This window comes from Fimbriimonas sp. LA-C6 (assembly GCF_055398105.1).
Genome location: NZ_AP038796.1, coordinates 3,728,804 through 3,958,209, shown reverse-complemented (window position 1 = coordinate 3,958,209; position 229,406 = coordinate 3,728,804). Strand labels below are relative to the sequence as shown.

Annotated in this window: 226 protein-coding genes, 5 tRNA genes, 1 other RNA gene and 1 pseudogene (2 of these 233 running past the window's edge); 120 read left to right on the top strand and 113 right to left on the bottom strand. The window is 53.0% G+C overall.

The genetic code is table 11. The features are described from left to right. From ACZ51B_RS18275 to ACZ51B_RS18250, 6 genes are all read left to right on the top strand, one after another. On the top strand, nt 1–111 hold the 3' end of the coding sequence (locus ACZ51B_RS18275; protein ID WP_464294775.1) for an alkaline phosphatase family protein. 2,322 nt of this gene lie to the left of the window's left edge; only the last 111 of its 2,433 coding nucleotides appear in the window; the start codon falls outside the window, past its left edge; its stop codon occupies nt 109–111. An 87-nt stretch (nt 112–198) separates the two neighbouring features. Beyond that, complete coding sequence (locus tag ACZ51B_RS18270) at nt 199–1,098, top strand: AraC family transcriptional regulator (RefSeq protein WP_464294774.1); 900 nt, start codon at nt 199–201, stop codon at nt 1,096–1,098. Nucleotides 1,099–1,354: 256 nt separating this feature from the next. Beyond that, nucleotides 1,355–2,404, top strand: a complete 1,050-nt coding sequence (locus ACZ51B_RS18265) for a substrate-binding domain-containing protein (RefSeq protein ID WP_464294773.1) — start codon at nt 1,355–1,357, stop codon at nt 2,402–2,404. Between the two features lie 14 nt (nt 2,405–2,418). Next, complete coding sequence (gene araG / locus ACZ51B_RS18260; RefSeq protein WP_464294772.1) at nt 2,419–3,936, top strand: L-arabinose ABC transporter ATP-binding protein AraG; 1,518 nt, start codon at nt 2,419–2,421, stop codon at nt 3,934–3,936. A gap of 44 nt (nt 3,937–3,980) precedes the next feature. Beyond that, a complete protein-coding gene (araH, locus tag ACZ51B_RS18255; RefSeq protein ID WP_464297202.1) occupies nt 3,981–4,877 on the top strand; it encodes an L-arabinose ABC transporter permease AraH in 897 nt (298 codons plus the stop codon). 139 nt (nt 4,878–5,016) lie between these two features. Then, nucleotides 5,017–6,894, top strand: a complete 1,878-nt coding sequence (locus ACZ51B_RS18250; RefSeq protein ID WP_464294771.1) for an APC family permease — start codon at nt 5,017–5,019, stop codon at nt 6,892–6,894. Nucleotides 6,895–6,928: 34 nt separating this feature from the next. Here the strand turns inward: ACZ51B_RS18250 and ACZ51B_RS18245 are convergent, their stop codons facing one another. Next, nucleotides 6,929–7,531, bottom strand: a complete 603-nt coding sequence (locus tag ACZ51B_RS18245; RefSeq protein ID WP_464294770.1) for a hypothetical protein — start codon at nt 7,529–7,531, stop codon at nt 6,929–6,931. Between the two features lie 248 nt (nt 7,532–7,779). Between ACZ51B_RS18245 and ACZ51B_RS18240 the strand changes: the two genes are divergently transcribed. Together ACZ51B_RS18240 and ACZ51B_RS18235 are read left to right on the top strand one after the other, a co-directional pair. Next, a complete protein-coding gene (locus tag ACZ51B_RS18240; protein WP_464294769.1) occupies nt 7,780–8,328 on the top strand; it encodes a hypothetical protein in 549 nt (182 codons plus the stop codon). Nucleotides 8,329–8,466: 138 nt separating this feature from the next. After that, on the top strand, nt 8,467–9,027 hold the full coding sequence (locus ACZ51B_RS18235; protein ID WP_464294768.1) for a DUF1003 domain-containing protein: 561 nt from the start codon (nt 8,467–8,469) through the stop codon (nt 9,025–9,027). Here ACZ51B_RS18235 and ACZ51B_RS18230 read toward each other — a convergent pair. Continuing rightward, complete coding sequence (locus ACZ51B_RS18230) at nt 9,001–9,471, bottom strand: hypothetical protein (protein WP_464294767.1); 471 nt, start codon at nt 9,469–9,471, stop codon at nt 9,001–9,003. The two genes, ACZ51B_RS18235 and ACZ51B_RS18230, sit on opposite strands and share 27 nt — an antisense overlap. Nucleotides 9,472–9,489: 18 nt before the next feature. Between ACZ51B_RS18230 and ACZ51B_RS18225 the strand changes: the two genes are divergently transcribed. The 11 genes from ACZ51B_RS18225 to ACZ51B_RS18175 all read left to right on the top strand — a co-directional run bounded on the left by ACZ51B_RS18225 (nt 9,490) and on the right by ACZ51B_RS18175 (nt 23,702). Next, nucleotides 9,490–10,257, top strand: coding sequence for a class I SAM-dependent methyltransferase (locus ACZ51B_RS18225; RefSeq protein ID WP_464294766.1), 768 nt, complete (start codon nt 9,490–9,492; stop codon nt 10,255–10,257). Between the two features lie 101 nt (nt 10,258–10,358). Further along, nucleotides 10,359–11,381, top strand: a complete 1,023-nt coding sequence (locus tag ACZ51B_RS18220) for a type IV pilus twitching motility protein PilT (RefSeq protein WP_464297201.1) — start codon at nt 10,359–10,361, stop codon at nt 11,379–11,381. A gap of 126 nt (nt 11,382–11,507) precedes the next feature. Beyond that, nucleotides 11,508–14,216, top strand: coding sequence for a DUF4118 domain-containing protein (locus ACZ51B_RS18215; RefSeq protein WP_464294765.1), 2,709 nt, complete (start codon nt 11,508–11,510; stop codon nt 14,214–14,216). Nucleotides 14,217–14,226: 10 nt separating this feature from the next. Further along, on the top strand, nt 14,227–14,916 hold the full coding sequence (locus ACZ51B_RS18210; protein ID WP_464294764.1) for a response regulator: 690 nt from the start codon (nt 14,227–14,229) through the stop codon (nt 14,914–14,916). Between the two features lie 35 nt (nt 14,917–14,951). After that, nucleotides 14,952–16,268 (top strand): glycoside hydrolase family 27 protein, encoded by a 1,317-nt coding sequence (locus tag ACZ51B_RS18205; protein WP_464294763.1) that lies wholly within the window; start codon nt 14,952–14,954, stop codon nt 16,266–16,268. Between the two features lie 45 nt (nt 16,269–16,313). Next, a complete protein-coding gene (locus tag ACZ51B_RS18200) occupies nt 16,314–17,348 on the top strand; it encodes an aldo/keto reductase (protein WP_464294762.1) in 1,035 nt (344 codons plus the stop codon). 401 nt (nt 17,349–17,749) lie between these two features. Beyond that, on the top strand, nt 17,750–17,836 hold the full coding sequence (gene kdpF, locus ACZ51B_RS18195; protein WP_464297200.1) for a K(+)-transporting ATPase subunit F: 87 nt from the start codon (nt 17,750–17,752) through the stop codon (nt 17,834–17,836). Then, the gene (gene kdpA, locus ACZ51B_RS18190) at nt 17,837–19,735 is read left to right on the top strand and encodes a potassium-transporting ATPase subunit KdpA (protein WP_464294761.1); all 1,899 of its coding nucleotides are present in this window, start codon (nt 17,837–17,839) and stop codon (nt 19,733–19,735) included. Nucleotides 19,736–19,748: 13 nt separating this feature from the next. Further along, complete coding sequence (kdpB, locus tag ACZ51B_RS18185; protein WP_464294760.1) at nt 19,749–21,851, top strand: potassium-transporting ATPase subunit KdpB; 2,103 nt, start codon at nt 19,749–19,751, stop codon at nt 21,849–21,851. A gap of 10 nt (nt 21,852–21,861) precedes the next feature. Beyond that, nucleotides 21,862–22,488 carry a potassium-transporting ATPase subunit KdpC gene (gene kdpC, locus ACZ51B_RS18180; protein ID WP_464294759.1) on the top strand — a complete coding sequence of 209 codons (627 nt, stop codon included), beginning with the start codon at nt 21,862–21,864 and terminating at the stop codon, nt 22,486–22,488. Between the two features lie 95 nt (nt 22,489–22,583). Next, the gene (locus ACZ51B_RS18175) at nt 22,584–23,702 is read left to right on the top strand and encodes an outer membrane beta-barrel protein (protein ID WP_464294758.1); all 1,119 of its coding nucleotides are present in this window, start codon (nt 22,584–22,586) and stop codon (nt 23,700–23,702) included. A 33-nt stretch (nt 23,703–23,735) separates the two neighbouring features. On the opposite strand, the gene ACZ51B_RS18170 is transcribed toward ACZ51B_RS18175, so the two are convergent. Beyond that, on the bottom strand, nt 23,736–24,575 hold the full coding sequence (locus ACZ51B_RS18170) for a TlpA disulfide reductase family protein (RefSeq protein ID WP_464294757.1): 840 nt from the start codon (nt 24,573–24,575) through the stop codon (nt 23,736–23,738). A 43-nt stretch (nt 24,576–24,618) separates the two neighbouring features. On the opposite strand from ACZ51B_RS18170, the gene ACZ51B_RS18165 reads away from it, so the two are divergent. Then, nucleotides 24,619–25,086, top strand: coding sequence for a group II truncated hemoglobin (locus ACZ51B_RS18165; protein ID WP_464294756.1), 468 nt, complete (start codon nt 24,619–24,621; stop codon nt 25,084–25,086). Here ACZ51B_RS18165 and ACZ51B_RS18160 read toward each other — a convergent pair. Continuing rightward, complete coding sequence (locus ACZ51B_RS18160) at nt 25,083–25,565, bottom strand: DinB family protein (protein WP_464294755.1); 483 nt, start codon at nt 25,563–25,565, stop codon at nt 25,083–25,085. The genes ACZ51B_RS18165 and ACZ51B_RS18160 overlap by 4 nt on opposite strands. A gap of 112 nt (nt 25,566–25,677) precedes the next feature. Here ACZ51B_RS18160 and ACZ51B_RS18155 point away from each other — a divergent pair, with 112 nt between their 5' ends. Continuing rightward, nucleotides 25,678–26,307, top strand: a complete 630-nt coding sequence (locus ACZ51B_RS18155) for a PEP-CTERM sorting domain-containing protein (RefSeq protein WP_464294754.1) — start codon at nt 25,678–25,680, stop codon at nt 26,305–26,307. A gap of 47 nt (nt 26,308–26,354) precedes the next feature. Next, a tRNA-Gln gene (locus ACZ51B_RS18150) sits at nt 26,355–26,428 on the top strand. Between the two features lie 144 nt (nt 26,429–26,572). On the opposite strand, the gene ACZ51B_RS18145 is transcribed toward ACZ51B_RS18150, so the two are convergent. Next, complete coding sequence (locus ACZ51B_RS18145) at nt 26,573–27,223, bottom strand: DMP19 family protein (protein WP_464294753.1); 651 nt, start codon at nt 27,221–27,223, stop codon at nt 26,573–26,575. A 93-nt stretch (nt 27,224–27,316) separates the two neighbouring features. Between ACZ51B_RS18145 and ACZ51B_RS18140 the strand changes: the two genes are divergently transcribed. From ACZ51B_RS18140 to ACZ51B_RS18120, 5 genes are all read left to right on the top strand, one after another. Continuing rightward, nucleotides 27,317–27,934, top strand: coding sequence for a TetR/AcrR family transcriptional regulator (locus tag ACZ51B_RS18140; RefSeq protein WP_464294752.1), 618 nt, complete (start codon nt 27,317–27,319; stop codon nt 27,932–27,934). Next, a complete protein-coding gene (locus ACZ51B_RS18135; RefSeq protein WP_464294751.1) occupies nt 27,927–28,976 on the top strand; it encodes a S41 family peptidase in 1,050 nt (349 codons plus the stop codon). The genes ACZ51B_RS18140 and ACZ51B_RS18135 overlap by 8 nt, the downstream gene beginning before the upstream one ends. Nucleotides 28,977–29,075: 99 nt before the next feature. Then, nucleotides 29,076–30,338, top strand: a complete 1,263-nt coding sequence (locus tag ACZ51B_RS18130) for an FAD-binding protein (RefSeq protein ID WP_464294750.1) — start codon at nt 29,076–29,078, stop codon at nt 30,336–30,338. Between the two features lie 19 nt (nt 30,339–30,357). Then, nucleotides 30,358–31,398 (top strand): LacI family DNA-binding transcriptional regulator, encoded by a 1,041-nt coding sequence (locus ACZ51B_RS18125; RefSeq protein ID WP_464294749.1) that lies wholly within the window; start codon nt 30,358–30,360, stop codon nt 31,396–31,398. Nucleotides 31,399–31,408: 10 nt separating this feature from the next. Further along, nucleotides 31,409–33,421: an alpha-galactosidase gene (locus ACZ51B_RS18120; RefSeq protein ID WP_464294748.1), complete on the top strand. Its 2,013-nt coding sequence runs from the start codon at nt 31,409–31,411 to the stop codon at nt 33,419–33,421. Here ACZ51B_RS18120 and ACZ51B_RS18115 read toward each other — a convergent pair. Beyond that, a complete protein-coding gene (locus ACZ51B_RS18115; RefSeq protein ID WP_464294747.1) occupies nt 33,404–35,203 on the bottom strand; it encodes a glycoside hydrolase family 43 protein in 1,800 nt (599 codons plus the stop codon). The genes ACZ51B_RS18120 and ACZ51B_RS18115 overlap by 18 nt on opposite strands. A gap of 167 nt (nt 35,204–35,370) precedes the next feature. Between ACZ51B_RS18115 and ACZ51B_RS18110 the strand changes: the two genes are divergently transcribed. Continuing rightward, nucleotides 35,371–37,521, top strand: coding sequence for a M1 family aminopeptidase (locus tag ACZ51B_RS18110; protein WP_464294746.1), 2,151 nt, complete (start codon nt 35,371–35,373; stop codon nt 37,519–37,521). 49 nt (nt 37,522–37,570) lie between these two features. Here the strand turns inward: ACZ51B_RS18110 and ACZ51B_RS18105 are convergent, their stop codons facing one another. The 12 genes from ACZ51B_RS18105 to ACZ51B_RS18050 all read right to left on the bottom strand — a co-directional run bounded on the left by ACZ51B_RS18105 (nt 37,571) and on the right by ACZ51B_RS18050 (nt 48,999). Next, a complete protein-coding gene (locus tag ACZ51B_RS18105; protein WP_464294745.1) occupies nt 37,571–39,091 on the bottom strand; it encodes an MmgE/PrpD family protein in 1,521 nt (506 codons plus the stop codon). Between the two features lie 60 nt (nt 39,092–39,151). Then, a complete protein-coding gene (locus ACZ51B_RS18100; RefSeq protein WP_464294744.1) occupies nt 39,152–39,694 on the bottom strand; it encodes a hypothetical protein in 543 nt (180 codons plus the stop codon). 95 nt (nt 39,695–39,789) lie between these two features. Then, entirely contained in the window at nt 39,790–39,999 is a 210-nt protein-coding gene (locus ACZ51B_RS18095) for a hypothetical protein (protein WP_464294743.1), read from the bottom strand. A gap of 59 nt (nt 40,000–40,058) precedes the next feature. After that, nucleotides 40,059–40,901 carry a prepilin-type N-terminal cleavage/methylation domain-containing protein gene (locus tag ACZ51B_RS18090; protein ID WP_464294742.1) on the bottom strand — a complete coding sequence of 281 codons (843 nt, stop codon included), beginning with the start codon at nt 40,899–40,901 and terminating at the stop codon, nt 40,059–40,061. A gap of 40 nt (nt 40,902–40,941) precedes the next feature. Further along, a complete protein-coding gene (locus tag ACZ51B_RS18085; RefSeq protein WP_464294741.1) occupies nt 40,942–42,054 on the bottom strand; it encodes a LacI family DNA-binding transcriptional regulator in 1,113 nt (370 codons plus the stop codon). Nucleotides 42,055–42,524: 470 nt separating this feature from the next. Beyond that, on the bottom strand, nt 42,525–42,905 hold the full coding sequence (locus ACZ51B_RS18080; RefSeq protein WP_464294740.1) for a hypothetical protein: 381 nt from the start codon (nt 42,903–42,905) through the stop codon (nt 42,525–42,527). Nucleotides 42,906–43,189: 284 nt separating this feature from the next. Beyond that, nucleotides 43,190–44,506, bottom strand: coding sequence for an ATP-dependent Clp protease ATP-binding subunit ClpX (clpX, locus tag ACZ51B_RS18075; protein ID WP_464294739.1), 1,317 nt, complete (start codon nt 44,504–44,506; stop codon nt 43,190–43,192). 15 nt (nt 44,507–44,521) lie between these two features. Next, nucleotides 44,522–45,106, bottom strand: coding sequence for an ATP-dependent Clp protease proteolytic subunit (locus tag ACZ51B_RS18070; RefSeq protein ID WP_464294738.1), 585 nt, complete (start codon nt 45,104–45,106; stop codon nt 44,522–44,524). A 201-nt stretch (nt 45,107–45,307) separates the two neighbouring features. Continuing rightward, nucleotides 45,308–46,603 (bottom strand): trigger factor, encoded by a 1,296-nt coding sequence (tig, locus tag ACZ51B_RS18065; RefSeq protein ID WP_464294737.1) that lies wholly within the window; start codon nt 46,601–46,603, stop codon nt 45,308–45,310. Between the two features lie 71 nt (nt 46,604–46,674). Beyond that, complete coding sequence (locus tag ACZ51B_RS18060) at nt 46,675–47,565, bottom strand: TIGR01777 family oxidoreductase (RefSeq protein ID WP_464294736.1); 891 nt, start codon at nt 47,563–47,565, stop codon at nt 46,675–46,677. 3 nt (nt 47,566–47,568) lie between these two features. Then, on the bottom strand, nt 47,569–48,162 hold the full coding sequence (locus tag ACZ51B_RS18055) for a UbiX family flavin prenyltransferase (protein WP_464294735.1): 594 nt from the start codon (nt 48,160–48,162) through the stop codon (nt 47,569–47,571). A 42-nt stretch (nt 48,163–48,204) separates the two neighbouring features. Continuing rightward, entirely contained in the window at nt 48,205–48,999 is a 795-nt protein-coding gene (locus ACZ51B_RS18050; protein WP_464294734.1) for a transporter, read from the bottom strand. A gap of 179 nt (nt 49,000–49,178) precedes the next feature. On the opposite strand from ACZ51B_RS18050, the gene ACZ51B_RS18045 reads away from it, so the two are divergent. Then, nucleotides 49,179–50,006, top strand: coding sequence for a ferritin-like domain-containing protein (locus ACZ51B_RS18045; RefSeq protein WP_464294733.1), 828 nt, complete (start codon nt 49,179–49,181; stop codon nt 50,004–50,006). A gap of 5 nt (nt 50,007–50,011) precedes the next feature. Here ACZ51B_RS18045 and ACZ51B_RS18040 read toward each other — a convergent pair whose 3' ends face one another. Continuing rightward, nucleotides 50,012–50,278: a TM2 domain-containing protein gene (locus ACZ51B_RS18040; protein ID WP_464294732.1), complete on the bottom strand. Its 267-nt coding sequence runs from the start codon at nt 50,276–50,278 to the stop codon at nt 50,012–50,014. An 80-nt stretch (nt 50,279–50,358) separates the two neighbouring features. Continuing rightward, complete coding sequence (locus tag ACZ51B_RS18035) at nt 50,359–51,321, bottom strand: NAD-dependent epimerase/dehydratase family protein (protein ID WP_464294731.1); 963 nt, start codon at nt 51,319–51,321, stop codon at nt 50,359–50,361. 159 nt (nt 51,322–51,480) lie between these two features. Here ACZ51B_RS18035 and gyrA point away from each other — a divergent pair, with 159 nt between their 5' ends. Together gyrA and ACZ51B_RS18025 are read left to right on the top strand one after the other, a co-directional pair. Then, entirely contained in the window at nt 51,481–53,991 is a 2,511-nt protein-coding gene (gyrA, locus tag ACZ51B_RS18030) for a DNA gyrase subunit A (RefSeq protein WP_464294730.1), read from the top strand. 91 nt (nt 53,992–54,082) lie between these two features. Beyond that, nucleotides 54,083–54,244 (top strand): hypothetical protein, encoded by a 162-nt coding sequence (locus ACZ51B_RS18025; RefSeq protein ID WP_464294729.1) that lies wholly within the window; start codon nt 54,083–54,085, stop codon nt 54,242–54,244. On the opposite strand, the gene ACZ51B_RS18020 is transcribed toward ACZ51B_RS18025, so the two are convergent. Genes ACZ51B_RS18020 through ACZ51B_RS18005 form a run of 4 tightly spaced genes read right to left on the bottom strand, consistent with a single transcriptional unit; the run spans nt 54,241 to nt 57,409 of the window. Beyond that, on the bottom strand, nt 54,241–55,611 hold the full coding sequence (locus tag ACZ51B_RS18020) for an NAD(P)/FAD-dependent oxidoreductase (RefSeq protein ID WP_464294728.1): 1,371 nt from the start codon (nt 55,609–55,611) through the stop codon (nt 54,241–54,243). The two genes, ACZ51B_RS18025 and ACZ51B_RS18020, sit on opposite strands and share 4 nt — an antisense overlap. Nucleotides 55,612–55,662: 51 nt before the next feature. After that, nucleotides 55,663–56,601 carry a GNAT family N-acetyltransferase gene (locus ACZ51B_RS18015; RefSeq protein WP_464294727.1) on the bottom strand — a complete coding sequence of 313 codons (939 nt, stop codon included), beginning with the start codon at nt 56,599–56,601 and terminating at the stop codon, nt 55,663–55,665. After that, nucleotides 56,598–57,125 (bottom strand): hypothetical protein, encoded by a 528-nt coding sequence (locus tag ACZ51B_RS18010; protein WP_464294726.1) that lies wholly within the window; start codon nt 57,123–57,125, stop codon nt 56,598–56,600. The genes ACZ51B_RS18015 and ACZ51B_RS18010 overlap by 4 nt, the downstream gene beginning before the upstream one ends. Next, nucleotides 57,122–57,409 (bottom strand): DUF1844 domain-containing protein, encoded by a 288-nt coding sequence (locus ACZ51B_RS18005; protein WP_464294725.1) that lies wholly within the window; start codon nt 57,407–57,409, stop codon nt 57,122–57,124. The genes ACZ51B_RS18010 and ACZ51B_RS18005 overlap by 4 nt, the downstream gene beginning before the upstream one ends. A gap of 62 nt (nt 57,410–57,471) precedes the next feature. Here ACZ51B_RS18005 and trxB point away from each other — a divergent pair, with 62 nt between their 5' ends. Together trxB and ACZ51B_RS17995 are read left to right on the top strand one after the other, a co-directional pair. Then, entirely contained in the window at nt 57,472–58,410 is a 939-nt protein-coding gene (gene trxB / locus ACZ51B_RS18000; protein ID WP_464294724.1) for a thioredoxin-disulfide reductase, read from the top strand. Between the two features lies 1 nt (nt 58,411). Next, nucleotides 58,412–59,467 (top strand): hypothetical protein, encoded by a 1,056-nt coding sequence (locus ACZ51B_RS17995; protein WP_464294723.1) that lies wholly within the window; start codon nt 58,412–58,414, stop codon nt 59,465–59,467. 38 nt (nt 59,468–59,505) lie between these two features. Here ACZ51B_RS17995 and ACZ51B_RS17990 read toward each other — a convergent pair whose 3' ends face one another. Beyond that, entirely contained in the window at nt 59,506–60,300 is a 795-nt protein-coding gene (locus tag ACZ51B_RS17990) for a PEP-CTERM sorting domain-containing protein (RefSeq protein WP_464294722.1), read from the bottom strand. Between the two features lie 284 nt (nt 60,301–60,584). After that, the gene (locus ACZ51B_RS17985; RefSeq protein ID WP_464294721.1) at nt 60,585–61,136 is read right to left on the bottom strand and encodes a TlpA family protein disulfide reductase; all 552 of its coding nucleotides are present in this window, start codon (nt 61,134–61,136) and stop codon (nt 60,585–60,587) included. Between the two features lie 92 nt (nt 61,137–61,228). On the opposite strand from ACZ51B_RS17985, the gene ACZ51B_RS17980 reads away from it, so the two are divergent. Beyond that, nucleotides 61,229–62,584: a hypothetical protein gene (locus tag ACZ51B_RS17980; protein ID WP_464294720.1), complete on the top strand. Its 1,356-nt coding sequence runs from the start codon at nt 61,229–61,231 to the stop codon at nt 62,582–62,584. Here ACZ51B_RS17980 and pheT read toward each other — a convergent pair. From pheT to ACZ51B_RS17965, 3 genes are all read right to left on the bottom strand, one after another. Then, nucleotides 62,508–64,532, bottom strand: coding sequence for a phenylalanine--tRNA ligase subunit beta (gene pheT, locus ACZ51B_RS17975; RefSeq protein ID WP_464294719.1), 2,025 nt, complete (start codon nt 64,530–64,532; stop codon nt 62,508–62,510). The genes ACZ51B_RS17980 and pheT overlap by 77 nt on opposite strands. 112 nt (nt 64,533–64,644) lie before the next feature. Further along, the gene (gene msrB, locus ACZ51B_RS17970; RefSeq protein WP_464294718.1) at nt 64,645–65,166 is read right to left on the bottom strand and encodes a peptide-methionine (R)-S-oxide reductase MsrB; all 522 of its coding nucleotides are present in this window, start codon (nt 65,164–65,166) and stop codon (nt 64,645–64,647) included. Between the two features lie 51 nt (nt 65,167–65,217). Further along, entirely contained in the window at nt 65,218–65,790 is a 573-nt protein-coding gene (locus tag ACZ51B_RS17965; protein ID WP_464294717.1) for a fasciclin domain-containing protein, read from the bottom strand. A gap of 225 nt (nt 65,791–66,015) precedes the next feature. On the opposite strand from ACZ51B_RS17965, the gene ACZ51B_RS17960 reads away from it, so the two are divergent. Continuing rightward, nucleotides 66,016–68,112, top strand: coding sequence for a PAS domain-containing sensor histidine kinase (locus ACZ51B_RS17960; protein ID WP_464294716.1), 2,097 nt, complete (start codon nt 66,016–66,018; stop codon nt 68,110–68,112). Then, the gene (locus tag ACZ51B_RS17955; protein ID WP_464294715.1) at nt 68,102–68,803 is read left to right on the top strand and encodes a response regulator transcription factor; all 702 of its coding nucleotides are present in this window, start codon (nt 68,102–68,104) and stop codon (nt 68,801–68,803) included. The genes ACZ51B_RS17960 and ACZ51B_RS17955 overlap by 11 nt, the downstream gene beginning before the upstream one ends. On the opposite strand, the gene pheS is transcribed toward ACZ51B_RS17955, so the two are convergent. After that, nucleotides 68,800–69,828, bottom strand: coding sequence for a phenylalanine--tRNA ligase subunit alpha (gene pheS, locus ACZ51B_RS17950; protein WP_464294714.1), 1,029 nt, complete (start codon nt 69,826–69,828; stop codon nt 68,800–68,802). The genes ACZ51B_RS17955 and pheS overlap by 4 nt on opposite strands. Nucleotides 69,829–69,973: 145 nt before the next feature. Between pheS and ACZ51B_RS17945 the strand changes: the two genes are divergently transcribed. The 8 genes from ACZ51B_RS17945 (at nt 69,974) to flhB (ending at nt 76,048) form a co-directional block, all read left to right on the top strand. Continuing rightward, the gene (locus ACZ51B_RS17945; RefSeq protein WP_464294713.1) at nt 69,974–70,552 is read left to right on the top strand and encodes a flagellar basal body-associated FliL family protein; all 579 of its coding nucleotides are present in this window, start codon (nt 69,974–69,976) and stop codon (nt 70,550–70,552) included. Nucleotides 70,553–70,663: 111 nt separating this feature from the next. Then, entirely contained in the window at nt 70,664–71,722 is a 1,059-nt protein-coding gene (gene fliM, locus ACZ51B_RS17940; protein WP_464294712.1) for a flagellar motor switch protein FliM, read from the top strand. Beyond that, nucleotides 71,722–72,669 carry a flagellar motor switch protein FliN gene (fliN, locus tag ACZ51B_RS17935; RefSeq protein ID WP_464294711.1) on the top strand — a complete coding sequence of 316 codons (948 nt, stop codon included), beginning with the start codon at nt 71,722–71,724 and terminating at the stop codon, nt 72,667–72,669. The genes fliM and fliN overlap by 1 nt, the downstream gene beginning before the upstream one ends. Then, the gene (locus ACZ51B_RS17930) at nt 72,666–73,175 is read left to right on the top strand and encodes a hypothetical protein (RefSeq protein WP_464294710.1); all 510 of its coding nucleotides are present in this window, start codon (nt 72,666–72,668) and stop codon (nt 73,173–73,175) included. The genes fliN and ACZ51B_RS17930 overlap by 4 nt, the downstream gene beginning before the upstream one ends. Further along, the gene (fliP, locus tag ACZ51B_RS17925; protein WP_464294709.1) at nt 73,105–73,944 is read left to right on the top strand and encodes a flagellar type III secretion system pore protein FliP; all 840 of its coding nucleotides are present in this window, start codon (nt 73,105–73,107) and stop codon (nt 73,942–73,944) included. Before ACZ51B_RS17930 ends, fliP begins: the two co-directional genes overlap by 71 nt. Further along, the gene (locus ACZ51B_RS17920) at nt 73,944–74,219 is read left to right on the top strand and encodes a flagellar biosynthetic protein FliQ (protein WP_464294708.1); all 276 of its coding nucleotides are present in this window, start codon (nt 73,944–73,946) and stop codon (nt 74,217–74,219) included. The genes fliP and ACZ51B_RS17920 overlap by 1 nt, the downstream gene beginning before the upstream one ends. 12 nt (nt 74,220–74,231) lie before the next feature. Further along, nucleotides 74,232–74,981 (top strand): flagellar biosynthetic protein FliR, encoded by a 750-nt coding sequence (locus ACZ51B_RS17915; RefSeq protein ID WP_464294707.1) that lies wholly within the window; start codon nt 74,232–74,234, stop codon nt 74,979–74,981. A gap of 2 nt (nt 74,982–74,983) precedes the next feature. Then, nucleotides 74,984–76,048, top strand: a complete 1,065-nt coding sequence (gene flhB / locus ACZ51B_RS17910) for a flagellar biosynthesis protein FlhB (RefSeq protein WP_464294706.1) — start codon at nt 74,984–74,986, stop codon at nt 76,046–76,048. On the opposite strand, the gene ACZ51B_RS17905 is transcribed toward flhB, so the two are convergent. Further along, on the bottom strand, nt 76,045–77,385 hold the full coding sequence (locus tag ACZ51B_RS17905) for a hypothetical protein (protein WP_464294705.1): 1,341 nt from the start codon (nt 77,383–77,385) through the stop codon (nt 76,045–76,047). The two genes, flhB and ACZ51B_RS17905, sit on opposite strands and share 4 nt — an antisense overlap. 171 nt (nt 77,386–77,556) lie before the next feature. Between ACZ51B_RS17905 and ACZ51B_RS17900 the strand changes: the two genes are divergently transcribed. The 3 genes from ACZ51B_RS17900 to ACZ51B_RS17890 all read left to right on the top strand — a co-directional run bounded on the left by ACZ51B_RS17900 (nt 77,557) and on the right by ACZ51B_RS17890 (nt 78,851). Next, entirely contained in the window at nt 77,557–78,093 is a 537-nt protein-coding gene (locus ACZ51B_RS17900) for a CD225/dispanin family protein (protein ID WP_464294704.1), read from the top strand. Nucleotides 78,094–78,204: 111 nt separating this feature from the next. Next, on the top strand, nt 78,205–78,552 hold the full coding sequence (locus ACZ51B_RS17895; RefSeq protein ID WP_464294703.1) for a DUF2752 domain-containing protein: 348 nt from the start codon (nt 78,205–78,207) through the stop codon (nt 78,550–78,552). Nucleotides 78,553–78,575: 23 nt separating this feature from the next. Beyond that, nucleotides 78,576–78,851: a DUF4342 domain-containing protein gene (locus ACZ51B_RS17890; RefSeq protein ID WP_464294702.1), complete on the top strand. Its 276-nt coding sequence runs from the start codon at nt 78,576–78,578 to the stop codon at nt 78,849–78,851. Nucleotides 78,852–78,872: 21 nt separating this feature from the next. Here ACZ51B_RS17890 and ACZ51B_RS17885 read toward each other — a convergent pair whose 3' ends face one another. Both ACZ51B_RS17885 and nrdR read right to left on the bottom strand, forming a co-directional pair. Further along, entirely contained in the window at nt 78,873–82,589 is a 3,717-nt protein-coding gene (locus ACZ51B_RS17885) for a vitamin B12-dependent ribonucleotide reductase (RefSeq protein WP_464294701.1), read from the bottom strand. A 26-nt stretch (nt 82,590–82,615) separates the two neighbouring features. Beyond that, a complete protein-coding gene (gene nrdR / locus ACZ51B_RS17880) occupies nt 82,616–83,089 on the bottom strand; it encodes a transcriptional regulator NrdR (RefSeq protein ID WP_464294700.1) in 474 nt (157 codons plus the stop codon). Between the two features lie 186 nt (nt 83,090–83,275). Between nrdR and ACZ51B_RS17875 the strand changes: the two genes are divergently transcribed. Both ACZ51B_RS17875 and ACZ51B_RS17870 read left to right on the top strand, forming a co-directional pair. Beyond that, nucleotides 83,276–84,286, top strand: a complete 1,011-nt coding sequence (locus ACZ51B_RS17875; protein ID WP_464294699.1) for a hypothetical protein — start codon at nt 83,276–83,278, stop codon at nt 84,284–84,286. Between the two features lie 38 nt (nt 84,287–84,324). After that, the gene (locus ACZ51B_RS17870) at nt 84,325–85,203 is read left to right on the top strand and encodes an alpha/beta hydrolase (RefSeq protein ID WP_464294698.1); all 879 of its coding nucleotides are present in this window, start codon (nt 84,325–84,327) and stop codon (nt 85,201–85,203) included. Between the two features lie 7 nt (nt 85,204–85,210). On the opposite strand, the gene ACZ51B_RS17865 is transcribed toward ACZ51B_RS17870, so the two are convergent. Further along, nucleotides 85,211–85,507 carry a hypothetical protein gene (locus tag ACZ51B_RS17865; RefSeq protein ID WP_464294697.1) on the bottom strand — a complete coding sequence of 99 codons (297 nt, stop codon included), beginning with the start codon at nt 85,505–85,507 and terminating at the stop codon, nt 85,211–85,213. 70 nt (nt 85,508–85,577) lie between these two features. On the opposite strand from ACZ51B_RS17865, the gene ACZ51B_RS17860 reads away from it, so the two are divergent. The 7 genes from ACZ51B_RS17860 (at nt 85,578) to ACZ51B_RS17830 (ending at nt 89,737) form a co-directional block, all read left to right on the top strand. Continuing rightward, nucleotides 85,578–86,417 carry a CvfB family protein gene (locus tag ACZ51B_RS17860; protein ID WP_464294696.1) on the top strand — a complete coding sequence of 280 codons (840 nt, stop codon included), beginning with the start codon at nt 85,578–85,580 and terminating at the stop codon, nt 86,415–86,417. 4 nt (nt 86,418–86,421) lie between these two features. Further along, nucleotides 86,422–86,772 (top strand): hypothetical protein, encoded by a 351-nt coding sequence (locus ACZ51B_RS17855; RefSeq protein ID WP_464294695.1) that lies wholly within the window; start codon nt 86,422–86,424, stop codon nt 86,770–86,772. Nucleotides 86,773–86,865: 93 nt separating this feature from the next. Continuing rightward, nucleotides 86,866–87,426: a hypothetical protein gene (locus ACZ51B_RS17850; protein WP_464294694.1), complete on the top strand. Its 561-nt coding sequence runs from the start codon at nt 86,866–86,868 to the stop codon at nt 87,424–87,426. 117 nt (nt 87,427–87,543) lie between these two features. Then, a complete protein-coding gene (locus ACZ51B_RS17845) occupies nt 87,544–88,065 on the top strand; it encodes a hypothetical protein (RefSeq protein ID WP_464294693.1) in 522 nt (173 codons plus the stop codon). Nucleotides 88,066–88,115: 50 nt separating this feature from the next. Continuing rightward, the gene (locus ACZ51B_RS17840) at nt 88,116–88,661 is read left to right on the top strand and encodes a thioredoxin family protein (RefSeq protein ID WP_464294692.1); all 546 of its coding nucleotides are present in this window, start codon (nt 88,116–88,118) and stop codon (nt 88,659–88,661) included. 162 nt (nt 88,662–88,823) lie between these two features. Continuing rightward, the gene (locus ACZ51B_RS17835; protein ID WP_464294691.1) at nt 88,824–89,267 is read left to right on the top strand and encodes a MarR family winged helix-turn-helix transcriptional regulator; all 444 of its coding nucleotides are present in this window, start codon (nt 88,824–88,826) and stop codon (nt 89,265–89,267) included. Between the two features lie 98 nt (nt 89,268–89,365). Then, entirely contained in the window at nt 89,366–89,737 is a 372-nt protein-coding gene (locus ACZ51B_RS17830) for a hypothetical protein (protein WP_464294690.1), read from the top strand. On the opposite strand, the gene pth is transcribed toward ACZ51B_RS17830, so the two are convergent. From pth to ACZ51B_RS17805, 5 genes are read right to left on the bottom strand one after another with little or no spacing between them, the layout of a single operon-like run. Beyond that, nucleotides 89,734–90,333, bottom strand: a complete 600-nt coding sequence (pth, locus tag ACZ51B_RS17825) for an aminoacyl-tRNA hydrolase (RefSeq protein ID WP_464294689.1) — start codon at nt 90,331–90,333, stop codon at nt 89,734–89,736. The two genes, ACZ51B_RS17830 and pth, sit on opposite strands and share 4 nt — an antisense overlap. Continuing rightward, a complete protein-coding gene (locus ACZ51B_RS17820; RefSeq protein ID WP_464294688.1) occupies nt 90,314–91,195 on the bottom strand; it encodes an undecaprenyl-diphosphate phosphatase in 882 nt (293 codons plus the stop codon). The genes pth and ACZ51B_RS17820 overlap by 20 nt, the downstream gene beginning before the upstream one ends. Beyond that, complete coding sequence (wecB, locus tag ACZ51B_RS17815; RefSeq protein ID WP_464294687.1) at nt 91,186–92,316, bottom strand: non-hydrolyzing UDP-N-acetylglucosamine 2-epimerase; 1,131 nt, start codon at nt 92,314–92,316, stop codon at nt 91,186–91,188. Before wecB ends, ACZ51B_RS17820 begins: the two co-directional genes overlap by 10 nt. Then, nucleotides 92,309–93,337, bottom strand: coding sequence for a glycosyltransferase family 4 protein (locus ACZ51B_RS17810; RefSeq protein ID WP_464294686.1), 1,029 nt, complete (start codon nt 93,335–93,337; stop codon nt 92,309–92,311). Before ACZ51B_RS17810 ends, wecB begins: the two co-directional genes overlap by 8 nt. Further along, nucleotides 93,334–93,807 carry a deoxycytidylate deaminase gene (locus tag ACZ51B_RS17805; RefSeq protein ID WP_464294685.1) on the bottom strand — a complete coding sequence of 158 codons (474 nt, stop codon included), beginning with the start codon at nt 93,805–93,807 and terminating at the stop codon, nt 93,334–93,336. The genes ACZ51B_RS17810 and ACZ51B_RS17805 overlap by 4 nt, the downstream gene beginning before the upstream one ends. A 207-nt stretch (nt 93,808–94,014) precedes the next feature. Between ACZ51B_RS17805 and ACZ51B_RS17800 the strand changes: the two genes are divergently transcribed. The 3 genes from ACZ51B_RS17800 to ACZ51B_RS17790 all read left to right on the top strand — a co-directional run bounded on the left by ACZ51B_RS17800 (nt 94,015) and on the right by ACZ51B_RS17790 (nt 95,865). Continuing rightward, on the top strand, nt 94,015–95,040 hold the full coding sequence (locus ACZ51B_RS17800; RefSeq protein WP_464294684.1) for a LacI family DNA-binding transcriptional regulator: 1,026 nt from the start codon (nt 94,015–94,017) through the stop codon (nt 95,038–95,040). 58 nt (nt 95,041–95,098) lie between these two features. After that, a complete protein-coding gene (locus tag ACZ51B_RS17795) occupies nt 95,099–95,524 on the top strand; it encodes a lipocalin-like domain-containing protein (RefSeq protein ID WP_464294683.1) in 426 nt (141 codons plus the stop codon). A gap of 143 nt (nt 95,525–95,667) precedes the next feature. After that, complete coding sequence (locus ACZ51B_RS17790; RefSeq protein ID WP_464294682.1) at nt 95,668–95,865, top strand: hypothetical protein; 198 nt, start codon at nt 95,668–95,670, stop codon at nt 95,863–95,865. Between the two features lie 43 nt (nt 95,866–95,908). On the opposite strand, the gene ACZ51B_RS17785 is transcribed toward ACZ51B_RS17790, so the two are convergent. After that, complete coding sequence (locus tag ACZ51B_RS17785; protein ID WP_464294681.1) at nt 95,909–96,352, bottom strand: cupin domain-containing protein; 444 nt, start codon at nt 96,350–96,352, stop codon at nt 95,909–95,911. A 54-nt stretch (nt 96,353–96,406) separates the two neighbouring features. Here ACZ51B_RS17785 and ACZ51B_RS17780 point away from each other — a divergent pair, with 54 nt between their 5' ends. Continuing rightward, entirely contained in the window at nt 96,407–96,859 is a 453-nt protein-coding gene (locus tag ACZ51B_RS17780) for a MarR family winged helix-turn-helix transcriptional regulator (RefSeq protein ID WP_464294680.1), read from the top strand. A 27-nt stretch (nt 96,860–96,886) separates the two neighbouring features. Here ACZ51B_RS17780 and ACZ51B_RS17775 read toward each other — a convergent pair whose 3' ends face one another. The 10 genes from ACZ51B_RS17775 to ACZ51B_RS17730 form a co-directional block, all read right to left on the bottom strand. Continuing rightward, nucleotides 96,887–97,456 (bottom strand): sigma-70 family RNA polymerase sigma factor, encoded by a 570-nt coding sequence (locus ACZ51B_RS17775; RefSeq protein ID WP_464297199.1) that lies wholly within the window; start codon nt 97,454–97,456, stop codon nt 96,887–96,889. A gap of 531 nt (nt 97,457–97,987) precedes the next feature. Beyond that, the gene (locus tag ACZ51B_RS17770; RefSeq protein ID WP_464294679.1) at nt 97,988–98,173 is read right to left on the bottom strand and encodes a hypothetical protein; all 186 of its coding nucleotides are present in this window, start codon (nt 98,171–98,173) and stop codon (nt 97,988–97,990) included. 149 nt (nt 98,174–98,322) lie between these two features. Beyond that, entirely contained in the window at nt 98,323–99,504 is a 1,182-nt protein-coding gene (locus ACZ51B_RS17765) for a sigma-54-dependent transcriptional regulator (protein ID WP_464294678.1), read from the bottom strand. Further along, nucleotides 99,501–100,928 carry an ATP-binding protein gene (locus ACZ51B_RS17760; RefSeq protein ID WP_464297198.1) on the bottom strand — a complete coding sequence of 476 codons (1,428 nt, stop codon included), beginning with the start codon at nt 100,926–100,928 and terminating at the stop codon, nt 99,501–99,503. Before ACZ51B_RS17760 ends, ACZ51B_RS17765 begins: the two co-directional genes overlap by 4 nt. A gap of 110 nt (nt 100,929–101,038) precedes the next feature. Next, nucleotides 101,039–101,113 (bottom strand) — tRNA-Thr (locus tag ACZ51B_RS17755). Nucleotides 101,114–101,126: 13 nt separating this feature from the next. Then, nucleotides 101,127–101,552, bottom strand: coding sequence for a hypothetical protein (locus ACZ51B_RS17750; protein WP_464294677.1), 426 nt, complete (start codon nt 101,550–101,552; stop codon nt 101,127–101,129). Between the two features lie 100 nt (nt 101,553–101,652). After that, entirely contained in the window at nt 101,653–102,468 is an 816-nt protein-coding gene (gene panC / locus ACZ51B_RS17745) for a pantoate--beta-alanine ligase (protein WP_464294676.1), read from the bottom strand. Continuing rightward, nucleotides 102,465–103,250: a 3-methyl-2-oxobutanoate hydroxymethyltransferase gene (gene panB, locus ACZ51B_RS17740; RefSeq protein ID WP_464294675.1), complete on the bottom strand. Its 786-nt coding sequence runs from the start codon at nt 103,248–103,250 to the stop codon at nt 102,465–102,467. Before panB ends, panC begins: the two co-directional genes overlap by 4 nt. A 17-nt stretch (nt 103,251–103,267) precedes the next feature. Continuing rightward, complete coding sequence (gene bcp / locus ACZ51B_RS17735; protein WP_464294674.1) at nt 103,268–103,717, bottom strand: thioredoxin-dependent thiol peroxidase; 450 nt, start codon at nt 103,715–103,717, stop codon at nt 103,268–103,270. Between the two features lie 45 nt (nt 103,718–103,762). Next, the gene (locus ACZ51B_RS17730; protein ID WP_464294673.1) at nt 103,763–104,167 is read right to left on the bottom strand and encodes a CBS domain-containing protein; all 405 of its coding nucleotides are present in this window, start codon (nt 104,165–104,167) and stop codon (nt 103,763–103,765) included. Between the two features lie 45 nt (nt 104,168–104,212). On the opposite strand from ACZ51B_RS17730, the gene ACZ51B_RS17725 reads away from it, so the two are divergent. Both ACZ51B_RS17725 and ACZ51B_RS17720 read left to right on the top strand, forming a co-directional pair. Next, the gene (locus tag ACZ51B_RS17725; protein WP_464294672.1) at nt 104,213–104,947 is read left to right on the top strand and encodes an MTAP family purine nucleoside phosphorylase; all 735 of its coding nucleotides are present in this window, start codon (nt 104,213–104,215) and stop codon (nt 104,945–104,947) included. Next, nucleotides 104,944–105,819, top strand: a complete 876-nt coding sequence (locus ACZ51B_RS17720) for a DNA-processing protein DprA (protein ID WP_464294671.1) — start codon at nt 104,944–104,946, stop codon at nt 105,817–105,819. The genes ACZ51B_RS17725 and ACZ51B_RS17720 overlap by 4 nt, the downstream gene beginning before the upstream one ends. Here ACZ51B_RS17720 and ACZ51B_RS17715 read toward each other — a convergent pair. Then, nucleotides 105,816–107,210, bottom strand: a complete 1,395-nt coding sequence (locus ACZ51B_RS17715) for a serine hydrolase domain-containing protein (protein WP_464294670.1) — start codon at nt 107,208–107,210, stop codon at nt 105,816–105,818. The genes ACZ51B_RS17720 and ACZ51B_RS17715 overlap by 4 nt on opposite strands. Nucleotides 107,211–107,275: 65 nt before the next feature. Here ACZ51B_RS17715 and ACZ51B_RS17710 point away from each other — a divergent pair. From ACZ51B_RS17710 to ACZ51B_RS17680, 7 genes are all read left to right on the top strand, one after another. Next, nucleotides 107,276–107,368: transfer RNA gene (locus ACZ51B_RS17710), tRNA-Ser, on the top strand. Continuing rightward, nucleotides 107,326–107,793 (top strand): hypothetical protein, encoded by a 468-nt coding sequence (locus tag ACZ51B_RS17705; protein ID WP_464294669.1) that lies wholly within the window; start codon nt 107,326–107,328, stop codon nt 107,791–107,793. Before ACZ51B_RS17710 ends, ACZ51B_RS17705 begins: the two co-directional genes overlap by 43 nt. A 73-nt stretch (nt 107,794–107,866) precedes the next feature. Further along, nucleotides 107,867–108,367, top strand: coding sequence for a hypothetical protein (locus ACZ51B_RS17700; RefSeq protein WP_464294668.1), 501 nt, complete (start codon nt 107,867–107,869; stop codon nt 108,365–108,367). Between the two features lie 103 nt (nt 108,368–108,470). After that, nucleotides 108,471–108,899: a PadR family transcriptional regulator gene (locus ACZ51B_RS17695; protein WP_464294667.1), complete on the top strand. Its 429-nt coding sequence runs from the start codon at nt 108,471–108,473 to the stop codon at nt 108,897–108,899. 1 nt (nt 108,900) lies between these two features. Continuing rightward, nucleotides 108,901–109,704: a hypothetical protein gene (locus ACZ51B_RS17690; RefSeq protein WP_464294666.1), complete on the top strand. Its 804-nt coding sequence runs from the start codon at nt 108,901–108,903 to the stop codon at nt 109,702–109,704. Beyond that, nucleotides 109,701–110,726: a hypothetical protein gene (locus ACZ51B_RS17685; RefSeq protein WP_464294665.1), complete on the top strand. Its 1,026-nt coding sequence runs from the start codon at nt 109,701–109,703 to the stop codon at nt 110,724–110,726. Before ACZ51B_RS17690 ends, ACZ51B_RS17685 begins: the two co-directional genes overlap by 4 nt. 175 nt (nt 110,727–110,901) lie before the next feature. Next, nucleotides 110,902–111,507 (top strand): hypothetical protein, encoded by a 606-nt coding sequence (locus tag ACZ51B_RS17680; RefSeq protein ID WP_464294664.1) that lies wholly within the window; start codon nt 110,902–110,904, stop codon nt 111,505–111,507. Here ACZ51B_RS17680 and recR read toward each other — a convergent pair. From recR to trpD, 10 genes are all read right to left on the bottom strand, one after another. Next, on the bottom strand, nt 111,467–112,063 hold the full coding sequence (gene recR / locus ACZ51B_RS17675; protein WP_464294663.1) for a recombination mediator RecR: 597 nt from the start codon (nt 112,061–112,063) through the stop codon (nt 111,467–111,469). The two genes, ACZ51B_RS17680 and recR, sit on opposite strands and share 41 nt — an antisense overlap. A 61-nt stretch (nt 112,064–112,124) precedes the next feature. Continuing rightward, nucleotides 112,125–112,460 (bottom strand): YbaB/EbfC family nucleoid-associated protein, encoded by a 336-nt coding sequence (locus tag ACZ51B_RS17670; RefSeq protein WP_464294662.1) that lies wholly within the window; start codon nt 112,458–112,460, stop codon nt 112,125–112,127. 25 nt (nt 112,461–112,485) lie between these two features. Continuing rightward, nucleotides 112,486–114,093: a DNA polymerase III subunit gamma/tau gene (gene dnaX, locus ACZ51B_RS17665; protein WP_464294661.1), complete on the bottom strand. Its 1,608-nt coding sequence runs from the start codon at nt 114,091–114,093 to the stop codon at nt 112,486–112,488. Nucleotides 114,094–114,128: 35 nt separating this feature from the next. Continuing rightward, nucleotides 114,129–114,227, bottom strand: an RNA gene (gene ffs, locus ACZ51B_RS17660) — signal recognition particle sRNA small type. A 112-nt stretch (nt 114,228–114,339) separates the two neighbouring features. After that, nucleotides 114,340–115,812, bottom strand: a complete 1,473-nt coding sequence (locus tag ACZ51B_RS17655; RefSeq protein WP_464294660.1) for a tetratricopeptide repeat protein — start codon at nt 115,810–115,812, stop codon at nt 114,340–114,342. 3 nt (nt 115,813–115,815) lie between these two features. Next, nucleotides 115,816–116,607 (bottom strand): ABC transporter permease, encoded by a 792-nt coding sequence (locus tag ACZ51B_RS17650; RefSeq protein ID WP_464294659.1) that lies wholly within the window; start codon nt 116,605–116,607, stop codon nt 115,816–115,818. Then, nucleotides 116,604–117,548 carry an ABC transporter ATP-binding protein gene (locus tag ACZ51B_RS17645; protein ID WP_464294658.1) on the bottom strand — a complete coding sequence of 315 codons (945 nt, stop codon included), beginning with the start codon at nt 117,546–117,548 and terminating at the stop codon, nt 116,604–116,606. Before ACZ51B_RS17645 ends, ACZ51B_RS17650 begins: the two co-directional genes overlap by 4 nt. Nucleotides 117,549–117,893: 345 nt before the next feature. Beyond that, nucleotides 117,894–118,493 carry a phosphoribosylanthranilate isomerase gene (locus ACZ51B_RS17640; protein WP_464294657.1) on the bottom strand — a complete coding sequence of 200 codons (600 nt, stop codon included), beginning with the start codon at nt 118,491–118,493 and terminating at the stop codon, nt 117,894–117,896. After that, nucleotides 118,487–119,272, bottom strand: coding sequence for an indole-3-glycerol phosphate synthase TrpC (trpC, locus tag ACZ51B_RS17635; protein WP_464294656.1), 786 nt, complete (start codon nt 119,270–119,272; stop codon nt 118,487–118,489). The genes ACZ51B_RS17640 and trpC overlap by 7 nt, the downstream gene beginning before the upstream one ends. Then, nucleotides 119,269–120,285: an anthranilate phosphoribosyltransferase gene (gene trpD / locus ACZ51B_RS17630; RefSeq protein WP_464294655.1), complete on the bottom strand. Its 1,017-nt coding sequence runs from the start codon at nt 120,283–120,285 to the stop codon at nt 119,269–119,271. The genes trpC and trpD overlap by 4 nt, the downstream gene beginning before the upstream one ends. Before the next feature lie 124 nt (nt 120,286–120,409). On the opposite strand from trpD, the gene ACZ51B_RS17625 reads away from it, so the two are divergent. The 6 genes from ACZ51B_RS17625 (at nt 120,410) to ACZ51B_RS17600 (ending at nt 125,311) form a co-directional block, all read left to right on the top strand. Then, the gene (locus ACZ51B_RS17625; RefSeq protein WP_464294654.1) at nt 120,410–120,835 is read left to right on the top strand and encodes an NADH-quinone oxidoreductase subunit A; all 426 of its coding nucleotides are present in this window, start codon (nt 120,410–120,412) and stop codon (nt 120,833–120,835) included. After that, on the top strand, nt 120,835–121,443 hold the full coding sequence (locus ACZ51B_RS17620) for an NADH-quinone oxidoreductase subunit C (RefSeq protein WP_464294653.1): 609 nt from the start codon (nt 120,835–120,837) through the stop codon (nt 121,441–121,443). The genes ACZ51B_RS17625 and ACZ51B_RS17620 overlap by 1 nt, the downstream gene beginning before the upstream one ends. A 272-nt stretch (nt 121,444–121,715) precedes the next feature. Then, nucleotides 121,716–122,657 carry a prepilin-type N-terminal cleavage/methylation domain-containing protein gene (locus ACZ51B_RS17615; RefSeq protein ID WP_464294652.1) on the top strand — a complete coding sequence of 314 codons (942 nt, stop codon included), beginning with the start codon at nt 121,716–121,718 and terminating at the stop codon, nt 122,655–122,657. A gap of 355 nt (nt 122,658–123,012) precedes the next feature. Next, complete coding sequence (nuoD, locus tag ACZ51B_RS17610; protein WP_464294651.1) at nt 123,013–124,230, top strand: NADH dehydrogenase (quinone) subunit D; 1,218 nt, start codon at nt 123,013–123,015, stop codon at nt 124,228–124,230. A 77-nt stretch (nt 124,231–124,307) separates the two neighbouring features. Further along, on the top strand, nt 124,308–124,778 hold the full coding sequence (locus ACZ51B_RS17605) for a tetratricopeptide repeat protein (RefSeq protein ID WP_464294650.1): 471 nt from the start codon (nt 124,308–124,310) through the stop codon (nt 124,776–124,778). Further along, nucleotides 124,775–125,311, top strand: a complete 537-nt coding sequence (locus ACZ51B_RS17600) for a DUF3267 domain-containing protein (protein ID WP_464294649.1) — start codon at nt 124,775–124,777, stop codon at nt 125,309–125,311. The genes ACZ51B_RS17605 and ACZ51B_RS17600 overlap by 4 nt, the downstream gene beginning before the upstream one ends. 35 nt (nt 125,312–125,346) lie before the next feature. On the opposite strand, the gene ACZ51B_RS17595 is transcribed toward ACZ51B_RS17600, so the two are convergent. Further along, on the bottom strand, nt 125,347–126,411 hold the full coding sequence (locus ACZ51B_RS17595) for a glycosyltransferase family 4 protein (protein WP_464294648.1): 1,065 nt from the start codon (nt 126,409–126,411) through the stop codon (nt 125,347–125,349). Between the two features lie 117 nt (nt 126,412–126,528). Here ACZ51B_RS17595 and ACZ51B_RS17590 point away from each other — a divergent pair, with 117 nt between their 5' ends. Beyond that, a complete protein-coding gene (locus tag ACZ51B_RS17590) occupies nt 126,529–127,845 on the top strand; it encodes an MFS transporter (RefSeq protein ID WP_464294647.1) in 1,317 nt (438 codons plus the stop codon). Here ACZ51B_RS17590 and ACZ51B_RS17585 read toward each other — a convergent pair. Further along, the gene (locus tag ACZ51B_RS17585; protein WP_464294646.1) at nt 127,842–129,245 is read right to left on the bottom strand and encodes a DUF5666 domain-containing protein; all 1,404 of its coding nucleotides are present in this window, start codon (nt 129,243–129,245) and stop codon (nt 127,842–127,844) included. The two genes, ACZ51B_RS17590 and ACZ51B_RS17585, sit on opposite strands and share 4 nt — an antisense overlap. Nucleotides 129,246–129,426: 181 nt before the next feature. Here ACZ51B_RS17585 and ACZ51B_RS17580 point away from each other — a divergent pair, with 181 nt between their 5' ends. From ACZ51B_RS17580 to ACZ51B_RS17570, 3 genes are read left to right on the top strand one after another with little or no spacing between them, the layout of a single operon-like run. Then, entirely contained in the window at nt 129,427–129,879 is a 453-nt protein-coding gene (locus tag ACZ51B_RS17580) for an Hsp20/alpha crystallin family protein (protein ID WP_464294645.1), read from the top strand. Continuing rightward, on the top strand, nt 129,879–132,317 hold the full coding sequence (gene lon / locus ACZ51B_RS17575; protein WP_464294644.1) for an endopeptidase La: 2,439 nt from the start codon (nt 129,879–129,881) through the stop codon (nt 132,315–132,317). Before ACZ51B_RS17580 ends, lon begins: the two co-directional genes overlap by 1 nt. A gap of 49 nt (nt 132,318–132,366) precedes the next feature. Continuing rightward, on the top strand, nt 132,367–132,957 hold the full coding sequence (locus ACZ51B_RS17570; RefSeq protein ID WP_464294643.1) for a hypothetical protein: 591 nt from the start codon (nt 132,367–132,369) through the stop codon (nt 132,955–132,957). Here the strand turns inward: ACZ51B_RS17570 and mgtE are convergent. Next, a complete protein-coding gene (mgtE, locus tag ACZ51B_RS17565) occupies nt 132,954–134,369 on the bottom strand; it encodes a magnesium transporter (RefSeq protein WP_464294642.1) in 1,416 nt (471 codons plus the stop codon). The two genes, ACZ51B_RS17570 and mgtE, sit on opposite strands and share 4 nt — an antisense overlap. A gap of 226 nt (nt 134,370–134,595) precedes the next feature. On the opposite strand from mgtE, the gene tilS reads away from it, so the two are divergent. The 6 genes from tilS (at nt 134,596) to ACZ51B_RS17535 (ending at nt 141,361) form a co-directional block, all read left to right on the top strand. Continuing rightward, nucleotides 134,596–135,975, top strand: coding sequence for a tRNA lysidine(34) synthetase TilS (gene tilS, locus ACZ51B_RS17560; protein WP_464294641.1), 1,380 nt, complete (start codon nt 134,596–134,598; stop codon nt 135,973–135,975). Between the two features lie 144 nt (nt 135,976–136,119). Beyond that, nucleotides 136,120–138,003 (top strand): ATP-dependent zinc metalloprotease FtsH, encoded by a 1,884-nt coding sequence (ftsH, locus tag ACZ51B_RS17555; RefSeq protein ID WP_464294640.1) that lies wholly within the window; start codon nt 136,120–136,122, stop codon nt 138,001–138,003. A 52-nt stretch (nt 138,004–138,055) separates the two neighbouring features. Beyond that, complete coding sequence (locus tag ACZ51B_RS17550; RefSeq protein ID WP_464294639.1) at nt 138,056–138,463, top strand: tetratricopeptide repeat protein; 408 nt, start codon at nt 138,056–138,058, stop codon at nt 138,461–138,463. A 43-nt stretch (nt 138,464–138,506) separates the two neighbouring features. Then, nucleotides 138,507–140,744, top strand: a complete 2,238-nt coding sequence (locus tag ACZ51B_RS17545) for a hypothetical protein (RefSeq protein ID WP_464294638.1) — start codon at nt 138,507–138,509, stop codon at nt 140,742–140,744. A 30-nt stretch (nt 140,745–140,774) separates the two neighbouring features. Beyond that, nucleotides 140,775–141,065 carry an ATP-dependent Clp protease adaptor ClpS gene (locus ACZ51B_RS17540; protein ID WP_464294637.1) on the top strand — a complete coding sequence of 97 codons (291 nt, stop codon included), beginning with the start codon at nt 140,775–140,777 and terminating at the stop codon, nt 141,063–141,065. Between the two features lie 2 nt (nt 141,066–141,067). Further along, a complete protein-coding gene (locus ACZ51B_RS17535) occupies nt 141,068–141,361 on the top strand; it encodes an ATP-dependent Clp protease adaptor ClpS (RefSeq protein WP_464294636.1) in 294 nt (97 codons plus the stop codon). Here ACZ51B_RS17535 and ACZ51B_RS17530 read toward each other — a convergent pair. Further along, on the bottom strand, nt 141,348–143,585 hold the full coding sequence (locus ACZ51B_RS17530) for an MGH1-like glycoside hydrolase domain-containing protein (protein WP_464294635.1): 2,238 nt from the start codon (nt 143,583–143,585) through the stop codon (nt 141,348–141,350). The two genes, ACZ51B_RS17535 and ACZ51B_RS17530, sit on opposite strands and share 14 nt — an antisense overlap. 100 nt (nt 143,586–143,685) lie before the next feature. Between ACZ51B_RS17530 and ACZ51B_RS17525 the strand changes: the two genes are divergently transcribed. Beyond that, on the top strand, nt 143,686–144,996 hold the full coding sequence (locus ACZ51B_RS17525) for a S41 family peptidase (protein ID WP_464294634.1): 1,311 nt from the start codon (nt 143,686–143,688) through the stop codon (nt 144,994–144,996). Here ACZ51B_RS17525 and ACZ51B_RS17520 read toward each other — a convergent pair whose 3' ends face one another. Genes ACZ51B_RS17520 through ACZ51B_RS17500 form a run of 5 tightly spaced genes read right to left on the bottom strand, consistent with a single transcriptional unit; the run spans nt 144,997 to nt 150,464 of the window. Further along, a complete protein-coding gene (locus ACZ51B_RS17520; protein WP_464294633.1) occupies nt 144,997–146,265 on the bottom strand; it encodes a hypothetical protein in 1,269 nt (422 codons plus the stop codon). A gap of 9 nt (nt 146,266–146,274) precedes the next feature. Further along, entirely contained in the window at nt 146,275–147,114 is an 840-nt protein-coding gene (locus tag ACZ51B_RS17515) for an ABC transporter permease (RefSeq protein ID WP_464294632.1), read from the bottom strand. After that, nucleotides 147,107–148,102 carry an ABC transporter permease gene (locus ACZ51B_RS17510; protein WP_464294631.1) on the bottom strand — a complete coding sequence of 332 codons (996 nt, stop codon included), beginning with the start codon at nt 148,100–148,102 and terminating at the stop codon, nt 147,107–147,109. Before ACZ51B_RS17510 ends, ACZ51B_RS17515 begins: the two co-directional genes overlap by 8 nt. Further along, nucleotides 148,099–149,604, bottom strand: coding sequence for an ABC transporter ATP-binding protein (locus tag ACZ51B_RS17505; RefSeq protein WP_464294630.1), 1,506 nt, complete (start codon nt 149,602–149,604; stop codon nt 148,099–148,101). The genes ACZ51B_RS17510 and ACZ51B_RS17505 overlap by 4 nt, the downstream gene beginning before the upstream one ends. After that, nucleotides 149,601–150,464 (bottom strand): NAD(P)-dependent oxidoreductase, encoded by an 864-nt coding sequence (locus ACZ51B_RS17500; protein ID WP_464294629.1) that lies wholly within the window; start codon nt 150,462–150,464, stop codon nt 149,601–149,603. The genes ACZ51B_RS17505 and ACZ51B_RS17500 overlap by 4 nt, the downstream gene beginning before the upstream one ends. A gap of 317 nt (nt 150,465–150,781) precedes the next feature. Between ACZ51B_RS17500 and ACZ51B_RS17495 the strand changes: the two genes are divergently transcribed. The 3 genes from ACZ51B_RS17495 (at nt 150,782) to ACZ51B_RS17485 (ending at nt 152,488) form a co-directional block, all read left to right on the top strand. After that, a complete protein-coding gene (locus tag ACZ51B_RS17495; protein WP_464294628.1) occupies nt 150,782–151,675 on the top strand; it encodes a prepilin-type N-terminal cleavage/methylation domain-containing protein in 894 nt (297 codons plus the stop codon). After that, nucleotides 151,672–151,893 (top strand): hypothetical protein, encoded by a 222-nt coding sequence (locus ACZ51B_RS17490; protein WP_464294627.1) that lies wholly within the window; start codon nt 151,672–151,674, stop codon nt 151,891–151,893. Before ACZ51B_RS17495 ends, ACZ51B_RS17490 begins: the two co-directional genes overlap by 4 nt. A 121-nt stretch (nt 151,894–152,014) precedes the next feature. Beyond that, nucleotides 152,015–152,488, top strand: coding sequence for a hypothetical protein (locus tag ACZ51B_RS17485; protein WP_464294626.1), 474 nt, complete (start codon nt 152,015–152,017; stop codon nt 152,486–152,488). Here ACZ51B_RS17485 and hisD read toward each other — a convergent pair. Next, nucleotides 152,465–153,835, bottom strand: coding sequence for a histidinol dehydrogenase (hisD, locus tag ACZ51B_RS17480; RefSeq protein WP_464294625.1), 1,371 nt, complete (start codon nt 153,833–153,835; stop codon nt 152,465–152,467). The two genes, ACZ51B_RS17485 and hisD, sit on opposite strands and share 24 nt — an antisense overlap. Continuing rightward, complete coding sequence (gltX, locus tag ACZ51B_RS17475; protein ID WP_464294624.1) at nt 153,801–155,360, bottom strand: glutamate--tRNA ligase; 1,560 nt, start codon at nt 155,358–155,360, stop codon at nt 153,801–153,803. Before gltX ends, hisD begins: the two co-directional genes overlap by 35 nt. A 158-nt stretch (nt 155,361–155,518) precedes the next feature. On the opposite strand from gltX, the gene ACZ51B_RS17470 reads away from it, so the two are divergent. The 5 genes from ACZ51B_RS17470 to proC all read left to right on the top strand — a co-directional run bounded on the left by ACZ51B_RS17470 (nt 155,519) and on the right by proC (nt 159,468). Continuing rightward, nucleotides 155,519–156,043, top strand: a complete 525-nt coding sequence (locus ACZ51B_RS17470) for a GYF domain-containing protein (protein WP_464294623.1) — start codon at nt 155,519–155,521, stop codon at nt 156,041–156,043. Nucleotides 156,044–156,073: 30 nt separating this feature from the next. Next, nucleotides 156,074–156,673, top strand: a complete 600-nt coding sequence (locus ACZ51B_RS17465) for a peptidylprolyl isomerase (RefSeq protein WP_464294622.1) — start codon at nt 156,074–156,076, stop codon at nt 156,671–156,673. A gap of 70 nt (nt 156,674–156,743) precedes the next feature. Then, nucleotides 156,744–157,703 (top strand): ABC transporter permease, encoded by a 960-nt coding sequence (locus tag ACZ51B_RS17460; protein ID WP_464294621.1) that lies wholly within the window; start codon nt 156,744–156,746, stop codon nt 157,701–157,703. Then, on the top strand, nt 157,700–158,557 hold the full coding sequence (locus ACZ51B_RS17455; protein WP_464294620.1) for an ABC transporter permease: 858 nt from the start codon (nt 157,700–157,702) through the stop codon (nt 158,555–158,557). Before ACZ51B_RS17460 ends, ACZ51B_RS17455 begins: the two co-directional genes overlap by 4 nt. Nucleotides 158,558–158,637: 80 nt before the next feature. After that, nucleotides 158,638–159,468 (top strand): pyrroline-5-carboxylate reductase, encoded by an 831-nt coding sequence (gene proC, locus ACZ51B_RS17450; protein WP_464294619.1) that lies wholly within the window; start codon nt 158,638–158,640, stop codon nt 159,466–159,468. Nucleotides 159,469–159,515: 47 nt separating this feature from the next. On the opposite strand, the gene ACZ51B_RS17445 is transcribed toward proC, so the two are convergent. The 5 genes from ACZ51B_RS17445 to ACZ51B_RS17425 form a co-directional block, all read right to left on the bottom strand. Further along, on the bottom strand, nt 159,516–160,766 hold the full coding sequence (locus tag ACZ51B_RS17445) for a S41 family peptidase (RefSeq protein ID WP_464294618.1): 1,251 nt from the start codon (nt 160,764–160,766) through the stop codon (nt 159,516–159,518). Then, nucleotides 160,763–162,076 carry a S41 family peptidase gene (locus ACZ51B_RS17440; RefSeq protein WP_464294617.1) on the bottom strand — a complete coding sequence of 438 codons (1,314 nt, stop codon included), beginning with the start codon at nt 162,074–162,076 and terminating at the stop codon, nt 160,763–160,765. Before ACZ51B_RS17440 ends, ACZ51B_RS17445 begins: the two co-directional genes overlap by 4 nt. Nucleotides 162,077–162,143: 67 nt before the next feature. Next, nucleotides 162,144–164,558 carry a HEAT repeat domain-containing protein gene (locus ACZ51B_RS17435; protein WP_464294616.1) on the bottom strand — a complete coding sequence of 805 codons (2,415 nt, stop codon included), beginning with the start codon at nt 164,556–164,558 and terminating at the stop codon, nt 162,144–162,146. Nucleotide 164,559: 1 nt separating this feature from the next. After that, entirely contained in the window at nt 164,560–165,405 is an 846-nt protein-coding gene (locus tag ACZ51B_RS17430) for an S-methyl-5'-thioadenosine phosphorylase (RefSeq protein WP_464294615.1), read from the bottom strand. 4 nt (nt 165,406–165,409) lie between these two features. After that, complete coding sequence (locus ACZ51B_RS17425) at nt 165,410–166,279, bottom strand: ABC transporter substrate-binding protein (protein ID WP_464294614.1); 870 nt, start codon at nt 166,277–166,279, stop codon at nt 165,410–165,412. Between the two features lie 284 nt (nt 166,280–166,563). On the opposite strand from ACZ51B_RS17425, the gene ACZ51B_RS17420 reads away from it, so the two are divergent. Then, on the top strand, nt 166,564–166,962 hold the full coding sequence (locus tag ACZ51B_RS17420; RefSeq protein WP_464294613.1) for a hypothetical protein: 399 nt from the start codon (nt 166,564–166,566) through the stop codon (nt 166,960–166,962). 64 nt (nt 166,963–167,026) lie between these two features. Then, nucleotides 167,027–167,102, top strand: a tRNA-Trp gene (locus ACZ51B_RS17415). Nucleotides 167,103–167,124: 22 nt separating this feature from the next. On the opposite strand, the gene ACZ51B_RS17410 is transcribed toward ACZ51B_RS17415, so the two are convergent. From ACZ51B_RS17410 to ACZ51B_RS17355, 12 genes are all read right to left on the bottom strand, one after another. Further along, a complete protein-coding gene (locus ACZ51B_RS17410) occupies nt 167,125–167,871 on the bottom strand; it encodes a hypothetical protein (RefSeq protein ID WP_464294612.1) in 747 nt (248 codons plus the stop codon). Beyond that, complete coding sequence (locus ACZ51B_RS17405; RefSeq protein WP_464294611.1) at nt 167,868–168,431, bottom strand: sigma-70 family RNA polymerase sigma factor; 564 nt, start codon at nt 168,429–168,431, stop codon at nt 167,868–167,870. The genes ACZ51B_RS17410 and ACZ51B_RS17405 overlap by 4 nt, the downstream gene beginning before the upstream one ends. 109 nt (nt 168,432–168,540) lie before the next feature. Then, entirely contained in the window at nt 168,541–169,014 is a 474-nt protein-coding gene (locus tag ACZ51B_RS17400; protein ID WP_464294610.1) for a methylated-DNA--[protein]-cysteine S-methyltransferase, read from the bottom strand. After that, the gene (locus ACZ51B_RS17395; RefSeq protein ID WP_464294609.1) at nt 169,011–170,432 is read right to left on the bottom strand and encodes a DNA-3-methyladenine glycosylase 2 family protein; all 1,422 of its coding nucleotides are present in this window, start codon (nt 170,430–170,432) and stop codon (nt 169,011–169,013) included. Before ACZ51B_RS17395 ends, ACZ51B_RS17400 begins: the two co-directional genes overlap by 4 nt. A gap of 81 nt (nt 170,433–170,513) precedes the next feature. Next, nucleotides 170,514–171,677: a CofH family radical SAM protein gene (locus ACZ51B_RS17390; RefSeq protein ID WP_464294608.1), complete on the bottom strand. Its 1,164-nt coding sequence runs from the start codon at nt 171,675–171,677 to the stop codon at nt 170,514–170,516. A 74-nt stretch (nt 171,678–171,751) separates the two neighbouring features. Beyond that, nucleotides 171,752–172,921: a formate-dependent phosphoribosylglycinamide formyltransferase gene (gene purT / locus ACZ51B_RS17385; protein ID WP_464294607.1), complete on the bottom strand. Its 1,170-nt coding sequence runs from the start codon at nt 172,919–172,921 to the stop codon at nt 171,752–171,754. 9 nt (nt 172,922–172,930) lie between these two features. After that, a complete protein-coding gene (locus ACZ51B_RS17380; RefSeq protein ID WP_464294606.1) occupies nt 172,931–173,545 on the bottom strand; it encodes a hypothetical protein in 615 nt (204 codons plus the stop codon). Between the two features lie 118 nt (nt 173,546–173,663). Next, nucleotides 173,664–174,929 (bottom strand): adenylate/guanylate cyclase domain-containing protein, encoded by a 1,266-nt coding sequence (locus ACZ51B_RS17375; protein ID WP_464294605.1) that lies wholly within the window; start codon nt 174,927–174,929, stop codon nt 173,664–173,666. 160 nt (nt 174,930–175,089) lie between these two features. Then, complete coding sequence (locus ACZ51B_RS17370; protein ID WP_464294604.1) at nt 175,090–175,770, bottom strand: hypothetical protein; 681 nt, start codon at nt 175,768–175,770, stop codon at nt 175,090–175,092. A gap of 186 nt (nt 175,771–175,956) precedes the next feature. Further along, on the bottom strand, nt 175,957–176,724 hold the full coding sequence (locus ACZ51B_RS17365) for a hypothetical protein (RefSeq protein WP_464294603.1): 768 nt from the start codon (nt 176,722–176,724) through the stop codon (nt 175,957–175,959). Nucleotides 176,725–176,787: 63 nt separating this feature from the next. Next, entirely contained in the window at nt 176,788–177,183 is a 396-nt protein-coding gene (gene cdd / locus ACZ51B_RS17360) for a cytidine deaminase (protein ID WP_464294602.1), read from the bottom strand. Nucleotides 177,184–177,191: 8 nt separating this feature from the next. Next, nucleotides 177,192–179,528: an endonuclease MutS2 gene (locus tag ACZ51B_RS17355; RefSeq protein WP_464294601.1), complete on the bottom strand. Its 2,337-nt coding sequence runs from the start codon at nt 179,526–179,528 to the stop codon at nt 177,192–177,194. Between the two features lie 80 nt (nt 179,529–179,608). Between ACZ51B_RS17355 and ACZ51B_RS17350 the strand changes: the two genes are divergently transcribed. The 4 genes from ACZ51B_RS17350 (at nt 179,609) to ACZ51B_RS17335 (ending at nt 183,524) form a co-directional block, all read left to right on the top strand. After that, nucleotides 179,609–180,262 carry a DNRLRE domain-containing protein gene (locus ACZ51B_RS17350; protein WP_464294600.1) on the top strand — a complete coding sequence of 218 codons (654 nt, stop codon included), beginning with the start codon at nt 179,609–179,611 and terminating at the stop codon, nt 180,260–180,262. Between the two features lie 129 nt (nt 180,263–180,391). Next, complete coding sequence (locus tag ACZ51B_RS17345) at nt 180,392–181,393, top strand: NAD(P)/FAD-dependent oxidoreductase (RefSeq protein WP_464294599.1); 1,002 nt, start codon at nt 180,392–180,394, stop codon at nt 181,391–181,393. A gap of 84 nt (nt 181,394–181,477) precedes the next feature. After that, the gene (locus tag ACZ51B_RS17340) at nt 181,478–182,602 is read left to right on the top strand and encodes a hypothetical protein (RefSeq protein WP_464294598.1); all 1,125 of its coding nucleotides are present in this window, start codon (nt 181,478–181,480) and stop codon (nt 182,600–182,602) included. 250 nt (nt 182,603–182,852) lie between these two features. After that, complete coding sequence (locus tag ACZ51B_RS17335) at nt 182,853–183,524, top strand: response regulator (RefSeq protein WP_464294597.1); 672 nt, start codon at nt 182,853–182,855, stop codon at nt 183,522–183,524. 6 nt (nt 183,525–183,530) lie between these two features. Here the strand turns inward: ACZ51B_RS17335 and ACZ51B_RS17330 are convergent, their stop codons facing one another. Further along, nucleotides 183,531–184,412, bottom strand: a complete 882-nt coding sequence (locus tag ACZ51B_RS17330) for an AraC family transcriptional regulator (RefSeq protein ID WP_464294596.1) — start codon at nt 184,410–184,412, stop codon at nt 183,531–183,533. A gap of 80 nt (nt 184,413–184,492) precedes the next feature. Between ACZ51B_RS17330 and ACZ51B_RS17325 the strand changes: the two genes are divergently transcribed. Further along, complete coding sequence (locus ACZ51B_RS17325) at nt 184,493–187,405, top strand: glycoside hydrolase family 2 TIM barrel-domain containing protein (protein ID WP_464294595.1); 2,913 nt, start codon at nt 184,493–184,495, stop codon at nt 187,403–187,405. Here the strand turns inward: ACZ51B_RS17325 and ACZ51B_RS17320 are convergent. Together ACZ51B_RS17320 and ACZ51B_RS17315 are read right to left on the bottom strand one after the other, a co-directional pair. Continuing rightward, a complete protein-coding gene (locus tag ACZ51B_RS17320; RefSeq protein ID WP_464294594.1) occupies nt 187,395–188,288 on the bottom strand; it encodes an AraC family transcriptional regulator in 894 nt (297 codons plus the stop codon). The genes ACZ51B_RS17325 and ACZ51B_RS17320 overlap by 11 nt on opposite strands. A gap of 55 nt (nt 188,289–188,343) precedes the next feature. Next, nucleotides 188,344–188,712, bottom strand: a complete 369-nt coding sequence (locus tag ACZ51B_RS17315) for a winged helix-turn-helix transcriptional regulator (RefSeq protein WP_464294593.1) — start codon at nt 188,710–188,712, stop codon at nt 188,344–188,346. Nucleotides 188,713–188,807: 95 nt separating this feature from the next. Here ACZ51B_RS17315 and ACZ51B_RS17310 point away from each other — a divergent pair, with 95 nt between their 5' ends. Further along, complete coding sequence (locus ACZ51B_RS17310; RefSeq protein ID WP_464294592.1) at nt 188,808–189,821, top strand: zinc-dependent alcohol dehydrogenase family protein; 1,014 nt, start codon at nt 188,808–188,810, stop codon at nt 189,819–189,821. Here the strand turns inward: ACZ51B_RS17310 and ACZ51B_RS17305 are convergent. Both ACZ51B_RS17305 and ACZ51B_RS17300 read right to left on the bottom strand, forming a co-directional pair. Next, a complete protein-coding gene (locus ACZ51B_RS17305; RefSeq protein WP_464294591.1) occupies nt 189,805–192,558 on the bottom strand; it encodes a CHASE domain-containing protein in 2,754 nt (917 codons plus the stop codon). The genes ACZ51B_RS17310 and ACZ51B_RS17305 overlap by 17 nt on opposite strands. A 58-nt stretch (nt 192,559–192,616) precedes the next feature. Next, complete coding sequence (locus tag ACZ51B_RS17300) at nt 192,617–195,727, bottom strand: alpha-mannosidase (RefSeq protein WP_464294590.1); 3,111 nt, start codon at nt 195,725–195,727, stop codon at nt 192,617–192,619. A gap of 80 nt (nt 195,728–195,807) precedes the next feature. Between ACZ51B_RS17300 and ACZ51B_RS17295 the strand changes: the two genes are divergently transcribed. The 6 genes from ACZ51B_RS17295 to ACZ51B_RS17270 all read left to right on the top strand — a co-directional run bounded on the left by ACZ51B_RS17295 (nt 195,808) and on the right by ACZ51B_RS17270 (nt 202,449). Continuing rightward, nucleotides 195,808–196,704 (top strand): DNA-processing protein DprA, encoded by an 897-nt coding sequence (locus ACZ51B_RS17295; RefSeq protein ID WP_464294589.1) that lies wholly within the window; start codon nt 195,808–195,810, stop codon nt 196,702–196,704. Nucleotides 196,705–196,768: 64 nt separating this feature from the next. Then, nucleotides 196,769–197,806, top strand: coding sequence for an L-threonine 3-dehydrogenase (tdh, locus tag ACZ51B_RS17290; protein WP_464294588.1), 1,038 nt, complete (start codon nt 196,769–196,771; stop codon nt 197,804–197,806). Nucleotides 197,807–197,857: 51 nt separating this feature from the next. Further along, on the top strand, nt 197,858–199,693 hold the full coding sequence (locus ACZ51B_RS17285; protein ID WP_464294587.1) for a tetratricopeptide repeat protein: 1,836 nt from the start codon (nt 197,858–197,860) through the stop codon (nt 199,691–199,693). A gap of 136 nt (nt 199,694–199,829) precedes the next feature. After that, the gene (locus tag ACZ51B_RS17280; RefSeq protein ID WP_464294586.1) at nt 199,830–200,333 is read left to right on the top strand and encodes a hypothetical protein; all 504 of its coding nucleotides are present in this window, start codon (nt 199,830–199,832) and stop codon (nt 200,331–200,333) included. Next, a complete protein-coding gene (locus tag ACZ51B_RS17275; protein ID WP_464294585.1) occupies nt 200,333–201,553 on the top strand; it encodes an HTTM domain-containing protein in 1,221 nt (406 codons plus the stop codon). Before ACZ51B_RS17280 ends, ACZ51B_RS17275 begins: the two co-directional genes overlap by 1 nt. 2 nt (nt 201,554–201,555) lie before the next feature. Next, complete coding sequence (locus ACZ51B_RS17270) at nt 201,556–202,449, top strand: hypothetical protein (protein WP_464294584.1); 894 nt, start codon at nt 201,556–201,558, stop codon at nt 202,447–202,449. Nucleotides 202,450–202,455: 6 nt separating this feature from the next. On the opposite strand, the gene ACZ51B_RS17265 is transcribed toward ACZ51B_RS17270, so the two are convergent. Next, the gene (locus ACZ51B_RS17265) at nt 202,456–202,881 is read right to left on the bottom strand and encodes a response regulator (protein ID WP_464294583.1); all 426 of its coding nucleotides are present in this window, start codon (nt 202,879–202,881) and stop codon (nt 202,456–202,458) included. Between the two features lie 181 nt (nt 202,882–203,062). Between ACZ51B_RS17265 and dxs the strand changes: the two genes are divergently transcribed. The 5 genes and pseudogenes from dxs (at nt 203,063) to ACZ51B_RS17240 (ending at nt 206,993) form a co-directional block, all read left to right on the top strand. Then, on the top strand, nt 203,063–204,991 hold the full coding sequence (gene dxs, locus ACZ51B_RS17260; RefSeq protein ID WP_464294582.1) for a 1-deoxy-D-xylulose-5-phosphate synthase: 1,929 nt from the start codon (nt 203,063–203,065) through the stop codon (nt 204,989–204,991). Between the two features lie 94 nt (nt 204,992–205,085). Next, a pseudogene (locus ACZ51B_RS17255) lies at nt 205,086–205,163 on the top strand (prepilin-type N-terminal cleavage/methylation domain-containing protein); the annotation flags it as partial. A 51-nt stretch (nt 205,164–205,214) separates the two neighbouring features. Then, nucleotides 205,215–205,988, top strand: a complete 774-nt coding sequence (locus ACZ51B_RS17250) for a hypothetical protein (RefSeq protein ID WP_464297210.1) — start codon at nt 205,215–205,217, stop codon at nt 205,986–205,988. Nucleotides 205,989–206,166: 178 nt separating this feature from the next. Continuing rightward, nucleotides 206,167–206,499 carry a hypothetical protein gene (locus tag ACZ51B_RS17245; protein ID WP_464294581.1) on the top strand — a complete coding sequence of 111 codons (333 nt, stop codon included), beginning with the start codon at nt 206,167–206,169 and terminating at the stop codon, nt 206,497–206,499. Next, entirely contained in the window at nt 206,499–206,993 is a 495-nt protein-coding gene (locus ACZ51B_RS17240) for a YajQ family cyclic di-GMP-binding protein (protein ID WP_464294580.1), read from the top strand. The genes ACZ51B_RS17245 and ACZ51B_RS17240 overlap by 1 nt, the downstream gene beginning before the upstream one ends. Nucleotides 206,994–207,005: 12 nt before the next feature. Here the strand turns inward: ACZ51B_RS17240 and recN are convergent, their stop codons facing one another. From recN to rpmG, 3 genes are all read right to left on the bottom strand, one after another. Next, nucleotides 207,006–208,667 carry a DNA repair protein RecN gene (recN, locus tag ACZ51B_RS17235; RefSeq protein WP_464294579.1) on the bottom strand — a complete coding sequence of 554 codons (1,662 nt, stop codon included), beginning with the start codon at nt 208,665–208,667 and terminating at the stop codon, nt 207,006–207,008. A gap of 108 nt (nt 208,668–208,775) precedes the next feature. Further along, the gene (gene rpmF, locus ACZ51B_RS17230) at nt 208,776–208,970 is read right to left on the bottom strand and encodes a 50S ribosomal protein L32 (protein ID WP_464294578.1); all 195 of its coding nucleotides are present in this window, start codon (nt 208,968–208,970) and stop codon (nt 208,776–208,778) included. 17 nt (nt 208,971–208,987) lie between these two features. Further along, the gene (gene rpmG, locus ACZ51B_RS17225; RefSeq protein ID WP_464294577.1) at nt 208,988–209,155 is read right to left on the bottom strand and encodes a 50S ribosomal protein L33; all 168 of its coding nucleotides are present in this window, start codon (nt 209,153–209,155) and stop codon (nt 208,988–208,990) included. 242 nt (nt 209,156–209,397) lie between these two features. On the opposite strand from rpmG, the gene ACZ51B_RS17220 reads away from it, so the two are divergent. The 4 genes from ACZ51B_RS17220 to ACZ51B_RS17205 all read left to right on the top strand — a co-directional run bounded on the left by ACZ51B_RS17220 (nt 209,398) and on the right by ACZ51B_RS17205 (nt 211,364). After that, entirely contained in the window at nt 209,398–210,165 is a 768-nt protein-coding gene (locus ACZ51B_RS17220) for an alpha/beta hydrolase family protein (protein WP_464294576.1), read from the top strand. Nucleotides 210,166–210,227: 62 nt separating this feature from the next. Continuing rightward, nucleotides 210,228–210,313 (top strand) — tRNA-Leu (locus tag ACZ51B_RS17215). A gap of 7 nt (nt 210,314–210,320) precedes the next feature. Beyond that, on the top strand, nt 210,321–210,881 hold the full coding sequence (locus ACZ51B_RS17210) for a pyroglutamyl-peptidase I family protein (RefSeq protein WP_464294575.1): 561 nt from the start codon (nt 210,321–210,323) through the stop codon (nt 210,879–210,881). Between the two features lie 291 nt (nt 210,882–211,172). Continuing rightward, nucleotides 211,173–211,364 (top strand): hypothetical protein, encoded by a 192-nt coding sequence (locus ACZ51B_RS17205; protein ID WP_464294574.1) that lies wholly within the window; start codon nt 211,173–211,175, stop codon nt 211,362–211,364. A 9-nt stretch (nt 211,365–211,373) separates the two neighbouring features. Here ACZ51B_RS17205 and ACZ51B_RS17200 read toward each other — a convergent pair whose 3' ends face one another. The 3 genes from ACZ51B_RS17200 to ACZ51B_RS17190 all read right to left on the bottom strand — a co-directional run bounded on the left by ACZ51B_RS17200 (nt 211,374) and on the right by ACZ51B_RS17190 (nt 213,652). Beyond that, nucleotides 211,374–211,748 (bottom strand): hypothetical protein, encoded by a 375-nt coding sequence (locus ACZ51B_RS17200; protein WP_464294573.1) that lies wholly within the window; start codon nt 211,746–211,748, stop codon nt 211,374–211,376. A 72-nt stretch (nt 211,749–211,820) separates the two neighbouring features. Then, nucleotides 211,821–212,609 (bottom strand): hypothetical protein, encoded by a 789-nt coding sequence (locus ACZ51B_RS17195; protein WP_464294572.1) that lies wholly within the window; start codon nt 212,607–212,609, stop codon nt 211,821–211,823. A gap of 41 nt (nt 212,610–212,650) precedes the next feature. Next, complete coding sequence (locus ACZ51B_RS17190; RefSeq protein WP_464294571.1) at nt 212,651–213,652, bottom strand: hypothetical protein; 1,002 nt, start codon at nt 213,650–213,652, stop codon at nt 212,651–212,653. 74 nt (nt 213,653–213,726) lie between these two features. Here ACZ51B_RS17190 and ACZ51B_RS17185 point away from each other — a divergent pair, with 74 nt between their 5' ends. Then, the gene (locus ACZ51B_RS17185) at nt 213,727–214,683 is read left to right on the top strand and encodes a metallophosphoesterase family protein (protein WP_464294570.1); all 957 of its coding nucleotides are present in this window, start codon (nt 213,727–213,729) and stop codon (nt 214,681–214,683) included. A gap of 35 nt (nt 214,684–214,718) precedes the next feature. On the opposite strand, the gene ACZ51B_RS17180 is transcribed toward ACZ51B_RS17185, so the two are convergent. From ACZ51B_RS17180 to rpsO, 11 genes are all read right to left on the bottom strand, one after another. After that, entirely contained in the window at nt 214,719–215,561 is an 843-nt protein-coding gene (locus tag ACZ51B_RS17180) for a sugar phosphate isomerase/epimerase family protein (protein WP_464294569.1), read from the bottom strand. Next, on the bottom strand, nt 215,558–217,069 hold the full coding sequence (locus ACZ51B_RS17175) for an NADH-quinone oxidoreductase subunit N (RefSeq protein ID WP_464294568.1): 1,512 nt from the start codon (nt 217,067–217,069) through the stop codon (nt 215,558–215,560). The genes ACZ51B_RS17180 and ACZ51B_RS17175 overlap by 4 nt, the downstream gene beginning before the upstream one ends. 1 nt (nt 217,070) lies before the next feature. Further along, the gene (locus ACZ51B_RS17170) at nt 217,071–217,712 is read right to left on the bottom strand and encodes a uroporphyrinogen decarboxylase/cobalamine-independent methonine synthase family protein (protein WP_464294567.1); all 642 of its coding nucleotides are present in this window, start codon (nt 217,710–217,712) and stop codon (nt 217,071–217,073) included. Then, the gene (locus tag ACZ51B_RS17165) at nt 217,709–219,427 is read right to left on the bottom strand and encodes a complex I subunit 4 family protein (RefSeq protein WP_464294566.1); all 1,719 of its coding nucleotides are present in this window, start codon (nt 219,425–219,427) and stop codon (nt 217,709–217,711) included. The genes ACZ51B_RS17170 and ACZ51B_RS17165 overlap by 4 nt, the downstream gene beginning before the upstream one ends. Before the next feature lie 2 nt (nt 219,428–219,429). Beyond that, entirely contained in the window at nt 219,430–221,496 is a 2,067-nt protein-coding gene (gene nuoL / locus ACZ51B_RS17160; protein ID WP_464294565.1) for an NADH-quinone oxidoreductase subunit L, read from the bottom strand. Nucleotides 221,497–221,532: 36 nt separating this feature from the next. Further along, nucleotides 221,533–221,880, bottom strand: a complete 348-nt coding sequence (nuoK, locus tag ACZ51B_RS17155; protein ID WP_464294564.1) for an NADH-quinone oxidoreductase subunit NuoK — start codon at nt 221,878–221,880, stop codon at nt 221,533–221,535. After that, nucleotides 221,877–222,368, bottom strand: a complete 492-nt coding sequence (locus ACZ51B_RS17150) for an NADH-quinone oxidoreductase subunit J family protein (RefSeq protein WP_464294563.1) — start codon at nt 222,366–222,368, stop codon at nt 221,877–221,879. Before ACZ51B_RS17150 ends, nuoK begins: the two co-directional genes overlap by 4 nt. Before the next feature lie 20 nt (nt 222,369–222,388). Beyond that, the gene (locus ACZ51B_RS17145; RefSeq protein WP_464294562.1) at nt 222,389–223,741 is read right to left on the bottom strand and encodes a complex I subunit 1/NuoH family protein; all 1,353 of its coding nucleotides are present in this window, start codon (nt 223,739–223,741) and stop codon (nt 222,389–222,391) included. An 80-nt stretch (nt 223,742–223,821) separates the two neighbouring features. After that, complete coding sequence (locus tag ACZ51B_RS17140; RefSeq protein WP_464294561.1) at nt 223,822–224,316, bottom strand: hypothetical protein; 495 nt, start codon at nt 224,314–224,316, stop codon at nt 223,822–223,824. Nucleotides 224,317–224,453: 137 nt separating this feature from the next. Beyond that, complete coding sequence (locus tag ACZ51B_RS17135; RefSeq protein WP_464294560.1) at nt 224,454–226,877, bottom strand: polyribonucleotide nucleotidyltransferase; 2,424 nt, start codon at nt 226,875–226,877, stop codon at nt 224,454–224,456. Between the two features lie 14 nt (nt 226,878–226,891). Beyond that, nucleotides 226,892–227,173 carry a 30S ribosomal protein S15 gene (rpsO, locus tag ACZ51B_RS17130; RefSeq protein WP_464294559.1) on the bottom strand — a complete coding sequence of 94 codons (282 nt, stop codon included), beginning with the start codon at nt 227,171–227,173 and terminating at the stop codon, nt 226,892–226,894. Between the two features lie 211 nt (nt 227,174–227,384). On the opposite strand from rpsO, the gene ACZ51B_RS17125 reads away from it, so the two are divergent. After that, nucleotides 227,385–228,383 (top strand): NAD(P)H-dependent glycerol-3-phosphate dehydrogenase, encoded by a 999-nt coding sequence (locus ACZ51B_RS17125; protein ID WP_464294558.1) that lies wholly within the window; start codon nt 227,385–227,387, stop codon nt 228,381–228,383. 273 nt (nt 228,384–228,656) lie between these two features. Beyond that, complete coding sequence (locus ACZ51B_RS17120; RefSeq protein WP_464294557.1) at nt 228,657–228,962, top strand: hypothetical protein; 306 nt, start codon at nt 228,657–228,659, stop codon at nt 228,960–228,962. Here ACZ51B_RS17120 and ACZ51B_RS17115 read toward each other — a convergent pair. Next, nucleotides 228,959–229,406 carry the end of a glycosyltransferase family 2 protein gene (locus ACZ51B_RS17115; protein WP_464294556.1) on the bottom strand. It continues 644 nt past the right edge of the window, so the window shows 448 of its 1,092 coding nt (coding positions 645–1,092); the start codon falls outside the window, past its right edge — the gene reads right to left on this strand; it ends in the stop codon at nt 228,959–228,961. The two genes, ACZ51B_RS17120 and ACZ51B_RS17115, sit on opposite strands and share 4 nt — an antisense overlap.

Here is a 229,406-nt window from a genome sequence, read left to right as displayed (position 1 = left end):
CTGGACTTCTCGGCTGATGACAAGGCTGATTTCCAGGAGTTGAACTCGATTCTGTGGGAAGCCATTAAGCCGGGCGTGCCGATGCCTGCTCCTGTTGTGGGTCATCGGTAGGTCGTAGAATCGTCCATTCCCAGCTTAACTTCTTTAAGCTGGGAACGATGGATTTTCAAATTCCGTGGCATAGTGAATTAAGACGTTATGCGTACGGAGAACTCCTCTAAGCCACGGAACTCTCAGCCGTGGCAGTCTTCCCTAGTTTTGCCGGCCAGTGTGGTGAAGGACATGGCTCGGAATCCGATGCTGAGTGGGATCTATCCTACTGCGGCTGGGCGGTTTCCTAAGGCATCGGGTCACTTTACTGTTCGACGGGTGGGGATTGCGGATTGCGTGATGATTCTGTGTACGGCTGGCGAGGGCTGGCTTAAGATCGGGGGGAGTGAGCGGGTGGGGGTGGCTCCGCACCAGATTGCGATTATTCCGCCGTTTGTGGAGCACTCTTATGGGGCGACTCCTGGGAACCCTTGGTCGATTACATGGGCGCATGTTCAGGGGCAGCATTTGGAGGCGTTTCTTTCTCTGCTGCGGATCTCGCCTGAGAAGCCGGTTATTTCACTGCTGCCTGGGGTGGTTCAGCGGTTGGAGTTTGAGAAGGTGTATCAGTCGATTGAGCACGACTACACTTTGCCGAACCTGTTGATGTCTTCTAGCCGATTGCGCATGGTGCTTTGTGACATTCATCAATCGAAGCTGAGTTCTACTAAGCGGGCGCTGACGAGTGATGAGGCGATTGAGCAGACGGTGGAGTGGATGAAGTCGCACGTAGATGGAAAGTTCGCCATTGAGGAGCTTGCTGAAATGGCGGGTTTATCGAAAACACACTATGCGACGATGTTTCGGAAGAAGGTGGGGTATTCGCCGATCAACTACATCCTTCGATTGAAGGTGCATGCCTCTTGCAACCTGCTTCATACGACCAGTCTTAGCATCAAGGAGATTGCGCATGCGGTCGGTTTTACTGACCCGTACTACTTCTCTCGGGTGTTTCAAAAGATCATGGCTGTGTCTCCTACTGAGCACCGAAATTCTTTCAAACGGTGAGGGCGGAGTTTATATAGGAGATGGCGAATATTCCACCGAAAAAGGGTTCAGTTTCGGATGCGCCAAGTCGCGTATGCAATTTTCAGCAAGAACACGTTACAATCGCAAATTGTTATGCGTTTAATCGGTAAAGCTGGAGTGGTTTCAGGCTAACATCCACATTGCTTTCCAGTTTGCGTGTTGAAAAACGCGGCATCGAGAAGGTCATACCGTCGACGGTGGGGCCTAATTTTTCTGGAGGACCAACGAAGAAGATATGAATAATCGACGACGATCTACAGGACGCATTTTGGCGTTCGCATCTTGCGCTACGCTTGCGGGCGTCGCAATTTTTCTCGCAGGCTGTGGAGACAAGGGTGGGGCTAGCGCATCTTCCGAAGGGAAGCCAGGCGAGAAGATCACACTCGGCTTCATCGTAAAGGACGAAAAGGATCCTTGGTTCCAGGCGGAGATGAAGTTTGCCCAGGAAGCTGCTACGAAGTATGGGTTTGAGTTGGCTACGATTAATGCCGACAGCAGCGACAAGGTTGCTTCACAGATTGATCTTCTGAACGTGAAGGGCGCGAAGGGCTTTGTTATTTGCTCTGTTGATACCAAGCTTGGACCTGCTATCACGACCAAAGCTGCTGGTTACAACATGAAGGTTGTGACTGTGGACGACCAGTTGGTTGCTGATGGTAAGCCCATGGAAGATGTTCCCTACGTCGGAATTGACGCCAAGAAGATTGGAATTGGTGTTGGCGATGCGCTTTACGCGGAGATGCAAAAGCGCGGCTGGAAGCCTGAAGATACGGGGTTGATGGCTGTGACTTGGGAGCAGCTTGAGACGACTAAGCTGCGAACGGACGGCGCGATTGAGGCACTGACGGCCAAGGGCTTCCCTGCTGCGAAGATCTTTAAGGCACCTCAGGCGGTTGCGGACATTGATGGCGCGAACAAGGTTGCTTCTACGACTCTTGCTCAGCACCCAGAAGTTAAGCACTGGCTGATCTGCGGCAACAATGACATCGGTGTGTTCGGCGCCGTTCGTGCGACTGAGGCCAAGAATATCAAGGCTGAGGACGTGATTGGTATCGGCATCAACGGCATTGGAACTGAAGTTCAGAGCGAGTTGGCTAAGCCGCTGACTGGTTTCTTTGGATCGGCTCTTCTTCAACCTAAGAAGCATGGCTACAACACGGCTGAGATGCTGTACAAGTGGGTTACGAAGAACGAGAAGCCAAAGAATGAGCTGACGGATGCGATCATCATCACTCGCGAGAACTACAAGAAGATGCTGAGCGAGCAGGGGCTTCTAGGCAAATAGCCGGAAAGTTGGCAATGGCGTTAACGCAACCTATTCTTGAGTTCGACAAGATCTCCAAGTCGTACCCAGGTGTTCAGGCTCTCAAGGACGTGTCTTTTGGCGTCCGCGAGGGCAGCGTTCACGCCCTTTTGGGTGAGAACGGGGCTGGGAAATCGACCCTTCTTAAAGCCCTGAGCGGTGCGCATACGCCCACAAGCGGCTCGATCAAGATCAATGGCGAGCCGCTTGTTTTCAACAGCACCGCCGATGCGATGCGTGCTGGCGTGGTGGTTATTTATCAGGAGCTTCACCTCGTTCCTGAGATGACCGTTGCGGAGAATGTTTATCTGGGGCATCTTCCGACGAAGGGTGGGCTTGTGGACAAAGCTGAGCTCTACCGGAACGTTGAGAAGCTGCTTGCGACGTTGGACGATGAGATTCGTCCTGGCGACAAAGTGGGCGATCTCTCTTTGGCGAAGCGCCAGATGGTTGAGATTGCGAAGGCTTTGAGCCGCGGGGCTAAGACGATTGCCTTTGATGAGCCGACCAGCAGTCTTTCTGCCCGGGAGACTCAGAGCTTGTTCCGAGTGATTCGGGAGCTCCAGGCCAGTGGACACGTGATTTTGTACGTGACCCACCGCATGGAAGAGGTTTACGAACTGTGCGACTCGGCTACCGTTTTGCGAGACGGTCAGCATGTGAAGACGTTCGAAACGATGGAAGGCGTGACTCCCGACATGATCGTGACCTCCATGGTTGGCCGCGAGCTTAAGGATGTGTTCAACTACGAACCGCGTCCGGTGGGTGAGACGGTGCTCTCGATCAGCGGGGTGGAAGGCGAGGGCGTTACTGAATCGATCCGGTTGGAAGTGAAGGCCGGAGAGGTTGTGGGACTGTTTGGGCTTGTTGGAGCTGGGCGGTCGGAACTGCTGAAGCTGATTTATGGTGCGACCAAGAAGGTAGGCGGGGCTGTTTCGATGCACGGAGTTGAGGTTCGCATCTCTTCACCTTCCGATGCGATCAAGCACGGCATCCTTCTTTGCCCTGAAGACCGGAAGAAGGAAGGCATCATTCCTCTGCGTTCGCTGAAAGAGAATATTAACCTGAGCGTTCGTCGGAAGACGGCGAAAGGTGGCATTGTCGATGAAAAGTGGGAGTCCTCAAATGCGCAGGAGAAGATTAACCAACTCCGCGTGAAAACGCCTTCCATGTTTCAGCAGATTGTTAACCTCTCGGGTGGGAATCAACAGAAGGTGATCTTGGGGAGATGGCTCTCTGAAGATGTGAAAGTAATGCTGCTGGATGAGCCAACACGTGGGATTGATGTTGGCGCGCGCAGTGAGATTTATTCGATTATTTATGACCTTGCTAAGCAGGGTGTGGCCGTATTACTGGTTTCAAGCGATCTTCCCGAGGTGCTGGGCATCTCAGACCGCGTGCTGGTAATGCGTCAAGGAAAGCTGTCAGGTGAACTCAGCCGCAAAGACGCGACTCCAGAGGCTACGCTTCGACTCGCTCTGCCTATTTCCTCCAATTCGGAAGTGCATGCGTGAGCAAAAACAATAACAAGATAACGAATCTTTGGGATCAGTTGGGCATGATTGTCGTGCTGATCATCCTTATCGTCGGATGCTCCGTCGGCATCAAATACTTCTTCTCGCCCGGGAACTTGCCGATTCTGCTGCTTTCGATCTCATCGATTGGGATTGTTTCCTGTTCGATGTTGTTCTGTCTGGCATCGGGGAACTTTGACCTTTCGATTGGGTCGATCTGCGCTTTGTCTGGCGTGGTGATGGCCGAGACTTTGGCCCGAACCAGTAACCTGGCGGTTTCGATTGGTGCGGGGTTGGCTTGCGGAATTGTGGTGGGTCTCATCAACGGCGTGGTGGTTGCCAAGCTGAAGATCAACCCGCTTATTGCGACGCTGGCTTCAATGCAGGTGGTGCGCGGGCTTTCGTATATTTGGGCAAACGGTAAGTCGGTGCCTATTTCGGACGCTACGGCGATTAAGCTGGGCAACGGGTTCCTGCTTGGGTTGCCGCTGCCTGTTTGGTACTGCATCTTCTTCTTCCTGCTGTTTGGTTTTCTTCTTCAGCGCACCACGTTTGGTAGGAATACCTTGGCGATTGGAGGCAACGAAGAAGCTTCTCGGCTTGCTGGAATTAAAGTTGATCGCACCAAGGTGATCATCTTTGTGGTTCAAGGTGCATTGGCTGCGTTTGCTGGCATGGTGACTGCTTCTCGGTTACAGAACGCGGACCCCAACATCAGTCAGGGGTTTGAACTGGAAGTCATTTCTGGATGCGTTTTGGGTGGTGTTTCGCTTACGGGTGGCGTTGGAACCATGACCTTCGTGGTTACGGGTGTGCTGATCATGGGCATTGTTCAGAACGCGATGAGCCTTGCTGGCGTGCCGATTTTCTATCAGTTCGTGGCGCGCGGTTCTATTCTGTTGGCTGCCGTTTTGTTCGACCAGATCAAGCGACGACGTTAATCGCTTTGCTGGGCAGTTGGATCTGCCCAGCATTCTGCTTCCATCAATTTCTTGTAAAGATTGCCACTTGCGCACCAAACATACCGTTACGCGCGATATAGTTTGGACTTGGTGAAACACTCGTGGCGTCGGAGTTCCTATGTCCTTTGTTGACATCCTTTTGGGCCGTCCGCTGGCCTCGCGCGAAGAAGACGAACAGAAAGTAGGCGTTTTGGCTGGGATCCCCATGTTGGGATTGGATGCTTTGGCATCTGCGGCCTACGGACCTGAGGCTGCTTTGACGATCCTGCTTCCCCTTGGAGCGGCTGGGATTAGTCACTTCACTCCGATTGTAGCGATCATTCTGGTCTTGCTTGCGATTCTCTACTTCTCCTATAAGCAGACTATTCATGCGTATCCGAACGGTGGTGGTTCTTATACGGTAGCGAGTGAGAATTTGGGGGTTCGGTTGGGGCTGCTCTCGGCGGCGGCTCTGCTGGTGGACTATGTTCTGACGGTGGCGGTGGGGATATCGGCGGGAGTTGGTGCGCTGGTTTCTGCGGTGCCGACGATGCATCCGTACATCCTGCATCTTTGTCTCGGAATTCTTCTGCTGATTGCCATTGTGAATCTTCGCGGTGTTCGCGAGTCGGGGGTGGCGTTTGCTATTCCTACCTATGTGTTCATCGCTAGCCTTACGGCTGTGATTGGGCTTGGAATCTTTCGGGCGGTGACTTCTGGTGGGCACCCGGTTCCGATTGAGGCTCCCGTGGCGCTTCCGGCGAGTGTTGGGGCTGCTAGTTTGTGGTTGTTGGTGCGATCGTTTGCGAGTGGCTGCACCGCGATGACCGGTGTTGAGGCGGTGAGTAACGGTGTTACGGCGTTTGCGAAGCCGACTGTGAAGAATGCTCAGAAGACGCTGACCGCGATAGTGGTGATCTTGGGTGGCTTGCTTGCGGGGATCGCTTATCTGTGCCACGTTTACGGGATTGGTGCGACGGATCCGGATAAGGCTGGATATCAGAGTGTTATTAGTCAGCTGGTGGCGGCCATTGTCGGACGTGGTTTTTGCTATTACGTGACGATTGGTAGCGTGCTTGCGGTTTTGGCTTTGAGCGCGAACACTGGGTTTGCGGACTTCCCTCGGTTGTGTCGGCTCCTTGCGAAGGATGAGTTTCTTCCTCGGGCGTTTGCAGGGCGTGGTCGGCGATTGGTGTTTTCGCTTGGCATCGTGATTTTGACGGTGTTGTCGGCGGTGCTGTTGATTGCCTTCGGCGGCATTACTGACCGGCTTATTCCTTTGTTTGCTGTGGGCGCGTTCCTTGCCTTTACTTTGTCTCAGGCAGGAATGGTGAAGCACTGGCTGCGGTATGGGGGTAAAGGGGCCACGACTTCCCTCTTAGTGAACGGTACGGGCGCCATTTGCACTGGGATTGCGTTGGTTGTCGTGCTCGTTGCCAAGTTTGCTGAAGGTGCTTGGGTAACGATGTTACTCATTCCTGGCATCATGGCTCTTTTTACATTTGTTAAAAAGCACTATGATGAAGTAAGTGAGGCGACTGTTTGTGCGGGTCCTATCTCTACTACACCTATACAGCCTCCGCTTGTCGTGGTTCCTCTTAAGAGTTGGAGCTTGGTTACGGAGAAGGCGCTTCGCTTTGCGATGACGATTTCGGACGACGTTATCGGAATTCACATTGGGGTTGCGGAGGAAGACATCAAGCAGCTTCGAGACCAGTGGCACAACTTTGTAGAGACTCCGTTTGAGGAGACCAACCTTGCTGTTCCGAAGCTATTGGCGGTGTCATCCCCTTATCGAAGACTGTTTGATCCGCTTTTGGGCGTCATTCGGAAACTGGAGGATCAACACCCTGATCGAGTGATTGCTGTGGTGATTCCCGAGTTAGTGGAGTTCCGTTGGTGGCAGTATTTTCTCCATAACCAACGAGCGTCGGCGCTGAAAGCCGCTCTGTATTTTAGTGGAGATCACCGGATTGTCGTGATTAATGTTCCTTGGTATATCCGGGATCAGAAGTAGAGTGGAGTAGATCATCTACTCCACTCACTTGTTTCTAGTCACAAACGAATTGATAGTATCGGTTTCCGTGCCGGATCACTTCGACTCGCTCGTATCTGCGGCCATCACGGTAGAAGTAGGGGCGGCTGAAATACTCGGCTCTTAGGCAGCGCAAGCGGTCTTGGCTGCGTCGATCTTCATCGTAGCGATAGACGGAGTAGAGGGCGCCTGCTGCACCCGCAAAGAACAGTCGGTCATCGTGTTCGAGTGCTCCGAGTAGGGCTACGCCGCCGGAGAGTGCTGCGATGTTCCGCCATTCGTTTTTCGTTTCTTGTCGCCGGTAGTAAACATCTCGGTCGTAGTCTCGGTGTTCGCGCCAGGCTCTTTCGCGTCGCCATTCTCGCTCGCGTGCCTCTCTTGCTTCTCTTTCTTCTCGTTCTCGGCGCTCCCGGTCTCGTCTGTGTCTGTCTTCTCTGCTGTCGCGATAGGAGTCACGGTCTCGATCTCTATCTCGATCTCGGTCGCGATCCCAGCGGTGTGAGTCGCCTCTACGGTCTCGGTCGTCTCTGTCCTGGGCGTGTGCCATTGTGGGGACGAGCACTAGGCCACCGATGAGAGCAGCTAAAGCGTAGTGAGAAACTTTGTAAAAACGTGTCATGGACAACTCCTTTGGTGTATTCGCACCTATTTACTTCCTTGTGAGGAGTGACGCATAAGCTTTGAAAGCGGGTCTGTGAATGTTCATTAATTGAGGCAAGGGTCCCTCCCGTTTTGAAACAAGACCGTGAAAATGCCGGTTTTAGTCCCAGATTTGACCAAAATTTAGCGTCGGATGCCAAGACATTCAAAAGATTCTAAAGTGAGTGAGCACATTTGACCAAAAACAGGGCAAACTAAGATGGTCCTATGGTGCCAACTACGAATCAGGTCCCTACGCCCGAGAAGCCGGCTTTTAAGATCGCCACGCCACCCGAGCTCCGCTTAGTGGCATTCAACATGTCGAAGTCTCTGGGAGATGTCGGTCGCCGTATCTACGTTTGTCCGTCGCTTGAAGACGATTTCCAACTGAGCTACGTACACTACCCTTCCAAGTACATCGCTTGTTATGTACAGGGCGGTGCGAAGTACGTCGGTGAGTTGGATGCTTGCGTTCGACTTGGTAAGACCAGCCAAGATACGGTTCTGTGGAAATTCTGCGAGACGCCCGATGATGAGCTGATTGCGAAGGCTCGTGCTTTGCAGAAGGAATCATCGAACGTCGCACGCCCTCCATGTTTGGTGTTCCTCATTGGAGAGATGAGACTTACGGAGTTTGTGTACGAGAGCGGTTCTGGTCTTCAGTCCAGCCGAGTGTTCTTTGACCTGAGCGAACTGGCTCCAACGGATCTTGGTGACCTCGCTCAGAAGTTGCGCAAGACTCCTTGGTCAACTCTCACCAAGTTGAAGATCAAGTAAATCAAGTCGGACCCTCCATGCTCAAGCTTGGAGGGTCTGTTGTATTGTGCGGGGAATTTGGTTCGATTATCCTGTTAGAGGGATCGCCCAGATGCCCGGCCGCAACGAAAGGATTAAGATAGTCGTTAACCGATGGCTATGGAACCCTTAATCACTGATATTGCCCAAACGCTCACCCACCTTCAAGTTCCTCATTCAATTGTGAAGAACGCCAATGACGTTCAAACGGATCAGCTTAAGCCCTTAGAGCGGATTGCGGTGGTAATTACTGACAAAGTGGGCTCGATGGGCTTCTTTATCATCATCCTTTCTTGGACGGTTTTGTGGTGCGGATATAACATCCTTGCCAGCGAAGTGCCGGCTCTTGGGTGGAGAGCCTTTGACCCCTTCCCTGCCTTCGTGGCTTATCTGTTGATGAGCAATGTTATTCAGATTCTGCTGATGCCTCTCATCATGGTGGGGCAGAACTTACAGGGACGGCACTCTGAGATACGAGCTGAGTTGGATTTTGAGATCAACAAGAAGGCCGAGAAAGAGGTCATGGTGATTTTGAACCACCTGCAACAGAATACGGATCTGTTGGTGAAGCTCATGCGGCATGTGAATTGCGAAATCTCCGAGGAGACAGAGAGTTCAGACCAGGGTTCTGCTGAGAAGTCGGCTTCTGGCGGCTCAGCCGAGGCTGAGCCACAGGCTTAGACAACCCATTAGGATCCACGAAATTCCAAAGATCCACGGAGAGGTCTTGGCGAATAGCAGGTTCGTTTCGTGGATTCTGGCGACACCTGGTCGCCTGAGGACGTGGTACGCGTTCAGTTCGGGGTACTGATCGAGCATTTCGTCTTGCCGCTCATGCCATCGTCGGATCACTTTACATGCTCCGACGATGCCGGGGAAGGCACAAATGGAGAGTATGAGCCCGACCGCTGCCAGGGTGGTTGGGAAGACTAGGCGGAACTCTCTTCCCCATTTAGGGTTTAGGTTGCCCATTGAAACGGCAAAGGCTGATACCAAGAACGATTGGGACACGATGTAAGAATTTAGGCGCGCTGCGAGCACTTCTGTCTCGTATTTGATTTCGGCCCGGCAGGTCTTGAACTCTTCGACAGCAGTGCCATTGTTCCCAGGTGTGGTTTCGCTCATCGGTAGAATGCTCCCATTATGGAGTATCCGGAGCACGTTCTCCGAAATCGAGAGCACTGGGGCCCTACCAGCCACGAGTGGGTGCAGCCAGGTCGAAAGGCTTGGGCCAGTGAAGAGTTTACGTGGGGTTGTTTTGGGGTTCCAGAAAGTGAAGTACACGCCCTGGGAGATCTTGATGCGCTCCGAGGGTTGAGCAGTATTGAGCTTGGCTGCGGCACCGGATATATTTCGGCGTGGTTGGCACGGCTGGGGATGATGCCTACCGGAATTGACATTACGCCGGGTCAGCTCCAAACAGCTCGAAGTCTGCAGGACGAGTTCGACCTGCACTTTCCTTTGATTGAAGGGAGTGCCGAGAGTGTGCCTTTGCCCGACGGTAGCTTTGATTTGGCGATCAGCGAGTATGGGGCCAGCATCTGGTGCGATCCGTATGCTTGGATTCCGGAGGCTGCGAGATTATTGCGCCCTGGTGGGCAGTTGGTGTTCCTGAGGAACAGCACTGTTTCGACGCTGTGCATGCCGAATGAGGGCCCGGTGAAGACCGAACTGTGTCGAGACTATTTTGGGTTGGACCGTATTGAGTGGTCTGATGACAATTCGGTGGAGTTTCACCTGCCGACTGGTCCCATGCTTCGGCTCTTGAGGGCGAATGGCTTTGTTGTGGAGGATCTGATTGAGCTTCAGGCTCCTGCGAGTGCTGAGCCCACGAGGTTTGAGTATATGAATGTTGAGTGGGCGAAGCGTTGGCCCAGTGAAGAGATTTGGCGAGCTAGAAAAGCCTCGTAAAAGTCGCGTGCAGTAGGCGTTTATTGGGTCCGAAAATGGACCTGATGGAATCTGCATTTGCTGTGCAACACGCGACTCACGACGCGGGCATCTCTGGAAAGTTGGCGATCAACCAGCTTCTTGAGTTTGCTCAGGATCTTGGGGCTTCGGACATTCATATTTCTGCCGGTGAGGCTCCTATGCTTCGCGTTGATGGCGACATCAAGCGGTTGAGCGTGCCTGCTTTTACGCCTGAAGAGACTGAGTCGATGTTGCTTGGCATCATGACCCCTGATCAGCGCGAGCATTTCCAAGAATCGAACGACGTAGACTTTTCGATGGCATTTGGGAAGGAGTCGCGATTCCGGGTTAACGTTTTGCGGCAGCAGCGGGGGCTAGGCGCGGTGTTGCGGAAGATCCCGACGAAGATTTTGAGTATTGAGCAGCTTGGTTTGCCTCCGATTTTGGGGCAACTGACTAAGCGGCAGAAGGGGTTGGTGTTGGTTACGGGGCCGACGGGGTCTGGTAAGTCCACGACTTTGGCTTCGATGATTGACCTCATCAATTCGAGAGATCAGAGCCACATCCTTACCATCGAGGATCCGATTGAGTTCGTGCATCAGTCTAAGCAGTCGTTGGTTACTCAACGCGAGATTGGTGCCCACTCTAAGAGCTTTTCTACTGCGCTACGAGCGGCTTTGCGTGAAGATCCGGATGTGATTTTGGTCGGTGAGCTTCGCGATTTGGAGACGATTCAGCTTGCTTTGACTGCGGCGGAGACGGGGCACTTGGTTTTTGGGACGCTTCATACTTCGAGCGCGCCTAAGACGATGGATCGAATCATCGACGTGTTCCCTCCTGCTCAGCAGGCACAGGTGCGCGCTATGTTGTCGGAGTCGCTTGAGGCGGTTATTACTCAGACGCTTTGTAAGAAAGAAGGTGGAGGACGTATTGCTGCTCTGGAGATTCTTGTGGGGACTGGCGCTGTGCGGAACCTCATTCGAGAGGGCAAGATTCACCAGATTCCTAATGTGATGCAGACTTCGCAGGCTGCTGGGATGCAGACCCTTGAGATGTATCTTCAGAACCTTAAGGATGAAGGGCTCATTTCAAACGAGACCATGCAGGAGAAGTTGGGCGTCTAACTAGGAATTGATGAAGGTTGCGATGAGGGTTTTTATTCTTTATAAAATCCTTATCTGAGTCGATTCATGGTCGTTTTAAGTTCAAATACGATCTATCTATATGGTTAGTCGTTAAAGGGACGCTTGGTGTTCTGTCAGACTATTGGCATGGGTTCTGAGCGTCCCGATCCAGATTTGTTGCTCCGCCAAGTACAGCAGGAGGAGCGTCGCAACTCTCGAGGTCGGCTCAAGATCTTTCTCGGCGCCTCGGCTGGCGTGGGTAAGACTTACGCGATTCTGTCAGCTGCTCATGAGCAACGGGAGCGTGGCGTGGACGTGGTCATTGGCTACATCGAGACGCACGGTCGGAAGGAGACTGAGGCGCTTGTTCGCGACTTGCCTAGCGTTCCGATGCGGGTGGTGTCTTATCGGGGTGTTGAGCAGAAAGAGTTCAACCTTGATGGGGTGCTTTCTCGGAAGCCTGCCCTTGTGTTGGTGGATGAGCTGCCGCATACGAACGTTCCTGGGTCTCGGCATTCGAAGCGTTGGCAGGATGTGGATGAGCTGCTTCAGGCCGGGATTGATGTGTTTACGGCCATCAATGTGCAGCACATTGAAAGTCTGCGGGATGTCGTTGCTCAGATCACTGGTGTGGTTGTTCAGGAGACCGTGCCCGATACGTTCATTGAGCAGGCAGACGAAATTGAGGTTATTGATATTCCTCCTGATGAGCTGCGGCAGCGGCTTGCGGATGGGAAGATCTATGTCCCGACTCAGATAGAGCGTGCCCTGGAGGGGTTCTTTAAGAAGGGGAACCTCATTGCGCTTCGAGAGCTGGCTTTGCGGCGTGCTGCGGACCGCGTGGACGCGCAGATGCAGAGTTACCGTGAGGATCTCGGTATCAACGGTGTTTGGGCTGCACGTGACCGTTTGTTGGTTTGTATTGCGCCTAACAAGCTGGGCGAGAAGGTGGTGCGAACGGCTGCGAGAATTGGAAATGCTGCCCATGCTCATGTCACTGCGTTATACGTGGAGAGTGACCGGCAGTACAAGCGGACAGCAGAGGAGCAAGATGCCGCTCAGTGTGCGCTCAAACTTTCGGAGTCACTCGGGATGGAGACGGCGACTCGGAGTGGGCATGACATTGTGGGTGAGATTCTTCACTTTGCCAACCAGCGCAATATCAGCTTGATCATTGTCGGTAAGCCGATCAAGCCCAGATGGAAGGAGATTTTGCATGGATCCGTTGTGGACGAGTTGGTTCGTCGCAGTGGTGAGATCAGCGTCCATGTGGTTACGGGGTCCCCGTCTGCTACTTTGCCGCGCAAGCAAGCTGAGTCTGGAACACCTGTTTCGTTTAACCCCATCAGCTACCTCGCTACCTTTGGTGTCATTGCTTTGGCTACAGGCCTTTGCAGTCTGATCCATGTGCACTTAGAGCTTGCGAATCTGGTGATGATTTATTTGCTGGGTGTGGCTTTTGTGGCGACGCGGTACCGGGTGGGTGAATCGATCTTTGCTGCGGTTCTCAGCGTTGCGGCGTTTGATTTCTTCTTTGTGCCGCCGAGGTTTACGTTTGCGGTTTCGGACGTGCAGTATCTGCCTACCTTTGCGATCATGCTGGGTGTTGCGCTGTTGATTAGTAGTCTCGCTTTCCGATTGCGACATCAGGCGGATTCGTCGAGTGCTCGCGAACGCCGTACGGCAGCACTGTATGACCTGAGCAAGCAGATGGCGGCTAGTCGTAGTAAGAAAGAGATTGCGCAGGCTGCGGCGAGGAAGATTCGGGAAGAGTTTGATGTCGATTCGGGTGTGTTGCTCCCTTCGGAGCGCGGCTATCTTTCACCTGTGGTGAAGTCTCGATCTCATTTTGAGACCGATCGTTCGGAAGCTGCGGTTGCTGAGTGGTGCTTCAAGCACGGCATGCCTGCTGGTTTGGGTACAGACACGTTGCCTGGGTCTAAGGGGTTGTATTTGCCGTTGAAGTCTGCGGAGAAGGCTGTTGGGGTTTTGGCACTACAACCGCTTCAGGCTGATGGCAAGATTGATCCCCATCAACTTACTTTGCTGGAGACTTTTGCGAATGGAATGGGGGTGGCCATTGAGCGGACTTTGCTGGCGAAGGAGACTCAGGATGCGAAGGTTGAGATTGAGGCGCAGCGGATACGGAATGCGCTGTTGAGTTCTGTTTCTCACGATTTGCGCACTCCGCTTACTTCCATTTCTGGGGCGGCTGATAGCTTGGTGAAGAGCTTGCAGGGTGTTTCTCCAGAACAACAAGAGCTTTTGAAGGGGATCTTGACGGAGTCTCAGCGGCTTAACAATCACGTTCAAAACTTGCTTGACATGACTCGGTTGGAATCTGGCCCCGTGTCGCTGACGCTCGATTGGGAATCGGTTGAAGAGTTGGTGGGTTCTGCGCTGAATCAGTGCAGGGTCTTGTTGGACGGTCGGCCGATCACCACGGAGATCCCGAGTTCTTTGCCATTGATTAAGTTGGACGCGAAGTTGATGGTTACTGCGTTGGTGAACCTCTTCGAAAATGTTGCTCGGCACACTCCAGCCGGTACATCTATGGACTTGCAAGCGTCCGTATCAAAGGGTGTGATGAAAATAGAAGTAAGCGACCGCGGTCCGGGCCTTCCTGCGGGTGAGGAGTTGAGGATCTTTGAGAAGTTTCACCGGCCGACGGCGACGGGTGACACTGAGGGGTTTGGGCTCGGGTTGTCGATTGTGCGTGCTGTTGCTCAGGCACATCATGGTACGGCAACGGCAATGAACCGTCCAGATGGTGGCGCGCGGTTTGTGATTGAGATTCCTATGACAGAAGCGGCGCCTGAGGTTCCCATTGGTTGAGAGGCAGGCTGTGACCAAGTTGCTGGTGGTCGATGATGAAGCGGCGATTCGACGGTTCTTGAAGATCAGTTTGTCGGCCGAGAGCTATGAGGTGATCGAGGCGGTTAGCGGTCATCAGGCGGTTGAGATGGTCAACACTCGTCAGCCGGACGTTGTTTTGTTGGACCTTGGGCTTCCGGATATGGATGGGACGGATGTGACTCGGATGGTGCGCGAGTGGTCAAAGGTGCCGATCATTGTGATCTCTGCGAGAGGTCAGGAGCATGACAAGGTGACGGCGTTGGATGCTGGTGCGGATGACTATCTCACGAAGCCGTTTAGCCTTGGTGAGTTGGAAGCGCGTATTCGAGTTGCGTTGCGGCATAAGAACAAAGAGGGCTCTACGGAGCTTTCCACTTACCGTTCTGGGCGGTTGTTTGTCGACCTTACGACTCGGACGGTCACGGTGGATGAGAAGCCGGTTCACTTGACGAAGTTGGAGTTCAATCTCCTGGCCGTGATGGTTCGCAACGCGGGGAAAGTAGTGACGCATCGTCAGCTTTTGGGTGAGGTGTGGGGGCCAGCTGATGTGGAACAGACGCAGTACCTGCGGGTCTATATGGGCCAGCTTCGGCATAAGATCGAAGTGAATCCGGCTAATCCCGTGCATATCACTACCGAGTCGGGGGTGGGTTATCGGTTGGCTCCCCCTAGTGAGTAGGCCAGATGGTCGTTTGGTTGTAACATAGTCGTCTCGTGCTACTGATCGCATCACTTCTTTTCGCAGGTATGAATACTCAGCAACTTCCCTATCATAAATGGGCTCAGACACCGCCGATGGGCTGGAACAGTTGGGACTGTTTTGGCATAGGTGTGACCGAGAATGAGGTCCGTGAGAACGCCGACTACATGGCGAAACACCTGAAGAAGTTCGGCTGGAAGATTGTGACGGTGGACATCGACTGGTTTATTCCGCGTGTTCGCGGGTGGAACTACACACCGAACCCGGAGATAACGATGGATGCGTACGGCCGTGTGATGCCGGCGGTTGACCGTTTTCCTTCTGCTAAAGACGGAGCTGGTTTTAAGGCTCTAGCAGACTCTATCCATGCACAGGGGTTGAAGTTTGGTGTTCATATGCTGCGCGGCATTCCTCGCAAGGCGGTTGAGCGAAATTTGCCCATTTTAGGTACGAAGTATCACGCGGCCGACATTGCGGATAAGAACGATCTGTGTCCTTGGAATCCAGACATGTACGGCGTGAATATGGCGAAGCCGGGGGCGCAGGAGTATTACGATTCTGTGGCGGCCATGATTGCGAAATGGGGTGTGGACTTCATTAAGGTGGATGATCTTTCTCGGCCGTATCATACGCCGGAGATTGAGGGTTTGCGTAAGGCTCTTGATAAGTGTGGGCGGGAGATTGTTTTCAGCACATCGCCGGGGGAGACGCCTCTTGGTAGCGGGACCCACGTTGCTGAGCACGCGAATATGTGGCGGATCAGCGATGATTTTTGGGATGACTGGGGAGCGATGAAGGAGCAGTTTGTCCGGCTTGACAAGTGGACACCGTTTCGTGGTCCAGGACATTGGCCGGACGCTGATATGCTGCCGCTTGGTGCCGTTCGACAGGGTCAAAAAGACTCTTGGACGCACTTTACTCAAGACGAGCAGATTACACTGATGACCCTTTGGTCGATTGCCAAGTCGCCTTTGATCTTGGGTGGGCATCTTCCTAAGAATGATGACTTCACGTTGAACCTCATCACGAACGGTGAGGTGCTTGCGGTGAACCAGAAGAGTACAGGCAATCACCAGCTCTGGACGAAGGGGGATTTGATTGCTTGGGTTGCCGATGTTCCTCGTTCGAAGGATCGCTATGTGGCTCTGTTCAATGCCTACGATAAGGGTAGCTCCAAGAAGGTGTCCGTGTCGTTTGTGGATCTTGGTTTCGGGCCGAAAGCCAAGGTTCGCGATCTGTGGGCGAAGAAGGATCTGGGGGTTTTTGAGGGTGAGTTCGCTCCGGAGATTCCATTGCACGGTGCAGGGCTGTATCGCATTTCCGAGAAGTAGAGTCTTAACGAAACGGCCCGGGTTCGTAAGCGGTAGAACTATGCCATGGAAACAAGACTACTTGGTGCTTCGGGGTTCCGAGTTCCTGTATTGACGTTGGGCACTGGCACGTTCGGGGGGAGCGGCGATTTCTTTGGCGCGTGGGGACAGACGGATGTTGACGAGGCTACCAAGCTCGTTGACATCTGTCTTGAGAATGGGCTGAATATGTTCGATTCGGCTGACGTTTACTCTGGCGGCGCTGCGGAGACGATTTTGGGCGCAGCCATTAAGGGGCGTCGAGATCAGGTGCTTATTTCGACAAAAGGCACCTTTACTTTTGGCTCGGGGCCAAATGATGTAGGTTCGTCTCGGTTCCATCTGATCAACGCTGTGGAAGGCAGTCTTAAGCGGCTTGGAACTGATTATATTGACTTGTATCAGCTTCACGCATTTGACGCGATGACTCCCATTGAGGAGACTCTCTCTACGCTGGAAGGCCTCGTTCAGGCTGGGAAGATTCGATACATTGGATGTTCTAACTTCTCGGGTTGGCATTTGATGAAGTCTTTGTCGGTCTCGGAGAAGCGCGGGTGGTCGAGGTATGTGGCACATCAGGCTTATTACTCTCTTCTCGGGCGCGACTTTGAATGGGAGTTGATGCCTCTCGGAGTTGATCAGGGTGTGGGAACTGTGGTTTGGAGCCCGCTTGGTTGGGGACGACTTACGGGCAAGATCCGTCGAGGGCAGCCACTGCCGGAAACCAGCCGGTTGCGCAGTCAGACAGTGGTGGATGCCGGACCTCCTGTGAATGACGAAGTTCTTTATAACATCGTCGATGTGTTGGATGAGCTTGCCGTTGAGACAGAAAAGAGCGTGCCACAGATTGCCCTGAACTGGCTTTTGCAGCGGCCGACAGTTTCGACCTTGGTTATTGGCGCACGGAATGAGGAGCAGCTTCGGCAGAACCTAGGTGCCACTGGTTGGAACCTTACCCCTGAGCAGGTTGCTCGGCTGGATGCTGTGAGCAAGCCTCAGTTGGCCTATCCTTATTGGCATCAGAACGGCTTCTCTCGAAACCCGTTCCCTGTAGCTTACTGATGACTATTCGCTGGATGCACTGGGCAGGTGCATCCAGCTTGGCGCTTCCTTGATAGGGTCGTATTCTTTACGAAATCTTTATCGCCCTAAGGCCTTTCTTTACGCGGTCTTTATTGCCTCCTCCCGCACCATCTTAGTGTGGAGAAACTGTCCGGTCTTGGTGAAGTGGTGTCTTACAACTTCACGGCGTTCTGTGTCTTCTTGCTACTCTTGACGTTGGTTGCTAAGCCTATTTCGGGCTTACTCGACGAGCTGGAAAACCTGAAAGCGTCCACGGACAGTAGATCCTCGGAGGAATCTAACAATGCTTGATCTTTTCTACATAGCTCAGATCCTGATCTTTTTTGGGATTTGCATAGCTTACGTACGAGGCTGCGAAAAGCTTCAGGGAAAGACCTCCGATGAGTGACTACATCTGGACAGGCGCGCTCTCGCTACTCGTACTCATTTACTTGCTGTACGCCCTTTTGAAACCGGAGAAGTTCTAAATGAATCTCAACGGATCTCTTCAGATTCTCGTTTACTTCTTGATTCTTGTTGTCTTGACGAAGCCTTTTGGCTCGTACATGGCACGTGTGTTTAACGGTGACAAGACGCTGCTGTCTCCTGTACTCGGTTGGTTTGAGCGACTGATCTACAAAGCTCTCGGTGTTCGAGAGGATGATGATCAGCATTGGACACAATACGCTCTTGGAATGCTGCTCTTTAGTGGAGTGAGTATTCTATTTACCTATGCGGCACTTCGGTTGCAAGGAATGTTGCCTCTTAACCCTCAGCATTTTGACGGTAAGCAGGTAACCGCAGACTTAGCATTTAACACTGCTAACTCTTTTGGCTCCAACACCAACTGGCAGAGCTACTCGCCAGAGTTGACTATGAGCTATTTCTCGAACATGGTTTCGCTGGCTATCCATAACTGGGCTTCGGCTGCTGTGGGTATGGCTTGTGCGATTGCGGTGGTGCGAGGCTTTTCTAGGAAGAGCGCCAAAGGAATTGGCAACTTCTGGGTGGACACGACACGTGCGACCCTTTATGTGTTGCTTCCGCTTTCGATTATTGGCGGCATCGTGTTCTTGTGGCAAGGCGTTCCTCAGAACTTCCTTCCCTATCAGGAGATCACGACTCTTGAGGGCGCGAAGCAGACGATTGCCATGGGTCCTGTTGCTAGCCAGGAGATCATTAAGCAGCTTGGCACCAACGGTGGAGGGTTCTTTAACGCGAACTCTGCTCACCCGTTCGAGAATCCAACGGCCTTCGCCAACTTCTTCACTCTCGTCCTTATCTGGAGCATTCCTGCTGCGCTGACCTATACGTTCGGCAAGATGGTTGGAAACGCTCGACAGGGCTGGGCGATCTTCGGCGCGATGAGCGCGATGGCTCTTGCGGGTGCGTTTATCTGTAACTCCGCTGAGCAGGGAGGCACTCCGCTTCTGAAGAAAGCGGGTGTCGAGGTTGCTCAAACCGCTACTCAGGCTGGCGGGAACATGGAAGGCAAAGAGGCGCGGTTTGGTATCGGCTCTTCCACCTTGTTTGCTACGGTCACCACGGGTGCTTCGTGCGGTGCGGTCAACTCGATGCACGACTCTTATACTCCGCTGGGAGGGCTTGTTCCCACTGCGAATATTCTTACTGGAGAGGTCATCTTCGGAGGCGTGGGAGCTGGTCTTTACGGCATGTTGATGTTCGCCGTCATTGGCGTTTTCATCGCCGGATTGATGGTCGGTCGTACGCCGGAATACCTTGGAAAGAAGATCGGCAAGTTTGAGATCCAGATGGCGATGTTGGCCACGCTTGTTCTTGCTGCGAGCGTTCTCGGTTTCACGGCGCTTAGTGCCAATACGAACTACGCGACGACGGCTGATCCGAATGCGAAGCCCGACGACAAGTACGCTTCGGTGAACATCGACCCAGCGAAGCAGTTGGAGGATCAGAAGAAGATCCCAGCCATCGCGGACTGGAACAAGCTGCCCAACACTGCCTACGGCAATCCGACGGATGTGTTTGAAGGCTCTACTCGAAACAACCTAAACAACAGTGGCTCGCATGGCTTCAGCGAGATCCTTTACACCTACGCAAGTGCGACGGGTAATAACGGATCGGCGTTCGCTGGCATCACTGCAAATACTCCTCACTACAACGAGACGATTGGATGGGCGATGCTCATTGGCCGCTGGCTGATGCTGGTGCCGCTGCTTGCGATGGCGGGAAGTCTCGCTCGCAAGAACCGCGTTCCTGCTAGTGCTGGAACCTTCCAAACCGATACCACGACCTTCGCAGGTCTTCTGATCGGCGTGGTGATCATCGTCAACGCACTGACCTACTTCCCCGCACTCGCACTCGGCCCAGTTGTCGAGCACTTCCAAATGAAGGCTGAGAAGACTCAGTAACGGGAACAAAGAAATGGCTATTAAAACAAAAATTCCTGAGCCCGAAGTGACTCATTCGATCAAGCCAAAGAATGCCCCTCGATCGCTGTTCGAGGGGGCGATTGTGAAGCGCGCGCTGGTTGACGCTTTTGTGAAGCTCGATCCTCGCGTGGTGGCGAAGAACCCTGTAATGTTCGTGGTTGAGATCGGCAGCGTGGTCACCACCTACTTCTGGATCCGAGGCGTGATCTTGCACACCGGCAACAGTCTGTTTGTGGGACAGGTCTCTATCTGGCTGTGGTTCACCGTGCTGTTCGCTAATTTCGCCGAGGCGATGGCTGAGGGTCGTGGTAAGGCGCAAGCTGATTCGCTGCGAAAGGCTAAGACTGAAGTTACGGCTCGTAAGCTGGTGAACGGAAAAGAAGAGGTTGTTCCTGGAACGACTCTGCGGAAAGGAGACCTGTTTGTTTGTGAAGCAGGTGAACCGATTGCTGCTGACGGCGAGATCATTGAAGGCATTGCCAGTGTTGATGAATCTGCCATTACCGGCGAATCGGCTCCGGTTATTCGTGAGAGCGGCGGCGACCGATCTGCTGTGACGGGTGGCACGCGCGTGTTGTCTGACCGGATTGTGGTTCAGGTGAGCAGCAATCCTGGCGAGTCCTTCATCGACCGGATGATTGCACTGGTTGAAGGTGCGCAGCGACAGAAGACTCCTAACGAGATTGCTCTCTCGATCTTGCTTGCGGGGCTTACGATTGTGTTCCTGCTTGCGACGATCACGCTTCTGCCCTATGCGCACTACAGTGTGGATGCGGCGAAGTCTGGAGATGTTCCTACCATCACTGTCATGGTGGCTCTACTGGTCTGTCTGATTCCGACGACTATCGGTGGACTGCTCAGCTCGATTGGAATCGCTGGTATGGACCGAGTCATGCAGCACAACGTGCTTGCCATGAGCGGTAAGGCAGTTGAGGCTGCTGGAGACGTCAACACGCTCTTGCTGGACAAGACTGGGACCATCACGATTGGTAACCGACAGGCAACGGCTTTTTGGCCAGCACCGGGCGTGACCGAGCAGGAGGTGGCGAATGCTGCCCAGCTCGCTTCCCTTGCAGACGAGACTCCTGAGGGTCGCAGCGTTGTGGTACTCGCCAAAGAGAAGTACGGCATCCGCGAGCGAGAAATGGAGTCGCTGCATGCGGAGTTCGTTCCGTTTACTGCACAGACTCGCATGAGTGGTGTCAACATTGACGGCCACATGGTCCGAAAGGGTGCTGGCGAGTCGATTCGCCGGTTCGTGGAAGAGCAAGGTGGCAAGATGCCTCCTGAGATTCAGACCCGGGTTGAGCTCATCTCCAAGGAGGGTGGGACTCCGCTGGTGGTTGCCGAGAACAACCGAGTGGTGGGGGTCATCCAGCTTAAGGATATTGTGAAAGGCGGCATGAAGGCCCGCTTCGACCAGATGCGAGCTATGGGGATCAAGACAGTGATGATCACGGGCGACAACCCGTTGACCGCTGCTGCGATTGCTGCTGAGGCTGGTGTGGATGACTTCCTTGCTGAGGCCACGCCTGAAATGAAGCTTGCTTACATCCGAGGCGAACAGGCCGGTGGTCGGCTAGTTGCGATGACTGGCGACGGTACGAATGACGCTCCTGCTCTGGCGCAAGCTGATGTGGGAGTGGCCATGAACACGGGTACCCAGGCGGCGAAGGAAGCTGGCAACATGGTGGACCTCGATTCCAACCCAACGAAGCTCATTGAGATTGTTGAGATTGGAAAGCAGATGTTGATGACTCGTGGATCGCTCACGACGTTTAGCATTGCCAACGATATCGCCAAGTACTTCGCGATCATTCCTGCGATGTTTTTTGTGACCTACCCCGAGTTGAGGCAGCTCAACTTCATTGGTCTGACGAATCCTCAGTCGGCTATTTTGGCTGCGGTTATCTTCAACGCGCTGATCATCGTTCTGTTGATTCCCCTGGCTCTTCGCGGTGTGAAGTACACACCTGCGAGTGCCGCGCAGATTCTGAGAAGGAACCTGCTTATCTATGGCGTCGGCGGAATCATCGCCCCATTCCCAGGCATTTGGGCCATCGACCGACTACTGGTGCTGTTGCACCTTGCCTGAGGAGAAAACCATGAAACAAGTTAGAGCATCCATCGTTCTCACCGTCTTCTTCATCCTGTTTTGCGGCCTGGCATTCCCAGGCATCATCTATGGAATCGGGCAGGTGGCGTTTAAGAAGCAGGCTGATGGCAGCCTGATCCGAGACGCCCAGGGCAAGGTTGTGGGGAGTGAGCTGATTGGGCAGAACTTTACCAAACCGATCTATTTCCATTCGCGGCCCTCGGCTGCGGGCAATGGATACGACGCGGCGAACTCCAGCGGAACCAACTTGGGACCGACCAGTGACAAGCTGATCAACGGCATTCATAAGAAGACTGCGGACGGCAAGGACGATCCGGGCAACTTTGATGGTGTGGTTGATTTGGCTAAGGCTTATCGCGAGGAGAACAAGTTGGCGAAGGACGCTGTTCTTCCTGCCGATGCGGTCACTCGCTCTGCCAGTGGTCTGGATCCTCATATCAGCCCAGCCAACGCTGAGCTACAGGCACAACGCGTGGCGACAGCTCGCAACATCTCGGTGGGTGTTGTTCGGTCGTTGATCACGCAGCACACTGAGGGCCGGTTTGCTGGTCTTTACGGCGAGCCTGTTGTGAACGTGCTGAAGCTTAACTTAGCTCTCGATCAGTTTGCTAAGTAATCCCTAACGACATCGGGGGCTGCAGCCCCGGTGTCCTCCCTCCGGGGACATCGGCCTACGAGGATGTAGGCCAACAACTTCTCTTTTCTAAGAACATGAAATCTCAACTTACTCTCTCTGTTTTGGTGCTTGGACTGGCTGCCTGCAGCATGGCTCAGGAGACTCCAACCACCTCACCTAAGAAGGATATCGACGTCTCGGGTTATCTTGACCTTTACTACCAGTACGACTTCAACAAGCCGGGGTCTGGGCCCGTACTCAACGGTCGCAGTTACGATAATCGCAACAATCAGTATCGGTTAGCCCTCGCTCAGATCGATATTTCTCGTGCTCCATCTGCGAAGCAGCCCTACGGTTTCTTTGTGAGTATCTTGGCGGGGCCAACCACTGATACGATGCATAGTGGTGAACCCGGTGGAGTTGACAATTATAAGAACTTCGGGCAGGCCTATGTGACGTATATGACTCAGGGCGCTAGGCCGCTCACCATCGACATTGGCAAGTTCTTTACGTTTGTTGGGAACGAATCCAATGACAGCCGGGCGAACGACAACTACAGTCGGAGCTTCCTCTTTAGCTTGCTCCAGCCCGACTACCACACAGGTGTTCGAGCTACAAAGGCTTTATCTGAAAAGCTGAGCGTTGCTGCTTACCTGTTTCAAGGTTGGAACGAGGTGGAGGATGGGAATAAGGACAAGAGTTTGGGCTTGGGAGCCAGCTATACCGTCAACCCTAAACTATCCGGGACACTGAATCTTTATCAGGGCACCGAGGGCAGCGACCGACTCAATCCGAGTGGCACCTATGGTGGGATTGGCTTCCCGACTCGCGGGACGGCGAGTCTGGCTCAAGCCGATTTGATTCTCAACTATCAATCGGATGCCAGCACTAAGTTAGCGCTCAATGCTGACTATGCGAGTGCGAGGGGTAAAGGTAACTGGAGTGGCCTAGCTCTCTATGCTCATAAGGATTTGAGTGCGAAGAGTGCTGTGGCTTTCCGCGCTGAGCATGTGGAGGATTCCAGTGGACTGCGGACAGGTACGCCGGTTCAACTGCATTCTTTGACGGGCACTTATGACTATAAGATCTCGGCGAATGTGCTGTTTCGATTTGAGCTGCGGGAAGACTTTGCGAACCAGGCGTTCTTCAATGGGTCGAGCGGATTGCAGAAGAACCGAACGACCTTTACCTTTGGCCAGACTATTAAGTTCTGAGGGGATTAGCCGAGCGGGTGCTCGGCTTTGTTTTTACTTTAGGCCAGCTAGCGCAAGCATTTTGAGGAACTGGCCTTTGGTGCGCATATCGATCGATTGTGCGACCAGTTTGCCTTGTCGGTTGTAGACGAAGTTCTTTGGGATTCCATCGACTTTATAGGCGTTGTTGACCTTCCGACCTGGATCGAGCAGCACTGGGTAAGAGTAGTGGTGGTCGGTGATGAACGGTTTGACTTTGTCTAGGGTTTCATCCGAGATGGCTAGGACGACGAGTCCTTTGGACTGGAACTGCTTGTAGAGCGCCTCAATGTCGGGCATTTCTTTGCGGCAGGGCGGGCACCAAGTTGCCCAGAAGTTGACCAACACGACTTTGCCTTTGAGACTAGACAACTTCCAGGACTTCCCTGTGATGTCGTTTAGGGTGAAGTCGACTTTGCTTCGGACACTGTCTAGTTTCTCAAGATACTTGAGGGCTTCTTTGTAGCCTGGTTGGTCCAGCTTGACCTTCATGTGCTCGTATCGTTCTAGTTGAGCGAGTTGGATGTATGTGTAATCTGGCCCTTGGGCAGTAGGTGCCAAGGTTATTCCTTCTAGCGATTCTGCGAGTGTTGTGGTTACTTCCTGCAAGGTGTCTCTGCCGAAGTCTCCTTCGGTTGCGAGGTTTGCGAGGCTGCCGGCCAGACTCAGTCTGTTGCTACTTAACGGCCTTGCCCGGATCTTTAGAGCCAGTTCTTTGGTCAAGATCGCGCGGTCACTGTCTTTTAACTTTCGAAGACTCGCGATCTGGTTTTCGATGCTATCTTCTCGGGTGGCGGATGCCTCGGCGAGCGCGGCCAAAAATGCGAGACCTACTAGCAGAATCGGTCTTTTCATAGTGGAATTACCTTACCGTCTTTTTCAAGATAGACTCCTGGTAATGGGAACCGTACCAACTCTATATGAATGGGCTGGGGGCATATCGGCCTTGGAGAAGCTGACGGCGGTTTTCTATTCCAAGGTCCCTTTGGACCCGATTCTTCAGCCGGTTTTTGAGTACATGCCACCGGATCATCCGAAGCATGTGGCGGCTTTTATCGGCGAGGTTTTTGGCGGTCCAACTGCGTACTCATCGGAATTGGGTGGACACGCTGGAATGGTGCGTCATCATCTAGGGCGACATCTGACTGAGCAGCAGCGAAGGCGATGGATTGAACTCCTGATTGACAGTGCGGATGAGGTTGGGCTGCCGATGGACCCGGAGTTTAGGTCTGCTTTCATGGCTTATGTTGAGTGGGGGACTCGGCTTGCGGTGATTAATTCGCAAGACGGAGCCGTGGCGCCGCCAGACGAAACTCCGATGCCTGAATGGGGTTGGGGTGTGCCTGGCGGGCCGTATGTGCCTTAGGCTGGGAAGCCTGGAGCGTTTCGGATTTGGTATGCCTGACCTTGGTGATAGAAGGGGTGAGCTGCGAGACGAGCCATGGCACCTGTTCCATCGATGATTGGGCCGAGTGCGCTTTGGAGTTGTTTTGCGCGGATCTCGTCTGTGGGGTTGGTTAGTAGTGGTTCGACCATGCTTCCACTGAGTTCGAGCGCTTGTTTGACAAACTCGGGTGTTAGCTCTTCCACGCTGTAGGGAAATGGCTTGTCATTTACTGAGCCATCTGTTGCGGCTGTTTTGAGTCGAAGGGTGGCTTCATCGAGTTCAAGGCCGCGGAGCTGCGAAGAGAACGATACTTCGACTCCGGCTATGTGGACGAGCATCTCGGCGATGGTGAGTGCGCCGGGGTAGATTCGCCAGTTGAGCTGGGCTTGATTTAAGTCTTGCGTGGTCTCGGTGAGCCTGTGTCGGGTCAGTTTCCAAGTAACTAAGAAGTCGCTCATTTGTGAAACGATACCAGTCTGATCCTGTTAAATTTGAGGACCAGCAAATATACAAGCTCTTTCTCTGGACAATGCCGTTACAATGAGAGCGATTGGGATTAATGGAGATCTGATGAAGTCAGTTTTTTCGATGCTTTTTGTTGCTGGGATTGGCCTAGGTACGGCCCATGCTTCTCTCACGTTCTACCCCGATAACGGTGCATGGCTATCTCACGTTTCTGGGGTGACTTCTGCCAATTTTGAAGGAATTGCACCTGACTCTGATTTCGTGACCTATCCCAGCGGTGTCACTGTTGGCGGTGTTGATTTCTCGGTGGATACGGCTACAAACAATGGATCGCTGTTTGTGGTCGGGGACGGTTTCTACTACCCCTATGCGGTTCTGTCTTCTCAGGATTTTGGGGACTCAACCAATCTTGTGGCGAAAATGCCCAGCCCGACCACGGCTTTCTCTGGAGTTATTGACACCTGGGATGGCAGCGACATTCTTCACTTCACGTTGGACAACGGAGACAGCTTTGTTCTAGCCGGGACCAATTTTGGAGATTCTGAGTTCGTCGGATTTACTTCGAGCACTCCATTCTCGTCATTCCGAGTGGATTTTGTGGGGTCGCATAGCGCTGCTATGGAGTTCCAGAGCTTCGCTTACGGACAGTTCCAGGCGGTTCCTGAGCCGATGTCTCTTGCTGTGATCGGGCTCGGGGTTGGATTGATCGCTCGTCGTCGCAAGAAATCCGCCTAGTGTGGCATTGATTTCTAGATGCGTGGTATTCTTTTGATTCTGCGCACTGCCCAATCGTCTAATGGTAGGACGACTGACTCTGACTCAGTTAATCGAGGTTCGAATCCTTGTTGGGCAGCCAAATCTCGGAAGCGGAATATTCCGGCATGTATGTGCCGTTGAAGGTCACCTTGTAGGTTGATGCAATGTCATCGCAATGTTCTTTGAGTAGGGCGCTTGTGCATCTCGAACTTTGCTGAAGTTTTGAACCTAGTGCTTCCCTTCACTACTTACTTGAGAACTTCTCTGGGTGGGCTCGAATGTATTTGAGCTGGAGTTCGGTTAGAGTCACCTTGATTTTGTAGTACTTGTCATCCAGTGGTCCAAGTTTGGACATTTTCTCTGACTTTTGAAACTCAGTGATGTCGTTCTTATCTTGCTCTGAGCCCTTCGACCTCTCATCTACCTCGTGAATCGTGATTGCTTCGCGTAGGAGGTTTTCTCTTTCGTGGTCACCTAGTGCTTGAAACCCAGCAAGGGTAATGTCAGCCAAAGTTCCTGATGAGTTCCAAAAAAACTGATGAAATCCGCCGTTGTTGACTTCGGAGTCAGCTCGTGTCGTCGTGTAGAGCACCTGCATTCCAGGTGGCATTTTTAGACAGGCGGCCCGCAGATCGTCGACCCCTTCCACCATCGTATATGCCATATCGGTTAGTTGCCCAACGACTTTGTCATCAGGGATTTTGGCGACGAACTCATTTGTCAGGTGTGGGTGGGAGTTGTCCGGCTTCTCAGCGACGCCACTTGATGATTTCGAAGGATTTGAGCAGCCAACAAGTAGTGCCACAAATATGGTCGCATAGGGGGCAGTCCGTGAAATCACCCGCCCAATATACTCGCCGATCATTAACTTCACATTCGTGACAGGCTCAAACACCGTATATCCGACTAGACACTTTGTGAATCACACTCTTCACTTTGAAAATGCACGAAAAACCTAATTCGTGCATTTATGCATATATAATGTATCGTGCTTACCAGTAAGCGGCGTGTTGATACGAAGGAATTGATCTTGGATGCTTGCGACCGGATCATGGCTCACTACGGCTTTCGTAAGATGAGCATGGATGACCTGGCTGTGGAAGCTGGGGTGAGTAAGCGGACGATCTACCTCTATTTCTCTAGCAAGGAAGAGGTTGGGCTTTCATCTGTTGGGAGGGTTGTCGAGAATGTTCGTGCTGAGTTAGAGCAGATTGTGGCCGAAGATGGGTCGCCTGAAGAACGACTGAGACGGATGTTGATTCGGCGTGTGATGGGGCGTGTGTTGGCTGTTCAACAGTATCACCACGGTCTGGACCAGCTATTTGAGGTGATCCGAACCCCGTACATGGAGCGTCGGCGGGCCGCTTATGATGCCGAGAAAGAACTTATCTCCCAAGTCCTTCAAGAAGGGCGCAAATATGGTGCTTTCTACTTTGAAGATGTAAACGAGACATCTAACACCTTGTTGCTGGCAACGAACGCTTTTGTGCCCTACAGCTTGAGCGTGCGTGAACTGGGGCAGCCGGAAATGATTCTCCAACGATTGACGGCGATGGTTGACCTACTGCTGCGAGGGCTACAGGTCTGTGAACAAAATCATGAATAGAACGATAAAAAAGCAAATGACTCTTTTGATCTTGGTCTTGCTAGCCGCATCGGCTGGGGCTGAAGAGCTGACGGCTGAAGTGCGAGCCACTACCATCAACTCGCTTTTTGTAAGCATGCGGAAATCGTATGTGTTTCCCGAGAAGGTTGGAGAGGCCGAGAAGTTGATCAAGGGCAAGCTTGCGGCACGGGGGTACGACTCGATTTCTAGCGGCGAAGATTTTGCGAAACAACTCACGCGAGATCTGGACAGTGTTTGCCATGATGCTCATCTCAGGGTTCGTTACAGTGCTGAAATGTTGCCAATCCGCAAGCAAGACGACAAGCCGAGTCCTTCAGAGATCGCCAAGCAAAAGCTATGGACCAAGCAAGTCAATGCTGGATTTCAGAAGGTGGAGCGGTTGGCAGGCAACATTGGCTATATCAAATTCACCCAGTTCGCTCCTAAGAAGGAGGCTGAACGCCCAATCCGTGCGGCTATGGACTTTGTTGCCAATACGGATGCGCTAATTTTCGACATCCGGGAGAACGGTGGTGGTAGTCCGCAAACCGTACAACTCTTATGCAGTTACCTATTTGACAGCAAACCCGTGCATCTCAATGATATCTCTGATCGCACGAGCGACGATACGGAGCAGTTTTGGACCCTGCCGAAGGTCTCTGGGTCGAAGTATTTAGGCAAAGAAATCTACATTCTCGTGAGTAAGCGCACGGGTTCGGCCGCTGAGGAGTTTTCGTACGACCTTCAGAACACCCACCGGGCAACTATCATAGGAGAACCCACCTGGGGAGGAGCAAATCCGGGCGATGAGGTCCGTCTCAATGACCACTTTAAGGTGTTTGTTCCTTTCGGCCGATCTGTTAATCCCTATACCAAAACAAACTGGGAGGGCACTGGGGTTCGTCCAGATATTTATGTGCCGGCGGTGGATGCTCTCAAGACTGCCCATGTGATGCTGATCAAGCATCTACTGGAGAAGGCAACTGATGCTGAGGAGAAGAGTCGCCTGACGGAATCGCTTGCTCGGACAGAAAAGGGTTAGTTCGATCATCTGGGCTTCTAATGCCTACGCAAATTCGATCAAACGTGGTCCTGGCACTCTCGAAAACAACTACAATTCTGAAGCGCAAAGGAGCACGTCATGGTTGAAGTTATTAAGAACTGGGCTGGGAACATAACCTATGGGACTCGGGCGATTTACCGTCCCCATTCTGTAGAGGAGCTTCAAGAGGTTGTTCGGAAAGAACCGAAGGTGAAGGCCCTCGGTTCTCGGCATTCGTTCAATACGATTGCGGACACCTCGGAGGCGCTCGTCTCTACAGAGCACCTTGATCGAATTATAAGTATCGACCCGGCGACGATGAGCGTCACTGCGGAAGGTGGGATTAAGTACGGTGCTCTTTGCCAGGCGTTGTATCAGGAAGGATTTGCCATCCACAACTTGGCTTCCCTGCCCCATATTTCGGTTGCTGGAGCTTGTGCTACGGCGACGCATGGTTCTGGGGATCGCAATGGCAATTTGTCCTCGACGGTCTCGGGGCTTGAGATTGTGACGGCGGATGGCGAGGTTGTGCGATTCAAGCGCGGTGACCGGGAGTTTGAAGGCGTAGTTGTCAATTTAGGAGCTTTGGGGGTGGTGTCTTCCATTACCCTTGACATCCTTCCTGCGTATGAGATGACTCAGAACGTGTATCGCAACCTCGCACTGAGTGAAGTTCTCGCTCATTTTGATGAGATTGAGTCTGCGGGATATAGCGTCAGTTTATTCACCAATTGGGAAGCTCCCAAGTTCAACCAGGTTTGGATCAAGCGGCGCTGTGAGGATAGCGATGTGGCGTTGGGTGAGACGTTCTTTGGTGCATGGAGGGCAACCACTCCCATGCACCCGATTGATGACATCTCACCGGTTAACTGTACCGACCAGATGGGAGTGCCGGGGCCGTCGCATGAGCGGTTGCCGCATTTCAAGATGGAGTTCACGCCAAGTAGTGGCGAGGAGCTTCAATCGGAGTATTTGATTCCTCGGCAGCATATTGAGGATGCCCTTCGAGCCGTTTCGGCGTTGGGATCGCAGATCGCTCCGCTGCTGCTTATTTCGGAAGTGCGCACTATTGCCGCTGATGACCTGTGGATGAGTCCTTGTTATCGTCAGCCATGCGTGGGAATTCACTTTACGTGGAAGCAGATGTGGCCCGAGGTTCAGGCTTTATTACCTACCCTTGAAGCTGCGCTTCGACCATTTGGGGCTCGGCCTCATTGGGGCAAGCTATTCCGTATGGATGCCCGTGAGGTCCATCCACTGTTTCCTAAGATTGGGGACTTCCAGGAACTGGTTACTGGACTTGATCCTAGCGGGAAGTTTAGGAATCCATTCTTAGAGAACATCCTTTGGAAAAACGAGTGAATTCCGGCTAGAATGTGCCGTGCATAGAACGCGCGTACAATCCGATAACGTTGTCGGAAAACCCACTCGGGATGATGTGGCTCGGGCTGCGAATATCTCTGGAGCAACAGTCTCCCGGGTTCTAAGCGGGCGCACTGATCTCAACGTGTCTCCTGAGACACGGGCGAAGGTTCTGGAGGCGGCGAAGAGGCTCGGCTATCAGCCCAACGCCTCTGCGCGAGCGCTGATGACGGGCCGGACTGGTTTGGTGGGGCTTTGGATGTCGTTTGGCTATTCCCGGTATCGCGGGAAAGTTCTGGAGCAGATGCGGCACATCTTCAGCGGCACTGAATTTGCGATGGCCGTGACCGACGTGGACGAAGACTTTGACCGGCACAACTCGTTTGAGCGGGCTTTGCGTGTGCCGGTCGATGGGATTATTGCTTTTGATACCTCGTCTTCGGGTGAGGAGTTCGCCAGAAACCACGATCAGTTGGCTCCTCGGACACCTTTTGTTGGGATGGGTGCCTATTGGTACGAATCTAAGAGTTATGTGGGAGTGGATTTGCGGGCGGGTGCCGATGAGGCCATGGACCACTTGCTGAGCACTGGGCGGCGTAAGATCGCTTATCTTGCTCCGTTCGATTCTGACCTGATCAACCAGGGTCCGCGTTATGATTCCTACTGTGAAAAGATGGCCGAGGCCGGACTGGAAACCTCGGTCATTAGCACCGCGGCTGTTCGTCCAATTCCGTTGAAGGCAGCGTTCGAGGAGTATTTCGACAGCCATTCCCCTCCCGAAGCCGTTCTTTGCATGAATGATGATCTCGCACTGACTTCTTCGTTTGTGCTGACCCAGCTGGGATTGAAAGTCGGTGAGGATGTGGCTCTTGTTGGGTTTGATGGGTTGGACGAAACGGAATATTCACCTTGCCCCATTACAACGGTTCGCCAACCGATTCAACAGATGTGCGAGCTTACGTGGAAGTATCTCCAGTGCCAGATGGAGGACCCGATGGCTCCACTTCAGCAGACGATTTTGAAACCAGAACTTGTGATTCGAGAGTCCACTCGGCGGTGATTCGAATCTGATGGGTCTGGCGTTGCTTGCTTCGATGGCCATGGTTACGGTTCGCCGCGATGCGAATGTTGTGGTGGTTCAGAACCGTACGTCCAAACTGACTATCCATCTTAAGACTGGAGAGTTTGACGTGGTGTGGTCCGGACTCGCTTGCGTTTCTTCTGCGCATGGAGAAGTTCGATTTGATGGTGGCGCGCTTCGCTCGACCAACGATTGGGATCTTCACACCGTTGCCAAGAGTGATGTCACGCGCATCCATGACGGATTGGGAAATGGGATTTGTGTGGTGCTTCGCCATCGGAAGGTGGGGTCCATGGAGTTACGCCACCGGTTCTGGATTTATGACAACCGGCCGGAAGTCCTCGCTCGCTTAGAAGTAGTGGGGGTGCGGCCTTTGAGCACCAACTACCTTGCCCCTGTGGTTTCGAGAGCCGTTCTGCCGGCGAGTTCTAGATTGAACAATCTATTTGTTCCTTACGATAACGACAACTATGCGCGTTACCGCTCGGATGGTTGGAATGAAAAGTGTGGAAGCCACGAAGTTGGAGCCTTGTACGATCCCAACACTCGCCACGGTCTCGTCGTTGGTTCAGTGGAACATGACACTTGGAAATCGGCGGTTGAATTTGATCGCAAGGAATTAAGCTTTCGAACTGTTGCAGGTGTGACTAGCAGCTACACACACGATTCACAGCCTCATGGATCGGTTTCTGGTCGCGAGGTGTTCTCGCCTAAGATGAGCCTCGGTGCCTATGCGGATTGGCGCGACGGTCTTGAGGCTTATGGGAGGCTCAACGCGTTGGTGAAGGCTGCACTTCCTTGGAGTGGATCGGTGCCTTTCGGTTGGAATTCGTGGTCTGCTTACAAGGCGAAGCTTACAGAGAAAGGTGCGAACGCTGCACGAGATTTTCTCCAGTATCAGCTGCCAGGGTTCCGGAGTGGCCGTACCGCGTACGTTAACCTCGACTCCTTTTGGGATAACTTGACATTGGATGCTCGAACAGCTTTTGTGCACAAAGCTCATGCCGCTGGGTTGAAGGCAGGGATCTATTGGACGCCGTTTGTGGCTTGGGGGAGTCTTGAGAGCCGGGTGAATGGCAAACACGACACCCTTACCTATCGTGATCTGGTCTTAAAAGACGTCAACGGAGCGCCGCTCGCGAAGCTGGACGGAGGGTGGGCTCTTGATCCCACCCATCCTGGGACGCTGGCGCGTATCGACAGACAGATGGCTGAGTTTGTTCGGATGGGGTTCGACTTTGTGAAGTTGGACTTCATGACCCATGGTGCTCTTGAAGGGAAACACTTCAATAAGAAAGTTATGACCGGTACTCAGGCCTACAACCTGGGGATGAAGAGGATTGTCGAATCTGTATCCAGGTCGAAGCAGCCGATCTTTCTTAGCCTCAGCATTGCTCCGATGTTTCCGCATGGCTACGCCCATAGTCGACGCACCAGTTGTGATGTGTTTGCCAACATTGGTGCTTCGGAGTACCTGTTGAACTCCACTTCATATGGGTGGTGGACTGGGAACAGTTTGTATCGATTTAATGATCCTGACAGTGCCTGTGTGTACCAACCTCAGGATGAGATCGTCGTTTCGGAAGCTGAGGCTCGGACTCGGTTTACGGCCTCCGTCGTTTCTGGAGGCATGATGTTTGTTGGGGACGATCTTCTTAAAGTTGGGGCAAGGGATCGGGTCCGCCAGTTGTTCCATCATCGTGAGCTCCTAGAACTTGCGCAGCGTACACCCGCGTTCCGGTCAATTGAGGGCGACTCTGGGTATCAGGCCAGTGAAGCACTTTCCTGGCAGGACCCTAAGAGTGGTTCCGTATATCTAGCACTCTTTAACTATGATGCGAAGCTAGAAAAGAGTGTGCGGGTGAATCTGACGAGACTTGGCCTGCGCGCAAAGCGGGAGTACCGACTTGTGGAAATGTGGAGTGGCAGAGCCTCCACTGCTTACGGAGCTGTGGAGGCTAAGTTAGGACCTGCTGGGTGCGCTCTATTTCGGATCTGGTAGACCTTTACCGTTCACGATGGGTTCGCCTTTGGATCCTTTCTTGAAGACTTGTGCAGTCGGGTCCATGGGCTTGATGGTTCCGTCTTCTCGGAACTCCATTCTTGCCAAGCAGGTTTCTCGCTTGAAACCGCCGCCGCCTGGTATGGCGTGTCGGTGGTAGATTGCGTACCAGCGATCGGTTCCGGGCACGTTGACTACGCTGTGGTGCCCCGTGCCTTTGGCGATTCCTTTCTGGCGGAGCACGACGTTATCTTTGGGGAATTCCACAGGGCCGTAGGGTGACTTGGAGATGCCGTAGGCTACATGATAGTCGTCACTTCGAGCGTCGTCGATTGACCACATGAAGTAGTAGAGTCCTTTGCGCTTGAACACCACGATTCCTTCACGGAAGTCTTTGAGAGGGATCGTCTTCGGTTCGCCATCGAAGGAGATCATATCTCGGTTTAGCTTGTACACGGTGGGATTTCCGTTGCCGAAGTAGAGATAGGCTTGCCCGTCTTCGTCCATGAAGGGGTAGGGGTCGATTGGGTAGGTGTTGACCTTTTTGCGGTCTACCAAGGGTTTGCCAAGAGCGTCTTTGAAGTAGCCGGTTGGAGAGTTTGAGGTTGCCACGCCAATTTGGCCATGGGCGCAGAAGTAGAAGAAGTACTTCCCGTCTCGCTCCATCGCATCGGGGGCCCAGGCCTCGATATTTGCCCACGAAAGGTCTTTCGTGACATCCATGATCATCCGCTCTCTCTTCCAGTCGATCAAGTTCTTTGAGGACCAGACCGAGAAGTCGGTGGTTTGCCAGTTGGGTTTGTCGGACGTGGGATAGATGTAGTAGGTGTCCCCGAAAACCCGGATCGCTGGGTCGGCGGTGAAGCCGTCGAGGATCGGTTTTGGAACCTCAGCCATCACCCGTTTTTGTTCCTTGAGGATGCTGTCCAACGTTGATTGAGGTACTTGTAGGATCGTGCCATGTCTCTGGCCTTCGACGACCTCTGCACTTGATGAGACATCCTTCCAGGTCTGCCAGTCAGTGGTTTCGTAGACGCCATAACGACCCTCTGTGTAGAAGTCTACGTACAGTAGGGTCTTGCCGCCAATCTCTACCAGCGTTGGGCCCTCTGCTCGCTTTGTGACAATGGGTGTTGGGGAGAATTTGTAGGGCCCGAAGGGGCTGTTTGCAATGGCGTAGTGGATCGGGCCGTACTTCTTCTTCCCTTGCATGTCTCCTTCTTTGAAGACCGCAATGGTTTTGTCACCTTTCTGAAAGAGGGTTGTGTCGATGTGGTCGAAACCGGGGTCGAGGAAGAGCTTAGACTCTGAAAAGGTCTTGAAGTCTTTTGTGACCACGCTGTAGGTTCGGTGATTCATCCGGTCTGGGGAGACGGTCTCGGGGAATCGACCATCGACGTGGGAGGACCAGGTGATGATGTACTGCTTTGAGGATGCGTCGTAAAAAGTTTCGGGCGCCCAGCAGGTTTTGGTTCCTTCTACCTTCTCCATTACTGGCAGGAACTGCTGTGGTGACCAGTGGACGAGGTCTTTGGAAGATGCGTAGCCGATGCCTTTGTCGTTCCAGCCTGTGGTCCAGACCATCCGGTAGGTGCCATCTGGTCCGCGGAGGATGTGCGCGTCGCGAAACAGCTTGCTTCCCACTTCTGGTTTGAGGAAAACAGGAGCTGTATCGGTCCAATGGAGACCGTCTTGGCTGTGTGCAAGGTGAAGACCATCTCCATTGCCACGGAACGAGGTGAACACGTAAACCATCTTTGACTTAGGTGCGAGGAGCGACATTGCTAGAACGGAACTGAGAAGAGTAACCACGCCAATGTTAGTATGGACCGAGTCCTTTGGGTGGCTATCAATCCAATTCGGTCGAATGAAACACTACACAGAATGCTTGGAAACAGGATATTCTGCCTGTAAGCAAATCTTAACAACGTCTGTTGCCATAAAATTTCATGTACAAGCCTCTTAACATCCTCTGCCTCGCGCTTGCTTTGACGAGCGCTGCTCTTGCGCAAAAGTCCCCGTTTGCTCCTCCTTCCGCTTCCCTGCACTATGCTCCAGATCGCACCTGCGACCTGCTCAATGTGTTTGTAGACCTTGATGTGGACTACCCAAATCGAACGTTTACAGGGACCTCCGTTAATACGTTATCTGCCCTTCGGTCTGGGATTACTGAAGTGGTGTTGATGGCAGGGCCAGTCCTCAAGATTAAAGAAGTTCAGGTGGATGGAAAGACGGCGACCTATCGCCGTGAAAAGGATCGTCTATACATTGCGACAGCACCTTTGAAGCGTGGACAGACCATCAAGATCTCGATCAGCTATGCCGCCAAGGACACCAAAGCTTCGCCATTTGGTGGCGAGGGTGGGTTCCACTGGATCGAGCCAAGAAAAGGCGTTGAGAACCGGATGGGATTCTGGACGCAAGGCGAATCTGAGTCGAACAAGCACTGGGCTCCTACTTGGGACTATCCCAATGATCTTGCTACGAGCGAGGTTCGATGTACCGTTCAGGCTGACTGGGATGTGATTGGCAACGGCGTTTTGGTTTCCAACAAGTTGAGTGCGGACAAAACGAAACGCACGTTTGACTGGAAGATGACTCAGCCTCACGCGACCTATCTCTTGTCGCTGGTGGGAGGTCCCCTTGATATCAAGAAGGACAAGTGGGAAGGCGTTGATCTTTGGTATGTGACCCCTCGCGGTGAGGGATATCTCATTGACGACTCGTTTGGTCATACCAAGGACATGCTGAGCTTCTACTCTAAGATTCTGGGCACCAAATATGCGTGGCCGAAGTATGCGCAGAATGCGATGTACGACTTTGGCGGGGGAATGGAGAATGTCTCGGCTACGACCATGGGCGAAGGAAGCCTGACGGAGAAGCGAGATGGCTACTACACCATGGACAGCCTCAACTCTCACGAGCTGGGGCATCAGTGGTTTGGCGACCTCGTTACCTGTAAGGATTGGGGCGACACTTGGCTGAACGAGAGCTTTGCCACCTACATGCAGATCATGTACTTTGAGCACAGCCGGGGTGACAACTCTTACGCCTGGGAAATTGATGATGCGATGCACTCATATTTCTTTGAAGCGAAGCGGTACAAGCGACCGATCTCGACAAAGATGTATCCCAACGCTGACGCGATGTTCGACTCGCACACCTATCCGAAGGGTGGAAGTGTGCTGCACACGCTTCGCAAGATGTTGGGCGATGAGTCGTTCTTTGGAGGGTTGAACGCTTACCTGACGCAGTGGCGACACACGCCTGTGGAGAGCGCTCAGCTTCGACGAGCCTTTACGGAGTATTCGGGTATTAACGTTGAACCGTTCTGGGCTCAGTGGTTCGAGAAGCCAGGTCATCCGGTTCTGGACTACTCTTGGAAATACGAAGATGGCAAAGTGAAGCTCACCGTGAAGCAGCTTCAGGACACCTCTGATGGGACACCGGTGTATGACATTGCAGCTAAGGCTGACTTGATCAGCGCGGATGGCAAGCACACGTTGCTGCCGGTACACCTTTCCAAGACGGAGGAGACGTTTGAGCTACCAAGTGGGACTCAGCCAAGTGCTGTTGTGTTCGATCCTAAGCATGAGTTCTTGCGAGAGATTCCAAAGCAGAACTGGTCTACCACCGAGTTGCCGGTTATCTTCCAATATGGATTCAATGCTCCTGACCGAGCCCAGGCTCTTCAGGGACTTCTGAAAGATCCGTCTGACAGCGTGGTTCAGCTGATCGCAGACGTTCTTTCTAAGGATGCAGACATTGCTCCTGCGTTTCGCGAAGTGTCGGGTGTGGTCAATCTGGCAAAACCATCACTTCGATCTTTCTGGTTGAAGCAACTGGATCATTCCAACTTCCAGCGACGAGCTGCTGCTGTTCGAGCACTTGGCAAGTTGCCTGTGGATGCTGATACGACAGCTAAGTTGAGATCGCTTATCAACGATAAGGCACCTATTGAAGTGGTGGTAAGCTCCATCAATGCGCTTGCTGCTTGGGATGCCAAGGGCAACGCCGATGTGTTTAAGACGGCGCTGACTATCAAAGACCGACGGGGCCGCATCAAACGAGCTGCCGAAGCTGCACTCGGCAAAGATTGACCCTTCGCTGCTCTGCTCGACACTTACTGTCGAGCAGAGCAGTTACTTCTTATCTATCGATCTCGAATTGGTAGAGGTAGAGAAGCTCCTTTCCAGACAGTTTGTCTAGGCCGTCCAGCTTGTTTACCAGGGCTGGGACGTCGCCACCGGTTGGTAGCGCTAGTTGACCTAGGAGCTGTGCTTTCTTATGGAGCAAGCTTTCCAAGTCCGCTGTCGTGTTGCGTGCGTGTCCAGCTGGGTACATGACTAGGCCGCTATCGAACACACTTCCGTGTTTGTCGGTCACTACGATCGAAGTGGGAATGCCGTCTGGGTAGCGGGCATCGTACTCTGGCCCGCCGTGTTCGAACGAGATTTTTTGCATTAATTCGCGAGTGGTGGGATTCTTCAATGCGTCGTCAGAGTAGTCGTCTGGCATGAGCATGAGCTGCTTCCATAGGTCGTCCGATTGCCCTGCCGGAATCGCTTCGATAGCTTTTCGGAGCATGGTGGCCACGATGTACACCATGGAGTGGTCCGCTGATTGCCTTGTTTGAGGGTCTCGCTTGGCGGGGTCACCGATGATTCCGAACGCGGGTTCGTAGGCTTTGACCACGATATGTTCAATTTGGCCCTGTTGTAGCAGGCTTGGGTTCGCAACCAGGAGATTGATGAGACCTTGCAGGGCTCCTGCGGACTGGTGCTCGTAAAGGCCGATCTTGAAGTGCATCCCCATCACCGCGAAGTCATCGCCGGAGTGACTCAGTACGAGATCGAATGGGGAATTGCCGTTTGTTGGCTCGAACTGGCGGAACATGCTTTCTGGGTTTCGGAAGATGTCTTTCGGTCCGATGAAGCCGTTGAGGGCTCGCTTGCCAGCTAGGACGGCAGCTTCGGTGCTGAGCGCTGCGCTTGCGCCTTTGGAATCGCTGAGTTGCTTTCCGGCACGAATCGCTCGCCAAGGGATGTAGTGGGCGACAAACATGCCGATGGCGCTCTCGATCTGCTCCGCGCTTCCTCCGTGAAGGGCGACATAGGTGGCTGCTGATGCGATGGCTCCGTGGACAACGTGATCGATCTTGTAGGTTTTAAGGCTAAACACTTCAGCTAGGCGGCCTCTGATTTCATCGATGAGGACCATGGCAAGCAGTGCTGTTTCGCCGTCTAGGCCGCGCTCTTGGCATGCGGCAACTGCGACTGAGTAGTAGTCGTTGTGTCCGAATTCGCCGGCGAGAAACCCGCGTGCCGGGTTGTAGCCAAAGTTTGTTCCGTTGCTGTCCCACTCACGGACGGCGGCGCAGTTTGCGACGATGGCTTTTTCGACTTTGACTCTTGTGGATGAGCCAAAGACGGTGGCGCCGTTTGCATCTGCGTAATCGAGAGCTTCGTTGCGAAGGATGGTGGGGGCGTTGGTATGGAGTGCTAGTGCAGATGCGCCACAGAGAACCGCGTCTGTGTGGAACTGCTTGGTCCGGTTAAGCACTGCGGTACTTGGCCCGCTGCCTAGCTTGCCTGCCAGAAAGTCGATGGCAAATTGCCCAATTCCAAGTGCCTGGTTCGCGTCTTTGCTCAGGGTGACCGATGTGCTCATGGATACGAGATTAGCATTTTGAAGCTATGAGCCACTTGGAGAACAGGATTCGATTGCAGTTCAAAGAGGTGTTATTTTGCAATCGATTCCAACATGGTTGTTCACGATCATCTTATTCCGATCTTTGAGATCAGGCCTCATGTACGCAATATCAAACTTCGCTGTACCGTGGTCGATGTAGCCATCACGCAGTCTTAAGAAGATCGTGCCTGTCCCCTTTACATGGCCGGCACCATTGCCCTCTACCTTGAGATCCAACTTGGCAAACTTTCTGTCGCTGGTGATTTGGACGAACTTATAGTTGGCTTGAAGTCCTGCAAAAAGTGGACTTGGACCGGAGAAACCTGACTTCCATGTTTGCCCTGGCGTGATTCCGTTCGGAGGCAGCACCACAAAGAACTGTACGGGTGCTTGCCCACGCACGGTCCCTCCTGCGCCTACGGCTACTGTTGATCGCTTTGACCTGCCTACCGACCTGCCCCGTGCAAACAGAGGCCCGGTTACAATTTCTAGCGAACGGGAGGTTGCCACGTGGATCTCAACGGGGAGTTGCGTGGAGGTCGAAGTACCGGCTGTGTTTCCAGATCCGGCGAACTCTGTCACTGTCGTTAGGACCCGGTATTTCGTGACGATTCCAGGTGTTAGGTTTAGCTCGATTCTCTGGGCAGGATAAGAGCTAAGACATAAATAGGCCGCTATCATTTGCCGGCCTTCGACTTTATTGAGTTGATGTAGGTCTTCTTGTACTCGTCTGGAATTGACTTGTCTGCTTCTACCTTCTTGATTTGCTCTTCGGGAGTTAGGTTTTGCAGGTTCAAGGTTCCCTTGGTTACATCACCTGCGGGTTCCGAGGAGGAGCAGCCACATAACACGATTACGATTGCGAAGAAAAATGCGTTGTTTCTCATTTTGATCCCCTTGGAAATAAAAGGAGGTGCCCCCTTATGAGAAGAGGGCACCTCGGAGATTAGTTGTACTCTTTGATCTGGTTAGAGTTGTTTTTGATGCTTTGCACGGCTGCATCACCAAGATAGGTGTTGCAATCCCATACGTCTGTCGCGATCGTCGCTTTAATCTTGTAGCGTTTCGCATGTCCGTCGAAGAAAGCGTAATTGCCTCCACCGCCACCATCCGTCATCGAACATCCGATACCGGTTCCGCCCCATGGCTGACCTTGCGCGGTGCATTGATACTCAAGAGCTGTATGAATATCTAGGTCTGGGAATGGGAACTTCGATGGAACAACCATAGCTGTACTTGCTGGGTTGGAGAACAGTGTCATCGATCCGCTACCGCCGCTATCTCCAACATTGGGCCAGAATCGTCCGCCAAGTTCGTTGTAGCCTGCGCTCATGTTGACCGCGTAGGATCTGGGCCATCTTGTTGTATCGTCACCAGCACCCGCCAAGCCCCACCACACTGGCGCATTGGACCAGGCGTTTGTAGAGAGAGGGGACTGATAAATTCCACCTTGTCCGGCTGTTTGGTAGGCGGTTCCTACGTCACCAGCTCGACGGCCACCGTTCTTGATGTAAGGATATGTGAGATCCTTCCAGTTCTTCATCTTGGCGGTCCACCAGTATGAGCCGTCTTCGACAACACGGTTGAAGGGCGCCGTATCATCACTGTCACCCGCATACATCATAAATCCGAGGCCAATCTGCTTCATGTTGCTGAGATCGGAAGCCTTTTTGGCAGCCTGTTTAGCCTGAGCAAAAACAGGGAAAAGGATAGCGGCAAGGATTGCAATGATGGCGATGACGACGAGGAGTTCGATAAGCGTGAATGCTTTTTTGGTATAGGACTTCATTGTAATAAAACCTCCGTTGGTTTTTGGATATGGGGATTCTCTATTCGAAATGTAGTTGGGTCTTGGCAGGTTGTAGTCCTGCATCAGCGATGAAAAAGTCGGCGGCAACACGAACGACCCGGGGGTCTTTCTTGGAACCGTTCATTTGTTCCAGCAGTAGATCAGCGGCGATTTTGCCGATGTCGTAGCTTCGTTGAACGATGCGGTGAACACGCCATGGTGTTCGAAGCATCATTGGAGGCCAGTCGTTAAAAGTTGCTATTTCGAGATCTTCTGGCATGTTGATTGCCATCTGATCGCAGGCTTGGAGGGCCGCGGCGGCTAGGGAGTCTTGCACGCAGAAGAGTGCCGTGATGGGGTCTTTTTGCTTCACCAGAGTGAAGAGGGCATCGCAGATGGACTGAGCAAAAACCTGGGAGTTGCCTTCTACCTCGGGCATGAACCAGCGGGTTAGGTTGCTGGTGTCTTCGACACCCACTTCATCGAGGGCTGCTTGGTAGGCGTGGTGTCGCTCATTGACTGAGCTGAAATCGGGCTTGTGAAATGAGAAGAAACCGATTCGCCGGTGTCCTCGTGCTTCGAGCGCTCGAATCGCTTTGAGGGTGGCACCTTCGTTGTCTGAGACGACTGCATTGGCATGGATGCCCTCGGGGATTCGGTCGAGAACGACTGTCGGCAGTCCTCCAGCGATGAGCTTTTGTAGTACCTGTGTCGACTTGGGATGGGTGGTCGGGTAGATGATCAACCCATCCACTGAATCCTGAAATTTTCGGATCTGCCTGCTTTCGGTTTCCGGATCGCCTTTTGATTCCGCGATTACGAGATCCATATCATGCCCAAGGCTGTCTTGCATGCCCCGGATGAGTTCGCCAGACGGGAAGTTGTAGGCTTGGGCAAAGTTGTCAACTAGGAAGGCGACCCTTCCCTTTCGCAGTTCTCGTTTCTCTGCTACGACTGTTCCCCAACGACGTTGTCGCACCACGAGCCCCTGACGCTGCAGTTCATCAATCGCTCGATGCGCCGTGTGTCTGCTGACACCCCACTGGAGGGCAAGAGTCTCACCGGATGGCACTCGTTCGCCAACAGTAAGCTGCCCCGTCTCAATTTGACGGGTGATGTCTGCCGCGATTGTCTTCCAGGATGTGTGCGCCATTTGAATATCCGACTATGAACTGTATTTCATAGTAAATATAACTCATATCCCGTCTATCGCAATCTAATTTGTGAGAAATCTCTTGTATGACGCGGCTTGGTTACGTATCAACGGCGTTCGGTCCGCACATCGTGCCGGGGATATATGTGGCTCGGAGGAGTTTCAGCTCAATTGCTGAAGGTGGGAATGTGCTTCAGCGTGTTACATGAGGCCAGCTGCACTTCCGCTGCGAGCTAAGACTGAATGAGTTTTTTTCGCGAGTACTCGTGGCAGAAGTCGCATGCTCCGAACGGAACCACGGCTTTTTGCATTGACGATTCGCTACTTCTAGGTTAAAACGATCAGTAGTGAACTTCACGATGATCGTTGCGGATCGAGCTCGGCTTGAGCCTCTGATTGAATAGATAAACAAAAAAGAGTTCAGAGAGCGGCGCTGCTCTCTGAACCCAATTTGAGGATTGAAAATGTCTTTAAGCGACTTTTCGGGTGGAAACCTGTTTGTGAATGGGGAACTGGGCCTGGCGAGGGTCGTAGACAAATTGCTCTTTGCCTTCCAGAACGTACTGAAGCCGCATGCTTTGGTGCAGCACGGAATCTTGCTCGTCAATTGGTACCGAAACAATGGTCTCGGCGCCGTGTGCGAAACACCTGTCTTTCACTTCCGCCAACGCTAAAATGGCGTCGCCATCGAGCCGTTTTGCCTTAGAGTGATCGAGCAGGAGTGAAAATCCTTGGCCCTCGACACCTTCCAGGAGTTCCAGCAATTCGTCTCCAAAAACACGAATCTCCTCTGCTGTTACTCTTCCCCCTAAACTTGCCTCTACTAGACTTTGCCTTTCATAAAAACTCACGAGGTACATCGTTTGCTAGGGCTCTATTGTTCGCCTGCCCTACCTCCACACTACTTCTTCCAAGGAGAGGCGGGAAGATACCTAGTAACATGCGCGGCTACCTCTAAAACAGGCAAAAACATCGCTAGTATAACTAAGGCTGGCAATTGGGATGGCTAGTAGCTGCACCAGCGTGTTTTTCTATTCTTGGCACAACGTTTGATGTTCTTCAGGCATGAATTGAACCTAAAAAGAAAACCCCTGGAGCGTTGCCCCAGGGGTTGTTCGTTTTCGAGCTGACTGAATCAGCTTGCTCGTCGGATCTCTTCTTCGGTCATTAGAATTGGGTGAACACCCTCATCGATGACTCCTTTAGGGACCACCACTCGCTTGATGTCCGTTGCGCTGGGGACTTCGTACATTACGTCCATCATGACTTGCTCGATGATGGCGCGTAGTGCACGTGCTCCGGTCTTGCGCTTGAGAGCTTCCCGGGCGATTTCGCCGAGAGCGTGAGGCTCTACTACGAGATCGACACCGTCTAGCTCGAAGAAGCGTGCGTACTGTTTGATGATCGCGTTCTTTGGCTCGCAGAGGATCTTGATGAGTGTTTCCTCGTCGAGCGGATCGAGTGTTGCGATGACCGGAAGTCGTCCGATGAACTCGGGGATGAGACCGAATTTCAGGAGGTCTTCGGGCATCAGGTCTCGGAGAACGTTTCTCTTCTTATCTGGACCTGCATCCGGATTCGAGCGGAAGCCCATGACGTTTTCCTTCATGCGGCGTCGGATCGATTCCTCGATGCCCTCGAAGGCTCCACCGCAGATGAAGAGCACGTTGGACGTGTCGATCTGAATGTAGTCCTGTTGAGGGTGCTTTCGCCCTCCGTGTGGAGGAACGTTGGCAACGGTGCCTTCCAAAATCTTGAGGAGGGCCTGCTGGACACCCTCACCACTTACATCACGTGTGATGGAAGGGTTATCGCTCTTACGAGCGATCTTGTCGATTTCATCGACGTAGATGATGCCCCGCTCGGCCATCTCCTTGGGATTTGACGGGTTTAGCGACTCAGCTGATTGGTACAGCTTGAGAAGGATGTTCTCCACGTCTTCGCCCACGTAGCCAGCCTCTGTCAAGGCTGTTGCATCGGCAATGGCGAAGGGCACATTGAGCATGCGTGCCAGAGTCTGCGCAAGCAGTGTCTTTCCAGAACCGGTGGAACCCACGAGAAGAATGTTGCTCTTCTGGAGTTCGACTCCCCCGCTCATCGTTTCGCCTACACGCTTGTAGTGGTTATAGACCGCTACGGAAAGCGCGCGCTTGGCAGTGTTCTGCCCGACGACGTACCTGTCCAAGAATTCGACAATCTCCCGAGGTTTTGGAACGCTCTTGAGAGTTGTTGCTGCCGCTTCTTGTGGTTGTCGAGGTACAGCTGGGGTTGAAGTGGATTGTACGCCTGCGGCGGGCAATCCCTTGTCTGGGTCGTTATGGAGGATGTCATTGCACAGATCGATACAATCTGAGCAGACAGCCCCATGCAAACCGACAATGAGCTTCTTTACCTGCTCTTTCGTCTTACCGCACAAGCAGCACTGGTCACGCCGTTCTAATGTCTTCGCCATTCGTGCTCCGTTCCTTTACCGAGACCCTGGCTCTACGACCTTGTCGCAAATGCCGTATGCCACGGACTCTTCAGCCGACATGAAATGATCCCTGTCACAGTCTTTCCTGACAGTCTCGGGATCTTTGCCTGAATGCTTACCGAGGATTTCCATCAAGATGTCCATGTAACGATTGATTTCTTTCGCCTGAACATTAATATCGGCGGTTGTTCCCTGGAATCCAGCAGAAACTTGATGAATCATCACACGGCTGTGTTTCAGACAGTATCTCTTCTCTGCTGCGCCGCCAGCGAGCAGCACCGCGCCCATTGAGGCAGCTTGTCCAATACAGATGGTAGCCACCGGTGGCTTGATGATCTGCATCGTATCGTAAATGGCCAGACCTGCACTGACCGAACCACCTGGCGAGTTAATGTAAAACTCGATATCCTTGTCTGGATCTTCCTTTTCCAGGAAGAGTAATTGCGCCACGATCAGGTTCGCAACGTAGTCATCAACTGGCGTACCAAGGAACACAATCCGATCCTTCAGAAGCCTCGACCATAGGTCGTAACTTCTTTCTCCGCCTGCAACCCTCTCTATGACGTATGGAACTCCCATTCATGCCTCCTGCATTTATTGTTATCGGCAGATAAATTCACCTGCCTTCCTGATTTAAGAGGATACTCACTAGAATCTCTTACTCCTAGTAGTTCTCCTAGCTTATCTACGAGATTCGCTTAGGTCAATACCTACAAAAAAGAAGAGACCAGCGTTCTTATACGCCGGTCTCTCCTCTTTTCGTGAAGTTATTTTGCTGCTTTAGGCCTTTGCAGGCTCAACAATCTTCACATCCGCATTTGAGAGAAGGAAATCTCCTACTTTGCGGGCCAATGCTCGGAACTGTAGTTCGTCGAGAGCTTGGTTCACTTGGAGCATCTTCAGCATCTCTTCAGGATCAGCGCCGTACTCGCCTGCCATTGCGAAGAGCTCTTGGTTGAGTTCTGCATTGGTGATCTGCATCTTTTCCTGAGTGAAGACGGTCTGGATGATGAGAGCTCGCTCCACTTCGGTCTTTGCTCTTTCTTTCCAAGCCTGTACCAGCTGCTCGATGGTCATGCCGTTCTCTGCAGCGTACTCTTCGAGAGACTTGCCGTTCTTAGCCTGCTCCTCTACTGTCTCGCGGAGTCGTCGGTTGGCTAGGCCTTCCCACATGTTGTCGCTGACATTGACGGTGCTTCGCTCGGTGAGAGTCTCCAAGAGCTTGTCGTGGACCAGCTGGCGAACCATTTGCTGCTTTGCTCGACCGATGCCCTCGCGGACTCGGTTCGTGAGGTCCTCGACGCTTTCGGTTTGAAGGCTCTTTGCGAACTCGTCGTCCAACTCAGGGAGACGGACCGCTGAGAGCGAGTTAAGAGTTAATTGAACCTTGAGGGTCTTTCCTGCCCAGTCCTTCTCTTGGAAACCTTCTGGGAAGGAGAGTTCGAGGCTCTTCATCTCTTCGAGGTGCATTCCAAGGAGGGCTTCGTCGAACGTTGGGAAGGTTTGGCCAGCGATGGTCATGAAATTGCGACCGTCGCCTGCTTCGCCGTCAACCTTTACGTTGACTACGGAAACATCGCCTTCTTCAACGCCGCGGTCGGTGACAGCTTCTCGAGTCTGACCACGCTTGCGGAGTTCGTTTACCTGGAACTCAACCTCTTCGTCTGAGACATCGGTGCTTGGCTGCTCCAGAGGAAGTCCCTTGTACTCGCCCAGCTCAACCTTTGGAGGGAGCGGCACTTTCATTTCGAACTCGGCTTTGCCTGCTTCCTTGTCCAGAACCGTCAGATTGACTGCCGGAGCGGTGGAGTAGTCGGGCTCAATTTTCTCGTTCTCGATTGCCTTGGTATAGGTTTTGCGAACGATCTCATCGGCCGCAGCTTCGTTCCACTCTTGTGGGTTCAGAAGGGGCTCGAGCATCGCTCGTGGTGCTTTACCAGGACGGAAGCCTGGCAACTTCACTTTCTTGGTGAGTTGCTTGTACGCAGCTTCGTACCCGGCGCGGACCTCGTCGGGTTCGCAAACGACGGTTAGCTTAACCGTACAGGGGTTCAGATCTTCTCTTGTGACTTGCATAACTGAGTCCGAATCGTTGCCGAAGGGAAGTTAATATTACCCCCGAGCCGACCGCTGTGAAAATGCACTCGCTAAAGAAGATTGCGGAGTGCGGATTCAATAGATTCAAACTTCCACGAAAAACCTAGTTCCGTTGCCTTCTTTGGGACTACTTTAGAAGAATTCATAACCAGTTCTGGAGCCGGTCCTGTTAGCTTCCCTGCCAGTGAAAGCATGATTGACGGGACTGGAGGAGACCAAGGACGATTCACGGCACTGCGTATGGCGTGCATCATCTCCCCGTTTCTCACAGCTTGGGGAGCGCAACCATTGATTGGGCCTTGGACATCCTTATCAATTGCGAGATGAAATATTCCAACAAGATCGTCGACGTGGATCCATGGGACCCATTGCTTTCCATTGCCAGCAGCACCGCCTAGTAGAAGGCGAGAGAGCTTGGCTAATGTGGGCAGTGCTCCGCCATCGTTGCCAAGTACGAACCCTGTTCGGATCTGGACACGCCTGGTATGAGTAAGGTCTAGCTCCATTGCTGCTTCTTCCCAAGCTTTGCAGACGTCGGCTAGAAAACCGCTTCCTGGTGCGGATTCTTCTGTGAGTTCCTCATCGCCGCGATCACCGTAGAAGCCTACTGCGCTTGCGTTGATCCAAAGTTTTGGTGGCACTGCGCATCTTTGGATGGCTATGCCAATGGCGCGCGTGCTTTTGAGGCGGGATTCTAGGATTTCCTTTCTATTTTCGTCGTTCCACTTGACCGAAATGGGTGCTCCGACGAGGTTGATGACCACGTCTGCATTTTCGAGGGCGGCCTGACAGCTTTCGGGCGTCTCGGCGTCCCATAGGGATGTCACCGCGCCAAGAAGGGCCTTGGATGAGCGCTGTAGTGCGACGATTTCGTTCCCGACAAGGCCAGCGATGAGATGCTTGCCAATGAAGCCGGATGCACCTGCGATGACGATTTTCACCGGCTACTCCATCCACTGCTTGAAGAGGTCTTGATCGACATCCAGCTGCTGGAGGATTCTTGCTACGACGGAGTCGGCGATGTCTTCTAGGCTCTGGGGTTTGTGGTACCAGGCGGGACATGCAGGCAGGATGGTTGCTCCGGCTTCTGCCAGTTGGGTCATGTTTTTCAACATGATCAGGTTCCACGGCATCTCGCGCGGCACTAAGATGAGCTTACGCTTCTCTTTAAGGCACACATCGGCGGAGCGAGTCAGGAGGTCATCGGATATTCCGTGCGCGATGCGCCCGGCCGTGCCCATGGAGCAAGGCACCACGACCATTCCATCGTGCCGAAACGATCCGCTGGCAGGCGGGGTGAAGTAGTTCTTGGAATCGAGTAGCTCGATTTGTGGATATTCCTCGCCGAGCCACTGGGCTGTTGACCAGTTTTCCCGCCTCGGAGCTACACCGAGTTCTGTGGCAGAGACTTGGATTGCCTGCTCACTGAGGATTAAGAAGATCCGTTCGTAGTAGCGAACGGCTTGTTTTAGGAACCGCTGAGCGTAGATTGCCCCGCTTGCTCCCGTTATCGCCACAACCAACTTGCCCGTAGACATTCCGAACTAGTCTACGCACAAGTTGGCCGATATAACGCAGTCCTAGAACCGATATCCGAAGCCGAAGCCGTAAAACCGGGTAGCCGATTGGCTCCCAAAGCCGTTGCCATAGAAGGCGTCGACCACAAGATTCTTGGAAACTAGCTTTTGCACGCCAAAGTCTCCGAAGGTTTCATTTCGGCCGCCGTAGCTGCCGGGCATGTTTGTATAACCTTCCGCGAAGAGGGTCCACGTTGGTTTAACCTCAAGCTGGTAGGAAGCCGATAAGGCGTATCTCGTGTAACTTCCGGCGCTTTCTGACGGGAGAGATACTGCGAGATTTACGTCTAGGCTTGTTTTTTCCGTCAATTCAAAGGAGAAAAGACCGCGCAGTTCAGGTTGTAAGTGTGGCGTACGTTGACCATAGTCACCAGTAGGAAGCGTTGTGCCCAACGAGACGGCTGTCGCTGGGGTGAGTGGCCCTTTAGAGTCTGATAATCGATATTTGAGTCCTACACCAGAGTCGCTATAGGATTTAAACTCGCCGTTCGGGCCAAACCAGTTAAACGACTGAATGAGCCTCGACGGAACGAACAGCTTGAACTCCAAATTGTTTGTTGCAGGGAGTCTGACGGTGGCCCCGTCGCCATAGTCAGCCATGCGAGTGTTTCCATCGGTTGTTACCCTGTATCCGAGTTCGACAACTGTTGTATGCAATGGCGTGATTGATGCGGAGTTTGAGAATGTCGGTCGATCGGCCTGAATAGGCGGGACTTCCTTGGTCTTTGCCTCAGATGCTTTGGCGTCCTGAGAGGTGATATGAGCGACTGCGGTCGCGAACGCAAAACTAAATACCAATGTTTGTTCCTTTTAGCCTTGTTGACTCACTGATTTGGCTGTCATCTAGGACGCAGCAAACTGTGGGTTCGTTGCATGATATTTAGGCCTCAGAGATCGGCTTGGTTAAGGGACGGATTATCAACCGGGACTTATGGCGGAGTTTGAACGCATGTGGATTTACTTGTGTTTCTTCGCTTATGCATGAAGACACCTACGCCTTATCTTCTGAAGCACTTACCGCGAACAAGCCAATTGCTTGGAAGTCGGAAGCATGGCTCGACTATTATCGTCACAATGCCGAGCACTTGATGACAATTCCATGGGATCTCGGTGCGGAGCTGAATGATGAAGAAAGAAGTGCGATTGCAAGCTCCGTTCAGGCTTTTCAGTTGGGTGAGAGTTCGGAAGGGCGGCATCTTCAGCAGTGCGCCAATGACTGGGGCCAGGAGAATGGAGATGAGGGCTACGCGGAAGCAATTCAGCTTTTCATAAAAGAGGAACAGCGGCATGCGCGTGAGCTCGGCCGGTTTCTCGAGCTAAACGGGGTTGGGCTGGTGCAGAAGACTTGGACTGACAGCCTGTTTCGTTCCGTTCGGCGTCTGGCGAAGCTGGAGTTTTCGATCATGGTGTTAATCACCGCCGAGATCGTAGCTCAGGTGTACTACGCAGCATTGCGGGAGTCGACCTCGTCAGTCGTCTTAAAGACAATCTGCGACCAGATTCTGAGAGACGAAGAAGAGCATGTACGGTTCCAGTCCGAGCGTCTTGCAGTCATTGCTCAATCGCATAGTTGGGTTCGACTAACGTCCCGCTTTTTCGTGCAACGAGTATTGATGTTGCTCACTCTCCCAATCGTGTGGAGCAGTCACCACAAGGCGTACAAGGCAGGTGGATACAATTTCGGGCGGTTTGCTTCTGAGACTTGCCTTGCTTTTAATCGGGCGGTGCCGCGAATGCATCCAGCTACCTATCGTTGGGATAGTGCCTTGGTAGCTAAGACCTCACAGCACCTGGCATCACAATAACGCCGTCAGAACCATTCCTTCTTGCCAGCGATATAGGTGCTGTAGAAGTCTGCGTCTGACTTGGTGAGGTAGATGATTCCCTCGATGAGGCCGATGATGCCCATGATTCCTGAGCCGATGCCGAAGGGGAGGCGGCTGCCTACCAGGGTGATGACTAGCATGATGATGCCGGCTGTGTTGTAGCCCAAGTAGAACTTGTGGATGCCAAGACTGCCTAGGAAGATTCCGAGGAGGCCGGCTGGGAGTTTCTTTTCGGCTGGGGAGTTGCTCATTTTGTATCTATCCTTTAAAATGCGAGTGCTTTGACACTCTATCGTAATTGACACTGGGCGGGTTGCAGTGAATAGGACCTCTAGTCCAGTTCTGCCAGAATTTCGAGTTCTCTCTCGCGGGTGATGCCGTATTTGTAGGTACCAGCCTTGGAGTCGGTATCGAGCCAAAGTTGTGTCTCTCGCGTGGTTTGCTCGAACGGTGTGTATTCCAGTCCTGTCGCGATTGCTTTTGTGGGATCGACCCTCATGTGTGCTCCGGTAGCTCGTTTGGGGAGGGCGAGGGGGAGATCTTTCCAGAGAGCGGCTTTGCCTTCTAGCTCTTCTTCTGAAGTCCAACGGATTGGGGCGTTGGGATAGATCTTGGCGAGAGAATCGATCATGGTTCCAAAGTCCATTTGTGGACCGGGGGTATCGAAGGTGTCTGCCAGTTTCTCCTCAAAGCATTTGACGGTGAATCGTCCGAGGTCGGCGGCGTCGATCAGTTGGAGTGAGGAATCTTTGACGTCGGGAACGAGGAGCTTTTCGCCTGCTGCAAATCGTTTGACCCAGTAGGGGAATCGGTTGGTGGGATCGTAGGGGCCGTAGACTATGCCTGGGCGAATGATGGTCGCTCTGCCCTGGAACACCGCGTGGACCTCTTGTTCGCACTCCACTTTGAGGGGACCGTAGGTTTCGCCGGTGACCTCTTCGGTTGTGAGTCGTTCCTTGGGTTCGGGCTCCAGAAGTCCGCCGTAACCATCCTCTACATAGACGCTGATAGTCGAGATGAAAACGAACCAGTCGGTCTTGTCCTTCAGGTACTCCGCGGCTTCCTTGACTGCTCGGGGGAAATAGGCACAGGTGTCGATGACTACATCCCAATGGGTGTCGCCGAGGGCGGATAGGCCACCTAGTCGGTCGCCGAGAATGTCGGTTGCTCCGGGAATGATGCCTGTGCCTTGGGTGCCTCTGTGGAAGACGCTGACGTCGTGTCCTTTCTGGATGGCAGCTTCGGCGATGGCTCGCCCAACAAATACGGTTCCCCCAAGGATTAGGACCTTCATATAACGCTTGTACCCAACTCTCAGCATGGGATGCTGGCTTGCTGTGATTCGCACACAACCCCGTAAGAAAGCGAGCGGTCTAACCGGGTACCATTAAGGATAGCTTTCCTACGATTCCAGCTTCGTTTGGGGTTGTAAGGACGTCTGGAACTTTTACCCGTGTCCGAGAATCCGAATCTTTCAGCCGTCAACGTTGATGAAGAACTTGGCCGTTCTTACGTCAACTATGCGATGTCGGTCATCATCGCGCGCGCCCTGCCAGACGCTCGCGACGGCCTTAAGCCTGTTCAGCGTCGTATTTTGTATGCGATGCGGTCGCTTAACCTTGCGCCCGACAGTTCTTATAAGAAGTGTGCGAAGATCGCTGGTGACACCAGTGGTGACTACCACCCTCATGGTGAAGCGACGATCTATCCGACGCTCGTCCGAATGGCACAGCCTTGGTCACTGCGTTACCCGTTGATTGATGGTCAAGGAAATTTTGGCTCTATTGACGGCGACTCGCCTGCTGCGATGCGATATACGGAAGCTCGATTGACTCCTCTTGCGATGGAGTTGATGGAGGACTTGGACCGCGAGACGGTTGACTGGAACCCGAACTATTCTCAGGAAAAGAATGAGCCTAGCGTCTTCCCCAGCAAGTTCCCGAACCTTATTTGTAACGGAAGCCAGGGCATTGCTGTTGGTATGGCTACCAACTTGCCACCTCACAACTTGACCGAGGTGTGTAATGCGGCTCTGCTCCGAATTGATCAGCCTGACTGTACGCTTGATCAGATCATGGAAGTGCTTCCCGGCCCAGACTTCCCCACTTACGGAATCATCATGGGCTCAAAGGGCATTCGAAGTGCCTATGAGACTGGACGCGGTTCCATCGTCTTGCAAGCCAAGACCATGATCGAGCTCGGTGAAGCCGGCAAGTCGGTGATTGTCGTTACCGAGATTCCTTATCAGGTGAACAAAGAGAACCTGATCAAGTCGATCGCCCAGATTGCCAAGGATCGAAAGTTTGATGGCATCCTCAACGTCCAGGACTACTCGGACAAGCGAGGAATGCGCATTGAGATTGAGATCCGCCGTGATGTCAATCCGAATCAGGCGCTGAACTACCTGCTGAAGCATACAAACCTCCGAACCACGTTCGGCGCGATCATGCTTGCTCTGGTTGACCTTGCGCCTCGAACCTGTCCGCTTCTCGTTGAGATCGACGAGTACATCAAGCACCGACGTGACGTCATTGCTCGACGAACTCGGTACGAGCTGTATCGAGCCATCGAAGAACTTCACCGTGCGGAAGGTTTCCAGATCGCGCGTAAGTTCATTGATGAGATCATCGCACTCATCCGAGCCAGTGAGAACGCCGGCGTGGCACGTGCTCAGATGGTGCGGCAGTTCGACATGACGCCATTCCAAGCGAATGCTGTCCTCAACATGCCGCTTCGACAGCTGACTCAGCTTGAGCAAAGCGACCTTATTCAGGACTTCAAGGAAGCAGCTTACAAGGTCCAGAACTTGATGGACATCTTGAACGACCCTTGGCGATTGACCAAGGTTCTCAAGGAAGAAATTACGGCTCTGCGCGATAAGCACGGTGACGAGCGACGAACCAAGATTCAGACTCGGGAAGTCGGTGACTTCAGCGCTGAGGATCTGATCCCTGACGAGGACGCCATCATCTCGATCTCGAGAGACGGCTACATCAAGCGTGTATCGATTGACGCGTACCGCCAGCAGAAGCGCGGCGGCAAGGGCGTCAACAGCACGATGAAGTCGGATGATGAGCCAGCGCACCTGTTCCAGGTAAGCACCCACCACACCATCTTGTTCTTCACGGATCGCGGCCGAGTTTATAAACTCAAGGGCTACGAAATCCCCGAGACGGGTCGGTATGCGAAGGGTATGCCCGTGATCAACTACATCAACATTGTTGGTGGAGAGCGGGTGACAGCTACGATCAGCGTGAAGGATATGAGCGTTGATGGCTACCTGACTATGATCACTCGTGGAACAGGCGAGAAGCGCCATGCAGAGATCAAGCGAACGCCTCTGAAGGACTTCGCGAACATTCGAAACAATGGCTTGATCGCCTTTGACATTGAAGAGGGCGACGAGCTTGGCTGGGCGCTGAAGACTCCAGGTGCAGCAGACATTATGCTGGTAACCCGTGAGGGACAGAGCATTCGGTTTAATGAGAAGGAAGCCACTTCACGATCTCGTGCGGCTGGTGGCGTTCGAGCTATCGCCTTCAAGGAAGGCAGCCGTGAGGATCAACTGGTGAGTGCCTCGGTTGTGGATGACCAGGCGACACTGCTAGTTGTGAGCGAACTCGGTTATGGAAAGCGCACCCCGCTCTCGGACTACCGAGTCCAAGGACGTGGCGGTAGTGGAATCCTTACGATGAACTGCACCGATAAGACCGGCAAGATTGTCGGAGCTGAGGTTGTCGAGGATGACGATAAGCTACTCGTGATGACCACCAAGGGCAAGGGCATTCGAGTTCGTATCAAGGAGATCCGCACGACAGGCCGTGTTGCACAGGGTGTGAAGCTCATCAACCTGGCTAATGGCGACGAGGTTCGAAGCATTGCGAGAATCGTGAAGGGCACCGACGATGGAGACATCGAAGGTGACGAAGGCGAGGATACAACGGAAGCAACAACCGAAGAGTAAGGCGCCTTTGAATCTGTAAGAAAGCCTCGGTCTCAGCTAGACCGGGGCTTTCTAGTTTCTCCTATTCGGTACCCTAGAGATAGAGTTAGAAATGTTAGGCACAAACGTCGATCAACAGCAGCTTCCTTTTCTGATCATCGGGATTGCGGGCATCGTGGCAGTGGTGGTCATTGTTGGCTTCCGATACTTCATGCGCCTGAGTGCTTCTGAAGCGACCAAGCGCGCCAAGTTCAAAGACAAGCTTGAAGGCTAGTGAACTGGCGTTGAGTCGCTTTCTGTTGACGGCAGCGACGAAGTTGGAAGTAGCTCTGGCACGCCATGGTATTGGGAGTTTCCGCTACGGTGGATTCCGATCTGGACAGGCTCTGTACCGAAGAATAGTTCCATGGTCCAGTCGACCATTAATCTGAGCTTGGTCACGAGCGTCGGCATCTTGAGCAAGTAAACGCTGCGATACAGGAACCAACCGAGGAATCCTGTGACGTTCCTCTTTAGAATGTGCGCCGCTGCTTGTCGGCGACCAATCGCCGCAAAGGCTCCGAGTTCGTTAAATTTGTACGGCTGCGTCGGTTGTCCGTTCTTCTTTGCCAGAATGTTCTTCGCAACCAGTGGACCTTGGCGGCTGGCGTTTTGGGCAGTGGGCGGGTATGGCTTACCTTCCTCGTTCAGAATCGTTGCACAGTCGCCGACAGCCCAGACGTTGGTGAAGCCCTTCACGCTCATGTCTCTATCGCATTCGATGTAGCCGAACTTGTTGAGCGGGAGGTTTGAGATCTTTGGAAGAAGTGGATTGGGAGCCACGCCAGCGGCGCAGATAACGGTGTTACAGGGGATTCTCAGTCCGTCTTCGTCAATCGCATAGTCTTCGCCAACTTCTGTGACCGAAGCGAAGGTTCGAATCTCAACTCCTCGCTTTGTAAGTGTGTCGGCCGCCCACTTGGCTAGAGACTCGTTTGTCGCATGGAGGATGCGGTCGCCGTGCTCGAACACAATCATTCTGATTTCGTCTTCTCGAACGTTGCAGTACGATTTGGCGGCCTCCATGAGGAAGGAATGGTATTCACCTGCAAGCTCAATCCCGGTGAAGTTTGCGCCGATGACGATGTATGTCAGCAACGCTTTTCGGTGCTCAGGATCGGAGATGGTGTTGGCAAGTTCGAGTTGCCGAATTGCCCGGTCACGGAGGCCGATTGCGTCTACCAGTGTCTTTAGCTCAAATCCGTGCTCTACCAAGCCAGGGATCGGGAGTTTGCGATTGACCGAGCCGAGCGAGATGATCAGCTCGTCGTAGTGGACCTGTTCGATTACCTTTGAGCCGTTGACTCGATAGCCGATGGTTTGGGCTTGCGTGTCCACTTCCATCGCCTCTGCCATTCGCAGATCGATTCTCGGGAGAAACTTTCGAATCGGGACTACCACATGTCGCGCTTCGATGGAACCGACGCCTGCTTCCACGAGCAATGGGTAGAAGAGTAGATAGTTGTTCCTGTCAATCAGGGTGATCTCGTAGTCGGACGGACTTAAGAGCTTGCCAAGCTTTTTGGCGGCAAAGGCACCTCCAAAACCACCCCCTAAAATGACGACTCTTTTCTTGGCTCCGACGGATTGTGTGGGTGACATCCTTATTCCTTATTGTGACTGCTGGGGCTTCAGACCATAGGGTATCCGGGACTATAGCTGGAGGGCCATCGAATGGTATCTACGAGAGATTTGGAAGCCATGTCCGCCGTAGAATCTGTCCAAAACGGTCCAATCGATGATGCAGTTTTGAACTCCAAGAGTCTTGAGGTGCTCGAGTGCGCATCCGAGGAGTGCGTTTCCGCTGCCTTTGCCGCGGAGCGATTGGCTGACGCCAATGGGCCCAAGACTTCCCCACTGGGCTCCGAGTGAGCGATTCCAGACGGCTCCGCCGATGGGGGTTTTGCAGCCATCCCACTGGAGCAATGCGAATCCGTCGCATTTTGTGCCGTGAAAAAGCCCAAACACGATTCCTGGATTATTCTCTGCCTCGATCTTGGCCTGGACGTCATAGCGCCATCGCTGGGGAAACTCTCTCAGGAAGAACTCGTCGAGTGCGGGCAGGTCGCTGGTGGTTAGCGGACGGAACTCGTCGCCCTGAGGCAGTGGGTGACTGTTCGCGTAGGTTGAGAGGTTCCGTTCGAGGTCGAAGAACTCGCCGCTTTCCTCGAAACCACCAATCATCAGGTAATCGCGAAGAGCTGGGAAATCGGTTGGGCAGCCTGGGAAGATGTGGCGTGAATCCTGCCCGAAAACAAGCTTGGTAACGCCTCGGTCTCTGAGGCAGTGTTTTGAGTCCCGCATGAGATCTACTGCAACGTTTGGATCTTTGTATGCGAGGATCGTAAGATGGCTTTGGTCGGGATCTGGTCCCTGGTAAAGCGTTCCTCCAGCAGAGCGTTTGAACGCTACGAATGCTTCGGGTTTGCCGGAAATGTCGTACTGGATCTGAGATGCACCCCAATCGAACAGCTGGGACTCAACCGTCGCCCAGGAGAACACATCTTCGCTGATCTGAAAGCGATCTGGCACGAACTCGTTGTAGAGAGCGGTGAGCTGCGCCAGATCGGCGTTTCGGAACGACTTGGTCATGCAGCTCGCGCCGCAAGTTGGCGGAGATGCTCACCGTACATGTTGAGAGCTTCTCGGGTCCTTGTGATGCGCGAGATCATATGTCCGTCATCCGTTTGCAGGAACGAAGCGAGATCGCAATTGCAGACGAGGGCTTCGAATGCATCCGAGTATCCTTCACCTTGGACGGAGGAGTCTTCCTCTTGGACGTATCGAAGATAGGCTCCAAGAAATGGTCGGACCTTCGAATATTCTTGTTTCATCCATGCCCGCTGGTCCGCGTAGCTCTTCTCAAGTTTTGGTGTAGGACCAAATTGGGCTGCATCGCACAGAGTCTCAACTAACTCCTCGTAGCGATCATAAAATCCAATTAACTCTTGCTGTCTCTCTTGCACAGTGGGACCCGATGCGGCTAGCCGCGCCCTTTCTACGGCGTCGGCATGGTCTTTTCGTGCAATTCTGAGTCGATTGACCCATGAGTTCACCAGCTCAAGAGTGCTTCGTGAAGCTCGTGCTGACCGATTGGTCGTGGTTTGTAGTCTCAATTTCCGGCCTCCTTGCTTTTCTGAACGAAGTTCATTCTCAAATCCGTAACCAATCCCTGGATACGCCTCTTGTCGCTATCATCAAGTTCCTTTTCGATGATGCTTGCAAGATGTGCAGTCACATCAATCGCTACCTTCGCCTCTGCGAGGTTTGGATTGATCTTGCCAGTGATTATATCAGGCTGAAGACCTAACTTCTGCCATGAAACCGACGCAATTTGATCCACCATGAGCGCTATGTGATCGTAGACACTAGGGGACGTCGTAGATTCGCTTTCAGACATTCTTGAGCTAGAGACGGTCCACAAGCGTGGAACGATGCGCTGGTAACATCGTTATTAGAACTATGATTCACAACGTCGCTATCATCGGCTCCGGACCTGCCGGCTATACCGCTGCTCTTTATGCAGGACGTGCAAACCTGGACCCGATCGTATTTGCGGGCTTGCAGCCAGGCGGGCAGCTCACCATCACGACGGATGTCGAGAACTATCCGGGATTCCCGGACGGCATCATGGGACCTGAAATGATGGAGCTTTTCCAGAAGCAGGCAGAACGGTTTGGTGCCAAGGTGGAGCACACGGTCGTCACCAAAGTCGATTTTAGCGAACGACCGTTCCGGATTTGGACGGGTGATACTGTTCACATGGCCCACAGTGTGATCATCTCTACGGGGGCGAGCGCCAAATGGCTCGGCCTTGAGTCTGAAGTCACTTTCGGTGGCTTTGGCGTCAGCGCTTGTGCAACATGTGATGGCTTCTTCTTCAGGAATAAGGTTGTAGCTGTCGTGGGAGGCGGTGATACTGCGATGGAAGAGGCTCACTATCTGACGAAGCATGCGGCCAAGGTTTACGTTATTCACCGTCGGGACGAATTTCGGGCTAGCAAAGTCATGCAAGACCGCGTCATGGGGCACCCCAAGATTGAGGTCATTTGGAACACGGGTCTAGAGGAGATTCTTGGCATCCATGAGCCTCATAAGCGTGTGACGGGTGTGCGGTTGAAGAACCTCATCTCCGGCGATTTGCAGGAACTAGCTCTTGATGGCGTGTTCATCGCGATTGGTCACAAGCCTAACTCAGAGCTATTCCAAGGCGTTCTTGACATGGATAGCGTCGGATATCTTCAGATCCAGCCCGGCAGCACGCGCACGAACGTTGAAGGCGTTTTCGCGAGCGGGGATGTTGCGGACAGTGTTTATCGTCAAGCCATTACAGCCGCAGGTTCGGGCTGCATGGCAGCGATTGATGCGGAACGCTGGCTGACCGAACACGTACTTCACTAAGATGGTTGCCGTTTTGCTCGCCGCTCTGATTATTAGGAACGACATCGAGGTTCTGGATAAGTCCGGAAATCGGCTCGGTGTTGTCCAGGTCTCGGCGAGCAAACTCTCTTCTCCAAAGCTCAGTCCGAGGAAATTTGGAGAGCCGGTCCACCGTTGGGAGTTTGGATGGCGGAGCACTATTGAAGCGGATACTCCCAACGGCTTGAGTCCTCGTTTCCAGATTTATAGTCAAGACGAAAAGACCAGCTTCGAACTCGCTCCCAAGGTCGGGCGTATGTTGCTCCGACTGTGGAACTACAACTACACCCAGTTGGGATTGGATCACTCTTCCGAATATGGGCGCCGGGTTGTGGAGGTTTACCTCTGCCAGGGAGGCGCAGCTGGAGGTGAGCAATTGATTGATGTTGACCCTGACTCACGTGAGCGACGCAAGGTTAATACGATTTACATCTACGAAGTCGGGAGCTTTTCAAATCCAGTCGAAATGGCCCGAGAAGTGGCCCACGAGTATGGCCACGCCTCGATACCGGCGGTGGGTGGTTTTGATGAACCAGAGTATTGGGCTAATGGATATCTGGGTGAGAGGGTCTTTCTGAAATACGCCTCAGAAGCACTGCCTCCGGAGGACACGATGGGGGTACCGCAATCGGACTTGCAAAAATGGCTGCGTACGAACGTGGATCCGCTTGTAGCGAAGGCAGCTGTCGAGGGTCCCAACGCTCAGTTGCTGGGTAGTGCGTCTAAGAAGGCGATGGATGCTTACATCGGGCTCGTTATGTACGCCGCCACGTTGCTTCCCCATAAGGTGTTTTCACGATCACTCATCCTGATGGGGTCGACTTCTGCCAAGGACTACCCGGATGCGATTGTGACTGCGGCAGAAGAGCCTGAGAAGTTCCAGGTGCAGGTTCCAGCTTATCTACAGCAGAAGAGTTTCTGGCTTCCGCTTGGCAAGGGCACACTGACGGGCGCAAAGGTGGTCCAGCGGAAGGGGGCTTGGGCATTGATCAAACCAACCGGCCCGTCGGTTGTTGTGACCCCAAAGTTATCAAATTAAAGGAGGCGGCTCATGCCACCTCCTTTGAAGCATGGCGCTTACGCTTTCCGTCTTCGGCGCGTGAGCACGCCAGCAAGACCAATTCCTAAGGCTGCCATGGAAGCAGGCTCAGGAACGCAGTTGACGCCATTCAAGAAGGTCGCCTGAATCTGACCGTTTGCGTTCACGACGTCGTACATCATGACGGCCCATTGGTCAGATCCTCCAGGAACGTTGAAGTCGTAGGTGAGGTCGCTTCCACCAGCGATCATTATTGGGGAGGTGTCGATGATGGTGGCCGTGTTCCAGAGTGTTCCTCCACGGATGAGGTCTGACAAGTCCATGGATGCTTGTTGGACAACGATTCCTCGTCTCTGTACAAACATCACATCCTGTCCCATGTTGCGGATGACATCGCGCCGGACCATCATGCCGTTGAGACAAACCCAGTGTTGCCAGCTTGGTGGGAGAACTCCAATGACCTGGCCATTGCGCGTCCATGAGTAGCTGACGCTGGAGGGCATCATGTCAAGGTCGACTCCTCCGAAGGCAACACCAAAGTGTGACTTTCCGCCGGATGGGGTGGAGCCCCCGGTCCAGGTGACCGTGGTAGGTGCACCATTGCCTGTTACTGATGCATTTGGATAGTCACCTTTGTACAAACCTGTGATTTGCCCCGGAGTCACGCCTGTCATGTTCAGTTCGAAATCGTTTGCCGTTATGCCGGTATAGTTCCAGACATCGAAATTCGATAACGAACCGTTGATGATCGATTGGGCATTGGCTCCAACAGCACCAACTAGCACAGCTGCCACGAATACGCTTCGAGTTAGCAACAATCTACTTAAAACCATTCTTAATCACCTCTTTGAGATTAAGGCCGAGTCTTTGACTCGACAAATTTCTCGTCTTATTGGGGAACACAATTGCTCCCATTATCACGCGCCTACTTGATTCCGAGTTTCCACTTGGATCTCAAGCTGGCAAGCAGACTATATTATATAGATAAAGACCCAAAAAGTTACTTATTCATCTGATATAAATACATGTTACTATCTTGTGATATTTGCGGTAGTCAGTCATGAAAAAGGCTTCCAAATGCAAAGCATCTGGAAGCCACACGAGTTACTTAGTGAGTTTACTTAGATAGGAGAGATTTGATAGGACCTTCAAGAACACTCTTCAGCTTTGGAGCGCCTCCGTCACGGGGGAGTCCAGTCCATACATTTCGAACGATCCCTTTCTTATCGATTAGCACGAAAGCTGGGATAACGCTGATCTTCAGTTTGTTCGCAAGTTCGTCGTTTGCGTAGGCAAACGTATAGGAATAGCTGTGCTTCTTTTTGTAGGCTACGGCATTGCTCTTCCCTTTTGGATCGGTTTGTTCGAAGGTGTCTGCACCCACCACGACCAAGCCCTTGCTCGCGTATGTGGAGTGTAGCTTCTGCATGGTAGGCGAAGCAGCCATGCATGGCACGCACCAAGTAGCCCAGAAGTCGAGCAGGACTACTTTGCCCTTGAGGCTTGCGTTGGTGTGCTTCTTGCCGTTTGTATCTGTGAGCACGAATGATGGTGCTTTTTTCCCTACCCAAGCTTCCAAGCCGGTGTTTTGAGCATTGGCCACTGATGCGATGAGAGCGAGACCACAGAGTGATGCTATTCGAAATGTGCGGTTGATCAATCGAGACATGAATTTCCTCTAACTAACATAATCTCATACGTCGCGGCTTGCTTGCTGCATGCACCTAACCTGCAAGAAACAAATCAAGACATAATGTTTCCGTGAAACGCTGGATCGTCGCCCTTGTTACGGTCCTCGTTGCGTGTGTTCCTCTCTATTTGAGGCGGGCCACGACTTCAAGTCTGCTCCTTGACAGCGACACGTCTGTCTTGTTGGACGCCATTCGGCGCAGGGGAAACCCTTTAAGTTGGTTTACCGGCGACTGGCCTTTGGAGAACCACTTCTACCGCCCCATCTCGACCTTGGCGTTTGAGATGGATAACCGGCTGTACGGCAACAACGCAGCAGGATATGGCCTTACCAATGCTCTGATCTGCATTGTGTGCGTGGTGATGCTGTTCTGGTTCTTGCGGGAGTTCACCAGGAGTCCTTTTCTCTCTGCCTCCGGTGCGGCACTGTTTGCTGCATGGCACGTTGGACTTCCGAACTGGATCTTCGACGGTCTATCGATCGTCACTTGGGCGACACTGGCAGTAGGCATCTATCGGCACGGGAAAAACGTCAAGCAGTACCTTCCTGCCGTTCTGGTGCTGTTCTTCTTCACGTCCGAACTCTTTGGCATCAAGTCGCTTTACTCACGCATGATCGCTTGGCTTCCGGGACGTACGGCGAGTGTGATGACGATTTTCGCGTTGGCTGCACTTGCTGCTTACGCACGTTCGGAGCGGTTAAAGGGGCTGGCATTTTCAGCGCCTGAAGAGCCAACTCCACTCACTCCGCCTGCGACGCGAACAACCAAGATTGCCGAAACCCCTAAAGCGGGCTGGCCCTGGGCAATCGCTAGTGTTTTGTTTACCGCGCTCGCACTGGGAAGCTATGAGCAGGCAGTTATGTTGCCGTCCTGTCTGCTCGCTGTAGCCGTTTCGATGCGCTGCATGGGCTATCGTCCATCGTGGGCGTGGCAAGGTGCGTTCTGGGGACTGCTGATTGGCTCTCTGGCTTTGCGCTATCAAGTTTTGCCCCACACCACTTCTGGCTATCAAAAGCAGCAGTTGCGTTTCGGGCCTGGAGTCTGGCTGGACCTTGCCGACTACATCTTTCCGGCCATTGGCACTTGGCCGATGCTGAGCGTGATGTCTGCGGCTCAACTTCTATTCGACGTGAAGGCCTATTTGGCCGTGCTTCAGTGGGCTACTAACCTAACGACGGCTTACCAGCTACGTCGAGCCTGGATTTTGGGACTTGCGGGTTGGGGAATGTCTAGCCTGGCCTTCCTACCTATGGCTTGGGTGAAATTGTTCGAGCACTACCACTATTGGCCGATGGCGCTTCGCACGATTCTCGTGCTCGCCATCGGCAAAGTGGCAACTGAATTAGTGGCTATCGCGTGGAGCCGCCCAACTTTACAAGCTCCGAAACGATCTGCTCCCGCACCTGGTTCGCTTCCTCATCCGTAAAGTTGCCGCCAACTTTACGGAACTGAAGCCCAATGCCCAAGGAGTGCTTCCCTTCTGGAATTCCTTGCCCATCGAATACATCGAAGAGCCACTGCTTTTCTAGAACCTCGCCGCCGGCTACCTTGATAGCTTCTTCCACATGGGAGTACGGAACGCTTTTGTCGATCAGAAGAGCGATGTCCCGGCCTACGGCTGGATTACGGCTGATCGTTTTAAGGTTCAGTTCCTTCGCACCTGAAGAAAGAGCATTGGGAACGTGCATGGATGCTAGGAATGTTGCGACCGGGAGCTTCAGATCTGCCGCGATGTCTGGGTGAATCTGTCCAATCACGCCCACTTTCTTTCCGCCTGCAATAAGCTGTGCCTGACGGGTAGGGTGCAATCGAACATCGGCTGTTTCGGCTGGGACGATCGCCAGATTGATGGACGCGGCTAGGGCGACAGCCTCTAAGGAACCCTTGAGACTAAAGAAGTCGGCCACGGGAACGACTTCTCCCTTTCGGCTTGCGGGGACAAGTTCACCCGTGCTGATGAAAGCGATCTCCGTGTGCTCTTCATAGCCTCCGTGCTCAGAGAACACTTTGCCGATCTCAAACAAGTGGATATTCTTCGCACCGTTTCGTTGAGTCGCATCCGCGAGGCTCGGCAGCAAGCTGTCTCGCAGGTAGGCCATGTCCGGTGAAGCAGGTGCGCGGGGGCCAACGCGGTGTTCCTTGCTGAAATCGAGTGCGTGCAAGTCACGCAAGGAGTGGCTGATGATTTGGATGAAGCCTGCTCTCACTGCCGCCTCCCGAAGAAGGTCTACTTGCAAAAGCTCACCCTGCGGGCCGCCTTGGGTTGTCACACCGGCAGGCAGTTGCTCAGGAATTCTGTCGTAACCGTGGACTCGCCCGAGCTCTTCGATCAGGTCGATCTCTCGCACTAGGTCGGGGCGCCAGGTAGGAGGGATTACGAAGAATGGGTCGCCATGACCAACCGGGTTCATACCCAGTCGGCGGAAGTACCTCTCCGCTTCCAGCTCTCGAATATCCATCCCCAAGAGGGTACGGGCACGATCTACACGCACGCTGATGGCCTCTCGCCCGCGTGGATCGGGATAGACGTCGACGATCTCCGAACCAGCTTGTCCAAGGAGTTCGGTGAACCGCTCGATTGCTGCTACTACGCCTGCTGGGTCCACGCTTCTCTCAAATCGGTAGGAGGCTTCGGTGTTCAGTCCAAGCTGCTTTCGTGTTCGGCGAACACTTGTGTTGAGGAAGTGAGCCGATTCGAGCAGAACGTTCTTGGTGTTCTCGTCGACCTCCGTCTCAAGGCCGCCCATGATGCCTGCTGCGGCTACGGGGCGCTCGGCATCGCAGATCATCATCTGATCCTCGCGGAGTTCGTGCTCAACGCCATTGAGGGTTGTAAGTTTCTCGCCTACACGTGCCTTGCGAACGATAATTTTCCCACCCACAAGCTTGTCAAAGTCGAACGCGTGGAGTGGCTGTCCGACCTCTAAGAGAACGTAATTCGTGATGTCTACCAAGAGAGAGATCGGGCGCATCCCGGCTTGATTGAGCCGTTTTTGCATCCACTCAGGCGACTCTCCATTGGTTACATTCTTGAACAGACGGCATGCGTAGCGAGTGCAGTCGGTTGTCTCAATGGTTACCGTGACGGGGTTTGGCTCACCTGGAACGGCATCTGACTCAAACCGGTTGGCTGCTCGGTTGTAGAGTTCTGTTGGCTCGGCCTTCGAATCCTTGGCAAGAACCTCTCGCGCTAGGCCAAACACTGAAAGACCATCACCGCGGTTGCTCATCACCTTGATATCGAGCACCGAGTCACCGTCTACCTCTTCGATGCCCTCCAACTCAAAGCCTGCCATCGTGAGCAGGTCGCCAACCTGTTCTGCAGTGAGGTCTGTGTTGACCAGGTCAAGGAGCATCGAGTGGGGGAACTTCATCGAAGCTAGAGTTTACTGTCTTCAGTTGGAAAACGGGTTCCATCCTAGCTAACGTGCATACACAAAAAATGAGCCGCACGCCTTTGTGCAGCCCAAATGAAGAGTTCATCGTTTACTTGATTTTCTTTTTGGGAATAAATCTTAAGGCGCCTGAGTTCATACAGAACCGAAGGCCAGTCGGTTTTGGTCCATCCATGAACACGTGGCCTAGATGAGAACCACTCAGTGCATCGACAACTTCGATACGGTCCATGCCGTAGCTCTTGTCGTGAATGTAGAGCACCGCGTCGTTCTTGATCGGCCTTGTGAAGCTGGGCCAACCGGTGCCCGAGTCGAACTTATCGGCTGAACTAAACAAGGGCACTCCCGTAGCAGCGCATACGAATACGCCTGCTTGGTGGGCGTCCCAATACTTGCCTGTATATGCCTCTTCCGTCCCCTTTTCTCGGAGGATGAAATACTCGGCCTTACTTAGCACCTTATGCCACTGGGCATCCGTCTTGGTCACTTTGGGGGTCGGGGCCTTCTCTAAAACCTTGACCGTCACGCCGCCATAGTTATGCGTGCTTTGAGCAACGCTCAGACCTGCCAACAAAAGGCAGCCAACAATCGATAGCTTGAATCCAACTTTCATTTGCTCCAGTCCTTTGCGGGTTCGCCGTCTTTCGGCGAACCCTTTGTTTGCTTAAGGCAGAAGAACTTTGTTGATCACGTGGATCACACCGTTCGACTGATACACATCGTAAGTGCTGATCTGCGCAATAGTTCCCTTGGAATCCTTGAGAACGATGTTTGCTGGGCCATTCATCATAGCGGTGAGAGTCTCTCCGCTTGCTGTCTTGAGGGAAGCCATGCCCTTTCCGTCCATGATTGCTCGTCGAAGCGCCTTGCTGTCCATCCGACCTGGAACTACGTGGTAGGTCAAGACTTTCGTGAGGGTCGCCTTATTTTCGGGCTTTAGAAGTGTTTCGACGGTGCCGTCTGGAAGAGCCTTGAATGCATCGTTTGTGGGTGCGAAAACGGTGAAAGGTCCTTTACCCTGGAGTACTTCGACCAAGCCTGCAGCTTTCACGGCAGCGACGAGTGTGGTGTGATCCTCTGAGTTGACCGCGTTCTCCACGATATTCTTGGACTTCATCATCGCGTGTCCGCCAACCATCGGGTTGCCATCAAGCGACGCCTGCGCAGCAAAGCCTGCGGCGATTGTAGTTCCAAGCACGGTTGCGATAACGAGCTTCGAGATGTTTCGTGTTTTCATTGTTCTGTCCTCTGTGAACGCGGTCGTTTTTGTTCGACTGCGTGCTTACAAGGAGATAGAACCTCTGCGACCTGAGCGACACTTGACATTCATCTGAACGGCGAATGAATCCTCAAATTTTCCAAAAGTCGCCAACTTTTACAGCGTTCATCTGGCGTTCAGAATTGAGCAAACAAACGGACATCAAGCTTAGTAACCATATACACTATTACGAACGAGACACTTATGCCAGATCAATACCGGCCTGAACCCCTAATCCGGGGCGATATTGCGATTCGGGCTACCGCTGTAGAGGACACGCTTCCTTTGCTCCAAGCGGTCATGGCTGCAAGCGACTACGGTTTTCTTCTCACAGCACTGGATCACACTACCATTGCATGTAACCGGCGCTTTGGCGAAATTTTCCAACTGTCCATTTCTGACGCGGTCCGTGCCGAGGTTGAAGAGCTACGGGAGATGGTTTTCCCACTTATCGCAGACAAGGAAACTTGGCTCTCAAATCTGGAAGTCATCTACGACGATCCCCGTGCAACTCAGGAAGATGAACTAGAGCTCTTGACGCAACCCGCGACGATGATTCGAAGGTTTGCAGGTCCTGTTTTTGACGCGGCTGGTGTTGTGATTGGGAGGCTCTGGACATTCCTCGACATCACCCGTGAAGTGCGGTTGAGACGCATGCAGGCTTCGCTTAGTCAGGTTGCTTTGCTCTTTTCGAGCAATCCAGGTGACGTGTACTGGTCCATTGTTCAATCCACCTCACTGCTCTACAACGGCGCTGCCGCAATCCTCTATGTCTTGGATTCCGAGAAGCTTGTCGCCAAAGAGTCGAGCGAGTGGCCGATGCCGAGTCCACTTATGGAGCATGGAGCCCGGCAGGCGATACACCTCAACCAGACGGTGCTGATCCAAAACGAACAAGGCCACCGGTTCGCTGGAGCGCCTTTCCACGATAGTCACGGGAGACCCATCGGCGTGCTCAGTTTCTGCGATGATCGGACCAATGAGATCCTTGACTCGGAGGATGAGCGTTTTCTGTCGCTGTTAGCCATGCGTGCCAGTGCAGAAATAGCAAGGGAAAAGCACCTCGAACAGCAACGACTGGTGATGAAGATTCAGCGTGAGCAACTCCGTTCGACTCAAGAAGTGCTCAAGGCCATGAACGAGGGGTATGAAGTTCTCAATAGCTTCCCCAACCTGGAAGCGGCAGTTAAGCATCATCTTCGCCTGCTTCAGAACCTCCTAGGGTATCGATCCGCTGCAATCCTACTTTCTGATGATGGAAAAGACTGGCATGGTCAATTTCTGGCACAGCATCTCGAATCGGCATCGACGGTCTTTATGCAATCGGCCTCTGATCCAATTTTCCACTCTCCTCAAGGGCAACTCCAGATCCGAGAGGCGGAAGGCAGCCACCTCGCGGAGTTGCTCGGTGCGGATGTTCTTGGGTATGAGCTTCAATCGATCCCGTCCGGTCGCAGGTTGTTGGTCGCTCTGGGGCGACAGTCTTTGCCAGACCTCTCGGATCGACACCAACACACTCACTTAAAGGCGATCATCGATCAGACCATGTCGCTGGTGGCTACCTACGATCTGCGAGATAGGCTTTCTGCAACGAACCAAGAGCTGAGGACCACTCAAGAGCAACTGGTTCAGAGTGAAAAGCTGCGGATCGTTGGCACGCTGGCGGGTACGACTGCACACGATATTCGAAACATTCTCAGTTCTCTTTCCATGGAGCTGAGTTTTCATTCGGACCTACCTGCTCATACACTGGCTGCCGTCCGAAGTCAACTTGATCGCTTCACCGTGCTATCGCACCGACTTCTTTCCTATGCCCGCCCGCGCCTCCTGGAGCATGAATTAATCGACATCGACGCACTCATTAGTAGAGTGCTCTCTCTGACATCTTCTCAACTTGCGATCACTCACATTGATGTTTCTTTTGAGCCAACGCATGACCTTGCCCAAGTCATGGGAGATCCGAGTCAGGTGGAACATCTGCTTGTAAATCTTGTTCTCAATGCCGTGCAAGCCATGCACACTGGCGGTGGCAAGCTTACGATCGGTACTCGAAACGATCACGACAGCGTGCAGATCGAAATCTCGGACACGGGCATCGGTATTTCGGACAAGGACATGAACCGGCTCTTCGAACCGTTCCAGTCTACGCGGCAAGAGGGTTTCGGGCTTGGTTTGTATAGCTGCAAACGCATCGTACACGATCACGGCGGTCGGATCGAGGTGCGCTCAAAGCCTGGAGAAGGTTCTACTTTTACGATCAGCTTGCCCGCACATCTTCGGAGTTTTGACTATGGCGAATAGAATTCTTCTTGTTGACGATGACCGCTTCCTACTGGAAAACCTGAAGAGGCTTCTCGTAGGAAACGGCTACGAAGTGGAGACCGCGGGCTCTGCGGAAGATGGGTTGATTTCGATTGTCGAAAAAGCTCCCGACCTGATGATTCTCGATCTGGGTTTACCCGCGACAGATGGCATCAGCTTTTGTCGTCGGATTCGATCAAAGTGGCGTTTTCCGGTCCTTATGTTGACCGCTCGAACGGATGCTATGGACAAAGTGATCGGGCTTGAAGTGGGTGCGGACGACTATTTGACGAAGCCCTTTGAACCAGCCGAGTTGGTTGCGCGTGTGCGTGCGCATCTGCGCCGTGCCACCGAATACCAAGAGGAAACGACGGAGAAAGTTGAAAAGACAGAACTAGGCGTAATCGCCATTGATCATGAGTCTCGCGATGCCTTTGTTGCCGGTAAACCCGCTGGCCTTACCACCAAAGAGTTTGACCTTCTGGCTTATATGTCACATAACGTTGGTCGTGCGCTTAGTCGTGAAATCCTGTTCGAGAAAGTGTGGGGTTACGACATGGAGTTCAATAGCAATAGCCTCGATGTGTTTGTATACCGACTGCGCCAGAAGATCGAGGTCGATCCGGCGCATCCCGTTTACATTCACACAGTTCGAGGCTACGGCTACAAGCTTCAGAAGATCGACAGCTAACCGATCACCGGTTCGCCGCGAAACTGCTCAAGGAATCTTAGGTCGTTTTCTAGGAACCCGCGGAGGTCATCCACACCATACGCCATCATCGGGATGCGCTCAACACCCAGTCCAAAGGCGAAGCCACTGTATCGTTCGGTGTCGATTCCGTACCGTTCCAGGATATTTGGATGGATTAAGCCCGCGCCTCCCAACTCTACCCATCTACCACCAAAGAGTTTAGGCGACGAGATGGCGTAGTCCACTCCGGGCTCGACAAAGGGGAAGAAGTCAGGGCGGAACCTTACCGTCACTTCTGGTCCGAACATCGCTCTTGCAAATAGTCCGAGCGTTCCTTTGAGGTTCGCCATTGAGACTCCCTCATCGATCATAAAGCAGTCGACTTGGTGGAAGGTATGGGAGTGGGTACGGTCTACTGCCTCGTTTCTGTAGGTTCTTCCTACCGTGAATACCCTCAGCGGTGGTTTGGTGTTCTCGAAAACGCGGCCTTGTAGTGCGGTGCATTGCGTTCTCAAGACATGGTCGTCATCTATATAGAAAGTGTCTTGATCATCCATTGCAGGATGATCAGGCGGGTAGTTCAGTGCATCGAAGTTGTACTTGAACAACTCAAGCTCAGGGCTTTCTTGGTATTGAAATCCGAGGCCTCCTAGCACCCGCTTGATCTTGTTGGTCGTCTGCTGGAGGATATGTTCGTAACCCACTCTAGAGGCTCGGCCAGGCATGGTGACGTCGATTCTCTCAGCCTCAAATCTTGCTGCGCTCTCCACAGACTTCAGGGCTTCTCCGCGCTCAGTAAGCGCCGACTCTACGTCTGCTTTTGCGTCGTTAATCGCCTTGCCAAACGCCTTCTTTTGATCGACATCCTGAATTTGTCCCAAGGTCTTCATGAGGGACATGATCGAACCGCTCTTGCCTACAAAACGAGCTTGGATCTCTTTGAGGTCGGTCGTGGAGCTTGCAGCCTGGATTTCTGCTAGGGCTTGGCGCTTGAGTGCGTCGACATCGTTCATCGCTTTGGTCATTGTGGCGCATGTTCCCTTCCATATGCGTGAACGAGCTTTGAAGTGGCGAGGACATGAAATCTAAAAACCTAAGATTGATACGTGATATTTTCGGACCAACCTGGAATAAACCTATTGGCAGATCCGCTGCCAAGGTTGATCCACTATGTCAGACGCTCCAGCAGCTGAAGAGCCTAAAAAGAAAAAAGGCAAGTTACCTATCATTATCGTAGCCCTCGTTCTCGCGGGCGGTGGCTTTTTCATGATGAAAGGCAAGGGTGGCAAAGAAAAGGAGAAGCCCAAGATCGAGCTCGCCGAAAAAGAGACCGAGATGGAAGAGTTTCTCACGAACACCGCGAACCCAAACGTCTACATTCGGACGAAAATTGCTCTCTGTCTGAAAAAGGGGTTTGAGGAAGCGAAGTTCACTGCCAATCTTGGAGATGTCAGAGACGCGATTTTGACCACACTCAATTCCACCACTCCTCAGAAGATCAACAACACCGCCTACCGGCCAGAACTCAAGCGCAGAATTGCAGAGGCAATCAATACGGCACTCGAGGGACCGTTGGAAGAAGAAGGAAAGGAAGAGAAGAAGGAAAAGGAACCGAAGCGCGTCGGTAAAGTCACGGCTCACGAAGACCCCAAGGGCGAAAAGAAAGATAAAGAAAAGAGCATGGACGACTGGGATAGTAAAACCGGCCCTGTCTTAAAAGTCCGATTTATGACGCTCGCGACTCAGTAACCAATCCTCAAGCCAATTGTTAGGTTTTTAGGTATGGAAGGCTAAAGAGATTCCAGAAACGACCGATATGTCAACTGATAGCCCAACACAGGTGTGGGTCCAGGAACAAACGTGTCGGACATTCTTTCGCAGTCTGAAATTGAAGCGCTACTGAGTTCGCTCGGTGGCGACAGCTCTCCAGCGCCCGCTGCACCAGCGGGTGGTGGAGCTCCGGCTGCTTCAGCGGGCGGGGCGGGAGCTGCTGGTGGCGGCAAGCCGTTTGTTCCACCGAGACGCAATCCTCCTGCACGGACTACTATCGCTTACGAAATCTACGATTTCCGAAGGCCAGACAAGTTCAGCAAGGACCAGTTGCGGACCTTGCAAATGCTTCACGAGACGTTCGCACGTCTTGCAAGTTCTTCGCTTTCTGCTTACCTCCGAGCACCGGTCTCTATGGACCTCATCTCCCTGGAGCAGGTGCCCTACGAAGAGTATCTGCGAAGTATTAACCAGAGCGTTTTCACGATCATGTCACTGCCTCCACTCACTGGGCAGGCAGTACTTGAAATCGAATTTGGCCTCATTTTTACGATGATTGACCGAATGCTGGGCGGACCTGGCAAAGCTGTCAATCGCTCCAACCTCACTGACATTGAAAAGCCGCTGGTTCGACAGACCATTGAGCGCATGTTCCAATCGCTGAAGAATGCTTGGGAAGGGATTGTCATTGTCAATCCAGGCATTGAAGGCATGGAAACCAGTAGTCAGTTCGTGCAGATTGCACCTCCCAACGACATTGTGGTGACGATCCTGTTCGAAGTGAAGGTTGGCAATCAGCGGAGCGCGATGAGCCTTTGTATTCCCTACTTGGTTCTCAAACCCATCACCACCAAGCTCAGCGCGCAAAAGTGGTTTGTTAGCTCCAGCCGAAAGCACAGTCCTGCTGCCAAGAGACTCTTAACGTTCCAAGTGAACAAGTCATCGGTGGTGTGCACTGTACGCCTCGGACAAGCAACTCTTTCATTCGACGAATTCACTCAGCTCCGACCTGGCGATGTTATCCGCCTAAACCAGAAGGTCGCACATGAGTTACCGTTGCTTGTTGGCAACGTTCCCAAGTTTTATGGCAAGCCTGCGCTTCAAGGGAAGCAGATGGTCTTCGCCGTAACAGATGCTATCGAGGAATAATGGCTAAGATCCCCGCAGATGTCATCACGAAGTTAGCCGATGCTCAGACCCAGGTCTGGCAGTCGGTTTCTATGACGGTTAGTGAGTCCGCTAACCAACTGGTCAACTTCATCACGCCCGTTACCGAGTCTGTAAAGACCTCTGATCTTTACGGCGCGTTAAACGAGCCGATGATGGTGATTCAGTTTGCTTTTGCCAATCAACAAGACAACCCACAGGTCGTTCTTCTTCTTTCGGACACCATTGCTGATCTGTATGAACTGATCAACGGTAAGGCTCCTGAAGAGTTAGACGAATCCGTGGTTGGAGAACTTCGGCCACAAATGGAAGCAGTTGTTCAAGGCCTGTGCTTGGCAATTGGCAACCTCAAGAACGAAACCATTGTCGCGAGTGGGCTTAGCATTCGTTTTCAATCGTTCGCTTTTCCAGTCAACCTACAAAACGTAGATGAGATCGCCCGTGTGTCTCTCAAACTGGAAGGCGGTGGCGAAGGTTCTGACATCTACTGGTTGATGGATACAGAGACTCTCCACCACGTGATGGGTATATCACTCGTTGAGACCGAGAGCGCCATGCCATTTGAGCAGCTCTCAAGTCCAGCTGCAAGCGCCGCGCCTGCAAGCGGAATCGGAGGCGGCTTCGCCGCTCCTCCGAAGGCATTTAACCCATCCATGGATAGCAACGGACTCGACATCCTTATGGATGTCCCACTCGAAATTAGTGTTGAACTTGGGCGAGTGAAGATGCTCGTCAAAGAAGTTGTAGAGCTCGGCAGCGGATCGATTGTCGAGATTGACAAGGCTGCGGGCGAACCTGTTGACGTCATGGTCAATGGTCGTCTTGTCGCTCGCGGCGAAGTGGTTGTCATTGAAGATAACTTCGGAGTTCGAATCACTGAGATTCTGAACCCCCATGGTCAGTTCGGCCGCATGGGAGATGCGGCGTGAGAAAGCTCGCTTCCCTACTGCTCATAGCTTCACCACTAATGAGCTATGCGGGGCCAACGGAAGGACTCTTTGGTACAAAGACCAATCCTGTCGCTCCGGTCACGGAGTCAAGCGGTGGCGGTGCTCCCATTCTCCAAATGATTGTCGCCCTAGTAATCGTACTAGCTGCGGTCAAGTGGATCCTTCCCAAGATGATGAACAAGTTTGGAAACAAGCTCGTTACGAAATTGGGTGGGGGAATTCGGATTGAAGAGTCTGCAAATTTTGCGGGAGGAAGCCTTCATATCATCAATGCCAGAGGAAAAACCCTCCTGCTGAGCGTTGGTACAACTGGGGTCAGTTGTCTGGCCGATCTGACTGAGACAAGCCCGCAGCCTGAATCGATCGACTTCGAAAAGGTGCTCGAATCCTCCCCTGAATATGCTGTAGCCGAGGTTGAAACAACACCTACTGCTACTCCTGAAGTCGCCCAAGCTCTGGAACGCTTACGCCAGCTCGTCGGCTAATTTTGAGGACCTGAACATGAACCGCTCACTCTATTTGCGTCTGACCCTGGTAGTTTTACTGATCTGCTTAGTTGGCTGGGCAGCTGCTCAGGACCTCAGCATCCCGAAGGTAAGCATCGATATCGGTGGCTCTGGACAGAAAAAAGACGTCGCGACATCGCTGCAGATTTTGATGATGCTCACGGTGTTGAGCCTCGCACCAGCCATCCTTCTGCTGACCACGGCGTTTACACGTATCGTGATCATTTTCAGCTTTGTTCGCAGCGCCCTCGGCACTCCATCGATTCCGCCGAACCAGGTTCTGATTGGCCTAAGCCTCTTCCTCACCGCTTACGTCATGACGCCAACGTATGAGCGGATCAATAAAGAAGTTCTCATCCCTATGTCGTCCGGGAAGATGGATACCAAGCAAGCCATTGCTGCTGCAACGCCACCGATTCGAGATTTCATGCTTAAGTCCACCTACCAGAGCGACCTGAGACTGTTCCTGGATATGCGCAAAGAGAAGCCCAAGAACAAGGAAGAACTTAGCCTCTTTACCTTGATACCGGCCTTCATCATCAGCGAACTTAAAACGGCCTTCATCATCGGGTTTTACATCTTCATCCCGTTCCTCATTATCGACCTCATCGTGGCAAGCACCTTGATGAGCATGGGCATGATGATGCTCCCTCCCGTTGTGGTCTCGTTGCCTGCAAAGATTCTAGTGTTCGTTCTTGCAGACGGCTGGTCTAACCTGATCCAAGCAATCTTAGCGGGGTATCGATAATGGAACAAGGACTCGCGCTCGACATCGCTCGTCAGGGCACGCAGGTCGCGATCATGGTCCTGCTTCCTGTATTGGCGGTCTGTCTCTTCTTCGGGCTGTTGGTGAGCATCTTCCAAGCGCTTACACAGGTCCAAGAAATGACTTTGACCTTCATTCCGAAACTTGTGGGTACGGCTGTTGTCATGACCGTGCTGGGCAACTGGATGCTTACTCAAGTGGTCGGATTCCTTCTGCTGTGCTTTCAACGCATCTCGTACATCGGGCATGGCGGCTAACGGAGAATCACGATGTTTTCAGACCTGCAAGTGTTCTTTGGCTTCCTGCTGGTATTTGTACGATGTTCTGGAATGATGCTGACATCTCCTGTATTTGGCGCACAGAACTCGCCTGTACAAGTACGAATCCTTACAACTCTGTCTATTTCAGCTGCCCTAACAGCCACCGTTCAGCCAAAACTTGGCCCCTTGCCTACCGATCTCATCAGCTTGATTGAAGCGGTTGCTGTTGAGGCGTTCGCTGGGGTGCTCTTGGGAAGTTTCGTTAATCTGGCGATGCAGACCTTGGAGTTTGCGGGCAGTCTGATGGACATGCAGTCTGGGCTGAGCATGAGCCAGTCCCTCAACCCAATCAACGGAATCCAAACGAGCGTTCTAAGTCAGTTCAAGTACATGCTCGGCCTCGTGGTCTTTTTGAGCGCTAACGGTCACCACATCCTGCTTCAGGCATTTGTGCGCAGCTATAACGCTGTGCCAACTATTGGCGGCGCCGAGACGAGCTACGTTGGGCTGGTCAGTCATTGCTTCATGACTGCCCTTCAAATAGCCGCACCCGTGATGGGTGTCGGTTTTTTGGTCGATGCGGCTCTTGGCTTGATTAGCAAAGCCGTTCCCCAGTTTCAGGCAACCCAAGTGGGTGCGCCCGCGAAGATCGGGATTGCGCTCATCGTCGTCGCAGTGGGCCTGCCTACTGTTGTGGGAGCTGTGTCCCACCTGGTTGAGGCATCCATCCGATCGCTGATGCCTCTGTTTAAGATGTAATCATGAGCGAGCAAGGCCAAGAGAAGACAGAAGAAGCGACATTTAAGCGGCGCACCGAAGCCCGCAAAAAAGGAACCGTCGCAAAGTCGAACGACTTAGTCAGTGCGTTGGTGCTTATCGCAGCAATGATGGCTGCGCCATGGGCGATCTCGAGCATCGGTAGTGGGTCGATTGAGTCACTCCGTTATACGCGTTCCGGTTTTCCGACAAGCCTGTCGATGGCGACATTAGGCAATCACCTCATGAATGTCGCAAAGCCGGTGATTCCTGGCAGCCTCGGTCTTATCGTGATTGCGATGGTGGTCGGTGTGACAGCCAATTTTGCCCAAGTCGGTTTTGTCATTAGCGCCGAGGCAATGGTTCCTTCGTTTTCTAAGATCAATCCGATGAGCGGGTTGAAGCGCCTTCTCTCTTCAAGGTCGCTCTTTGAGGTCGGGAAAGCTCTCTTCAAGAGTCTCGTTTTTGGGTTGATGGCCTATCAGGTGATCATGGCCAACTGGGACAGATTGAACGGACTTGACCGTGTTTCACCTGTTGGAGGGATGTCCATCCTCGGTGAGATCGCAAGGGCGATGGCTCTTCGGATCATCATGGCCTGGGGAGCGCTCGCGGCCGTCGACTACTTCATGCAGCGCAAACAGGTTGACAAACAGCTGCGAATGACCAAGGAAGAAGTGAAGCGGGAAATGAAGGAAGCGGAGTCATCGCCCGAAGTCAAAATGGCCCGAGCCCAGCGTCGCCGAAAGATGAATCGCAACCGTATGATGGCTGCTGTAAAAACGGCTGACGCGATCATCACGAACCCAACACACTTTGCCATCGCCGTGAAATACGAGCATGGAAAGATGCACGCACCTCAGGTGGTTGCGAAAGGTGTGGACCTCATGGCGGCTCGAATCCGAGAAGAAGCGAAGAAGCACGAGGTGCCCATCGTTCCTAACCCACCTCTTGCACGTGCCTTGTACAAACAGTGTGAGGTGGGAGATTTTGTTCCGACAGAGATGTTCCAAGCCGTTGCAGAAGTTCTTGCCTATGTCTATCGAACACTCAAACGAGTACGGCGCTAACGGCCGAACTTCTTAGATCGTGGTCGCGGCGGGAAGCAGGCAGCAACGTCGAAATTATCCGTGGACGATTCACTCGCCCGGTTTGCTTCCGTTTGAGTAATTCCTCCATCATCGCTAAGGTTTGGTCCCACGCTATAGATCCGGAGAGTACGATCTTTCTTCCTCACCATAAGAGGGCTAGCCGTATACGGATCGATCCACTTTCCGGGGATCTCGGCGATACTCACTGGCAACTTGCCGGTCTTTGTCTGCTGGATCAGCGCCGTTAGGAGTGCCCGCATCGACACGTTTTGTGCGTTGCAAGTGACTACAGCTTTGGTCCAATGCTCCGACCCCGCCAGCTCAATTCCATCTAGCTCCTTGCTAATTGGGATTTGCTTCGTCCACGTTTGAGAAATTGTATCCAGTCGATTCGAGATCAACTGGGGACTATCTTTGAGGGACCGCAGGAGGGAGTCGGACTCGATCGCAATATGAAAACTCCGGGTCGCGAATCGTCGTCCCTTTGAATCAGAAGGGATTCCATCCCGCACTGCATTTTCTGAAGTAATCGTATCCTTTCTGCCTTCCAACGAATCGAGGATTTTGCCTGCATTTCCTTCCTTAAATCGCTTCAAGTTCCGACTAAGAGCCAATGACATATACCACTCACCTCGCATGGCACGGGAAATGTCAGGTGATGAGCCGGGAAGAGAAAGGATGGTGATCAATTTTTGCAGAGCCACGGGGTCATGCTGAAACTCAGATGCACATTGCTCGACGCTCACCATAGTGATGGCATGGCAGGCAACCTGAACCAACATGCCAATGACAGTGGGGTCCTGGCCAATCATGCAACTGATCTTTTGTGCTGATTCCAGGTCTTGCAATGCCCCATTGGTATCGTGAGTTTTTGCTCTGGCCACCGCTCGGTAACAAAGCGCCTTAACGATTGTCTTCTCGTCAGCGAATTCAGGAAAGAGAACGTTTGGTCCAAGATCCCAGTCTCGTTTGAAGGCTAATTTTGGCTTCTTGGAAGCTTCACTGGCCAACTGAAAAATCTCATCGTAGGCCTTCATGTCCGAGAGCAGCCCTAGCGAATCACCTTGAGCAGCTAGTTCCCCCCAATGCTTCTCTTGGTTGGAAAGCTTGAACTTCTTCACCAACACAACTGCCTTCTGAATTTCGACTGCGGCGTTCTCTTTGAGTGGGACTATGGGCCCAGTGAGATCGCTTGCAACCCAGGGCAACCCAGCGGCTTTGTACTGCACTAACAGCCGCTCAGCTTCTTTCGTTTCCCGCTTCTCTTGAACCTTCGTTAAAGCAAAAACACCCAATCCGAATGTAGCCAACGTCACAGCGACACCAATGGTCGCTATCCATCCGTATGCACCCGTTCTCCCCGTTTTCTCCACGATACGCAATAGACGTTGGGCAAGGCGTTTTCGTTGGAGGGTCCCAATTTGTTGACATTGCTAAATCACCCAAGTACACTCAGCCATCGATTCTTGAGCGGGAATTCTTGACCAATGGCATATTACGTATACGGTAACGATGGTGCGAAGTACGGACCAGTAGAATTGGACGGTCTTCGGCAGTGGGTATCGGAGCAGCGAATTGTTCCAACGACTACGCTGGAAGATGTAGCAACGGGCGCGACGGTTCAGGCTAGCCAAGTACCTGGCCTGTTCCCAACTCCTACCAGTGCCCCTTCGGGTGTTTCTCAACCTGGTCCTTACAACCAGAGTGCAGAGGGTCCCTACGCGCAGAATCCTTATGGCCCCAATGCCCAATACCCACGGGGCAATTTCAACCAGGCACCCATCAATAACCACTTGCCCAAAGCGATTTTCTGTACCCTTTGCTGCTGCCTTATAGGTGGAATTGTGGCGATTATTCATTCGTCTAAAGTCAGCTCGCTTCAGGCTGCCGGTGATTATCAGGGCGCACAAGCAGCCGCCGACACGGCAGATAAATGGGCGAACTGGTCAATCGGTATCGGGCTTGTACTCAACCTGATCTCGCTAGCCTTGCAGGCCATGCTTGCAAGCCAAGGCCAACGCTAAGCCCGAATGAATTTGAGGGGAACTACTGATGGTAGGATGCTCAGCAAGCGAATCCTTGCGGGCATTCTACTTGTGGTAGTTCCCTCCGCGTTATGGCTGTGTCGTGACAACGTGAGTCTCCTGGCAAAGTATGGGCCGCGATGCGTGTTTCACGATGTGACTCACCTCAACTGTCCCGGTTGTGGAGGCACTCGCGCACTTATTCTCTTAAGCCATGGTGACGTGCTGGGATCCATCCGCATGAACGTGCTTACGATCCTTTTCTTTCTCTGCCTGATCACTTCCCTAACGAAATTTGTGATTGCTGGAAAAGGGATTGATTGGGTGGGACCGAAGGGACGCTACGGCAAGATCATCGCAGCAACCTTTATTGGCTTCTTCCTGTTAAGAAACGTCCCCATCGTTCCCTTCAAGTACCTTGCTCCCGTCAGCCTTGAAGAATGGTCCCGGACCCACTGACCAATTGTGCGAGAATAGGGTCTATGGGAATTATTGAAGAGGTTCGCGTCTCCGGAGAGCAACTGGTAGACGAAATCAAGCGTTTGATCCACGAGGGCAACGTCCAGCACATCGTGATCAAAGATAGCGAGGGAAAGACCGTCTTTGAAATCCCGGTGAACGCTGGCCTTATTGGTGCTCTACTCCTCCCACTTTGGGCAGCTGTGGCGGCAGTTGCGGTCGTGGCATCGAACTACACCATCGTCGTTACTCGCACCGATGAGCCGGGCGAAACACCTACCGCACCGCCAGCTGAGTAACAATCCCAGCGGCTGTTCAGTCTATGAACAACCGCTGGTTTCTCCGCACGAATCGCACTTCAGACACACCCCGTTTCGGACCATGGTGAAGGCTCCGCAGTTCGTGCATGGGTCGCCTTCATAGCCTTTGAGCCGAGCCTGTCGTACTTTCTCAGCCAAGAATTCAGGTGTCTTTGATTTTGGAACGAGGGTAGACACTCTCGGAAGGACGACAGCTTCCGCAATGACACGCTCGACCGGTGAGGCCTCTGCAATCCGCTTCTGCGTCTCTTCTAGCTCCCAGGTTGGGCTTCCGATATTCTTTGCTCCCGTGTTGTCAAAAGGGAGTGGATCCTGTTCGTCGTCGTCCGGGTCATACCCCATGGTGTAGTAACCGAGGGCAGTATTGTCTTCGCGCGCCTGTCCCGGAATGAAGCCATGGAAGTCTTCGTCTTCGATCTCTTCTTCCTCGAAGTCGGGTGCTTGATTGGGTTTGCCCACCGTGTCGCCACGAAGGTCTTCGGGCTTCACTTGCACTAGGTCGGTTCGCCCCAAATAGGAAAGGGCCAGCTCGCGGAAGATGTAGTCAATGACCGAGGTGGACATCTTGATGTTGCTGTGTCCCTGCACTGAGCCGTTCGGCTCGAAGCGGGTGAAAACAAATGCCTCCACGAACTCTTCGAGAGGCACACCGTATTGCAGACCGAGTGAGATAGCGATCGCAAAGCAGTTCATCAAGGACCGGAAAGCAGCGCCTTCGCGGTGCATGTCAACGAAGATCTCTCCTAGCGAGCCGTCTTCATATTCACCTGTTCGGAGGTATACCTTGTGTCCGGCGACGCGTGCTTTCTGCGTGTACCCTCGCCGACGTCCTGGCATAGATCTGCGGCGAGAGATGTAGCGATACACCAGCTTGGTGGCTGCTGCGGTGATCTGTTCGTGTTGCGTCGGAGCAGGTGCAACAACGCTTACCGGTTCTGCTACCGGGAGTTCGTCCATGCTGGCTTCTAAGATGGCAGCCGCGGAGTCATCGGAAGATGCGTTGAGTGGCTGCGAGAGCTTGGAGCCGTCTCGGTAAAGAGCATTCGCCTTGAGGCCCAATGTCCAGGAGAGCCAGTAAGCATCCGCTACGTCTCGGATCGTCGCTTCACCTGGAAGGTTGATCGTCTTGCTGATTGCACCGCTTAAGAACGGCTGGGCGGCTGCCATCTGGCGAATGTGTCCCTCTGCGCTGATGTAACGAACGCCCTTCTTTCCACACTTGTTGGCACAATCAAAAACGTGCAGATGTTCGTTCTTGAGGTGGGGTGCACCTTCTACGGTCATGGCACCGCACACATACTCGTTGGCGGCATCGATCTCTGCCTTGCTGAAGCCCAGACTTTGGAGCATGTTGAACGACCAGTCGTTCAGTTGATCCTCGGTGAAGCCCAGAACCGACTTGCAGAACTCTTCACCTAAGCTCCACTTGTTGAACGCAAAACCTATCTCAAACGCATTTTCGAGACCTGCTTCCACTTGCTGCAGAACCTCCGGTGTGAAACCCTTGGCAGCAAGCGTCTCGTGGTTGATGTATGGCGAACCCTTCAGCGTTTTGTGCCCAAGTGCATAACTGATGATGTCGTCTATTTGGGGCTGACTGTAGCCAAGCTTGCGTAGTGCGGGAGGCAGGGATTGGTTGATGATCTTGAAGTACCCGCCACCGGAGAGCTTCTTGAATTTCACAAGCGCGAAGTCGGGTTCGATACCGGTGGTATCGCAGTCCATGATCAAGCCGATTGTTCCCGTGGGAGCCAAGACGGTGACCTGAGCGTTTCGATATCCGTACTGCTCGCCCAGTCCAAGAGCTTCATCCCAACAGTCGGTAGCAGCCTTCAGCATATCCGCCGGACAAATGGATGCATCGATACCGATGGGCTTGACACTGAGCTTTTCGTAAGTCGCCAAATCGACGTTGTAAGCGGCGCGCCGGTGGTTGCGGATGACGCGGAGCATCGCCTCCCGGTTTCTGGAATAACCCGCAAATGGCCCTTGTTCTTTGGCCATCTGAGCACTTGCCGCGTAGCTTCCACCACCCAAAATCGCTGTGAGTGCACCTGTGATCGCAAACCCTTTGGGGCTGTCATAGGCGATGCCCATCTGCATGAGGAGCGCGCCGAGATTGGCATAGCCGAGTCCGAGAGTTCTGAACTCATAGCTCAACTGAGCAATCTCTTTGCTAGGGAACTGCGCCATCAGAACTGAGATTTCGAGGACGACTGTCCAAATCCGAATCGCGTGCCGGTAGCCCTCTAGGTCGAACTGCCCTTTCTCGGCATCGTAAAACTTGACGAGATTGATGCTGGCCAAATTGCACGCCGTATCGTCCAGGAACATGTATTCACTGCATGGATTGCTCGCGTTGATGCGACCATCAACTGGGCACGTATGCCACTCGTTGATCGTAGTGTCGTATTGGAGGCCCGGGTCGGCACAGTTCCAAGCAGCGTCGCAGATGTCGTCCCAGAGTTCGCGTGCGAACAAGGTCTTTACCACCTTGCCGGTCGTCCGCGAGGTCAGCTGCCACTCAGAGTCCTTATCCACCGCCTCGAAGAAGCTGTTCGGGATGCGAACGGAGTTGTTGCTGTTCTGGCCCGAAACCGTAACATAGGCTTCGCTTTCGTAGCCCGTATCGAACGTTGGAAACTCAATGCTTGTAAAGCCTTGTTGCGCGAACTGAATCGTGCGCTGGACGTAGTTCAGAGGAACTTCGACCGCTTTCGCTTCCGCGATGGCTTTGCGCAACGCCTGGTTGGTCCTTGGGTTAAAGTCGCTCGTCTCATGGCACGCTGCCATTACCGCGTTCAAGTGCTTCTGGTTGAGCTTGGAACCGCTGACCAGCGCTGCTACCTTCTGCTCTTCTTTCACCTTCCAGCTGATGAAGTTCTCAATATCGGGGTGGTCTAAATCAAGGCAGACCATCTTCGCCGCACGCCTGGTTGTGCCTCCGCTCTTGATGGCGCCCGCGCTACGGTCGCCCACTCGGAGGAAGCTCATGAGACCACTCGACTTCCCTCCGCCGCTTAGTTTTTCGTTCTCGCCACGGATTTTGGAGAAATTGGTTCCGACACCCGATCCGTATTTGAAGATTCTGGCTTCGCGTGTCCAAAGGTCCATCAGTCCGCCCTCATTGACGAGGTCGTCTTTCACGCTCAGGATGAAACAGGCATGAGGCTGCGGACGCTCGTAGGCGTTCGAGCTTTTCATGACCTGTTGTGAGCTTGGATCTACATAGTGGTGACCTTGCGGTGCGCCTGTGATTCCATACGCAAAGTGGAGTCCAGTGTTGAACCACTGCGGGCTGTTGGGCGCTGCCATCTGCTTGGCCAACATGTGAACCAGTTCGTCATAAAACGCCTGCGCATCCTCTGTTGTATCGAAGTAGCGATGCTTCTCGCCCCAAGCCCGCCAACAGCCTGCTAGTCGGTGAAAGACCTGACGGCTGTCTGTTTCATGATCTGCCGTGGGGACCAGGGCGCTGGCGTTGTGAGTGTCGAATTCCGAGCCGTTTACCAAGCCTTTCGTGAGGCCAGCCCTTCGGAAGTACTTCTGCGCCAAAATGTCTGTCGCCACTTGGCTCCATTCTTTCGGAACCATCACGTTCTCCATGAGAAACACCGTAGAGCCGTCCGGGTTCCGGATCTCGCTCTTTCGTGCCTCGAAGCTGATTCCTTGATAAGGATTGACGCCTGACTTAGTGAAGTAACGGCTAATTTTCATGGCTCTGGCTCAAACAGAAACTGGCTTTATTCTCGCGGTGCACCTGGCGGTTTTGGCTTGGTGTCTCGAACAATCTTTTTGAAGTCTTCGAGGGTTTCAAACTCTCGATAGACGCTGGCAAAACGAACGTATGCAACGGTGTCCATGAGCTGAAGCTCACGCAACACAAGACCCCCGATGATTTGAGTCGTCACCTCGTCTTCGTATTCTTGAAATACGTCTCGCTCCACTCGCTCGGCAGCCTCGCGGAGCGTATCTACGGAGATAGGACGTTTTCGGCATGCAATTCGCATGCTCTCAAAAACCTTGTCGCGACTGAATTCTTCTCGTCCGCTGCCGCGCTTCACGACAAACAAACGTGGTCTCTCGGGGCGCTCGAAGGTCGTGAATCGCCGGAGACAGTTGAGGCACTCCCTCCGACGACGTATCGCTTCCCCTTCCAGCGCTGGGCGCGAGTCCAGCACTTTTTGATCAGCAAATCCGCAGTAGGGGCAGCGCATGTTCGGTTTCCGGGAGACTCAATATATTGAGGTATTCATCCTACCAAACATCTACAGGTAGTGAGTCAGCTAATTTTTACCCACAACTACTCAACCGGTTTTCAACGTCTTGTTCACGCCTTATACACACATACCCAGACTTATCCACACCCCACAGATGAGGCCATTTCTCGGTAACCTAAGCTCATGGCAGATGTTGAATCCTGGAAGCGAATGGTCCTTCGCTCCATGCCACCTCCTGCCTGGCTTTCATCTAACGCACCTGACGGCGACGTAGTGCTCAGTTCACGCGTTCGAGTCATGCGGAACCTACGAGGTTTTCGATTCGTTCATAAAGCTTCTGATGGAGAGCTCAAGCGAATCATGGACACGGTCCTTCGAGCCGCAAAGCACCCACAACTGAATCTCGAAGCCTTCAAGGGTCTTACCAATGCAGAGCGGGACTACCTGGTTGGATGCCGGTTGGTCTCCCCAGATTTTGAATGGACGCTCCCCGGGAGAGCACTCCTTGTCGATGCTCAACGGTCACTCGGTGTGATGGTAAACGAGGAAGACCACATCCGGCTTCAGGCTCTTACGGCGGGGTTCTCTCTGAAGCAGGCCACTGAAATAGCGCAGCAGCTACTGAAGACCCTATCCGAGGAGATGGAGTTTGCCTATACTGCTGAGCTCGGTTACTTGTCTGCATCGCCTTATAACCTTGGGATTGGGCGCCGCATGTCGTCCATGTTTCACTTGATCGGCTTAGCGCAAGGCAAGAGACTTCCCGCTGTCATCCGCGCTCTCACTGAAAAGGGCATTGTGGTTCGAGGACTCTTTGGAGAATCGAGCCGTGCCATCGGAGCTTTCGCACAAATAAGTGTGCTCAGCGGGACTTCGGATGAGTTTGCCGGCGCGTGTGACTACCTTCTTCGAGAAGAGCGTTCGGCCCGTCAGGCTGTTGGAACCACCAAGCTGCAGGAAAAGGCTTCACAGGCTAGAGACTTCTTATTAGCCAGTAGGAGCATCGGACTCGCTGACTCTCTACGCGTACTTGCCTGGACCCGATGGGCGTCTTCCGCCGGTGTCCCAGGATTTGAAGTCGAGCCTCGCGAAATCGATGCCGCCCTCACCACGTTGGAACTACGCGGCACTTTAAAGGAAGAGTACGCAGCGCGGCAACGGGTGGAACACTTGCGCACCGCTCTTCGACTCTAGCTCTAGTATTGTTAACAAGTCTGCGGTAACGTGCTGCTATGAGATCGGTTTCAAAGTGGATCCTCGTCGCATCTGCACTCGCCGCATCTGCCCTCAGCTTTGGGGAGCAGAAACGCATTGAAGACGTTGTGTACGGTCACAAGTTAGGCATGGCTCTCACCATGGATGTGTTCGAGCCGGAGGCACCCAATGGGATTGGAGTGCTGTTTATGGTGAGCGGTGGCTGGGTTTCGGACCATGCAAGCATCAGTCCTGAAGTCGCCAAGATCTTTACCAGCCGAGGTATGACGGTCTTTATGGTTTGCCATGGCAGCGCGCCTAGGTTCAACGTAAGTGAAGCGGTGAAGGACGTCACGCGAGCGGTGCAGTTCGTTAGACTCAACGCCAGCAAGTACAAGGTTAATCCACAGCGCCTGGGTGTGTCTGGGGGAAGCGCGGGCGGCCACCTTTCTCTTATGCTTGGCTCTCATGTTCAGCCAGCACAAGCAGATGCATCTGACCCTGTACTGCGAGTCTCCTCAGAAGTTCAAGCAGTGGCGTGCTTCTTCCCGCCTACTGACTTCTTGGACTACGGCAAGGACCACAAGCCCGCCTTCGAAATTCCCGCTCTTGCACCGTTCTTCCCCACGATGGGCGTCAAGCAAGGGATGTCGAAGGAAGCGCTGACGGAACTCAGCAAGAACCTCTCACCTTACACATGGGTGACAGCTTCCATGCCCCCAACTTTGATTATTCACGGAGATGCTGATACGTTGGTGCCGATCCAACAGTCGGAGCATTTGATTGAGAAACTGACTCGGCTCAAGGTTCCGAACCAGCTAATCGTTAGCAAAGGAAATGGGCACGGTTGGGCGACCATGTGGAAAGATGCCTCCGCTATTGCCGACTGGTTTGAAAAATATCTTGCGAAGAAATAGCCCTTGGCTACCGACCACTGTCTTTCTTTTTCTTGTTGTCGGGAATGAACCAAAGACTGTTGTCGGTAGCGCATACCATCCATGTACCACCCGAAAACAGTGCGTTGACCGCTTGTGATGCAGCCATGCCTTGAGGTGCTCCGTTGATCCAGAAGCAGCTGATCTCGGGGCACGTCACCTTTTGGCCCTCAAGCATGGCTTTGATCATCCATGGATCGGCATGTCGTACAGGGATTCGAATCGGAACCTGCCCATAACTTACGCTGCAAACAGCTAGCGTCAATAAACCTAAAAGCCCTCTCATATCTATTTCAACGCATAGAGGGCGTGATCGTTACGGATGTTAAGAGCCGGGGACGCCATACTATACGTCTATGTTAGAAATCGGCACCTATCACGAACTTGAGGTTCTCCGCTTCACCTCGTCAGGTGCTTTTCTTAGCAACGGTCAAGACGATGTCTTGCTGCCCAACAAATTTGTGACCCATGACATGCAGATGGGAGATATGCTGCGTGTCTTTGTCTACACAGATAGCAGCGACCGTCCCGTTGCTACGACACAACACCCCAAGGGCCTGGCGGGACAGTTTGCCTTCCTAAAGTGTGTTCAGACCAACGCCATGGGTGCCTTCATGGATTGGGGCTTAGATAAAGATCTGCTCGTCCCGTTTGCCGAGCAAAGACCACCTCTGGAGGCAGATCGGAGCTACGTTATTCGAATCGTGGCAGACCCAGTATCCAACCGACTTTACGGCAGCGCTCGTCTTAGCCGCTACTTTGAAGACGACACCAGCAGCCTAACGCAAAGCGAAGCCGTGGAACTTATTGTCTATCGGATTGCTGTTGATGGTGCGCTGGTTGTGATCAACAACAAGTACACCGGCATGCTTTTCAATGACGAGATATTTATTCATATCCGTGTTGGAATGAAGGCGAAGGGCTACATCAAGAAGATCCGAGAGGACGGAAAGGTGAGCGTCGCCCTCAACCCACAAGGATACGAAGCAGTCACTGGACAGGCGCCTACGATCCTAGAGTCCCTCAAGAAAGCCGGCGGATTCTTGCCGTTTAGCGACTCCTCTTCTCCCGAGGAAATTCGAAAAGCATTTGGCATGAGCAAGGGTGCTTTTAAGAAGCTGATTGGGACTATGATGAAACAAGGGCTGATTACGATCGAGTACCACGGAATCAGGCTTATCAACAAAGATCGATAGCAGCATGGAAGAGCAACCCCAGAGACATTGGCTGATCCCGTTTGCCATCGGCACTGCGAGTCTGATGGCAATTCCGGCCCTCTGGAGTCGCACACTCTGTGAAGCAGCCATTGCTCTCGCAAGCATCTCCTACGTCTTTGCTGCAGTGATGTACCTTCTTCCAAGAGTTAAGCGCCGCCGATATAACGACCCTTACGATCTCAACGCGCTCAAAGAGTTTCACGAACAAGCAGAGCTAGATTCGGTCGAAGCGGTGTTTGAAGGTGATGGTGAGTCGATTGTGTGCCCACAGTGCGGCAATGTATGCAACGCTCGCTTCGGAACTTGCCCAAGTTGCTGTAACCGGCTTAGGTAAAAATTCTTAAATACACTCGCTATTTGGGTGCAATGTGTTTGCAAAAGAGCGTTACATTAGAAAGGTATCTCAAACCCTCAAAGGAAATCTCTCATGAATAAACCTATCACATTTGCCATCCTGGCTTCGGCCCTCGTGCTTCCTGCGTTGGCTGGCACTATTAACTCTGGACTGAGTGTTGGTGAGAGTGTCTCTCCATTCCACCCGACCCACGTGACTGGCCCAGATGCTGGCACCGATACTTGCCCTCCTTGCAAGTACCAAGCAAGACCGGCGGTTCAGGTGTGGGTAAATGGCGATGATTTGGGCAATGTCCAAAAGATTGCGAAGGTTCTCAATGACTCAACCAAGTCTTACAAGAAGAACGAGTTCAAGGGCTTTGTGATCTTCTTGGTGAGTGCTGACAAGAAGGCTGCCATGGACGCAACCATCAAGAAGGTTGCCGGGACGACTGGCTTCACTAACATCGGGATGGCAACTCTGGCCAAAAACAATGAAGCTGTATCCAACTACAAAGTAAACGTCGACAAATCCGTCAAGAACACCGTTTTCGTTTACAAGAACTGGAAAGTTGAGAGCAAGTTCATCAACCTTAAGGCTGACTCCAAGGGGGTCGGTCAACTCGAAGCAGCAATCGAAAAAATTGCTGGCTAAGTCTTGTCCTAAAGGGGCGCAGCAGTTTGCTGCGCCCCTTTTCGTGTATTTACCCCTGCACTCTATCTAGTTTTTTTACGGGGAAGACCAAAATAATGATTAAGGACCAATCAGTCAATGCACTTAAGAAGGAACGATTTCGAAGAGCGCCTCGAACTAGAAAGACTGAGCTTTCTAGTGGGACACACGGAAGCTGTCGCAACCGTTGAACTGCCAGGCTCCTCGCCGATCTCTGCGCGGGCTGTCAATGTCGGCGATAGAGAAGCCTGTGATCGGTTCATCCGATGCGACTACTGGTCATCTTGTGGGCAAAGATACGAAGACACCTGCCACAGCATCATTGGATACAGCTCTGCCAAGTCTTGCTACCAGTTGTGGTCGTTTGGAACTTCTCGCGAAGAGCCGTTGTGCATGGATGGCAACTTCTTTGATGACGTCCTGATCTTTGAGAGCACACCCCTTGATCTGGGCAACGGACTTGAACGGATCCGGATGAGCCTCACCCCTTTGGATCAGGGAGGATTTGCACTCGACGTCCGAAGGGTTACACCAACTTCAACCACCTTAAGTTTGAGAGGCACATTTGTGCCTGTACCAGTCGGTCGTGAATTTCCATTTTCTCCGGTTTCGTGTCTGTAGTCGGGGCACCGGTCTTAACACAGTGAGTCTAATCAGACTAGAATGAATCTATGAAGGTTCGCACTCTCCTTACAATTGCCTCAGCTCTCCTCGTTGTGACTCCAGCCTTAGCGTCCAGTGAGCCGAAGGCAGCAAAGCTTGTTCTGGCAGAGGCCAGCAAAACAGCCAAAGCTCAAAACAAGAATGTGATTGTCATTTTCAGCGCGAGCTGGTGCGGCTGGTGCAGAAAGCTTGAGGCTTTCCTTGAGGAACCAACGACCAAAAAGATCCTCAGCAAGCAGTACGTCATCGTGCATCTTGATGTAGACGAGAACGGACCGAAAAAGAGCCTTGAGAATGCGGGAGCATCCGAGGTTCGAGATAGCCTCGGCGGGAAAGAGCAGGGACTTCCCTTCTATGCGATCGTTGATAACGGTGGCAAGAAATTGATTGATTCTAAGGCCGTTACGACAGCTGGTAAACCAGCTTCAAACATCGGTTTCCCCGCAGAACCAGCGGAAATTGAACACTTCCTTAAAATGTTAAAGGCTACGGCACCCAAACTTTCTAGCTCAGATCTAGACACCATCAAAGCCAGACTGTCGAAGAAGGCCTAACCGCTACCATCAACGCCCAGATGCTTTGTCCGAAGCATCTGGGCGTTTTTCATTTAGCTACCCATGCGAAATTGCGCCAAATGCCTGGAAATATCCTAATAGGTTGACGAATTAACTTTGAACTTGTATGATTAGGCATCCACATTGTAAGGATGCCAAACAATGCAACCGCTTAAAGACTCGATTGCCGCTCATGCAGCGCTCTTAAATGAGCTGCTGTCAACGGCTATCCAGCCCCACTTGAAGCGAGCCGGCATTACTTCCACCACATTTGAATTGCTCAGTGCGGTTCGTGCATCGGGCGGAAGAGCGACGCAAATCGAGCTCTCCCGTCGTCTTGGAATTACAGCACCTTCCCTTTCTGAAGCCGCGAAAGGTGCGATACATAAAGGACTTCTCGAACAGATCCAAGTGCAATCAGACGCTCGAGCCAAAACGTTGCGGCTCACTGATGAAGGCACCAAGATCTTACAAAAGATTCTCCGGAATGTATCGACCATCGAAGCCAAGATGGTGGAGGGCGTGACTCAAGAGGAGATCACCGCCGCAATTGAAACACTTCGAAAAGTTAGTCGTAACCTTGCTCACGACATTGAGCAGAACTGATTGTAGAGATACTCACGAAATTTAATCTGTTGCAGGCATAAAATGGAAAGCACTCGTCTCAGAATTCGTACAGGGTTGAAGGTAAGGAGTCAGGCAAAGTGATTAGGATTATTGGCGTTCAGCGATGTGAAGACCCAGAAGGAGAGTTCCTTCTTCTTCAGAACCAAGGCTCACTAAGGATTAACCTTCGGGGTCATGTGGTTCTCAGCGAGTGTGCGCTTGAAGGTCTGCAACTCAATCACTCTGCCCACGCCTTTCCTGACGAAGTGCTGATCCCAGCCGGCATGTACGTAATTCTCAGAACCGGCTCTGGCACACCTAAGTGGGGACGGACGAAGGATGGAGCGATGATATACCACGCTTACATGAATCGCTCAGAACCTATCTGGGAGAAGTGCTCCGGATCCGTGAGCATCCTGTCCACCCATCACACTTACGCAGAACGCAGCACTGCAGTTACGCTTCGCTAATTCCCGGCATTGAACTCACCCATCGTGCGTTCAATGCCGTACACCATCAGAGCCTCGACTGCTTCCCCAGCACGCTTAAGCGACTGCAGAATTGTGTCTCTCTCTTCGCCGTGAAACTTCCCAAGAACGTGATCGACCGTTTCAGATCGCTCAACTCTGCCAATTCCAATCTTCAATCGCGGATACTCTGCGGTTCCAAGGGAGTTGATCAAACTCTTATGCCCATTGTGTCCACCTGCCGAACCGTCAGGACGAATACGTAGCCGACCAGGAGCGATGTCTGTGTCATCGGCGATCACAAGAATGTGATCGGGTGATAGGTTGTACTCCTTTGCTAGAGGAGCTACTGCCTGACCACTCAGGTTCATGTACGTGAGCGGTTTGACCAGAAGCACGGAGGTGTCGCTTATCATCCCGATACCGAACCGGGCTTTGTGCTTGCTCTTGTCAAGTTTGATCTTATGCTTCTCTGCGAGCATATCAATCAACTCAAAACCAACGTTGTGCCGGGTACCCCTATATTCAGGGCCTGGGTTTCCAAGCCCCACAATCATCCACTCTGGGGGAGTGATTACCTTAGGAGTTCTTCGGAACATAAAGGGAAACCGTTTCTTTTTGCTTCACATCCTTCGCGCCGTCGTCTGCATGCAACGTACCCTTCTGGAGCAGAACCAGCAGCAACACTCCAAGGATCAGACGATAGACCACGAAAGGGGTAATCCCACGCTTCTGTAGGTATTGGATAAAGAGTGCGATGGCAGCGTATCCCACAACAAACGACACCGCTGTTGCGACTAGGGTTGGCATCATCAACTCACCGGTGATTGCTTTCCGCTCTTTAAATGCCTCGTACAAGCCAGCCGCTGTGATACTTGGAATACCCAACAGGAAGGAGAACCGAGCAGCTGTTGAGCGATCCAAACCTTGGAAAAGCCCGCCAGAGATGGTGCTGCCGCTACGACTCATTCCTGGAAGAAGCGAAAGACATTGCCAGAAGCCAACGATGATTCCATCCTTAACCTCTAGGTCAGCTTCATGGCGTCGAGCCCGATCTTGACGATCTGCAATGAACATCACCACGCCCATGGCGATCAATGAGAACGCAATGTAATAAAGCGAACGGAATGTGGTTTCGATCTTGGAATGGAGGCCAAGACCAAGAATGATGATTGGAATGGTTCCCCAGAACACTCCCCACCCCATCTTTGCTTCAATGGTGTCTCGATTCTTTCCACCAAGACTCGAAGCCCATCCGCTGATCACTCTCTTCAAGTCCTTTGCGAAGTAGATCAGGACTGCCAGGGTCGTGCCCAACTGTATGACTGCGGTAAACCCTGCACCTGGATCTTCCCAACCCAAAAGGGCAGGCACAATCCGAATATGAGCATTGCTGCTCACCGGCAGGAACTCCGTAAGGCCCTGAATAATTCCGTAAATGACTGCTCTAACTAAATCCACATTGTCTCCTCAGGGGTGTCTATTCCAAGGCTCTTCAGGACAACGTATCGGATCCGCGCGGACGCTTTACCGTCCCCATAGGGACTCACTGCCTGGGCCATCGCCTCATATTCTTGCGTATCCGCAAGTAACTTGCGCGCATGTGTGAGAATCGCTTCGTAATCCGTACCGACCAACCTTGCCGTCCCAGCCGACACACCTTCAGGACGCTCAGTCGTATCCCGTAAGACCAGCACGGGCAGTCCAAACGCAGGAGCTTCCTCCTGCACCCCACCCGAATCGCTCAGGATAAGTGCAGACCTCTGCATCAGCCGTACAAAGTTGGCGTACTCTGGCGGCTCAATAAGGTCGATCCTGTCATGCCCTGAGAGCACTGACTTGAGATTGGCCCTTACATCCGGGTTCGGGTGCATTGCCACCACTAACTTGGTATCCGGAAACTCTTCGATCAAGGTCTTCGCAGCCTTAGCGATCCGAGTCTGCGGCTCACCCCAGTTCTCCCGACGGTGAGTCGTTAGCAAAACAATACGACCCTCGTGCTCTGGATACCACTCGTGGTCACTCACTTCGGCAGCAGTTAGGACAGCGTCGATCCCGGTGTTACCCGTCACGTAAATGGAGCCGCTTTCCTTCCCTTCTCTCAGCAGATTGTCACGTGCCCAATCGGTGGGTGGGAAGTGCAACCTAGCGAACAGTCCCACAGCACGTCGATTGAACTCTTCCGGAAAAGGGTTTTCGATGGTTGTGGTCCTTAGTCCCGCTTCGATATGAGCGAACGGTACTTGCCGATAGAAAGCCGCCAGACCCGCAACGAACGTTGTTGTGGTATCGCCTTGTCCCAAAACCATGGCAGGTTTGTGCTCGGCAATCAGTGCATCCAGTCCTTCAAGGGCTCGACTGTTCACCTGTGCCAAAGTCTGTCCAATGGTCATGATTCCCATGTCCAGGTCTGGCTTCAGCCCAAACGTTTCCAGGGCTTGCAAAAGGATTTCTTTATGCTGACCTGTCGAAACCAACACGGTTTCGATTTTATCGAACCGGCGCAATTCACGCACGACGGGAGCCATCTTGATGGCTTCCGGGCGGGTTCCAACCACACAGAAAAGTTTAGGCTTAGGCATTGGCTTTGATTACAGCGAAGAGGACAGCCGCTAACGTTGCGGCTACGGCATACAGAACCCAAACAGTCTGACGTTGACTAAGTCCCTTCCCCAACAATGTGTGATGAACGTGACGTTTATCGGCCTGCGTTATGGGCACCCCGCTGAGAAGTCGGCGAGTGATCACGAAGAATGCGTCGAAAATTGGAACTCCAAAGACCAAAACCGGGATCACCAATGAAACCGCGGCCGCTGTTTTGAAGGCTCCTACAATACTCAAGCATGCGAGCATGAAGCCTAGAATATAGGCACCACCTGTTCCCATGATGATCTTTGCAGGGTTGTAGTTGTGCTTAAGAAACCCTAAGGCGGCTCCCGCAATGGAGGCAGCAACAATTGCCTCACGTGGTTGCGAACCATATACGCAGATCATCGCAAGCGCTGTGGCGGAGATCGTCGCAATGCCCGCTGCAAGTCCGTCTACGCCATCAATGGTATCCATCGTCTTCGTAATCACAAAGATGTAGATTGCCGTGAGTGGCACAGCAGCGATTCCCAAAACGATGTATTTGTGCGGGAGGGAGAGCGGGATTCCGATGGACGAGATATGCACCCGACCCACCCATCCGTAAATAAACTGGACGCCAACGCCCGCACCTAATAGCAGAAGTGCCTGAACCTTGGCTTTATATTGGTAGAGGTCATCCAAAGCTCCTGCCACAACCAATACTCCACCGATGGCAAGCATCCCAATGAGATAGAGCGGGAAAGGCGGGATGGATCCGTTGTAGGCAAACGGCAAGACCGCTAGCAGGGAAACAACCATGCCACCATAGATAGCCAGTCCACCCCATCTGGGTAGCGGTTCTTTATGGATCCGGCGATCATCACGCTTTGGATCGTCCACTGCACCTTTACGAATCGCCAGAGACCGGACTACGGGAGTCAATATCCAACTAACTGCGAGGGCAATGAGACCGGCAAGCAGCGGGTATCGAAAGCCCTTCAGGAGTTCCGACTGAGTTGCAAGTAAGTCAATCACCCGAGGTCCACCTGCTCGAGACCGTTGTCCCTAAATCGGAGAACTTCCAATTTGGCATCTCGGAACAGCTCCTTAGAGAACTCGTCTGGATAGTCGCCTTCGTAAATGACCCGAGTAATTCCTGCGTTGATGATCATCTTCGCACAGTTGTTGCAAGGTTGGCAGGTTACATACATGGTCGCTCCCTGACACGCAACTCCAATCATCGCCGCTTGCAATAGAGCGTTTTGCTCTGCATGCAGAGACCGAATGCAGTGTCCGGCTCGAAGGCATCCATCGGGCCAATCGTGCGTCGGACCAAGCTCGGGGCAGTGTGGCAAACCCATTGGAGCGCCATTGTAACCCGTCGCAAGAATCCTCTTTTCACGTACGATGAGTGCTCCAACAGACCGCCTCGGACAAGTTGCCCGTGTCGCGACCAGCGTCGCAATCTGCATGAAGTACGCATCCCAACTCGGTCGCTCTTGCATTCACGTGAATTATGACGCGAATTGCCCTCGCAGACTGATCCCTTTGCTAGGGATCAACACTTAAAGACTGTTTTTGTGTTCCCGCAGGGGGGTAGTACGACCAAGTTTTGGGATACAAGCGAATATTTGGGTCAAGATTCGCGGAAGGGGCGCGCATTTTGCTCGATCGTTGTAAACTTCGTCACCCTTAAGTTCCTTCAGAACACCATGGCCGTAACGATTAAAGACATTGCCAAGCAGTTAAACCTGTCCGTAAGCACGGTCAGTTATGCCCTGAACGGCGGCCCAAAACCCGTCTCAGAAGCGGTCCGGATTGCGGTCAAAGCGGCTGCTTTGGAGCTAGGCTATCGGCCAAATCGCGTTGCCCGTTCGCTTGTAACCCGTCGCTGTCACACCATCGGCATTGTCCCACCCGAAACTCGGCCGCACCAACCGAGGGGGTCGTTCTTTCATGAGGTGCTCAACTCTCTCGTGAACAGTGCGGAGGAGTTTTCTTACGACATATTGATCCTCACCGCATTCGATCGCTCGACACCCGGCGGATTTGCAAATGAGCTGCTCGACTCCAGAATCGATGGGCTTATTTTCATTGCTCCTCCAAAGGACAGTGCCACGCTCAACGCCCTGGCAGACTTAACTTTCCCTTATGCCGTCATCGCAAGTACCTGGAGAGGTCGCGGACCCTGCTTCGAATCTGACAACGAGCAAGGGACTCGCCTGGCATTCCAGCACCTGGTTTCGCTCGGACATACAAAAATCGCGCATGTCACGGGCAGAACCAGCGCCACCGATTCAGACATTCGATTAGCTACCTTCAAGCATTGCATGGCTGACTCCAACCTAGAACTACCTGAGGAGTACATTGTCCCTGGCGATTACAGCCGAGCCGCTGGTGGACGAGCCATGCAGCACTTCCTTCAACTCGAAAACCGCCCGACAGCCATCTATTGCGCAAATGACGAAACGGCTTTCGGACTCATTGAGGCAGCGAGAGCGGCGGGTCTGGATATACCTAAAGACTTGAGCGTGATCGGGTTCGACGATGCGGCGCTCAGCAAGGCCTTTGTTCCCCCTCTGACCACGGTTCGCCAACCTCTTGAAGATATGGCCAGTGACGCGTTCAAGAGCCTCATCCGACATATTGAGACGGGTGAACCTTCGTCGGGCCACACATACTTGACAGAACTGATCGTTCGTTACTCAACAAAATCGGTTGACCTAAGGCCCAATTAACGTCCCAACGAGATAAGCATATCTTCCATCTTTGGCCACAACCAGGTACAACACTTGAATGGTAGTTCTCAACAAAGCTAGCTTAGTCGCTTGCTTGGTCATGGTTGCTGGCGCTAGCTTTGCTGCGCAGAGCGTCGTCGGAAAGTGGAACGGTAAAGTTTCTATGCAGATGCCTGCAGCCAAGAGTCCACAGCAACAACAGCAGATGGAAATGGCAAAGTCCATGTTCGCGAAGATGGTCGTTCACCTCACGTTCAAGAAGGACAAGAGCTACGAGGTAACCGTAACGGGCGTTCCTGGTGCCGAAAAGGCCCCCAAGGACACTGGTAAGTGGTCCATCAGCGGCAACACCATCACCATGACAAACACTAGCCGCAAGGGCACCCAGAAGCCTGCGACCATGACCCTCAGCGCAAACGGAAAGACAATCACCATGACTCCGCCAAACGCTAACGGCACCAAAGTCATCTTCTCACGCGCCTAATTTGACGAGTATCTGCCGTGTAAAAATGCCCCTTGCACGGCAAAACACCTCCCAATTCAAAAACCCCGCACGCCTTTCAGGACTGAAGAGATCGATCACGTCCGATCACCTATTCTATGGTTGATGGCATAAAGACACTGCTTATGGAAGAGGCAAAAGAGCATAAAGGGGATGACGTTCGGTTAACCATTCTGGACGGCGGAGGTAAGCACCACACGGAAGAAGCCCACGTGTTCACAGTGGCTCATGTTAAAAAAGCAGGTCCTTGCTTTATTACGGATCGCGGAGACGTTCCCCTGGATCACGTCATGTCGTGCGAAGTTCTAAAGAAAGCAGCCTAAGACGTTGGGGTTGCTGCAGCAGCAACCCCAACCCGAAGAACATTCAAGCAGGAACAATCTGGTTCTTTTCCAGCACGGCAAAGATGTCTTCACGGGTTGGGTTAGACAGAGCGTCCATGTCGTAGAAGAAGTTCTCGTGACCTCCCGGTGTTGCGATCCCTATAAACAAACAAGGTTCGCTGCCAGCTCCACGAAAAGCGTGAGCAACTCCGCGAGCAATAAATCTCGTGTCTCCTTGTTCTAAAAGACTCCACTCGCCATTGACGAACACCTCAAGATTCCCATGAAGGATCGTAAAGGCCTCATCAAATGCCTCGTGTATGTGAGGCGGAGGACCCGCTTCAGGAGGTACCAGACATTTGTAGGCAGAGTAGAGCCCACCCGTCTGCTCTTTCGTGAGGAGCACATCAATCGTAATTCCTAAGACTTGGAGTCCTTTGAGTGACTGGGCTCGATTCTTAGTGTCGAGGTCAGGAGTTTTAATCATATTGCTCGATCATTATAGACAGTTAAACTGACTATGTGTCAACATGGTCCTATATTGTCTAGGCCCAATCTTACTGAACAGCGCCGCACTCTAGGTGCTCTGCTCCGACGTCCATATGAAGCCCTGCAAGAAGCTGTTTTTACGGAGGCTTCAGAATCTGGTTTCCCACACGTCCGTCCTTCACACAGTCCTATTTTTCGCTACATTTCGATCGATGGTAGTCGTCCCGTCGACCTTGCCCGGGCGGCGGGCATGACCAAACAAAGCATGGCCTACCTCATCTCCGACCTTGAAGCGAGAGGGTATTTAGAAAGCATTCCCGACCCAGAAGATGGTCGCGCAAAGCTGTCTATTCTTACCAAGAAAGGAGTCGCTGCCCAGGAGTACCTGATCGCAAAAAGCGCCGAGTTGGAAGCAGAATGGGCCGCATCAATAGGAAAGAATGAGTGGGCTGCTTTCAGGCAGACACTTGAGACCTTATTTGACATCACAAGCAAGCAAGAATAGAGCTGCCCAAGGGCAGCTCTTCACTCATTAAGCTGAGTTTGAAAGGAGTTTGAATCCTCGCTTCTTCACAGCAACTGGCTGACTCTCGCGGCGAATCTGATCAAGTTTCTGTCTGAGTGCCTTGTGTGTTCGATGGAGTCGAGAGCGAATGGTTCCGACTGGCTTGTCAAGCATCTCAGCAATCTCCTTGTATGGAATCTGCTCGATATCTGCAAGCGTTATCAATAGCCGCTGCTCAGCTGTAAGCGTGTTGATAGCCTGGTGCAACTCTTCGCTGAAGTCACCGTTTAGAAACTGCTCTTCTGGGTTCGGAGAGTGGTCCGGCATGTCGAAGAACAGATTGTCATCTCCTCCTTCTCGACTGATGGGTGTGTCGTAGGACACAACTTTCACCCTGCGCTTTCTACTGCGCAGGAGGTCGAGGAAGAGTCGAGTAACGATCCGGAATATCCAGTTCTCGAACGGGCGATCACCCTCGAACTCGTGGAACGAGCGGTATGCCCTGTAGAACGCTTCCTGCGTTAAGTCCTCCGCATCGGGTCGGTTGCCAGACAATCGGAAAGCCATGTTATAAACCTTCCGATACGATTCAGACATCAATTCGTTGAATCGGATTTCCTCTTTCTGACTTAGTGTATTTGATTGTATCGACATGATCCTCGCATCCTTTTCGGACAACACTCTTGTGTACAAGGCCACATAACAGTGGTTATACAAACAGAGACAATTTAAGCGGCTTCTCAGTTCCTTAACGGGGCCATTGGGCCTACTTTCATATAGTGTAGATTACGCTTTATGAAGGGATCATGAACGCTTTCTGTCAGGAGCCTAACTTCGTTGGAAATTGAACTCACACAACTTATTACAACTGAGATGTTTGATTTTTGAGAGGGTTTTTCCGGCTAGGTAGAAAGGACCACCCGGCACCTCTTAGATAATTTGAGGAGAATTGGACCCCATCGGTTCCGAGCCTGTGACACTCAGCTCCAATTCCTTACAAATTTCAGTTACTAGAAGTTGTGACTGACCGAGCGCAGGGTTCGTTCAAAGTCCCACCTCGAATCGGGTCCACCACAAATGAAATGCACAAAAAAGCCCTCACTTTCGTGAGGGCTTTCGATTTTTGATTTACTTGATAATCTGATTGAGAATCAAGTTCGCTTGTTCCGTGTGCATTTGCTCCCAAGACTTGAAGAAAGAGCGGCTCTTGTTGCTCTTGCCTTCTACCTTGGCAGCGGCCTTCTGCAGCTTAAAGAATCGCACCAGGCGAATCGGCTGCGCAAAGAAATGTAACTTTCGGACTCCGACGATCATTATTTGCCTCCTGTTGATCTGCACGGCCAACGTGCACGAGATCGGACAGAGCTTCGTCCGGTTTCCAATTAATCGTCTTCGATTAAATCAAAGTGTACCGCATCGGATTGTTAAGACACTGTTGTCCTAGGACCCGACTAGCAGATCTACTAAGCAGCTACACGCATGTTAGCGGGTAACAAACTCATACTTAGCGATGCAGCACTTGATGGGGCAAGCACAGTTGCTCTTTCCATCGTATTTTCCAGTTCTCGAACGTTTCCAGGCCAAGAATAGGCGTGTAGAGCCCTCTCAACATCTTCGGGAACGGTCAAGGCTTCCCTCGTATTTTCACGAGCAAATCTATTTAGGAAGAGGTTTGCCAGCGGGACGATGTCCTCTTTTCGGTCTCGAAGTGCTGGAACACTTATCTCAACAACCTGCAACCTATACAATAAGTCTAGGCGGAAAGTCCCCTCTTCGACAGCGGCTCTTAAGTCTCGGTGAGTTGCGGTCACCACACGAACGTCCACCTTTGTCGGTTTGGTTGAGCCTAGTCTCTCAAACTCTCGCTCTTGCAAGACGCGCAGCAGCTTCACCTGAGTTGCCATCGGGAGTTCTCCAATCTCATCAAGAAACAGAGTTCCTTCATGGGCCATTTCAAAGCGCCCTGGTTTCGCGGCTTGTGCACCGGTAAACGCACCCTTCTCATATCCAAAAAGCTCCGCTTCAATCAGAGTTTCTGGGATGGCCGCGCAACTTACAGCAACGAACGGCTTCTTCGCTCGGCTCGATTGCAAGTGAAGCGCACGGGCAATGACTTCTTTTCCGACCCCGCTCTCACCACCAATCATGACAGTAGCCCTTGAATCCGCGACCTGTTCAACCAGATCACGAACCTCTATCATGCCAGGAGCATAAGCCAGAAACGCTTCGCTTGGAGCTTCTGCAGACTTCCTCCCTTTCTTTGCGCTGGGAGCACTCTCCCCACCTGCCATGGCGCTCGTGACCACCTTTTTCAGGCTATCAAGATCAAACGGCTTCGTGACATATTCGAAAGCACCGTTTCGAATCGCTGAAACAGCTTGCGGAATTGTGCCGAATGCCGTCATCAAGACAACTGGCAAATCAGGAGTTTTGGCCTTGATGGATTCAAGCAACTCGTATCCTGTCCTACCTGGCATCGTTACGTCGCTGAGCACACAATCGAACGATTCGCGCTCTAGTGCTTGCAGCGCGCCAAATACATCCTCCGCTAAAACCGTCTGATAGCCAATCTTGTCGAACGCCACCTGCAGAATGCGTCGAATGTTGGGTTCGTCGTCAACAACTAAAAGTCTTTTCGTGCTCAATCGTCTCTCCCAAAATCAATTCGGAAACATGTGCCATAGCCCGCCCTACTCTCCACCGATATGGAACCGCCATGGGCCTCCACAATCTTCCGGACGTTGCTTAAGCCCAATCCTGTGCCTTGGGCCTTCATCGTAAAGAAGGGTGTAAAAAGCTTGTCAACTGTCTGCTCATCCATTCCTATGCCGTTATCCTCTACTTCAAAAGCTGTGTCTTCTACGCGCACAAGCACAAATCCGTGATCCGTACACGCCTCAGCAGCATTGCGGATGAGATTTCTCAAGACTTGCTCCACACGGAGCACATCCAAGTACATTGTCGGCGATGTGCCCGGCGTCTCCAGATGGAGGGAGATTCCTTTTTCTTCTAAAACTCTGCGGTCTTTGGCAATGAGGTTGGTGCAAATTTCAGCCAGAGTCGTCGGCACACACCTCAAGGGTAAAGGACGAGCAAACTCCAGGAACTCCTCACAAAGATCGTTGAGCTTCCCAACCTCTTCCTCGATGATCTTCGCAAACTCGTCCGCTTGTTCCGGTGCAAGGGTCACCATCTGTGCGGCGCTCCGAATACTTGTGAGAGGATTTCGAATCTCATGCGCAATCGCAGCAGACATCTGTCCAATCTCCGCCAAGCGTTTGATCCGATTCCGTTCTCGGTCTTCTCGTTCTTGGAAAGTGATCTCTTCCACCGTGATGACCACCGAACCGGTAGGCCTGACACACCGAATCTGCCATGTCCTGTCGGAACACCTATCAAAAACCTTCCGTCTGCCCTCAGGCTCATCAGCCGTGGGCAACCAATCCTGTTCATTGAGCAGAAGATCTCTGGCTGCTGCATTGGCACGTGCCATGCTTCCATCGGGGCGATACACAAAGACAGCCATCGGCATCGCTTCTACCACGCTGGTCAGTTCTTCGTGCGATCGATTGGTTTCGACAAGAAGCTTGGCATTTCCAACAGCAAGCGCAATCTGGTACCCGAGAGCAGTAGCAAGTCCGAGATCATCTCCGTTAAATGCATCGGCCCCCGCTGACCTTGAGAGATTCATCACACCGGATCGGCTGCCATCAGGCAAGGTGAGTGGAACAACCAGAGCCGTTCCAAGCTCCGGTCGGAGCCGGTCCAGCTTTCCCGCGAGCGTTGGATCCTTCGATGGGTCGCCCACCAACATGGGCTTGCCGCTTTCCAAACAAATGCCCGCCACACCTCGTCCGACAACGACCTTGCTGTCGGCTGGAATCGTGTTTTCTGTGCCTACTGCGGCAGCAAGAGCGAATTGAATACCTTCCTCGTGCAAGAAGATGGTCGCACCCGAAGCATTGAACCACTCGCCACAGCGTAACAAGACGCACCGCAAATAGGTCGTCAGGTCACCATCTCGTGGAGCTATCGATGGATCAAAAAGCTCCCAAGCATCACTTCGCACACTCAAATAGTCGGTCTATTCCAGCAAATGTACAGGGTGGCGACACTTAGTCAGAGAAACAAAAAGAGGCTAGAGAATCTTTTCTCTAGCCTCTCGCTCCAGTATAAAACTGGAGCCCCCGACAGGACTCGAACCCGCGACCCGCTGTTTACAAAACAGCTGCTCTACCACTGAGCTACAGGGGCAAACTTTTCTTTATTATGCCTTTTTTCCACGGCGTCGTGTGCGAACCAGTTTAGGGGTTCCGTCTGTGCCGTATCCAATTTTATACCCGGTCGGAAGGCTTTTTAGCGCGGCCGAAAGTTCATCTGGCATATCAACGCCGCCAGCTCGTCGTCGTCTTGCACGTCGTCCAGGGTTCAAGGCTTCATAAGCGTGCGCCGCATCTTCATCACGATCCATAGGAGTGATGTCTTTGTTAGCAACACGGTAGAGCTCTGAAGAAGCTGGGAAGGACAAGAACAGATATTCCGAACCACTAAGCATTCTCGCCTTGACAGGCAGATTGTACTTCTTGACACCTACGCGGACGCTAAGAATGCCGTCTCGCTCTTGAGCCTTAAACTTCAGTGAGTTCTTTACGTTCTGAACTGTCTTTGGGTCGTTGTTTTGATTGTTTGCCATATCCCTTATAAACCTGACGTGCGGTGTTGATAAAATGATGCACGATTGCAATGCTCTTATGCACTATTTAGAGAACATTCTTATGCGCTATTTATGATGATTAAACCAACACGTTATCTATCAATCGCGTTTTGCCTAATCTAGCAGCCGTAATAATTGCTGTGTCCTGCGCACGATCTAGTACTGGAGACATCGTCTCCAGATTTACCAAGTCGAAATAATCGACATCAAATCCCTTTAGATTGAGTCGGGTTTTCGCATCTTCTAAGATTGATAGTGTGTCCTCTGACCTATCGTTCAACGCTAACTTTGCATTCACCAATTCTTCATGTAGAGCAGGTGCAATGGCTCTTTCATCGGATGAAAGGTACCGATTACGGCTTGACATAGCAAGGCCGTCATCTTCTCTAACAGTAGGAAGAAACTCTAGTTTCAGGTTCAAATTGAGATCTTCCACCATCCGGCGGATGACCATGCACTGCTGGAGATCCTTAAGTCCGAAAAGCGCGACGGTCGGTTGAACGATATTGAAAAGCTTACAAACTACTGTAGCAACACCATCGAAGTGTCCAGGCCTATGCGCTCCTTCATACCGTTCCGAAACCTCTGGTACATGTATGGTACAACCTGGTCGGGGATAGATGTCTTGCACGGTAGGCGCAAATAGAACGTCCACACCAACGGACTCCGCCATTTCGGCATCTGCATCCAAATCACGAGGATAGCGATTGAAATCTTCGTTGGGGCCAAACTGCGTTGGGTTGACGAATAGTGAAGTTACCACGGTAAGTGCGCGGTTCTTTGCCTCGGACATCAGGGCTAAATGCCCTGAATGAAATGCTCCCATGGTGGGGACAAGTGCCACTTCGCCACTTAAGGTTGCACGTAACTCCGAAATGCTATCAATGATTTTCAAAAGCTATGCTCACTTGTTGGGAATGATTGCTCGCGTACTTCCTCCGAGTATTGCTGCAATGCCTTCGTAAGGAGGTCACGGCCTTGCACATACTGTTTCGCATGGCGAAACGAGCCTACGCTCAATCCTAATACGTCGTGCATCACCTGAATTTGGCCGCTGCACAGGGCTCCCGCGCCGATTCCAATCGTCGGACACTCAACTTCATCTGTGATTCGCTCCGCAAGAGCGGCGGGGATCAGTTCTAAAACAATCGAAAAAACGCCTGCTGCGCAAATGCTCTTCGCTGCACTCAACACCGCGTCGCCCTCTGGACCACGCCCTTGAACACGGAAGCCACCAAATTGATTGATCGATTGTGGGGTCATGCCCAAGTGGCCCATCACGGGAATACCGGCCTTGACAATAGCCGCCACCGCTTCCGGGTAATCACCTTCGAGCTTAACGGCCTCGGCGCCAGCTTTCATCAGAGCCACCGAACTGTCCACAGCTTGCGCCACACTGGATTGATAACTTCCGAACGGGAGGTCCGCCACTAAGAGCGCGCGCTTCACACCTGCGCGTGTCGCTGCAGTGTGGTGGATCATCTGCTGAAGAGTCACAGGAACCGTGGTCGTGTAACCCAGCAAAACGTTTCCAACACTATCGCCGACTAGAATGACATCGACACCAGCCTCATCGGCGATTGCACCTTGAACGGAATCGTATGCAGTTACACAAACGATCTTTTGGCCCCGTTCGCGCATGGCGCGAACGCGTGGGGCCGTAACTTTTTCAGACATAGTGGGTCGAGTGTACTTTAGCTAATGACTGCCAAGACCTCGGCGGCATGACCCTGCGGCTTTACCTTTCGGAAAACCTTTAAAATCACCCCATTTTCGTCTAATACAAAGGTGGTTCTGTCTACGCCCATATATTGCTTGCCGTACATAGACTTCTCCACCCATAGGCCACATGCTTCAATCAGAGTCTTCTCGGTATCTGCAAGCAACGTAAAGCTCAAGTTGTACTTATCTGCAAACTTACGGTGCGATTTAACCGGATCGGGACTCACGCCAACTACTTTGGCACCAGCAATGTTTGGAAGCGATTCTTGGAAGCCACATGCCTCTGCGGTGCAACCAGTCGTGTCGTCTTTTGGATAGAAATAGACCACTGACTTCTGACCTTTCAGATCGCTGAGAGTTACGGTGTTGCCATCCTGGTCAGGCAACGAAAAGTCTGGAAAATTTTGTCCTTCTTCAAGCATGTCTTATATCCTTTCGAGGCTTAGAAACCTATCGTTAGCATCAAATTAATGAGCACTCATATCCGCAGCATCCATGAGCATGGCCTGCATCAGATCGGTCCTTAAAACCACGCCACATAGCTTCCCTTCATCAACCACGGGGAGAATCGTCAAGCCGCTGCTGAGCATTTTGTGAAACGCCTCGCCGATCTCGGTATCTGCATGAGCAGTCGTTGGCTCTTTGGATCCATATACATGTGCAGGCTCTGCCGACATGCACCTTAGGCTGTCCCGAGTCGTCACTGCACGGCATAGATCACCTTCTGTCAGAACAACAATAGGCTGCTGCTGACTATCCACCACAACTAGGGCTGGGAATTGGTAGATATCCATCTTATCCACCGCGTCTCGCACCGTGCTTTCCGAGGTGAGCGTGGGGATGTGAGCGTGTAACACCTCGCGAAGAGTCATAACTTAAAGAGTTTACTGGTTACGATTGCTATACTTCTCAACTAGATGAAGATCGACGTTGCGATCATAGGCGGAACGGGCATCGGCGACCGATTGGCGGCCCTAGGCGGCACACCTCTCCACATCCCAACCCCAGCCGGAGTGCTTCGTGGGAAGCAGTTCGATGCAAATGGCGCTTCATGCCTGCTCCTCAGTCGCCACTCGGCGGGCCATAAAGTCCCCCCGCACAAAGTGAACTATGCTGCAATGGCCCTCGGGCTAAAAGCCATCGGAGTGAAGGCCTGTCTAGCCACAGCAGCCGTTGGAAGTCTCCGCAGAGACTGGACTGCTGGAACACTCGTGGCCTGCTCCGACTTCCTCGATCTGACCTATCGCAACCTCACACTCTTTGATCGGTCCGTCACTCACCGAGATTTCACCCATCCGTATTCAGAAAAGTGCCGCACCGCTCTCCAAGCAGCTGGCGAACACGAAGGACTGGAGATCCAACCCGGCGGAGTCTATGTCTGCCTAAACGGTCCCCGCTACGAGACGCCTCATGAGATTAAAGTCTATGAACAGCTCAAAGGCGATCTCGTAGGGATGACCGCAGCAAGCGAAGCCACACTCATGCGTGAGGCCGAAGTCGATTACGGCTGCCTAGCGATTGTCACGAATCTCGCAGCAGGAATCTCGCCAACCTTGCTTAGCCATCAAGAGGTCGTGGAGTGCATGGAAAAGTCTGGCGAGTACGCAGTAAAAATCCTGCTGGAAGCAGCGAGGAGAATCGCAGCCCATTGAGCCTTTCACAGCGTACATTTGCTCTCATGCTTGCCATGACGCCCGGCGTTGGGGGCAGATCCGTCACCCGAGTCATGACCCGCGATGCACTCCTCGGGCGATCTCCGGAAGACTTTTTGAAGCTCTCACCCGAAGCGCTGAAAGAAGAGTATAGACTGACACCCAAAGCGATCACCCACCTCACTGCAAACCCGAAAGAAACCTGGAAGCAGATCGAAGAGTTCGAGAAAAAACTCACGGGATTGGATGTCACGCTGGTCGTAGCCTCGGACGCGCACTACCCAATCCTTATTGAAGAGATGGATCCAGATCCGCCCGGGGTTCTATTCCTTTACGGCAACAAGAAACTTCTGGAAGCTAAAACCTTTTGCGTTCTCAGCTCCCGCAACGCACGGCCTGCTGACCTCGAACTGATTGAACAATTGACGGAGGAAGGTGTCCTTGGAGGCGAAGTCCTCGTGACCGGACACGATAGACCCGAATATCAACGTTCAGCCATCGTCCCTCTCCGATGGGGATCTCCTCGTATCTTATGCCTCGATCGAGGAATGTTCAATGTTCTCGGTGCCAATCTGCGAGATGAGGCGTTTCGAGCGGCAAGGCTGTGGCGCTACGAGTTCGATCCGAAAACAGACCTCGTCGTCAGCCCCTTCCGACCAGAAGCAGACTTCGTAGGCGTCAATAACAAAGTGCGAGACCGGGTCGTGGCATGCCTCTCGAAGAGACTCGATTTTGTGAATGTCGCCGAGGGTGGCAACATGGAAAAGCTGATCAAACTGGCGCTCAAAGCAGGACGCACCACCCGAATTTCAGATCGAAACATCGGGTGGCGCGAATATGTCCAGTTGGGCGCCCAATCGATTCCGAGTTAGAGACCCGTGACGATGAAGCCGGAGATCAGGCCAGCCTTATCCGTGGTTGCCACAACTTTCAGCGCCGTGTCACCAAACTTCACTCGATAAGCGCGAAGCTTGATCCCATCTTTCACTTCAGACTCCAAGAGCTCAAACGAATTTACCGGCCCCAGTGCTTTGAATTGCGCGCTCATCGCTTTGAGGTCGACGTGCTCTAACCCTTTCTGCATCTCCGGACTGAACAACTTCATATCTAGCTTGGCTTCTAGGAACGACTGAAGCACCTTCTTATGAAACTCCGTAACCTTAGGCTCGTTGTCAACAATCGGCTTTGGAGACAGGCTCGGGTCCAGAAAAAGAACTAGATCGGCGGCGACTTTGCCTGAGCCCGCTTCCATGCAATTAGAGAGCACAACCACGCTCAACTGCTTTGAAGGGACGCGTTTGAAATAGGTAACGAAGCCGTGAATACCACCCCCGTGCTCGACGGTTTTGAACCCGTTGAGCGCACCAAGTTGCCAACCAAACCCATATGGCTCTGCTTTTCCGCCCTTGAGCGGGGTGGAGGTCCACATCTTTTGCAGGCTATCCTGCTTTAGGATCTTATCCGTGTAGAGAGCTGCGTCCCACTTTGCAATGTCCAGCACCGTGCTCTCCATGCTTCCAGCAGCATGGGGCCAGCTCATATCGATGAATGGGGCGTTTTCATACCCTTTCGGTGTCTTGGAATAACCACTTGCTCGATGAGGGACCAACACCGTGTTACTCACGAAATACGTTTGTGTCATGCCAAGGGGGCCAGTAATTCTCTTTGAGAGCGACTGTGCGTATGGCTGCTTGTCTAATTTCTCAATCACACAGCCCAAGATGCAGTAACCCGTATTGTTGTAATCCCATTTGGCCCCAGGCTCGAACTCCAATGGAGCCTTCTCCACGGTTTTCCAAATACCGTTGGGCTCAGTCTTCTTGAGAACCATGTCCATAAAGTTGGGCAAAGTCGTATAGCTCTTGATTCCGCTGGTGTGATTCAAGAGCTGCTTAATGGTTACAGCCGCCCACGCCTTGGGGAGGTCGGGCAAAACTTCGATCACTGGCTGTTCCAGTTTGAGCTTCCCTTCGTCAATCATCTGCATGATCATCGTGGAAGTGAACTGCTTGGTAATGCTTCCCAAACGATACACGGTATTCGCTTCTGCCTTGGTTTCATTCTCCAAATTAGCGAAACCATAGCCCTTCGCGAAGTACACCTTGCCGTCCTTCATCACAGCCACGGACATTGCTGGGGAATGGTTCGCCTTGAACTCCTTCTCCAAAAACGAGTCGATAGCCGTTTCCGACGGGAGTTGGGCATGTGAAACGCTCGCGAGGGCAAATAACGACAGAGCAAAAAAAGATCGAAATGCAACCATTGCAAGAAGTATGTCCGTACCTATGGAGACTGGTGGGTCAAACGGGCTATACTATTTCTCAGCGCGGAGTTGTGTCCGAGTGGTCGAAGGAGCGCGATTGGAAATCGCGTAACCGGTGTTGAGCCGGTTCGAGAGTTCGAATCTCTCCGACTCCGCCAGCGCAATCGGTTCAGAAAGCACCATGAAGTTGGTCCCCACTGCCGAAGAACAGTCTCGAAGAGACGAAATCATGCGCCGAGTCCTTGATTTCATTCGAGATAACCGAACAATCAAACTTCCGCAATTCAACCCTTCCCTCTCGCGCCCCAATGACCGCTTTGCGCTCATCAACATTGGGCTGGAGCCAAACGACTTCAGCGGCACTCTTGGCAGCTATCGATACCAGTTCGAGGGTGAAGAAGACCTCCTTCACCTCATCGTGACCGCAGGCGGGTCACTCCCTGTATCGGCAGAAGAAGGCCAGGCTGTGGCAGGTTTCGTTCTCAATGGACTCCCGCCAGCCCTGATCTGGCTTCGCCCCGGCGAACTTTCTCAACATTTTTACTTCGGTCACGACGAGTTGATCGACAAGCTCATCCTCTAAAACCCGTCACTCTCTCTGGGCTATCTGACTGAACCTACACTGCCCTTTCGCGTCTACCGAAGATGAGGAAGACATGAATTCAAAGAAGATTCTTATTGCAAGTGTGTTCGCAGTCGCAGCTGCCATGGCAGCCGCCCAGTCGCCAATCAAAGGTTCGACAAAGCAGGTCAGCAAGCAAGACCTACTCCTGTTGCAACAAGACTTGATCGCCGCTGTGGACAACATGTCCGCCGCGCTGCCCATCTATCACGGTCACCGTGCCAATGCCCTCCACAAGAGCCACCACGCGCTCGAAATTATGGACCGCGTATTGAAGTCCGCGAAAGCTTCAAAGAAGGCCGCGGCCAAAGGCGCCAAAGACACTACAGCCTTCAAAAGTGCGAAGAAGCAATACACCGCTGCCCAAATTGCAGCCTCACTCGATTCCATGAAGCGGGGCCTTGCCGCACTTCAAGACGCCTCCCTAGGCCTCAACAAGATGAACGCCAACGCAGGCAAGCGAAGCGCCGAAGTGCTGAAACTCGTCACGCAGTCCATCACCGAGTGCAACATCGCGATCAACTATCATAAGTAGTTCAGTTCAAGCCCTCGTCTTCCATTAATTTGAAGGCGAGGGCTTCTTACATATTTTCCATTCATACCTCTAAAAACAATGTATAGTTGATTTAGAGGCATGAATGTCATTCAAAGGTGATTTAGAGGCGTTAATTCTAGGGGTGCTCGACGGCACCGAAATGCACGGCTACGAGATAGCCAAACGCATCCGACAGCTAAGTGAAACCGCCCTTTCCTACGGAGAAGGCCAACTCTACCCGGCGCTTCATTCGCTGGAGCAAGACGGACTCATCGTAGCCTCATGGATCCCCCAAGAAGGCAAACCCGCTCGAAAGGTCTATCGGCTGACCGACGAAGGAACAGGAGCTCTTGCTAAGAAAAGATCTGACTGGGAAGCGTTCGCCAAGGGAGTCGGCGCAATCCTCGACCCACGCAAACCGGTGTTGGAGTGTAGACGCAGTCAAGGAGCTTCTGACTTGTCCATTGGAAACAACATAGTCACATCGATAGGCCAAGCGCTGTACCGACGAAGACGCCTGAGGAGGGCATGATATGGCTCAAAAGCTTGAAAGCTCTGAAGACATGTACTGCTCAGCTGTGACCGACCACGACGAACATGTTAAGTTTCGAGACTCCTTTGGTTTCGAGAAGGAGAAGGTACTGCAACTTGGAGCAATCACTTTTTTCGTCATTATGCTGGCCACTCCTTACTTGGAACTGATTCTGAGAGAGTTAGCCGTTTACAAGCATCCAGCCTGGCTTATGCTTGCGATAGGATTCGGTTTTTATACGGTTGCCGGACTTCTCATCGCACGAAAATGGCATGTTAAGAAGCTGCTCTTCGCTTCGATCCTTGGCACCGCGATTCTTATTACTCACCTCTTCGTACTATGGGCACCAATTGATCAGAACGGAGTGATCTCCTGGGTTCCAAACGATCTGGCTGCTGAATCCGGACGAGATGACAAAGTTTTCATGGAGCACTTTCAAAATGAATTAGCGCAGCTGAAGGCAAAGCAGAAATTGTTGCGGGATGGGAAGCCCGAGCGGACTCCGTCAGGAGGCTACCTTGCAGCTTACGTCGTTCCAATCGAGAAAGATCCGTTTGGAATTCATCGAATCCGATACGTCTCTGTACAAACGGCTCCGGAAGCTGAAGTCTCGTTCCGTAAAGCTGACAGCAGCTTTGATGCCGACACATCAAGATGGCGGATGAGGATCCCAGATGCAAAAGAACGCATGGCACTTGCCTTTATTCATGCATTGATTAACTTCGCGATCACCCTGTTTGCAGGAGCCTGGATGAACGGATGCGGGGTGGCACTTGATGCAGCGCTAAAGCGGAGGCATTCATGAATCCTCGGATCGAGAGGTTCCTCAACGACGTCGAGCAGGATCTCCATGATTTGCTTGAACCAGTTGAACTCAAAAAGCAACTTGATGAATTAAGGGCACATCTTCAAGACGCTGTCGAAGAACATGAATCGAGCGGCTCGCACGATCCCACTGGAGACGCTCTCAATTGTTTTGGGAGCCCGGTGAAGTTCACCGAATCACTCTACGGAGTACTCAGACATGGCCCCGCCCGGGAGGCAGAACGCGCAGCTCTCTTATGGTGTTCGGCAATCGTCTGCGCTCCCGTGTGTGCCGACGTAGCTGTGGACTTCGGCGCTCAGTTTACGGGAATGGATTTTAGACTAACCTGGATGTGGATTCCTCTTCTTTGGATGTGTTTCCACTTCATACGCCGGTCCATGCGGGTGAAAAGAGTTATCGGGTTTAGAATTGCTGGCGTGGTAGGTGCCGCCTTGGCTTTCTCAATCATTCTTGGAGGGTTCTCCAGAGCAGCTTCAGGAGACATCACCATTGCCAGAGGCACTGTCATCAAGCGACACGCTGACAAAAACGATAATCTGATCCGCAATTTGAATGACAGACTCGAAGTGCTTCGATCGGGAAACAAGGTCTTTCTTGAGGAAACGAACCCAAGCAATGTTGGTGAGTTCCGCGTGTCAGATGGATACTTAGCGCCCTCGCTTCGAGATGGAGTGAGTGAGCGTATCAAGAAAAGTGGAGGAGAATATTTCGACAGTGACTTCGTTTTAAGATCGGTTCCGACCTATGCTGAGGCGTCTGCTGACTGGAACAAGTATTTTCTAACAATGGAAAGCGCTCTGCAGCAAGCTGTCAGAAGAGAGTACGCGGAGAAAGCCAATCTGATGAGTGCCGTCCACTCGGGATGGTGGGAAACGGTTCGCCTAGATCTCCCATACAAATCAATAGTCGCAATAGTCACCTTTGTCTGGCTAATCCTGATGAATGCAATTGGCATAGCTCTGGGCCAACGGCGCAGAAACAGCCGCAAAAGCAGGGCTTGATTTCTCACGACCGGTGCAACCGCGGGAGCAGTTCAACTGTAATCTCATTTACATCGCGATGAAGTCATTATCAAGCCAAAGGGTTCTGTTCATGAGTCTTTGGGGATCCTTTGGTGTGATCGCGGCCTCGTTCACATGCAATAGCTTGTCTCTAGCTATCTGTCTCATCTTAGCCATGGGACTTGTTGTAAGTCTTAGCTGGATCGAAAATAGAATCCAGTGGAAAACATTCGTCCAAGTTCTGGTCCCTGCCTTCCTGTTGATCTGGACTATTGCCTCACTCGGTAGCTTCGCTTTGAAGGATGGTTACGCTTACCCACGGTCCGAACTCAAGACACTTCTTTCCACCCAGGCGAGACTCAAAAGTAACCGACAAGAGTTTTTGAGCCAACTCACAAGCTACACACGCGCTCGATCCAGAGGAGATTTGGCTCATGCGAAACAGCCTCACCGCGGTGTCAGGATTCGCAACGGACATATGTCTTTAGAGCAAGTCATCTCTTGGAAAGAAGCGGACTCACTTTGGAAGCGCGCGGAAAACAACTACTTACCTCTTGTCGAAAAACAGACCCAAGAAAACGAACCGACACTTAGTCGATACGCTGCTCAAGGGATCCCATGGTGGTCTGCGTTTCCCGCAACTTGGCTAGATTCTCTGATGGAGACGGTACTGCTCTGGTCCTACTTCCTACTCATTCAGATTGGAACCGTACAAACAAGAGAACTCTCTCGTCAGGTCGCTACATCTCTCGGCGGTACTCAAGGGCGCTCAGCAAAGTAGCCGAGTCAGCATAGTCAAGCTCTCCACCCACGGGCATGCCGTGCGCTAGGCGACTCACGCGGGTGACCAATGGTTTCAGCAAGCGAGCTAGATAGAGCGCCGTGGCATCCCCTTCGATGGTGGGGTTCGTAGCTAGGATCACCTCTTCAGTCATGCCGTCCGACAGAGTCGCGATCAACTCCTTCACCCGCAACTGCTCAGGGCCAATGCCATCCATCGGGCTTAACAAGCCGTGGAGCACATGATAGTGGCCCTTATACTCGTGGATCCGCTCCATGGCGGCGATGTCCTTGGGTTCGGCGACAATGCAGAGAAGGGAATGATCGCGACGAGAATCGCGACAGATTTCGCAGGTCTCCTGCTCAGAGATGTTCTGACACCGTGCGCAAAACCTCAGCTTGATCTTCGCGTTTCGAATGGAATCCGCCAAACGATTGGCCTCTTGCTCGGGCACTCGGAGCAAATGATACGCGAGACGTTGCGCAGACTTCGGGCCAACGCCGGGAAGCTTCTCAAGTTCAGAAATTAGTTCAGCGAGGGGACGCGCAAAGAGCATAGGGCTTAAACATAACGACGGCTGGAACCCTGCAAAGAGTCCCAGCCGTCACATGGGTTGATTACATATTGAGGCCAGGAATGTCTGGCATGTCAGGAAGGATGCCTTGGACCTTCGCGTTGCGCATTTCGGTAGCCTTTGTAAAGCCATCTCGCACGCAACCTACGATCAGGTCTTCGAGAGCCTCGGAGTCTTCAGGATCGATGACCGATTTGTCGATCGAGATTTTGAGCAGTTGGCCAGTGCCGTCAAAAATAGCCTTTACTGGGCCCTTGTCGATGTCAATTCGTTGCGCCTGGAGCTCATTCTCGAGGGTCTGAGCGCGAGCCATCGCATCCTGCATCTGCTTCATCATGCCGCCGAAGCCGGAGCCGCCAAAGTTCTTAGGAAGTTTCATGGTTAGGTTTTAATAGTCGCTTCAATTAGGGCGCCTGAGGTGGATCAGGTTCTTGCCCAAAGATGTCCTTCATCAATTGTTCGAGTCGACCACCCTCAAGAGGCAATTCTACCGCGCCGCTGTCTTCTGCAAGCGCTGAACTGTTTCGGGTCACTTCGAATCGTATCTCGTACTGTTCGCCACCCACTTCTTGGAGAAGCTTGTTCAGGTGGCCGATTCTCTGCGGACGCTCGTGCATCCAATCATAGTCAAACTGGCGACTGAGCTCAATGATAATCGTATTACCCTCTGCTCTGCCGTATACAGCCTCCTGCAACTTCCGGCCCATTGGGGTCTCTTCCGGAACTTTAGCAAGCGTAAGCTGCCAAATCCCGTGAGGAGTATCAGGTGTGAGCTGTTTTACTGCAACAGATGCCGGTGCAGGAACTTCGACGTTGACCTCGGGAGTCACATGAGGCTCCTCAATCTTAGGTTTCGGCTGCTCGACTACTGGCCTAGGCGCACGCGTCTCTTGCTGAACGGCCGCTCTCAAAGGAGCCTGAACCACCTGCGTGGTCGGCATCGAAAGCCGAACAAGCTCACTCTCTAACCAAAGTCTCGGCAGAGTGATGTCACGGATCGTCTTGTGAGCCTCCGCGAGATCTCCACGTAGACGCAGAATCGAATCACGCCCTACTCTAGCTGCCGTCTCGTGGAGCGAAGCTTCCCGAGTCGCATCAACGCCGGGAGTTGCAAGTTGATAGGAAGCTCTGGTCAGATCCGACAGACGGTACAACAGAGATTCCAAAATCGCCCTGGGATCTCTGCCGAGACGAGCAATCTGAGCGAGGAGGTCCATGATCTCCGGAACGCTCCCGTCTTTGATCGCTACGAGGATTTGATCAACAACCTCTTCGTTCACAAGACCGAGCTGATCGTAAACCTGCTGCAAGGTGATGTGACCGTCACTGGTTAAAATGGCTTGTTCAAGCAGAGTTAAAGCATCTCGATATCCGCCATCTGCCATCCTTGCAATTGCAGATACAGCCTGTGGCTCAGCTTGAACACCTTCATGCTCGGCGACATATTGAAGCCGCGAAACAAGGTCCGCCATGCTGGCTCGGTGAAACTCGTGCTTCTGACAACGCGACCTAATGGTGGGAGGAACTTTGTTGAATTCCGTAGTCGCTAGGATAAAGACGATATGGGGAGGCGGCTCCTCGACGGTCTTGAGCAGCGCATCAAATGCCTTACTGCTCAAGTCATGGACTTCGTCGATGATGAACACCTTATAGCGGCAAACCATCGGCTGATACTCCACAGCCTCAACGATCTGCTCGCGAATATCATCCACACCGCTCTCGCTGGCAGCGTCCATTTCGATAACGTCAACGCAGCTACCTTGGGTGATGCTCAGGCAGATCTCACACTCATTGCAAGGCTCAGCTGTTGGCCCTTTCTCACAGCACAAGGCTTTGGCCAGCAGACGTGCCGTGCTGGTCTTTCCAGTTCCTCGTGGCCCGGTAAACAGAAAACTATGGGCAATGCGGCTGCTGGAGATCGCATTTTGGAGTGTTCGGACAACGTGGTCCTGCCCGATGAGATCGCCAAAAGTTTGGCTGCGATACTTGCGGTACAGGGATTGATAGGCCATCTTATTGCCGATGGTTTAGAGCGGGGAAATCGCTTTAATGCCGGGAATACTGCATCGCACAGAGAATCGATTTACCATTGCTGCCTTCCGGCCCTGGCGGAGTTCGTCAACCTGCTGCCGCGCAGTTCCCGACCGTTGATTGTAGCATTCCTGCGGGGCTATTTGAACCGACTTGGTGCCAACTAAAACAGAAAAGGCACTCCAGGTTGTCCTGGGGTGCCTTTTCCTGAATGTGTAAGCGAGAGACTACTTGGATCCGTCCGTTCTCAACGATGGAATCGTCAAGATGGTGTCGTCTTTATCGTAGGTCTGCTTGGTTTCTACGTAGTTAGGACTCTTCAGCACAGGGACCTTATCCTGCCACTCACCGCGGCGCTTGATCTGGTCTCGTGTGAGGGTTCCCTTCCAGTAAACCACTCGCTGTCCCGGTCGAACATTGGTGTTGAGGAAGTGACTATCGGTCATTCCTTCACCATTCCAGGAGAACTTGTCCTGGATGTGCGGAGGAGCGCTGCGAGGGTTGTAGTAGAACTCCACATCGTAAGTAGGCGATGTGAACGGATACATCGTGGGGTCCTTGCTCATGTCGACCTTACGGTTAAACCGTCGGTTTCGTACAAAGAGCTGATCCTGCATAAAGGTTTTATCCTTCGGAGGATCGAGGTTCACGCTGTTGGAACCATCCCAGTTCATTCCTGCCGGAGTTCCCTCAGGATAATTCGAATCCTTCAGCACCACGCGAATACGGGTACCAACGGGCTGAACTCCCCAAGTTCCTTCAAACCGAATAACGCCTGCTTCCACAACCGTAGCTTTGACGCTAAAGTTGACATCGAAGGGGGGACTCACGTCGTAACCAACGAGCGAGCGACCTTCCTTCTTGGCAACTTCACCGCGCTGGACCAATCGAACCAAGTTGGTGTCTATGTTGCCTTCAAGAGTCTGCGCAATCTGGCCGTTACCAAAGGACTTGTCCTTCTGAAACTCAGCAATCGCTGTATCGTGCAATGAGAAGTAGGTTTCGATACTCTTCTCAGGCTTTCCATCGCGCTGGTACGCCATGGCCAAAAGGTTCTTTCGCGCAGGAATCATATCCGTGCGCTTTTGAGCTTCGATAAACCACTTCACTGCGTTTTCGTAGTTATCGTCGATCTTGTGATACCAGAGCCAACCGGTCTCAAAGAACATCTCGTACGTTTCAGGATTCTGCTCGCAACCTTCTTTTCCAAGTGCTAGAGCCGATGGAATGTACCTTCGGTCGGACCGCTGCTCTTCATCGGTGAAGTTATAACCGATGTGCCACATACCCGTAGCGAATACGTCGATCTGGTGAGGATCGAGAATCGTTACCAATCGGATGATTGGCAGAATCGCATCGTAGTTACCCGTGTCAAAGAAAGCATCTGCACGAACCCACAAGATGCCCGCGATCATCTCTCGGAAACCGGAGAGCGCGAACAGGAAGGTGTCAGGCGAGAGGCCGGTCGCGTTCATCACGCCCTTGTTCTGGTTGAAGTCAGAAGACCAGTGGCTGCCAAGGCCCCACATGGCTGGCTTCTGAACACCAGCTTTTAGACGCTTGAGCGTTTTGCCGTTTGCCAGCGGCACCTTCTCAAAATCCGTAGTCTGAGGTTGCGGTCCAAGACCGCGCTGGAGCACACCCTGCCCCAGAGCGCAAACCGCCAATATTCCAAATAGCGTTGTCCTTAGACTGCTCATAACTTAGACCTCTCTTCTATCGAACACGAGAATGCCGCCTACCAACAAAATTCCGATATAGAACAGTCCATAGATCGTCACTTGCAGGTAGTAAGTCGACTCGTTCTGAATCGTCTGGTTAGGATTGATCAGAGGGTTCTGAACGTTATAGTTAGAAAAGTTCGGCAGGATCGTATTAACAATCGTTGCGAAAAGCTTTGCTACAGCAGGAGTCGTGCTGTTCTCTTGCATGGTTTGGAAGAACGGATTGAAGACCGTTCCCAGCAAGTACAGACCGCCCGACAGGAAGAAGTTAACCAGTGGCGAAACAAAAGTCGAGAAGAAGATTCCAACAGCTGCAAGCAGACACATCTGGATGAAGTACATCGCAGGTGCTTTTAGCAACTCGGCAGCACTCGTGAGATCTTTGCTGTTCTGTTGGAAGAAGAACATGAGGACCATGACCACGCTCATTAGCGCCATCATGAGACCCAACGCTCCAATCGCGCCCAGATACTTGCCGACAAAGAACTGCCAGCGCTGCACAGGCTTAGAAAGGATCGTGTAGATCGTTCGTCGCTCAATCTCGTTCGGAATCATATAGACGGTAAGAACGACTGCAATCAGTGCGCTTACCAGCTGGATAATTCCGAGCATCATGCTCTTCAAAACAACCGTCTCGGATCGTGCGGACAAAACGCCAAGTCCTGGCGCAATGAACAAGATCAGAACGCCGATAAGCAAGATGACAAGCAAAACCTTTCGGCGAATTGCTTCGCCAATGGTTGTTCCGGCAATTGCAAGAATCGGTCTCATTTCGGTGCGCCCTCGGCAGCTTGAGTCGAACGGGGTTTGCTGGTGACCGTTTCGACAAAGAGATCTTCCAGTCGCTTTCTTCGAGGAACGACACTAATGATTGTTCCCTTCGCATTGCGAACGGCATCAATCACGGAGTTAGGGTCGTTCTCTTCTGGAACGTCTAGAAGGAATCCAACAGGCAGGTTACGCACATTGCCATCGGCAATCTGCATATCCTTCAGGAACTGCTCAGGTACTCCGTCCACGGTGATTTCAATTCTTCCACCGCGTAGCAGGTCTGTCAGTTTGCCCTGGCGCTCGATGACGCCCTTGTTGATAATGGCAACTCGGTCGCAGATAAGCTCAACTTCGCTCAACTCGTGGCTAGAGATGAACACAGTTCTGCCTTCGTCGCGGAAGCCAAGGATGAGGTCGCGAATCTCTCGGTGCGCAATCGGGTCAAGACCACCGGTTGGCTCGTCCAAGAACAATAGCTTAGGATCGTTGATCAAGCTCTGGGCTAGACCAATTCTCTGCTGCATACCCTTCGAGTACTGAGAGATCGTTTTCGTCTGGTCGCGATGGAGGTTAACCTTTTCCAGAAGCGCCTGGAACTTGGCCTTATCGTTGATACCGAAAAGGGAGCCGTAGAACTTTAAGATCTCCGGGCCCGTCATATGTTCGTAGTAGTAGGGCCTTTCTGGCAGATAACTGATGAGACGATGCACATCCATGTCGCCAATTTCTTTACCGAGGACATAGCCCTCACCAGAAGTTGGATAGATGATGCCTAGTAACATCTTGATTGTCGTTGTCTTACCGGCACCGTTAGGGCCGAGGAAGCCAAATATTTCCCCTTCCTCCACATGGAGGTCGAGGCTTTCAACAACGTTGATCTTGCCGGCTTGGCGGGATTTATAGCTTTTCGTGAGCTTCTTAGTTTCGATGGCGGCGGCCAAGGGCTGCACACCTCCCTTCGTTGGTTGGAGTCGGAGTATACCTACGGGTGCAAAAAACGGGCCGATCAGTCTTTACAAACCACAACCCGGTACGAGTACCTGTAGGTGCGTCGCGGCGTAAGTTTAGTAGACGATTTCCCAATTTCTTGGGATACCTGGTATTTGCAGACACAAACGCAACAAGAATCATCACACCTTTTACGCGTTAAACGTATATAATCCCAACAGGAACCAAGGGGCTGGAGTTCTCGGTTGCGAGGAAATCTCGCTAAAAAAGAAGAACAAGGTCTTGGTGGAAGCCTTGCGGGGGCGTTCTTTGCTCTCCTTTCAACGTCCCCGCATTTTTTAAACGCCCTTTGCGGCCTGAATAAAGTCGCGCACTTTGTGGCTATCCTTAACACCCGGACGCTCTTCCACACCGCTGCTCACGTCCACGGCAAAAGGCTTTACGATCTGAATGGCATCTGCGACGTTGTCAGGAGTCAGGCCGCCAGCTAGGATCACAGGAACATTGGAAAGCGCAACGATCTCCTGCGCTAGCTCCCAGTTCACCGTTTTGCCGCTGCCACCATACTCTTTGTCTGAGTAAGCATCGAGAAGAACGGCGGACGCATGAATCACGGTCTGCATGACATCCCGAGCTGACTGAGTCGGGCGCATGCGAATCACATGGATCCGTTTAGGCGACGGCTCTGGAAAAACATCCCACTCAACTCCCTGAATCACATCAAACAGTCCCTTCGCCACCGGACGATCCACTCGCCCAAATACCGCCACCTTGATGGGCATAGGCGGCAGAACGCTGATCCACGGCAATTCGCCATCTCCAATGAAGCGGGGGCTTGATCGCTCAAAAATGAACCCAAGAGCATCGGCTCCCATATCGATCGCGTGCTCAGCATCGGCGGCGTTCGTCAATCCGCAGATCTTAACCCGCGTTACCAATGCATCACCTCTTTAACCTTCTGGCCGATGTCTTCTGCCGCACAGAATGTAGTCCCAATGAGCACCGTTCGTGCGCCCCATTCACTTACCAGTTCGATGTCAGCAAACGTTTCAAGAGCGCTCTCGCTCACCTTGACAGCCCCGTCAGGCATAAGCGGCAACAGGTTCCGGCTTATGTTTAGGTCGGTCTTGAAATCTGCTAGATCTCGGTTATTAACTCCTATCAGAGAAGGATTGAGTCGTTTTGCGCGCTCTAATTCTTCTTCCGTATGCACTTCGACCAAAACATCCATCCCGAGCTTCTGTGTGGCGAGTTCATGGAGATCATGAAGAGCTTCATCTTGGAGCCCTGCAACAATTAACAGAACCGCGTCGGCTCCCCAAGCGCGAGCTTCATAAGCCTGATAGGGCTCGGCGATAAAGTCCTTTCGCAAACAAGGCAAGGCCGTATTAGCCTTAGCAAGAATCAAATTCTGGGCGCTGCCCTGGAAGTAGTGCTCGTCTGTCAAAACACTCAGAGCAGTAACCCCAGCCTCTTCGTACGTTCTGGCAATCACTGCAGCGTCAAAGTTGGGTCGGATCAACCCCTTCGAGGGGCTCGCTTTCTTGACCTCCGCGATCAATGAGACCTTACGAGGAGATTCAGCGAGAGCTTTTCGAAAACCCCGTGGCTCCGGGGACGATGCTGCCAGCTTCTCAATTTCAGTAGGTGACACCTTCGCCTTTGCTGCAAGAACCTCTTCGCTCTTTCTATGAAATATTTTGGCAAGAACGCTCACAGGTCTTCATCTCCATTAGAAAGCTCACGAAGCTTTTGAACAGCAGCGCCGGACCGGATCGCAGCTTTCGCTCGCTCCGTGGCCTCAATAAACGACTCCTCAATGCCGCTAAGGACGATTGCAGCGGCGACACTCGGAAGAATCGCCTGGCTTCGGGGTGATTCAATATCGCTAATCGCTTCCAACAATATCTGAGCATTCTCCTCAAGTGTCGCTCCAGGGCTCAACGCCGAAGGATCTAGTGGTTTAAGACCGAAATCTTCAGGCGTAAATGTCTCGTTCGAAACCTTGCCATGCCAAACCTTTACGACCTCTGTCGGAGCACAAGGCGAAATCTCGTCTAGGCCGTCCTTGCCGTGGACCAAGAACGATCGTGTCGAGCCCAAAAGGTTGAGGGCCTCGCCCATGCTTCGCATCAAACCAGGCTCAAACACTCCAATGATCTGGCGCTTCGCTCCCGCAGGATTCGCAAGTGGTCCCAGCTGGTTAAAGACTGTTCGGAATCCCAGCTGTTTCCGGGCTGCTGCAACATGCCGTACAGCAACATGGTGAGTCTGAGCGAACATGAAAACAATCCCCTTTGTTTCCAACGAATGAAGCAATTGCTCGGGGTCACCGGCCAGCTTCACGCCCAGATGTTCTAAAACATCGACACTTCCACAAACCGAGGTCACCGCTCGATTCCCGTGCTTTGCTATCCTCACCCCGGCTGCGGCTGCGACAATGGCTGATGCAGTGCTGATATTGAAGCTCGGGATACCTCCACCAGTCCCACATGTATCCACTAAGTCTTCATAGTTATTCGAAACCGTGGATGCCATTTCCCTCAAAACCGTCGCAAAGGCAGCTAGTTCACGCGTGTTGCACCCCTTCACCCTGAGGCCCAACAATACGCCACCAATCTGAGCGTCCGTGGCTTCCCCACTCATGAGGAATCGCATAAGTTCTTGTGCCTGTTCGGGCGTGAAGTCTTTGCACGCAAGCAGCGGTGCAATCAGATCTGGAAAAGCCATCTGCCTAAGCGTACCAAGTCCGGGTGTCTGGCCTTATCTACATCCAAAATTGACGGTAAATCTCTGCAAATCACGGCGAGTTCTGTAAAGCGCGAACCCCTTCCTCCGGTAATATCAAAACCTGATGCAGGGTCAATACATCGGAATCTTAGTGCTCATCGCAATCGCAGCCATCATTAGCTGCGTGATGGTCACCATCTGCTGGGTTTTAGGTCCCAAGAAGCAGACTCCATACAAGTCCGCCCCATACGAGTGCGGTGTGGAGCCAGTGGGAGATACCCACGAACGATTCCCGATCAAGTTCTATCTCGTAGCCATCCTGTTCATCCTCTTCGATATCGAAGTCGTCTTCCTATGGAGTTGGATGACCGTGTTCAAAGGTTCAGACACGGAGTTCATGGTGTTTAGCTTCCTAGAGTTTCTTGGCTACATGACCACTTGGGTTATCGGTTACGTTTATGCAATCAGAGTCGGAGCTATCGATTGGGATGAGACAACCACCATCGCACCAGAAAAACTCGGCACAACTGCCGTTGGAGCCAGCCTTTAATGCCAGTCCCAATGCTTGGTGAAGAGCGGCTCGAAGTCGCAAAAGTCCGAGAGAAGTTTGCGGACTCACTCCTGAAGGTCAAAACTTACCGAGAAGAGACTTTCCTCTGCGTCAACCGAAACGACATCGTTCAAGTTCTAGAGTTTCTCCGTGACGACGAAGATCTTCAGTACACGTACTTCGTAGAGTGTGTCGGTGCAGACTACAGCACCTGGACCCACGAACGAGACCTGGAAGAGCGTTTTGAAGTGGTCTACAATCTCGTCAGCCTCAAGCACAACTCTCGCATCTTTGTGAAGGTCGGCGTAAACGACGGCCAAACTATTCCATCGGCTATCCCAGCCTATATGGGTGCGGAATACCCAGAACGCGAGATATCCGACCTGTTCGGAATCGTGTTCAAGGGCAACGAGATGCGTCCTGGAGAGAGATTCCTGCTTCCTGACGATTGGGCAGGCTTCCCACTACGCAAAGAGTATCCGCTCGGCGGAGAGGATGTCCTGTTCGACGGTGGAAGCCGTGGTCCAGCCGTGGAAGACATGGCCAAACCTCACGCAGGCGAAAGCTTCGAGGGCCGCACGGGCTCCACTGAAGTAAGCGGCCGCTGACCCTCTTCAGTGTTTTCATCTCCGGCCGCGGTTCTGCGGCCAAACCTTCCCTTTTCTTCTTCCAGATTGGTCCTATTTCCAAGTTTTTGGAATTTTCTTGTTAAGAAAATGAGTAGTTCTTAGCAATCGACACGTCGAATAAATATTGATTTCTTGTTGCCAAACCTCAAGCATGCAGTAGCCCTAGCATGTGAGAGTTGCTAGATGGAGATACCTCTATCGCACGGCTGACAATCATCTCGGCCTTGGAATACAAGGCAACAGGAAATTATATGAAACGATTAGCATTCACACTCATTGAATTGCTGGTGGTTATAGCAATCATCGCAATCCTCGCAGCAATCCTCTTCCCGGTTTTTGCGCAGGCTAAAGAAGCCGCAAAGAAAACTCAGGCTCTTAGTAACACTAAGCAGATGGGTACTGGCATTGCCATATATTTGACTGACTCCGACGATATATATCCAATGGCTTACTCACAACGTGCGGCCGGAACCTGGAGAACAGGCACGGTTCACCCAACACCAGCAAATGTTGTAAACACCGGAGGATGGGACGGAGCAGACATAGTTGCTCAGGTTCAATGTCAGTGGGCAAACTCAATTCAGCCCTATATCAAGAACTGGGGGCTCTATGCTTATCCAGGTCAGAGCAAAACTACCATCGACTCATCATTCACACCAGGCGTTCGACCCGCGGAAGTAGGTCTCACGATGAACGGCCTTATGCACACTTACAGTGGAACAGCGGTTAACTCACCATCTGTCGCAGTGCTGCTTTGGGGAGGCATGGGAAATACTTCACTAGTAGGCAGGTCAGCTGCTAATCCATCACTAGTCTGCCCCTCAGCAGGTGATTGCCGATTCAATCCAGGCGGCATGCCACAAGGCACAGCCACCACTGGATGGGGCTCAACTACAGCTGGATGGGGCAACTTCAACTCTGGCTATAAAGTCTGGGCATTCCAAGGAGGAACGATCATCGTTCACGCTGATACCTCAGCCAAGTTCCAGAAAGTGGGTACAAACGCAGTTGCAGACAGCGGAGGGGCAAGTGCTGGGTACGACAGTTGGAGCGTTGATCCGTACAATAGGGTTTATCCAACGTCAACCGGACAAGGCTTCGGCTACTGGGGTGGAAACTGTCCAGACGGATACTGCGACACAGCAACACAGGTCTTTTACCACGCATTCTTCCGACCCGACAGAAGCAAATAAGATGAAAAAGTACGTATATCTTGCATGCGTCCTTGGGGCAACCCTATGCTCTGGTTGTGGAAACAAAGATGATTCCACACCAAATGCAGCGTCTATTAAGAGCACAACGAAAGCCCCGCCAGGCGCAGAGGGCACCTCCACCCAAAACGCTGGCGGTATTAGTAAACAAGACACAACGCCCTAGCTTCGCTAACATTTTGGGGTGACCGAAAGGTCGCCCCATAGGCTACACTCCGAGAATCCGCGGGCCAAACCCCTGACACTTGGCAAATTCCACCGGATCGTTTCCAAGTTCGAGAAGTCGGATGGCTCCTATCTGTGGCCAATTCAGGTAGCCTCTAGGGAGTCTTTTATCATGTCCACTCACACCTTCATGCCGTCAACGGAAACGGTCTTCCAACGGGCCGGAGAGAACACCATGATCGTCAACATGGGTCCCCAGCACCCATCGACCCATGGCGTTCTCCGAGTGATCTGCGAACTTGAGGGTGAGACGATCATTCAGTGCAAGTGTGTCATCGGATACCTTCACACAGGCATGGAAAAAGAGGCCGAGTATCAGCAGTACAACAAGTGCGTGCCGATGACCGACCGAATGGACTACCTCAACGCAAATGGCAACAACCTCGCCCATGCGTTAGCGGTTGAAAAGCTTCTCGGCTGCGAGATTCCAAAACGAGCCCAATACCTCCGGGTCATCCTTGCAGAATTAAGCCGAATCGCCAGCCACCTCGTCTGGCTGGGCACACACGCCCTAGACCTGGGCGCGATGACCCCCTTCTTCTATCTCATGCAGCAGCGCGAACTGATTCTCGACATGTTCGAGATGTTCGCTGGCGTCCGCATGATGCCAAGCTGGATCGTGCCAGGTGGACTCCGAGGCGACATGCCAGATGGCTTTGCAGAGAGGCTCAATAAGTTTCTAGCCGGATTCCTTAGCGAGTTAGAGGTCGTAGAGAACCTCCTCGTGAGCAACCCAATTTGGAAAGAGCGAACCTACGATGTAGGTGTTCTCACCGGAGCACAGGCCCTCTCCCTCGGATGCAGTGGACCCATCATGAGAGCAAGCGGTATTCCGTTTGACCTTCGCAAGGCCATGCCCTACAGCAGCTACGAAGATTTTCAATTCCAGATTGCAGTAGGTGATCGCGGTGACGTATACGACCGATTCTTGGTACGCAATGCCGAGATGAAGGAGAGCTGCAAGATCATCCGGCAAGCCCTTGACGGATTGCCAGAAGGTCCCTGGAGAACCACCGACCGAAAGATCTCCCCTCCTCCACGCGAAGAGCTAGACAGCTCAATGGAATCGCTCATCCACCACTTCAAGCTGTTTACAGAGGGCTACCACCCTCCCGTAGGTGAGGCTTATGCCGGAATTGAAGGATCGAAAGGCGAACTAGGGTTCTACATCATCAGCGACGGTAGCAACCGCCCCTATCGATGGCACGAGCGTCCGAGTTCCTTCATGAACCTCAAGTCCCTTGAAGTACTGGCCGTAGGACGTCTGCTTTCCGACGTGATCGCCATCATCGGATCCATCGACATCGTTCTCGGCGAAATCGACAGGTAACTCTTCAATATTGCTTGGGTGATTTACGTAAATCACCCAAGCAAACGGTATGATTTCGGATTGCAAGAGTACTATCCATGAGCAATCCCGGTACGCCTCCCCCACAAATTCCGCCAGTGGTTACTGCTGAAGACCCCTTTCAGCCTCCCAAGCCGGAACCAATCCACCTTTTCCCTCTTCCACCACCCATCTCAGTGGCCGTCATCCTCACCATCGTGGTGTTCGGTATTGCTCTCGTGCGGCTTCCTGGCGCCATAAGTCTAGGTATTCAATATGAGAAGGCTCAGAGTCTGATGGGTGCGGAAAAGAACAAGGAAGCCGCTGAACTTCTAAAACCCCTATCTGAACAGTTCCCTACATCGCATCAAGTCAAAATGGACCTAGCCCTCTGCTACGCAAAGTCCGCTCAGTTCCAGCAAGCAGCTACCATCCTAGCTACTTTCGATGGAATCAAAGTTTCAAAAGAGGAAAACCAGAAACTCACTGCCATTGAATCCTACTTCCCCAAAGGACCAAACTCTGTAAATGTGGAAGGAGGCGCTCAGTGATTCCCGGCTTCCTCATCACCTGGGCCACATTCCCAGGAGTCATCGTCCACGAATTTGCCCATGCCCTCTTCTGCAAGCTCTTTGGAATCGACATCTATGCGATCAAGTACTTCCAATTCAGCACTTTCGGACAACCTGCTGGCTACGTAATTCATGGCCCAGCCAAACACACCTGGCAACACATCCTTGTGGGGACAGGTCCATTCTTTGTCAACACGGTTGTAGGCGCAATCATTGCCTCACCGGCAGCGATTCCGGTGCTAAAGTTTGGCGGAGGAGACCTGTTAGACTATTTCCTCATGTGGCTCGGCGTGTCTATTGCTATGCATGCCTTCCCAAGTACCGGAGATGCAAAATCAATCTGGGCGGACATCACTTCACCTGGAACCTCGGTTCTCACTAAGGTCTTTGGCATGCCGATTGTCTGCCTAATCTACATCGGAGCGCTCGGCTCAGTAGTCTGGTTAGACGCACTTTACGGCATTGCAGTGGCAGGTCTTTTGCCCAATCTGATCATCAAAATGCTGTACTAATTGAACAAAACCCTTTCGGGCCCCGCGCGGAAGGGTCACCGTCCAATAGCACGGACATACACATCTTCAAACCGATTCGCCATTTCACTAATCGTGAACTTCTGCTCAACGGTTCGCCGACCTTCGCGGCCCATCTCTTCTCTAATCTCGTTGTTAGAAAGCAGATAACTCACCGCTTCGGCAATGCTCTCAGGACGCAAATCAACCAGCAGACCCGTCTGGCCGTGCCTCACTACTTCAGGCAACGCGCCCACTTTGCTGGCAACAACAGCCTTACCCCGAGCCATGGCTTCTATCGCCGCAACGCCAAACGTCTCCATGTAACTAGGAAGAGTGCTCAGAGTAAAGGTGTCCAACAGACGGGGGATGTCATGCCGAACGCCAGTGATAGTCACTCGACCTCCCATGTTGCTGTCCGCGATTGCCTGGTCAACCTCAGGTCTAAACTGCTCATCCACCCGACCAACTAGTAACAGATGGGCGTCTGGATAATCGCTCTTAAGCGCTCCCATCGCATGGATCAGCTCAACTTGACCCTTATCGCGGCAAACTTTCCCGATAAGCCCAACAATCTTCTTGCTCGCGTCAAGGCCAAACTCATCAAGCGCAAGATCCGAAGTCGCTGTAGGCTCAATATCCACAAAGTCTGTTCCGTTATAGACGGTATCAATGAAGCCCTTAGGAACACCTTGACCGTGCAACATGCCGGCTACAAAGTTAGATACTGCAACCAGACGGTTCTTCTTACGAGCCAGTCGTCGATAAATCTGATCATGGTTCGCGATATGAACACTTGTAACAATCGGCACACCTGTGAGGAGTCCAAGTGCGTGTCCAATATAAGCTGATCGCGTAAGATGCGTGTGGACCACGTCGATCTTGTGACGGCGAACCTCGCGAGCCGAGAAAGCCATCGTCCTCAACCAACCGGTTCCCTTCATCCGAATGTTGTGAACAGGGATGCCGTCTGACTCTAAGATAGTTGTAAGCCAACCTGCACTCGGCGTAAGAACTTCGACAAAATGACCCCGCCTCTTAAGCTTCGTAGAGAGCGAGTAAACGTGACGCTCCGCCCCAGAAGTGGCGCTGCTTGAGCACATTTGTAAGATTCTTAGCGGTTTTGTGTCCCCCACAGCTGTTTTTGCCACCAATTCTTACACCAGATCATACCAGAGTGGGCTCCCCAGGCATGGTATGGAAAGCTGCCATACTAAGTTATGGATTCCGATGCTTCACCCCGAGCGAGTGGGTTGAAGCGAATGGTCTCAGGGTCTCGTCTGGCACGCGTGCTGAGATACCCCGACTTCCGGCTCCTATGGATCGGAGCGTTTGTCAGTTTCACGGGAAGCTGGGTGGAGAAAGTTGCCCAGGGCCACTTCGTTTACGAACTCACTAAAGACGAATCCAAGCTCGCCTTCGTGTCATTTGCTTGGAGTTTCCCCGTTCTGGTTCTCGGACTCTTTACCGGAACGCTTGCAGACCAACTCGACAAACGACTTGTGCTGGTATGGACACAGGCACTCTTCGGAATCCTGGCCTGCATCTTGGCAGTAGCAACCTATTTTGGCTTCGTCCAGTACTGGCATATCGTCGTGATCGCATTTCTCAACGGCGTCATCTCCACCATCGAAATGCCCACACGACAAAGCGTTGTCAGCCGCGTCGTGCCTCCAGAAGAGCTAGCAACCGCTGTGCCCGTGAATGCAATGACCTTCAACATCGCACGGATCTTCGGTCCGGCGATAGGTGGTCTTACACTTGCCTTATTTGGCGTTGCAGCTTGCTATCTCCTGAATGGCATCAGCTTCTTTGCCCTGATCTGGGCATCGCTTGCCATCAAGTCCAACCTCAAATCCACCGAAGTCGGAGTTGGGTTCCACCGAGACATTATTTTTGAAGGTGCACTCTACACGCTGCGCGACCACCGCCTGCGTGCCCTATTTCTTTTAGAGTCAGCCACTGCCATTTTTGGTCTCGCATACATCCCACTTCTGCCCGCATTTGTTCAAGACATCCTGACGACCGCCGATCCAAAGCACGGGCTAGGTTTCGCTTATACGGCTGTCGGAATCGGTGCTCTTGCCGGACTTCTCTGGGTGACTCACCTGGCAGATAGTCCCCGAAAAGGAACAATTATCCGCGCTTCCATGCTCGTGATCGGACTCGGATTGCTACTGGTGAGTGTCCTGAAAATTCCCTGGATCGCGTATCTGGTGTTCGGAGTAGTTGGGATGGCGTCGATTATGCAACTCAACACAACCAACGCACTGTTCCAAACGCTTGCCCCAGAACGGTTGAGAGGCAGAGTCATCGCGATGCACATCTGGGCACTCAATGGACTCTCGCCGTTCGGCGTGCTGTTCTTTGGTTGGCTAGCAAACATGACCCGAACAGCAAAACACCTCCCCACCTGGCTGCCGAGCGTGGGAGTTCCGCTGGCTTTCCAGGTGGGAGGCGTCTTGATGCTGATTGGGGCAGCCGCCGCGTTCCTTTCGAAACGCGGCCTAGCAAACCTCATTCCAAGCTCAGCCTAAGGGCGAACAATACGGATGCTCTTTGCAGTGAATATCCCCGTGCTCGGGTCATATTCACCTTCAACGGCTATCTTAAGATCCACTGACAGCAGCCCGAAGAATGCGGACTCGGTGATGTTGCCATCACCATTGTGGTAAGCAGCGTCCTCCTGCATCACAACAGTAATCGACTTGCCAAGGGAGATAGACATACCTGCCCAGCCGGTGGCTTTGATCGTTACAGTGTTTCCGCTGAGATCAGATGTCGAAAGCGTTCCAAACACGTGGGCAAGTTGATGATGATCCTCGCCACCGTCACCGCCGCCGACCGAGTGCTCGCTCTCAAGCTTCACACGTACCGCCGTCAATGTCTGACTGGACACATCCAGCGTCCCTTCCACATCAACAGTATCACCTACCGTTGCGAGCGCAAAGAAAGCTGATTGAGTCAGTGACACACCGCTCTTTGAGAAGAACTGGGTGTTCGAGTCTGTATTGACCGTTCCAGTGATGGTAGTTGGCTGGTACTTTTCCGCACTCTTAATGGTCACAGTCATCGAGGGAGAACTCAGTGTTGCAATAAGCCCTTCAGCTTTGACGTTGTGGTTCTGCTCAACAACCTTCTTGAGCCTAATCGTCGACGCAAGGAGCGAGTTCGTCGTAGCATCAAAAACACCACGTACTTCCACCGTCTCGCCGTTAGCCAAGACAGGAGTATCCGATCCGTCATTGTTGAAGATCGAAGTATGCTCGTCGGTATTCACGGTGAGTAGACCCAACTTGAACGTCTGAGTCGGTGCCGTGCCAGTAAGACCCGCGATGATGCCCGGGTGACTACTGTCTTCGTGCTTGGTCTTGTCCGACAAGCCAACCCCATCACCTTGTTTGACATATTCTCCAGACGCAGAAACCACATTTCCGACGAGGTTCCACTTCGCTAAATCAAAATCCAACACCAGGTTTGTTCCAGTCGTGACGACCTTCGGCGTACCAAAATTCATCGTGATGAGCTTGTTCGTCCCGTCGTTGTTCTCAAATGCAGCCTTGGTTCCTGTGGTGGCTCCCGTTGGATAAATCACCACGTCTTTGGCAAGCGTGATATCAGCCCCATTATAGGTACCAGCGGGAATCGATCCGGCTCCAAGCAGAGTGAACCGAGCACCGTTCGAGTCATGGAGCGTGTGAAGATCTACAGTTCTTCCCACCGGGTCATCATAGATCGTTTGGCTCTTATCATTTGACTTCAAAACGACCTTCTTAATCGTTACCCAAACGTGATCGTAACCCTGGTTGAGGTCATCCGATGCAAAGAGGTTCATCGAAGTCGATCCAGCAGAGCCTCCACCACCTCCTCCGCAACCCGCGATGAATCCACTTAGCACGATTCCCGTTACAACGAACAGTTTTTGAAATAAGGTCATTCAGTCCTTCTCCTTCGATTGGTCCAAAACTCACGGCTGAGACATAGTCTCTGAGTTCATCTTTCTTTGCTATCGGCATTCCTCAGCCAGAAAAAACACCTGTCACGCTACGCTTAACGATTTGTCACGCTAAGTCCCAATACCATGGATTCAGACCCCTCCCTCAAGTACAATCCGTTGTATGCCGCGCCGTGAAGTCGAGGAGTGGTTTTGGCATGTTGGCGAAGACATGCAGCGAATGGCCGAAGAACTGACTCGGTCTAGACCGAGACTGGCGAACGCTCGGTTTTGGGAACCTCGTGTCGACCTGATCGAAGAAGATCATCGCTTGCTTCTCAAAGCTGAAATTGCAGGTGTGCGTGGAGAGGACGTCACGCTGCTGTACATTCCAGAGCGCCACAGCGTGCTACTCCGAGGAACGCGGCCGGAAGAGGACTTTAGCGACGGAAGTCGACAAGGTGTTCATCAACTAGAAATTTTTTACGGCGACTTTCAAAGGGAGGTGCGCCTCCCTGAAATCAGCATCGACGCACGAGGGATCAAAGCGCAATATCGCAATGGGTTTTTAGTCGTGATGATTCCAAAGGTTGATCGAGTCGTCGTATCAAAGACTGTATCCGTTAAGAAGGTCTAATGGCAGAAGTTAAACTTCCCATCTTGGATGAGGAAATCGAGGAAGGAGAAATCAGTGAGCCCCAGATTCAGGAGCCCTCTGATGAAGAACCCAAGCCCGATGTTCCCTCAGAACTAAACATATTGCCACTCCGCGATAGCGTGATTTATCCCATGCTCATCGCCCCTTTGAGCGTGGCAAGAGAATCGAGCGTTCAACTCATCGACGAATCGATTGTCGGAAATAACAGGGTGATCGGCGTAGTAGCACAACGCCAACCTCACGACGACAATCCTGGATTCGATGACGTTTACGAATATGGATGTGCAGTCATCATCCGAACGCTTGTCAAAATGCCAGACGCGGTGCGTCTCATCGTTCAAGGTGTCACTCGCTTCCGCATCGTAGAGCGTTTGCAAGAACAGCCCTACCTACGCGCGAAGATTGAAGTCTTAGAAGACATCATCCCAGCAGATGACAAGTCCGAAGAGATGGAGGCATTGCGCCGATCGATTTCGGCCCTGTTCGAGCAAGCAATCCGGTTGTCACCGCAACTCCCTGAAGAGTTGCGAAGCCTTACCCAAGCAGTTCAAGAAACCAATGTGATGGCAGATCTCGTCGCCGCTCACATGACTCTTGCGGTAGGCGACAAGCAGACCATTTTGGAGACCACCGACGTCTCGAAGCGGCTGCGAGTGCTACTCGAAATGCTCGGCAAAGAAGTTCGTGTGCTCGAACTCACCAGCAAGGTACAAAACGAAGTCAACACCGAGCTCAGTAAGTCGCAGCGCGAATACTATCTGCGAGAGCAACTCAAAGCGATTCAGCGAGAGCTAGGTGAAACCGATGATCGTGGCGAAGAGCTCGACGAACTTCGTTCACGTATTGACAGCGTCCAACTCAGCGCTGAAGCGCTCAAAGAAGTCAACCGAGAGTTCGACAGACTTCGCCGCATGAACCCCGGCGCGCCCGAATACACCGTCTCAAGAACCTACATCGACTGGATGCTCTCCATGCCATGGGGACTCTCGACGGAAGACAACCTAGATCTCGCACACGTAAAGGAAGTCTTAGACTCGGATCATTTTGGCCTTGAAAGGATCAAGGACCGAATCATTGAGTTCCTAGCGGTCCGAAAGGTCAAAACTGAAGGCACCATTCGCCAACCGATCCTTTGTTTCGCAGGCCCCCCAGGTGTCGGTAAAACCTCCTTAGGTCGGTCGATTGCGACAGCATTGGGCCGAAAATATGGTCGAATCTCACTTGGCGGCATGCGGGACGAAGCCGAAATTCGAGGTCACCGAAGAACCTACATCGGCGCCCTACCTGGACAAATCATCCAGTGTCTCCGTCGCGCTGAGTCGTCCAACCCAGTAATCATCCTGGACGAGATCGATAAACTAGGGCAAGACTTTCGAGGCGACCCCTCTTCAGCTCTCCTGGAAGTGCTCGACCCCGAGCAAAACTCCACCTTTAGGGACCATTACTTAGACATTCCGTTCGATCTGTCTAAGGTGTTCTTTATCACCACGGCCAACCGACTCGACACCATCCCGGCCGCTCTGCGCGACCGAATGGAAGTCATCGAACTTGGCGGTTATACAGAAGAAGAAAAGACTGAGATCGCCGTAAGGCACCTCATTCCAAAGCAAATTGAAGAACATGGCCTCAAACCCTCACAAATCGTTTGGAAGCGTGAAGCTGTCCAAAAGCTCGTGCGTCACTACACCCGCGAAGCGGGCGTCCGAAACCTTGAGCGCGAAGCCGGTTCGGTCGTTCGGAAAGTCACCCGAATGGTGGCTGAAGGACAAACCGCAAAGATCACGGTAAACCCCAAGTTCATCGAGACAGCCCTTGGCTCCCCTCGCTATCTACACGACGAAGTCGTCGAGCGGGAGATGACGCCCGGTACGGCCGTTGGACTCGCATGGACTCCTGTAGGCGGAGATGTCCTCTTTATCGAGACAGCGAAAATGCCTGGTCACAAGAGCCTGATCGTCACGGGGCAACTCGGAGACGTCATGAAGGAGTCGGTAACGGCAGCCCTCAGCTATGTCCGCAGCCATCTCGATACACTCAAGATCAACCCTGATTTCTATGACAAAATGGAAATCCATGTCCACGTCCCAGCAGGCGCAGTCCCCAAAGACGGCCCCAGCGCGGGTGTGACCATGCTCACGGCTCTTACCTCTCTACTTACCGACCGAAAAGTAAAACCCCGCCTAGCCATGACTGGAGAAATCACACTCAGTGGGCAGGTCCTCCCAGTCGGTGGAATCAAAGAGAAGGTGCTTGCTGCCAACAGAGCCGGAGTGGAAGTCCTGATTCTTCCCGATCAAAACGAGAAGGACTACATGGAGGACGTTCCCATCGAGATCCGTCATAAGCTCAAGGCGCACTTCGTGAAGAGTGCCGATCAAGTCCTCAAGATCGCCCTCGAAAAGGCCGCGAGAGGTTAATTTAGCTGGGCACTATCTTCTTGAGAGTGCCCAGTTCTAAACTTGTACCGTGATAGAAACCCCGCTCTTCGGTAGGTTCCAGGGTGAGAATCGACGCCTTGTCTTTTCTGCCGCGCAGCCTTATCACATCCTGATAAAGTCTTGCATCGTTGGTGGCATTGCTGGAACCGTGTACGGCATGTTCGCGTCGATTGTGGGCCTTCCAGTCATGGTCGATTCACTCTGGATGATCCTTACATCCGCAGCCGTGGCCTTCGCAGGCGTCCTGGCAGCGTTCTCACTTCAGAGTATCACCTTCGACCTGAAAGAACATGTCTACAAACGTAGACAAGGGCCAGGCTTCGTGCCCACCACCACATTCGGATCGTTCCGAGACCTCGATGCCATCGTACTCATCGCAGAGCCCAACAGCCGAATGACACCCAATGGTACTACCTACCACCTTGTTCTCCACTGGAAAGCAAACAAAGAGCCGGTGATGGTGTTACAGCAAGATACGAGGAGCCTCCCGCCCGGTCAACCGCTCAATGCGGGCGCGGGTCCACTGCTGCAAAAGGGTTGGCAATACGCAAAAGCTCTTGGAGTAGCGTTCTACGACAACTCTCACTTCCCGAGCGCCAACCCGACACCTTTCCTTTAGGAAGTGTGCGTGAGAAGCCGCTTTGCGATCTCAAAGTAGATCACCAAACCGGTCGCGTCCACAAACGTGGAAATAAACGGAGCGCTCATCACCGCTGGGTCGATGTTCAGCCGCTTGGCTAAGATTGGCAGCAAACTACCGACGCTCGTAGACCAAAGCACGATAGCAGGAAGTGCAATACCTACAACCATAGAGATATCAAGCTTAGAACCCCATCCGATAATCGGTACCGGAATGTAAGCTCGTGCAAAGCCAACCACACCCAAAATCGTGCCTGAGATCATTGCCGTCGCCACTTCTCTCCGAGTGACCCGCCACCAGTCTGTAGTCCTGACTTCTCCCAATGCAAGCGCGCGAGTAATCGTGGTGGTTACCTGAGAACCACTATTGCCTCCAGCACCAATCAATAGCGGAATGAAGAAAGCGAGCGGATTCAGCTTCACCTCTTCCCCGCCGCCACCCTGCCCGTAATATCGCAAGACGTTGCCGGTCAGGCTCTCTGCAATAAATAGGGCCAGCAACCAGGGCACGCGGCGCTTCACCAATTGCCAAACACTCAGCGATAGGTAAGCCTCAGCGTCGCCGCTCACCGCGCCCATCTTGAGCACGTCTTCCGTCTCAGCGTCCTCTAAGACTTCCTGAGCGTCGTCAGCAGTGACAATACCGACCATCCGCCCACGATCATCGAGAACGGGAAGCGCGGAGAAACCGTATCGGGCAAGGGTACGTGCAACTTCCTCCTCCTTTTCTAGAACAGAAACGGAGATGGGATCATCGTTCATCACGTCCCGAGCACTTGATTCAGGCGCAGCTCGAATAACACGCCGAAGAGTAAGAACGCCCAGAAGATGTCGGTCTTCGCTTAAAACATAAATATAGTTGACCGTCTCGAAGTCGGCATCCGTTGTGCTTCGAATGATCTCCAGCACGTCCGCCATCGTCGAGTCTGGAGGAACTTTGACGAAGCTCTCGGTCATCAACTGACCAGCGGAACCCGTCGGGTAGCTCAACAGTCGACGTATTTCCTCCGCATCCTCGTTAGGGATGACATGCAAGAGGGCTTCGAACCGCTCCGGATCCAACTCTTCACGGAGTTCCAAAGCGTCATCCATCGGAAGGATGTCGAGGTAGTGAGCAATCGTCGAGTCAGGGAGTCCCTTTACAAACTGGCGAGCAGTCTCAGTAGGCAACTCAATCAGAACATAACAGGCAGTCTCCGGGTCAAGTAGCTGGAGAATGTGGAGCCCTTCATCGACTTCAAGGCGTTGAAACGCCTCCGCGATATCTTCAGCACGAGTGCCTTCGATCTGTTCGCGGACCGCTTCCGGATCATCCAGCCGCGCAAGGTTACGCAGATGGTCAACGAGTGCCTTGTCGTCCTTCCTGATAGTGGTGACTCCTCTTTTCCCCAACGCCCCCTCACAGCATCTTCAGTGAGGCAGCAAGGATTCAATGCGGCGGCGGGTACGGGTTGGTATCCCATCCAGCGGCCATAGTCAAGCATTCAGTATTCACACTGAGACTAAATCGTGAGGGATAAGAAGAAGATACCTTAGCTCAATCAAGTTGAGAGATTCCTATCTTTATCTGCGTTCAATTCCTGACAGTCAAATCATTCGACGGCGGTACTCTCTATCAGTGGTCGACCGATTTAAGAAGCACCTCGAAACCACCGGAATCATCCAACAAACTGACAGAGTTCTGGTGGGTTACAGCGGGGGAGCTGACAGCACCTGCCTTCTCGTACTCCTGAAAGAGGCAGGCATCGATGTGGTTGCAGCACATCTTCACCACGGCCAACGCGACGAGGCCGAGAAAGAACTCAAGCTTTGCCAGGCCTTCGCAGAATCCCTCAACATCCCATTCATCTCGGGACGAGCCCAAGTCCCTCAGATGGCACAAGACATGGGAATTGGCCTCGAAGAAGCAGGCAGACACGCGCGCTACGGCTTTTTTGAACAAGGAGCCCGAAGCGTGGAATGCAACCTGATCGCAACCGCACATACAAGAAGCGACCACGTAGAAACCGTTCTTTTGAACCTGACGAGAGGATCAGGAATGCAGGGACTTACAGGAATTCCTGCTCAACGAGGCAACGTAGTTCGTCCCCTTCTCCCGTTTTCAAGAGATGAGACGCGCAAGTTTTGCGAGGACCGAGGTCTCTGGTTTCACGATGACCCTGCAAACACCGACATCAACTTTTCACGCGCTCGTGTCCGCCACCGAGTCTTACCCGAACTAATCTCCATCAACCCCTCGGTTGAAACCACCATCTCTCGGATGGCTTCACTCATCGATGAAGAAGACCGTTTCTTGAACGGCGCAGCGGCAGCCGCCCTGGAACAAAGCGAAATCCAGTTGAACGGTCCGCTCTGGTTTCTCACCAAAGATGTAGAGGTTGCCTTCTCAAGATCGAAACTTTCGGGACTTCCGGCGGTTCTATTTAAACGCGCCATCCGATTGGCCGTAGAAACCCTTGGAGGAAGTCTCGATAGGCATCAAACCGTGCTTATCTTGGAAGGTGTTGTCGAAAAGGACAATGGAGCCATCACTTGCGAAGGAGGCTCTGTTGCGGTCGAATGGGATGCAAATCGTATAATGGCCCGCCAAATTCGACCAACAATTCCATATCGGTACAGTCTTACTTTGCCTGGTGAAACCATCAGCGAAGAGTTTGGATGGCAGTTCACAGCCTTTGATGCACCTGCAAGTGAATCAAAACCAGTGAGAGCCTCCTTAGCGGTTGAACTGAACAAAGCGAACGTAAAGGGCAGCCTCTATTTTCGAACCGTTCAGGCTGGCGATACAATAAGACCCTTAGGATTTGATGGAACACGTAAAATAAGTGACCTTTTGAGCGAACTAAAACTCACTTCGGGAGCAAGATCTAGGATTCCGCTCGTATGTGACATGTTAGGCCCCATTTGGGTTCCGGGCGTTTGTTTAGATGAACGAGCCAGAACAAACAATGAGTCCACAGGTGTTATAGTGATTCGTTTTGAACCGTTAGGCAACTAGCGGGGTCATAATGAAGAAACGTGCGTGAAGGACTGAACGTACCAAAGAAGAGAGACTTACCTTCTACGCGGAGATGCTTTGAACAACCGACCAGCCAAGACTTTATTGCTTCTGTTTTTTGTCGTTGTCGTTTCGATAGCTCTAGTGAACACACTGGGTAACACCGGCACGGGGCTTTTAGGTTCGAAACCGCGACAACTCAGCAACACTGAGCTAACTCAGGCGATAAAGAATAAGAAAATTGAGAAGGCCGAATGGCAACAGACGACCCTCTCGGGAACCATACGGGTAGGCGATAAGACCGAGCCGTTTGAAGTTCTTATGCCTGACGTTAACTCCGCTGGCGCAGCGCAGTACACCTCGCTTCTTAACGAAAACGGGGTGAACTGGAAACTCGCCTCACCACCCATCAGCACGAACATCATAGGTATTTTGTCCGTGATCGCTTTCCCGCTGATGTTCTTGGCGCTCATTTACTTCTTGGTCCTTCGCCCGGCACAAATGGGCGGAAACCAGGCCATGAACTTCGGCCGAAGTAAAGCCAAGAGAGTCGGCGAAACAGGCCCCAAAATTACGTTCGATGACGTTGCCGGTATCGAAGAAGCAAAACAAGAACTCTTCGAGATCGTCGACTTCCTTAAGAACACCAAGAAATATGCAGCCTTGGGCGCGAAGATTCCTAAGGGAATCCTTCTGACGGGCCCTCCCGGCGTCGGTAAGACCTACCTCGCACGTGCCATCGCTGGCGAAGCTGGAGTTCCCTTCTTCCACATCAGTGGCTCCGATTTCGTGGAAATGTTCGTCGGTGTAGGTGCCGCTCGTGTCCGAGACCTATTCGAAACCGCAAAAGCTCACCGCCCATCGCTAATCTTCGTCGATGAAATCGACGCAGTAGGGCGACAGCGAGGCGCTGGATTGGGTGGCGGTCACGATGAGCGCGAACAAACGCTGAACCAGTTGCTGGTGGAAATGGACGGATTCGACCCCAACTCTGGCGTCATCCTCATTGCTGCAACCAACCGCCCAGACGTTCTGGATCCTGCTCTCTTGAGACCTGGCCGATTCGACAGACAGATTGTCGTCGACGCACCTGACCAAGCAGGCAGACTTCAGATCCTGAAAGTCCACTGCAAAGGCAAGCCGTTCGATGTAGATATGGACATGGAGATCTTGGCAAAGAGAACTCCCGGCTTTACCGGTGCTGATCTAGCCAACATGCTCAACGAGTCTGCACTCCTTGCAGCACGACGCGGACACAGCAAGATCGCCCAGTCAGATCTCGAGGAGGCACTGGATCGAACGATCGCAGGACCTCAGCGTCGAAGCCGAGTCATGGACGCCAAGGAAAGAGAGATCATCGCTTTCCACGAAGCCGGCCATGCCGTCGTCGGTGAGATCCTTGAGCACGCAGATCCAGTCCACAAGGTTACGATCCTGCCGCGAGGTATGTCACTCGGTTCCACTTGGCAGCTGCCAATCGCCGACAAGTACCTTGTCTCCAACGAGGAACTACTCGACGACATCACAGCACTCCTCGGCGGACGAGTTGCAGAAGAAATCGTGTACGGTCAGACAACCACGGGAGCGAGCAACGACCTCGAAAGAGTCACTCGAATCGCCCGAGCCATGGTTTGTCAGTACGGGATGAGTGAGAAACTTGGAACCTTAGCTCTCGGTCGAAGAAGCCACAACCCATTCTTGGGACGCGACTTCTCAGAGGACCGAAACTACTCCGAAGATGTAGCCCGCCAGATCGACGACGAAGTTCGAGCCATTGTCGACAAGTGTCACATCCGAGCTACCGAGCTTCTGTCAACACACCGCGAGCAGCTCGATGCAGTCGTCGCAGCTCTCCTCGACCAGGAAACCCTCACACGTGACGAGTTCCTGACGGTCATGCAGGGTGGGACGCTTCCCCCAGTCGCCTCCACAAACATCAACAAGCCAGTAGACGGAACACGAGAAGAAGAGAGCAAACCTGCGAAGCAGCCAACTCCTCCACCTCGTCTCGAACCAGGAACTGCTTAAACGAGCAGGTTCCTCGAACAAAACACGGCCCACGGACGTCTAACAAGATTTCGTGGGCCTCTTTGTGTATCAACTCCAGATGTGTTATACTCGGACGCCGATGATGGCAACGATCATGGACATCGAAGATATCTTTCAGCGCGGTTTTCAGTTACGTTGCGATGGGCGCTACTCAGAGGCGCGACTAGAGTTTCAGAGAGTATTGGGAATGAACCCTAACCATGTGGGCGCTCGTCATCAGATGGCCCTGATCATTGGTTTTGAAGGCGACTTCGATGGCTCGCTGGCTGCACTCAATGCCCTCTGCCAACAGGTGCCAAGCAACCTCGACGTTAAGTACGACCTAGCGATGACCTACATGATGCTCGGTATGTACGAAGAAGCATGTGGGCTGCTCAAGCAGATCCTGGCTGTCAATCCAGATCACGAAAAAGCACTTCAACAAGCTGGCTACTGTTAAACAGCGTAGATAGCTCGCCCAAGTGGCAGCTATGCTTATGGCAATGAGTTTCCTGCGCAGGTCTTGGTCCTGGCTGTTCCTGTTCCTTGTTCCGGTCGTGCCGCTTTGGCGTGCAATCTTTCTCGGTGAGGCAATCGGCCCATTCGACCAGATCCGGAGCATGGCCCCTTGGAGCGCGGCGAAACCAGTTCAACCCTGGGACGTACTCCAAGCGGACGCAGCTTTGCAGTTCTACGGCTGGCGTAGCCTAGTTTTCGAATCTTGGGGCAAGGGACATCTCCCCTTATGGAACCCTTATGAATTAGCCGGCTACCCACTCCTAGCAAACTCACAATCAGGCGCCCTCTATCCTCTCCACATCCTCGCTGGACTTCTTCACCTACCGACTGCTCTCGCTCTGACCCTGCTCTCCTGGTTCCACCTCGGACTTGCCGGTGCTGGAGTCTACGCGCTGTGCAAGAAGCTATCGGCCACAGATCTAGGTGCTATTGTCGCGGGTTCCAGCTTCTCACTCAGCTCATTCATGCTTTCTTGGACAGGACTTCCGAGCGTCATCACCACAACCGCGTGGATTCCTTGGATCCTCGTTGCGATCGTGGGAAGTTTTGACCAGACAACCGCAACGCAAAAGAAGTCGCTACTGGGTCTAGCACTTGCTGTCGCAATGCTCATGACGGCCGGTCACCTACAATTTGCTGCCTACGGACTTATGGCAGCAGTGCTCTTTGCCATAGGGTGGTGCCTCGCAAACAAAGCAAAGCCAGCCCGCCTTGTCCAGATAGTGGTCTTTTGCGTCCTAGGCGGCTGTTTGGCCGCTCCGCAGATTCTTCCCGTTCTGAACTACTCCCAGTTCTCACACCGCCGCAATACGCCTTCTCAAGAAGGATACAACGCCTACGTTGCGGGATCTATCAAGCCCTTTGAACTCGCCACCCTCGGTGCACCAACCGCCCTCGGTTCACCCCGAAATCCCGTCGACATCGGAGGCGGCAAAACCATCTCCGAATACTGGCCAGGATTAGTCAAGCAAGGTGCCAACTTCGCAGAATCCGCCATCAGCCTAGGACCACTGGTTCTTGGGCTGCTGTGTCTAGCCCCATGGAAAAAGCGTGCCATCTGGCCCATCGCAGCCATCGGGCTAGTCGCTTTCCTACTCGCCCTCGGAACCCCGCTCAACGCAGCGCTGTACTTCGGTGTCCCAGGCTGGTCATCGACTGGCTCACCAGGACGAATTGTAGTGCTCTTCGTGATGGCCAGCTGCATTCTTGCTGGCACTGCCATCGAAGCCCAGCCAGAAGATAGCAAAAAGAAGCTACCGCTCAGCGCTGCTGGCCTCGTCTTGCTCACAGCAGGTCTTTACTTTGCTGCACCCTCCTTGACCCCTGCCCCAACTCAAGTAAGTCCCGAAGCACTCGATACCCTCCGTGGCGTTGCAAGCAGCTCTTCCCTGCCACTTATGCTGATTTCGGTAGTCGTTGGCACCATCGGCCTCGTGCTTCTCACTCAATCAAAATTTGCCAAATACAGGCCCGCCCTCGTCGCATTCCCACTCTTGCTTGCTGTTGCTAGTTATGCCAGCAACATCGTGATGACCGGCGCACCCTTGGCTAAAGTAGAAAACGCACCCACCCAAGACCGCATTGCGATCATCAACTCGAGCTGGGACCTACAGACCGCTGCCCCAGCCCTGCTACCGCCCAACACAGCCACCCAGAGCCGCATCCACGAACTTGGAGGCTACGACTCACTCCTCCATCGCGATACCGTCGCCATGCTAGCAGACGTAAACGGCACGGACGCTGCTCCACCAGCAAACGGCAACATGATGTTTATCAAGCCCTCCGCGGACCCAGCAAAGCTGCAGGAAGCAGGCGTATCTGAAGTTTGGTCGCTAAAGCCGCTCCCACAAATGGGCCAAGCGACTGAACAAAACGGCATCTACAAATACAAACTCGACGGAACAAGAATCTCAGCAACCGCAGGAACAGCAACCATCGTCGATGAAACGGCCGACTCCCAGACGATTGAAGTCACACCAGGAACCAAGTCGGTCCTCATCAAAGATCGCTGGATGCCAGGCTGGATCTGTACAACTACTCGGAAAGAGGTGGATCAAGAGGGACTTTGGCGCAAAGTTGATGTACCAGAGGGCCAAACCCGGCTAGAATTTCAGTACAGACCACCAGGACTGCGAAATGGCTTCCTTCTCATGCTGGCCAGCATGATATGTCTTCTAGGTTACGGTGGATTTTCTGCACGTGGAAAGACGAAATCGCGTTGAGATTCGTCTAACACTTACACAACTTTCGACATGAGTCACACAGTTCTAGAACCAGAAATCACGGACGGATCGGGCTCCAATCTCGGTCGATGGATGGTCGTCATCTTCGACAACGACCACAACAGTGTGGATGAGGTAGTCATGATCCTCATGAAAGCCACCAACTGTGATATCGAAGAAGCATCTATCGAGATGTGGGAAGCTCACACCTTCGGAAAGGCTCCCGTGCACTTCGCCTCCAAAGAGGAGTGCGAATCCGCTGCGAACATTATCGAATCGGTCGGCATCAAAACCGAAGTCCGATTAGAGTGGGAAGACTGACCATGAGCCGCCCATCCATTATTGAAACTCCAGAGATTATCGAGAGTATCAACAACGGCTTCAGCGGCTCCACATGGGTCGTGACGGTCTTCAACAACGACTACAACACCGAGGAAGAAGTCATTCACATTCTTATGCTAGCAACAAGCTGCGATGCAGAAGAAGCCCTCATGGAGACATGGGAAATCCACTTCCTCGGTAAGTCGGTCGTGCACCATGGAGTCCAAGAGGAATGCGAAAGCGTGGCGAGCGTCATCGCCCAAATCGGAATTGAAGTCCGCGTCAGCGAGGAGTAACCACGACTCCGCCTTCAATCCGAACATCTCGAAGCCCTTGCCCAGTCGGGATCTCCGCGCACTGAATCCAATCAACATCAATCGGCAGCGGTCTCAACTCTTGAGAGCCAGGCACCACACCAACCGCATGACGCATCACAAGGTCCACGATCCACGAGTGCATATAATCGTCGTACCCTCGATAGAGTGAAGCTGTCCCACTGATCGGGTCGTAATGTTCGAAACTGCTCGGACGATGCGGATCGTCCCGGTGAAACATCAGACGAATCGCCTTCATGAATCCCTCCGCGGCAAGAGGACGCAGCGACTCATCAACTAACGACGCATTTGCCAAACCATCCACCAAATGACTGTTAGCCATTGGCCAGCTTCGACCATTCCAAGGGCAGTTGAGCCGCTTCTCTTTCCACTCTCCTTCAGCACTAAAGGTCGAGTCAGACATCGCCGTTGCTGGAAACCCCTTAGGAAGCCAGAACTCATCTGGATTTGACAACCACTTCCCTATAAGGTCATTCAGCTCCGTTTGCGACAAAATTTCACCAATTCGCCTCAGGAGAAGCGGATAAAACCCAGTTGCGGGCTTGTAAGGCGATTTAAGACCGTCCATAGACCGATCAAAGAAGAATGAGGCATCAGCATCCCAACTGAGGCTCTTAAGCCCTTCCAGAACCCCATGCGCGTACTTCTCATAGGGACTACTCGTGCTACGGAACTCTGCCAGCAGCTCATACAGCATCCCAGCGTAAACCGTCGCATCCACCCCGCTCACGCGGAAGCTCTGCCACTTGTCTGCATTCTCACTCGCAAAGAGGTATCGGCTCATATATTCCTGACCCGTCTCGTTCTGATCGAACACGTCATACAACGCTTCCTTAGCGGGGTCTGCACTCACGGTTCGCTGAGTGAGCAAATAGTTTGCGTATCGTCTCAGAGCCTGCAAATGCTCTTTTCCAACCGACCCGGGATGGTTGAAATGCATCTGACGCAACCCCGTCGCAAAGTCCGCGTGGTAAAAATCCCTCGGCCGACGACCGGAATAGCTGTGCCCGGGGAAGCTGCCGTCCTCTCGCTGTATCTGGCACAGGTTATCAAGGATCCCACCTCCCAACTCAGGACTGTGCATCCAAGACACTTCCCGCAGATGAGCCTGGGCGCTGTAGGTGACAAAGTTCCGGAAGAACCCAACCCCCTCCGTGACATACGGAGCAAACCCAGCTCGTCCCGATTCAGTCTGGAGAGGCAGGTTCGGCACATCAACTGTATTCAGACGCACCCCATACCAGCGGTACCAATACGCATTGGTGAGGTGCTCATCGCTCGACTCGAATTGCGGAACGCCCTGGAAATACTTCCGCCAGCTTTCAGCACTCCGATCAATCGCAATATCACTCTTTGCCTGATCAAAAGACTTTCGAGCAGCTTCCTGGGTCAGCCCCGAGCCACAAACAAGTTGTAGAGGTCGCCTATCCGTAAGCTGATAATGCTGAACCACATGGACCAAGCCTTCAACAGGTTCCGTGCCCACATGAACCTTAAAGTCCCCAGGCAACTTCCCATTTCGAAACTTCTCAGGAGCCACGCTCAGTTCGTACAACGGTGACTCATCATGCCGTTGAGCCAGGTTCACTGTCCAAGAGTGACGCGGCAAGTCTCCACCCATCTGCAGATATAAAGGAATAGCAGGCAGCATCTCTTCCGACTGCCCAAAGCCTCGACTGCTCTCAATCGCAGTTCTGTCTGCCTCCAGCTGGGATGGCCAAGCGGTATCCACCCGTGCGAGAACCGAGTCACCCTGAACCTGCAGATCGCCAAGCGACTGAAGTGGCGAACCCATATCGATCAAGGACCACATCAGGACATGAAGAGGGCGAACGGCAGTGACTAGCTCAAACTCCGAAACCCAGGCGTTACCTTCCGTCACGCAGCGTCTTTCCCGAATCACCACGTTGCCAGAGTAATGCATGATCGTAAGCCGATCCGGCCGCCACCCCTTGTGGTAACTATCGAACCGAATTGGCACACCCATCTCGTCAAGAAAGAGGGCCGTAAAGAGTCTAGGAATCCGAATATCGGCAAAATAACATTCATCCCAAAATCCAGTTGCAAGCAAGTGTTTAGGGAAAGGTGGTGCATAAAGCGCACCGTGGCCACCCGCCAAAAACCACTTGTGTTTGCTTCCAAGTCGAGCCAAAGGATCCACAAAGCAAGCGTACTCATGTGTCACCCCCTACTTCTGCGGAAGTTTTCATACAATAATTGATTTTGTGACCGCAACCGAACGGGTGAACATCTCCTTATCGTCTGCGTATTAACAGGCAATACCCATGAAATTTCATAGCATGATGCACACCGTACATCGGACATTTGGAGCCCTTGCACTCCTCTCCCTCGTGGCTATTTCCACAGCGCAGACCGTCGACAACAAGCCGGAAGTCAAAGCCGAAGTTCTGGAAAGAGTCAACAAGCTCATCACCCAGCAGGCGTACGTTCCTGGAATCGACCTGAATCAGTGGCCAACATTCATTGCGTCGTACAAAGACAAACTCGACGCAGCGAAGGACGACGAGGAGTTCAGCCGATCGATCAATGAAGCACTCAGCAAGTTCGGTGCAAGCCACTTCCATCTCGCAACGCCACGTGCCGCAGAGACGCGTAAGAACGCCGCTCTCGTAGGCATTGGAATTACCCAACAGCAAGTTGCCGATGGACTTCTGATCATCCGAACCGTCCCCAAAGCGCCTGCCGCCGAAGCCGGTCTAGTCCCAGGCGATATCATCACCAAGGTCGATGGAAAGAAGGCCGAGGGCACCAAAGGCATCCCTGGCAAAGAAGGCACCGAAGTAAAGCTGACAGTAAAGCGAGCAGACGGCAAAACCAAGGACTTCAAACTGACCCGCAAGAAGTTCTCGACAATCCGCCCAGAAGAGCTCATCGAAGAAAAGCCCGATACTGGCCGCATCATCATTTACACCTTCGACTTCACGTACAGCCGCTCCAATGTCGAGTCGCTGATGAAGCAGGCACAGAAGTATCAAAACCTCATCGTTGACCTTCGCGGAAACGGCGGTGGCGCTGTCGTCAACCTCCAACACTTCCTTGGGTTGCTCCTGCCAACCGATGCTCCGGTAGGAACCTTCATCAACAAACAGCTCGTCACGAGCTACGAAAAGGAGACAGGCACCAAAACACCAGACGTCCACAAGATCGCACAGTGGGCTCGCGGACAATCTAACTGGAGCGCTCAAATGGTCCGCGGATTCAAGAACAAAAGCGTCACACCCTATAAAGGCAAGGTTGCTGTGCTCGTAGACGCATTCTCTGGAAGCGCCAGCGAAATGTGTGCAGAAGCTCTGAAGGACACGCTAGGGGCAGACGTCATAGGCACTCGGTCCGCAGGGGCCGTGCTCGCTTCCCTCATCATGCCGGTCACCAACCAGTTCACCCTTCAGATCCCTGTTATGGACTACATCACCACCAAGGGATACCGCCTAGAAGGTAACGGCGTTACTCCAGACGTAGAAGCCAAGCAGGCGAGAATGACCCTTCCCGGTGAGAAGGACGTGGCAGTAGAAAAAGCTCAGATGCTGTTCGCAAGAGCCAAGCTCCGCGAAGAGCGGAGCGGTGGCTCAAACTAGTCACTGCTGGAGTGAAATGGAAGGCAGCGACATAACCTTCTGACCCGATGCTGGAGTCAAAGTAAACTCGCGAGCACTTTGCGGTACACCTAACTTTTCGTAGGTGTACCGCTTTTCATTTCGGTACATCGCATTCCCATTTCGATCAAGCACCTCGACTGAAATGCTGTACAGCAAATGGTTGTCAGCTCGAATAAACGCTGTCGTTCGGTTGCCAGGAGTCCTTGCCTCCACGATGTCACACGCCACCGAGCCTAGATTGATTCTGCCAGTCGATTTAATGCTGGCACCCGGCACAATCAGATCCCGCCCAACTTGAGCATGGACGATCATCTGTCGCACCAGTGGATCTACGCGTCCACCCAAGGCAGCAATGTAATCAGGAATAAGAGGCCTCTGAGTCGAACCTCGATAAAAATTGGCAGGACTCTTTACCGAGAGCGTCTTACCATTAAACGCCCAAATTAAGGTCTCCGTCTCCTCCCTCAGCATCTTGCCGTCCAGTACGAGTCGACTGGTGGCAGTTCCCGACTCCACTCGAATGATGCCTTGTCGAAGCCGACCGTATGCCTTGAACATCGACTCAACCACCTCTTTCGAGTGTGCGTTGAAATACTTCATCGGTTCAATTGGGGCACTCAGCGAGGTCACCTTTTTGAAGTTCTTAGGAGGCGACTGAACGCTTGCACCGCCATAGGACACACCCCACTCCAATCGAGAAGCATTGGTAGAAATCAACAAGTGCTTCAATAGATGACGCTGGTTGAATTCAAGGATCGTGGTGGCAAACTTTCCTTTCGATTTGAGTGATCGTTCCAGCGTAAATGCTCCGCCCGCAAGTTTCTTCACCTTAAAGCCAGTCATAGATCGAAAAGGCTTCAGAAACGTTTGCATGCCGCTTGGGTTCAAGATCACTTTGACGGGATCGTCCAACTGTCCAATGGCAGCTTCAAACTTGTCGTAAACGTTCCCCTTGCCCTCAAGCCGACGCGAAAGATACTCGTTCGTCCCAAGATCCCATCCCAAAAACTTGTTCCCATCCACCCTGAACACACGGTTGGACTTCAGCCGAAGAACCTTCTGAATCTCCGTGATCTGCATCGAAACCGAGCTTCCAGACAGATCGAAGCGATAACGTGTCTTCTCGTGCACAGCACCAGTACGAGCATCAACGGTGATCACCGCTTGCCCACTATGAAACTGGCTATGGGCCTTCTCGGCGACGGAGAACATAGCATTCGGGCTGACTGATTGAGTGAGGAACATCATTTGTAAGAGTTAGGGTTTGCCCAGTCCTTGTGGAGTTTGATTGCGGCCCAAGAAGCCAGCTAGAGCGATAACGGTGACTAAATATGGCAAACAGGCCCAGACCTGGCTGGGAGGCTGCACTCCGAAAAGCGCCACACCTTGGCACTGAATCTGTAACGCACTAAGAAAACCGAAAGCCAAACAGGAGAGGAATGCGGGCACTGGTCGCCAACCGCCAAGAATCAAAGCAGCCAAAGCAATATATCCACGCCCCGACGTCATGCCGTCTGTAAACGTCTCGGTGTAGCTCACCAACATGGCACCACCCAAACCGCAGAACACACCCGTCGCAACCAAGCCCGTGAACCTCACACGTACCGGAGTGATCCCGGCGAGACGTGCCTTATCTGGGTCACTTCCGACTGCAAGCAACCTCAGTCCTGCCCGACTGTACTTGACATACCACCATAAAAACAGCGGCAAGATGAAGGCAATCGCTTCGTAAAATGCAATGTGGATATGAGGGATAGAGCCGCTCTTCGCGTTGTCCGTGAACTTCAAAAACAGAAAATTAGTACCGCCCGCAGCGATGGCATTGACGGCCATGCCCGAAATGACGTGGTCAATCCGGTAAATCTGTGTCGCTAGCCAGTGAAGGATGCTTAAGAGTACGGCAGCAATGATCCCGACCGCCAGCCCGCCAAAGGCACCAAGTGAAGGACTCGTCAAACAAACCACACATGCGGCGGTCAACATGATTCCTTCCAAACCAATATTGATCACACCGGCACGCTCACTGGTGAATCCGCCCATCGCACCTAAGATGAAGGGCGTGCTAAGCGCAAGTGTTAGAACCAGAAAGCTAAGCAACAGCCTTCAACCTCCGATAGCGAATGGCAGCAGCAACCAAGATCACAAACCCCAAGACGACTGTCGTGATTCCCTTCGGAACACCCTCGATCGACAACGATGTCCCACCTTTCGCCAAAATGCCAAACAGCAAACTTGAAGGAATCATCGCAAGCCCTTGCGTGCCCGCCAGAAGCGCTACTCCCAGTGCATCGAACCCATAGCCTGGTGAGAATCCGTTATAGAACCGTCCTTCGTACGCCAAAACCTGGACCGCTCCAGCAAATCCAGCCAATGCCCCAGACGACAGCATTGCTCTGACAATGACCTTAGACGGATCAATCCCAGCGAAACGTGCCGCGGTCGGATTGGCTCCTACCGCCTGAAGTTCATACCCGGCCACTCGCTTTCTCAACCACCAACTGATCGCGAAGGTAATTGCGACTCCAACCAAAAGCCCTGAGCTAACCTCCAAACCATTGCCGAGCGGTATCGCTGGAATGTGAGTGGAGGCAGAAATGTTAGCAGTCGAGGGCTCACCCTGAGACTTGTCTCGCAATGGCCCCGCCACCAAGTAGCTCGTCAAGAACCCTGCCACGTTATTCAGCATGATGGTCGTAATCACCTCATGCCCATTTCGGTATGCCTTGATGAGCCCCGCCGGGTACGCCCAAAGAGCTCCAGCGGTAATCGCAGCCGCAATGCCAAGAACGATCCCAAACACGCCGGAGACATGAACACAAACCGCTGCGCTGGCCAAAGCACCGACCAGAAACTGACCTTCGACACCAATATTGAACAGCCCAGCACGAAGCCCGATAAACACCGCAACGCCAGCAATGAGAAGCGGCGTAGTCTCTTTCAAAGTCCCTGTAATGTTGCGAGGACTGCCCAGGCTTCCCTTGATAAGCACAGATACAGCGTTCGTCGGGTTCACTTTGGCGAGCAGAAGGGCAGCACAAACGATCAACACCGCACCCAACACCAGCCAAACAACGCGATATCTCATTGCGCCCCCACCATCAAGCAGCCAATCGAGTCCCGATCCATCCGATGCTCGGTGTCCGGCTCAAACAACTCACCATGGTTCAGCACTAGGATTCGGTCACAGTGGGTAAGCAACTCGTCTAAATCAAAGCTGACCACTAGTGCAGCCATGCCAAGTTCGCAGCACTCACGAATCGCGCTATAAACGTCCAACGTGCCTCTAATATCCAACCCCCGAGCAGGCTGAAAGGCTAACAGTAACTTCGGAGAAGATTCCAGGGCACGCCCAGCGACAAACCGCTGTTGATTTCCACCCGAGAGACTCGCCATTGGCTGATGGAGTCCTCCATGCTTGGTTGAAAACTTTGCGGCCACCTTTTGAGACCATGAATGAATGGCTCCGGAGTTCAATCCACCGTTGTTGGATGCAATCTCAGTCCTCTGTAACCCCAAAATCGAGTTGAGTTCAAGCGTCCAATCTTCCATAACCGCTTCCACAAGCCTATCCTCAGGAATCGATCGGAAATTCATAGCAATTCGAACATCGGCCCCCGCATCGGTGATGTCCACTCCACTCACCAGGACCTTCCCAGACTTCACTTTCGAAATGCCAAGCAGCGCCGAGAACAGTTCTCTCTGTCCATTGCCATCCACTCCGGCAATGCCTACAATCTCTCCAGCCCTTACATCGAGAGAGACATTTCGGAGAGCATCATTTCCTCGCTCACCCGAAACAACTAGATTACGAACCTGCAAATACTCTGTCGGAATTGCAGTCGGCGCAACCTTCTGGGTTCCAAACGCATGGCTTCCCTCACCCACAATCAACTGAGCAAGTTCAGAATCAGAGGTCTCAGAAACTTGGCGCTCCGCAACCAGCTTCCCGCCTCGTAACACGGTTACACGGCTGCAATGAGTCATCACCTCAGGCAGACGATGTGTCACAAGGATCACAGTTGCGCCTTCCCCTACCAGGCTGTTCAGGCTAACAAACAAGGCATCCGCATCCGCTGGGCTAAGCATGGCTGTCGGCTCATCCAAGATCATAATCTTGGCTTCACGCCACAAGAGCTTCAGGATCTCTAGCTTCTGAGCACCACTGGGGCTAAGAGACGCCGCCGAGCTGTCCCAATCAAACTTAAACCCCATCTTAGATGCCAGCTGCTCGGCACGTTTGCGCTGCGCGCCGAGGTTGAGAAAAGCCCCGCCTTCCGCCCCAAGAACGAGGTTTTGCAAACAACTGAGCTCCGAGATAATGCCGTAGTGCTGGCTTACCATCCCAATGCCAGCGGAGTTCGCGTCGGCGGAAGACCTGAAGGATACCGATTGCCCATTGACCAAGATCGAACCTGAGTCGGCCGGATAGGCTCCATAAAGAACCTTCATCAGTGTCGTTTTTCCAGCTCCGTTCTCGCCGACAACGGCGTGCATGGTGCCTTGTTCAACTGACAAGTCGATCTGGTCCAGCGCAAGCACCGAACCAAATCGTTTCGATATCGAGGTCAGTTGAACGGCGTAATTCACTCACTCATACCAAGCATGGTTTCGTACAAGGCCGCGGTTGTCCAATCTCCGTGCCCCTGTTCGTCCAGTTTTGCAAGCAACGAGTCTACAAGCAAGGTGCCCGGGATTGCTGCGTTAATTTCTTCTGCCGCATCTCGACAGTACTTGAAGTCTTTACGCTGGTTGGTTACAGAAAATCCAGGCGTCCAGTCCTGATTCAAAATCTTCAAACCGTAGTTCTCGAAGGCCCAACTTCCACCCGCTCCACCACCCACAAGTTCTCGGATTTGTGCAATATCGAGCCCCGCTTTCTTAGCAAACGACAGCGCTTCGCACAATGCGAGCAAAGCGCCACCAACAGCAATCTGGTTAGCGAGTTTTGCCATCTGTCCAGCACCTGGACCACCCACCCGTTCCACGCGCTTTGAGTAACAATCAAGATAGGTCTTCGCCTCAGCGATGTCAGACTCTGATCCGCCACAAAACACAGTGAGAGTCCCCTTTTGTGCCCCGACACTTCCACCAGTGATGGGAGCATCTACAAATCGATGGCCCCGTGCACTCAGCTTCTTATGAATCGCTTCTGCTCCGGAAGGCGCAATCGTGGAGTGGTCGACAAATAAGGTTCCCGGCTTAGCCGAAGACATCGCATCAAGACACTCCTCGACATCTTCGGTCCTTCCCACACATACCATAATCACCGAACAAACTTCGGCAAGCTCTGAAAGACTCTCGGCAACCACAGCGCCCTGCTCTGCCAGAGGCTTGGACTTCTCAACAGTCCGGTTCCAAACAACAACTTCGTGCCCCTTTTGCACAAGGTGACCCGCCATTGGCCCACCCATGACGCCCATCCCAACGAATCCAATCTTAACTGCCACAGCGAGGTGAGAGTACCAGAGCAGGTTCAGACAGACCGTAACTCTTCGTCCATAAGCGGCCAAGCGTCCAAACAAACACTTCGCTGCCAACCTGACATTTCTACAGATAGCGACCGCTGATTAAGTCATCACACAAAACGCGATCTAAATATGCAAATTTCTTTCAATTACCATGCATTACCAACATGCACTTTATTGCTCCAAATTCAGCAGCTTACACGGTCAATTTAAAGCAATCACTTTGCTTTTTGAGCAGTTCCCGTGACAATAGGCCCAGTGACGCTGTGGTCACATTTGTTAATTGTCTGGAGGTTATCATGTTGACCCTAAAGAAGGGATTTACCCTTATCGAACTGCTTGTTGTTATTGCAATCATCGCTATTCTTGCGGCGATTCTTTTCCCTGTCTTTGCCCAAGCAAAGACTGCGGCAAAGAAGACCGCGTGGATCAGTAACCAGAAACAGGTCAGCCTTGGCCTTGTTATGTACGCCGGAGACTCCGACGACACAATGGTGCTATCCAATTCCGGTGGAATCGGCATTCCTGGATGGGGATTCGGTTTCCCAGACCATGTGTGGCCAGAAAACGTCCAGCCATACATCAAAAACTGGCAACTCTTCCGATGCCCCGCTGACTCGAACGCAACAGACTCAGGTCTGTCCCTAGACCCTTACGGATCCCCAGTCCCTTCAAACGATCCTCAGAAGTATTACTACTGGGGCTCCAGATCGAATATCGCCCTCAACTACGAGTTCCTCAGTCCATGGGTTTACTATTGGGACACGACGGGCTACGTCGGTTCCGAAAGCGTCAACATGAGCAAGATCACCCAAGTTGCTCAGACGATCATGACCACGGAATCGATCTGGGACCGTGACTCAAGCTCTGGAGCACCAAAGGGTGGCGGAAACTGGGTCGTAGAACCACCCTGTATTCGAGATTCTAACGGGACCATCTTGATCCCAGTTTCAGACCTCAAATACTATCAAGGATATCAGGGTTGGGTCGTAAACACGACCGGATCCGCCCCTTATAGCTGGCTTGAGTTTGGCGGTGCATGGCCGTTCTTCACCAAGAAGTTTACGATCTCCTATTGTGACGGGCACGTTGGCTCAGTATCCCTGGGAACCCTCACTGCTGGATGCGACGTCAAGAGCGGCTGGGCAGGAGCAGCTTACGACGGAGACAAGTACCTCTACGACCTGCGATGAAAATGCAAATCAGCCTTGGTGCTATCGTAATCGCAATCGCCCTGGTTGGTTGCTCGGAGTCCCCGAGCAACTACTCCAAAGAACTTTCCAAAGAGGTCCCCAAACCACAAGAAAAGGGACCAGACTTCGGAGAGTTTAAGCCATCTCACCCTCTTCCGGGTAGTAAAGCTGACACCGGTAACGCGGGTCCTAAGACCATAACAAAAGGCAGTAAATAGCCAAAATGCCTCCGGTGGATATATCCGGAGGCTTTTTTATGTTATTTCAGAAACTAGATACTGTCTGAATCATCTATGTTTTGATGCGACTTCCATCGCTGGTCATCATGTGAGGATTGACTTGATCTACCTTCTTTTTCTCCCACGAATAATCGACCTTCACGTCTTCGATATCAAACTTCTCCAGAAATCAGGCTTCACGATGGTTTCAGAGAGTAACAAATCTTCAGACAAGATGCCGCCAGGCGACGCCGTGCAATTCAAACGGGACAAGGACGGCTCAACCCTCTATCTCTCGTGGACATTGTTTCACGATAAAGCGCAAGCAAAAAGTGCCTGGGACAAATCCCTGGAGAACTATCAGGGGCCTCACCCGCTTAAGTTTCCTCTCCCTCCATCCGGAAAGCCGCTTGGCGATACGTGGCAGGTCACATCAACGGACGCCTGGCAGATGACGAGCATCAAAGATAAGATCCTCGTCTTTGGAGTTCTTCACTACCCTTCCAAAACGCAATCGAAGTCGGAACACGAGAAAGACGGAATCCTTCTGGAAAAACTACTTCGGCAAGCCCTAAATTTCCGAGCGAAATCGTAAGGTAGCCCCGGCTCCATGGGCCGGGAAACCCTCCATCTCACCAAACGCCTCAATCGTACGGCTGACCTCGGCAAGCTGCTGCTCAGACATGTGAATCACACTCTGCACCTTCCAGAAGTCCAGAACATTCACTGGCGAGCCAAAGCGGGCAGCCCTGCTGGTCGGCAGAGTATGAGATGGCCCCGCCGCAAAGTCCCCTGCACTCTCCGGAGTGTAGTCACCAAGCAACACACAACCCGCATTCTGAATCTTGTGAAGAATACTCTCGGGATTCCGAACACTCAACGTAAGGTGCTCAGGTGCAATGGCGTTGATAATCTCGCATGCATGCTCCAAGTCACGAGCCACAATCGCCAAGCTCTCGTTCTTCAAGGCTAGCCGCATGATCCCTTCCCGAGGCGCGCCCTGAAGCTGCTTCTCCACCTCAGCAAGCACTTCCTTTAGCTTGGCTTCACTGAGGGCAATCAGAAAACCTGCATTGTCTGGCGCATGTTCGATCTGTGTAAGTAAGTCAGCAGCAGCCCATGCACAATTCGCATGATCATCAACCACCACACAGACTTCACTTGGACCAGCGTATCCGTCCAAGCCAACCTGCCCCCAGAGTTGCTTCTTGGCCTCATTCACAAAGCGATTACCTGGCCCTACAATCTTGTCAACACGAGGCACAGTCTCGGTCCCAAGAGCAAGCGCGGCAATCGCAGCAGCACCGCCAATCTTAAAAGCTCGCTGAATTCCAAGCGCACGCATGGCAAAAAGAACCGCTGGAAGAAGAGATCCATCCGATGCAACCGGCGTGGTGATCGCGACCTCACCAACACCTGCAACAAGCGCCGGAGTCGCATTCATAATCACGGAACTCGGATAGCTGGCACGTCCACCAGGCACATACACCCCTGCCGCGCTCAGTGGAACCATCCGCTGACCAAGACTCCCCTCAGCAAACTCACCAGGCACGCTGTTGCCCCATCCAAAACCGTTTGAAAAAGGAACCATGCCAGACGTCAGAGCAGCACGCTGACTCTCGTGGAACTGACGAACGCGTGAAATACTCTGTCGGATCGCAAATGCAAACTCTTCCGAAACCGACGATTCCTCCAACTCTTGCTCAGAAACTTGAATGGATTCTAGAAAAGGTGAATCAAATTTGCGTGCATTCTCTAAGAGTGCGAGATCCCCTCTCGTACGCACATCTTCGATAATGGCCGCGACAATCGACTCGGTCTGAGAATCACGATGCGTGGTCCTCTTGCTGGTGATGGCGAGAGGATCCTCCAAGTTCGAATAAACAATCCTGCACAGATCCATCAGACTAGCCGTTGCTTCCTGGCAAGAAGCTCTTCGCACGGATCAAACGCTTCTTCATACGCTCTGGGCCTAGAACAGACATCAATTCGTACAACCCTGGGCCGACAGTCTTACCTGTTAGTGCCACACGAGTCGGATGAACGATAGGTCCTAGCTTCTCAAAGCCGTGAGCTGCTTGGAACTCCTTGAGAAACGCTTCATAAACCTCAGGACCGTCAGTGTCCTTGAACTCTGTCTCGCTCTTCGCAAGCAGCATATCGATAAGTTCCGCGGTGTGGGCCTGCCCAAACCACTTACTCACAGCCTTTTCGTCCATTGGAGGCTCGTCGGTAAAGAAGAACGCGCATGCCTCTCCAAAGTCGGCAAGGGTTTGTACTCTTTGCTGCTCCAACTTCACACACTCAAGAACATAAGCCCGATCACGCTTTAACTCTTCTGACAAGCCCCTGAGGAGCTCGACGGTCTTGAGAGATCGAGGCTCACCGTCTTCTTCTTCAGGGGACGACCAGTATTCAAAAGTATAAGGATTCTGAATATAGTTCTCTAATTCATTCAAGAGATCGTTCGAGTCCATCTGGCGAATCTTCAGCCCGTTCAGCCAGTTCAACTTCTCCATATCAAATCGACCAGGAGAAGGCTGCAGCCCATCAAGATCAAATGCCTCAATCAACTCAGCCTCCGTAAGAACTTCTCTATCCTCACCTGGCGACCAACCAATCAGAGCAATAAAGTTCTTCAAAGGATCAGGCATATAACCCTGAGCTGCGTAGTCCAACACGCGTGTCGCGCCATGACGCTTTGAAAGCTTCTTCCCGTCCGTCCCAACAATCACAGGACAATGCACGAAAATCGGTCTCTCCCACCCAAACGCATCAAACAAGCATGCGTGCTTAGGTGCGCTAGAAATCCACTCTTCACCGCGCAGAATATGGGTAATTCCCATCAAGTGATCATCCACCATCGCAGCGAAATGGTAAGTCGGCATGCCATCAGCCTTGATCAAAACCGGATCATCGATGGTGTTGCTGTCCCACTCAATCCGCCCTCGAATGGCGTCCTCAATCACAATCGTCGTGTCCCGAGGAATGCGCTGTCGGATGACAAACGGCTTCCCTTCCGCTTCGGCTGCTGCAACTTTCTCGGGAGACGCATCGCGCCACTCGCCACCAAAATAGCCGGTGGCCATCTTGTTGATCTGCTGATACTCCCGCATCTCAGTCAACTCTTCGGAGGTCTCAAAGGCCTTGTAAGCAAAGCCCTTTTCCATCAAGATGTTAATCCAGTGCGCGTAAATCCCAGCTTCCTTACGCTCGCTCTGTCGATAAGGCGCGTGAGGACCACCGATATGGGGACCTTCGTCGAACGTAATCCCTACCCATTTCAAGGTCTCTATAAACTCGGCCTCGCTGTTGGGGTTATAGCGAGTGCGATCTGTATCTTCGATACGGAAAATGTTCTGCCCACCTGAGTGATGCGCGAAGAGATATTTGAAAAGCGCATCGCGAAGAGCGCCAACATGGAGGAGTCCAGTAGGACTAGGAGCAAAGCGGACACGAACCGGCACGCTATAAGGGTACCGGCACAACAAGCCCAACTGCCCCTGTTAACCTACATACACGCCACCGCGAGCCAAAATTCGATCAAAATTCCTCGAAGTTGATGGGTACTCAGTCCGTAGCTCGAATCAGATCACGTACAATTGAGAATCGGTAAGGAATAGAAGTGGGCGACTGGTATTACATCGGACACTATGGGCAGTTAGGACCGCTCACGCGTGAGCAAATAGACGACTTGATTTCGGGTTCCGTCATCACACGTGAAACCTATGTTTGGCGCAACGGAATGGCAGAATGGACGCCCGCAGATCGTTGCGCGGATCTTTCGGACGCCTTCCGAAAAGCAGAGCCTTTTGCAGCCCCACCTCCCCCTCCTTCACCCAAACCCAACCCTCCACCTCCTAACGTCGCCCCATATCCCCGAGACAACAACCTCACCGGCGCGACAGCCTACTATCCAACGTTCGGTGGCATCAAGAGCGACAGAAGTAGAACAGCAGCTGGAATCTTGCAGCTTTTCCTTCCAGGAATTGGACGAATGTATCTCGGATACATGGCCTATGGAGTCCTTCAGCTTGTTCTGTTCATCGCCACTTGCGGTTTCCTGGGCATCTGGTCCTTCATCGACGGCATCATCATCCTTACAGGCGGAGTAAAAATGGACGGCTACGGGCGACACTTGTCCGACTGATCACAATAAATCGCTTTTCATCTCGATTTGATGGAGCACGGTACTAGATCTATTCGTCAATATCTTATCAAGCCGATGCGACCTCTTCTAACTGCAATCATATGCTTCCTTATCGCCACAATCGTGCTGGCGCAAGGATACGCGCCAAAACCTGGCGAAACCGTTGTGAAATTCGTCATCGAAGGGCGCGGAGAGGTTTTCATGAAGCTTCACACCCGGGAAGCCCCTCGCACAACGGCCCACATCGTCAAGCTCGTCAAGAGTGGATTCTATAACGGCCTCCGCTTCCACCGAGCAGACCGCACCCCAAAGCCTTACCTCGTCCAAGTTGGCGACCCCAACACCAAAAACGGCGACATCAACGACGCACGCGTAGGAACGGGCGGTAGCGGAGCACGCATCCCGTACGAAGACACCGGCTTTCCAAATGTCGAAGGCGCCGTCGGTCTCGCAAGAGTCGTTGAAGACAAAGAATCAGGCGACAGCCAGTTCTATGTTCTTCTCGGCACATCCAAATTCCTAGATGGCCACTACACGGTCTTCGGGCAGATTGTCGCAGGAATGGACATTGTTAAGAAGATCGATCGTGGAGATCGCATCACCTCAGCAGTGGTTTTAACCACAAACTAACGCCTAATTGACCGATTCCTAGCTTGTTTGCAAAAACACCGAGCAGCCGAACCCAAGAGGCTGCCAAACTATGCGAATCGTGCGTGTTGTTAAGGCCATTTCACTTCGACTGATGTTCGGAGTTTTAAGCCTCCTCTTTATCTCCCTGGTCACTTTCATTGCCGGGGCATACTCTCAGGGCGATGCTGCTGCACTCCAGGCAGGTGACAAAGCCAGCCCAGAGGCAGTTGCTCGAATCCGTCACCTCATGGGGCTGGATCGCCCCTGGCCAGTTCGCTACGTGGAGTACCTCAACAACGCGGCACACGGAGACTTTGGCAAAAGCCTCACAGGCACCAAAGAACCGGTTGTGGATGTCATCGGCAGGACGTTGCCCGTCACTCTCCAAGTGGCTAGCCTGGCGATTATTGTCGCTACAGTCATCGGCCTCCTGCTCGGAACAGTTTCGGGCATCTACCGAAACAAAGTCCCAGACCGAGCGATTCTAACAATCTCGACACTTGGAGTAACGCTTCCAAACTTTGTCCTTGCCCAAGTGCTCACATACATCTTCGTCACGAAGCTCGACAGGCTCCCGCTCACTTGGAAACTCGACAGACCCGAAGGCGACTTGGTATATCTCATCCTCCCCGTGGTGGTTCTAAGTGCTCGATCAGCAGCCCTTATAACACGACTCACCCGGCAGAGCATGATCGACACACTCCAACAAGAGTTCATCCGAATGGCGGTGGCAAAAGGCGTGCCCAGACTCGGGATCTACATCAAACACGCTCTGAGAAATGCCATCCTCCCTGTGATCACCGCAATTGGCACCAGCTTCGGCGTCCTGCTCACTGGCTCGTTCGCCGTCGAAATTGCGTTCACCATCCCAGGAATCGGAAGCACAACGATCGATGCGATCAAATCCAACAATATGCCCGTTGTGCAGGCATGCGTCATGGTAACAGGCACAATGTTCCTGGTGCTGAACCTCATCGTCGACATCCTCTTGCCCATCCTAGACCCCAGAGTGCGGGAGAGTCAAATTTGAAGAAGGCCTTTTCAAACCCGCTGGTAGCCATTGGCGCCATTTTCCTTGTAATGCTCGTGCTGTTTGCCACCTTTGGCCCAGCTGTCCGTACAGCTCAGCTACGGCCCGCAGGAAAGGAAAACTTCACCGCTGTCTATAACCCAATTGATAAACCCCTCAAACAGATGGGTGAAACGGTTGGAATCGGCACCGACGATCAAGGCCGAGACATCATCGCGCGGTTGGCACAAGGCGCGCGAGTATCGCTTTCCGTAGGATTCATTGTCCAAGGCATCAGCATCTTCGTTGGGCTGGGCGTTGGTGTCATTGGAGTGTTTGCACCTACCTGGATCAGACAACCCATCCTACGACTCACAGACGCGATGTTCGCGTTCCCCGACATCCTTCTGGCAATCCTGATCGTTGGAATCATGCGTGGTTCGGGGCTTGGCATCCTGCCCGTAATCGTAGCCCTCTCCATCACCGGATGGCCCGCACTAGCGCGCCTGACCGTCACTCAAATCGCCTCGGTCAAAGATCGTGAGTTCGTTGTTGCAGCTAGGGCATCAGGAGCCAGCACGATCTACCTCGTTTTCAAGCACATCCTCCCGCAAATCTTGCCACTTGTGCTCGCTGTGAGCATGATTGAACTGGCCGGCAACATCCTTGCAGAAAGCACCCTCAGCTACCTGGGCATAGGAGTGCAGGTGCCAGATCCCAGCTGGGGCAACATGATCAATAACGCACGAGGTGCAGATATCACGGCAAACTTCATTTTGCTGTTCTCACCTTGCCTTATCCTCAGCCTTACAATCTTCGCGCTAAACTTCGTCGGAGACGGCATCCGCGTCGCTCTAGACCCCAAGAACAGTTAAATATCTGTGTCGAGAGACTTCGATTGTGCCTTAGCCAGATATATTAATGGAGCAATTGCCCCGCAACTTAGCGGGGCCAAATGCAGTCCAAACCAATGCATGCCTTCAAGTTAGCTATCATCGGCGGCGGAAACATGGGAACCGCCCTGGCACGATCCGTCCTTTCAAAAGGCATCATGCCCCCCAGCAACCTTCTTATTGTCGAGAAAGACGTCACCAAGTGCGACGTTCTCGTCGAAGAGTTCTCTTGCCACGTCGAAGGAGACATCCCACCAACACTCGGCGTCTACGATGTCGTGATTTTGGCGGTGAAGCCACAAGACTTCCAAGCCGCCTCCGCAAAGATAGCCCCCCTCCTCAGGAATAACCAAATCGTGCTGTCCATCATGGCCGGAATTACCATCGACCGTCTCGACAACGAACTCGGAGGACACAGCAGGATCGTGCGATCCATGCCCAATCTGCCCTTCCTCATCGGAGAAGGCACGACAGTTTATATCCCATCACCCGCCGTAGGAAAGACGGACCTCGCCACAATCTCTACCCTCCTGAATGCCTGCGGAAAGTCGCTACAAGTGCAAGATGAAGCCCTACTCGACAGTGCCACAGCCATCTCCGGCAGTGGTCCGGGATACGTCTACTACCTCATCGAACACTTCATGGCAGCAGCTGTCGAACTCGGCTTCACCCCAGAAGAGGCCCAAAAGCTAGTAGCCTCCACCCTAACAGGCTCCGTAAACCTCTGGCTGCGAGACGGACGAACTGCCCAACAACTCCGAGCCTCGGTCACATCCCCAGGCGGAACCACGGCCGCAGCCGTAGAAAAGTTCGAGTCCGAAGGCCTCGGGAAGGCGTTTCACGACGGCATCGTTCGCGCCTGCGAAAGATCCAAGGAACTCTCCGGGCAGTAAACAAAAAAGCCCCGGCTAGCAACTGCCAGCCGGGGCCTCCGCAACGCTTAAAGCTTGCTCTTAACCACCTGAACTGCACGTGCCAACTGGTTGTCCTTATCAGGCTCACCAAAAGTGACCTGTTTGGATGTATCCAATTCCACCTTCACGTCAGGCTCCAAACCGCCGCTAATCATGACACCGTCGTCATCAACCTTTCGACCGATAAACCCGCTCGTCGGCAAGTAGTACTTCGCAATCGTCACCTTTGCGCTCGAATTATCCACCAGCGGAAACACATTCTGGACAGAAGCCTTCCCATAAGACCGAGTGCCTACCAAAGTGGCCTTGCTATAGTCGTGCATACAACCAGAAAAGATCTCAGCAGCACTCGCGGAGTCCTGATCAATCAGCACCACGACTGGGTAGTTGAAGTTATGGCGATCACCGGAGGAAGTCTTAGCCACCTCATCCCGTCCGTTCCGGAACTTCATGGTAACTACCACCTTGTCTTCCAAGAACCGACTCAGCATCTCCACAGCAGTCTCTAAAAGCCCACCGGGGTTGCCTCTTAAGTCGATAATGAGCCCGTTCATACCAGCCGCTTCCAGCTTCGAAATCTCTCGATCAAACTGACTGGTAGTCGGCTCGCTAAACTGAGTGACCGCAAGATATCCGATCTTCTCGTTGGGAAGCATATGGCTATCCACGCTAGGTGCCACAATCCGAGCCCTCTTCATGCTCAAAACAACCGGCTTGGTCTTGCCTGCTGGAATAATCGTCAGCTTGACCAATGTGCCCTCTTTGCCCTTCACCTTGTCAACGATCGCCTCGATATCCTTACCGACCACCGATACGCCGTTGACAGCGGTAATGATGTCGCCCTTACGAAGTCCAGCCCGATACGCCGGACCATCTTCAAAAACAGCTCCTGCCTTGGCTCCAAGGGGATCTGAACCCAGCCGAGCACCCACTCCAAAGAAGTTGCCGCGGGTCTCATCTGAGAACGACTGAGCGGCACGAGGCGGGAAGAACAACGTATGAGGATCGCCCAACGACGCCATCATTCCGCTTATGCCCGCATACTTCAGTTCAGTGCCCTTAACAGGCTTCACATAGTTGTTTAAGATCCGCTGGTAGTTCTGGCGAAAAACCTGCTCCCCAGAAAGCCCATCACGTGAAACCTTGACTCCGAAGAAACCGTCGAGGGACTTCTGAGACGGTGCATTCCCACCTCGAATATCCCTATAGAAGAAGCCAAATGCGGTGCATGCCACAAGGAGCGCTGCAAACCCGAAACCTCTGAGAACCAGTTTCATAGTGATCCCTTCCCATTTAGCATGGCCGTCTTCTCCCCAAACTTCGCCCGGTACCGAGCGACCATCAGGGAATAACCACTTCCGTCGGGAAGCTTAACAATCTCTCGAATCGAACGGTCCCCACCCATTTCGGACCCACTCAACTTAGCAAGACCTTTCGTTGAAAGAGCAAGCGCAAAAATCTCAGCAGAACCCCGCGTGCTCTGATCTACCAACAAGGTGATCTTCGGCGGGTGTGCATTCCCGTGGGTCACCACAACCGGCTCCGGCTTCTCTTTCCGCTCCGTCACAAGGTAGCCATAGGTCCCACTTGGAGCAACCACCTTCAAGCACTTTCGCATCGAGTCAAAATCGCCATGGGCATTGTTGCGAAGATCAATAGTCAGCTCAGACTTGCCCGCAAGCGCTTTCTGGAGGTTTGAAGAAGCGAGCTTATCAAATGGCAAAGTGATGGTATTCCCTTTCACTGAAAAGCCCGGCAGAATGCTGATCCCCTTTTGAAGAGTGGTCGTTCGGCTGATGCCTTTACGATTCCAGACAACGGTCAGGCTACCGGACTTCCCAACCATCAGCTTATCCTTGGCCTTCATCGGCATGATCGCCCGCTCAATCTTCTTGCGGAACTCGGTCACAACCGCGTTGTACTGCTCGTAACTGATTTTCTTTGTGCTGAACCCGTTTCGGGCATTCGTCACCTTCTGCAGCAAGGCGTCTTCCACAACATAATGGTTGTCAATGTAGCTAACAACATCTCCGGGCTTCACGCCTGCCTTATCCGCAGGGCCATTCGGGACTACGATGGAAACAACAAGTTTTGGAACAATAGCCGCGCGAAAGGCAGCTTCCTCAGGATCCTCTGAAGCCGCTACCCCTGGAATAGGAACATCCCGTCGAGGCCCCTCAGATTGAAGCTGGAAGTCCGCTCCGATCCCTTCAAATTTGCCCATCCGAACGTTCAAGAAAGCTTGAAACTGGTCCTTGTCCATAAAGTTGGATCGGGAGTCACCAAGGCTAAGAATCATGCCTCGCACTGCTCCACTTGCCAACTTCTGCTCGTCGGTCACGGGCTCCACATACTGCTGCTTTAGCAGCTTGACCATCTCGTCATAGAACTCGCCCACAGGGACGTTTACATCCTCAACGATATCTTCCCTTGACGCGACCAGTCGTGAACCAAGGGGATCTCGGCTCTGCTTGCCTCCGCTTTCCCCAAGATCTGCTCTATCTCGTAAGCTTGATCCGAGATAGACAGACGAGCAAGCCAGCACAACCGCCCCTGCCGCCACAAAAGACTTATAAGTATCGTTCATCCGTTGTTGATTCCTAACTCTCTACATACGTCGGAGAGTTGATCGCATTCATTCTCCAACACTAAATTTAATTAGAAAGCCCTTTTCTTGCTTCTTTCACTCGTGGATCTGGGCTATTCATGATCTCCAGTATCACATCGGTAGGAAGTTTCAATCCTTTATGGCTTGCCAGCTCAATGAGCGCCAATTGAACGTCTGGATGCTTGTCCGTCAAGGCATTCCCAAGCTCCTCTGACGTTGCGCCTTTCTCCAGCGCCCCAAAAGCGAGAATAGCTGCTGCCCTCACCCGTGGAGATCGATCAGTAACCGCAATTCGTAAAGCACCCCGATGCGCCTCTTCAGGATTCTTCGCAAAGAAGTCTAACAGCAGTAAACGAACCCAAACACTGTCGTCACGAACACCCTTGTAACCTTCAATCTGAAACTCGGTAATCCCACTCTGGATGAGTTTGATACAGCTGAGTGCCCGAACCGCATCGCTAGGTTCATTGACAGCCGACCAGAGCATCTTCCTCATCTGGTAGTCATCTTTGGGATCACTTGACTTAGTGACTTCAAGCTTCAACTCAGGATCACTCTGCTGCAAGAAAGTCATCCGAATAATGCTCGACTCACGCCCAGGCAACATCGATAACGCTCGAACCGCTGAAATGCGGCAAAGCAAGCTGCGGCTGTCCAAAAGAGGAATCAGCTCAGAAGAGACCTTCGGATCCTTAGGAGCGGCAATGGCAAGAGCGGCCGCAGCCCGAGTCGCCTCGGTGACACCGACGCGAACTAACCGGTGGATCGTCGCATTCGCAGACTCTGTTCCCACTTTGCTCAGTGCCTGGATCGCATATTCGATAATCCATGGGTCGTAAGAAACAGACGCTAATGCCGCCAGGGCGATCTCATCAGAAGCCGCAGGAGCGCCCTTCGCATAGTTGGCCACTGCATTCAAGCGAACAACATCCGAAGTATCTTTCAGCAACTTCAGCAACTCATCCGAAGGCTGAGCCGAATGAGCCCACATGGCTCGCAAAACCGGATCAGATGAAGTAGAAGACGGAGTCTCGGGAGCGAGTGCTGTGTCGGCAGCGTCAGACGACACCTTGAAGTCGGCAAAAGCGTACTGGATTGGCCCCAAGGTGGCGCGTAAAGAGTTACGTGCCTTATCAGAAGGTCCAAGCGCCAAGGCAGTCACATTCTCGACTCCTAACGACTTCAGATCGACAGCAATCTTGCGCCAAGTACCGTCAGCAGTAAAAGGAGCCTCGAAGGAAGCACTCGCTCCCTCGCCCGAGGGCTGTCGGCCAATCGATACGCTGACAGTCTTGCCCTGGTCGTCACTGATGCGTATAGACAGCGGATCCTTTGCAACACTCTTCACCCAAAAACTAAAAGTAGGTGCTTTGCTCGCCTGGAACAACGGGCCGCCGGCCTTCGGAACCGGGAAATCTACTCCACCGTTACGGACAGTGCCTGTCTCGCTATAAACCAACACATTGCCCTTTTCCGAATCAGGAGCAATACCAACATTCGTGTTTGCTCCCCGAAAACCAACAGAGGCGAGTGGAGCATGTGTGGACTTTCCGAGCTCGACAACAGGAAGTCGCCAGCGCTCCAGCAGAGTCTGAGCCTGTTCGTCGCCCAAGCCTATAATGGACGCCCACTGTCCACCCGGAACAAACAAGCTAGGGTTCGCAACACCAGGAATCACACCATCGGGTTTGTTCTCAAGAGGACCCGCTACCCCCTTCTGCAGCGCCAAAGTCCTAAGCTGATTTACCCATACTCCAAACCAGTTTTCAGCTAGAACACCCTCCGACTCATAACCTGGAATTCCAAGAGCCGAAACCGTGGAGACGTGGGTCCCATTAACCCTTAGGCTAGGAGTTTTCAGGAAAGGAGCAGGTTGAATCACCAAAACGGACTGATATGGACCACGGTAGACCTTATCTTCTGATTCGTACTTGCCACCGTTGATTCGAGGCTCAAGATAGCTCCGAACGAGCTCTGTGGGGTCATCCCCTTGGATCCTCTCACGCTCATTATCAAACGACACAGAGGCATCAAGTCGTACTTTGCCACCAGTCTGTACGGCGACAAGCTTCCCAACCAAATCCAGCTCACGCTGAACTCGCGCCAGATCGTCCTTTTCCAACGCCCAAAAACTTTGCTTGAGAGTCCCATCAGGAAGAGTCTGAAGAGTGCCCAGGTGAGTGAACACCACCACTTTCATCTTCCAAACAGCTGCATCTTGGAGACTAAGACCGGCAAACTGCTTCGCTACTTCCGACCAATCACCCGAGACTTTAAATGTTTGCGGAAAAACCCGGTCCCCCGCAGGCAGATACCCAAAACCCGACCAATTCAGTAAATCAGTAGGGACCTCCGCGTTAAAGCGCGTAGGCCATGATGGAGCTTGCCCCGGGGCTGGCGTCTGAGCCCCGTTCTGGGAAGCAAGAGAAACAAACGCCAACAGTGGGGCAAAACTCAACATCTCAATCTAATAACTTGAACAGTCGAATATCCTGAGGAGTGGCGGCATGACCGTCTCCACGAGTGAACTCAAGACCACTAACGGTGCTCACTTCGCTTAAATCGGCCGGAAGCTTGCCGATCAGATCGAGAACAACCTTCTTGACCTTCTCCGCATTGGACTGGAACACTGCGAGAACATCGTGGGCAGTAACCGCTTCAGTGCCAGCATGAACTCCGCTGTCGTAGTCAGTGATGAGCGAGATATTAACCACACCCATTCCCAACTCGTGGCAGAGATAAGCCTCTGGGTACTGAGTCATGTTGATCACTTCCCAACCCTGATCGTGGAACCACTTACTCTCAGACTTGGTGCTGAAACGTGGCCCTTGAATCACGACAACCGTGCCGGTCTCATGACAAACAATGCCGTGCTCCCGGATGGTCTCAATCGTGAGCTTTCGCAACAACGGGTGGTACATATCCGCAGGCGATACGTGCGTTACGATCGGGCCATCATAAAACGTATCCCGTCGGTTGTTCGTCCGGTCCACAAACTGATCGCAAACCACAAAGTGACCAGGCTCAACATGCTTCTGAAGCGAACCTGCAGCACATGGACTAATAATCGCCTTGCAGCCGAGCGAACGCATCGCCCAAACATTCGCACGGAAATTGATCATGTGAGGAGGAATCGTATGATGCCGGCCGTGACGAGGCAAAAAGGCTACTTTTCGCCCCTTTACGGTCGCCAGGAATACCGCATCACTGGGAGGACCATAAGGCGTGTCCACCTTAACCTCACGAACGTCTTCGAGCAGGCTATAGAAGCCTGAGCCGCCAAATACACCAATCTCTGCGTAATCCATAAATCTATTTCTTCGATGCGAGTGTCCGATGAATGGCGTCGATAAGCTTATCAACGCGAGAACCTCTTCTTAGAAGCACGTTCTCATCGATAGGAACAACCATCCCGTTCTTGATGGCACTAATTGGCTTCAGCTTGGGATCGTTGAGCACGCTCTTAACCGTAGCCGCCGCGTTCAGCTTGCTGGATGGAACAATGATGACATCCGGGTTCTCCGTGATCATCTGCTCAGCGTTCAACGCCATAAACTTAGGCCCAGTCGGCCCCACAAACTTCCCACCAGCAACGGCAACCACATCGGCAAGGAAAGAAGAACTGCCCGCAGCCATGCTCTGTCCACCGCTACCTGGCAACAGAACCGCTACTTTGGGAGTCGGCGTAACAGGCGTCCCCTTTGCACTTGCAGCCGCAGCCACAATCTTATCGACGTAACCAGAGAAGTTGGTCTCACCGCCGATCTTGTTGGCTAGCTTATAAAGCTGCTCTTCAAATCCAGTCACCGTCTTCGCATCAAGCGCAAAGACTTCAGCCCCAAGCTCTTTGATCTTAGCGACATCCTGATCGCTATAAAGGTCCGCATCATAAACGACCAAATCAGGCTTGAGCTGCTTGATCTTCTCGTAGTCGGGCTTAAGCGACGCAACCACAGGGATCTTTGCGACTGCATATTCCGGAAAATCGTCATAAGCAGTCCGCCCCTTCACGGATTGCGCATCCCCGAGGCTACAAGCCAACTCAGTGGTTCCAGGGCTTAAGCTAACAATGGCTCGATACACCTTGGGACGAAGCTGTCCACCAAAGTGCTGATCCTTTTTGAAGCAGCCACATAGGACGAGTAACGACAGAGGAAGGCCAAGCAGGAGCGACCGACGCATTGCCCATTGTGACCCAATTCGAAGCGCCACGTCTCGTATTCAAAGCAACTTCTACGCTTAATGAGCATTCGTTCCAGAAGAATTTCACGAAGACCACAATCAAACCGAGACTCATAAGAACCCCGTTAGAATTCCCCGATAGAAATCAATGAGTCGCCGCTTAATCTAACGAGAAATCTGCACAGTTCTTGTGTTTTTTCCATTAGCTACAGGAGACAGCCTATGCTATCCAGTACTAGAAACCAATAAGACGGTTAGTGTTTCTTCTACGGATGCCTTTAAAAATGGGAGCCTATCAGGACTTTGTCCTAGAGATGGGCATCAACGCCCTTGAAGGTGACCAGACTCTTGTGTTCCTAGCGCTTCAAAGAGACCAAGGGCGGGTGCTCGCAAGTGGTTGTGCGCTCCTCTGTGACCTGAAAGCAGTTTTAGGCGATGAAAGCTCTCCGTTACAGGCAGGCGGCTTGGGCGTCTACCCTCTCGGCGAGTACGTCGTATTTCGGTCCATCGGAAGAGCCAACCCCATCTCTGCTGGCGCTCAGAGAGCCGAGATGCGAAACGCAATCGAAAGACTTCTAGCCGACTACGAAGAGGACGGCACCGAAGACCTTACCGAGATCAAAATTGATGATCTCACCTTGAGCCCCACGCAAGATCTCGACGAACTGCCAGAAGTCGCCTAAACTTCCAAAATCACATAAAACCTTGTAGCCAAACAAACTTCAAAGGTATTATATGAACCGTCTTAGGGGTGTAGCTCAGCTGGTAGAGCAATGGTCTCCAAAACCATAGGTCGCGGGTTCGATCCCTGTCGCCCCTGCCAATTCTCTTCTTGAATCGGCTTTTCAGCCTCGCTGAAAAGCAACCTGACCAGCAGAACCTTGAAGTTCCGAGTAGCTTCTCTGCCCTACCAGGATCAACGTAAAGCCGTTGGAATTCCATGCCACGCAGTTCACACCATTGAACTCGCCCTGATAAACAGGCGGCACGCCCTGCGCAGGAGCCATATCCTGGAGATTCAAAACGCCACGGATAGCAAGCAGAGTCAAAGGCCCCTTGTCATCCATCAAGTCCAACCGAACCACCGGACGACCATCGCTGACACCGGTCTCACCGCCCATCACGGTCATTCCTTCAGTAGCAACATTGGGCTTAACTCGCCCCATCAGGTCATCCAGCCAACGATCAACATCAGCCGCGGTCTTGGACTTGGGCGCAGTCTTCTTAAGGCCACTAAACATGCGGAGGATGTCAGCGCTTCGCACCGAGTCCCCACGGACCTCGTGCATCATGTACCGACCGGAAATGATCAGCCCAAAGAAGATCGCGCACATAGCCCAGGCATACCGCCCGACAAAAGACTGAACACGCTTGGTTCGATCAATCTCATCCAACCGCTTGACGCAAGACTTCCAGCACTCGTCGTTATCGTATCGAACTGCTTTCTGCTGAACACAATCCTTTAGGTTCAAGATCGCGTTCACCTCTGCGCTCGCGACCGGATCCTGCAGGAGAGACTGTTTAACGCGAGTTGCGTTCTCAGCAGTCAATTCTCCGTCTGCGTATTCGTGAAGCTCAAGCCAGTCTTTCATTCAGCCATGTCCTTTTTTATATAACCTTCATGGATGGCGAACTGTTCCAATGACTTACGCAAAATGGATCGTCCTCGCGCCAGTCGCGAACGCACGGTGCCAATGGGCACACCTGTAGCATCCGCAATCTCCTGGTAACTAAGACCTTCCAGATCACTGAGAATCACTGCCATCCTAAAATCTTCAGGAACACCCGCAAGGGCCTCCTCAATTTCAGTACCCAACGCGTTGTCGAAAACAATCCGATCAGGCACTTCTGCCTCGGACGCCATGGGTTCAACAACTCCCTCTTCGTCTAAAGAACCTAGCTGAGGGCCGCGTTGACGCTGTCTGTATTTATTAATATACAGGTTCGTCAGAATCCGCAAGATCCAGGCCTTAAAATTCGACCCGTCAAAACGGTCGAACGCATCATATGCCCGAATAATGGCTTCCTGAGCAAGATCTTCAGCTTCTTCCCGGGAGCGTGTCAAACGCAAAGCCGTACCGAAAACCGAGGGGAAGACCTTCTCAGCTTGCCTTTCAAAAGCGTCCCTATTGTCGCGCCTTGCGAATAGCATTAGCCGGGGGAGTCTACCTCTCGTTCACCTTCAACGCTCTACCCAACCGGTTGGTTCCCCGACTTTTGCGTTTCGAACACAACTATCAATAGTGCTGGACTACGCAACTTCAGTCGAAAAGACTGCTCTCGTTGCCCGCTTCAAAAGCCAACAGCCACTGCTTGATGTCCGTGCCATAAGCAAATCCAGTCAACGAACCATTCGCTCCAATCACCCGATGGCAAGGCACTATCAAAGCAATCGGATTCGTCGCATTCGCCCGCCCCACAGCCCTCGCAGCACCATCGCGACCTAACTTCCGAGCGAGATCCCCATAAGTAGTCGTCTGACCATAAGGAATGCGAACCAGCTCCTGCCAAACCTCGTTCTGAAACTCAGTCCCACCCGGCGCAAGCGGCAGTTCAAACTCAGTTCGCTTCCTCCGGAAATACTCATCCAGTTGCTGGGTCACATGAGCCGTCCTACTAGGACAGGGATTCTCGCGCGGAGGTGGCCCGAAGCGAAGATAACAAAGGCCACCACCTGCATCGACTTCGACACTGATCGGACCAATCGGCGACTCGTACACACTCGTATAGTTCATACAGACTCCTTAAGACTATGCCAAAGGTGATTCGTGGCAAGGCTCCGATAAGGAGCAAAAGGCTTCATCATCTCAACAATCTCATCCCGCGTTGGCTTCTCACCCAGTCCATAGAACCGCTCAAGCCCGGCCCTCAATCCGGTATCTCCCAATGGAGTGCAATCCAAAAAGCCCAACCCACGCATCATCACATAATTCACAGACCAAGGACCAAGCCCCCGAACCCTCAGCAACGTAGCCTCCGTACGAGACGCCGACCAGTCAGGCATCGATTCAACCGGCAACTCTCCACTAACGATCTTCCGCGATGTCTCTATCAAATACTCCGCCTTCCGCTGCGAATACTGAAGCGGCAAAAGCTCCTGCACCTCAAGGTTTGCCACCTGCACAGGTGTAGGCATGCACACCAACTCACCCTGCCCTTTCGCACCAACTTTCTCCGTCAACCGCTTCAAAAGAGTGAAGGCAAACGGAAGGCTAATCTGCTGCCCAACAATCGACCACACCAGAGAGTCGAAAACCGTGACTGTCTCAACGATCCGCAACCCACGCCGATGACCCAAAAGTCGAGCCAACCCATTGCGCTCTAAAGCCGCCTCAAAGCTCTCTACACCTTGCCACAAACCTAAAACCCGGGACACGACTCGATGAACATGAAACATGTCCGCCGGACCATCCACTTTGCAGAGCACCCCCGATTCACCGATCTCCAGCGAAACCTCCACCACGCGCTCATTCAACTCAAAGGCAAAGCTATAAACCTTCCCAACCAGTTGCGCAGTCACCGATCCGGCATCCCGCCCCAAACTTCGCAACAGATAAGGCACCGAATACCCCTTCGGCAACTCCAGCTCAAAGCTCGATGAGTCCATCAGTCGACGGTAGCGAGCTGGTGACAACCCTGTAAGCCTCTGAAAATTCTCGTAGAACGCAGAATCCGACTCGTACCCAACCTCAGCAGCTGCCTCAGTAGCATTCACTCCCTCCTGCAGATGCCGCATCGCTGCTCTAACTCGCGCAGCCGTCATGAGTTCAAACGGAGTCGAATGGTAGTGCTTCTTCACACTCTCAAAGAGCTTCGACTGGCTCCACCCACACTTCTTAGCAAACTCAGAGACTCCGGGAAAATCAGAAGGAGAAGCCCGCAACGCCGCCACAACCTCTTCCAGTCTCTCAACCTCAGCATCCGTCCCAGCATGGAAATCATCAGGTCGACACTTCTTGCAAGACCGCAATCCAGCCTGCCGCGCCTTCTCGATATCCTGAAAGAACCGAACGTTCTCCACCTTCGGCTTCTTGGCATAACATGAGGGCAAACAGTAAATCCCCGTCGTCAACACCCCAACATAAAACCGCCCGTTATAAGTGGCATCGCCAGCCAGAAAGCGATCCAACATAACCTCGGGACTCAGTCGCATAAACACAGTATGCGGTCAACAAAAAAGGCGATTCCTCTGGATTCCTCCAAAGTAATCGCCTTTTTGAATGTCTTGCTTCTGTTAAGCCCGAGCCATAGGAATCGCAGTCAATTTCGGCTGCTTCGAAGCCTCAAGCTGCTCTGCGGTGATCTCGTTATAAAGGCAGTCGCGCTCCACAGGCGTTCGGCCAACCTCTTCGATCATACGAATCATGTTGTCGTAAGTAAGAGCCTGCCGCTTATTGCCCCACTCGCCTTCCTTGTAAGTGATCTCATACTCGTGAACCAAGCCATCCACGTCATCCGCACCATACCACTGGGCCATCTGAGTTACCGGAACCGTATTCATGATCCAGAAGCTCTTCACGTGCTCAAAGTTATCCAACATCAACCGAGTTACGGCAATGTTCCGAAGATCCGTGTCCCCAGTCGGCTGCGAAATATGCTCCAACTCCGTCTGCTCTGGGTGGAAGCTCAGCGGAGTCATCGTCAAGAAGTGCCCGGTCTCATCCTGAAGTTCGCGAAGCTGAATCAAGTGATCCACTAGCTCTTCCGTGGTCTCGATATGACCGTAGAGCATCGTTGCATACTGCTTCAAGCCCAGCTTAGAAGCCGCACGAGCAACATCCTTCCACTCGTCGCCATTCAGCTTCTTGCCAAACAGCTCCGCATGAACGCGCTCACTCAAAATCTCAATACCGCCGCCTGGCAGACTGTCCAATCCAGCCTCAATAAGATCAGCCAAAGCCTGATCCACACTCACCTTGCCCTGCCGTGCAATCTCAACAATCTCAACAGCAGTAAAAGCCTTCACGTGAACGCCAGGTCGTGCTTCCTTAACCGTCCGCACGAGGTCCAAATAATATTGGTAAGGCAGTCGTGGATTGATTCCTCCGACCATGTGAATCTCCGTCAACGGCACATCTCGATGCCAATCAAGCCGGTGCTTCACCTCGTCCAAAGTCATCTGATAAGGCTCAGGACCACCCTTCTTGGCATAGAAGCTACAGAACTTGCAGAACTTATTGCAGATGTTCGTGTAGTTGATGTGCTGGTTGCGCACAAAGTAGGTCTTGTCCCCATGCAACCTCTCGCGCACAATGTTCGCGAGGTAACCCACCCCGGTGAGATTAGGAGTGGTGTAAAGAAGAATTCCATCTTCCCGGCTCAACCGCTCGCCCCGCTGCACCTTCTCATAGATCGGCAGCAATTCCGCACCAACGATGACTTCTGGGTCCATTGCCATGACTCCTCGATTGTACCTCTAAGTTTCAGAAACTTATGAAACTTAGAGGATTCTACGCATTTTCCAAGAGCAAGTTACGGAACCACAGAAATCTTCGCTGCCCCACTCTTAGCCACTTCTCGAACAGCATCAACATCGCTTCCCAAAGAGGCCGAGGCCAACGCAACCGCCATCCGGCGATACTTACGCGTATTCGGCTTTCCAAACACACGAACATCAACCGCAGGAACAGTCATCGCCTCACCAACTCCCTCATAAGAAGGCTCCTCAGCAGAATCAAAATCAGCCAGCACAACCGCCGAAGCTCCCACTCTCATAAGGTCAACAGAAGGAATTGGCAACCCAAGAATCGCGCGCGCATGAAGCTCAAACTCACTCAAGTTCTGGGTGCCAGCTAGCGTCACCATGCCTGTATCGTGAGGACGTGGCGAAAGCTCGCTAAAGACAACGCCCGTATCCGTCAAAAAGAACTCCACACCCCAAAGCCCAGCCCCAGTCAGCGCTTCAGTCACCTTCCCCGCCATCTCCTGAGCCGACTTCAGATCCTCATCTGAAATCGAACACGGCTGCCAACTCTCCTGGTAATCCCCACGCTCCTGAACATGGCCAATAGGAGGGCAGAACAAAGTCGGCCCACCCTTCTGAGTCACCGTCAAAAGCGTGATCTCACTGTGGAACTGAATAAACCCCTCCACAATGACATCCCCGTAATCGCCTCGACCCTTGGTGTGAGCATATTCCCAAGCCGCATCAATCTGATCAGCCGTCCGAATCGTGGACTGACCTTTTCCAGAAGAAGACATGAGAGGCTTGATCACGCAAGGCAATCCGATCTCAGCAATCGCTTCACGAAGCTCCTCTAGACTCGAAGCATAACGATAAGGCGCGGTCCGCAGACCCAACTCCTTCGCTGCCAAATCCCGTATCGCCCGCCGATTCATCGTGAAGTTCGCAGCCTTCGCGCTCGGCACGACCTGAATGCCCTTCGCCTCATAGTCGTAAAACCGTTCCGTCCGAATCGCCTCAATCTCAGGAACAATCAAATCCGGCTGGTGCTTCTCAACAAGAGCATCAAGCGAATCCCCGTCAAGCATATCGATTACGTCTCGAAAAGGAGAAACCTGCTGCGCGGGAGCACCGTCGTAGCTGTCGACAGCCACCACTTTCTGCCCAAGCCTCTCAAGTGCAATCGTCAGTTCTTTGCCGAGTTCGCCCGAGCCGAGCAGGAGAATGGTCTTCTTCACCCTTTGATTTTAGCCAAGATGATAGTAAGACACGATCGACGGCAACCGATTGCTATCAATCGAGAGCCCTTCTGACTCCGAAGTCACCCCAAAAGGAACTTCAACACCCAACTCCCCGCGCAGCCGACTCCAGTAGTGCCGAGCCGCCCGCGCTCCAAATTCGCAAAGCATCAACTCAAGCGCAGTACTCCGTCCTACAAGCCGCAGGTCAAACCGATCAAGATGCTCTCTCAGCAACACCGGGTCTTCTAAGATATCAAACCAGGGCAGTACCGCATCCCGCAACGTCCCCAATACAAGCTCACCCACAAGCTGTGGAGACTGGGCGTACCAAATGGTCCTCTGATTCAGACGGCTCAAATTGCCAATCTCACCAGCCGCAACCAGCGAAGGCGCCTGAGAAGCCGGTCGCCAATAGCGACTTCGAACCACAGACAGTTGCTCGTTCGAAGCCGAAAACCGAACACTGAAGGGGAAATCGTTTCGGAAAGGCGTGGAAACCGGCGTGACGAAAAAGATCTCCTCACGCAAAGGACCACGGCGCCTTTCCAACAAAGGAATACCGCCGTTTCGAAAAAGTCGGAATCCCTCATCAGCCAGCACCTTTGCAATGTGCAAGATCACGGTATTCACCATGTCCTCGGGATGCCTCAGATGAGTTCGCGACTCACGTCGCTCCCACTCACTACGCCACTCAGATTCCGTGTTGAAATTGCGTGAAATAGTGAGAGGTACTTGCAACTTACACCTGCCCTGGCAACGGAGGTGGGCCGCCTGCCGTCACCTCATTCTGAATCGGACGAGTCTGCCAAACAGTTCCACTCACACCAGAGGCAGTTACCTTCTCCGTCCCAACGCTCCCCGCTCCACCCGGCAAATACAACGCTGCCGCATCGCTCACAACAATCCCACCCGTCGGAGCAAATTTCTGAAGGTGAGCAGCAATATCGATCACATGCGAAAAGTTGACAGACCGAATGTCCCCCACTTCCGCTGTCATGATCGTCCCCGTATGAATTCCCTGCCGGATCGTAATCGGCACACCAATCTTGTTTCGAAAAGTGTTCAGCTCAATCAATCCCGCCTGAATGTTGCGAGCAGCATTAAACGCCTGCTGAGGATGGTCAAAAGCACACGTCACACCATCACCAGCCGTTGAATGGATCTCTCCCCGATACTGCTTCACAATGCGTTCTACGTATTGGTGATACTCGTTGAAAGTGAATTCAATGGCAAGAGGATCTGCAAGCTCCTTCATGCGAGTCGAACCCACAATGTCCACACTCAAGAACGTGGAGGTCTGCTCGCTCGATTGCAACTTATCACGGAGATCAACCAGCTGCTTCAAAAGCTCTTGCCGCTCACGAATAGGATCTTTAAGGCCCAACTGTGACCGGTTACGATCTGTCACTCGCTGAACACCAAGCCCAATCACCGCACCTAATAGCGTACAAGGAACCAACAACAGCGCAGGAGGCTGATGGCTAGCAGGAATCTGAAACACAAACCCAAAAATGGAATTCGTGGCAAAGAAGCTGCCACCAAAGATCGCCCCTACCATCGCCGCAGTCTTAGAGTCTCGCGACACGCAAGCGTTGTACAGGCCTAGCGTAAGCCACACCAGGGCAATCATTCCAAAGATGCTCCCGGGAGAAGCGAGGTTCTCGTTCCCTTGGAGCAGCAAAGCTGCCTTGGAAGCAGCTGCCGAAAACAGGCCGCACATCGTGGCAGCCATGCCTGTCAAAACAAAACGTCGGGTGTGAGGCTCTAGTGCGAGGTACTGAGAGCGAACATTTGCAAGGAAACTTTGTTTCTGCTGCTCAGTTCGCAGCTTAACAGCCAAACGGACATACTCAGCAGGCGCACCGGTTGCCTCGGCGACCGCTTGAATAGCGCTATCGTCAAGTTGGCCTCCATTGGCCTCACGCAGGCGTTCTGCCAAGACCAACATCTGGTCAACGCTATCCTCACTAAGATGCGTCGCCTGCTCCGTAAACCTGCCTTCCAAATTTCCTAGGCTCCCTCAAGCATTGTACTACTGGTAAACCGAGGGATTCACCACGTAGAGGACCACTTTGTTTAGATTCGTCTGGAACTATATTGGACTAGACAGACCTTAGGCCCAACCGATCACGGTTGAGCCTAAACTTATTCGCCAAGTAAGCGGATTACAGACCGCAACCATCGGCCGATGGCTTGGTAGCATAGGCAGCCCTTGGTGTGACCTGAATCACGGCCGGAAGCTCCCGATCTCCAATAGCAAACACTGGGAAAACTGCCCGACAAGCAGTGTCCTCTGCGTCGTATCGGAAAGAGTCGTACTTAAACGATGGATAGTAAACGTCAGACAAAGAAGCAGCCTTCAAATTGAACTGAGTGGTCGAAGTCGGCACAGATGCCCGGAAAGTCCCGTCGTATGCAGTGGTCGCAGAACCGACAAGCACCTGAGGACTTCCAGAGTTGTTCGGATCTTGTGGCCCATAGAACTGGACAACAACGCCTCGAATGGGTTTTCCAGACGTCTCATCAACTACCTTTGCTCTTACGCGAACCTGACGAGGCTTCACCCCAAAATAGCCAGTGTACGTGACTCCGTTGTAGAGCGTCGCCACAGGCTGGAGTGTAGCGGTCTCCCGGTTCGCCGCCTGGAAAATCCCAGTGGAGTTTCCAAGGGTCCCATAAGTGTTGGAAGGATCAAAACTGATCCATTCAGACGTCGTCAAAACGTTTCGACTTTCCCCAGTGGCAGTCTTAGTGTAAGAAACAAGCTGCAACTTGACCGAATCACCCTCTTGGATGTTCGTAATGTCTTGATAAATATAACTCGGATCCAACGTAGGATCCGCCAAAACAGCCTCTACCTGGGGAAGAGAAGTTGTTCCATTTGCACCTGTCGAGCTACTAGATCCACCTGATCCTCCACAGCCCAACCCAACGATCCCTAAAAAAACGACAATTACGTAACTCGAATGCTTCATTTCTTGGCCAGTCTCTCTTGACTGGCCCCCCAACTCATGGCGGGGCCAGCTTTGGTCCTACAGGCCGCAACCGCTTGGAGGCGGAGGCGGAGGCGACGAAGAAGTTTTCGGATAGACAATCACATCGTTACTGAACGTAACGGTGTTACCAAGAGTGAGAGCAGGTAAAGGCGTATAACATCCAGCTATCGACGCTGCATAGTCTCGACTTCCGAAACCGTACGAGTTGTAATAACTAGTAGAGAACGCACTCAAATCGACAACAAATTTCGTCGCAGAAACAGGAAGGTTCAAAACGAAGCTGCCAGTGGAACTGCTCGTCGTCGTCGCAACCAAACTACCATCACTCTTGTAAGCTTTGACTGTCACTCCTTTAACTTGCGGTGTATCTGACGTACGAACTTTACCAACGACACGGGCAAGTTGAGCGTTTACTTTCAAATCTGCGCCGAAAGTCCCATACTGGGTAGCTGCATTGATTCGATAAGTGTTCGAAGAACTTCCGACAGCGGTCAAAACACCAGTGCTGTCCACAGTCGCAATCGAAGCAGGAGCATTCGTGGACCAGGAAGTCACGGTCAACTCAATCAAGCTACCGCTCTTCGTATCCGTACCGTATACATGGAGCTGTAGTTGATCGTTAACAGCAATCTGGGTCGGTTCCACGACCACTGTTGAAGCGCTCAGAAGACGTGGCTCAATGTACACCGCGCTCAAAGAACCGCTGTTCGATCCGCCGGCTCCTCCGCCACCGCCGCACCCGACGGAACCAATCACCAAGGTCGCTGCCGCAACCACCAGACATAAAATGGAATATTTTCTCAAATGTTTCTCTCCGACCGAACGCCTAACAGACGTTTAGGCACTGCGCCAAGACACGCTCATATCTTACAAACGTTTCACGGATGCTGAACTGAAGCCGTGGGGTAACAGCTCAATAAACTGGTAGTTTTTTACCTCTCCCTTTTCAGAGATGAGTTGGACCTCGAAAGGTTCAGACGGATCGGCGAATTCCGCCAACACCTGCAAACAAGCGCCACACGGAGTCCCTCCATCCTGAGTCGCCACTGCAATTCGGCGAATCCGAAGCGACCCCTCGCTCACCATCTTCACCACCGCCACTCGCTCTGCGCAAAGCGTAAGCCCATACGAGATGTTCTCCACATTGCAGCCTGTGAACACCCGACCCTCGGCATCCTCAACAGCGGCCCCCACCTTGTACCCACTATAGGGAGCATAGGCAAGCTCTCTCGCTTTCAGTGCTAGTTCGCCAAGGTTAGACATAGATATTCTTAGGTAAACGAAGCGATCGTCACACCCTGACCACCTTCAGCCGGCTCACCATCGCGATAAGACGACACAGCCGGATGCGTCCGAAGATAGTCCTGGGTGATCTTTCGAAGAACACCGCCACCCTTTCCATGGACGATCCGAACCATCGGCACGTTGCCTAAAACCGCGTCATCCAAAAACCGCTCCAAATCTCGAATCGCCTCTTCAGCCCTCATGTGCCGCAGGTGCAACTCGGTGGTCGCAGTCATCGTCTTCTGCAAACGAATATTCGACTTCGGCTTGGCAGGCTGGTCCGTGTGACTCTTCAGAACTTCAAGCTGATTCACGGGGACCGTCATCTTCAACATGCCCACCTGAACCATGACTTTCCCATTTCGTGGGTCCTCAATAGCCGTCCCCGTCTGCATGTGCCCGGTCACGCGCACAATACTTCCCTTCCGCACGTCCGCCGCCGGAAGCTTGGGGTCCGCCTTCGGCACAAATTCTTTCGCAAAATCACGCCCAATCCCATCGAGATCACGGAGTCCCCGTCGAACTCGGTCTTGCACCTGCGGATCGTGCGGCGCCTTCTTCAGGTCCTCAAACAACTTCGACGCTTCCAGACGAAGCTCCCGAAGAACAGACTCAATCGTCTCGTTCGCTTTAGAGTGGGCCGTCTTGCGAATCTCCTCTGCCTCAGCCAACTTCCGAGCCGCCCGCTCCTCCGCCTTCTTCAACTCCCCAGTACGGCGATCTGCCTCACTCTGAGCATTCCGGGCCTGCTTCTGGGAGTTCTCAAGCTGCTCCAACATGCGAGCCATGTCAATCGCTTCCGCTCCCAAACCGGCCCGAGCCTTCTCAATAATGTCCTTGGGAATCCCGTACCGCTCCGCAATCCGAAGCGCTTGCGAAGCACCCGGAGCACCCATCATCAACCGGTAAGTCGGCTGGAAGGTTTTCTGGTCAAACTCCATCGCAGCATTAGAAAACTGCGGGTGACTGTAAGCAAACGCCTTCAGCTCGCCATAGTGCGTACTCGCCAAAATGGTCGCACCCTTCTCCACCATCGACTCCAGCACAGACTTGGCAAGCGCAGCGCCCTCCGCCGGATCGGTTCCCGCACCAATCTCGTCTAGCAGAACAATCGCTCCGTCCTTCAACTTCCTCAAAGACTCGGAAATGTTCTTGATGTGGCCGCTAAATGTCGAAAGCGACTGCTGCAAGCTCTGCTCATCCCCAATATCCGCCCAAACCTGCGAAAAAGGAGCGAGCCGAACGTCCAACGCAGGACAGAACATCCCGCACTGGCTCATCAAAACAAAAAGCCCAACACACTTGATGGCAACCGTCTTTCCACCCGTGTTAGGTCCGGTAATCAAAACGCTGCTGCCACGCCCTACCTCTATATCAAGTGGAACAACCTTCTCAGCCGCCAACAACGGATGCCTTCCGCCATGCACCTTGATGTAAGCCGTACTGTTCCGAAGCCGCTGAGGCATCGAACTCTTCATCTCGTAAGCCAACCGAGCCTTCGCAAAGATCACATCCAGCCGGCTCGCTGCCTCAATTCCGCCGGTGATGTCAGCCCCGATAGAACCAACCTTCGTGCTGAACTGAGTCAGAATCCGATGCTCCTCGGTCCGCTCCGCTGCCTCAATCTCCCGAAGCGCGTTGCTCAGCTGAACAACATCCTCCGGCTCCACATAGATCGTCTGCCCCGAACCCGACATGTCGTGAACAATGCCCTTGATCTTGCCCCGATTCTCGGCCTTCAAAGGAACAACATAACGACCATCACGAACCGTATAGATCGGATCACTCAACAAATCGCGGGTCTTGCCAGTGGTGTACGACTGAATCCGCTCCAAAATCCTTGCCGAAGCACCCTTCTTCCGCTGCCGCAAAGAACCCAAAGCCGGACTCGCAGTATCCAACATCGTCCCATCCGACTCAAAGCTCTCCAACAACTGCGACTCAACCTTCTGATGATCAGGCAGAGCCTCTCCATAGGGAGCCAGGTTCGGCAAACTCTCAGCCAAATTGGACAGGAACGACTTCATGAGCCGCATAGCCGCAAGCGCCGCACCGACGCGGTAAAGCTCCTGACCACCCAAAACTCCACCCTTATTCGCACGCTTCAGCGCGCTACGCATGTCCCGAACCGCACCCAAACTCGGCACGGAGTGCTTGGCCAACGCGTCATAGGCCTCATTTGTAAGGTCAAGCAAATGCCATACCTCGTCCGCGTTATAACTAGGAAGTAGCTCCAGACACGACTCGCCACCAAGCGGGGTCTCGCAGTGAGACAACAACCGCCTTCGAATCGCATCGAACTCAAGCACCTTTAACGCATGCATGGCAATAGCATTGTGACAGGCCAACACTCAGCAACCTAGGCAATTGGATCGATCAATTTCTGAGTCATGCTAGAAATACGATGCTCACACCACTCATTTTTCTCGCGGCAATGGCCCAACAGCCAACAATCCTCACCCCATCCGACGACATCTGGGTCTACCCACACGCCTCCGACCCGCAAAAAGATGCCTACCTCCGCGTGTGGGGCGATGGCACCAACGCAGTCGCCAAAGAACCCTCCGACGCCGAGAACCTCTCCTACAGCTACCTCCAGTGGGACGTCACGAACCTAGTCAAGGGTAGAAAAATCAAAACCGCCACCCTCGTCCTCTTCTCCATCGCCGACCCCAAAATCACAGAAGCCATCAGTAAAAAGAGCCCCCTCGAAGTCCGCGCGCTCAAATCCGGCTTCACCGAAAAAAACTGGACCTACAACGACATGCCAAAGTTCTATCCCACCTTTGGCCCCGAAGCCGTTTTCGGAACCCAGTCCATCAGCCCCTTCCCAGAAGCAGGAAAAGAGTTCGGATTCAAAATCGATCTCCTCAAAGGCCCCAACAACTTTGCTGCCTACCTAGACAAAGCAATCTCAGAGCAAAAACCACTCGCCCTGGCGCTCACCTCCAAACTATTCGTAGGAGAACAAGAGGGTGTGCAAACCATCTACAAGCTCTACAGCAAGGACGCCGACAAAGTGACCGTTCGTCCACAACTGGTTTTGACATTCGAATAGTTAGTTAAATTGATCAATTTATATCTCAACCAGGATTAGAGCAAATTATTAGGACCCGGAACAAAAATCCCGGTGTATCCTAGCCCCTACGCCCAAAGACGCGCGTTTTTTTGTAGGAAACAGTTAGGAATGAACCAAGTAGACGTGACGATTATCGGTGGCGGCCCCTGTGGCCTTTTTGCAAGCTTCTATGCTGGCTTGCGTGGGATGTCTGTTCGTATTATCGACTCCCTTCCAGAGCTTGGAGGACAGCTTACGGCGCTCTACCCCGAGAAATACGTTTACGATATGCCCGGTTTCCCGAAAGTCCTCGCAAAGGATCTCGCGAAGAACCTCATCGAGCAAGGCTCCCAATTCGAGCCTGAACTGGTCCTGGAAGACACCGCCAATGAGCTGATCAAGACCGAAGACGGATATCTCATCAAAACCGCCAAAGGCCTCGAACTGCCTACCAAGACAGTCATCATCTCAGCAGGAGCAGGTGCCTTCCAGCCCACCAAACTTGGTGTAGAACGTGAAGAGGACCTCCACGGCAAAGGCATCTATTACGGAGTCAAAGACAAGTCCGTCTTCAGCGGTAAAAAGCTCGCTATCGTAGGCGGCGGAGACAGCGCCTTCGACTGGTGCCTCAACCTCGAAGAAGTAGCCGACTCCATCTCTCTCATCCATCGACGCGACGTGTTCAAAGCCCACGACCACAGCATCGAAAAGGTCAAAGAAAGCTCCGTCGAAATGAAGCTCTGGTACGCCGTCAAAGAACTCCACGGAGAAGATGGTCTAACCGGCGTCACCCTTGAGAACACTCAAACCAAGGAAACTCACCACCACGAGTGCGATGCCGTCATCGTCAACATCGGATTCAAATCCTCCCTCGGCCCAATCAAAGACTGGGGACTCGAAATCGAAAAGAACCAGATCAAGGTCGACGAGAAGTACGAAACGAACCTCCCAGGTGTCTTCGCAGTCGGCGACGTCTGCGCTTTCCCCCAAAAGCTCAAACTCATCGCCACCGGTGTCGGAGAAGCCGCAACCGCAGTCTGCTTCGCCAAAACCTACATCGACCCAACAGCAAAACTGTTCCCAGGACACAGCTCAGACCTCGATCTCACCGCAGCGCCGGCAGCCGTTTAAGATCAAATTAGCCAGCCCGCTTCAAAATCACACGCGAAGCGGGCTTAGCATGATAAACTTGCCAACCGAGGATAGAATTCGAAGTTGGCAAGCGCATACACTCCCGGACTCACCGTTAGCGGCGACATCGTCGTCCGCCGCACACGACGCCTTCCCATCAAAGGGGAAGTCCTGGTTAAGCCAGGCGATCTCGTAACCCCCGACCAGGTAGTGGCACGAGCCATGCTCCCGGGCGTGCTCCAGACCATCAAAGCCTCAGAAAAGCTCGGAGTCGATCCCAAAGACACTCCGGGAATGCTCTCCCTCAAAGTAGGCGACAAGGTCGAAAAAGATCAGGTCATCGCCGAAACAAAGGGCTTCTTTGGCCGCTTCAAAACCCAAATCCTCAGCGACTTCGTGGGCACCGTTGAAGAAATCTCAGACGTCACAGGATCAGTCCTCGTCCGAGAACCCAGCACCCCAGTAGATATCCGCGCCTACATCCAAGGCCATATTGCCGAGATCATCGAAGGCGAAGGAGCCATCGTAGAAACCCGCTGCGCCATGGTCCAAGGCATCTTCGGCATTGGTGGCGAGCGACTCGGCACCATCCGCGTAGCCGTCAAAGATGCATCGCAACCACTCACCGAAAACCTCATCACAGAAGCCGATAACGGCAAAATCCTGGTCGGTGGATCCAGCGTCAACCTCGCAGCAATCCGCAAGGCAGAAAAAGTCGGAGCCAAAGGCATCATCACCGCCAGCGTCCGAGACAGCGAACTGATCGAATATCTCGGCTACGACATCGGCGTCGCCATCACTGGCCAAGAACAGATCGGCCTCACGCTCATGGTTACCGAAGGCTTCGGCGAACTCACCATGGCCAAGCGAACCTTCGATCTCCTCCTGAGCCTCGAAGGTAAAGAGGCCAGCATCAACGGAGCAACTCAAATCCGAGCCGGCGTTATCCGACCCGAAATCATCTCGCCACTCCCAAGCGACGCGGCAGCCGCCACAACCGCTCAGGAAGCCTTCGAGCTCAAAGTCGGAACACCCATCCGAGTCATCCGAGAGCCCTACTTCGGAAAGATCGGCGCAGTAACCGACCTACCCGCCACACTCGTCACCCTAGAGTCCGGCACCGAAGTCCGCGTGCTCCGCGCTAAGCTCAACGATGGTGAAGAAGTCACAGTTCCACGAGCCAACGTCGAAATCATCGCTCTCGGCTAAAACTTAACAGTTACATCAGGGCCAGTTAATACACCTGGCCCTCCCACATCAAACGTAGCAAAGATATTGCGAGTACAGTATTGTTTGGGGGCGGTTGTTGACATGTTCTTAACAAGACTCATTAACAATACGTTCAGGCAGGGGTGAATCAACTGAAGCGATGTACATCGAGACAGACAAAACCCGCTGATAGGAACGTATGGCACTGCGCGAACAGTTTCCCAATCAAATCCCCTCGGGAGCAAACTCGATGAAACTTCTCATCATCGATGACGAACCAGCAATTGTTGAGACCGTCGAAACCAAGTTTCGTCGAGAAGGTTTCACCACATTCACAGCGGACTCCGCAGAAGAAGGCATGCGCCTCTTCCGAAGAGTCAAACCTGATCTGGTGATCCTCGACATCATGCTTCCTCAGCGCTCTGGATTGGACTTCTGTAAAGCAGTCCGCCGAGACAGCGCCACCCCCATCATCTTCCTCAGCGCACGTGCTGACGAAAGTGATCGCGTAAAGGGACTGGAGCTCGGCGCAGACGACTACGTCGTCAAACCATTCAACCTCTCAGAGCTCGCAGCGCGCGTCAAAGCAATCCTTCGCCGCTCCACAGGCGAGCCAGTCAAGGAAGTCATCGAGCGTGGCAACCTGAAAATCGATCCAAGAAGCCACGAAGTCTGGATCGACGGAAAAGCACAGAACCTCTCGCCAAAAGAGTTTGCCCTCCTCTACTTTCTCTGCCGAAACGTAGGACAGGTCTTCTCGCGAGAAATCTTGCTGGACCGAGTCTGGGGCCGAGACGCATTCGTCTCCGCTCGCACAGTCGATGTCCACATCCGCTGGCTTCGAACCAGAATCGAGCCAGACGCCAACAACCCAGTCCGACTTCTCACCGTTCGCGGCGTTGGCTACAAATTCTCAGGCTAGAGAACCCTATCGGTTCCGATAAGCGCGTGGCGACTTGGTTGTCACGCGCTTAAATGCTTTCGAGAAGTGATACGGGTCCTCGTACCCAATCTTCTTACCCACTTCCTGAATACTCAGTTGAGTCGTATCCAGCAAACTGCTCGCCGCCTGCATCCGGATCTGCGTGAAGTAGTCCATCGGCGAAGTCTCGCGCTCTAACCGAAACTTAGCGCACAAATGAGACACCGACACCCCGCACGCATCCGCGATCTCCTTCAATGTTAAGTTGCGCGACAAATTCCGCTCCATAAACGCAATTGCCACCTCAACGGTCAAATGCAGGTCCTTCTTAACCACCTGCTCCGACACATCCGTCTCCAGCGCAATCATCGCCAAGATGTGCTGCAACGCCTGAGAAGTGTAAAAGAACTTCAAAGCGCCCCAACCTTCGCTAGCCATGTTAATGGCATGCTCCAAAATCTTCGTGCTCATCCGCAAGGCAGGCGCCGACAGAGCATCCAACAACGGACCATCCGCAACACGGCGAATAAAGTTGTCCGCCTCCGACCCGCGAAAGTGGACCCAGAAATACGTCCATGGGTTCTCATCAGAAGCAGCATACGCATGAGGCGTCCCCTTAGGAAGCAGCAGCATCTGCCCAGCCTCCACGGTATGAACTTGCCCATCAAAGTTCACCCAGCCCTCACCATCCGTGCAAATGATCAACACATGGTCCTGAATCCCCTGAGGCCGATGTGTCTTGTTGCGGAACGCGTGCAGGTAGTAACCGAGCGTAACGGGGTACAGACCCTTCGAAAGAAGATCCTTCTGGAACTTCTCTAATTGGTCTTCAGGAACAGGATGATTTGCATATCCTTTGAAGCTCGGGTGCTGTCGTACCACAACCATCGATGGAATTATCGGCATGTATTGACAATATTGTCCATGGACTCAAGTTCACAAAAAGCATATTCTATAGCGGATCATACATGTTACTGAGTCCATTCAACCTGAACTATATATTGTCACCGCAGACAAAAAATGTCGATTTTGCTTTGAATACCGACTGGCACTTCTATCGGGAGGAACCCCTGCATGTAACATGGCAACCCAAAGCCAAACACGTTCTCAAAGCCCTAGGCTCAAGATCCCAATCCATCCAGACATTCCCCATCAACACCACCGCCTCACGATATCTCTGCGTCGTCGTAAGATCCTCTTTTGGAAACCCCTACGGATCGCTTGCCGAGCTAGAACTCCTTGACTCAACCGGCAAACCCATCTCAAGATCTAGCTGGAAAATCACTGCCGTAACAAGCGAAGAAACATCCTCCGAAAACGGTCAAATCCAAAACATCCTCGACGGCAAGCCCAACACCATCTGGCACAGCCGCTGGTCCCAAAACGCCCCCAACGGCCCCCACGCCTTCGTGATCGATCTCGGTGCCTCCACCCAATTCTCCTCCCTCAGACTCACCTCCAGAAAGTCAGGCATCAACGGCATCTTCCAAGAGTTCGACGTCTACACCTCCAACCAACCCATCGAACTCTATGAGCCAACAAACTCAACAAAGTTCAGCCTCTCAGATATCAAAGGGAAAACCTGGGAACCAGTCGCACTGCCACACTCCGCACGACTGGAAACCGACGAAAAGCTTCTCAACAAAACATTCCAAGGAATCTGCTGGTACAAAAAGAACCTCGACTTCCCCGCTGGCAGCGCATCAAAACGGACCTGGCTCAAATTCGAAGGAGCAATGCAACTCGCCGACATCTGGGTTAATGGAAAGCGCCAACTCACCCACACCGGTGGCTACCTTCCCTTCCTCCTAGATCTCTCCAAGGAAGCGAGAACAACCAAGACCTGCGAAATCATCGTTCGCCTAGACAACCAAGACCACCCCGAATTCCCACCAGGCCGCCCTCAAAACGCCCTCGACTTCACCTACTCCGGCGGGCTCTATAGAAAAGTCCACCTCATCCAAAAAGGCGCCATCCATATCACAGACCCAATGGAAGGTGACCGAGTGGGAGGCGGAGGCATCTTCGTCTCGTTCCCCGCCATCTCACAAAAGCTCGCAAAGATCCAAATTCGCACCAACATCACAAACGACGCAGCCACCCCCACGAAACTCCAAGTCAGTCACAAGCTGATCGACCCTCAAGGCAAAGTCACCCAAATATCCGGAGAAACGGTCCTCACCACCAACAACACCGACACCCAGACCATCACCCTGAAGAACCCTCGTCTCTGGGACCTCGACCACCCGAACCTGTACCGCCTAGTCACCCAAATCCGAGATGGCCGCAAGCTCCTCGATGAGCAAACCACCCGCGTCGGCATCCGCAAACTCAACTTCGACCACCAACGCGGTTTCTTCCTAAACGACAAACCCATCCACCTCCGTGGCACCAACCGCCACATGCAGTACCCAGTGGTCGGAAACGCTGCCTCAGATGAAGCTCAATACCGAGACGTCGTCAAGCTCAAAGCTGCAGGATTCCACTACCTCCGCCTAGCCCACTACCCACAATCCCAAGCCATGCTCGACGCCTGCGACGAACTCGGCATGCTCGTCATCGACCCCACCCCCGGCTGGCAACACTTCGAAAACACACCCGCCTTCCGCAACCACGTCCTCAAAGACATCCGACAAATGGTCCGAAGAGACCGCAACCACCCCAGCGTCATGATCTTCGAGACCTGCCTCAACGAAACCTACGGGGCACCGGACGACTTCTGGATTCAATGCAGCAAAACCGCTCACGAAGAATCACTAGGAGCCACCCTCTTCACCGGCGGCGACTCCTACGGAAAACAAAACTACAGCCGCCCCATCTGGGACGTCCCCTGGACAGGCTGGAACGACGACTTCACACGCCCAGCCCTCTTCAAAATGCAAAAAGGCATTGACCGAGAATATGGCGATTACGAGTTCGGCGGCGAAGAAAGCACCAGCCGAGTCGCTCGGGGCGACGGCGAAGCCGCCATGCTCCGGCAAGCATGGAACTTCCAATGGTCCCACAACCGCAACCGAGGCAACGCATGGTCCTTCGGCGACTCCAGCTGGGTAGGAATCGACCACTTCCGAGGAGGAAGCGACATCGCCATCTCCCGCCCTGGTGCTCTGGACATGTACCGCCTGCCGAAGATCGTCTATTGGCTCTACCAAAGCCAGAGATCTCCCAAGCTGGAACCCATCGTCCACATCGCCAACTACTGGACCGACCGACCAACGCCCACAAAGGTCGTCGTCTATTCCAACTGTGACGAGGTCGAACTAAGACTCAACGGCAAACCCATCCAAAGACGCAAGCCGGATGCAGGACCCACCACCGGCTACCTCAACGCCAAATACGCCGACCCCAACTACTGGAAGAAAGGCACCGGCGAGCTCCCGAAAACCCAAGACGAAATGAAAAGTGTCGGCGGCGAAGACGGCACAGAACCGTTCAACGGCGGAAACAGCAAGAACCTAGAAAGACCACCCTTCACCTTCAACGCAGTACCGTACGCTCCCGGCAAACTCGAAGCGATCGGCTTCGTCAAAGGTAAGCCCGTCACATCCCACACCGTCCGCACGCCCGGCAAACCGCACCACCTCGTCATCCGAGTAGACACCTCAGGAAAGCAACTCATAGCAGATGGTGCCGACTTCCTATTCGTCTACGTAGAGGTCGTCGATGCAAACGGAACAGTCGTCCCTACCAACACCATCCCCATCCATCTGAAGGTTAACGGCAACGCATCTATTCTAGGGCTACAAACGAAAAACTCCGAGGCAGGCATCGCACCATTCATGGTACGAAGCACGGTGCAAGCCGGAAAAATACAAACTACGGCCTTCGCCAATGGTCTGACGAAAGCCGTGTCCACATGGAGCTCAAAACCTAAGCGATAGGCACATACAGATCGGTCAAAAGCTGATCTTCGGGAACATCATTGCAGTTGTTCACATACACCTCAAAGGTGTTCCCCTCCCCAAAAGAGTATCCGCTGTTAGGCAGCCACTCACCCATCATCCGCGACCAAGAATCCCCGAGATGAGCATAAGAACCTGTGTGGGTGTACTTCGCATACTTGCCAGCAGGAATCTTTCCCTCAGCCAGTCCCTCCGGAATCACAGCATCAGCCGACACTGTCAAGCAAGCATCCGATCGCAACTCCGCAGCCGGAACAACAGAATTGTCATCATAAAAGATCCCAATCGACTGGAGTTGAGGATAAGCAAACATCCCATTCGGCCCAGCAATCGCTGCCAGCTTCTGGAAAACAGGCCCGATCTCGTTATAAGGGCCGATGTGGCGAAGACACGCAGTTCGTAGTTCAGGTTGGTCAACAATTTCAACGTTCATGAGTTTTCCTCCGGTATCCCTGGGCACGAACAAAGGAATCACGCCCTCAGGATCGAAATGCAGACCGCAATTGCAGGGCAACCGATACGCGCCACGTCCCGCGCGATACTCCGTAGGAGAACACCCGTAGGCAACACGAAAAGCCCGACAAAACCCCTCATGCGAGTAACCCGCATCAATCGCAATCTCAGAGATAGCTCCAAGATTCTGGGAAAGTCGGTAAGCCGCCCGCTCCAGCTGGACCCGCTTGGTGAATTCACCCAGCGTCTCGCCCAACATGCCCTGAAAAATTCGATGGAAGTGAAACGCCGAGAACCCTACTTCGCCCGCCAAGATCGTAAGACTTGGAACCTCATCCAAGCTCGTCAACACCCGCTCAAGCGTGCGTTGAACCACCATCTGATAATCCTGTCGCGTGCGCATCTGCATGGGAATAGATCATACGGGCTGCGAGCCAAGCAAGCTTGACCGCCATTGCTAAGTTCTAACTCGCCTCATCCTGCGAGTCTCGTGCTGCAAGAATATCACGTCCATACTCCGTCCCCCAAGCATAAAGCGCGTCCACGATGGGCCGCAACGTCGCCCCTTTCTCCGTCAACGCATACTCCACCCGCGGCGGAACCTCAGCAAAAATCGTCCGAGTAAGCAACCCATCTGCCTCCAGCTGTCGCAACTGCGTCGTCAACACCCGATCCGAAATGTCCGGCAGCTGCTTCCGAATCTTGCCGTAACGAATGGGTCCAAGCATGAGGTGATAAAGCAGAACCCCCTTCCAACGCCCACCAATCACATCCAGCGTCGCCTCAACAGGACACCCCTCATCACACCGATAGCTCCTCGTAATCTTCTTCATTAGTTACAAAACCATACTAGATAATAATTTTGCGTATACTTGATTCTATCATAGCAGTAGGCAGAAAATAAGGTTACATCCGATTGGAACACACTATGAAGACCTACCACATCCAACCCACCCCAGGATTCGACTCCATTCAGCTTTCAGAAACCGAGAAACCGGTACCAGCTTACGGCCAGGTCCTCATCGACATGAAGGCCTGGTCACTTAACTACCGAGACATCATGGTCGCCGAAAACACTTACGGCGGCAAACGATCCAACCCCATCGTCCCGCTCTCAGACGGAGTCGGAGTCGTCTCAGCAGTAGGCGAAGGCGTCACCCGATTTAAAGCAGGTGACCGCGTGGCAGGCATCTTCATGCAAAGTTGGGTAGCAGGCCCCATCAACGCCGCCCACCACAACTCCGCACTCGGTGGCAGCATCGATGGCGTGCTCTCAGAATACGCACTGCTGCACCAAGACGGACTCGTTCATATCCCAAACCATCTCAGCTTTGAAGAGGCAGCCACTCTCCCCTGCGCAGCCGTCACCGCCTGGAATGCCCTCTTCGAATCCAGCAAACTACTCCCCGGCCAAACAGTCGTGCTCCAAGGAACAGGCGGCGTCTCCATCTTCGCCCTACAATTCGCTAAGGCCGCCGGAGCCAAAGTCATCATCACATCCAGCAGCGATCAAAAACTGGCCCAAGCAAAAGCCCTCGGCGCAGACCATCTCATCAACTACAACACAAACCCCGACTGGGAGAAAGCCGTCTGGGAATACACCAACGGCGAAGGCGCGGACAACATCATCGAGGTAGGAGGTTCCGGAACCCTAAACCGCTCCCTGAAAGCGGTCCGAGTGGGAGGCACGGTCAGCTACATTGGCGTCCTGTCCGGAGTCGCAGGCGATATCCAAACCGCCCTGTTCATCGGCAAATCGATCAAAGTCCAAGGCATCTATGTCGGGTCAAGAGAAATGTTCGAGCACATGAACAAAGCCATCGAAGCCAACCAGATCAAGCCAGTCATCGACAAAGTGTTCAACTTCGAAGACGCCAGAGCCGCATTCGAGCACCTCAAGAGTGCCTCCCATTTCGGCAAAGTCGTTATTTCTCGCCCTTAACATCCCCTAATCGGAAGAAGAAGGTCGCTCCCTGCCCCAACGTGGACTCCGCCCAAACCTTCCCGTTATGCCGCCTCGCGATCCGCTCCACAGTCGCGAGGCCAATACCATTGCCAGCAAACTCCCTCGGTGAGTGCAGTCGCTCGAAGGCAAGGAACAGTTTGTCGGCAAACCGAGGGTCAAATCCAACACCGTTGTCGCGAACGAAGTACGTACCGTCCGCCAACTGCCCGACCTCAATCTTCGGTTGATCCGCGTATGCGGAGAACTTCACCGCATTGCCAATCAAGTTGTCCAACAGAATCCGCACCATCTTAGCGTCGGCCATCATTTTCATACCGGGTTGGATTTCCACTTTCGCCCCAATCCCTGGCATGTCAGCAACCACCTGCCGCGCGGTCTCACTCACGTCCACCTCAACAGGCTTAACCTCAGCGCGCGTCAATCTCGACAGATTCAGCAGCACGGTAATCAACTCGTCCATGCGCTTGGCAGCAGCCCGCACACGAGCAATGAAGCTCAAACCTTCCGCGTCGAGCTTGTCTCCATAGTCTTCTTCAAGAGCCTTACTAAACCCGTCCACACTACGAAGCGGTGCCCTCAAATCGTGCGACACCGAATAACAAAACGCCTCAAGCTCCTGGTTGGCCGCTGTGAGGTCGTTGGTCCGCTCCGTCACCCTTCGCTCAAGATCCTCGTTAAGCTGCAGCATCCGTTCCTCAGCCAAACGCCTCTCATCAATTTCTTCGCGGTTCTGGGTAAACAACCGCGCATTGTCCAACGCCACTGCAGCCTGAGAAGCAATGCTCTCCGCAATCGAACGCTCGCGGTCGCCAAACACCCCAGGCAAACTATGGCCAAACAAGAGCAGCCCAGCCGTGTTCCCACTCCGCGACACAACAGGCACCCCTAAATAACTGACAATCTCCAGATGCTCAGCTGGAAACGCAAGAACAAACTCCTGCTCATCACGTGCATCCGTTAAGGACACCGTTCTCTGTTGAACCACAGAAGTCTCAAAGATGCCCGCAACCTTCATATTAGGCACCCCCTGCAAAGACTCCCGATCGCCCCCACAGAAGGCATACAAACTCAGCTCATCCGACTCTACGGCAAAGAAAGCCCCAAATCGAGCCCCCACCAAATCTGTTGCATAGTCAGTCAACAGCTGAACAAGCTTCTTAGGATCAAGCTCTGCACTCAAAGCCATCCCGATGCTCTGAAGAGACTGAAGCACCTTGGTCTCATTCTTGATCGACTCCATCAATCCGATGTTCTCAATCGCGAGCGAGATTCGATACCCCAGTTCCCTAGCCAACTCCAATTCACTTGCCTGGAACGATGCCCCAGCGTCCACCCGTACCATCCGCAGCGTTCCATACTCAACGGAATGCAATCCGAGAGGAACAATTAGCCCATTCAGATCGTTCCACCGCACCACACAAGCCTCATCCGCCTCAACACTCGGAAACTCAAGCGCAACCTTTTTGTCCTCAGAGCACTGCACTGACCAAGCTTCCTTGAACCCAATCCCTTCGACCCCAAACAGCCTCATCTCGATCGAAGCATAGTCAGAAAACGTAGCCGTCATCAGCGCAACGATCTCGGCCATCATCGTCTCACGGTCCGTACAAACAGCCAACACAGCACTTGCTTCTAGCAGCAGCTTCTGCTGAATGTTTCGAATCTCCGTCTCCTCCGTAAACTTCTCAATCAACCGCTGACGATGAGAATTCAGCCCACCGAGAACAACAAGCAAAGCCAAAGCAAGGCCGGCGAAGGTCACAAGCCAATGCAGCAAACCCTCACTCGAACTGGCATCAAACGATGCGCTGGATCGGTATTCGACAAGCCACTGACGACCTAAAAACTCCTGGTTGGTTGCATGAAACCGACTAGAGTGGTGCGGCCGTTTAGCAGACAGATTTTCGTACAGCAGCACTTTCTTAGAAGCATCCGTGACATCGTAAATGCGGATATCTAGCTGCCGCCCAAGCTCAACCCCAAACTGGGGGTCGAATACTTTGTTGGGACGAAGAGGTACATACACCACCCCCGTGTTCTTAGTCTCCCGCTCCTGTAGGGTAAGGGGGATGCCGCCACCCTCGTAAAGCGGTAGATAGATCACAAGAGCCGGAACGTCATGATCGGAATCCTGCAATAGGCGAACACGGCCCGTTGCCGTCGCCATCCCAGTTCGAATCGCTTCACGAACGGCCGTACGGCGCATCGGTTCCCGGTCAACCTGGTATCCCAGGAAGCTCCGCCTTCGCTCAGTGGAGGGCTCCAAGTACAAGATAACGGTCGCATCGCCGTTAGTAACGTTTCCCCGGATCCTATAGCCGCTCAACCCACTCTTTGCAGCCCGAGCATACAGCTTCTCAGGATGAGCCACATCAACTCGAACCGCATACCCTAACGAACTAAATCCGGGGATCACGTCGGGCCCGCCAAGTCTTTCATAGAGATCATGAAATTGGCGCTGATCAAATCCAGGATTAGCATCAGCGAAAGCAGCGGCTGCCTTCAAAACCGATACGTGGTCCTCACTGGCGTTATCAATCACCCGATCCGCATCGGCAACCGCAGCCTTGAATTGAAGATCATCACGCTCGATCAGTAGCGTACGGATGACCAGAACGGCCGCAACAACGGCCACGCAAGAAACAATGGCCAACACGTACCGAGTCGCCCTCGATCGTGCCCACACAATCTTTCCCACGGAAGCAAAACTCAATACAACCCGCCCTCCTCCCCACGCATCTGCGCATGGAGAGGAATAGCGAACTCAAGCCCTAGAACTTGAGCTTGATCGTCAAGATCTCGAAAGGCTTGAAATCGAAGCTGACAAGACCATCCTGGATCTCCAGCTCGCCAATTTCGTTCTCTTCCAAGTCGCATAACATTGCAGTCCGTGGCGTCTTTGCACATGCCAATTCAGATTGTCCACGGCTGTTGTGGCACTCATAGAGCCTCACAACGATATCATCCGACAGTTCGGCCTTCTTCACCGTTTCGACGACGATATTCCGGTTCTCACATGCAACCAATGCTGGCAGCGCACCGCTGAGTCCACTTCCCTGCGGAAGAAGCGCGTGGCGAACTGGAGCATTAAAAGCATATGCTGCTTGAACAATCCCCGCGTAATTGTACGGCATGAAATGGGGTACCAGAGCATATGAGAACCGATGTACTCCCATATCACACATCGGGTCGGGTGCTTTCGGACTGCGAAGCAAGGTCAATCGCATCACGTTTCCGTAAATGTCATGCCCATACTTACAGTCGTTCAGCAACGCAACGCCCTGATCGCCTTCGCTGAGATCCACCCACTTCTGAGCACAAACCTCAAACTTAGCCATGTCCCAACTCGTGTTCCGGTGCGTCGGCCGCTCCACGTTTCCAAACTGGATTTCGTAAGTCGCCCGATTTGAGTTGACGTTCACAGGGAACGCCACCTTCAACATCTTGTCTTCCTCGTGCCAGTCCACTTCGGTATCAAACCGGATACCAGGTGTCGGACCAAGAGAAATACGCTGCTTAATGGTGGAGTTGCCAAACCGCTTCACGATCTCAATCGCAACGCGAACAGGTCCCTTCTCAACCACCTCAACGCTTTCACTCTTGATCAGCTCCGTACTGGTCTCAAGCGAGAATACGTCCACATCCCAGGCGCTCCAGAAGTTCGGCTTGTCATCAAACAACTGGAACACATTGCCCAGCTTGCCAACTTCAAGGAACTCCGTCCCGTCCTCAAGGCTCAAGATCGAAGTGATATTGCCGTGCTGATCAAACTTGACAGCCAATTCACCGTTCTCAATGCGTCGATTGCTAGCCTTCAGCCGACCCCGTGAAACAGGTGCCGCATCAGAAAGATCCGCAATACCAACCGTACCAAGCGCAGCAGTAGGCGTAGGGAAAATCAGCTTCCTCTCGCCGAACTCGGTAATCAGCTGAACCGGCAAACTCTCGTCCGAAGTAACCAGAGAATTCGGCACCGACTCGTCCGTCCAAGGCAACTCTGCCTGAGTCACCATGCTCGCGTTGTGGAACAGCGCTACCGGTCTCTGCAAGTTCTCCGTGTCAAACGCACTCGCAATCTTTCGAAGCTTCTCATCCACGATCTGATTTCCGGCCTCCGCAATCACTGCGTAGTCCTTATCCGAATCCTCATACACCTCGCGAACCGAGGACCCAGGAATGATATCGTGGAACTGGTTCAGCAGAACCAGCTTCCAAGTAGCCTCCAACTCCTCAGCCGGATAGTCCGCTGGGAAGTTCGGCGAGAAACACGACAGCAACTCAGCATCACGCAGAAGGAACTCGCTCACGCGGTTGCCCTTCTTGTTCGCAGCCTGACTCGTCAGCGTGCCTCGGTGCAGCTCAAGATAAAGCTCGCCACTCCAAGTCATCAAATCCTTCGACTTAGCCTTGGCCTCTCGGAAGAAGTCAATCGCACGCTTGCCAGTCGCAATCTCCGGATAGTTCGGAGCCATGCGCCCACGACGCAGGAACTCAAGGTGCTTCTCGGTAGGACCGCCGCCGCCATCACCAAATCCGAACACGTACATCGACATGTCCGACCGCGCCTGATCCTTGAAGTTCTTCACTCCGTAGATCACCTGCTTCGGCTCACAATCGGCCGTGTAAGTATCTGCTGGCGGGAAGTGGCTCCAAATCCGAGTTCCATCAATCCCCTCCCACCAGAACGTATGGTGTGGGAACTTGTTGAACTGGTTCCAAGAGATCTTCTGCGTCAAGAAATACTTGATGTTGAACTTCGCCAGAATCTGAGGCAACGCAGCGGCATACCCAAACACGTCGGGAAGCCACATGTCGTGCGTCTCATAACCCAGCTTCTCGCGGAAATAGCGTCGCCCATAAAGGAACTGCCGAATCAAAGATTCAGAGCCCGTAAGGTTGCAGTCAGCCTCCACCCACATAGAGCCGACAGGCTCCCACTGACCGCGCTTAACCGCTTCCTTAACGCGCTCAAACAGCGCCGGATACTCCTTCTCAAGCCACTCATACTGGCTGGCCTGGGAGTGAGCAAACACGTACTCCGGATACCGCTCCAGCAATCCAAGCTGAGTCGAAGTGGTGTGAGCCATCTTCTTCTTCGTGATGTGAATCGGCCAAAGCCAAGCGGTATCCAGGTGAGCATGCCCAACCGGATAAATGGTGTGCTTGAGCTCCCCGTTCAGACTGCCAAAGGTATCTCGAACAATCTTGCGGCATCGAGCGATCGACTCCGGATTTCCCGCAGAGAACGTATTCACTACGTCGTTCAATCCGCGCAGAATCGTCGCCATCGCTGGGTCACCTTCCTGCATCGTGTTCATCAAATGCAGCGCAAACTCAACGTCGTAAATCAAATCCTTAATGTCAGGATCGATCTCAACCAGCTCAGATCGGTCTACCTTCTCAACGAGAGCGGTACGTGGCTGCTCTTTGACATGCACAGTGACCTGAGCATTTCTTGTATAGCACTGGACGTAAACTTCAAGCTCATGCCCCTCCGGAAGGTTAGAGAAGCCGGTCGAAATAGCAGAGCCTTCCATCCAGCCAAAGTCGCTGTGCTCAACATCAATTCCACACCATGGCGAGTTGTCTTTCCAAACGGTGCGTTCGCCACCAAGCTCAGCAACCATCACAAGCGGCTTGTTGGCTAGAAAATCAGGGACGGTTCCAGTCAATCGGAACCAGAAGGTCGTATAAGCGGGGCCATATTCGAAGCCATGACCTACTTCCTGCCAGGGCCCCTTCATTGCCTCGTTTTGATCAACACAAGGGTTTTGGTTGATCTCAATTCGCAAAGGAGAGCGCTGACCGTAAAGCCGGGGCTTCAGTTCTGTACGCAAAAAGGTCGAAATTCGGTTACGGGTTAGGTCGAAGTGCTTGAGCATGGGACCTCAGAGAGAGGCGGAGTTTACTCCGAAAAACGCCCACGTTGCATGCCTCACCCCACACCAGGTACTCTATTGATATGGTACTTAAGGAATACTTTACCGAAAACACCATTCCCATAGTTCTAAGCGCCCTCTATTTGCGAGGAGCGCCCCGGTCCACCAATCTCCCCAAAACCGGTTGGCAAGAAATCGCGCGCTTCCTCCGCAGAGAACCTTGCTCCCTAGGTGAGGCCTCCACTCGCCTCCGAAAAGCAGGCTTTTGGGCCGCCGCGCTAACCCTCGAAGAGTCCCACCTCCTATCCTGGGCTGAAGCCACCTACCAAGATGCCCACATCCTCACCGCAGCCGACGCAACCTACCCAACCCGCTGGCTGCCCCACGCACCGCCCGCTCTATGGAAGTCTGGCGCCCCAGTCGCTGCCCCCCTCCTCGGCGTAGTGGGCTCCCGCCAACCCACCCCCGAAGCGCTCCACTTTGCCCACCACATCGGTGCCGAAGCCGCCACCCACCACTACGCAGTCGTCTCTGGCAACGCTCTGGGCTGCGATCGTGCCGGCCAAGAAGGCGCTCTCAACAAAGGCGGTCAAGTCATAGCCATCCTTCCCCACGGCCTGCGCGGCGCCATCCCCCAAGAAAACTGCCTCTACCTCAGCGCTTGCGATCCCGCAGAGCCCTTCTCCACCGCCAATGCCATGGAGCGAAACGCCCTCATCTACGCCGCCTCATCCGTCTGTTTCGTCGCCGAAGCTCGCCTCAAAGAGGGAGGCACCTGGCATGGTGCCACCGATGCCCTCCGCCGCAGACTCACCAACCTAGCCGTCCGCGAAGATCCAGCCAATCCAGCCCATCGAGTTCTCACCTCACTAGGCGCCACTCCAGTCAGCCTCAACAAATCAAGTAATTTCACCAGCCTCCTCGAATCCATCCTCACCTCAAATAACTCCCAACCCACCCTCTTTGGCCACGCTGTCTAGAAACCGTAATCTCCACCTAAATCGACCGATTTCATTCATCGTTTAGAATTAAACGGTACGCTTTATGCCCGTGAGAGCGATCGCCAAGGTGCGTCCCGAACCCGGAGTCGAAATTATTGAGGTTCCAGAACCTACAGTCGGCCCAGGTCAAGTCAAAATCCGTTTAGAAGCAGCGTCGGTGTGTGGTACCGACCTCCATATATATTCCTGGGACGGCTGGTCCGCCAGTCGAGTACGTCCCACTCGAATCATCGGCCACGAATTCTGTGGCACCATCGTCGAGCTCGGCGAAGGCGTAACAGACCGCCAAGTCGGCCAGTTCGTTGCCAGCGAATCCCACATCGTGTGCGGAAAGTGTAAGCAGTGCCTACACGGCCAAGGCCACGTGTGCGTCAACACCAGCATCCTCGGTGTGGACGTCGATGGCGGCTTTGCTGAGTACGCTGTGATCCCCGCCGAAAACGCGCGAATCACCGACCGAAGCGTCCCGCCTGAAATCGCATCCTTCCAAGATGCCCTCGGAAATGCCGTCCATACCGTCATGGCTGGCCCCGTCAAAGACCAGACGATCCTCATCACAGGCATGGGCCCCATCGGCCTCTTCGCTGTCAGTGTCTGCAAAGCACTAGGTGCCGCGCAGGTGATCACCACCGAGATCAGCGAGTACCGCTCAGACCTAGCCAGACAAGTCGGGGCCGACCACGTACTCTCGCCGAAAGACGGAGATCTGGCATCCAGAATCGCCGTTCTGGCACCAGGCGGAGTCGACGCAACGCTCGAAATGTCGGGCCACCCAAGCTCCCTTGAGCTTGCAGTGAACGCCACCCGCCCTGGAGGTCGAATGAGTCTTCTAGGGGTCTACGGCGAAGCCAAACAGTCTCTCGACATCAATTCGATCATCTTTAAGGGCATCGACGTCCAAGGCATCGTAGGTCGAAAGCTATGGCAGACCTGGGACCAAATGGCCGATCTCTTCAACAGTGGCAAACTCGTTCTCGACCCCGTAATCACGCATCGAATGCACTACACCGAGTTCGAAAAGGCCATGGAACTGATGAAAGCAGGCAAAGCAGGAAAGGTCGTCTTCACCTTTGAAAAATAAGATCGTCGATCATTTATCACACCGGGGCTTCGTCCCGGTACACTGCCAAGCATGAGAATCGCCGTCCTTCCCTTCAATTGCGCCGAAGGGACTCCTCCCGCATTGGGTCGCCAGTTCGCGGCCTTTGCTTCCGAACAGTTGCGTCTCCAAGCAGAAGCCGATATCAACACGATTTCGCTTCTCACAGGACTTCAAGACGAGTCCGGGGAGCAACGGATGGCATTCATCAATATCCCAGACGAGTCCCTCCCCTACGAACAGCTCAAAGAGCTGTTCGATCAGGCGGAGGTCGCACTCATCCAACACGGATACCTGGTCCAAAACCCAGAAGGTTTCGACCTTGATGTACGCTACTACGGTAAGGAATCCGAAGAACCGATCCGAAGCGAGAAGTTTTCCTTCAAAAATGAAGAGCTCCTCACAGCCCTTCACCAACAAGTAAAACTCCTTGCAGAGATGGGCCACGTCACCCTGCCAGAGTCCCTCGCAGGCGACAAGCTCGACATCGGCACAGACAACCCCGAGTGCTTCCTCAACTTCCTGGAAGGCTACGACGGAGTCTCCTACATCCAACAGGCAGAAGGCCGAGTCGCCAACGAGTTCAGCCCACAGGGCGCCATCGACTGCCTAGAGAAAGCAATCGACCTAGATGAGGAATTCGAAGGTCCTTACCTCTCCCTCATCCAGCTATGCCGACTCTGCACCACGCACCGTATCGGCACGCTCGAACTCATCGAAGCAACTCTCAAGAAGCTAATCGAAAGGTTCCCTAACGAATTCCAAGCAAGCTACGCCCTCGGCGAACTCTACGCAAGCGTAGGAAACGCAAGCTTCGCAGCAGAACAGTTCGAGAGAGTCATCCAGCTAGAGCCAACCGAGCCAAGCACCTATGCCCGACTCGGAATGGCCCAGATGCAACTCGGAATGCCAGTCAATGCCGAGCGAAACTTCCGCAAAGCAATGGAGATGGAACAAGGCGAGAAACCAAGCGCCGAGCTCCTGGCAAACGTCCTTGTCCAGACAGGCCGAGCACACGAAGTTCCACCGCTCTGGAAGTCGCTCCTCGAAGCAGACAGCAAGAACGCAGTCCTCCACACAAGGTACGCCACAGCCCTCATCCAGAACGGCAACAACGACCAAGGCGAAAAGGCCTTCGAGACAGCCCTCCAGGAAGTCGAAGACGCAGTATTCATCAAGCGATTCTACGCTCCCTATCTCGCGCAAAAAGGCGATCTCGACCGAGCCATGGACTTCTACGAGGATGTGCTGGACACAGCCCCGACCGACGTCCCCGCGCTGATGGAGTACGCCCAGACCCTGGACAGCGCCGACCGAAGCTTCGAGGTCCCAACAGTCCTCAAGACAGTCCTCGCAAACACCCAGGATCCAAACATCCGTGCGCAAGCAATGGCCCGCCTCATCGAGCTAGAGCAGCCAAAGCGCGTAGAGAGCGTCAACAACGCTCAGCAGAAGATGGAAGCTGGCGACTTCGCAACAGCCCTCCGAGAAATCAAGCCACTCAAAAACTGGCTTGCCGACTACTGGAAGCTCTGGTACTTCATCGCCGTCTGCGCCAACCGCACCGAGCAGTACGAAGAAGCCGAGGAAGCCGCCAAGCGCACACTCTCCCTCTTCCCAGCCTTCGAGGACAACTACAACGAGTTGACCCACGCACTAGCCGGACAAGAGAAGCACCAAGAAGTGTACGAGTTCCTGAGAATGGTTGCCATGCAGAACCAAAACTCACTGAACCACGTCATCAATTACGCCATCGCAGCCAAGAACGTAGGCAACGTCGACGAAGCAAAGGCACTCGCTAAGCAGATCCGAGAAGCCGTCGGCCCCAACCCAGAGTTGGAACCCGTCCTTGAGCAACTCGAGCGGTAGAAGGGACAAAGTGAAGAACGGGCATTCGGAAGGAAACAAAACTCGACCGAATGCTCCGCTATGGGTGAAACTCTTTGTAGGGTTTCACCTTTTTTGCATCACGGTCTGGTGTATCCCATCGCCACCTCAAGAAGTGATGGAAGGCAAAGTGGAGCCACATGGCACCATCCACTTCCTCATGTGGAACCAACAGAATCTCAAATCTCTGGAACCCGTGCACGCCTACCTCATCGGCACAGGCACTTGGCAGTATTGGGACATGTTCGCTCCCGACCCAGTCGATCGCGACTACTACTGCCGCGCCAAGGTGATCTACAAAGACGGATCCACCACGATGTACGACTACCCACGTATGTACACCATGCCCTACGGGATCCGCTATCTCAGCGAGCGATACCGAAAGTTCTTTGAACGCGCACACCTGGACGTCAACGACTTCATCCGCCCCGACTTCGTCCAACGCATCGCCTTCCTCAACTACAAAGACACCAAGAATCCACCCGTCAAAGTTGAGCTGTACTGCTACTGGCAAGACATAGGTGCCCCAGGAACTCCCGCGCCCACCGAATATAAGTCCGAAAAATACTACGAGAGCCCAGTAGACCAAGAGCGCCTCAAGCGCGACAAGGAGCTCTTTTAGTGAAGGAAGAAAGCCCAACCCCGCTGCTCAAATCACTCGATAACTACTGGTTCGGCAAAGGCTCCCCAACAGCACTCGGAATCTTCCGCATGCTCTTCGGTTTCCTTCTCTTCTGCGACTCCCTCATGCTTCTCCGCGAGTGGGAAGTCTGGTTCACAGAAAGAGGCTACGTTCCCGTATCCTTAGCGCAAAAATGGATCGGAACTGGCGTCCCACTCGGTTTCGGCACCGGCATCAACGTCCCACCGTTGAACCTGATGTCGATCTCAACCGACTACCGATTCACGCTCGCGTTTTTCGCAGTCGTCATCGCAGCAACTTTCTGCCTAACCATTGGCCTGTGGACCCGAGCAGCCGGCATCATCGTCGCGCTCGGAATGGTATCCCTCCACCACCGTAACCCCATCATCCTCAACGGTGGAGACACACTCATCCGCTCTATGGCCTGGTACATCGCCCTCTCTCCCTGCGGCCAAGCCTGCTCCATAGACCGCCTGCGCGCCATCCGAAAAGGAAAGATCGATCTCACACCCGCCAGCGTCTCACTCTGGACACAGCGCTTAGTCACCTACAACGTCGCACTGCTCTACCTCACCACGGTCTGGCTCAAATGGTTCGGCCCACGTTGGGTCCACGGCACCGCCTCGTCCTACCCAGCGCGTGTCCACGAGTTCGAGCGTTTCCCAGTCCCTCATTTCATAAACGACTACCCCTTCGTCTATTTCTTCAACTACGGCACGCTCCTCGTCGAGTTCTGTCTCGCCACGCTCGTCTTCCACAAACCCCTGCGTAAGCCGATTCTGCTCGCGGGGATCGCCATGCACGCCTACATCGAGTACTCCTCGAACATCCCGCTCTTCTCCTTCCTCATCACCAGCACCTACATCTGCTTCTACGAGGGAGCCGAAATCGATGCCTGGGCCAAACGTGTCGGCAACCGTTTCCACAAGTGGAAAGTAGAAATCCAACTCCCCGAAGGCAAGCAGCTGAAACCAACCTCACAGGCGTTCCTCACCGCAGTAGACCCCTTCGGATTCGTCACCTACACCCAAGGCAAAACGCTCCAACTAGTCGCTAAAACCGAATCGGGCGCTAATCTAAACCCAGCAAAAGCCGCAGCAACACGCAGCATCGGACTCTGGCCCATCGCTTGGATTCCTGGCGTCTGGAACAAGATCTTAAACAACGGCCTCGAACCCTCAACCCAAGGTGCCAAGTAACCATGCGGCCCTGGCAGTTCAGCAAACCCAAAACTCCGGGCTTCGGACTGAACAAGAGCTTCTACCTCTCCATCCTCTCGTCCAAGTCGGTCCTACCCACCTTGCTCGAAATCATCGAACCCAAAGCAACCAACGGAGCCGTCGAAGGATTCGGAGCACCACTCAGCAAAACAGCCACCAAAGAGGCCCTCGCTCAACCCATCATCCGAGGAGCATACGCCCTAGCCACCAAAGACCGTAAAACAGTCCTCAGAATGCTCGTCCTCAGCAAGGAAGAAGCAGGCTTCGACCCAGATCCCTTCCTCAGCAGCGAACTAGCCAAAACCCTTCCGGATGAACTGCTGCTACGCGTCAAAGCAACCTGGACCTTGCTACAACTCACCATTGAGTCACACGACGCAGCGGTCTACCCAGCCACCGATTTCATCCTCTCCATCTCCCAAAAGCTGGCCGAACTCTCCGACGGAGTCATCGCAGATCCGGTCTCCAAAAGGTATCTCCTCCCCGATCAAGTCTTCCAACCCGAGCGAGCAGATCCCAAAATAGACGCACGAGAGCACGTGTCTGTAAACATGCGACAGAAGCCAGACGGCATCCACTGCTACACACTGGGAATGCAGAAGTTCAATCTCCCAGAGCTAGAGCTGCACAGCCTCCTGCCGGAAGACCGCGACCTAGCCGCCACGTTTGTCCTGGCCATATGCCAAAGCGCTCTGCTAGGAGACTTGGTAAAAAATGGAGACAAGTACGGCGCCTCAACTTCCCTATTCGAAGTACGTGAAGGCGGATTCGACACCGCGCTCTGGAATACCACGCAGGTCTTCGAACTACTCCCGCCGACATCACAAACCGCGTCCGAAGCCCTGCATGCCTACTTCGCAGAAGTAGCACCTTAAGAAAAGCTAACTGCCAGTACGGTTCATCGAAAGCCAGTAAAGCCCCAACTGCTTCACAGCGTCCATAAACTCATCGAAATCAACCGGCTTCCGAATATAACTATTCGCACCCAAGTTGTAGCTTTCAACAATATCCTTCTCCTCATCAGAAGAAGTCAGAACAACTATCGGCAAGGTCTTCGTCTTAGGATCGGTCCGGAGACGTTCCAACACCTCAAGCCCACTCACCTTGGGAAGCTTCAAGTCTAATAAGATAAGATCGGGAGTCCAATCTTCCGCAAGCGCACCAAACAAGCTCTCCAAAGCCTCAGCACCATCACGAGCAACCCGAATGATATTGGGAATCTCGCTCTGCCGCATAGCCCGAAGCGTCAGCTGTTCGTCGTCGGCATTGTCCTCGACCAGCAAAATGTTCTTTGGCTCTTTCAACATTTCGTAACTCTCTTATCTCTGCAATAAACAAGCATTCCACACGGACGCCCTCAAAACCTTGATTCAATTGCAAGGTTCGACATTATGTTCAGATTCGACGTACTCTTAACATCATTAAGATCACTTGACCTAGGACTCTTAGACGTTCTAGCGGAAATTATCGTAAATAGATACAACCACCATGGACACGACGTTTCAGTTCCTCCAGAAAATCGTCAAGCCAACGGATCTCCACCAGCTCAATGAGAAAGAACTCAAGGAGGTCGCGAACGAAGTTCGCCGTGCCATTTTGGAGAACGTCAGCCGAACCGGCGGCCACCTCAGCTCAAACCTAGGAACGGTCGAACTCACCGTGGCCATGTACGCCTCGTACTCCCTCCCCCCAGACCGAGTGATCTGGGACACAGGCCATCAGGCCTACCCCCACAAACTGCTCACCGGACGCCTCGACCGATTCCCAACCCTCCGCAAACACAAAGGCCTCAGCGGCTTCCTCAAGCGTGAGGAACACGAACTGGATTCCTTCGGCGCAGGCCACGCAGGCACCGCCATCTCCGCAGCCCTAGGCTTCGCCGCAGCAAGAGACCAACTCGGAACCTCAGAACGTATCGTCGCCATCACCGGAGACGCTGCCATTGCAGCAGGAATGAGCTGGGAAGCCCTCAACCACGCAGGCGAACTAGGCACAGACATCACCGTTGTCCTGAACGACAACCGAATGTCCATCGCCCCAAATGTAGGCGCCCTCACCAACTACCTCGCCAAACTTCGCTCTAGACCCACCCTCCAATCGCTCGCCCAAAGAGCCAAAGACGTCGTCGAGAAAATGCCCGACCCCATTACGCGCGTCGCTGCAGGTCTCCGGCATGGCATCACCCACTACCTGGCCCCCGAAGATACAGGAACCATCTTCGAGGAAATGGGCTGGGAATACATCGGCCCAGTCGACGGACACGACCTCCCAACACTCCTCGAAGTCTTCCGAAACGTCCGAGAGCTCAAAGGCCCCGTCTTCGTCCACGCCATCACAGTGAAAGGCAAAGGCTATGATGTCGCCGAAGAAGACGCCTGCAAATGGCACGGCGTCATCCCATTCGACCTCGATAGCCACGAAATGGTCAAAGCAGCCGGCCCCATCACCTACACACAAGCCTTCGGCGACGCCGCCATCGAATGCGCCACCCAAGACCCCAAAGTAGTAGCCATTACCGCGGCCATGCCAGATGGCACAGGCCTCACCAAGTTTTCCAAAACCTTCCCCGATCGCTACTACGACGTCGGCATTGCCGAGCAACATGCCGTCACCTTCGCAGCAGGCCTGGCCGCAGGCGGAATCAAACCCTTCTGCTCCGTCTACAGCTCCTTCATGCAACGCGGATTTGATCAAGTTCTACACGACGTCTGCATCCAAAACCTCCCCGTCAGGTTCTTCATGGATCGCGCTGGTCTCGTAGGAGACGACGGCCCAACACACCATGGCGCGTTCGACATCTCGTTCCTCTCCTTCATCCCCAACATGGTCATGCTCGCCCCAAGAGACACCACCGAAATGGCTGAAATGACCCGCTGGATGTCCACTTTCGACACAAACCCAAGCGCAGTCAGATATCCAAGGGGCACAAGCGACGACCGCCTCCCAGAAAGCCGTAGCCCCATCGCACTAGGCAAAGCAGAAATCCTCACCTCGAACGCAAATCCAGATGTCTGCCTAGTCGGCATCGGCTCCATGGTGGGCCCGCTCTGGGAAGCACACCAAATCCTCAAGCAAAAAGGCATTACCTCCACAGTCATCAATGCCCGCTTCATCAAGCCACTCGACGCAGACACCATCTGCAACGAAGCATCCAAGGCCAAACTGCTCGTCACCATGGAAGAAAACGTGAAGAGAGGAGGCTTCGGAGAAGCCGTTCGAGACGCAATGGCAACCCGCAACCTCCACACCATCCCCCACATCACGCTCGCCCTCCCAGACTCATTCGTCGAACACGGTACTCAAACCATCCTCCGCGAGGAAGTTGGCCTAACAGCCGCTGCCGTCGTCTCTACGGTAGAAGCTGCACTGCATCAAAGCCATTCGCCCAAGAGCCCAAAAAGTTCGTCAACTAAGTAAAAAAACCGGGTACGAGCAGAATTCCAGCAAATGCTGAAATATCACTCCAACTTCTCATGATTACTGCCACAATCTTGAAAGTTGAGGTCGCTCGATGCGGACGATTTACAAAGCTTTTACACTTATAGAACTGCTAGTAGTGATAGCCATCATTGCGCTACTGGCAGCCATACTTTTCCCTGTGTTTGCATCCGCAAAAGTAAGAGCATTACAGGCAACCAACGTGAGTAATCATAAACAGATATTCACGGCAATGAGCCAGTACCAGAATGACAATAACGACTACTATCCACTTGCCTGGACCATAGTCGACGGAAAACAAGCTGACGCAGTAGCTACGAATGATACCGTCAGTATTTATGCCTGGCAAAACGTCATCCAGCCGTACATCAAGAACTGGCGAGTGATGATCGACCCAATCTCCCCATTCCGCAACGACAAACCAGGCGAATCCTACGATCCCTTCCTCAACTACGGCATCCCATCTCGCTCCGAAGCTGTGGGGCTCGCGAACTGGCAAGACAGCTGGTACGCACCCACCAAACAGCCCGTCAAATTTCAAGGACTTCTAGGACTCGCAGACGACGACGCCCAAGACCTCTACAACATCTGGATCTACGACCCCATCACCGCCAACACCAACTCGTTCTCTTCCACAGAAATAGCCAGCCCAGCGGAAACAGTATCCGGAAGCGACGCAGCCATGGCCGACTGGTGGCTGGGAGTCATGGGCCACATTGTTGCAAATAATGTATTTGGAAAGTGCCTCCACTGGAGCGCCTACCCCAGCACAGGCGCCTCCCCCGGCCCGATAGCCCGCTACGTGGTCGACGACAAGAACATGTGCACCACAAATAAACAAACGAAAGGACTCATTACTACCCAGTTTAGTGACGGTCACGTTAAACCTTTACAAATCAAAGCCTTTTTCGTAACAGCAATCAACTCAAAGGGAGACCGCGTCTACCGCTACCTATGGCCTACCGAATCCTTCTAGCCATCGTGCTATCAAGCTCAGCTATCTCAATTCTCATTGGCTGCTCCAGCAATCAAGACGATCCACCTACCTACAATAAACAGCAAATGATGCACTCCAAGCCCAATCTTGGTGGCACAGCCCCTTCACCCACCGCATCCGACCGCTAATTCAGGTTCCTGCTGGTACAATACTAGGCATGTCTACGTGGAAGGAAGGGGAACGAGTCAAGGTTGTTTCTCGACCCGTTACCGATGAAGATCGTAAAAAGAACCGCTATTTCGAGCACATGGCGGGACTTGTAGGAACAATCCAATCGGTGTATTCGGAGGATGAAATCGCGATCAAAGTTGAGATCGATAGTCTCAGCGAAATCACATCAGCGGTTCATACCACCGCAAACCAACGCATGCGCGATAAGTTCATGGCTTCCGTTTCCGAAGAGCAGAAGAAAGCTCTCACCAAGGAAGAACTAGACTTTGAAGCACACTACGTGATCCTGGTTGAGGGTCGGGACCTGGTGGCAGGTTAATGGCAGCGGCAGACTTTAGCTTCGATATCGTCTCCCGAGCAGACATGATGGAGGTCAAAAACGCCATCGGACAAGCCGAGAAAGACCTCTCCAACCGATACGATCTCAAAGGCACCAAGTGTGAAATCCTTCACGAAAAGGACGACATCACCCTCATCGCCGACGACGAATTCCGCATGGATCAGCTCAAAGACATCGTCTTCAGCAAAATGATCAAGCGAGGAATCGACGCCCGTCAAATGGAGTGGGGCAAACTAGAACCCGGTGCCGGCATCTCAGTCAAGTGCAAACTGATCCTCAAAACCGGAATCAAACAGGAGCAGTCCAAACCTCTCATCAAGCAGATCAAGGACCAAGGTTTCAAAGTCCAAGCTCAAATCCAGGGTGAAGAAATCCGCGTAAGCTCCAAGAGCAAAGACGACCTCCAAAAGGTGATCCAGTTCGTCAAAAGCGCCAATCTCGACTTTCCCGTCGACTGCGTCAACTTCCGCTAAATCCAAAGGCCGCTAGGGTAGCAAAAGCGCTCGAGCATTCTCCATAGCGGCCTCAGTCAACTGCTCACCCGTTAACATTCGAGCAATCTCCTCCACCCGCTCCGTCTCGCTCAACGGCCTCACCTGCGTGGAAACCCGACCATCCACTTCGCCCTTCTCAATCCTAAAGTGAGAAACAGCCCGCGAAGCAATCTGTGGTAAGTGGCTGATCACAAGCACCTGGTAGTGAGCCGCTAACTCCTCAAGCTTCTTGGCAACCGTCGCCGCAGCACGCCCACCCAGTCCCGTATCTACCTCGTCAAAGATCAAAGTAGGAACGCCAGCCTTGCCCGCCAAAGCGGTCTTAATCGCCAGCATAACGCGCGAAATCTCACCGCCGGAAGCAATCTTGCTCAACGGCCGAGGCACCTCGCCCAGGTTGGCCGAAAACGCAAACTCCACCGAGTCCACACCGTCCAACGCAGGCTCCTTCTGGCTAAACACAACCTGCAACTGCGCACGCGCCATAGCCAAATCATGCAACTGAGCCAAGACCAACTTGGAAAACTCACTCGCCTTCTTCTGCCGAAGCTCACTTAACTGCTGAGCAGTCTTCAAAAGCGTCTGCTTGCTCTTCGCAAAAGCTGCCTCAAGCGTCTCTAAACTAGCCTCGGAATCATCAAGAGTAGCAAGCTCTTCCTGAGACCGCTGGAGAAACTCCAAAATAGCTGCCTCATCCTCGCCATACTTGCGACGCAACCGCTTCAAACTGTCAATCCGAGCCGCAACCTCATCCAAGATCGCAGGATCAGCATCCAACGTCTCAGAGTAGTTCCGAAGCGCATAAACAGCCTCCTCAGAAAGCAAAACAGCCTGCCTCAAATTATCAACCGAACCCTGCAACGAGGAGTCAAACTTCAGCGCCTCTTCCAACATCTTCAACGCAGTACCGAGCTGGTCCACAGCGCAATCCTCGTTGTCCGAAAGCATCTCCAGCGAGCCAAAAGCAGCCTTCGCTAACTTCTCAGAGTTCTTCAGACGCACCAACTGCGCCTCTAACTCCTCCATCTCACCCGCCAAAGGGTTCACGCTCTCAATCTCGTTCACCTGGAACCGCAACATATCGATGCGCTGCTCCCGGTCCCGAACCCCAGCCTTCAACGCATTCAACTTGCGCCGAGCCTCCTCGTAAGCCTCAAAATGCGTCCGAACCTGCCCTAAAAGCTCCTCAACAGGCTTCCCAATCCACTGATCAAGATAACCAATGTGCCGCTCCGGATCCATCAAGCTTTGGTGGTCATGCTGCCCATGCAGATCGATCAAATAAGGGCCCAACTGCTTCAGAGTAGATACAGGCAGCTGCTTCCCACCCACACGGCACTGCGAACGCCCCTCGGCAAAAACCTCCCGCTGAATATAAAGCAAAGAGTCTTCCAACTGAATCCCAAGCTCTTCGCACTTCGCCTTCGCCTCAGGACTGTTGGATAGATCCAACACGACATTCACCGAAGCACTCTTAGACCCCGTCCGAACCAGGTCCGTATCCGCGCGCTCACCCAACGCAAGCTCAATCGCATCAATCAAAAGCGATTTCCCAGCGCCGGTCTCACCAGTCAAAACCGTAAAACCCGGCCCAAAATGGAGTTGAGATCGTTCGATAATCGCTAGGTTTTCTACAGTGAGCTCGACAATCATGGGCTTATCTATTGTGGCGCGGCCTACCTGTTTAAAGACGTGCCAAACAACAGAAAAGGGACCGATTGGTTACCCAATCGATCCCTCTTTCTAATTTCTGAGTTTGGCTTAGGAAGGCTGCTTGTCTTTAAAGCCAGGAAGTCGTCGACCCTTGTAGTAACCTTCAGGTGTCGCACAGTGATTAAGTCGGAAAGGCTCACCGCCGATCTGCTTGTTTACAGCGATCTCGGGCATGGTTGCCGTGTAGTTTGTTCGGCGCAGTGCAGTGCGCTGGTGGCTATGACGTCGTTTTGGATTCGGCATTTCTTATCTTCTCGCCCTTACTTCTTTTCGCGGTGTACAGTGTGCTTGCGGAGGTTCGGGTTGTACTTCTTCAACTCCAAGCGCTCGGTTGTGTTGCGCTTATTCTTGGTAGTTGTGTAGTAATTCTTGCCATCCTCCGTGCATACGACGCGGATAATTTCTCTGGCTTCGCTTTTTTTCGCCATGTGATACTCCTAAACCGTCCGAAGCCTTAACGTCTCGTTTGGACAGCCTTAAAAGTATGCACGGTTCCCCACACAAATTTCAACTCCCCCTGGACATTCCTTTGGAAACCTGATAGCAACCACGTACACTGTGGGGCGGCATGTCTTCTCCCAAGTTAGGTCTTAACGTCATTTCGTTTCTCCCTGTTGTCGCTCTAATCGGCTGCTCTGGATCGAAACAGACGGCAAGCACACCGGTAAGCATGAGCCACCAAACTTTGGCGTCTGGCATTTCCAAAGAAGAGGTTCAACTGGATCCAGATCATCGACTATGGATCTATAAGCCGAAGGGGTTGTCAGGCAAAGCTCCGCTTGTTTTAGTTGCTCCCGCCGGGTCTCCGCTGTTTCTAGGGATGAAGCTAGGAGACGGAGATGTCGATGAAGAAACGCCTTATGCCGAAGCTGGTTGCATTGTGGTGTCGTATGACATCTCAGGACCAAAGCCAGAGAACAAGAGAGATCTTCCGAAAGCTATCAAAGAGTTCATGGCAGCCGATGCCGGAGTCAAAGATGGCAAACGAGCCATAGACTACGCGCTCAAGTCCATTGCTGAAGCGGACCCCACACGTGTTATATCTGCGGGCCATAGTTCAGCAGGAACATTGTCGCTTCAGCTTGCACAGGCCGATCCGCGTATCAAGGCGTGTATTGCCTATGCGCCCGTCGTAGACGTCCCAGCCCGCCTCGGCGAGAACCTAGTTAGGATAGATAAATCGGTATCCGGCTTTAAAGATTTCTTCCAGAAGACATCACCCTCAAGCAATGTACAGAGCCTCAAAGTCCCCTTATTTCTTTTTCACGCCGATGATGACAGCAACGTTGGGTCCGAAGAGATTCGAGCGCTTACCAAGCAAGTCAAAGGAGCAACACTTGTAGAAGTCCCCACAGGCGAGCACTACGACTCCATGATCCACCAAGGCATCCCCGCAGCTATCGTCTGGCTCAAAAAACAGAACCTCATCAGAAAATAGCCCCGCCCCAACCACCGTCCTCTGCAATCCACCTCAGATGTGGCGTATACTTTTTCTCCGCTGCCCGGGTGGCGAAATGGTAGACGCAGAGGACTTAAAATCCTTTGGTAGTAATACCGTGTCGGTTCGAGTCCGACCCCGGGCACCAGACGTGCATGAAACTTCTCATCACAGGATTCGGCCCCTTCCTAACCGTCACTGACAACCCATCAGCACGGCTAGCCCAAGAATCAGGACAAAAACACCAAGTCCTAGAAGTCTCTTATGGTGCAGTCGACGAGTTCGTACGCTACACAAATCCAGACGAGTTCGACATTCTCCTGATGCTAGGCGTCGCCACCGGCCGAGACAAAATCACCCCAGAACTCTTCGCCCGAAACCACCGAGGCTACGTCAACGACGTACAAGGAAATGTCTTCTTCGGAGACGTAGAGTTCAACGGCCCCCTCTTGGTCCACAGCACCCTCTGGACAGACGACCTCACCACCGACATCCTCCTATCAGACCCCAACACCAGTCTCAGCTTCGACGCAGGAAACTACCTCTGCAACTACCTCAGCTACAAAGCCCTAAGACAATTCCCCACTAAACAAGTAGGCTTCCTCCACGTCCCACCCCCCACCCAAATCCCCCTAAACCTCCAACAAGAATCCCTCCAAAAGATCATCCATCGAATCGAGGCAACCTACCCATCTCAACCTGCAACCCTAAGCTAGACTCTGGCAGAGACAGTGACTTCCACCAACGACTCCGCTAAAATGGAGCGACTTCAAGAAAGTCAATTATGGATGACGATGTACTTGACCCTTCTAGCCAATGCAGAAGAGAATTCGGGCGTAAATAGTGCTCTGAAGAATCTCCCGAGAATCGGAATTGGAGGCTGGTTCAGCACCCGAGATTACGGACCAGGGATCAAGGCAATCTCGATATACCCAATTTGTCGGGAACCAGACTTGAAAAGAAGACAACCGTCAGATCTATCCGATCCGGTCCTATACATCAACGTAATGCTCCACCTCCCCGACTTCCTCGACACAGACGATGAGACGAGACTAAAAATCCTAAGTGAAGCCCTCTACAACGAAGTGCCGCGCATAGCGCTCAACTACAAAAAGAAGGTCAAAGACTTCGACTTGGACCAGTTCATCGCAGACTACCGCCAGTGGTTCATCGACAACGGACGAGCACCTGACACCTAAACCACCCGATCAGTCGAATCGAGGCAAATCCCCCAACTCCGTCTCCCCAACCTGCGACCCCTCAATAGCATCCTGCTCGGGCCAAATCTCAAAAGTCCCCCGGCCAGCCCCAAACTCGAAAGGAAGCATCCAAGTCCCGTGGATCATATTCCCATCCCACGTGCCCTCATAAACGACGGTATGGCCCTGGTAAGCCTTGAAAAACTGCACATTTTGACGACCTTCCGACAGAGTCCCGCGGACAATAAAATCCCCATTCAAGTCCGTGCCGTCCCCGTCCACGCCATGCCCCAAAAAGAACAAACGAGCACGCATATGCCCACGCCTCTGCTGTTTCACCCAGAAGCCGGTCCATGGTCCAGAAAGCTCTCGTAAGTCCTTCATCGTAAGTTTCCCAACGATCAATACGCAAACCCTGTTGCGCCCCTAGGACTTCCGGGCCGAACCTACCCAGGCTCAACTATCATCGCCAGGACTCACCACAGGCGGCGCATCAAAAACAGCCACAAAGTCGGCCTCATTGCTGGCCTCCTGAGCAATCTCTCCGGCAGCCTCGTAGAAGTCAGTCACAACAGGCGGTGGACCCGGCATAACAGGCACCTCGTCATGAAAGATGTTCACCACCACAGGGGGAACATTCGGATCATTCGCCAGATACTGATCCCCCTCCTCGTGCCCCTCCAAATCCCGTATGGCAAAAGCGAGCTGATCCAACTGCGCCTGGTTCAAACTGTTCACCGGCAAATTCGGATCCATCCCAGTTTGTAGCCACAACTGCTGAAGATACATTTCGCGCGATATATCCAAGTCTTGAAGGTAGAGATACATCGCATCCGACAATCTCATCCGCTGATAGTCGTTGCGATGAAATAGGTTCACCAAAGCCGTATGACCCGCATCCATATGCGGAAACACTGCAAAATGCCCGTCCTGCCCAATCGCCCCATGCCGAATTGCATGAGACCCATAGCGCAAATTGCCCGGATTGTTATTCCGCCAACTAGAAGACCCACCCACACGAACACTTTCCGGCCCCTTCGTAAAAGGCTTAGCCCCCAGCATCCCACTCGTCACACGCGGCCCAAAACTCCCGGCAGCCCGCGCCGACTGCCGCCGAGACTTCATAAAGACCTCCTCAGCAGCCAGCGCCTCAAGCACATCGTTCAACCCACGAATCGCCGCAGCAGCCCTTCGAGCCTCATCCGCCGACTCCCTATCCCCAGCAATATCATGCCGAGCCGCCATTCGCTCCAAACGAAGAGCTACATCCTCTACCGATTCACTATTCAGATCCGCACTTCTCCTTCAACATCCTGCCCATCTTCCAACCTCTGGCTGAAATACTCTACTGCCCATGTCTGGAACCTCTCACGCTCCACGCCCCACTCCCAACACCCAGAAAGTCCAACTTTAAGGTGTCGATCCGGATCAAATCCAAGCTCCGCCAGCTCCTGATTCCGCAAAACATACCGCCGGTTCGCCTGCTCACCATGCCAAAGGTGCAAAACCGCACCCTCCACAAAACCAACAAGTCCCCGGACATCCTCATAAACACCTGCACTCCAACGACGGAAATGTCCAAAATGAGCCTGGTTTCCTGCAAATATCCGTCGCACACACTCCGAATCCCAATCCCCCACAAACGCGTGCGACATCATATGGTCCCCGCTTCCAGAAATACAGGCGTCATACAGCCCATGCTTTTGGATAACTTCCCTTCTACCAGCCCATACAAATCCCGTATGTCCATGCAACTCAAACCGCCCACTCAACAGCTGATTGGGATCGCGCAAATACACCTTCCCAAAGCTGTCGTAAACCTCTCCGTCCCCCACATACTCCGACGCACCACGAGGCAAACGAACCGCCATGTCAAACGGCTGAACAATCGCATACCGATCTAAAAGCGCCTCCGTCTCCACCAACCAATCCGGGTTCTCAAACAGCAAATCAGCATCCGCCCAAACCACCTTGTCGCAATCATCAGGCAGCGCATGAATCGCCAAATTCAACAGCCGCTCCTTCTGCCACATCACCGATCCAGCCCGAACCTGCATCACCCTCGAAGAGGCAGCAAGCTCAAACTCCTCCTCCCCAAAAGCACACTCAATCACCAAATAAGGAATCCCAGAGATCTCCAGCGACTGAATAAATCGGTCGTAAAGAACCCGCTTCGTCAAATAGCGGCAAGGGTTGTAGTAGCAAGTAACCACCCAGGTCGAACGCCCTGCGCGGTAGTTCTCCGCCGACTCAATGTACTCACTACCCTTCGGTATCAACCTTAACATCCCCCTAGCATCTCGCTACGAATCAACCACCACCGCGGTTGCACCTCGCACCATACTCTCTAATTATGCGGTTGATGTTCAAGATCTTAGTTGCAGCACTCGCCATGACTGCCTCCACTGCCCAAGCCCAAAAGTGGCGATTCGTCGTCACAGGCGACGGCCGATCCGATGGCTCAGGCAAACGCCCTGAAGACAAAAACGGCGTAAACACCCTCATCACAGCCGAAATCGCCAAACAGGTCATCGCCGAAAAAGCAAAGTTCCTCATGTGGACCGGCGACCTCGTCCTAGGCGCCAGACGCCCAGAAGATCTAGAAACCCAGCTCATGACATGGCGCTCGTTAATGCAGCCTGTCTACGACAAACATATACCAATCCTCGCCTGCCGAGGCAACCACGAAGCCTACAGCGGCGGCTCAGTTGCCGTCTGGAACAAAGTCTTCTCCGGCCCCTACGCCATGCCAGACAACGGCCCACACGACGGCAAGAACCTCAGCTTCTTCCACCTAGAAGGCCCGGTCCTCGCAGTCGGCCTAGACCAGTACACCGTCCAAAAGGAAATCATCGACCAAGCCTGGCTCGATGCCGTCCTCGCCAAATACCCGAGACCCTTCGTCTTCACAATGGGCCACGAACCAGCCTTCATGGATGGCGCCCACAAAGACACCATGGACAGCTCCGCTACCAAGCGAGACGAGTTCTGGGAAAGCCTCATCAAAGCAGGCAGCCGAGTCTTCTTCTGCGGCCACGACCACCTCTACGACCACATGGTCGTCACCAGAAAGGACGGCACCCCCGGCCCCGAAATGCACCAAGTCGTCGCAGGCACCGCAGGCGCACCCTTCTACAAAATGGGCGACTACACCGGCAACAACACCGGCTGGAACCTCAAGCGCATGAAGCATATCGACAACCTTTACGGTTACGTAGTTGTCGAAATCGACGGAAAGAAGGCCACCATCACGTACAAAGCCCGAGTAGCACCTGGCAAGTACAAAGCCATGGATTCATTCAGCTACAGCGTAAAGTAGCCGCACACATAGTCCTCTCGCCGCAAGCGAGGGGACTACAAAAACTTCCGAGCATTCGCAATCGAACGAGGCACCGCCGTGAACGGATCCTCTTCGCCTTCGTACTCCACGCTCAACCAGCCGCGATACCCAGCGTCCTTCAGCTCCTGAATACAAGCGCCCAGGTCCACGTCGCCCTCACCGACCGCCGTGCCAAGATACTTCTTCCCAGTAAGGTCCGTATAAGCCCACCCCTCATGAGTGGAAGGGGCCTCCATGAAGTCCTTAAAATGCACCATATTGGCCACAGGAGCAACATGCTGAATCGCTTCGTGGCTCGGCTGCATCACCAAAACAAAGTTGCCAGTGTCCGGATTCGCACCCAGAGCATCGTTCCCACTGGCCGCGCGAACGTCATCAATCAAACCACGAACCTGATCCGACCGACCCGCCAGCGATCCATGGTTCTCAAGGGCCAGCTTAATCCCGCGCTCGTGAGCATAGACAGAAGCCTTCGTAAGCCCCTCCACAATCCACGCACGCGCCTGATCGAACGTAATCCCCTCTGCCACATCCCCAGCAAACACGCGAACCACACCAGCGCCATAAAACAGCGCCTCGTCCACTCCAAAGTGAATCTTGGCTAGCTGCGCCTCGCGAACCTCAGGATCCGTCTTCGCAAAGTTCTGGGAAACAGAAAAGATGGGACAAGGAAGCCCAGTCTCAGCAAGCGCGTCCTTAGCCGCAGCCCGATCAACCTCAAGGTCCTTGTAAAAATAGTCGAGAAGCTCCACGCCCTCAGCGCCTGCCTTCTTAGCCTCTCGGATAAAACCAGGAATGTCGAGAAGGCCCTTCTTAACAGCCTTCTCGTAGCTCCACATGCTTACGCCAATCTTCATTTGGCAAGCGAATCCTGATCAACTTTCAGATAAGCAGAAGCCGCAGGCTTCTCCATACCCATCGCCGATGTCGTCGGCCCAACAAAGATGCCCGCAACCAACACACCCGCAGCACAAAGGATGCTGGTAACAGCCACCCCGTTACTCATAGGCGCCGTATTAGGCTCAACCTCGTCACCCGAGAACACCGCTCGTACAATGCTCAGATAGTAGTAAACGCTGATGATCGAAGCCACAGCCAAAACCACCGCAAGAGGCACCAACTGAGCCTTCAGAGCATCCGAGAAGATCATTAGCTTTCCAATGAATCCACCCGTGCCAGGAATACCAATCAACGAAGCCATGCAGATCAGCAAAGCCGTCGCTGCAATCGGTGACCGCTTCCAAAGCCCGCGAATATCCTCAAAGCTCGTCCCCTCCCGACCATTCCGCGCAGTCAGCGAGATCACCGCAAACGCACCAATCGTCATCAAGGAATAGCTGGTCAGATAGTAAGTCACCGTCTCAAAGCCAACTTTCTGAGGCTCCTTCGCATGAGCCAACATCGCAACAAGGATGTAACCCGCGTGAGAAACGGAAGAGTAACCCAGCACCCGCTTCATGTCCTTCTGAACAACCGCAGCCGAGTTTCCAATCAACATCGTCAAAGCCGCAATCACCGCCAAAGGCGCAATCCAACTGCCACTCAAAATCTGGAAGCTATCCAACACACGCCACAGCGCGCCAAAGGCACCAATCTTGGCAACCGTCGCCATAAACGCCGTCACATTCGTAGGCGCACCCTGATACACGTCGGGAGTCCACTGGTGGAAAGGAACAAAGCTCGACTTAAAGCCAAACCCAATCAACATCAGTCCCAAACCGAACAGCAGCAGCGTCCGAGCCGAACCAACATTCCTCACCCAAGCCAGCATCACGCCGTCCAAATGCAACCCACCGGTAGCACCATAAACAAACGCAATGCCATACAGCAAGAACCCGCTAGCAAACGCACCCAGAAGGAAATACTTTAAAGCCGCTTCGTTAGACCGCTCTTCCGCCCGCCCAATGCCCGCAAGCACATACAAAGCGATTGAAAGAATCTCAAGGCCAATGAACACCATCAAAAGATTCTTGGTGCTCACCATGATCATCGCACCCAGCGCAGACCACACCATCAACGGATAAAACTCACCAAAAGGAATCCGTTTCTCGCGCAGATAAGACTCGCTGAAAATGATCACCAGTGCAACCGCAACCACCACAATCAGCTGCATCGCAATCGCAAAGGAGTCCCGAATAACCATGCCAGCAGCTGTGTCATAAGATGGACTGCCAAGCTGAGCCACCAAAGAAACGCCCGCCAAAAACAGGCCAGCCAAGGATACGGACACGATCAGATTGTTGTTGCGCTTCGGAGAAACCATCTCCACGATTAACGCAGCAAGACCCGTGAGGGCCACAATGATCATCGGCAAAAGCGCGACCACTTGAATCTCGGGCGGGGCAAAGTTGTACAGTCGTTCCATATCAGTTGAGGTCTAACGTTTCAGCAATCCGAATGCCTGGATGCACCAGAGCAATCTCACTGCTAGGGTCACTGGAAGCCTGAGCTCCACTACGAAGAGTCCGAACATAGTCCGAACTAAAACCGCTCGCATCACGATCCCACGCGAAAACATGCGCAGGCAGATCGCTCACAAAATCAAGGTAGGCATCATCCCCACCCACCACAAACAGCACGTTCAGCACGGAATCCTTATACAAATCGAGAATCTCTCGATCCCGCTCTAGATAATATCCGCCGTACTGCATAGGCGTGCAAAGCGAAGACTGAGCACCGTGCAACAGATAAAAGATCCCGTCAGCACCTTTCGCCAACGCCTCTTCAATCTCACTCTTCACATCAGCCACAGCCTGATCCAAAAGAACCGCACCCGCAGCAGGATCCGCCTTGAGAATCTCGTTCAGCTTCCCCTTCGCTTTCGCATAAGGGTTCACCACTTCCAAAAGCACAGGCCGCTCGCCGCCAACATTCGCCTCAAGCTCGCTCACGTCAGAAAGCACAAGCACATCCGACGCAGCGCTGTCACCCTTTGGCCAAGACACCACAGGACGCTGATCAACATCTCCGCCGCGGGCAGCCGCGATCAGTCGCTCTCGACTGGTCAACGAGCCTCCGCAACAACATCAGACTTCTCACGCTTAGGCGTCGCCGGAACAATATTCGCCGGAGCAATCACCGAAACAACCCGAATCTCATCACCCACAGGCTCATTCGTCCGAGTCGTCAAAACCAGCGCACCACGGTCAGGCTGTCTGCCCTCCATGTCAATCTCCTGCGCATTGTTAGACCAGTCAGGTCGCTTCTCAGCCTGATTCACAGACATCAAGCGAGCAGCCTGAATACTAGCCTCCATCGGCTTAAGGAACGTGTTAGGAGCCAAACCACCCCAAAGCACGAACACCAGCAAAACGCCAACCAGCCCAGCCTCGCTCAAGGTCAAATCCTTCAGATTCTGGTTCTCAGCCTGCTCAACCTTGCCGTAGAATATCTGCTGGAACAGATACAACAAGTACCCAGCACCCACCACAACACCCAGCCCAGCAACAGCCGCATACCCAACGCTCAGACCATTAGCCTGCGAGTACCCAGCCTCAAAAGTGCCCTTCAGAGCCAAGAACTCACCCACAAACCCGTTGGTTCCAGGAAGTCCAATGCTCGACAACATCGCCAGCAAGAACAAGGTCGCAAAGATCGGCATCTGCCGCTTAAGACCGCCAAATTTGGAAAGCTCCGTGCTCTGTCGCCGAGTCAACAAAAATCCAATCAAGATCATCATCGCGCTCGCGCTGATACCGTGATTGATCTGCTGAATCGAAGCCCCCATCAGTCCCGAGTGGTTCAGCGAGAAAATACCAATGAGAATAAACCCTACGTGCGAAAGCGAAGAATAAGCCAGCAGCCTTCGAGCATCAGGCTGAACCGTCGCAACAATCGCGCCATACAAAATGCTCGTCACACCCAGAATCATCAAGATCGGCGTCTGAGAAGCCGCGATATCTGGGAACAGTGGAAGACAGAACCGAAGCAAGCCAAAAGTTCCAAGCTTCACCATCACGCTCGACAACACTGGAGCAACCACCGGCGCCTCAGCGTAAGTGTCAGGCATCCAAGTGTGAAGCGGGAAAGAAGGTGCCTTCACCAGCAGAGCAATCGCAAAGCTCCAGAAAATGAGCGCCTGCACAGCCACCGGTGTCCCAGCCCAAAGCGAGCCCGTAGCCACCTCGTGCTGAATCTTGATCAGATCAAAACTACTTCCACCCGCAACCTTGCTTCCCAGTGCAATGATGCCAATCAGCATAAACACAGAGCCAGCGAAGGTGTAGATAAAGAACTTAGTGCCTGCGTAGTTCCGCTTCTCGCCACCCCAAATGGTGACCAGGAAGTACATCGGCAAAAGCGTCAGTTCAAAGAACGTGAAGAACAGGATCAAATCTAGCGACAAGAACGAGCCAATCATGGCAGTCTCAAGCACCAGGATCATCGCCATAAACGTCTTGGTCCGATGCGTAACGTTCGCGCCGTAAAACACCGCAATCACGGTCATCAAGGCGGTCAACATCACCAACCAAAGCGATATGCCATCCACGCCCAGCTTAAAAGAGATCCCAAGCTGAGGAACCCACTGATAAGCTTCAACCATCTGGAAGTGGAAAGTGTTGCTCTTGAACTTAGCAAGAACGCCAACTCCAGCCACAGCCAAAGTCGCCAAAGCAAACCCAATACCAACCATGCGGGCCAACTTCGGATCATCCTTCGGCAACAGGCTTAAAAGCAGCGCGCCAACCAGAGGCAGCAGAGTAAGGATCGAAAGAACACCCATGATTAGCGACCTCCTACGATGTGATCAGCCGCAGCCGATAGGTACGTGAAATATCCAATGATGAGCGCCACTCCAACCAGCATCAGCAAGGCATAAGTCCGAACAAATCCTGTCTGCACAAGCTTCGCCCCCTTGCCCACCGCGCCGGCCAACCCAGCCAGCCCATTGACGACACCGTCGACAATCGAAACGTCAAAGAACTTCCAAAGAATGTTCGCAGCCTGATCGCCACCTTCCACAGCCATGGAAGTCATCGCCCGATCATAACCAAACTGGTCCCGAGCCCACAAGCGAATCGAACTCCACTTGGTCTCATCAAACCCTTCCCGCTTCGGCAACCCTCGAAGGTAAACCAGCAGCCCAAGCACAATGCCCGAACCAGCCGCGATCAGCGAGTACTGAGTGAGGTGAATCCCCTGAGGCTCCAACTTAATCGGAACACCTACCAACGTCAACTCAGTCGGCTGAAGCCAAAGCTTGAACATCTCGTTCTTGTGAAGAATATAACCAGCCCCAGCCGAAAGCACCGCCAACACAACCAGTGGGAACCACATGCTGGGCTTCACTTCGTGAGGCGTATGGCTCTGGTCCAACTCGTGGCGGCCGTGGTCATGCTCGCCATCCTCATGAATCTCAGCCGGGATCGCACGCCACCGCTCATCCTTCCCGAGGAAAGTGAGACAAGTAAGCCGCGTCATATACATCGCAGTCAGAGCAGCCACAATCAGCCCGATCCAACCCGCAATGTAAGAAAGGTTGGTCGTCCCAATCACACCCTGCTCATTCGCCAAGGCCGAACCCAAAATCGCTTCCTTAGAATAGAAGCCGGAAAATCCTGGAACACCCGCAATCGCCAAAGTTCCAATCAGCATCGTGCAAAAAGTGATCGGCAGATACTTGTACAACTTTCCGTAGTTCCGCATATCCTGGTTGTGAGCCATCGCGTGGATCACCGCACCAGCACCTAAGAACAATAGAGCCTTGAAGAATGCGTGCGTCGTAACGTGGAACATGCCCGTCCAATAGGCACCCGATCCACATCCGATAAACATAAAGCCCAACTGAGAAACAGTCGAGTAAGCCAAAACCTTCTTGATGTCCGTCTGACCAAAAGCGATCACCGCAGCAAACACCGCAGTAAATGCACCCACCACACAGATCACCGCAGAAGCAACCGTCGAAAGCTGATAAACCACGTTCATCCGATTCAAAAGAACCACGCCCGAGGTAACCATCGTAGCCGCGTGAATCAACGCAGACACAGGTGTCGGACCAGCCATCGCATCAGGCAACCAAAGGTACAGCGGGAACTGAGCAGACTTACCGCAAGCACCCACAAACAGCAGCAACCCAATCGTGGTAGCCATCAAAGGCTGCGCATTCAACGTCTTCGCCAAAACCGGCAACAGCACGTCATAGCTCAACATCCGGCCGTCAGCTACAGGCGTCTTGGCCGTAGCAGCCATGATCACAATCAGGAACAGACCCAACAGCAAAGCCCAGTCGCCAATCCGGTTGACAATGAACGCCTTGTTAGCAGCCCGAGCGTTCGCCACATCCTCGTACCAGAAACCAATCAGCAGGTACGAGCAAAGACCAACACCTTCCCAACCGATGAACAGCAACAGCAAGTTGTTGCCAAGCACCAAGATCAGCATCGAAGCCACAAACAGGTTAAGGTAAGTAAAGAACCTGCTGTAGTCCCGCTCCTCTGCCATGTAACCCGTCGAATATAGGAAGATCAAAGCGCCAATACCAGTGATGATCAACACCATGGTCATGGACAACGGATCCACAATGAACTCAAACGGCACTTTGAAGCCGATCAAGTCGATCCAAGAAGGACCATGAACAACGATCGAGCGCGAGGCTGCGTCAAGCTTGGTCAGGTTCTGCGTGAGCATGAGCCCAAGCCCAAAGCTCAACGTAATGGGCAAAACGGCGAGCGCACCCACCACTTTGCGACCAAACAGGCCCTCAATGCGCTTGCCAAACAAAGCCAACACCAAAAAGGCGGCTAAGGGCAAACCCAGTACAAGCCATATCGACTGAAATGCGGAACTATCCATGTCGGTTTATCAAATCTGCTTTACAGCCGGTGTCTCTTATCCTCGTAGCAAGTTCAATTCGTCGATGTCGATGTTTTGTCGGAGTCGGAAAATCGACATGATGATTCCAAGCCCAACCGCAACCTCTGCAGCAGCAATCGCCATCACAAAGATCACCATCATCTGTCCAGCCATAGCGCTCGACTGCGCCGCCGGAGACGTGGACTGACCATGAGTCAACTGATATCGTGCAAAAGTCAAAAACGTGAGGTTCACAGAGTTGAGCATCAACTCAATGCACATAAAAATCACAATCGGATTGCGGCGAATCACAACGCCAACCACTCCAACCGTGAACATAAGCAAACCTAGCGCGAGATAGGCTGCGATGGGTACGCCGTTCATATCTTCCTCTTTGCAAGCAGGATCGAACCTACCAAGCCGATAAGCAACAGCATGCTGATTGCTTCAAAAGGCACCACATACTCGGTGAACAACGTCCGACCGATCGCCTGAGGCGCTCCGTAACCGTCCAAAGCACTCACCTGAGTCTTCGTCATCAACTGAGCCAAAACCTGCGACCCAACCATGCCAGCCAAAGCCAGACCCAGCACAATCGCAACCGGCCTACGAGGATCCATCTTCTCGTTCAGCAACTGAGGAGCGCCCAAGTTGAGAAGCATGATCACGAACAAGAACAACACCATGATCGCGCCGGTATAAACCACGATCTGCGTAATTCCCATCATCTCAGCGTTTAACGTAAAGTAAATCGCGCCTAGAACAAAGAAGTTCACCACCAAGCACAGCGCACTACGCACTGCGTTATTGAAGGCAACCACCCCAATCGCAGCCAGCGAAGCAATGCCCGCCAGCATGATGAAGAGACCCAAATTGGTCATTTCCTGAGTCATTAGGCAGCCCCCGCCGAGTCCGCGACTTCAACCACCGGCAACACCGGATCCACCATGCGAATCCCTCTCGCCTCAAGACGAACGGGCTCGCCAGGCCGAACTCCCCGGATGATCTTGTACAGCACCGCAAGAATCCCAATCGCAATCGCAATCGAAACCCATCCAAGCACCGCACCCGTCGAAGCACTGGTCCGCTCACTAATCAGCCGAGTGCTCAAAATCCAAAGCCCCACCACAATAAAGTTCGTGGTAGCAAGCGGCAACAGCGACTTCCAACCCAACGACATCAACTGGTCATATCGAAGCCTTGGCAAGGTCGCACGAGTCCAGATGTAAATCGTAACAGCGATGAAGCCCTTCAACATGAACACTGCAGGCGCGCCGTAATACTGCACATCGCCGATCCACTTGAAGAACGTCCCCCACTCGCCCATAACCGACCAGTTAACAGGCAGAAGGTTATAGCCGCCAAAGAACACCGTCATCCAAACACCGCCAAAGATGAACATCGAGATGTACTCGCCCATCATGAACAGCACCCACTTCTTAGTGGAGTACTCGGTGTTGTATCCAGCAACCAACTCGCTTTCGCACTCAGGAAGGTCAAAAGGAGCGCGGTTGGTCTCGGCAACCATACAAATCAAGAACACAATCGCCGCAACGAAGCCGAATGGTGTAAAGATGTACCAGTTCTGCAACGCTGGGACAACGCCCCACAGCGGCTGCTCCTGCGCTTTCAAAATCTCGCTCAACTTCAACGAGCCGCTAGCAAACACCACGCTCGCAAGCGCCATGCCCATCGAAAGCTCGTAACTAATCAACTGAGCCGAAGATCGCAAACCACCCAAAAGCGAATATTTGTTATTCGACCCGTAGCCCGCCAACACCACGCCGTAAACACCCAGCGAAGACATCGCCAGCATATACAGAACGCCAATATTCACATCGGCAACAGGAGTAAGCGTCGGCCAAGGAGCGTAAGGAAGAGTGGCTCCCAAAGCGAAAGGAGGAAACAGAGCAACACCCGGAGCTATCGTATAAATAAATTTATCGACAGCAGAAGGAGTGATGTCCTCTTTGAAGAACGACTTGGCACCGTCGGCAAGAGGCTGAATAAGGCCATACAGCTTAAACTTCTTACCTTTAAGAAAACCAGGAACGGCCTTACTCGTTCGAGAAAACGAGATATTGCCTACGCGGTTTGGGCCAATGCGGTCCTGCATCCAACTAAGCAGTCGTCTCTCCCACCAAATAAAGATGGGGATCGGTGCAAAGATGATGAGAACCCACAGTATCGCCCGGATAACTGCTTGTACAACAGCGGGTAAGTGAAGGTACCAGTCGGCAATCATTTTGCTTTGAAAAGGCTACCTGAAAACCAGGCCCTTAGCCCTTCTCAAAAGCGGTTCTTGCCTTAAGAAGCGTGCTGTTTTTAATCAGCACGCCGAACAGTAAAGGAAATCACATCGATTTCCGCCTTACCGTCTTCTTGCGAGGAATACTTCACCTCGGCTTCCGCGCTTCCCTTAAACTTCATGCGCAGCCGCAACGTGGCTTCTTTCCCGCGCTTGAACTCTAACAAAAGCTCCTTGCCCACTACGCTGACAACCCCTTCATAGGTCTTGCCATCAATCGTAAGAGTCGCCTTCTGCTTTTTAGTAGAAGCATCGTACTCCGCAGTAGCTGTAATCTCTTTAGGTCCAACCTTCCCAGAGTTCTTCAGCACCAACTCAGCACCTTTAGCCGAGTCCTTCACCGAAATCTCGCTGCCCCCAGGACCGCCCGACTTGAAGTTCCCCTCAAATCGCTGCAACTGAAGCTTGAAAACATCCGCGCGTGTGTCGTTAACCTGCGCCGCCGCCACACACACCAAAGCCAGCAATGCTGCTCCCGCAACGCCGACCTTCCATAAAACCTTGCTGTTCATTTCAAACTCCCAACTACTATACGTATCGGCAGCCACAACAATACGCCTCACTCCCCACAGCAGGGACGTTCAGCCTATCAAAACAAAAGCGGCCACTGGATCACTCCAGTGGCCGCCATGTTTAACTTAACGAAGCCTTAGCGTCGTGGTCGGAATCGAGCGTTAACGTTGTCGTCCTCGCCGCGCTCTCTCTTAGGGAAAGAGTCTGGAACTTCTGGAGCACTCGTTACCTCAGCTACAGCCTTGGTAGAAGTGTCTTCCGAAGCCGATCGGCTTGGTCGTGGTCCACGGTCGTCTCGGTTACCCCGAAAATCGCGATCTCCGCCTCGTCCGCCTCGGTCATCTCGACCTCCGCGATCTCCGCCTCGACCACCGCGGTCTCCGCCGCGTCCGCCTCGGTCACCGCCACGTCCACCGCCGCCATTGCTAGCAGGAGGAGTAGCCGTCTCGTTACCCTCAAGACCCTTCAAAGTCTGCTTGATACCGAGAGCAGTCAAGTTGACACGGCCCATAGAGTCGACTTCAAACACCTTCACGTTAAGCTCATCGCCTACGCTCACAGCATCATCAGGTCGTCGAATCTCTTGAGTCGTCAAGTGCTCAGTCGGAACCAGACCCTCACGTCCAGGGATGTACTCCACCATCGCGCCACGGCCGATAACTCGGGTGACCTTTCCGGTGAACTCGCTACCAACGCTAACTTCTTCAGTTAGAGCCTTGATTCGAGCAATCGCATCCTTAACGATCTTGCCCGTAGAACCGCCAACCAACACTCGACCATCCTGCTGGATGTCAATGCTAGCGCCAGTCTCAGCAGTCATCTTCTTGATAACCGCTCCTCCAGGTCCGATAACCGCACCGATCTTCTCTGGGTTGATCTGGATAGTAGTTACGGATGGAGCCGTGTCGCCAACAGTCGAACGAGGAGCAGAAATCTCAGCCTCGATCACGTCGAGGATCTTAAATCGAGCATCCTTCGCCTGAGACAACGCTCGTGCAAGAACTTCGTCAGGAATACCGTCCAACTTGGTGTCAAGTTGAAGAGCCGTGATACCGTCTCGGGTACCCGCAACCTTAAAGTCCATGTCGCCGCAGAAGTCTTCCATGCCCATGATGTCGGTCAGGACCTTGAAGACCTTACCGTCGGACATAAGACCCATCGCAATTCCTGCAACAGGAGCCTTGATCTGGATGCCAGCATCCATCAGAGCAAGAGTAGAACCGCAAACCGACGCCATCGACGTCGAACCGTTGGACTCAAGCACTTCAGATACGAGCAAAAGCGTATAAGGGAACTCAGGATCGTCGAGAGGAATCACCGAACGCAACGCTCGCTCAGCAAGCGCGCCGTGACCGACTTCTCGTCGACCAGGACCGCGTGAAGGGCGAACCTCACCAACCGAATAGGCTGGGAAGTTGTAGAAGTGCATATAGCGCTTCGGCTCTTCATCCTCAAGTCCATCCAATGTCTGCGCATCGTTCGGCAAACCAAGCGTCGCAATCGTCATGACCTGAGTCTGACCACGTGTGAACAACCCGGAACCGTGAACGCGAGGAAGAATTCCTGCAATCGCCTCAAGAGGTCGGATCTCATCAAGCTTTCGACCGTCAGGACGAGTGTCCTTCTTGATGATAAGCTCGCGGACAACGCCCTTAACCACTGAGTCAGCAGCTTCGTGCAACTGGCCAAGAAGTTCTGGCTGGTCAGCATAAGCAGGCTTCATCTCAGTCACGATGCCCTTAATCAGGTCATCGAGAGCGCTCTCGCGCATGGCCTTGTCTTTGGATCCAAGAAGAGTCTTCTGGATCTCTTTACCAAACTGCTTGTCGATAGCCTTCTTAAGACCTTCGTCAACGGAGTGGAGAACCACTTCGCGCTTAGGCTTAGCAACCATCTTGCTGAACTTCTCAATCTCAGCACAGATCACCTTAATGGAATCATGTGCGAACTTGAGAGCTTCAATCATGTCCTCTTCAGTAACTTCGCTTGCGCCCGACTCAACCATCGAAATCGCACCGGCATGACCCGCGACAACTAAGTCGAGATCACTGGATTTGATTTCAGGAATCGAAGGGAAAAGAACGAATTCGCCATCTACACGGCAAACACGAACGCCCGCAACGGGGTACTTGAAGGGAATGTCGCTAACGCTAAGAGCAGCACCTGCAGCACAGATAGCAAGAACGTCTGGAGGACAATCCTGATCTACAGCAAATGGCATCGCAATGACTTGAACGTCATTTCGAAGACCCTTAGGGAAAAGCGGACGTAAAGGCCGGTCCATCAAGCGACTCGTAAGAACAGCCTTCTCAGAAGGTCGTCCACCGCGCTTAATAAAGCCGCCCGGAATCTTACCGACGGAATACTTGCGCTCTTCGTAGTCACAGACGAGCGGGAGAAAATCGATACCCTCTCGGGCTTTTTCGGACATGGTAGCGACGCCAAGGATGACGGTTTCGCCCATGCCCAACAAGACGGCTCCGCCTGCCTGCTTAGCAACGCGGCCCGTTTCGAGGGAGAGGGTTTTGCCCCCTACCTCGAATTCGTGGGAATGAATCATTCAGATGCCTCCGACTATCGGGGCTTCACTTCGCGGATACCGAGCTTCTTGATAAGCTCACGGTAGGTAACGACATCCTTGTTGCGCAAGTAGGCCTCAAGTCGTCGCCTCTTACCCACGAGGAGAAGAAGCCCACGACGCGAGTGGAAGTCTTTCTTGTGAGTTCGTAGGTGGTCCGTAATCTGTAGGATTCGGCCCTGCAAGATCGCGATCTGGACTTCGGTAGAACCAGTATCTCCCTCTCGGGTTGCGTATTCAGCGATCGTGCTCTGCTTGATTTCAGGATTTAGCGGCATGCTTGAAGTGTTTTTAGCCTCGACGGTCAAATTTTTTGGATTTAGAGGTACAGGCTATGTCAGCCGCTCAATGTAGCGTCCAAGTTTTCGGAGGGCGCTCCAGTCAACGGCAAACTCGGCCTTGTAGACCTCAGGCAATGTTATACCACAAACCCAATGCGTGAAATGCGACATCTACGTAAACCACTTCTGCGGGGTACCTTCAAAACTCATGAATGTTGCGGTGTTGGGCTGCGGTAGCTGGGGGACGGCCTTAACGATCTTGCTTGCAAGAAATGGACACAACGTCACCCTACTCGGAAGAAGCGAAGAAGAACTCTATATATTAGAGTCCCATCGAGAGAACCTGCGATACCTCCCAGGCTTCGTCATTCCACGCGATGTGCAGTTCAAACATATCTCCACTATCCTCCAAGACATCGACCTCACCGTCGTCTCAGTTCCGTCAGGAGCCGTCCGCCAAGTAGTCGAGGAAGTCCAAGGTGAACACCCCCTCATCGTAGTCAGCTCCAAAGGACTAGAAGTCGGCACCGCAAAACCACTCTGCCAAGTAGTAGAAGAAGTCCTCCCCAACGCAGAAGTCGGCGTCCTCAGCGGCCCCAACCTCGCCATGGAAATCGCACGAGGAATCCCAACCATCGGCATCGCAGCCTTCAAAAACCAAGAAGCAGCCGATAAAGTCCAAGTCGCCTTCAACTGCGCAACCTACAGAGTCTCAACCACAGACGACGTCGTCGGCATCGAACTAGCAGGCGCACTCAAAAACGTCCTCGCCATCGGAGCCGGAATGTCCGACGGCCTAGGCTTCGGAGACAACACCAAAGGAGCCTTCATCGCCCGCGGCCTCATGGAAATGGCAAAAATCGGCACCCGAATGGGAGCCCAACTCGACACCTTCCTAGGCCCCGCAGGAGTAGGCGATCTCTTCGCCACAGCCGCCAGCCAACTCTCCAGAAACTACCGACTCGGAAGAGCACTAGGCAAAGGATCCACCCTGCAAGAAGCCATCGCCAGCGTAGGCCAGGTAGCAGAAGGCGTCCCCACAAGCGAAGCAACTATGATGCTCGCCAAACAGCTAGAGATCGATATCCCCGTATTCGCAGCTGTAGAAGGAGTCATCCGAGCCAAAATCACACCCAAACAGGCGGTGGCAATGCTGATGGAGCGCGCTCCAAAAATGGATCACTTTCTGAAAAATAGCAACCCCTAAAAAACGAGTAGGAGTCCACCTTGTGTAGACCCCTCTTACCGTTCGTCGTCTCCTAGCGGGGCGCCTCGCGCAACCGCACTATCTGGAGCAACATCTTTGAGACGCTCAAAACCTCAGCGAGGTTCCAGGCAATGCTCAAAATCTTGTAGTCTTATTTTTATTGGCAACCAATTGCCAAACCCACACCATTTTCTACTAAAAATCTCACCAGCAACCGTCCAGCCCGCAACAATAGGGCAAGATTCCCAGTTTTTAGGCCACAATACCAGTGTAATGGAGCAACCAGCACCTCAAGGTTCAAGCTTGTTCGACCGCATCAAGCGAAGCGAAGACACTCGGTTTGGAGTCATCTACTCCTGGACTCTCGTCCCCGTGATCTTCACACTGGCTGGCTTTTACATGGGCACCATCTTCGGCTCCCCACACGTAAAAGACCTACAGCTACAGGACATCCACAACGGATTCCTTGGCGCAGGCATCGGTTTCGCAGCAGCACTCGTCTGGGCAATCGCCTTCACAGCCCTCTACCCAGCGGCTAAAGAACGCGAAGAAGCTCTCGAAGACGCAAAGCACCACTAGTCCTTGCGCTCAAGCTGCTCCTGGGAATAATCCCTTCCCTTCCAACTCACTTTGCCCGTTCGATGCCAAAACATCGAACGGATCAAGGTAGCAGCTCCAATGCTCAGCACAACCGGCAACAGAACAGCCCCCCATCCGCGTGCCCGAACAACCAACGAGCACCCAATCCCACTCAACACCAAAATCAAATAGGCCCATCCAACAAAAGGCCCCGCAAGCAACCAGCCCCAGCCCATAAACAACATCAAAAGGGCCAACCCTAAAGTTCCAATCACAGAACCCGTGATCTCATACGAGTTCTTCGACATCCCATCGAAACTCTCACGCCAGGTGCGATACATCCGAACCTCCAAAACACTCGAAAGGTTCGCCACCTCAACAGGGATCCCCCGCTTAGCCAAAAGCCGCCCCATCTTCACATCCTCAAGAATGCTGTTCCGAACC

Excerpts from the sequence above, each read along its gene's own strand:
- ACZ51B_RS18270 (WP_464294774.1), top strand. The coding sequence starts at position 199 with ATGCGTACGGAGAACTCCTCTAAGCCACGGAACTCTCAGCCGTGGCAG.
- ACZ51B_RS18265 (WP_464294773.1), top strand. The coding sequence starts at position 1,355 with ATGAATAATCGACGACGATCTACAGGACGCATTTTGGCGTTCGCATCT.
- araG (WP_464294772.1), top strand. The coding sequence starts at position 2,419 with ATGGCGTTAACGCAACCTATTCTTGAGTTCGACAAGATCTCCAAGTCG.
- araH (WP_464297202.1), top strand. The coding sequence starts at position 3,981 with ATGATTGTCGTGCTGATCATCCTTATCGTCGGATGCTCCGTCGGCATC.
- ACZ51B_RS18250 (WP_464294771.1), top strand. The coding sequence starts at position 5,017 with ATGTCCTTTGTTGACATCCTTTTGGGCCGTCCGCTGGCCTCGCGCGAA.
- ACZ51B_RS18245 (WP_464294770.1), bottom strand. The coding sequence starts at position 7,531 with ATGACACGTTTTTACAAAGTTTCTCACTACGCTTTAGCTGCTCTCATC.
- ACZ51B_RS18240 (WP_464294769.1), top strand. The coding sequence starts at position 7,780 with ATGGTGCCAACTACGAATCAGGTCCCTACGCCCGAGAAGCCGGCTTTT.
- ACZ51B_RS18235 (WP_464294768.1), top strand. The coding sequence starts at position 8,467 with ATGGAACCCTTAATCACTGATATTGCCCAAACGCTCACCCACCTTCAA.
- ACZ51B_RS18230 (WP_464294767.1), bottom strand. The coding sequence starts at position 9,471 with ATGAGCGAAACCACACCTGGGAACAATGGCACTGCTGTCGAAGAGTTC.
- ACZ51B_RS18225 (WP_464294766.1), top strand. The coding sequence starts at position 9,490 with ATGGAGTATCCGGAGCACGTTCTCCGAAATCGAGAGCACTGGGGCCCT.
- ACZ51B_RS18200 (WP_464294762.1), top strand. The coding sequence starts at position 16,314 with ATGGAAACAAGACTACTTGGTGCTTCGGGGTTCCGAGTTCCTGTATTG.
- kdpF (WP_464297200.1), top strand. The coding sequence starts at position 17,750 with ATGAGTGACTACATCTGGACAGGCGCGCTCTCGCTACTCGTACTCATT.
- kdpA (WP_464294761.1), top strand. The coding sequence starts at position 17,837 with ATGAATCTCAACGGATCTCTTCAGATTCTCGTTTACTTCTTGATTCTT.
- kdpB (WP_464294760.1), top strand. The coding sequence starts at position 19,749 with ATGGCTATTAAAACAAAAATTCCTGAGCCCGAAGTGACTCATTCGATC.
- kdpC (WP_464294759.1), top strand. The coding sequence starts at position 21,862 with ATGAAACAAGTTAGAGCATCCATCGTTCTCACCGTCTTCTTCATCCTG.
- ACZ51B_RS18175 (WP_464294758.1), top strand. The coding sequence starts at position 22,584 with ATGAAATCTCAACTTACTCTCTCTGTTTTGGTGCTTGGACTGGCTGCC.
- ACZ51B_RS18170 (WP_464294757.1), bottom strand. The coding sequence starts at position 24,575 with ATGAAAAGACCGATTCTGCTAGTAGGTCTCGCATTTTTGGCCGCGCTC.
- ACZ51B_RS18165 (WP_464294756.1), top strand. The coding sequence starts at position 24,619 with ATGGGAACCGTACCAACTCTATATGAATGGGCTGGGGGCATATCGGCC.
- ACZ51B_RS18160 (WP_464294755.1), bottom strand. The coding sequence starts at position 25,565 with ATGAGCGACTTCTTAGTTACTTGGAAACTGACCCGACACAGGCTCACC.
- ACZ51B_RS18155 (WP_464294754.1), top strand. The coding sequence starts at position 25,678 with ATGAAGTCAGTTTTTTCGATGCTTTTTGTTGCTGGGATTGGCCTAGGT.
- ACZ51B_RS18135 (WP_464294751.1), top strand. The coding sequence starts at position 27,927 with ATGAATAGAACGATAAAAAAGCAAATGACTCTTTTGATCTTGGTCTTG.
- ACZ51B_RS18130 (WP_464294750.1), top strand. The coding sequence starts at position 29,076 with ATGGTTGAAGTTATTAAGAACTGGGCTGGGAACATAACCTATGGGACT.
- ACZ51B_RS18120 (WP_464294748.1), top strand. The coding sequence starts at position 31,409 with ATGGGTCTGGCGTTGCTTGCTTCGATGGCCATGGTTACGGTTCGCCGC.
- ACZ51B_RS18115 (WP_464294747.1), bottom strand. The coding sequence starts at position 35,203 with ATGTCGCTCCTCGCACCTAAGTCAAAGATGGTTTACGTGTTCACCTCG.
- ACZ51B_RS18110 (WP_464294746.1), top strand. The coding sequence starts at position 35,371 with ATGTACAAGCCTCTTAACATCCTCTGCCTCGCGCTTGCTTTGACGAGC.
- ACZ51B_RS18105 (WP_464294745.1), bottom strand. The coding sequence starts at position 39,091 with ATGAGCACATCGGTCACCCTGAGCAAAGACGCGAACCAGGCACTTGGA.
- ACZ51B_RS18095 (WP_464294743.1), bottom strand. The coding sequence starts at position 39,999 with ATGAGAAACAACGCATTTTTCTTCGCAATCGTAATCGTGTTATGTGGC.
- ACZ51B_RS18090 (WP_464294742.1), bottom strand. The coding sequence starts at position 40,901 with ATGAAGTCCTATACCAAAAAAGCATTCACGCTTATCGAACTCCTCGTC.
- ACZ51B_RS18085 (WP_464294741.1), bottom strand. The coding sequence starts at position 42,054 with ATGGCGCACACATCCTGGAAGACAATCGCGGCAGACATCACCCGTCAA.
- clpX (WP_464294739.1), bottom strand. The coding sequence starts at position 44,506 with ATGGCGAAGACATTAGAACGGCGTGACCAGTGCTGCTTGTGCGGTAAG.
- ACZ51B_RS18070 (WP_464294738.1), bottom strand. The coding sequence starts at position 45,106 with ATGGGAGTTCCATACGTCATAGAGAGGGTTGCAGGCGGAGAAAGAAGT.
- tig (WP_464294737.1), bottom strand. The coding sequence starts at position 46,603 with ATGCAAGTCACAAGAGAAGATCTGAACCCCTGTACGGTTAAGCTAACC.
- ACZ51B_RS18055 (WP_464294735.1), bottom strand. The coding sequence starts at position 48,162 with ATGTCTACGGGCAAGTTGGTTGTGGCGATAACGGGAGCAAGCGGGGCA.
- ACZ51B_RS18045 (WP_464294733.1), top strand. The coding sequence starts at position 49,179 with ATGCATGAAGACACCTACGCCTTATCTTCTGAAGCACTTACCGCGAAC.
- ACZ51B_RS18040 (WP_464294732.1), bottom strand. The coding sequence starts at position 50,278 with ATGAGCAACTCCCCAGCCGAAAAGAAACTCCCAGCCGGCCTCCTCGGA.
- ACZ51B_RS18035 (WP_464294731.1), bottom strand. The coding sequence starts at position 51,321 with ATGAAGGTCCTAATCCTTGGGGGAACCGTATTTGTTGGGCGAGCCATC.
- ACZ51B_RS18025 (WP_464294729.1), top strand. The coding sequence starts at position 54,083 with ATGTTAGGCACAAACGTCGATCAACAGCAGCTTCCTTTTCTGATCATC.
- ACZ51B_RS18020 (WP_464294728.1), bottom strand. The coding sequence starts at position 55,611 with ATGTCACCCACACAATCCGTCGGAGCCAAGAAAAGAGTCGTCATTTTA.
- ACZ51B_RS18015 (WP_464294727.1), bottom strand. The coding sequence starts at position 56,601 with ATGACCAAGTCGTTCCGAAACGCCGATCTGGCGCAGCTCACCGCTCTC.
- ACZ51B_RS18005 (WP_464294725.1), bottom strand. The coding sequence starts at position 57,409 with ATGTCTGAAAGCGAATCTACGACGTCCCCTAGTGTCTACGATCACATA.
- trxB (WP_464294724.1), top strand. The coding sequence starts at position 57,472 with ATGATTCACAACGTCGCTATCATCGGCTCCGGACCTGCCGGCTATACC.
- ACZ51B_RS17995 (WP_464294723.1), top strand. The coding sequence starts at position 58,412 with ATGGTTGCCGTTTTGCTCGCCGCTCTGATTATTAGGAACGACATCGAG.
- ACZ51B_RS17990 (WP_464294722.1), bottom strand. The coding sequence starts at position 60,300 with ATGGTTTTAAGTAGATTGTTGCTAACTCGAAGCGTATTCGTGGCAGCT.
- ACZ51B_RS17985 (WP_464294721.1), bottom strand. The coding sequence starts at position 61,136 with ATGTCTCGATTGATCAACCGCACATTTCGAATAGCATCACTCTGTGGT.
- pheT (WP_464294719.1), bottom strand. The coding sequence starts at position 64,532 with ATGAAGTTCCCCCACTCGATGCTCCTTGACCTGGTCAACACAGACCTC.
- msrB (WP_464294718.1), bottom strand. The coding sequence starts at position 65,166 with ATGAAAGTTGGATTCAAGCTATCGATTGTTGGCTGCCTTTTGTTGGCA.
- ACZ51B_RS17965 (WP_464294717.1), bottom strand. The coding sequence starts at position 65,790 with ATGAAAACACGAAACATCTCGAAGCTCGTTATCGCAACCGTGCTTGGA.
- ACZ51B_RS17960 (WP_464294716.1), top strand. The coding sequence starts at position 66,016 with ATGCCAGATCAATACCGGCCTGAACCCCTAATCCGGGGCGATATTGCG.
- ACZ51B_RS17955 (WP_464294715.1), top strand. The coding sequence starts at position 68,102 with ATGGCGAATAGAATTCTTCTTGTTGACGATGACCGCTTCCTACTGGAA.
- pheS (WP_464294714.1), bottom strand. The coding sequence starts at position 69,828 with ATGACCAAAGCGATGAACGATGTCGACGCACTCAAGCGCCAAGCCCTA.
- ACZ51B_RS17945 (WP_464294713.1), top strand. The coding sequence starts at position 69,974 with ATGTCAGACGCTCCAGCAGCTGAAGAGCCTAAAAAGAAAAAAGGCAAG.
- fliN (WP_464294711.1), top strand. The coding sequence starts at position 71,722 with ATGGCTAAGATCCCCGCAGATGTCATCACGAAGTTAGCCGATGCTCAG.
- ACZ51B_RS17920 (WP_464294708.1), top strand. The coding sequence starts at position 73,944 with ATGGAACAAGGACTCGCGCTCGACATCGCTCGTCAGGGCACGCAGGTC.
- ACZ51B_RS17915 (WP_464294707.1), top strand. The coding sequence starts at position 74,232 with ATGTTTTCAGACCTGCAAGTGTTCTTTGGCTTCCTGCTGGTATTTGTA.
- flhB (WP_464294706.1), top strand. The coding sequence starts at position 74,984 with ATGAGCGAGCAAGGCCAAGAGAAGACAGAAGAAGCGACATTTAAGCGG.
- ACZ51B_RS17900 (WP_464294704.1), top strand. The coding sequence starts at position 77,557 with ATGGCATATTACGTATACGGTAACGATGGTGCGAAGTACGGACCAGTA.
- ACZ51B_RS17890 (WP_464294702.1), top strand. The coding sequence starts at position 78,576 with ATGGGAATTATTGAAGAGGTTCGCGTCTCCGGAGAGCAACTGGTAGAC.
- ACZ51B_RS17885 (WP_464294701.1), bottom strand. The coding sequence starts at position 82,589 with ATGAAAATTAGCCGTTACTTCACTAAGTCAGGCGTCAATCCTTATCAA.
- nrdR (WP_464294700.1), bottom strand. The coding sequence starts at position 83,089 with ATGCGCTGCCCCTACTGCGGATTTGCTGATCAAAAAGTGCTGGACTCG.
- ACZ51B_RS17875 (WP_464294699.1), top strand. The coding sequence starts at position 83,276 with ATGGCAGATGTTGAATCCTGGAAGCGAATGGTCCTTCGCTCCATGCCA.
- ACZ51B_RS17870 (WP_464294698.1), top strand. The coding sequence starts at position 84,325 with ATGAGATCGGTTTCAAAGTGGATCCTCGTCGCATCTGCACTCGCCGCA.
- ACZ51B_RS17865 (WP_464294697.1), bottom strand. The coding sequence starts at position 85,507 with ATGAGAGGGCTTTTAGGTTTATTGACGCTAGCTGTTTGCAGCGTAAGT.
- ACZ51B_RS17860 (WP_464294696.1), top strand. The coding sequence starts at position 85,578 with ATGTTAGAAATCGGCACCTATCACGAACTTGAGGTTCTCCGCTTCACC.
- ACZ51B_RS17855 (WP_464294695.1), top strand. The coding sequence starts at position 86,422 with ATGGAAGAGCAACCCCAGAGACATTGGCTGATCCCGTTTGCCATCGGC.
- ACZ51B_RS17850 (WP_464294694.1), top strand. The coding sequence starts at position 86,866 with ATGAATAAACCTATCACATTTGCCATCCTGGCTTCGGCCCTCGTGCTT.
- ACZ51B_RS17845 (WP_464294693.1), top strand. The coding sequence starts at position 87,544 with ATGCACTTAAGAAGGAACGATTTCGAAGAGCGCCTCGAACTAGAAAGA.
- ACZ51B_RS17840 (WP_464294692.1), top strand. The coding sequence starts at position 88,116 with ATGAAGGTTCGCACTCTCCTTACAATTGCCTCAGCTCTCCTCGTTGTG.
- ACZ51B_RS17835 (WP_464294691.1), top strand. The coding sequence starts at position 88,824 with ATGCAACCGCTTAAAGACTCGATTGCCGCTCATGCAGCGCTCTTAAAT.
- pth (WP_464294689.1), bottom strand. The coding sequence starts at position 90,333 with ATGTTCCGAAGAACTCCTAAGGTAATCACTCCCCCAGAGTGGATGATT.
- wecB (WP_464294687.1), bottom strand. The coding sequence starts at position 92,316 with ATGCCTAAGCCTAAACTTTTCTGTGTGGTTGGAACCCGCCCGGAAGCC.
- ACZ51B_RS17805 (WP_464294685.1), bottom strand. The coding sequence starts at position 93,807 with ATGCAAGAGCGACCGAGTTGGGATGCGTACTTCATGCAGATTGCGACG.
- ACZ51B_RS17800 (WP_464294684.1), top strand. The coding sequence starts at position 94,015 with ATGGCCGTAACGATTAAAGACATTGCCAAGCAGTTAAACCTGTCCGTA.
- ACZ51B_RS17795 (WP_464294683.1), top strand. The coding sequence starts at position 95,099 with ATGGTAGTTCTCAACAAAGCTAGCTTAGTCGCTTGCTTGGTCATGGTT.
- ACZ51B_RS17790 (WP_464294682.1), top strand. The coding sequence starts at position 95,668 with ATGGAAGAGGCAAAAGAGCATAAAGGGGATGACGTTCGGTTAACCATT.
- ACZ51B_RS17785 (WP_464294681.1), bottom strand. The coding sequence starts at position 96,352 with ATGATTAAAACTCCTGACCTCGACACTAAGAATCGAGCCCAGTCACTC.
- ACZ51B_RS17775 (WP_464297199.1), bottom strand. The coding sequence starts at position 97,456 with ATGTCTGAATCGTATCGGAAGGTTTATAACATGGCTTTCCGATTGTCT.
- ACZ51B_RS17770 (WP_464294679.1), bottom strand. The coding sequence starts at position 98,173 with ATGATCGTCGGAGTCCGAAAGTTACATTTCTTTGCGCAGCCGATTCGC.
- ACZ51B_RS17750 (WP_464294677.1), bottom strand. The coding sequence starts at position 101,552 with ATGGCAAACAATCAAAACAACGACCCAAAGACAGTTCAGAACGTAAAG.
- panB (WP_464294675.1), bottom strand. The coding sequence starts at position 103,250 with ATGTCTGAAAAAGTTACGGCCCCACGCGTTCGCGCCATGCGCGAACGG.
- bcp (WP_464294674.1), bottom strand. The coding sequence starts at position 103,717 with ATGCTTGAAGAAGGACAAAATTTTCCAGACTTTTCGTTGCCTGACCAG.
- ACZ51B_RS17730 (WP_464294673.1), bottom strand. The coding sequence starts at position 104,167 with ATGACTCTTCGCGAGGTGTTACACGCTCACATCCCCACGCTCACCTCG.
- ACZ51B_RS17725 (WP_464294672.1), top strand. The coding sequence starts at position 104,213 with ATGAAGATCGACGTTGCGATCATAGGCGGAACGGGCATCGGCGACCGA.
- ACZ51B_RS17715 (WP_464294670.1), bottom strand. The coding sequence starts at position 107,210 with ATGGTTGCATTTCGATCTTTTTTTGCTCTGTCGTTATTTGCCCTCGCG.
- ACZ51B_RS17700 (WP_464294668.1), top strand. The coding sequence starts at position 107,867 with ATGAATTCAAAGAAGATTCTTATTGCAAGTGTGTTCGCAGTCGCAGCT.
- ACZ51B_RS17695 (WP_464294667.1), top strand. The coding sequence starts at position 108,471 with ATGTCATTCAAAGGTGATTTAGAGGCGTTAATTCTAGGGGTGCTCGAC.
- ACZ51B_RS17690 (WP_464294666.1), top strand. The coding sequence starts at position 108,901 with ATGGCTCAAAAGCTTGAAAGCTCTGAAGACATGTACTGCTCAGCTGTG.
- ACZ51B_RS17685 (WP_464294665.1), top strand. The coding sequence starts at position 109,701 with ATGAATCCTCGGATCGAGAGGTTCCTCAACGACGTCGAGCAGGATCTC.
- ACZ51B_RS17680 (WP_464294664.1), top strand. The coding sequence starts at position 110,902 with ATGGGACTTGTTGTAAGTCTTAGCTGGATCGAAAATAGAATCCAGTGG.
- recR (WP_464294663.1), bottom strand. The coding sequence starts at position 112,063 with ATGCTCTTTGCGCGTCCCCTCGCTGAACTAATTTCTGAACTTGAGAAG.
- ACZ51B_RS17670 (WP_464294662.1), bottom strand. The coding sequence starts at position 112,460 with ATGAAACTTCCTAAGAACTTTGGCGGCTCCGGCTTCGGCGGCATGATG.
- dnaX (WP_464294661.1), bottom strand. The coding sequence starts at position 114,093 with ATGGCCTATCAATCCCTGTACCGCAAGTATCGCAGCCAAACTTTTGGC.
- ACZ51B_RS17655 (WP_464294660.1), bottom strand. The coding sequence starts at position 115,812 with ATGAGCAGTCTAAGGACAACGCTATTTGGAATATTGGCGGTTTGCGCT.
- ACZ51B_RS17650 (WP_464294659.1), bottom strand. The coding sequence starts at position 116,607 with ATGAGACCGATTCTTGCAATTGCCGGAACAACCATTGGCGAAGCAATT.
- trpD (WP_464294655.1), bottom strand. The coding sequence starts at position 120,285 with ATGGCTTTTCCAGATCTGATTGCACCGCTGCTTGCGTGCAAAGACTTC.
- ACZ51B_RS17625 (WP_464294654.1), top strand. The coding sequence starts at position 120,410 with ATGCAGGGTCAATACATCGGAATCTTAGTGCTCATCGCAATCGCAGCC.
- ACZ51B_RS17620 (WP_464294653.1), top strand. The coding sequence starts at position 120,835 with ATGCCAGTCCCAATGCTTGGTGAAGAGCGGCTCGAAGTCGCAAAAGTC.
- ACZ51B_RS17615 (WP_464294652.1), top strand. The coding sequence starts at position 121,716 with ATGAAACGATTAGCATTCACACTCATTGAATTGCTGGTGGTTATAGCA.
- nuoD (WP_464294651.1), top strand. The coding sequence starts at position 123,013 with ATGTCCACTCACACCTTCATGCCGTCAACGGAAACGGTCTTCCAACGG.
- ACZ51B_RS17605 (WP_464294650.1), top strand. The coding sequence starts at position 124,308 with ATGAGCAATCCCGGTACGCCTCCCCCACAAATTCCGCCAGTGGTTACT.
- ACZ51B_RS17595 (WP_464294648.1), bottom strand. The coding sequence starts at position 126,411 with ATGTGCTCAAGCAGCGCCACTTCTGGGGCGGAGCGTCACGTTTACTCG.
- ACZ51B_RS17590 (WP_464294647.1), top strand. The coding sequence starts at position 126,529 with ATGGATTCCGATGCTTCACCCCGAGCGAGTGGGTTGAAGCGAATGGTC.
- ACZ51B_RS17585 (WP_464294646.1), bottom strand. The coding sequence starts at position 129,245 with ATGACCTTATTTCAAAAACTGTTCGTTGTAACGGGAATCGTGCTAAGT.
- ACZ51B_RS17580 (WP_464294645.1), top strand. The coding sequence starts at position 129,427 with ATGCCGCGCCGTGAAGTCGAGGAGTGGTTTTGGCATGTTGGCGAAGAC.
- lon (WP_464294644.1), top strand. The coding sequence starts at position 129,879 with ATGGCAGAAGTTAAACTTCCCATCTTGGATGAGGAAATCGAGGAAGGA.
- ACZ51B_RS17545 (WP_464294638.1), top strand. The coding sequence starts at position 138,507 with ATGAGTTTCCTGCGCAGGTCTTGGTCCTGGCTGTTCCTGTTCCTTGTT.
- ACZ51B_RS17540 (WP_464294637.1), top strand. The coding sequence starts at position 140,775 with ATGAGTCACACAGTTCTAGAACCAGAAATCACGGACGGATCGGGCTCC.
- ACZ51B_RS17535 (WP_464294636.1), top strand. The coding sequence starts at position 141,068 with ATGAGCCGCCCATCCATTATTGAAACTCCAGAGATTATCGAGAGTATC.
- ACZ51B_RS17525 (WP_464294634.1), top strand. The coding sequence starts at position 143,686 with ATGAAATTTCATAGCATGATGCACACCGTACATCGGACATTTGGAGCC.
- ACZ51B_RS17520 (WP_464294633.1), bottom strand. The coding sequence starts at position 146,265 with ATGATGTTCCTCACTCAATCAGTCAGCCCGAATGCTATGTTCTCCGTC.
- ACZ51B_RS17510 (WP_464294631.1), bottom strand. The coding sequence starts at position 148,102 with ATGAGATATCGCGTTGTTTGGCTGGTGTTGGGTGCGGTGTTGATCGTT.
- ACZ51B_RS17495 (WP_464294628.1), top strand. The coding sequence starts at position 150,782 with ATGTTGACCCTAAAGAAGGGATTTACCCTTATCGAACTGCTTGTTGTT.
- ACZ51B_RS17490 (WP_464294627.1), top strand. The coding sequence starts at position 151,672 with ATGAAAATGCAAATCAGCCTTGGTGCTATCGTAATCGCAATCGCCCTG.
- ACZ51B_RS17465 (WP_464294622.1), top strand. The coding sequence starts at position 156,074 with ATGGAGCACGGTACTAGATCTATTCGTCAATATCTTATCAAGCCGATG.
- ACZ51B_RS17460 (WP_464294621.1), top strand. The coding sequence starts at position 156,744 with ATGCGAATCGTGCGTGTTGTTAAGGCCATTTCACTTCGACTGATGTTC.
- proC (WP_464294619.1), top strand. The coding sequence starts at position 158,638 with ATGCAGTCCAAACCAATGCATGCCTTCAAGTTAGCTATCATCGGCGGC.
- ACZ51B_RS17445 (WP_464294618.1), bottom strand. The coding sequence starts at position 160,766 with ATGAAACTGGTTCTCAGAGGTTTCGGGTTTGCAGCGCTCCTTGTGGCA.
- ACZ51B_RS17440 (WP_464294617.1), bottom strand. The coding sequence starts at position 162,076 with ATGAACGATACTTATAAGTCTTTTGTGGCGGCAGGGGCGGTTGTGCTG.
- ACZ51B_RS17435 (WP_464294616.1), bottom strand. The coding sequence starts at position 164,558 with ATGTTGAGTTTTGCCCCACTGTTGGCGTTTGTTTCTCTTGCTTCCCAG.
- ACZ51B_RS17430 (WP_464294615.1), bottom strand. The coding sequence starts at position 165,405 with ATGGATTACGCAGAGATTGGTGTATTTGGCGGCTCAGGCTTCTATAGC.
- ACZ51B_RS17425 (WP_464294614.1), bottom strand. The coding sequence starts at position 166,279 with ATGCGTCGGTCGCTCCTGCTTGGCCTTCCTCTGTCGTTACTCGTCCTA.
- ACZ51B_RS17420 (WP_464294613.1), top strand. The coding sequence starts at position 166,564 with ATGGGAGCCTATCAGGACTTTGTCCTAGAGATGGGCATCAACGCCCTT.
- ACZ51B_RS17410 (WP_464294612.1), bottom strand. The coding sequence starts at position 167,871 with ATGAAAGACTGGCTTGAGCTTCACGAATACGCAGACGGAGAATTGACT.
- ACZ51B_RS17405 (WP_464294611.1), bottom strand. The coding sequence starts at position 168,431 with ATGCTATTCGCAAGGCGCGACAATAGGGACGCTTTTGAAAGGCAAGCT.
- ACZ51B_RS17400 (WP_464294610.1), bottom strand. The coding sequence starts at position 169,014 with ATGAACTATACGAGTGTGTACGAGTCGCCGATTGGTCCGATCAGTGTC.
- ACZ51B_RS17395 (WP_464294609.1), bottom strand. The coding sequence starts at position 170,432 with ATGCGACTGAGTCCCGAGGTTATGTTGGATCGCTTTCTGGCTGGCGAT.
- ACZ51B_RS17390 (WP_464294608.1), bottom strand. The coding sequence starts at position 171,677 with ATGGCAATGGACCCAGAAGTCATCGTTGGTGCGGAATTGCTGCCGATC.
- cdd (WP_464294602.1), bottom strand. The coding sequence starts at position 177,183 with ATGTCTAACCTTGGCGAACTAGCACTGAAAGCGAGAGAGCTTGCCTAT.
- ACZ51B_RS17355 (WP_464294601.1), bottom strand. The coding sequence starts at position 179,528 with ATGCATGCGTTAAAGGTGCTTGAGTTCGATGCGATTCGAAGGCGGTTG.
- ACZ51B_RS17350 (WP_464294600.1), top strand. The coding sequence starts at position 179,609 with ATGCTCACACCACTCATTTTTCTCGCGGCAATGGCCCAACAGCCAACA.
- ACZ51B_RS17345 (WP_464294599.1), top strand. The coding sequence starts at position 180,392 with ATGAACCAAGTAGACGTGACGATTATCGGTGGCGGCCCCTGTGGCCTT.
- ACZ51B_RS17335 (WP_464294597.1), top strand. The coding sequence starts at position 182,853 with ATGAAACTTCTCATCATCGATGACGAACCAGCAATTGTTGAGACCGTC.
- ACZ51B_RS17330 (WP_464294596.1), bottom strand. The coding sequence starts at position 184,412 with ATGGTTGTGGTACGACAGCACCCGAGCTTCAAAGGATATGCAAATCAT.
- ACZ51B_RS17325 (WP_464294595.1), top strand. The coding sequence starts at position 184,493 with ATGTTACTGAGTCCATTCAACCTGAACTATATATTGTCACCGCAGACA.
- ACZ51B_RS17320 (WP_464294594.1), bottom strand. The coding sequence starts at position 188,288 with ATGCAGATGCGCACGCGACAGGATTATCAGATGGTGGTTCAACGCACG.
- ACZ51B_RS17315 (WP_464294593.1), bottom strand. The coding sequence starts at position 188,712 with ATGAAGAAGATTACGAGGAGCTATCGGTGTGATGAGGGGTGTCCTGTT.
- ACZ51B_RS17310 (WP_464294592.1), top strand. The coding sequence starts at position 188,808 with ATGAAGACCTACCACATCCAACCCACCCCAGGATTCGACTCCATTCAG.
- ACZ51B_RS17300 (WP_464294590.1), bottom strand. The coding sequence starts at position 195,727 with ATGCTCAAGCACTTCGACCTAACCCGTAACCGAATTTCGACCTTTTTG.
- ACZ51B_RS17295 (WP_464294589.1), top strand. The coding sequence starts at position 195,808 with ATGGTACTTAAGGAATACTTTACCGAAAACACCATTCCCATAGTTCTA.
- tdh (WP_464294588.1), top strand. The coding sequence starts at position 196,769 with ATGCCCGTGAGAGCGATCGCCAAGGTGCGTCCCGAACCCGGAGTCGAA.
- ACZ51B_RS17285 (WP_464294587.1), top strand. The coding sequence starts at position 197,858 with ATGAGAATCGCCGTCCTTCCCTTCAATTGCGCCGAAGGGACTCCTCCC.
- ACZ51B_RS17280 (WP_464294586.1), top strand. The coding sequence starts at position 199,830 with ATGGAAGGCAAAGTGGAGCCACATGGCACCATCCACTTCCTCATGTGG.
- ACZ51B_RS17270 (WP_464294584.1), top strand. The coding sequence starts at position 201,556 with ATGCGGCCCTGGCAGTTCAGCAAACCCAAAACTCCGGGCTTCGGACTG.
- ACZ51B_RS17265 (WP_464294583.1), bottom strand. The coding sequence starts at position 202,881 with ATGTTGAAAGAGCCAAAGAACATTTTGCTGGTCGAGGACAATGCCGAC.
- dxs (WP_464294582.1), top strand. The coding sequence starts at position 203,063 with ATGGACACGACGTTTCAGTTCCTCCAGAAAATCGTCAAGCCAACGGAT.
- ACZ51B_RS17245 (WP_464294581.1), top strand. The coding sequence starts at position 206,167 with ATGTCTACGTGGAAGGAAGGGGAACGAGTCAAGGTTGTTTCTCGACCC.
- ACZ51B_RS17240 (WP_464294580.1), top strand. The coding sequence starts at position 206,499 with ATGGCAGCGGCAGACTTTAGCTTCGATATCGTCTCCCGAGCAGACATG.
- recN (WP_464294579.1), bottom strand. The coding sequence starts at position 208,667 with ATGATTGTCGAGCTCACTGTAGAAAACCTAGCGATTATCGAACGATCT.
- rpmF (WP_464294578.1), bottom strand. The coding sequence starts at position 208,970 with ATGCCGAATCCAAAACGACGTCATAGCCACCAGCGCACTGCACTGCGC.
- rpmG (WP_464294577.1), bottom strand. The coding sequence starts at position 209,155 with ATGGCGAAAAAAAGCGAAGCCAGAGAAATTATCCGCGTCGTATGCACG.
- ACZ51B_RS17220 (WP_464294576.1), top strand. The coding sequence starts at position 209,398 with ATGAGCCACCAAACTTTGGCGTCTGGCATTTCCAAAGAAGAGGTTCAA.
- ACZ51B_RS17210 (WP_464294575.1), top strand. The coding sequence starts at position 210,321 with ATGAAACTTCTCATCACAGGATTCGGCCCCTTCCTAACCGTCACTGAC.
- ACZ51B_RS17205 (WP_464294574.1), top strand. The coding sequence starts at position 211,173 with ATGCTCCACCTCCCCGACTTCCTCGACACAGACGATGAGACGAGACTA.
- ACZ51B_RS17200 (WP_464294573.1), bottom strand. The coding sequence starts at position 211,748 with ATGAAGGACTTACGAGAGCTTTCTGGACCATGGACCGGCTTCTGGGTG.
- ACZ51B_RS17195 (WP_464294572.1), bottom strand. The coding sequence starts at position 212,609 with ATGGCGGCTCGGCATGATATTGCTGGGGATAGGGAGTCGGCGGATGAG.
- ACZ51B_RS17190 (WP_464294571.1), bottom strand. The coding sequence starts at position 213,652 with ATGTTAAGGTTGATACCGAAGGGTAGTGAGTACATTGAGTCGGCGGAG.
- ACZ51B_RS17185 (WP_464294570.1), top strand. The coding sequence starts at position 213,727 with ATGTTCAAGATCTTAGTTGCAGCACTCGCCATGACTGCCTCCACTGCC.
- ACZ51B_RS17180 (WP_464294569.1), bottom strand. The coding sequence starts at position 215,561 with ATGAAGATTGGCGTAAGCATGTGGAGCTACGAGAAGGCTGTTAAGAAG.
- ACZ51B_RS17175 (WP_464294568.1), bottom strand. The coding sequence starts at position 217,069 with ATGGAACGACTGTACAACTTTGCCCCGCCCGAGATTCAAGTGGTCGCG.
- ACZ51B_RS17165 (WP_464294566.1), bottom strand. The coding sequence starts at position 219,427 with ATGGGTGTTCTTTCGATCCTTACTCTGCTGCCTCTGGTTGGCGCGCTG.
- nuoL (WP_464294565.1), bottom strand. The coding sequence starts at position 221,496 with ATGGATAGTTCCGCATTTCAGTCGATATGGCTTGTACTGGGTTTGCCC.
- nuoK (WP_464294564.1), bottom strand. The coding sequence starts at position 221,880 with ATGAACGGCGTACCCATCGCAGCCTATCTCGCGCTAGGTTTGCTTATG.
- ACZ51B_RS17145 (WP_464294562.1), bottom strand. The coding sequence starts at position 223,741 with ATGATTGCCGACTGGTACCTTCACTTACCCGCTGTTGTACAAGCAGTT.
- ACZ51B_RS17140 (WP_464294561.1), bottom strand. The coding sequence starts at position 224,316 with ATGAACAGCAAGGTTTTATGGAAGGTCGGCGTTGCGGGAGCAGCATTG.
- ACZ51B_RS17135 (WP_464294560.1), bottom strand. The coding sequence starts at position 226,877 with ATGATTCATTCCCACGAATTCGAGGTAGGGGGCAAAACCCTCTCCCTC.
- rpsO (WP_464294559.1), bottom strand. The coding sequence starts at position 227,173 with ATGCCGCTAAATCCTGAAATCAAGCAGAGCACGATCGCTGAATACGCA.
- ACZ51B_RS17125 (WP_464294558.1), top strand. The coding sequence starts at position 227,385 with ATGAATGTTGCGGTGTTGGGCTGCGGTAGCTGGGGGACGGCCTTAACG.
- ACZ51B_RS17120 (WP_464294557.1), top strand. The coding sequence starts at position 228,657 with ATGGAGCAACCAGCACCTCAAGGTTCAAGCTTGTTCGACCGCATCAAG.